Annotated in this window: 221 protein-coding genes and 1 tRNA gene (2 of these 222 only partly in view); 107 read left to right on the plus strand and 115 right to left on the minus strand. The window is 62.2% G+C overall.

Translation table 11 applies throughout. The features are described from left to right. The 3 genes from LOZ77_RS13650 to LOZ77_RS13660 all read right to left on the minus strand — a co-directional run. A protein-coding gene (locus LOZ77_RS13650; RefSeq protein WP_230279547.1) for a LytTR family DNA-binding domain-containing protein crosses the window boundary here: on the minus strand, positions 1-231 show its 5' portion. The gene continues 549 nt to the left of window position 1, outside the view; 231 of the gene's 780 nt are visible here — the first part of the coding sequence; the start codon lies at positions 229-231; the stop codon falls past the left edge of the window. 3 nt (positions 232-234) lie between these two features. After that, a complete protein-coding gene (locus LOZ77_RS13655) occupies positions 235-1569 on the minus strand; it encodes a sensor histidine kinase (RefSeq protein ID WP_230279548.1) in 1335 nt (444 codons plus the stop codon). 160 nt (positions 1570-1729) lie between these two features. Continuing rightward, complete coding sequence (locus LOZ77_RS13660) at positions 1730-3256, minus strand: fumarate hydratase (protein WP_230279549.1); 1527 nt, start codon at positions 3254-3256, stop codon at positions 1730-1732. 236 nt (positions 3257-3492) lie between these two features. Between LOZ77_RS13660 and LOZ77_RS13665 the strand changes: the two genes are divergently transcribed. The 4 genes from LOZ77_RS13665 (at position 3493) to LOZ77_RS13680 (ending at position 7006) form a co-directional block, all read left to right on the plus strand. Continuing rightward, positions 3493-4209 (plus strand): protein-L-isoaspartate O-methyltransferase, encoded by a 717-nt coding sequence (locus tag LOZ77_RS13665; protein WP_230279550.1) that lies wholly within the window; start codon positions 3493-3495, stop codon positions 4207-4209. Then, positions 4209-5690, plus strand: coding sequence for a TolC family outer membrane protein (locus LOZ77_RS13670; protein ID WP_370638013.1), 1482 nt, complete (start codon positions 4209-4211; stop codon positions 5688-5690). Before LOZ77_RS13665 ends, LOZ77_RS13670 begins: the two co-directional genes overlap by 1 nt. Before the next feature lie 19 nt (positions 5691-5709). Continuing rightward, positions 5710-6582: a DUF2497 domain-containing protein gene (locus LOZ77_RS13675; RefSeq protein WP_230279551.1), complete on the plus strand. Its 873-nt coding sequence runs from the start codon at positions 5710-5712 to the stop codon at positions 6580-6582. An 88-nt stretch (positions 6583-6670) separates the two neighbouring features. Further along, positions 6671-7006, plus strand: coding sequence for a ferredoxin (locus tag LOZ77_RS13680; protein ID WP_370638083.1), 336 nt, complete (start codon positions 6671-6673; stop codon positions 7004-7006). 14 nt (positions 7007-7020) lie between these two features. Here LOZ77_RS13680 and LOZ77_RS13685 read toward each other — a convergent pair whose 3' ends face one another. Next, entirely contained in the window at positions 7021-7341 is a 321-nt protein-coding gene (locus tag LOZ77_RS13685) for a hypothetical protein (RefSeq protein ID WP_230279553.1), read from the minus strand. A 155-nt stretch (positions 7342-7496) separates the two neighbouring features. Here LOZ77_RS13685 and LOZ77_RS13690 point away from each other — a divergent pair, with 155 nt between their 5' ends. The 3 genes from LOZ77_RS13690 to xth all read left to right on the plus strand — a co-directional run bounded on the left by LOZ77_RS13690 (position 7497) and on the right by xth (position 9122). Continuing rightward, entirely contained in the window at positions 7497-7928 is a 432-nt protein-coding gene (locus tag LOZ77_RS13690) for a CBS domain-containing protein (RefSeq protein ID WP_230279554.1), read from the plus strand. Between the two features lie 71 nt (positions 7929-7999). Continuing rightward, positions 8000-8332, plus strand: a complete 333-nt coding sequence (gene erpA / locus LOZ77_RS13695; RefSeq protein ID WP_230279555.1) for an iron-sulfur cluster insertion protein ErpA — start codon at positions 8000-8002, stop codon at positions 8330-8332. A 13-nt stretch (positions 8333-8345) separates the two neighbouring features. Continuing rightward, a complete protein-coding gene (gene xth, locus LOZ77_RS13700) occupies positions 8346-9122 on the plus strand; it encodes an exodeoxyribonuclease III (protein WP_230279556.1) in 777 nt (258 codons plus the stop codon). 127 nt (positions 9123-9249) lie between these two features. Here xth and LOZ77_RS13705 read toward each other — a convergent pair whose 3' ends face one another. From LOZ77_RS13705 to dnaQ, 6 genes are all read right to left on the minus strand, one after another. Continuing rightward, complete coding sequence (locus LOZ77_RS13705; protein WP_230279557.1) at positions 9250-9921, minus strand: cell wall hydrolase; 672 nt, start codon at positions 9919-9921, stop codon at positions 9250-9252. A gap of 225 nt (positions 9922-10146) precedes the next feature. Continuing rightward, positions 10147-10470 carry a DUF1491 family protein gene (locus LOZ77_RS13710; RefSeq protein WP_230279558.1) on the minus strand — a complete coding sequence of 108 codons (324 nt, stop codon included), beginning with the start codon at positions 10468-10470 and terminating at the stop codon, positions 10147-10149. Positions 10471-10474: 4 nt separating this feature from the next. Continuing rightward, positions 10475-10966: a PaaI family thioesterase gene (locus LOZ77_RS13715; RefSeq protein ID WP_230279559.1), complete on the minus strand. Its 492-nt coding sequence runs from the start codon at positions 10964-10966 to the stop codon at positions 10475-10477. Next, positions 10956-11417, minus strand: a complete 462-nt coding sequence (locus tag LOZ77_RS13720; RefSeq protein ID WP_230279560.1) for a PTS sugar transporter subunit IIA — start codon at positions 11415-11417, stop codon at positions 10956-10958. The genes LOZ77_RS13715 and LOZ77_RS13720 overlap by 11 nt, the downstream gene beginning before the upstream one ends. Before the next feature lie 241 nt (positions 11418-11658). Beyond that, the gene (hpf, locus tag LOZ77_RS13725; protein ID WP_230279561.1) at positions 11659-12243 is read right to left on the minus strand and encodes a ribosome hibernation-promoting factor, HPF/YfiA family; all 585 of its coding nucleotides are present in this window, start codon (positions 12241-12243) and stop codon (positions 11659-11661) included. Between the two features lie 68 nt (positions 12244-12311). Beyond that, entirely contained in the window at positions 12312-13028 is a 717-nt protein-coding gene (gene dnaQ / locus LOZ77_RS13730) for a DNA polymerase III subunit epsilon (RefSeq protein WP_230279562.1), read from the minus strand. A 112-nt stretch (positions 13029-13140) separates the two neighbouring features. Here dnaQ and LOZ77_RS13735 point away from each other — a divergent pair, with 112 nt between their 5' ends. Beyond that, the gene (locus LOZ77_RS13735; protein ID WP_230279563.1) at positions 13141-14142 is read left to right on the plus strand and encodes a ligase-associated DNA damage response exonuclease; all 1002 of its coding nucleotides are present in this window, start codon (positions 13141-13143) and stop codon (positions 14140-14142) included. A 12-nt stretch (positions 14143-14154) separates the two neighbouring features. Beyond that, entirely contained in the window at positions 14155-15783 is a 1629-nt protein-coding gene (locus tag LOZ77_RS13740; protein WP_230279564.1) for a cisplatin damage response ATP-dependent DNA ligase, read from the plus strand. On the opposite strand, the gene wecB (LOZ77_RS13745) is transcribed toward LOZ77_RS13740, so the two are convergent. From wecB (LOZ77_RS13745) to LOZ77_RS13765, 5 genes are read right to left on the minus strand one after another with little or no spacing between them, the layout of a single operon-like run. Continuing rightward, a complete protein-coding gene (wecB, locus tag LOZ77_RS13745; RefSeq protein ID WP_230281878.1) occupies positions 15780-16868 on the minus strand; it encodes a non-hydrolyzing UDP-N-acetylglucosamine 2-epimerase in 1089 nt (362 codons plus the stop codon). The genes LOZ77_RS13740 and wecB (LOZ77_RS13745) overlap by 4 nt on opposite strands. Before the next feature lie 28 nt (positions 16869-16896). After that, positions 16897-17469, minus strand: coding sequence for a gamma carbonic anhydrase family protein (locus LOZ77_RS13750; protein WP_230279565.1), 573 nt, complete (start codon positions 17467-17469; stop codon positions 16897-16899). Further along, positions 17466-18047: a GNAT family N-acetyltransferase gene (locus tag LOZ77_RS13755; RefSeq protein ID WP_230279566.1), complete on the minus strand. Its 582-nt coding sequence runs from the start codon at positions 18045-18047 to the stop codon at positions 17466-17468. Before LOZ77_RS13755 ends, LOZ77_RS13750 begins: the two co-directional genes overlap by 4 nt. Further along, positions 18044-19033: a porphobilinogen synthase gene (gene hemB, locus LOZ77_RS13760; RefSeq protein WP_230279567.1), complete on the minus strand. Its 990-nt coding sequence runs from the start codon at positions 19031-19033 to the stop codon at positions 18044-18046. Before hemB ends, LOZ77_RS13755 begins: the two co-directional genes overlap by 4 nt. Positions 19034-19082: 49 nt before the next feature. Further along, a complete protein-coding gene (locus LOZ77_RS13765) occupies positions 19083-20579 on the minus strand; it encodes a M23 family metallopeptidase (RefSeq protein ID WP_230279568.1) in 1497 nt (498 codons plus the stop codon). Positions 20580-20836: 257 nt separating this feature from the next. Between LOZ77_RS13765 and LOZ77_RS13770 the strand changes: the two genes are divergently transcribed. The 6 genes from LOZ77_RS13770 to LOZ77_RS13795 all read left to right on the plus strand — a co-directional run bounded on the left by LOZ77_RS13770 (position 20837) and on the right by LOZ77_RS13795 (position 26436). Next, positions 20837-23461, plus strand: a complete 2625-nt coding sequence (locus LOZ77_RS13770; RefSeq protein ID WP_230279569.1) for a helicase-related protein — start codon at positions 20837-20839, stop codon at positions 23459-23461. After that, positions 23458-23766 carry an RNA-binding S4 domain-containing protein gene (locus LOZ77_RS13775; RefSeq protein ID WP_230292303.1) on the plus strand — a complete coding sequence of 103 codons (309 nt, stop codon included), beginning with the start codon at positions 23458-23460 and terminating at the stop codon, positions 23764-23766. The genes LOZ77_RS13770 and LOZ77_RS13775 overlap by 4 nt, the downstream gene beginning before the upstream one ends. Positions 23767-23824: 58 nt before the next feature. Then, positions 23825-24163 carry a ferredoxin FdxA gene (gene fdxA / locus LOZ77_RS13780; RefSeq protein ID WP_230279571.1) on the plus strand — a complete coding sequence of 113 codons (339 nt, stop codon included), beginning with the start codon at positions 23825-23827 and terminating at the stop codon, positions 24161-24163. Between the two features lie 332 nt (positions 24164-24495). Beyond that, positions 24496-25026, plus strand: a complete 531-nt coding sequence (locus LOZ77_RS13785) for a CarD family transcriptional regulator (protein WP_066773380.1) — start codon at positions 24496-24498, stop codon at positions 25024-25026. A 199-nt stretch (positions 25027-25225) separates the two neighbouring features. Continuing rightward, a complete protein-coding gene (locus LOZ77_RS13790) occupies positions 25226-26026 on the plus strand; it encodes a head GIN domain-containing protein (protein WP_230279572.1) in 801 nt (266 codons plus the stop codon). An 80-nt stretch (positions 26027-26106) separates the two neighbouring features. After that, positions 26107-26436: a hypothetical protein gene (locus LOZ77_RS13795; protein WP_230279573.1), complete on the plus strand. Its 330-nt coding sequence runs from the start codon at positions 26107-26109 to the stop codon at positions 26434-26436. Between the two features lie 16 nt (positions 26437-26452). Here LOZ77_RS13795 and LOZ77_RS13800 read toward each other — a convergent pair whose 3' ends face one another. Next, a complete protein-coding gene (locus LOZ77_RS13800) occupies positions 26453-27412 on the minus strand; it encodes an L-threonylcarbamoyladenylate synthase (protein WP_370638014.1) in 960 nt (319 codons plus the stop codon). A gap of 82 nt (positions 27413-27494) precedes the next feature. Between LOZ77_RS13800 and LOZ77_RS13805 the strand changes: the two genes are divergently transcribed. Next, positions 27495-28337 (plus strand): DUF815 domain-containing protein, encoded by an 843-nt coding sequence (locus LOZ77_RS13805; RefSeq protein ID WP_230279574.1) that lies wholly within the window; start codon positions 27495-27497, stop codon positions 28335-28337. Here the strand turns inward: LOZ77_RS13805 and LOZ77_RS13810 are convergent. After that, on the minus strand, positions 28334-29713 hold the full coding sequence (locus tag LOZ77_RS13810) for a sorbosone dehydrogenase family protein (protein WP_230279575.1): 1380 nt from the start codon (positions 29711-29713) through the stop codon (positions 28334-28336). The genes LOZ77_RS13805 and LOZ77_RS13810 overlap by 4 nt on opposite strands. A gap of 113 nt (positions 29714-29826) precedes the next feature. Here LOZ77_RS13810 and LOZ77_RS13815 point away from each other — a divergent pair, with 113 nt between their 5' ends. After that, positions 29827-30309 (plus strand): GAF domain-containing protein, encoded by a 483-nt coding sequence (locus tag LOZ77_RS13815; protein WP_230279576.1) that lies wholly within the window; start codon positions 29827-29829, stop codon positions 30307-30309. Here the strand turns inward: LOZ77_RS13815 and LOZ77_RS13820 are convergent. The 6 genes from LOZ77_RS13820 to LOZ77_RS13845 all read right to left on the minus strand — a co-directional run bounded on the left by LOZ77_RS13820 (position 30306) and on the right by LOZ77_RS13845 (position 36232). Then, positions 30306-31274, minus strand: a complete 969-nt coding sequence (locus LOZ77_RS13820; protein WP_230279577.1) for a ParB/RepB/Spo0J family partition protein — start codon at positions 31272-31274, stop codon at positions 30306-30308. The two genes, LOZ77_RS13815 and LOZ77_RS13820, sit on opposite strands and share 4 nt — an antisense overlap. Beyond that, on the minus strand, positions 31271-32047 hold the full coding sequence (locus tag LOZ77_RS13825; RefSeq protein WP_230279578.1) for a ParA family protein: 777 nt from the start codon (positions 32045-32047) through the stop codon (positions 31271-31273). The genes LOZ77_RS13820 and LOZ77_RS13825 overlap by 4 nt, the downstream gene beginning before the upstream one ends. Beyond that, positions 32044-32715 (minus strand): 16S rRNA (guanine(527)-N(7))-methyltransferase RsmG, encoded by a 672-nt coding sequence (gene rsmG / locus LOZ77_RS13830; protein ID WP_230279579.1) that lies wholly within the window; start codon positions 32713-32715, stop codon positions 32044-32046. Before rsmG ends, LOZ77_RS13825 begins: the two co-directional genes overlap by 4 nt. Further along, positions 32712-34571 carry a tRNA uridine-5-carboxymethylaminomethyl(34) synthesis enzyme MnmG gene (gene mnmG / locus LOZ77_RS13835; protein ID WP_230279580.1) on the minus strand — a complete coding sequence of 620 codons (1860 nt, stop codon included), beginning with the start codon at positions 34569-34571 and terminating at the stop codon, positions 32712-32714. Before mnmG ends, rsmG begins: the two co-directional genes overlap by 4 nt. A 74-nt stretch (positions 34572-34645) precedes the next feature. After that, positions 34646-35929: a tRNA uridine-5-carboxymethylaminomethyl(34) synthesis GTPase MnmE gene (gene mnmE / locus LOZ77_RS13840; protein ID WP_230279581.1), complete on the minus strand. Its 1284-nt coding sequence runs from the start codon at positions 35927-35929 to the stop codon at positions 34646-34648. Positions 35930-35974: 45 nt separating this feature from the next. Next, complete coding sequence (locus LOZ77_RS13845; RefSeq protein ID WP_230279582.1) at positions 35975-36232, minus strand: DUF6489 family protein; 258 nt, start codon at positions 36230-36232, stop codon at positions 35975-35977. Between the two features lie 115 nt (positions 36233-36347). Between LOZ77_RS13845 and LOZ77_RS13850 the strand changes: the two genes are divergently transcribed. Together LOZ77_RS13850 and LOZ77_RS13855 are read left to right on the plus strand one after the other, a co-directional pair. Beyond that, the gene (locus LOZ77_RS13850) at positions 36348-37046 is read left to right on the plus strand and encodes a dienelactone hydrolase family protein (protein ID WP_230279583.1); all 699 of its coding nucleotides are present in this window, start codon (positions 36348-36350) and stop codon (positions 37044-37046) included. Positions 37047-37055: 9 nt separating this feature from the next. After that, complete coding sequence (locus tag LOZ77_RS13855) at positions 37056-38672, plus strand: FMN-binding glutamate synthase family protein (protein ID WP_230279584.1); 1617 nt, start codon at positions 37056-37058, stop codon at positions 38670-38672. A 12-nt stretch (positions 38673-38684) separates the two neighbouring features. Here the strand turns inward: LOZ77_RS13855 and rho are convergent, their stop codons facing one another. The 3 genes from rho to hemE all read right to left on the minus strand — a co-directional run bounded on the left by rho (position 38685) and on the right by hemE (position 41720). Further along, complete coding sequence (rho, locus tag LOZ77_RS13860; protein WP_230279585.1) at positions 38685-39938, minus strand: transcription termination factor Rho; 1254 nt, start codon at positions 39936-39938, stop codon at positions 38685-38687. Between the two features lie 235 nt (positions 39939-40173). Continuing rightward, the gene (locus tag LOZ77_RS13865) at positions 40174-40617 is read right to left on the minus strand and encodes a CopD family protein (protein ID WP_230279586.1); all 444 of its coding nucleotides are present in this window, start codon (positions 40615-40617) and stop codon (positions 40174-40176) included. Between the two features lie 74 nt (positions 40618-40691). Continuing rightward, the gene (gene hemE / locus LOZ77_RS13870) at positions 40692-41720 is read right to left on the minus strand and encodes a uroporphyrinogen decarboxylase (protein ID WP_230279587.1); all 1029 of its coding nucleotides are present in this window, start codon (positions 41718-41720) and stop codon (positions 40692-40694) included. Positions 41721-42053: 333 nt separating this feature from the next. On the opposite strand from hemE, the gene LOZ77_RS13875 reads away from it, so the two are divergent. From LOZ77_RS13875 to coaE, 4 genes are read left to right on the plus strand one after another with little or no spacing between them, the layout of a single operon-like run. Next, positions 42054-42899 carry a pyruvate, water dikinase regulatory protein gene (locus LOZ77_RS13875; protein WP_230279588.1) on the plus strand — a complete coding sequence of 282 codons (846 nt, stop codon included), beginning with the start codon at positions 42054-42056 and terminating at the stop codon, positions 42897-42899. Positions 42900-42909: 10 nt separating this feature from the next. Beyond that, positions 42910-43488, plus strand: coding sequence for a nucleoside triphosphate pyrophosphatase (locus LOZ77_RS13880; RefSeq protein WP_230279589.1), 579 nt, complete (start codon positions 42910-42912; stop codon positions 43486-43488). Beyond that, on the plus strand, positions 43485-44348 hold the full coding sequence (locus LOZ77_RS13885) for a shikimate dehydrogenase (protein WP_230279590.1): 864 nt from the start codon (positions 43485-43487) through the stop codon (positions 44346-44348). The genes LOZ77_RS13880 and LOZ77_RS13885 overlap by 4 nt, the downstream gene beginning before the upstream one ends. Further along, positions 44345-44956: a dephospho-CoA kinase gene (coaE, locus tag LOZ77_RS13890; RefSeq protein ID WP_230279591.1), complete on the plus strand. Its 612-nt coding sequence runs from the start codon at positions 44345-44347 to the stop codon at positions 44954-44956. The genes LOZ77_RS13885 and coaE overlap by 4 nt, the downstream gene beginning before the upstream one ends. Positions 44957-45010: 54 nt before the next feature. On the opposite strand, the gene clpA is transcribed toward coaE, so the two are convergent. Together clpA and LOZ77_RS13900 are read right to left on the minus strand one after the other, a co-directional pair. Beyond that, positions 45011-47404 carry an ATP-dependent Clp protease ATP-binding subunit ClpA gene (gene clpA / locus LOZ77_RS13895; RefSeq protein WP_230279592.1) on the minus strand — a complete coding sequence of 798 codons (2394 nt, stop codon included), beginning with the start codon at positions 47402-47404 and terminating at the stop codon, positions 45011-45013. Between the two features lie 207 nt (positions 47405-47611). After that, positions 47612-47833: a DUF1192 domain-containing protein gene (locus tag LOZ77_RS13900; protein ID WP_230279593.1), complete on the minus strand. Its 222-nt coding sequence runs from the start codon at positions 47831-47833 to the stop codon at positions 47612-47614. A gap of 209 nt (positions 47834-48042) precedes the next feature. Between LOZ77_RS13900 and LOZ77_RS13905 the strand changes: the two genes are divergently transcribed. The 4 genes from LOZ77_RS13905 to LOZ77_RS13920 all read left to right on the plus strand — a co-directional run bounded on the left by LOZ77_RS13905 (position 48043) and on the right by LOZ77_RS13920 (position 52460). Beyond that, positions 48043-49017, plus strand: a complete 975-nt coding sequence (locus LOZ77_RS13905) for an NAD(P)H-quinone oxidoreductase (RefSeq protein ID WP_230281880.1) — start codon at positions 48043-48045, stop codon at positions 49015-49017. 22 nt (positions 49018-49039) lie between these two features. Then, on the plus strand, positions 49040-49663 hold the full coding sequence (locus LOZ77_RS13910; RefSeq protein WP_230281881.1) for a glutathione S-transferase family protein: 624 nt from the start codon (positions 49040-49042) through the stop codon (positions 49661-49663). Between the two features lie 206 nt (positions 49664-49869). After that, the gene (locus LOZ77_RS13915) at positions 49870-50547 is read left to right on the plus strand and encodes a DUF1013 domain-containing protein (protein WP_230281882.1); all 678 of its coding nucleotides are present in this window, start codon (positions 49870-49872) and stop codon (positions 50545-50547) included. A gap of 182 nt (positions 50548-50729) precedes the next feature. After that, positions 50730-52460 carry a long-chain fatty acid--CoA ligase gene (locus LOZ77_RS13920; RefSeq protein ID WP_230279594.1) on the plus strand — a complete coding sequence of 577 codons (1731 nt, stop codon included), beginning with the start codon at positions 50730-50732 and terminating at the stop codon, positions 52458-52460. A 48-nt stretch (positions 52461-52508) separates the two neighbouring features. Here the strand turns inward: LOZ77_RS13920 and LOZ77_RS13925 are convergent, their stop codons facing one another. Together LOZ77_RS13925 and LOZ77_RS13930 are read right to left on the minus strand one after the other, a co-directional pair. Next, the gene (locus LOZ77_RS13925) at positions 52509-52892 is read right to left on the minus strand and encodes a polymer-forming cytoskeletal protein (protein WP_230279595.1); all 384 of its coding nucleotides are present in this window, start codon (positions 52890-52892) and stop codon (positions 52509-52511) included. A gap of 4 nt (positions 52893-52896) precedes the next feature. Further along, the gene (locus LOZ77_RS13930; protein WP_230279596.1) at positions 52897-54078 is read right to left on the minus strand and encodes a M23 family metallopeptidase; all 1182 of its coding nucleotides are present in this window, start codon (positions 54076-54078) and stop codon (positions 52897-52899) included. 332 nt (positions 54079-54410) lie between these two features. Between LOZ77_RS13930 and LOZ77_RS13935 the strand changes: the two genes are divergently transcribed. The 11 genes from LOZ77_RS13935 (at position 54411) to LOZ77_RS13985 (ending at position 64801) form a co-directional block, all read left to right on the plus strand. Then, a complete protein-coding gene (locus LOZ77_RS13935; RefSeq protein ID WP_230279597.1) occupies positions 54411-55706 on the plus strand; it encodes a glutamate-5-semialdehyde dehydrogenase in 1296 nt (431 codons plus the stop codon). Between the two features lie 70 nt (positions 55707-55776). Then, the gene (locus LOZ77_RS13940; protein ID WP_230279598.1) at positions 55777-56826 is read left to right on the plus strand and encodes an aldo/keto reductase; all 1050 of its coding nucleotides are present in this window, start codon (positions 55777-55779) and stop codon (positions 56824-56826) included. A gap of 22 nt (positions 56827-56848) precedes the next feature. Further along, a complete protein-coding gene (locus LOZ77_RS13945) occupies positions 56849-57514 on the plus strand; it encodes a nicotinate-nucleotide adenylyltransferase (protein WP_230279599.1) in 666 nt (221 codons plus the stop codon). A 181-nt stretch (positions 57515-57695) separates the two neighbouring features. Beyond that, positions 57696-58085, plus strand: a complete 390-nt coding sequence (gene rsfS / locus LOZ77_RS13950) for a ribosome silencing factor (RefSeq protein ID WP_370638084.1) — start codon at positions 57696-57698, stop codon at positions 58083-58085. Between the two features lie 82 nt (positions 58086-58167). Further along, complete coding sequence (locus tag LOZ77_RS13955; RefSeq protein ID WP_230279601.1) at positions 58168-58590, plus strand: 23S rRNA (pseudouridine(1915)-N(3))-methyltransferase RlmH; 423 nt, start codon at positions 58168-58170, stop codon at positions 58588-58590. A gap of 4 nt (positions 58591-58594) precedes the next feature. Continuing rightward, a complete protein-coding gene (locus tag LOZ77_RS13960; RefSeq protein ID WP_230279602.1) occupies positions 58595-59764 on the plus strand; it encodes a murein hydrolase activator EnvC in 1170 nt (389 codons plus the stop codon). 117 nt (positions 59765-59881) lie between these two features. Then, entirely contained in the window at positions 59882-61234 is a 1353-nt protein-coding gene (locus LOZ77_RS13965; protein ID WP_230279603.1) for a S41 family peptidase, read from the plus strand. A gap of 21 nt (positions 61235-61255) precedes the next feature. Then, entirely contained in the window at positions 61256-61768 is a 513-nt protein-coding gene (locus LOZ77_RS13970) for a disulfide bond formation protein B (RefSeq protein ID WP_370638015.1), read from the plus strand. 3 nt (positions 61769-61771) lie between these two features. Next, positions 61772-62287 carry a demethoxyubiquinone hydroxylase family protein gene (locus LOZ77_RS13975; RefSeq protein WP_230279605.1) on the plus strand — a complete coding sequence of 172 codons (516 nt, stop codon included), beginning with the start codon at positions 61772-61774 and terminating at the stop codon, positions 62285-62287. Between the two features lie 48 nt (positions 62288-62335). Beyond that, positions 62336-62983: a hypothetical protein gene (locus LOZ77_RS13980; RefSeq protein ID WP_230279606.1), complete on the plus strand. Its 648-nt coding sequence runs from the start codon at positions 62336-62338 to the stop codon at positions 62981-62983. Between the two features lie 405 nt (positions 62984-63388). Beyond that, the gene (locus LOZ77_RS13985) at positions 63389-64801 is read left to right on the plus strand and encodes a sugar transferase (protein ID WP_230279607.1); all 1413 of its coding nucleotides are present in this window, start codon (positions 63389-63391) and stop codon (positions 64799-64801) included. A gap of 52 nt (positions 64802-64853) precedes the next feature. Here the strand turns inward: LOZ77_RS13985 and LOZ77_RS13990 are convergent, their stop codons facing one another. The 7 genes from LOZ77_RS13990 to LOZ77_RS14020 form a co-directional block, all read right to left on the minus strand. Continuing rightward, positions 64854-66056, minus strand: a complete 1203-nt coding sequence (locus LOZ77_RS13990) for a DegT/DnrJ/EryC1/StrS aminotransferase family protein (RefSeq protein WP_230279608.1) — start codon at positions 66054-66056, stop codon at positions 64854-64856. Next, positions 66049-66687, minus strand: coding sequence for an acetyltransferase (locus LOZ77_RS13995; protein ID WP_255671133.1), 639 nt, complete (start codon positions 66685-66687; stop codon positions 66049-66051). The genes LOZ77_RS13990 and LOZ77_RS13995 overlap by 8 nt, the downstream gene beginning before the upstream one ends. Beyond that, complete coding sequence (locus LOZ77_RS14000; protein WP_230279610.1) at positions 66684-67280, minus strand: sugar transferase; 597 nt, start codon at positions 67278-67280, stop codon at positions 66684-66686. Before LOZ77_RS14000 ends, LOZ77_RS13995 begins: the two co-directional genes overlap by 4 nt. Then, the gene (locus LOZ77_RS14005) at positions 67277-68497 is read right to left on the minus strand and encodes a glycosyltransferase family 4 protein (RefSeq protein ID WP_230279611.1); all 1221 of its coding nucleotides are present in this window, start codon (positions 68495-68497) and stop codon (positions 67277-67279) included. The genes LOZ77_RS14000 and LOZ77_RS14005 overlap by 4 nt, the downstream gene beginning before the upstream one ends. A gap of 3 nt (positions 68498-68500) precedes the next feature. Beyond that, positions 68501-70327: a heparinase II/III family protein gene (locus tag LOZ77_RS14010; RefSeq protein WP_230279612.1), complete on the minus strand. Its 1827-nt coding sequence runs from the start codon at positions 70325-70327 to the stop codon at positions 68501-68503. After that, positions 70324-72453 (minus strand): bi-domain-containing oxidoreductase, encoded by a 2130-nt coding sequence (locus LOZ77_RS14015; protein WP_230279613.1) that lies wholly within the window; start codon positions 72451-72453, stop codon positions 70324-70326. Before LOZ77_RS14015 ends, LOZ77_RS14010 begins: the two co-directional genes overlap by 4 nt. A gap of 102 nt (positions 72454-72555) precedes the next feature. After that, entirely contained in the window at positions 72556-73764 is a 1209-nt protein-coding gene (locus LOZ77_RS14020) for a glycosyltransferase (RefSeq protein ID WP_230279614.1), read from the minus strand. Positions 73765-74029: 265 nt separating this feature from the next. Between LOZ77_RS14020 and LOZ77_RS14025 the strand changes: the two genes are divergently transcribed. From LOZ77_RS14025 to LOZ77_RS14040, 4 genes are read left to right on the plus strand one after another with little or no spacing between them, the layout of a single operon-like run. Beyond that, positions 74030-74389 carry a DapH/DapD/GlmU-related protein gene (locus LOZ77_RS14025; protein WP_230279615.1) on the plus strand — a complete coding sequence of 120 codons (360 nt, stop codon included), beginning with the start codon at positions 74030-74032 and terminating at the stop codon, positions 74387-74389. After that, positions 74386-74943 (plus strand): DapH/DapD/GlmU-related protein, encoded by a 558-nt coding sequence (locus LOZ77_RS14030; RefSeq protein ID WP_230279616.1) that lies wholly within the window; start codon positions 74386-74388, stop codon positions 74941-74943. The genes LOZ77_RS14025 and LOZ77_RS14030 overlap by 4 nt, the downstream gene beginning before the upstream one ends. Before the next feature lie 9 nt (positions 74944-74952). Then, entirely contained in the window at positions 74953-76191 is a 1239-nt protein-coding gene (locus tag LOZ77_RS14035) for a hypothetical protein (RefSeq protein ID WP_230279617.1), read from the plus strand. Positions 76192-76203: 12 nt separating this feature from the next. Then, the gene (locus LOZ77_RS14040; protein ID WP_230279618.1) at positions 76204-77784 is read left to right on the plus strand and encodes a hypothetical protein; all 1581 of its coding nucleotides are present in this window, start codon (positions 76204-76206) and stop codon (positions 77782-77784) included. Here the strand turns inward: LOZ77_RS14040 and LOZ77_RS14045 are convergent. The 3 genes from LOZ77_RS14045 to wecB (LOZ77_RS14055) are packed head-to-tail and all read right to left on the minus strand — an operon-like array spanning position 77759 to position 81425. After that, positions 77759-79021: an O-antigen ligase gene (locus tag LOZ77_RS14045; protein ID WP_230279619.1), complete on the minus strand. Its 1263-nt coding sequence runs from the start codon at positions 79019-79021 to the stop codon at positions 77759-77761. The two genes, LOZ77_RS14040 and LOZ77_RS14045, sit on opposite strands and share 26 nt — an antisense overlap. Next, positions 79018-80259 (minus strand): UDP-N-acetyl-D-mannosamine dehydrogenase, encoded by a 1242-nt coding sequence (gene wecC, locus LOZ77_RS14050; protein WP_230279620.1) that lies wholly within the window; start codon positions 80257-80259, stop codon positions 79018-79020. The genes LOZ77_RS14045 and wecC overlap by 4 nt, the downstream gene beginning before the upstream one ends. Then, complete coding sequence (wecB, locus tag LOZ77_RS14055) at positions 80256-81425, minus strand: non-hydrolyzing UDP-N-acetylglucosamine 2-epimerase (protein ID WP_230279621.1); 1170 nt, start codon at positions 81423-81425, stop codon at positions 80256-80258. The genes wecC and wecB (LOZ77_RS14055) overlap by 4 nt, the downstream gene beginning before the upstream one ends. Positions 81426-81773: 348 nt before the next feature. Here wecB (LOZ77_RS14055) and LOZ77_RS14060 point away from each other — a divergent pair, with 348 nt between their 5' ends. Then, the gene (locus LOZ77_RS14060; protein WP_230279622.1) at positions 81774-83729 is read left to right on the plus strand and encodes a nucleoside-diphosphate sugar epimerase/dehydratase; all 1956 of its coding nucleotides are present in this window, start codon (positions 81774-81776) and stop codon (positions 83727-83729) included. A 65-nt stretch (positions 83730-83794) separates the two neighbouring features. Here the strand turns inward: LOZ77_RS14060 and LOZ77_RS14065 are convergent, their stop codons facing one another. The 5 genes from LOZ77_RS14065 to LOZ77_RS14085 all read right to left on the minus strand — a co-directional run bounded on the left by LOZ77_RS14065 (position 83795) and on the right by LOZ77_RS14085 (position 89815). Beyond that, positions 83795-84169, minus strand: coding sequence for a hypothetical protein (locus LOZ77_RS14065; protein WP_230279623.1), 375 nt, complete (start codon positions 84167-84169; stop codon positions 83795-83797). Then, positions 84166-85338, minus strand: coding sequence for a hypothetical protein (locus LOZ77_RS14070; RefSeq protein ID WP_230279624.1), 1173 nt, complete (start codon positions 85336-85338; stop codon positions 84166-84168). Before LOZ77_RS14070 ends, LOZ77_RS14065 begins: the two co-directional genes overlap by 4 nt. A gap of 86 nt (positions 85339-85424) precedes the next feature. Continuing rightward, positions 85425-87629, minus strand: a complete 2205-nt coding sequence (locus LOZ77_RS14075; RefSeq protein ID WP_230279625.1) for a polysaccharide biosynthesis tyrosine autokinase — start codon at positions 87627-87629, stop codon at positions 85425-85427. Positions 87630-87641: 12 nt separating this feature from the next. Beyond that, a complete protein-coding gene (locus LOZ77_RS14080) occupies positions 87642-88373 on the minus strand; it encodes a polysaccharide biosynthesis/export family protein (protein WP_230279626.1) in 732 nt (243 codons plus the stop codon). Positions 88374-88456: 83 nt separating this feature from the next. Beyond that, positions 88457-89815: an O-antigen ligase gene (locus LOZ77_RS14085; RefSeq protein WP_230279627.1), complete on the minus strand. Its 1359-nt coding sequence runs from the start codon at positions 89813-89815 to the stop codon at positions 88457-88459. 60 nt (positions 89816-89875) lie between these two features. Between LOZ77_RS14085 and LOZ77_RS14090 the strand changes: the two genes are divergently transcribed. Further along, on the plus strand, positions 89876-90325 hold the full coding sequence (locus LOZ77_RS14090) for a hypothetical protein (RefSeq protein WP_230279628.1): 450 nt from the start codon (positions 89876-89878) through the stop codon (positions 90323-90325). A 7-nt stretch (positions 90326-90332) separates the two neighbouring features. Here the strand turns inward: LOZ77_RS14090 and fabI are convergent, their stop codons facing one another. The 3 genes from fabI to LOZ77_RS14105 form a co-directional block, all read right to left on the minus strand. After that, positions 90333-91124 (minus strand): enoyl-ACP reductase FabI, encoded by a 792-nt coding sequence (gene fabI / locus LOZ77_RS14095; protein WP_304506024.1) that lies wholly within the window; start codon positions 91122-91124, stop codon positions 90333-90335. A gap of 117 nt (positions 91125-91241) precedes the next feature. Beyond that, a complete protein-coding gene (locus tag LOZ77_RS14100; protein WP_370638016.1) occupies positions 91242-92135 on the minus strand; it encodes a YihY/virulence factor BrkB family protein in 894 nt (297 codons plus the stop codon). Positions 92136-92290: 155 nt separating this feature from the next. Next, positions 92291-93265 (minus strand): DnaJ C-terminal domain-containing protein, encoded by a 975-nt coding sequence (locus tag LOZ77_RS14105; RefSeq protein ID WP_230279631.1) that lies wholly within the window; start codon positions 93263-93265, stop codon positions 92291-92293. A 183-nt stretch (positions 93266-93448) separates the two neighbouring features. On the opposite strand from LOZ77_RS14105, the gene pdxH reads away from it, so the two are divergent. From pdxH to LOZ77_RS14120, 3 genes are read left to right on the plus strand one after another with little or no spacing between them, the layout of a single operon-like run. Beyond that, on the plus strand, positions 93449-94075 hold the full coding sequence (gene pdxH / locus LOZ77_RS14110) for a pyridoxamine 5'-phosphate oxidase (protein ID WP_230279632.1): 627 nt from the start codon (positions 93449-93451) through the stop codon (positions 94073-94075). A gap of 20 nt (positions 94076-94095) precedes the next feature. Beyond that, on the plus strand, positions 94096-95073 hold the full coding sequence (locus LOZ77_RS14115) for a cation diffusion facilitator family transporter (RefSeq protein ID WP_230279633.1): 978 nt from the start codon (positions 94096-94098) through the stop codon (positions 95071-95073). Beyond that, positions 95073-95867 (plus strand): PhzF family phenazine biosynthesis protein, encoded by a 795-nt coding sequence (locus LOZ77_RS14120; RefSeq protein WP_230279634.1) that lies wholly within the window; start codon positions 95073-95075, stop codon positions 95865-95867. The genes LOZ77_RS14115 and LOZ77_RS14120 overlap by 1 nt, the downstream gene beginning before the upstream one ends. Here the strand turns inward: LOZ77_RS14120 and LOZ77_RS14125 are convergent. Continuing rightward, positions 95861-96994 carry a serine hydrolase gene (locus LOZ77_RS14125; RefSeq protein WP_230279635.1) on the minus strand — a complete coding sequence of 378 codons (1134 nt, stop codon included), beginning with the start codon at positions 96992-96994 and terminating at the stop codon, positions 95861-95863. The genes LOZ77_RS14120 and LOZ77_RS14125 overlap by 7 nt on opposite strands. A 45-nt stretch (positions 96995-97039) precedes the next feature. Between LOZ77_RS14125 and LOZ77_RS14130 the strand changes: the two genes are divergently transcribed. After that, positions 97040-97402 (plus strand): hypothetical protein, encoded by a 363-nt coding sequence (locus LOZ77_RS14130; protein ID WP_230279636.1) that lies wholly within the window; start codon positions 97040-97042, stop codon positions 97400-97402. A gap of 20 nt (positions 97403-97422) precedes the next feature. Here LOZ77_RS14130 and mnmA read toward each other — a convergent pair whose 3' ends face one another. Further along, positions 97423-98601: a tRNA 2-thiouridine(34) synthase MnmA gene (mnmA, locus tag LOZ77_RS14135; protein WP_230279637.1), complete on the minus strand. Its 1179-nt coding sequence runs from the start codon at positions 98599-98601 to the stop codon at positions 97423-97425. Positions 98602-98728: 127 nt separating this feature from the next. Between mnmA and LOZ77_RS14140 the strand changes: the two genes are divergently transcribed. From LOZ77_RS14140 to LOZ77_RS14165, 6 genes are all read left to right on the plus strand, one after another. Beyond that, positions 98729-99202, plus strand: coding sequence for a hypothetical protein (locus LOZ77_RS14140; protein WP_230279638.1), 474 nt, complete (start codon positions 98729-98731; stop codon positions 99200-99202). Beyond that, complete coding sequence (locus LOZ77_RS14145) at positions 99203-99502, plus strand: DUF1153 domain-containing protein (protein ID WP_230279639.1); 300 nt, start codon at positions 99203-99205, stop codon at positions 99500-99502. Positions 99503-99603: 101 nt separating this feature from the next. Continuing rightward, a complete protein-coding gene (locus LOZ77_RS14150) occupies positions 99604-99870 on the plus strand; it encodes a GlsB/YeaQ/YmgE family stress response membrane protein (RefSeq protein ID WP_230279640.1) in 267 nt (88 codons plus the stop codon). Positions 99871-100117: 247 nt separating this feature from the next. After that, complete coding sequence (locus LOZ77_RS14155) at positions 100118-101329, plus strand: efflux RND transporter periplasmic adaptor subunit (RefSeq protein WP_230279641.1); 1212 nt, start codon at positions 100118-100120, stop codon at positions 101327-101329. A 10-nt stretch (positions 101330-101339) separates the two neighbouring features. Beyond that, positions 101340-104810 (plus strand): efflux RND transporter permease subunit, encoded by a 3471-nt coding sequence (locus LOZ77_RS14160; protein ID WP_230279642.1) that lies wholly within the window; start codon positions 101340-101342, stop codon positions 104808-104810. Between the two features lie 87 nt (positions 104811-104897). After that, a complete protein-coding gene (locus LOZ77_RS14165) occupies positions 104898-106109 on the plus strand; it encodes a DUF445 domain-containing protein (RefSeq protein WP_230281883.1) in 1212 nt (403 codons plus the stop codon). On the opposite strand, the gene LOZ77_RS14170 is transcribed toward LOZ77_RS14165, so the two are convergent. The 5 genes from LOZ77_RS14170 to sucC all read right to left on the minus strand — a co-directional run bounded on the left by LOZ77_RS14170 (position 106106) and on the right by sucC (position 111205). Beyond that, complete coding sequence (locus LOZ77_RS14170) at positions 106106-107026, minus strand: energy transducer TonB (protein WP_230279643.1); 921 nt, start codon at positions 107024-107026, stop codon at positions 106106-106108. The genes LOZ77_RS14165 and LOZ77_RS14170 overlap by 4 nt on opposite strands. A gap of 21 nt (positions 107027-107047) precedes the next feature. Continuing rightward, on the minus strand, positions 107048-108049 hold the full coding sequence (locus LOZ77_RS14175; protein WP_230279644.1) for a cupin-like domain-containing protein: 1002 nt from the start codon (positions 108047-108049) through the stop codon (positions 107048-107050). Positions 108050-108122: 73 nt separating this feature from the next. Continuing rightward, the gene (locus LOZ77_RS14180) at positions 108123-109052 is read right to left on the minus strand and encodes an electron transfer flavoprotein subunit alpha/FixB family protein (RefSeq protein WP_230281884.1); all 930 of its coding nucleotides are present in this window, start codon (positions 109050-109052) and stop codon (positions 108123-108125) included. After that, on the minus strand, positions 109052-109798 hold the full coding sequence (locus tag LOZ77_RS14185; protein WP_230279645.1) for an electron transfer flavoprotein subunit beta/FixA family protein: 747 nt from the start codon (positions 109796-109798) through the stop codon (positions 109052-109054). The genes LOZ77_RS14180 and LOZ77_RS14185 overlap by 1 nt, the downstream gene beginning before the upstream one ends. Positions 109799-110005: 207 nt before the next feature. Further along, a complete protein-coding gene (gene sucC, locus LOZ77_RS14190; protein WP_230279646.1) occupies positions 110006-111205 on the minus strand; it encodes an ADP-forming succinate--CoA ligase subunit beta in 1200 nt (399 codons plus the stop codon). Positions 111206-111426: 221 nt separating this feature from the next. Here sucC and LOZ77_RS14195 point away from each other — a divergent pair, with 221 nt between their 5' ends. Then, positions 111427-112206: a 3'(2'),5'-bisphosphate nucleotidase CysQ gene (locus LOZ77_RS14195; protein ID WP_230279647.1), complete on the plus strand. Its 780-nt coding sequence runs from the start codon at positions 111427-111429 to the stop codon at positions 112204-112206. Between the two features lie 96 nt (positions 112207-112302). Here the strand turns inward: LOZ77_RS14195 and LOZ77_RS14200 are convergent, their stop codons facing one another. Next, the gene (locus LOZ77_RS14200) at positions 112303-112989 is read right to left on the minus strand and encodes an OmpA family protein (RefSeq protein WP_230279648.1); all 687 of its coding nucleotides are present in this window, start codon (positions 112987-112989) and stop codon (positions 112303-112305) included. 213 nt (positions 112990-113202) lie between these two features. Between LOZ77_RS14200 and LOZ77_RS14205 the strand changes: the two genes are divergently transcribed. After that, on the plus strand, positions 113203-114528 hold the full coding sequence (locus LOZ77_RS14205) for a hemolysin family protein (protein ID WP_230279649.1): 1326 nt from the start codon (positions 113203-113205) through the stop codon (positions 114526-114528). A gap of 6 nt (positions 114529-114534) precedes the next feature. Here the strand turns inward: LOZ77_RS14205 and LOZ77_RS14210 are convergent, their stop codons facing one another. From LOZ77_RS14210 to LOZ77_RS14250, 9 genes are all read right to left on the minus strand, one after another. Beyond that, positions 114535-114945: a DUF3035 domain-containing protein gene (locus LOZ77_RS14210; protein ID WP_230279650.1), complete on the minus strand. Its 411-nt coding sequence runs from the start codon at positions 114943-114945 to the stop codon at positions 114535-114537. Between the two features lie 6 nt (positions 114946-114951). Beyond that, positions 114952-115491, minus strand: a complete 540-nt coding sequence (lspA, locus tag LOZ77_RS14215; RefSeq protein WP_230279651.1) for a signal peptidase II — start codon at positions 115489-115491, stop codon at positions 114952-114954. Beyond that, the gene (ileS, locus tag LOZ77_RS14220; RefSeq protein WP_230279652.1) at positions 115488-118358 is read right to left on the minus strand and encodes an isoleucine--tRNA ligase; all 2871 of its coding nucleotides are present in this window, start codon (positions 118356-118358) and stop codon (positions 115488-115490) included. The genes lspA and ileS overlap by 4 nt, the downstream gene beginning before the upstream one ends. Positions 118359-118422: 64 nt before the next feature. Next, a complete protein-coding gene (locus tag LOZ77_RS14225) occupies positions 118423-119370 on the minus strand; it encodes a bifunctional riboflavin kinase/FAD synthetase (RefSeq protein ID WP_230279653.1) in 948 nt (315 codons plus the stop codon). A gap of 48 nt (positions 119371-119418) precedes the next feature. Further along, the gene (locus LOZ77_RS14230) at positions 119419-119910 is read right to left on the minus strand and encodes a dihydrofolate reductase (RefSeq protein WP_230279654.1); all 492 of its coding nucleotides are present in this window, start codon (positions 119908-119910) and stop codon (positions 119419-119421) included. Between the two features lie 19 nt (positions 119911-119929). After that, complete coding sequence (locus tag LOZ77_RS14235) at positions 119930-121009, minus strand: 5-(carboxyamino)imidazole ribonucleotide synthase (protein ID WP_230279655.1); 1080 nt, start codon at positions 121007-121009, stop codon at positions 119930-119932. A gap of 5 nt (positions 121010-121014) precedes the next feature. Beyond that, the gene (purE, locus tag LOZ77_RS14240; RefSeq protein WP_230279656.1) at positions 121015-121503 is read right to left on the minus strand and encodes a 5-(carboxyamino)imidazole ribonucleotide mutase; all 489 of its coding nucleotides are present in this window, start codon (positions 121501-121503) and stop codon (positions 121015-121017) included. A 7-nt stretch (positions 121504-121510) separates the two neighbouring features. Then, positions 121511-122203: a 2,3-diphosphoglycerate-dependent phosphoglycerate mutase gene (gene gpmA / locus LOZ77_RS14245; RefSeq protein ID WP_230279657.1), complete on the minus strand. Its 693-nt coding sequence runs from the start codon at positions 122201-122203 to the stop codon at positions 121511-121513. 373 nt (positions 122204-122576) lie between these two features. Further along, complete coding sequence (locus LOZ77_RS14250; protein WP_230279658.1) at positions 122577-123929, minus strand: HAMP domain-containing sensor histidine kinase; 1353 nt, start codon at positions 123927-123929, stop codon at positions 122577-122579. Between the two features lie 125 nt (positions 123930-124054). Between LOZ77_RS14250 and LOZ77_RS14255 the strand changes: the two genes are divergently transcribed. After that, positions 124055-124372, plus strand: coding sequence for a hypothetical protein (locus LOZ77_RS14255; RefSeq protein ID WP_230279659.1), 318 nt, complete (start codon positions 124055-124057; stop codon positions 124370-124372). Between the two features lie 73 nt (positions 124373-124445). On the opposite strand, the gene LOZ77_RS14260 is transcribed toward LOZ77_RS14255, so the two are convergent. From LOZ77_RS14260 to mtnP, 6 genes are all read right to left on the minus strand, one after another. Then, entirely contained in the window at positions 124446-125720 is a 1275-nt protein-coding gene (locus LOZ77_RS14260; RefSeq protein ID WP_230279660.1) for a dihydrolipoamide acetyltransferase family protein, read from the minus strand. After that, positions 125720-126733: an alpha-ketoacid dehydrogenase subunit beta gene (locus LOZ77_RS14265; RefSeq protein ID WP_230281885.1), complete on the minus strand. Its 1014-nt coding sequence runs from the start codon at positions 126731-126733 to the stop codon at positions 125720-125722. Before LOZ77_RS14265 ends, LOZ77_RS14260 begins: the two co-directional genes overlap by 1 nt. Before the next feature lie 73 nt (positions 126734-126806). Further along, positions 126807-128093: a thiamine pyrophosphate-dependent enzyme gene (locus tag LOZ77_RS14270; RefSeq protein WP_370638017.1), complete on the minus strand. Its 1287-nt coding sequence runs from the start codon at positions 128091-128093 to the stop codon at positions 126807-126809. A gap of 176 nt (positions 128094-128269) precedes the next feature. Continuing rightward, a complete protein-coding gene (locus LOZ77_RS14275) occupies positions 128270-129646 on the minus strand; it encodes a sensor histidine kinase KdpD (RefSeq protein ID WP_230279662.1) in 1377 nt (458 codons plus the stop codon). A 28-nt stretch (positions 129647-129674) separates the two neighbouring features. Continuing rightward, positions 129675-130367, minus strand: a complete 693-nt coding sequence (locus tag LOZ77_RS14280; protein ID WP_230279663.1) for a response regulator transcription factor — start codon at positions 130365-130367, stop codon at positions 129675-129677. Between the two features lie 237 nt (positions 130368-130604). Then, positions 130605-131477, minus strand: a complete 873-nt coding sequence (mtnP, locus tag LOZ77_RS14285) for an S-methyl-5'-thioadenosine phosphorylase (protein ID WP_230279664.1) — start codon at positions 131475-131477, stop codon at positions 130605-130607. 67 nt (positions 131478-131544) lie between these two features. On the opposite strand from mtnP, the gene LOZ77_RS14290 reads away from it, so the two are divergent. The 6 genes from LOZ77_RS14290 to LOZ77_RS14315 all read left to right on the plus strand — a co-directional run bounded on the left by LOZ77_RS14290 (position 131545) and on the right by LOZ77_RS14315 (position 137196). Further along, positions 131545-132702 (plus strand): 8-amino-7-oxononanoate synthase, encoded by a 1158-nt coding sequence (locus LOZ77_RS14290; protein WP_230279665.1) that lies wholly within the window; start codon positions 131545-131547, stop codon positions 132700-132702. Beyond that, entirely contained in the window at positions 132699-133328 is a 630-nt protein-coding gene (locus LOZ77_RS14295; protein WP_230279666.1) for an alpha/beta fold hydrolase, read from the plus strand. Before LOZ77_RS14290 ends, LOZ77_RS14295 begins: the two co-directional genes overlap by 4 nt. Continuing rightward, on the plus strand, positions 133298-134140 hold the full coding sequence (locus LOZ77_RS14300) for a methyltransferase domain-containing protein (protein WP_230279667.1): 843 nt from the start codon (positions 133298-133300) through the stop codon (positions 134138-134140). The genes LOZ77_RS14295 and LOZ77_RS14300 overlap by 31 nt, the downstream gene beginning before the upstream one ends. Next, the gene (gene bioD / locus LOZ77_RS14305) at positions 134137-134778 is read left to right on the plus strand and encodes a dethiobiotin synthase (protein WP_230279668.1); all 642 of its coding nucleotides are present in this window, start codon (positions 134137-134139) and stop codon (positions 134776-134778) included. Before LOZ77_RS14300 ends, bioD begins: the two co-directional genes overlap by 4 nt. Beyond that, complete coding sequence (locus LOZ77_RS14310) at positions 134775-136001, plus strand: adenosylmethionine--8-amino-7-oxononanoate transaminase (protein ID WP_230279669.1); 1227 nt, start codon at positions 134775-134777, stop codon at positions 135999-136001. Before bioD ends, LOZ77_RS14310 begins: the two co-directional genes overlap by 4 nt. A gap of 154 nt (positions 136002-136155) precedes the next feature. Then, positions 136156-137196, plus strand: a complete 1041-nt coding sequence (locus LOZ77_RS14315; protein ID WP_230279670.1) for an NAD(P)-dependent oxidoreductase — start codon at positions 136156-136158, stop codon at positions 137194-137196. Here LOZ77_RS14315 and LOZ77_RS14320 read toward each other — a convergent pair. After that, on the minus strand, positions 137164-138117 hold the full coding sequence (locus LOZ77_RS14320) for an NAD(P)-dependent oxidoreductase (RefSeq protein ID WP_230279671.1): 954 nt from the start codon (positions 138115-138117) through the stop codon (positions 137164-137166). The genes LOZ77_RS14315 and LOZ77_RS14320 overlap by 33 nt on opposite strands. Positions 138118-138225: 108 nt before the next feature. Here LOZ77_RS14320 and rfbF point away from each other — a divergent pair, with 108 nt between their 5' ends. Then, entirely contained in the window at positions 138226-139059 is an 834-nt protein-coding gene (gene rfbF / locus LOZ77_RS14325) for a glucose-1-phosphate cytidylyltransferase (protein ID WP_230279672.1), read from the plus strand. A gap of 24 nt (positions 139060-139083) precedes the next feature. On the opposite strand, the gene LOZ77_RS14330 is transcribed toward rfbF, so the two are convergent. The 9 genes from LOZ77_RS14330 to LOZ77_RS14370 form a co-directional block, all read right to left on the minus strand. Further along, entirely contained in the window at positions 139084-139518 is a 435-nt protein-coding gene (locus LOZ77_RS14330) for a hypothetical protein (protein WP_230279673.1), read from the minus strand. A 4-nt stretch (positions 139519-139522) separates the two neighbouring features. Beyond that, positions 139523-140983 carry a GMC oxidoreductase gene (locus LOZ77_RS14335; protein WP_230279674.1) on the minus strand — a complete coding sequence of 487 codons (1461 nt, stop codon included), beginning with the start codon at positions 140981-140983 and terminating at the stop codon, positions 139523-139525. 104 nt (positions 140984-141087) lie between these two features. Next, positions 141088-142113, minus strand: a complete 1026-nt coding sequence (locus LOZ77_RS14340) for a hypothetical protein (RefSeq protein WP_230279675.1) — start codon at positions 142111-142113, stop codon at positions 141088-141090. Continuing rightward, a complete protein-coding gene (locus LOZ77_RS14345) occupies positions 142110-143012 on the minus strand; it encodes a DUF707 domain-containing protein (RefSeq protein WP_230279676.1) in 903 nt (300 codons plus the stop codon). Before LOZ77_RS14345 ends, LOZ77_RS14340 begins: the two co-directional genes overlap by 4 nt. After that, positions 143009-144385, minus strand: a complete 1377-nt coding sequence (locus LOZ77_RS14350; protein ID WP_230279677.1) for an NAD(P)/FAD-dependent oxidoreductase — start codon at positions 144383-144385, stop codon at positions 143009-143011. Before LOZ77_RS14350 ends, LOZ77_RS14345 begins: the two co-directional genes overlap by 4 nt. Before the next feature lie 31 nt (positions 144386-144416). After that, the gene (locus LOZ77_RS14355) at positions 144417-145718 is read right to left on the minus strand and encodes a class I SAM-dependent methyltransferase (RefSeq protein WP_230279678.1); all 1302 of its coding nucleotides are present in this window, start codon (positions 145716-145718) and stop codon (positions 144417-144419) included. A gap of 58 nt (positions 145719-145776) precedes the next feature. Next, on the minus strand, positions 145777-146895 hold the full coding sequence (locus LOZ77_RS14360) for a glycosyltransferase family A protein (protein ID WP_230279679.1): 1119 nt from the start codon (positions 146893-146895) through the stop codon (positions 145777-145779). Positions 146896-147061: 166 nt separating this feature from the next. Further along, positions 147062-147934, minus strand: a complete 873-nt coding sequence (locus LOZ77_RS14365) for a glycosyltransferase family 2 protein (protein WP_230279680.1) — start codon at positions 147932-147934, stop codon at positions 147062-147064. A 161-nt stretch (positions 147935-148095) separates the two neighbouring features. Then, positions 148096-149082: a hypothetical protein gene (locus LOZ77_RS14370; RefSeq protein WP_230279681.1), complete on the minus strand. Its 987-nt coding sequence runs from the start codon at positions 149080-149082 to the stop codon at positions 148096-148098. Between the two features lie 510 nt (positions 149083-149592). On the opposite strand from LOZ77_RS14370, the gene galE reads away from it, so the two are divergent. The 6 genes from galE (at position 149593) to LOZ77_RS14400 (ending at position 153393) form a co-directional block, all read left to right on the plus strand. Beyond that, complete coding sequence (gene galE, locus LOZ77_RS14375; protein WP_230279682.1) at positions 149593-150615, plus strand: UDP-glucose 4-epimerase GalE; 1023 nt, start codon at positions 149593-149595, stop codon at positions 150613-150615. Between the two features lie 144 nt (positions 150616-150759). After that, positions 150760-150885: a type B 50S ribosomal protein L36 gene (gene ykgO / locus LOZ77_RS14380; protein ID WP_004210176.1), complete on the plus strand. Its 126-nt coding sequence runs from the start codon at positions 150760-150762 to the stop codon at positions 150883-150885. 224 nt (positions 150886-151109) lie between these two features. Then, the gene (locus tag LOZ77_RS14385) at positions 151110-151667 is read left to right on the plus strand and encodes an HAD-IA family hydrolase (protein WP_230279683.1); all 558 of its coding nucleotides are present in this window, start codon (positions 151110-151112) and stop codon (positions 151665-151667) included. A gap of 52 nt (positions 151668-151719) precedes the next feature. Next, positions 151720-152283 (plus strand): (2Fe-2S)-binding protein, encoded by a 564-nt coding sequence (locus tag LOZ77_RS14390; protein ID WP_230279684.1) that lies wholly within the window; start codon positions 151720-151722, stop codon positions 152281-152283. Continuing rightward, complete coding sequence (gene arsC / locus LOZ77_RS14395) at positions 152280-152624, plus strand: arsenate reductase (glutaredoxin) (RefSeq protein ID WP_230279685.1); 345 nt, start codon at positions 152280-152282, stop codon at positions 152622-152624. The genes LOZ77_RS14390 and arsC overlap by 4 nt, the downstream gene beginning before the upstream one ends. Before the next feature lie 142 nt (positions 152625-152766). Then, complete coding sequence (locus LOZ77_RS14400; protein WP_230279686.1) at positions 152767-153393, plus strand: class I SAM-dependent methyltransferase; 627 nt, start codon at positions 152767-152769, stop codon at positions 153391-153393. Between the two features lie 18 nt (positions 153394-153411). On the opposite strand, the gene LOZ77_RS14405 is transcribed toward LOZ77_RS14400, so the two are convergent. Next, a complete protein-coding gene (locus tag LOZ77_RS14405) occupies positions 153412-154242 on the minus strand; it encodes a hypothetical protein (RefSeq protein WP_230279687.1) in 831 nt (276 codons plus the stop codon). A gap of 42 nt (positions 154243-154284) precedes the next feature. Here LOZ77_RS14405 and lipB point away from each other — a divergent pair, with 42 nt between their 5' ends. From lipB to LOZ77_RS14420, 3 genes are read left to right on the plus strand one after another with little or no spacing between them, the layout of a single operon-like run. Then, positions 154285-154974: a lipoyl(octanoyl) transferase LipB gene (gene lipB, locus LOZ77_RS14410; RefSeq protein WP_230279688.1), complete on the plus strand. Its 690-nt coding sequence runs from the start codon at positions 154285-154287 to the stop codon at positions 154972-154974. An 11-nt stretch (positions 154975-154985) separates the two neighbouring features. Beyond that, positions 154986-155321: a hypothetical protein gene (locus LOZ77_RS14415; protein ID WP_230279689.1), complete on the plus strand. Its 336-nt coding sequence runs from the start codon at positions 154986-154988 to the stop codon at positions 155319-155321. A gap of 38 nt (positions 155322-155359) precedes the next feature. After that, on the plus strand, positions 155360-156268 hold the full coding sequence (locus tag LOZ77_RS14420) for a DMT family transporter (RefSeq protein ID WP_230279690.1): 909 nt from the start codon (positions 155360-155362) through the stop codon (positions 156266-156268). 9 nt (positions 156269-156277) lie between these two features. Here the strand turns inward: LOZ77_RS14420 and LOZ77_RS14425 are convergent, their stop codons facing one another. The 6 genes from LOZ77_RS14425 to LOZ77_RS14450 form a co-directional block, all read right to left on the minus strand. Beyond that, positions 156278-157597 carry a DUF2254 domain-containing protein gene (locus LOZ77_RS14425; protein WP_230279691.1) on the minus strand — a complete coding sequence of 440 codons (1320 nt, stop codon included), beginning with the start codon at positions 157595-157597 and terminating at the stop codon, positions 156278-156280. A 39-nt stretch (positions 157598-157636) separates the two neighbouring features. After that, on the minus strand, positions 157637-158665 hold the full coding sequence (locus tag LOZ77_RS14430) for an isoaspartyl peptidase/L-asparaginase family protein (protein WP_370638018.1): 1029 nt from the start codon (positions 158663-158665) through the stop codon (positions 157637-157639). Continuing rightward, positions 158665-159654 carry a quinolinate synthase NadA gene (gene nadA, locus LOZ77_RS14435; protein WP_230279692.1) on the minus strand — a complete coding sequence of 330 codons (990 nt, stop codon included), beginning with the start codon at positions 159652-159654 and terminating at the stop codon, positions 158665-158667. The genes LOZ77_RS14430 and nadA overlap by 1 nt, the downstream gene beginning before the upstream one ends. 76 nt (positions 159655-159730) lie before the next feature. Next, positions 159731-160516: a hypothetical protein gene (locus LOZ77_RS14440; RefSeq protein WP_230279693.1), complete on the minus strand. Its 786-nt coding sequence runs from the start codon at positions 160514-160516 to the stop codon at positions 159731-159733. Between the two features lie 68 nt (positions 160517-160584). Then, on the minus strand, positions 160585-161460 hold the full coding sequence (locus tag LOZ77_RS14445; protein WP_230279694.1) for an MBL fold metallo-hydrolase: 876 nt from the start codon (positions 161458-161460) through the stop codon (positions 160585-160587). A 54-nt stretch (positions 161461-161514) separates the two neighbouring features. Continuing rightward, entirely contained in the window at positions 161515-162351 is an 837-nt protein-coding gene (locus LOZ77_RS14450; protein WP_230279695.1) for a HesA/MoeB/ThiF family protein, read from the minus strand. Positions 162352-162609: 258 nt separating this feature from the next. Here LOZ77_RS14450 and rpsT point away from each other — a divergent pair, with 258 nt between their 5' ends. The 7 genes from rpsT (at position 162610) to dut (ending at position 170066) form a co-directional block, all read left to right on the plus strand. Next, entirely contained in the window at positions 162610-162870 is a 261-nt protein-coding gene (gene rpsT / locus LOZ77_RS14455; protein ID WP_230279696.1) for a 30S ribosomal protein S20, read from the plus strand. Positions 162871-163629: 759 nt separating this feature from the next. Further along, positions 163630-165042: a chromosomal replication initiator protein DnaA gene (dnaA, locus tag LOZ77_RS14460; protein ID WP_230292190.1), complete on the plus strand. Its 1413-nt coding sequence runs from the start codon at positions 163630-163632 to the stop codon at positions 165040-165042. Between the two features lie 87 nt (positions 165043-165129). Beyond that, positions 165130-165942 carry a bifunctional DNA-formamidopyrimidine glycosylase/DNA-(apurinic or apyrimidinic site) lyase gene (mutM, locus tag LOZ77_RS14465; protein ID WP_230279698.1) on the plus strand — a complete coding sequence of 271 codons (813 nt, stop codon included), beginning with the start codon at positions 165130-165132 and terminating at the stop codon, positions 165940-165942. Between the two features lie 52 nt (positions 165943-165994). Beyond that, complete coding sequence (locus tag LOZ77_RS14470) at positions 165995-166738, plus strand: class I SAM-dependent methyltransferase (protein WP_230279699.1); 744 nt, start codon at positions 165995-165997, stop codon at positions 166736-166738. 7 nt (positions 166739-166745) lie between these two features. After that, positions 166746-168314, plus strand: a complete 1569-nt coding sequence (gene ubiB / locus LOZ77_RS14475) for a 2-polyprenylphenol 6-hydroxylase (protein WP_230279700.1) — start codon at positions 166746-166748, stop codon at positions 168312-168314. 10 nt (positions 168315-168324) lie between these two features. Continuing rightward, positions 168325-169575 carry a bifunctional phosphopantothenoylcysteine decarboxylase/phosphopantothenate--cysteine ligase CoaBC gene (gene coaBC / locus LOZ77_RS14480; protein ID WP_230279701.1) on the plus strand — a complete coding sequence of 417 codons (1251 nt, stop codon included), beginning with the start codon at positions 168325-168327 and terminating at the stop codon, positions 169573-169575. Beyond that, positions 169572-170066 (plus strand): dUTP diphosphatase, encoded by a 495-nt coding sequence (gene dut / locus LOZ77_RS14485; protein ID WP_230279702.1) that lies wholly within the window; start codon positions 169572-169574, stop codon positions 170064-170066. Before coaBC ends, dut begins: the two co-directional genes overlap by 4 nt. Positions 170067-170332: 266 nt before the next feature. On the opposite strand, the gene LOZ77_RS14490 is transcribed toward dut, so the two are convergent. The 4 genes from LOZ77_RS14490 to secB all read right to left on the minus strand — a co-directional run bounded on the left by LOZ77_RS14490 (position 170333) and on the right by secB (position 174370). Then, the gene (locus LOZ77_RS14490; RefSeq protein WP_230279703.1) at positions 170333-171028 is read right to left on the minus strand and encodes a DUF4136 domain-containing protein; all 696 of its coding nucleotides are present in this window, start codon (positions 171026-171028) and stop codon (positions 170333-170335) included. A 168-nt stretch (positions 171029-171196) separates the two neighbouring features. Next, positions 171197-172213: a tryptophan--tRNA ligase gene (trpS, locus tag LOZ77_RS14495; RefSeq protein ID WP_230279704.1), complete on the minus strand. Its 1017-nt coding sequence runs from the start codon at positions 172211-172213 to the stop codon at positions 171197-171199. Positions 172214-172232: 19 nt separating this feature from the next. Beyond that, a complete protein-coding gene (gene murJ, locus LOZ77_RS14500; RefSeq protein ID WP_230279705.1) occupies positions 172233-173825 on the minus strand; it encodes a murein biosynthesis integral membrane protein MurJ in 1593 nt (530 codons plus the stop codon). Positions 173826-173851: 26 nt separating this feature from the next. After that, complete coding sequence (gene secB / locus LOZ77_RS14505; protein ID WP_230279706.1) at positions 173852-174370, minus strand: protein-export chaperone SecB; 519 nt, start codon at positions 174368-174370, stop codon at positions 173852-173854. A gap of 336 nt (positions 174371-174706) precedes the next feature. Here secB and LOZ77_RS14510 point away from each other — a divergent pair, with 336 nt between their 5' ends. From LOZ77_RS14510 to LOZ77_RS14520, 3 genes are all read left to right on the plus strand, one after another. Continuing rightward, entirely contained in the window at positions 174707-175384 is a 678-nt protein-coding gene (locus LOZ77_RS14510; RefSeq protein ID WP_230279707.1) for a Tim44/TimA family putative adaptor protein, read from the plus strand. Between the two features lie 76 nt (positions 175385-175460). Then, a complete protein-coding gene (locus LOZ77_RS14515) occupies positions 175461-176588 on the plus strand; it encodes a murein transglycosylase A (RefSeq protein WP_230279708.1) in 1128 nt (375 codons plus the stop codon). Then, complete coding sequence (locus LOZ77_RS14520; protein ID WP_230279709.1) at positions 176585-177166, plus strand: Smr/MutS family protein; 582 nt, start codon at positions 176585-176587, stop codon at positions 177164-177166. The genes LOZ77_RS14515 and LOZ77_RS14520 overlap by 4 nt, the downstream gene beginning before the upstream one ends. Before the next feature lie 7 nt (positions 177167-177173). Here LOZ77_RS14520 and LOZ77_RS14525 read toward each other — a convergent pair whose 3' ends face one another. The 4 genes from LOZ77_RS14525 to aroC all read right to left on the minus strand — a co-directional run bounded on the left by LOZ77_RS14525 (position 177174) and on the right by aroC (position 182173). Next, positions 177174-178352 (minus strand): BamA/TamA family outer membrane protein, encoded by a 1179-nt coding sequence (locus tag LOZ77_RS14525; protein WP_230279710.1) that lies wholly within the window; start codon positions 178350-178352, stop codon positions 177174-177176. Positions 178353-178555: 203 nt separating this feature from the next. Then, on the minus strand, positions 178556-180163 hold the full coding sequence (ahpF, locus tag LOZ77_RS14530) for an alkyl hydroperoxide reductase subunit F (RefSeq protein WP_230279711.1): 1608 nt from the start codon (positions 180161-180163) through the stop codon (positions 178556-178558). A 112-nt stretch (positions 180164-180275) separates the two neighbouring features. Further along, complete coding sequence (gene ahpC / locus LOZ77_RS14535) at positions 180276-180842, minus strand: alkyl hydroperoxide reductase subunit C (RefSeq protein WP_230279712.1); 567 nt, start codon at positions 180840-180842, stop codon at positions 180276-180278. A 248-nt stretch (positions 180843-181090) separates the two neighbouring features. Next, on the minus strand, positions 181091-182173 hold the full coding sequence (gene aroC / locus LOZ77_RS14540) for a chorismate synthase (RefSeq protein WP_230279713.1): 1083 nt from the start codon (positions 182171-182173) through the stop codon (positions 181091-181093). A 97-nt stretch (positions 182174-182270) separates the two neighbouring features. Here aroC and LOZ77_RS14545 point away from each other — a divergent pair, with 97 nt between their 5' ends. The 3 genes from LOZ77_RS14545 to LOZ77_RS14555 all read left to right on the plus strand — a co-directional run bounded on the left by LOZ77_RS14545 (position 182271) and on the right by LOZ77_RS14555 (position 184230). Next, entirely contained in the window at positions 182271-182621 is a 351-nt protein-coding gene (locus LOZ77_RS14545) for an ArsC family reductase (RefSeq protein WP_230281887.1), read from the plus strand. A 67-nt stretch (positions 182622-182688) separates the two neighbouring features. Next, positions 182689-183447: a siderophore-interacting protein gene (locus LOZ77_RS14550; RefSeq protein ID WP_230279714.1), complete on the plus strand. Its 759-nt coding sequence runs from the start codon at positions 182689-182691 to the stop codon at positions 183445-183447. A gap of 72 nt (positions 183448-183519) precedes the next feature. Further along, the gene (locus LOZ77_RS14555) at positions 183520-184230 is read left to right on the plus strand and encodes a DUF2059 domain-containing protein (protein ID WP_230279715.1); all 711 of its coding nucleotides are present in this window, start codon (positions 183520-183522) and stop codon (positions 184228-184230) included. Here LOZ77_RS14555 and ubiG read toward each other — a convergent pair. Next, a complete protein-coding gene (gene ubiG / locus LOZ77_RS14560; protein ID WP_230279716.1) occupies positions 184227-184982 on the minus strand; it encodes a bifunctional 2-polyprenyl-6-hydroxyphenol methylase/3-demethylubiquinol 3-O-methyltransferase UbiG in 756 nt (251 codons plus the stop codon). The genes LOZ77_RS14555 and ubiG overlap by 4 nt on opposite strands. A gap of 97 nt (positions 184983-185079) precedes the next feature. On the opposite strand from ubiG, the gene LOZ77_RS14565 reads away from it, so the two are divergent. Both LOZ77_RS14565 and LOZ77_RS14570 read left to right on the plus strand, forming a co-directional pair. Further along, entirely contained in the window at positions 185080-186333 is a 1254-nt protein-coding gene (locus LOZ77_RS14565) for an aspartate kinase (protein ID WP_230281888.1), read from the plus strand. Continuing rightward, positions 186302-186838, plus strand: a complete 537-nt coding sequence (locus tag LOZ77_RS14570; protein WP_255671135.1) for a GNAT family N-acetyltransferase — start codon at positions 186302-186304, stop codon at positions 186836-186838. The genes LOZ77_RS14565 and LOZ77_RS14570 overlap by 32 nt, the downstream gene beginning before the upstream one ends. 68 nt (positions 186839-186906) lie before the next feature. Here LOZ77_RS14570 and LOZ77_RS14575 read toward each other — a convergent pair whose 3' ends face one another. After that, positions 186907-187560 carry a cytochrome c family protein gene (locus LOZ77_RS14575; protein WP_230279718.1) on the minus strand — a complete coding sequence of 218 codons (654 nt, stop codon included), beginning with the start codon at positions 187558-187560 and terminating at the stop codon, positions 186907-186909. Positions 187561-187746: 186 nt separating this feature from the next. On the opposite strand from LOZ77_RS14575, the gene LOZ77_RS14580 reads away from it, so the two are divergent. The 3 genes from LOZ77_RS14580 to LOZ77_RS14590 all read left to right on the plus strand — a co-directional run bounded on the left by LOZ77_RS14580 (position 187747) and on the right by LOZ77_RS14590 (position 190632). Further along, positions 187747-188661, plus strand: a complete 915-nt coding sequence (locus tag LOZ77_RS14580) for a prephenate dehydratase (RefSeq protein ID WP_230279719.1) — start codon at positions 187747-187749, stop codon at positions 188659-188661. Between the two features lie 379 nt (positions 188662-189040). Further along, positions 189041-190081, plus strand: a complete 1041-nt coding sequence (locus tag LOZ77_RS14585; protein WP_230279720.1) for a helix-turn-helix transcriptional regulator — start codon at positions 189041-189043, stop codon at positions 190079-190081. Between the two features lie 26 nt (positions 190082-190107). After that, a complete protein-coding gene (locus LOZ77_RS14590; protein WP_370638019.1) occupies positions 190108-190632 on the plus strand; it encodes a GNAT family N-acetyltransferase in 525 nt (174 codons plus the stop codon). 18 nt (positions 190633-190650) lie between these two features. Here the strand turns inward: LOZ77_RS14590 and LOZ77_RS14595 are convergent, their stop codons facing one another. Next, on the minus strand, positions 190651-191661 hold the full coding sequence (locus LOZ77_RS14595; RefSeq protein WP_230279721.1) for a zinc transporter ZntB: 1011 nt from the start codon (positions 191659-191661) through the stop codon (positions 190651-190653). 137 nt (positions 191662-191798) lie between these two features. On the opposite strand from LOZ77_RS14595, the gene ispG reads away from it, so the two are divergent. From ispG to LOZ77_RS14610, 3 genes are all read left to right on the plus strand, one after another. Next, the gene (gene ispG, locus LOZ77_RS14600; RefSeq protein ID WP_230279722.1) at positions 191799-192950 is read left to right on the plus strand and encodes a flavodoxin-dependent (E)-4-hydroxy-3-methylbut-2-enyl-diphosphate synthase; all 1152 of its coding nucleotides are present in this window, start codon (positions 191799-191801) and stop codon (positions 192948-192950) included. Between the two features lie 47 nt (positions 192951-192997). After that, the gene (locus LOZ77_RS14605) at positions 192998-193531 is read left to right on the plus strand and encodes a TIGR02281 family clan AA aspartic protease (RefSeq protein WP_230279723.1); all 534 of its coding nucleotides are present in this window, start codon (positions 192998-193000) and stop codon (positions 193529-193531) included. A gap of 73 nt (positions 193532-193604) precedes the next feature. Continuing rightward, positions 193605-194285 (plus strand): murein L,D-transpeptidase catalytic domain-containing protein, encoded by a 681-nt coding sequence (locus LOZ77_RS14610; protein WP_230279724.1) that lies wholly within the window; start codon positions 193605-193607, stop codon positions 194283-194285. A gap of 30 nt (positions 194286-194315) precedes the next feature. On the opposite strand, the gene LOZ77_RS14615 is transcribed toward LOZ77_RS14610, so the two are convergent. Continuing rightward, positions 194316-195779 carry a L,D-transpeptidase family protein gene (locus LOZ77_RS14615; RefSeq protein WP_230279725.1) on the minus strand — a complete coding sequence of 488 codons (1464 nt, stop codon included), beginning with the start codon at positions 195777-195779 and terminating at the stop codon, positions 194316-194318. A gap of 316 nt (positions 195780-196095) precedes the next feature. Here LOZ77_RS14615 and acnA point away from each other — a divergent pair, with 316 nt between their 5' ends. Next, positions 196096-198777, plus strand: a complete 2682-nt coding sequence (acnA, locus tag LOZ77_RS14620) for an aconitate hydratase AcnA (RefSeq protein ID WP_230279726.1) — start codon at positions 196096-196098, stop codon at positions 198775-198777. A gap of 130 nt (positions 198778-198907) precedes the next feature. Here acnA and LOZ77_RS14625 read toward each other — a convergent pair whose 3' ends face one another. The 4 genes from LOZ77_RS14625 to ruvA form a co-directional block, all read right to left on the minus strand. After that, positions 198908-199213: a UrcA family protein gene (locus tag LOZ77_RS14625; protein WP_230279727.1), complete on the minus strand. Its 306-nt coding sequence runs from the start codon at positions 199211-199213 to the stop codon at positions 198908-198910. 161 nt (positions 199214-199374) lie between these two features. Beyond that, complete coding sequence (gene ruvB, locus LOZ77_RS14630) at positions 199375-200406, minus strand: Holliday junction branch migration DNA helicase RuvB (protein WP_230279728.1); 1032 nt, start codon at positions 200404-200406, stop codon at positions 199375-199377. Then, positions 200406-200945 carry a DsrE family protein gene (locus LOZ77_RS14635; protein WP_230279729.1) on the minus strand — a complete coding sequence of 180 codons (540 nt, stop codon included), beginning with the start codon at positions 200943-200945 and terminating at the stop codon, positions 200406-200408. The genes ruvB and LOZ77_RS14635 overlap by 1 nt, the downstream gene beginning before the upstream one ends. Positions 200946-200954: 9 nt before the next feature. After that, the gene (gene ruvA / locus LOZ77_RS14640) at positions 200955-201557 is read right to left on the minus strand and encodes a Holliday junction branch migration protein RuvA (RefSeq protein ID WP_230279730.1); all 603 of its coding nucleotides are present in this window, start codon (positions 201555-201557) and stop codon (positions 200955-200957) included. 140 nt (positions 201558-201697) lie between these two features. Here ruvA and LOZ77_RS14645 point away from each other — a divergent pair, with 140 nt between their 5' ends. Continuing rightward, complete coding sequence (locus tag LOZ77_RS14645; RefSeq protein ID WP_230279731.1) at positions 201698-201961, plus strand: DksA/TraR family C4-type zinc finger protein; 264 nt, start codon at positions 201698-201700, stop codon at positions 201959-201961. 23 nt (positions 201962-201984) lie between these two features. Here LOZ77_RS14645 and ruvC read toward each other — a convergent pair whose 3' ends face one another. Both ruvC and LOZ77_RS14655 read right to left on the minus strand, forming a co-directional pair. Beyond that, the gene (ruvC, locus tag LOZ77_RS14650; protein ID WP_230279732.1) at positions 201985-202458 is read right to left on the minus strand and encodes a crossover junction endodeoxyribonuclease RuvC; all 474 of its coding nucleotides are present in this window, start codon (positions 202456-202458) and stop codon (positions 201985-201987) included. Between the two features lie 38 nt (positions 202459-202496). Beyond that, complete coding sequence (locus LOZ77_RS14655; RefSeq protein ID WP_230279733.1) at positions 202497-203243, minus strand: YebC/PmpR family DNA-binding transcriptional regulator; 747 nt, start codon at positions 203241-203243, stop codon at positions 202497-202499. Between the two features lie 302 nt (positions 203244-203545). Between LOZ77_RS14655 and LOZ77_RS14660 the strand changes: the two genes are divergently transcribed. Next, a complete protein-coding gene (locus LOZ77_RS14660) occupies positions 203546-203926 on the plus strand; it encodes a VOC family protein (protein WP_230279734.1) in 381 nt (126 codons plus the stop codon). A 108-nt stretch (positions 203927-204034) separates the two neighbouring features. Here the strand turns inward: LOZ77_RS14660 and LOZ77_RS14665 are convergent, their stop codons facing one another. The 4 genes from LOZ77_RS14665 to LOZ77_RS14680 form a co-directional block, all read right to left on the minus strand. Beyond that, positions 204035-204526 (minus strand): GNAT family N-acetyltransferase, encoded by a 492-nt coding sequence (locus LOZ77_RS14665; RefSeq protein WP_230279735.1) that lies wholly within the window; start codon positions 204524-204526, stop codon positions 204035-204037. A gap of 7 nt (positions 204527-204533) precedes the next feature. Then, positions 204534-204854, minus strand: a complete 321-nt coding sequence (locus LOZ77_RS14670) for a heavy metal-binding domain-containing protein (protein ID WP_230281890.1) — start codon at positions 204852-204854, stop codon at positions 204534-204536. Between the two features lie 134 nt (positions 204855-204988). Then, positions 204989-205231 (minus strand): DUF2312 domain-containing protein, encoded by a 243-nt coding sequence (locus LOZ77_RS14675; protein WP_230279736.1) that lies wholly within the window; start codon positions 205229-205231, stop codon positions 204989-204991. A gap of 133 nt (positions 205232-205364) precedes the next feature. Beyond that, complete coding sequence (locus LOZ77_RS14680) at positions 205365-205694, minus strand: DUF1244 domain-containing protein (RefSeq protein WP_230279737.1); 330 nt, start codon at positions 205692-205694, stop codon at positions 205365-205367. Between the two features lie 123 nt (positions 205695-205817). Here LOZ77_RS14680 and pyk point away from each other — a divergent pair, with 123 nt between their 5' ends. The 3 genes from pyk to LOZ77_RS14695 are packed head-to-tail and all read left to right on the plus strand — an operon-like array spanning position 205818 to position 209309. Further along, positions 205818-207287 carry a pyruvate kinase gene (gene pyk / locus LOZ77_RS14685; RefSeq protein ID WP_230279738.1) on the plus strand — a complete coding sequence of 490 codons (1470 nt, stop codon included), beginning with the start codon at positions 205818-205820 and terminating at the stop codon, positions 207285-207287. 31 nt (positions 207288-207318) lie between these two features. Beyond that, the gene (locus LOZ77_RS14690) at positions 207319-208329 is read left to right on the plus strand and encodes a low specificity L-threonine aldolase (RefSeq protein ID WP_230279739.1); all 1011 of its coding nucleotides are present in this window, start codon (positions 207319-207321) and stop codon (positions 208327-208329) included. Then, positions 208326-209309, plus strand: a complete 984-nt coding sequence (locus LOZ77_RS14695; RefSeq protein ID WP_230279740.1) for a DMT family transporter — start codon at positions 208326-208328, stop codon at positions 209307-209309. Before LOZ77_RS14690 ends, LOZ77_RS14695 begins: the two co-directional genes overlap by 4 nt. Here LOZ77_RS14695 and LOZ77_RS14700 read toward each other — a convergent pair. Further along, positions 209271-210077, minus strand: coding sequence for an SDR family NAD(P)-dependent oxidoreductase (locus tag LOZ77_RS14700; RefSeq protein ID WP_230279741.1), 807 nt, complete (start codon positions 210075-210077; stop codon positions 209271-209273). The two genes, LOZ77_RS14695 and LOZ77_RS14700, sit on opposite strands and share 39 nt — an antisense overlap. A 135-nt stretch (positions 210078-210212) precedes the next feature. On the opposite strand from LOZ77_RS14700, the gene pepN reads away from it, so the two are divergent. The 3 genes from pepN (at position 210213) to LOZ77_RS14715 (ending at position 213985) form a co-directional block, all read left to right on the plus strand. Next, a complete protein-coding gene (gene pepN / locus LOZ77_RS14705; protein WP_230279742.1) occupies positions 210213-212870 on the plus strand; it encodes an aminopeptidase N in 2658 nt (885 codons plus the stop codon). Beyond that, entirely contained in the window at positions 212863-213624 is a 762-nt protein-coding gene (pgeF, locus tag LOZ77_RS14710) for a peptidoglycan editing factor PgeF (protein ID WP_230279743.1), read from the plus strand. The genes pepN and pgeF overlap by 8 nt, the downstream gene beginning before the upstream one ends. Positions 213625-213718: 94 nt before the next feature. Then, a complete protein-coding gene (locus LOZ77_RS14715; protein WP_230279744.1) occupies positions 213719-213985 on the plus strand; it encodes a hypothetical protein in 267 nt (88 codons plus the stop codon). A 27-nt stretch (positions 213986-214012) separates the two neighbouring features. On the opposite strand, the gene LOZ77_RS14720 is transcribed toward LOZ77_RS14715, so the two are convergent. Both LOZ77_RS14720 and LOZ77_RS14725 read right to left on the minus strand, forming a co-directional pair. Continuing rightward, positions 214013-214897: a dienelactone hydrolase family protein gene (locus LOZ77_RS14720; RefSeq protein ID WP_230279745.1), complete on the minus strand. Its 885-nt coding sequence runs from the start codon at positions 214895-214897 to the stop codon at positions 214013-214015. 81 nt (positions 214898-214978) lie between these two features. Then, on the minus strand, positions 214979-216004 hold the full coding sequence (locus LOZ77_RS14725) for a nitronate monooxygenase family protein (RefSeq protein WP_230279746.1): 1026 nt from the start codon (positions 216002-216004) through the stop codon (positions 214979-214981). A gap of 195 nt (positions 216005-216199) precedes the next feature. Here LOZ77_RS14725 and LOZ77_RS14730 point away from each other — a divergent pair, with 195 nt between their 5' ends. Beyond that, the gene (locus LOZ77_RS14730; RefSeq protein ID WP_230279747.1) at positions 216200-216388 is read left to right on the plus strand and encodes a hypothetical protein; all 189 of its coding nucleotides are present in this window, start codon (positions 216200-216202) and stop codon (positions 216386-216388) included. 22 nt (positions 216389-216410) lie between these two features. On the opposite strand, the gene LOZ77_RS14735 is transcribed toward LOZ77_RS14730, so the two are convergent. Both LOZ77_RS14735 and LOZ77_RS14740 read right to left on the minus strand, forming a co-directional pair. Continuing rightward, positions 216411-217088, minus strand: coding sequence for an RlmE family RNA methyltransferase (locus LOZ77_RS14735; RefSeq protein WP_230279748.1), 678 nt, complete (start codon positions 217086-217088; stop codon positions 216411-216413). 25 nt (positions 217089-217113) lie between these two features. Then, positions 217114-218415, minus strand: coding sequence for a Ppx/GppA phosphatase family protein (locus LOZ77_RS14740; protein WP_230279749.1), 1302 nt, complete (start codon positions 218413-218415; stop codon positions 217114-217116). Between the two features lie 241 nt (positions 218416-218656). On the opposite strand from LOZ77_RS14740, the gene LOZ77_RS14745 reads away from it, so the two are divergent. The 3 genes from LOZ77_RS14745 to LOZ77_RS14755 all read left to right on the plus strand — a co-directional run. After that, positions 218657-218730 (plus strand) — tRNA-Gln (locus LOZ77_RS14745). 192 nt (positions 218731-218922) lie between these two features. Next, positions 218923-221469, plus strand: a complete 2547-nt coding sequence (locus LOZ77_RS14750) for a TonB-dependent receptor (protein WP_230279750.1) — start codon at positions 218923-218925, stop codon at positions 221467-221469. A 77-nt stretch (positions 221470-221546) separates the two neighbouring features. Further along, on the plus strand, positions 221547-222703 hold the 5' portion of the coding sequence (locus LOZ77_RS14755) for an ABC-F family ATP-binding cassette domain-containing protein (RefSeq protein ID WP_230279751.1). The gene runs 709 nt beyond the window's last position; 1157 of the gene's 1866 nt are visible here — the first part of the coding sequence; its start codon is at positions 221547-221549; its stop codon lies beyond the right edge, outside the window.

Raw genomic sequence — 222703 nt, forward strand, 5'->3', positions numbered from 1 at the left:
CGCCAGCCCGTCGGCTTCGGGCATGGTCATGTCGAGCAGGATCAGTTCGGGTTTCAGCGCGTCGATCATGCGCAGCGCTGCCGCGCCGTCGCCTGCGGTCCCGACGATGCGCAGACAATCGAGCCGCGCGCAGATAACCTGCATGCGTTCCACCGCCAGCGGCTCGTCATCGACGATCAGCGTGGACAGGATCTGGCTCTCGCCCGATCCGCCGCCCGATCCCTCGGTCATTCGCTATTCCCCCCGCGTATTCTTCTCCAGCGGCATGCGGATCACGGTCCGCCAGCCATGGCCTGTATCCCCGCTGACGACCGAGACATCCTTGCCAAAACGGGTCTCAAGCCGGTTGCGGACATTGGCAAGCCCGATGCCGAACCCGTTCCTGCCGCCCGCCGGATTGCCCGCAGATGAATTGCTTGCCCGCTGAGCGCTCTTTTCGCCCGACCCGGGGCCATTGTCAGCCACCGTTATGACAAGCCGCCCATATTCCTCGATCGCGGAGATGAAGATAGTGACGGGCCGGTTGACCGGCGCGACGGCATATTTGACCGAATTCTCGATCAAGGGCTGCAGGATCATACCCGGCACCAGTACCCGCTCAAGCTCTTGCGGCACGTCGATCGCGGTCCGCAGCCTGTCGGGAAAGCGCACTGCCTCGATCTGCAGATACAAACGTTGCAGCTCGATCTCTTCGGCCAGCGGCACATCGCCGACCGGATCGCCGGACAGCGACCGGCGATAGAATGTGCTGATCGTCTGGATCATCGTTTCGGCCTGTTCGTTGCGATCGGTCATCACCAGCGCCGACAGTGAGTTGAGCGTGTTGAACAGGAAATGCGGATTGACCTGATAGCGAAGCGATTTCAGCTCCGCCGCCTTGGCCGCGCGCTTGTATTCGCCTTCGCGCCGTTCGGCGGCACGCGCATGTTCGGCCTGGGTCATGGCGAAATACAACGCGGCCCATGCCAGCAACAGGAAATAGCGGCCCAGCGCGATATCGGTCAGCTGTACCCACAACAGATTGCGCTGCATGTCCTTGTCGATGACAATGGGATCGCCCCCCGCTTCGCCTTCTTCGACAGCTTGCTGCATCGCCTTTTGAACTTCGGCGGGAAGCGCGGGATCGAGATCGTCCAGATCGTCGGGAATCTGCGGAATATCGACCAGTATATTGCCCGTCTGATCGCGCCGGACGGTCACCCCCTGATCCTTGTTCATGCGATAGACGGCGCGTTCCTCAACCTCGCGGAACACTTCGGTATTGATCGCGGCAAGCAGCAGCGAGGCCGGCAGGGCAGCGACGAAGGCCACGGCGAAGCGCAGCCACAGCCGCTTATTGTCGAACCCGCGCAAGAGCAGCCACAGGAGCACCGTCACCGCAAGGCTGGCCAGAATGACCACAAGCCGCAGCCACAGCATTTCCTGCTGGAATTCGAACCCGATCAGATAGCTGCGCGCCGTCGCCAGCAGGTAATAACATGCCCAGAACGCCACCATGGACAGCAAGACGCTGACCAGCGGAACGCGCGGTTGATCCTCTTCCAGACGGTCGTAATCGGTGTTTTCCATCACCCTATGCATAGGGCGCAGCGGTTAAGCGCGCCATAGGAAGCAAGTCGCCGGTCGAACACGATCGGCGCTTGGTCGAAGACGGGTGTGCCAAGGGGGCAAAATTGCGCCCCTTGGCAAGAAACCGGCCCTCGCAACGGGTCTCAAGCCGCTCCTGCCCCTAGGTGGCAGGCAGCAAATGTTCCTTGGCGATCTTGTCGCGCCACACCAGCGGAGCCAGCGTATGGACATTGTTGCCCTCGCTATCGACCGCGACGGTTACGGGCATATCCTCGACACGGAACTCGTAGATCGCTTCCATGCCAAGGTCTTCAAAGGCGACGACCTTCGCATCCTTGATCGCGCGCGCCACCAGATAGGCCGCGCCGCCAACCGCCATCAGATAGGCGACCTTGTGCTTGGCGATCACCTCGGTCGCGCCCTGCCCGCGTTCGGCCTTGCCGATCATGGCGATCAGGCCAAGGTCGAGCATCATATCGGTGAACTTGTCCATGCGGGTGGCCGTAGTCGGACCGGCGGGGCCGACGACTTCGCCCATCACAGGATCGACCGGACCGACGTAATAGATGGCGCGGTTCTTGAACTCGACGGGCAGCTCCTCGCCCTTTTCCAGCATGTCGGCAATGCGCTTGTGCGCCGCATCGCGGCCCGTCAGCATCGAGCCCGACAGCAACAGCCGGTCGCCGTTCTTCCAGCTCTGCACCTCTTCGCGGGTCAGATTGTCGAGGTCGACGCGCTTCGCTTCCTTCGACGGCTTCCAGCCCACATCGGGCCATGCCGACAGATCGGGCGCGGGAATATAGGCCGGACCGCTGCCGTCCAGTGTCAGATGCGCGTGGCGCGTGGCGGCGCAATTGGGGATCATCGCAACCGGCTTGTTCGCCGCATGGCACGGCCAGTCGAAAATCTTGACGTCCAGCACGGTGGCAAGGCCGCCAAGGCCCTGCGCGCCCACGCCCATGGCGTTGACCTTGTCGAAAATCTCGATCCGCAGGCGTTCGATATCGTTTTGCGGACCGCGCGCCTTCAGCTGGCCCATGTCGATCGGGTCCATCAGGCTCTTCTTGGCCAGCTTCACGCAGTGTTCGGCCGTGCCGCCGATGCCGATGCCCAGCATGCCGGGCGGGCACCAGCCAGCCCCCATCTGCGGGATCATTTCCAGCACCCAGTCGACGATATTGTCGCTAGGGTTCATCATCTTGAACTTCGACTTCGCCTCGCTGCCGCCGCCCTTGGCCGCCACGTCGATCACGACCGTGTCGCCGGGCACCATTTCGACATCCAGCACGCAGGGCGTGTTGTCCTTGGTGTTGCGGCGGGTGAATGCCGGATCGGCCAGCACCGAAGCGCGCAGCTTGTTATCGGGATTGTTATACCCGCGGCGCACGCCCTCATCGACGACATCCTGCAGCGATTTGTCGGAATTCAGACGGCAGTTCTGGCCCCATTTCAGGAACACGTTGACGATGCCGGTATCCTGACAGATCGGGCGATGCCCTTCGGCGCACATTTTCGAATTGGTCAGGATCTGCGCGATGGCGTCCTTGGCGGCGGGGTTCATCTCGGCCTCATAGGCCTCGCCCAGCGCCTTGATGTAGTCCATCGGGTGGTAGAAGCTGATATATTGCAGCGCATCGGCGATGCTCTCCACCAGATGTTCTTCCTCGATCACCACCATTTCCGACATGCGCGTGCCTTCCCGTTTCAGAGCATAAGGGTTCCGGCGCGCTGTAGGGGCAAGGGGGCGTCCTGCCAAGTCGCTCCGAAGGGGCAGAACCGGTCCGCCCGTCATGCCCCTCGCGCCTCTTGGCGATCATGCCGCAATGCACTAGAGCAGCGCGGTTGGCGCAGGCAGTTCATCGTGAATGGGCCTCTCGCGCCGCATATCACCCATTCCCGGCCCGATAGACGGGCGCGATCCGCGTGAGAGAATTTCCCATGGCCAGTGCCGCGACCCCCCAGCCTGAGCAGCCCGCAGCGGGCGACAATTTCGCAATCGCTCGCTTTATCGAGGCGAGAAAGGCGATGATCGACAGCCAGTTGCGCCCCAGCGGAATCACCGATCCCAAGGTGCTGGCCGCGATGGGCAGCACCGCGCGCGAACACTATGTCTCCGCCGACCAGCGCGACATCGCCTATATGGACCGTTCGGTCCCCCTGGGCGAAGGACGCGCGCTATCGGCTCCCTTTGCGCAGGCGATCCTGTTGCAAACCGCCCGCCCCGCCGGAACGGACAAGGCGCTGCTGATCGGCGGCGGAACCGGCTATCTCGCCGCGCTGCTGGCACCGATGGTCGCTTCGCTCGACGTGGTGGAAAGCGATGCGCGGCTGACAGGCGCCGAAGGTGCCAGGGCGGGTGACTGGCACAAGGGCGCGCTGACGGCGGGTTACAAGAAGAACGGTCCCTATGACCTGATCCTCATCGACGGCGCGGTCGAGGCTTTGCCCAAGGCGATTGCCGGCCAGCTTGCCGACGGGGGCCGCGTGGTCACCGGTCTGGTATCGCGCGGAGTGACCCGCCTTGCCATCGGCCGCAAGGCCTCGGGCGAGAGCAATGCGCCGGTGGCGCTGCAACCGCTGGCGGAAACCGGCATGCCTGTGCTGGCGGATTTCAAGGAAGAGAAAGGCTGGAGTTTCTGATGCCATCCAAGGGAGGGGTTACGGTTTTGAAGGGTGCGTTGCTTGCCTGTGCGGCCGGATCGATGCTGGCAGGCGCGTTGCTGCCGTCGGCTGCGCATGCGGACACGCTGCGCGGCGCGCTGGCCAGTGCCTATAACACAAACCCCACCCTGCTTGCCGCGCGGTCCGATTTGCGCGCGATTGACGAGAATGTGCCGATCCAGAAGGCGGACGGCCTGCCCGATATCGGCTTGCAGGGACAGTATTCGGAAAATCTGAAGCAGGGCGAAAACTCGCTCTCGGCCCCCGATCGCCTTCTTTTTTCCAGCGTAGAGCTGAACGTGCCGATCTATTCGGGCGGCGCGGTCAAGAATTCGGTGCGCGCCGCCAAGACCCGCGTTCAGGCAGGCCGCGCCGACCTACGCGCGACCGAGGCGTCGGTGTTCAGCCAGGTCGTCGGCGCCTATATGGACGTGATCCGCGACGAAGCCGTGGTGCGCCTCAACCTTCAGAATGTCGACGCGCTGGGCGTTAACCTCGATGCGACCAGCGACCGGTTCGAAATCGGCGATCTGACCCGAACCGATGTCGCCCAGTCCGAATCGCGCCTTGCCATCGCGCGCAGCGATCTGACCACGGCGCAGGCGAACCTGATCGGCAGCCGCGAACGCTATATCCAGCTGATCGGCGACACGCCCGACGCACTGGAAGCGCCGCCCCCGCTGCCGGGTCTGCCTTCGGATCCGCAAAGGGCCGTCGCCGTGGCGCTGGAAAACAATCCCGACCTGATCGCCGCACGCGAACGCAGCCAGGCGGCGCGATACGATATCGAAGTGGCCGGATCGGGGCGCCTGCCGCGCGTCTCGCTCTTCACCGGCGGCGATTACACCGATTATATGGGCACGCTGGGCAATGGCATCATCGGGGCCGATTTCGCGCAAAGCGAAACCTCGGCACAGGCGGGTGCGCGGCTGAGTGTGCCGATCTTTCAGGGCGGCCGCCCCGCCGCGCAGGAACGGCAGGCACAGGCACGTGCATCCTCGGCGTTCGAGACCGAGATTGCGATCGAACGCGACGTAATCGCGCAGGTGCGCAGCGCCTATACCGCGTGGCGCGCTTCGAACGAGGTGATCGAATCGGCCAGCGCCGCCGTATCCGCCGCGCAGCTTTCGCTGGAAGGCGTGCGGGCCGAGAACACGGTCGGCAATCGCACCATCCTCGACATTCTGGACGCCGAACGCGAATTGCTGTCGGCAGAGGTGCAGCTGGTGACTGCCCGCCGCAATGCCTATGTCGCCGGTTTCGCGGTTCTGGCCGCGATGGGCATGGCAGAGGCGGACGACCTTAACCTCGATGTCGGACGGCCGCTTTACGATCCCTCGGTCTATTACGAATCGGTCGACGATTCGATCTTCGACTGGCGATTCGAACCGGATCCTGTGGCCGAAGCCACACGTACCGTTGACACGCCCGCTCAAGACGCGACAATCCCCGCGGACTAAACGCGACGGGGATCATGGCATGGCGCAGAAGGACGGCGAGGCATCGGTCGAAGATATTCTGCGATCGATCAAGCAGGTAATTTCGCGGGAAGACGGGCCGCGGCGCTCGGCTGACACTTTCGCGCGCGACGCCGCGCGCGAGAATGGACAGCCCGTGCCCGAACGGCCCGCCAGCTTCTCGCCCTATGCGTTTCAGCGCCATTCGCCCTTTGGCGCGCGCGGGAACGAAGGGCCACCCGCCGATCTGCCAGAGGAAGCGGAGGACGAAGGGCGCACCGACGTCTTCGACCTGCGCAGCCTCGACAGCGACGCGTTCGAGGTTGATGAGCCCGAGACGACAGAACACCCAGCGACAGATCCCGAACCCGCTCCGATCGTTCTGCAAGCGCCCGAAACCGTGACCGAACTGCCCAAAACGGACAGCGAGCCGGACAACGACGCCTATACGCCCTATGTCGAAGAGGCCTTTCCGCCCGTCGGCGAGGATGATGACGGGGATGATGATGGGGATGGGGACAGCGGCGACGACAGCGACAGTTACGCTGACCCCGTGGACGTGGCGGACAATGAAGAACCGCTCGATCTCACCGCAGTCGAACCGGAACCGGCGCCCGAGCCGAACCCCGAGCCGGAACCCGCCCCGCAAACCGCCGCCGAAGGATTAATCGCGGGGGCCGCCGCCGATGCGCTCCGCAACCGTTTTTCCGCCTTGCAAGAGGCGGCGAGCACGTCGACCGGCCAGGCTGCCGCCCCTGCCCCCGCCAATCCGCTGGAGGATATGGTGCGCGAAATGATGCGCCCGATGCTCAAGCAATGGCTGGACGACAACATGCCGGGTCTGGTCGAGAAAATTGTCGAGCGTGAAATTGCCCGGATCACCGGACGCCTCTGACCCTGTGGATCATGCGGATAATGCGGACCCGGAGCTGGCCGTCCGCCCGCATGTCGCCGTACCGCAAGCCAAGGCCACGCTATCCGCGATTGGAGGCGGCGCGCCATTTACGCGGCATATCTTCCTGTGCGCCGACCAGACCAAGCCGAAATGCTGCCCGATGAAGGCCGGTCTGGAAAGCTGGGACTATCTGAAAAAGCGGCTGGCCGAACTGGGACTAGACCGCAAGGGCGGGATCATGCGCAGCAAGGCCAATTGCCTGCGGGTCTGTGCCGCGGGGCCGCTGGCGGTCGTCTATCCCGAAGCTGTCTGGTATTGGGGTTGCAAGCCGCCGGTGCTGGAGCGCATCATTCAGGAACATCTGGTCGGCGGCGTGCCGGTCGAAGACTATCGCCTTTATCCCGCCGAAGAGCTGCCGGAATAGCCAGAGCGGCGGGACTAACGCCGTTCGGGATCGTCGCTCCAGAAATCCTTTGCCTCTTCCCCCATGCGGTCGTCGATCGCGGCATCGTGGCCCGTGCCGTTCGACAGGAACACCAGCCCCATCAGCGCGGCGACCAGCATCATCATGAAACCGATGCCCAGCGTCCACGCGATATAGAAATGGATCGACAGCAACCCGTTTTCCGCCGTCAGCCAGCCCAGCACCAGCACGATGGTGGTCAGCGTCAGCGCCAGCATGAATTTCATCATCCGCTTATAGCGGGCCCATGCGAATTGCGCGTTATGCGGATCGTCGAGCGGGGAACGGCCAGTCATGCGCCGTTAGATGGCGATTGCAACGCGCGCTGGCAAGCGGGGCCGATCAATGGCATTATGGCTTCGTCGGATCGGCCCAACGCATCACAAGCGGGGCATTCAGATCCCGCGCGAACCGGCTGGTCCCCGTCTGTTTAACCGGGGAAGGAAAGCCTATGAGCATCAAGCAGATCATCGCCCATCGCGACGCGGGCATCGTCAGTTGCCGCGCGGACCATACGGTTGCCGAAGCCGTCGCCCTGTTGCGCGGCCGCAGGATCGGGGCGATGCCGGTGATCGACGAAATGGGCACGGTGCAGGGGATATTCTCCGAACGCGACGTCATCCGCTGTCTGGATGAAATGGGGGCCGACTCGCTCTCTGCCCCCGTCAGCACGGCGATGACATCACCGCCGGTCACGGTCGATTCGGAGATGTCCGAACTCGACGCGCTGGCACTGATGACGCGGCGGCGGATTCGCCATTTGCCCGTGGTCGATCAGGGCCGCATGGTCGATTTCATTTCGATCGGCGACCTGGTGAAAGCCCGCATCGACCAGATCGAACAGGAAGCGCAGGACATGCGCGCCTATATCCGCAGCGCCTGACATCGCATTGCGGTCATGGTCGCCGCCGCGCATGGCTTGCCGCGCGCGGTGGTGCGCCCTATCTGTGGGGCATGGAAGAACAGCCGATCCAGCTAAGCCCCGCCGCCGCCAAGCGTGTCGATCTGATTGCCCGCAATCAGGGCAAGCCTGCGATCCTGCGCCTTGCCGTCGAAGGGGGCGGCTGTTCGGGCTTTCAATATCGTTTTGGCCTGACCGATGCGGTTGATGCGGACGATGTCTCGGTCGAAACCGACGGGGTGACATTGGCGGTCGATACGATCAGCCTCGATCTCGTACGGGGCAGCGTGGTGGATTACGTCGAATCGCTGGGCGGCGCGGCGTTCAAGGTCGAAAATCCGAACGCGGCGGCCGGATGCGGCTGCGGTTCCAGCTTCGCCGTCTGATCGCCGGTTCCGCATGAAGATCGCCAGTTTCAACATCAACGGGGTCAAGGCGCGCCTGCCCCGCCTGCTCGAATGGCTTGACGAAACGCAGCCCGACATTGCCTGTCTGCAGGAAATCAAATCCAGCGACGAGACCTTTCCCGCGAATGAGTTCGAGAAGGTGGGATACACCCCCATCTGGCACGGGCAAAAGGGCTTCAACGGCGTGGCGATCCTGTCGCGCGGCGACGAACCCGCGACCGAAGTGCTGCGCGGCCTGCCGGGAGACGACGAGGACACGCATTCCCGTTATCTGGAAGCGGATTACAGGGGCGTGCGGATCGTGTGCATCTATCTGCCCAACGGCAATCCGGTGCCCGGACCGAAATTCGATTACAAGCTGGCGTGGATGGAACGGCTGCGCAGGCGCATGGCCGAACTGCGCGCGGATGAAATTCCCAGCATCGTGTTCGGCGATTACAATGTGATTCCCGAAGACAAGGATGTCTGGTCACCGCAAGCGATGGCGAGCGACGCGCTGATGCAGCCCGAATCGCGCGATGCTTTTTTCCGGCTGATCAATGATGGCTGGACCGATGCGATCGACCTGCACCACCCGCGCGGCGGCATCTGGACCTTTTGGGATTATCAGGCCGGCGCGTGGCAGCGCGACCACGGTTTCCGCATCGATCACGCGCTGCTGTCGCCCGAACTGGCCGACCGTCTGGTCGCCAGCGGCGTCGACAAGAGCTATCGCGGGCGCGAAAAGGCCAGCGATCATACCCCTGTATGGGTCGAATTGCGCGATTGATCTTCCGGTAAACGAGAAAGGGCCACCGGCCACGATAGGGGGGACTGGCCGGTGGCCCTTTGCGCATCCGGCCCTTTGGGGGGACAGGCCGGTGCGGGGGAACTGTGCTGCGCGGGTTCAGCCGCGATCAGCGATAAAAGATATGGTTATCGATCTGCGCCAGACGGGTCATCTTCCGGCTCCAGCGCGGACGGACATAATTGGCATGGAAATACAGCGCGCCCTCGGCCTCGCTTTCCCAGCCATTCTCATCGGCAATCAGCGCCAGCTTCTTGGCGCGCTGCCATGCGCGGCTCGACTTGTTGATCGCGGGCATCGATTTGCCGCGAACAAAGCTGAACTGGTGCCGCTGATAGACCACGCCGCAATAGCTCGACGGGAATTTCGGCGATTCGGCGCGCGCCACGATCACGCGGGCCACGGCCAGCTGACCCGACAGCGGTTCGCCCTTTGATTCGTGATAGATCGCACCGGCAAGACAATTCAGCTGCTTGTCGAGGCCCTCGGGCGTGGGAAGGCCGGCCAGATAGTCGCCAAGATTGGCAGCCATCGGCACGGCAGCCTGCGTCTCGACCTCTGGCGTTTCGGGGATCGTCTGCACGACCGGCTGCGAAACGAAGCTGGGTGCGGCCTGATCGTCCTGCTGGGTGGTGACGGATTCCGCCACGCTTTCGATCGCTTCCACGGGAACATAATCGCCCATTTCAGCGTAAGCACTCGTGCCCTCAAATCCGAAGAGAGCGATTCCTGCCATGACAGCCAGCGACAGCGCGCTGGCGCCTTTAACCTTACGGCCCATTAATTACGTCGATCGAATGCGGTGAACGCGCCTGTCGCAAGGTTTCGGCGGGCCTGCACCCCAGGGGATGCGTTTATCTGGCCTGCCGGAAAGACCCTTGCCGGTCGTTCCCCGTCTGCGCGCTTGCCATGTGGTGCCGATATGCACGCCATGACTGCCTACGCCCGTCCGTTGCGGGCGCTATCTGTGTTTGTGGCGAGAATGTGTCAACCCGCCGGTTCCCGATTAAGGGATAAAACGTTCCGCCTGTGCGATTTCAACATCGATAATCCAGCAATCCGTGTCCTGATTGCCACGCTTGCTTAGATAGTCAGAAAATTCCCGTTCTTTTTCAATGGTTTCTTCGCGCGTTTTGGTCCATTTCCGGTTACCGTCCAGATCGGGCATCCGTTCATAAAGACATAAATTGTCGTGCTGGTGGCGCGTTGCGATCAATATGGTGCCCGCGTCACGCTCTCCCTTGTGCAGGATTGTTGCGAAACCGCCGGCATTATTTACGGATCTTACAATGCCCGAAACCTCGATATGGGCGGGCAAACGGGCATTCATCGCCCTATTCGCCCGAATCGGGGCCGGTCGATTCGGCCATGCGATATCCCGGCAGGCCCGAAAGCGGGATCTGCGACCGCATGAAAGTGCCCGTTCCGCGGCCCACTTCCTCGCCCTCTTCGTCCAGCAGCCGCGATTCCGCCACCAGCACGCGGCGGCGGCCGCTGATCCAGCGTCCCTCGGCACGGATCTGCCCGCCCTTGATCGGGCGCAGGAATTGCAGGTTGAACGATGTCGTCAGCAGGAACCGGTCGCTGATCAGCGTATTGGCCGCATAGAACGCGGCATCGTCCAGCATCTTGAAATAGATCGTGCCATGGGCCGCGCCGGCGGCATGGAACACGCTTTCGTCGATGTCGAACAGGATCGTCGCGGCACCCTCACGCTCGATCGACAGGGTCGAACGGAACGTGCGATTGATCGGGGCCGAGGCGTAAAGCCGCTCCAGCGCGCGCCAGTGCAGCGCCGCGCCATCGCCCGAACCGTCAGGCAGCATCCCGCTCGGACACATTGGCGAGAAGCGCATAGACCGCTTCGTCGCCCGGGGCTTCGATCAGCCGGTCGCGCATGCGATCGTCGCGCATCGTGCGGCTGATCGCGGCCAGGGCATGCAGATGCATCGCCCCCGCCTTTTCGGGCGACAGCAGGCCGAACACCAGTTCGACCGGCATGCCATCGGCGGAATCGAACGAAACCGGCGTTGCAAGTCGCATGAATACGCATACCGGCTGCGACAGCGCATCCAGCCGTGCATGCGGGATGGCGGTGCCGCGCCCGAAACCGGTGCTGCCCAGCTTTTCCCGCTCTTCCAAAGCTTCCAGCACCGAGGACTGGTCGAGCGCATAAACGGCGGCAAAGCGCTGTGCCAACGCTTCCAGAACGCCCTGCTTGTCCTCTGCATCGCAGCTACCGACAGCTGCGGGATCGAGTACGAATAGCGATGTCATCGTTTCGGTATCATCATTTCTGCGGCCCCAAGCGGGACCATCCCAGTTCCGAACGCCCGAATTGGCCGGGCGGCGGCCTGCAATGCAGACCCGTCGCGAAGGGTGCCATTAAAGGGCAAAGCCCCCTGCGTCGGCGGCTCCATCGCACAAAAGGCTTGGCAAAATGCTAAGCTCGTCGCGCAAGAGCAGAATCGGCAGGGGGGCCGGAAATTCCCGATCCGGGTGCGACTAAGCCCCGAAATCAGCTGGTTGCGTTGGGTTCAACCCATCCGATCGTCCCGTCGGAGCGGCGATAGACCATATTATGCCGCCCAGTGCCAGCATTTTTAAAGAATAACGCGGGCGTATCGCGCAGATCCAGCATCATCACCGCATCAGATACTGATGTTTCGGGAATATCGGTGCGCGTTTCGGCGACAATCGCGGGCGCATCGCTCGCTTCGACTTCTTCGTCACCCGTTTCCGGTTCGGGACCGGCAAAGACCGTATAGGCCGCGACTTCTTCGCGAATGGCGTGATCGGCCTGTTCGTGCCGGTCTTTCAGTCGCCTTTTATACCGGCGCAACTGCTTTTCGATCTTGGTAACCGCATGATCGACAGCCTGATGCGCTTCTTGTGCCTCGCCATGGCCCTTTACGATCAGGCCCTGCATCACATGGGTCACGATGTCGGCGGTAAAGCTTTCATGCGGTCCCCGCCCTAATGTGACCTGCGATGAAAGCGCTCGATTGAAATATTTGTCGACGATTCCCGTAAGCCGTTCCGAGGCGTGTTCCTGAAGGGCTGCACCGGTTTCGACCTGGTGACCGGAAACGCGAATATCCATCGACTACTCCTTCGTCTTATCTTCGCCCCGTATCGTGGCGGGGGGCTTGCCGCCAATCGGGTCGCCGCTCAGCGCCTCCTGTTCGGAGGCTGGGCGACGCCCATATCCCAGATGGGGTCGGTCAGTGTCGCAATAAAGGCCGAATGTGCCGCCAATTCGTCCTCGCTTGCAAAATGGGGGCGCGGTTCGCGAAAAGGCCGGTCGACCTGCACCGGCCCTGCGGCGGCCCGTGCGACCGGCACTGCCGCCTCTGCCGCCAGTTCCAGCCCGATCTGCCGCCCGCCCGTCAGCTCGACATACAGCTGCGCCAGCAATTCGGCGTCGAGCAGCGCGCCATGCTTGGTACGGTGCGAACGGTCGATGCCATAGCGGGTGCACAAGGCGTCCAGCGACAGCTTTGCCCCCGGATGCTTGCGCCGCGCGATGGCGACCGTATCGACCATGCGGTCCATCGACACGGCCATGCGCTCGCAAAATTCCAGCTCGGCATTCAGAAAGCCGAAGTCGAAACCCGCATTATGCGCGACCAGCGGCGCATCGCCGATAAATTCCAGCAATTCGTCCACGCGCTCGTGGAAACGCTGCTTGTCGGCCAGAAAAGCCTCGGACAGGCCATGCACGGCCTCGGCCTCGGACGGCATCGACCGGTCGGGGTTGAAATAGGCGTGGAACACGTTTCCCGTGGCCACGCGGTTTATCATTTCGATGCAGCCGATCTCGACAAGGCGGTCGCCGTTACGCGGGTCGAGGCCGGTCGTCTCGGTATCGAAGACAATCTCGCGCATGGGGATTTTATGCGCCCGACGCGGCATATAGGCAAGCATAACCGGCATCAGGAACGAAGCTTTGCCGCGGCGCATTTTACCGTCATGCCGCCTGCAACACTTTCCTGCGCCTATGCGTGATTTCGGCTGGATCCGCGCCGAACCGCATGGAATCCATGTGATTCCCTGCGACGCATGGGTCGATCCGGCCCGTGCGGTCGATCACGCATTGGTCACCCATGGCCACGCCGATCACGCGCGCGGCGGGCATGGCCGTGTTTTCGCCACGGCAGAGACTCTGGCGATCATGGGGCTGCGCTATGGAGTCGCGGCAGAAGGAATCGCCGTGCCCTTGCGCGAATCCGTCGATCTGGGCGGCCGCGTCAGTGCCAGCTGGCATCCGTCTGGCCATGTGCTGGGCAGCGCGCAGATCCTGCTGGAACATGCAGGCGAGCGGGTCGTAATCACCGGCGATTATAAGCGCCGCCCGGACCCGACATGCCCGCCGTTCGAAGTAGTGCCCTGCGACATCTTTGTGACAGAGGCGACCTTTGGCCTGCCGGTATTCCGCCATCCGCCGATCGAAGACGAGATTGCCAAGCTGACCGATGCGCTGGCCGCCGCGCCCGACCGATGCGTCGCCGTCGGGGCCTATGCGCTGGGTAAGGCGCAGCGCGTGATCGCGGAACTGCGGCGGCTGGGCCATCACGATCCGATCTATCTGCATGGCGCGCTGGAAAAGATGTGTGCGTTATACCAGGATCACGGCATTCCGCTGGGCGATTTGCGCCCCGCGACCGGTGCCGACAAGGACGAGATGCGCGGTGCCATCGTGGTCTGCCCGCCATCGGCGCTGAACGACCGGTGGAGCCGCCGCCTGCCCGATCCCGTCACGGCGATGGCATCGGGCTGGATGCGCGTTCGCCAGCGGGCACGCCAACGCAATGTCGAACTGCCGCTGATCATTTCCGACCATGCCGACTGGGACGAACTGACCGCCACGATCGCGGAAGTGAACCCGCAGGAAAGCTGGATCACCCACGGGCGGGAGGAAGCGCTGCTGCGCTGGTGCCAGTTGCATCAACGCCGCGCGCGGGCGCTGGCTCTGGTCGGGTATGAGGACGAGGATGATTAGGGGGGACGACTGATGCAGGCCTTTGCTGCCCTCCTCGACCGGCTGACCTATACCGGATCGCGCAATCGCAAGCTTGAGCTGATTGCCGCTTACCTGCGCGACACGCCCGATCCCGACCGCGGATGGGCGCTGGCGGCCCTGACCGGAGAGCTGGATTTTCCCGCCGTAAAGCCCGCAACCATCCGCAAATTGCTGACCGAGCGGGTCGATCCGGTGCTGTATGCCCTGTCGCGCGATTACGTGGGCGACACGGCGGAAACGGCCAGCCTGCTATGGCCCGAACCCGCCAGTGGGGCCGAACCCGCCATGGCCCCCGAAGCCGCGCCGTCGCTGGACCGCACCGTCGCGCTGCTTCGCGGCATGACCCGCGCGAATGTGGCGGTGGAGCTGCCGCGCCTGCTCGACCGGCTGGACGCGAACGGGCGCTATGCGCTGATCAAGCTGGCGACAGGGGCGATGCGGATCGGCGTGTCGGCGCGGCTGGCGAAAACCGCCTTTGCACAAGCGTTCGATGTCGCGGTAGAGGATGTGGAGGAGTATTGGCACGGGGTCGACGCGCCCTATGCCGCGTTGTTCGCATGGGCCGCCGACGGCGCCGATCCGCCGCGCCTCGACCTCGTCCCGCTGTTCCGGCCGTTCATGCTGGCCCATCCGCTGGAAGACCGCGAAGTCGATCTGGCGGATTATGCCGCCGAATGGAAATGGGACGGCATTCGGGTGCAAGTGGTGCACACGGCCGGAAAAACCCGCGTTTATTCGCGTTCTGGCGACGATATTTCAGACACATTCCCCGAAATAGCGGACGCATTGCCCTTCCCCGCCGTGCTCGACGGCGAATTGCTGGTCCGCGGCACCCATCAGGGCGGCGAAGAGGGCGGCGCGGCGAGTTTCAATGCGCTTCAGCAAAGGCTGGGTCGCAAGACCGTGTCGGCCCGAATGCAGCGCGAATATCCCGCTTTCGTCAGGCTTTACGATGTGTTGCTGGCCGATGATCAGGATTTGCGCGAACTAGGCTGGAGCCAGAGAAGGGCTGCGCTAGAATCTCTCATGAATCGACTGGATGATGCTAGATTTGATCTGTCATCCGTGATTCAAGCAGCGGATTTCGCTACACTTTCCGATCTGCGTGATAGATCACGCGATGACGCGATCGAGGGCATCATGCTGAAAAAGCGCGATTCGCCCTATGTGGCAGGCCGCCGGTCGGGCCTGTGGTACAAGTGGAAGCGCGATCCGCTGCTGATAGACTGCGTGTTGATGTATGCCCAGCGCGGCAGCGGCAAACGGTCCAGCTTTTACTCCGATTTCACATTCGGCTGCTGGAACGGCGATCCCGAAGATCAGGGGAACAGCGGAGGCGCCGAATTGCTGCCGGTGGGCAAAGCCTATTTCGGCTTTACCGACGAGGAGCTGAAATGGCTCGACCGGCATGTCCGCCAGCACACGGTGAACCGCTTTGGCCCGGTGCGAGAGACGGATAAATCGCTGGTGCTCGAAGTCGCCTTTGATTCGGTTCATGCCAGCAAACGGCATAAATCGGGGCTGGCGATGCGTTTCCCGCGCATCCACCGCATCCGCCGCGACAAGCCTGCGCATGAGGCCGACCGGATCGAGACCCTGAAAGCGCTGATCAGGGACTAGAGATCGCGCGCCAGCCGCGCGGCAATCCTTTGCGCCGCCCTGCCATCGCCGAACACTGTGCTGGGTTCGGGCATCGGGGCGGCCAATGCATCTTGCGCCCTGGCAAGCATCAATCCGGGATCGGCCCCTACCAGCGTGGCGGTGCCCGCCTGCGAGGCTTCGGGCCGCTCGGTCTCGGCCCGTAGCACCAGCATCGGGCGGCCCATGGCGGTCGCTTCTTCCTGCACACCGCCGCTGTCCGAAACGATCAGCCGCGCGGCACGCATCAGGCGCAGGAAAGCGAAATAGCCCAGCGGTTCGACAATCCGCACATGCGGCACGCGCCCCAGCATGTCGCGCAGTACCGCGTTTTCCTCTCTCGGATGCAGCGGAAGGACCAGTTCGACCTTCTCGCGCGCAGCCAGCGCGCGCAACCCTTCGGCAATCGCGCGCAATTCGCCCTCGCCATGTTCGCGCCGGTGAACGGTGGCGAGCACAATCGGCCGTTTGCCCGCACGCGCGATGACAGGCGCGGCTTCCGCCCCCAGCGTGTCGTCCGCATCCAGCCGCCCCAGTGCCCAATGCATGGCATCGATCACCGTATTGCCGACTTGCTCGACCTGGGCGGGCGATACCCCTTCGTTCAGCAGCGCCAGTTTCGCTGCGGCGGTCGGCGCGAAATGCCAGCGCGCGAGCCGCGATATCATCCGTCGATAGGCTTCCTCGGGCCATGGCCGGTCGATCTGGCCGGATCGTAAGCCTGCCTCGACATGGGCGACGGGAATCTGGCGGTGAAACGCCGCCAGCGCACCCGCCAGCGCCGTGGCCGTATCGCCCTGCACCACCACCGCGCGCGGGCATTGCCGGTCCAGCGCGGTGCCGATCGAGGTGGTCAAACCGGCCAGAAGCGCGCCCAGATCGACCACATCGGGGCGCAAAAGCTGCTCATCCGGCGCAATCTGAGCGGCATCCAGCACGCTGCGGCCCAGATTTTCATGCTGCCCGCTGTGGCAAAAGCGCGGCGACACGATCCCGCCCGCAGCCAGTGCCTGCATCACGGGGACAAGTTTGATGATCTCCGGACGGGTTCCGGCAACGACCAGCACGGACAAGGCTGCGACCCCTATGTAAGATTTAGCGCGTGTTTTGCATATGTTCGGCAATTGCAGCGGCATGGGCGCGGCCATTCTCGACGTAATGGTCGATACCCTCGGCCATGTCCGCCAGCGCAGCATCGGGCAGTTCGCGCACCAGCTTTGCCGGACGCCCCACCCACAACTCGCGCGGGCCGATCCGCTTGTTTTCCGTCACCATGGCCCCTGCCCCGACCATGGCTTGTTCGCCGATGACCACGCCGTTCATCACGATGGCACCCAACCCGACAAAGCCGCCACGCTCGATCGTGCAGCCGTGGATCATCGCCATATGGCCGATCAGCACATCTTCACCGATGATGGTCGGCCAGCCGGCGGGTTGCGCGGGTTTCGGGCTGTCGCAATGGATGACGCTGCCGTCCTGCACATTGCTCCGCGCGCCGATGGTGATTGTGTTCACGTCTGCGCGGATAACGCAGTTGTACCAGATGCTGACATCCGGCCCGATTTCCACATCGCCGATGATGCGGCAACCCGGCGCGATAAAGGCGGTGTCGTCGATGCGCGGGCTCTTGCCATTGATCGCCATGATCGTGACGTCGGGGCGGTTCATAGACGGTCCTCCCATTGTTGGCGCGTGATCGACCATGCGGCAATATCCTTGGCCCATGCTGCATCGCCTTCGGCCTTGAAATCAAGGTCTTCGCGCCGTTCCATGCCCAGCCGTAGCATCAGGCCCCAGCTGGCCGTATTTTCAAGCACCGTCAATGCGATAACATGTGGTGCTGCAAAGCGTTCGAAGGCTGCGCCCATGGCCGTAACGGCTGCCTCTCTGGCAAAGCCGTGGCCCCATGCATCCTCTCGCAAACGCCAGCCGATCTCAATGTCTCCGATGGGTCCGGGAACCAGATTGGCTCGTTTCAATCCGCAAAAGCCCAGAATCTCACCAGCCAGCGGGCCATTGTCCGCCTTCCGCTCGACAATCCAGAAGGTAAAACCGTGATCGCGGCGATACGCCTCCAGCCGGTCCAGCATCGCGCCGGCCTTTTCATCGTCAAGCACGCCGCCCAGCCAGCGCATGACGGCGGGCGTGTTGGTATGGCGCAAAAAGGGTTCGCGGTCTTCGGGCGTCCAGTCGCGCAGGACCAGCCGTTCGGTTTCCATCCGGAAGGGCGCGCGCCCGATGGTCATCCCAACAGCTTTGCCGCCAGCGGCGCGTGATAGGTCAGCACCCCGCTTGCCCCCGCGCGTTTGAACGCGGTCAGCGTTTCCAGCACCAGTGCGTTGCGGTCGCCTGCTCCGGCGGCGGCAGCAGCCTCGATCATCGCATATTCGCCGCTGACCTGGTACGCGAAAACAGGGACTTCGAACGTGTCTTTCACGCGGCGTACGATATCCAGATAGGGCAGACCGGGCTTGACCATCACGCTGTCCGCGCCCTCGGCCAGATCCAGCTCGACCTCGCGCAGCGCTTCCTCGCTATTGGCGGGGTCCATCTGATAGGTCTTCTTGTCGCCCTTCAGCAGGCCGCCCGAACCGACCGCATCGCGGAACGGCCCGTAAAACGCGCTCGCATATTTGGCGGCATAGGCCATCAGCTGGACATTGGCATGGCCGGTTTCCTCCAGCCCTTCACGGATCGCGGCGATGCGTCCATCCATCATATCGGACGGGGCAACGATATCCGCGCCCGCATTGGCCTGATTCATCGCCTGCTGCACCAGTGCGTCGACCGTGGCGTCGTTCACCACATAGCCCGCTTCGTCCAGCAATCCGTCCTGCCCGTGGCTGGTATAGGGATCGAGCGCCACATCGGTCAGCACGCCGATATCCTCGCCGCAGGCATCCTTGATCGCGCGGATCGCGCGGCACATCAGATTGTCGGGATTATGCGCCTCGGTCCCTTCGTCATCGCGCAGACCGGCAGGCGTATTGGGGAACAGGGCCAGACACGGAATGCCAAGCTCCACCGCCTCTTTCGCGCGTTTTGCGATCACGTCGACCGATCCGCGCGATACGCCGGGCAGCGAGGCGATATCCTCGACCACGCCGGTCCCTTCGGTCACGAAAACCGGCCAGATCAGATCGGCCGGGGTCAGCACGGTTTCGCGGTAAAGCGCGCGGCTCCATGCGCTGGCGCGGGTACGGCGAAGGCGTAGATTGGGATAGCTGCTCATGGATGAAGCCTCTGCCCGATGCGCAGGCGCTTGGGAAGAGGTCCGCAGTCTAGCCGGGCGCGTTCGACAGGCGGTCGGCTTCGCGCTCCGGCTCCGCAGGCTGGGCATTGGCCTGCACCAACGGGTCAAGCGCAGCCCCCGGCTTCACTTTCTTCAGCTCAACCAGCTGGCTGCGGAACTGGCGCAATTCGGCAGCGGACAACTGTTGCCGTACCACGAAGTCGACCGAGGCCGGATTGATCACCCGCCCGTTCCGATACATCTCGTAATGCAGATGCGGGCCGGTCGACAGGCCGGTCGACCCGACATAGCCGATCACCTGCCCGCGCTTGACCCGCTGGCCGCGATTGACCGCGATCCTGCTCATATGCGCATAGCCGGTGGCCAGCCCTCCGCGATGGTTCAGCTTTACGAAATTGCCGAAACCGCCATTGCGCCCCGCCATGATCACCGTGCCATCGGTAACGGCAAAGATCGGCTGGCCCGATCGCGCACGAAAGTCGAGGCCGTTATGCGGGCGGCGGATTTTCAGGATCGGATGGCGGCGCATGCCGAAACCCGAACCGACCGCGCCGTTTACCGGCTTGATCAGCCCTTCGCGTAATTCGCCTTGCCCATTGGCATCGTAGAAACGGTTGTCCTTGCCCCAGCGCAGCAATTGCGCGCGCGGCGATCCGCGGCGGTCCAGCCCGGCGTAAAGCACATCGCCGACCTCGACCTCTCCCGTCTCGGCACGCTTATAGGCGATGATCATATCGAATGTGTCGCCCGCACCGACTTCGCGATTGATATCAAGCGCATCGCCAAGGGCCTTCAGATATTGCTGCACCGATTTGGCCGGTGCGCCCGCCGCCCGCGCGGCGCGATAGAGGCCCGATCCCACCGTGCCGGTAATGCGCAGCGGCGTATCGTCCACGCGGATCACCCGGCGTTCCAGCGCCAGCGCCCCCCCTTCGCGCGCAACCGCCAGTTCCAGATCCAGCCGCGCACGAAAGCTCAGCCTTTCCAGCGGGCGGGGCTGGCTGGGGGTGGCGCGGCGGCCAAGGCGGATGTCAAAGCTGGTACCGCTGGCAATCTGGTCGAGCGGCAGGCTGCCGCCGATCAGTTCCTCGACACGCGCGGCATCGTTCCCGCTGACGCCTGCGCGGCGCAACATCGCGGAAAGCCTGTCGTCCTTGCCCATGGTGGCGGTCAGTTCGACGACCGGACGTTCAGGGGCGTTCGCCAGCGGCACGACCAGCCGCGAGGGCCCCATGCGCCGCCCGCTATCCGCCCCCAGAGCCAGCGGTGTGATGATCTGGCTGCGATATTCGTCGCGCTCTTCCTCAGTCAGCCGTGACGGGGCAGCCGCCTGCAGGGCCGAGAAATCGGGCCAGAACGCGAATGTCACGATGATCAACGCGACCAGCAGGCCCAGCGATCGGAACCAGCGCGCGCTGCCGATATCGGCGCCAAGGTCGCCGACCCATTTTTCCGCCAGAGTCCTGTCATCGCCATTCGCGCGGAGTGCCTTTACCACGCTGCGGCCATCGCTTGCTTGCGTCATATCCGTCCGGGCATTCAAGTTCGGGCCAAACCGGGTCCGGCCATATGTCATCTGCCATATCTCAGCGGGCGCAGATCCCGTTTGCACCATCGCTGGCCATGATCCTGCCGCGCCGAAACTTAATTCCCGCCCAAATTCGCAGACGGATCGACGAACGGAGCCAAGTTTGCGGCAAGTCGTTGGATTCGTTCCGCTTGGGGATTGGCGATGTGCGCTCTCTTGCGGCTGCGATGATGCAATGCCACATTGCCCATGCGATGAGTTCGCCCGCGATCAAGGCCGTTCTGGGCCCCACCAACACCGGCAAGACGCATTTGGCCGTCGAGCGGCTTTGCGCCCATTCCAGCGGCGCCATCGGTTTTCCCCTGCGATTGCTGGCGCGCGAGGTTTACGACCGCGTCGTCGCGATCAAGGGCGCGGATAATGTCGCGCTGATTACGGGCGAGGAGCGGATTGACCCGCCCAATGCACGCTGGAAATTATGCACGATGGAGGCGATGGACCGCGATGCCGATCTGGCCTTTATCGCGATTGACGAGGCGCAGCTGGGCGCGGATCGCGAACGCGGCCATGTCTTCACCGACCGTTTTCTGAATACGCGCGGGCGCGATGAGACGATGATCCTCGGCTCCTCCTCGCTGATTCCGATGGTGCAGGCGCTGGAACCGAAAGCGGAAATCGTGACCCGCCCGCGCTTTTCGACGCTGAGCCACGCGGGGCCGGTCAAGCTGTCACGCTTGCCCCCGCGCAGCGCCGTGGTCGCCTTTTCGGCAGAGCAGGTTTACGCCGTGGCCGAAATGCTGCGCCGATTTCGCGGCGGGGCGGCTGTCGTAATGGGTGCTCTTTCACCACAGACGCGAAATGCGCAGGTCGAAATGTTCCAATCTGGTGAGGTGGACTATATCGTCGCGACCGATGCGATTGGCATGGGCCTTAATCTCGACGTCAATCACGTGGCGTTTGCCAGCCTTGCCAAGTTCGATGGCGAACGCCGTCGCCGCCTGACGATTGCGGAAATGGCGCAGATTGCCGGGCGCGCGGGGCGGCACCAGACCGATGGCACATTCGGCGCGCTGGCGGGCGAAGGCGGGGCCGAATTCCGCGATGACGAGATTTTCGCCATCGAAAATCACAGCTTCCCGCCCTTGCAGCGCCTGTATTGGCGCGATGCGCGGCCGCGTCTGCATTCGCTGGATACCCTTATCGAGGATCTGGAGACTGCGCCCGACCACCCCGCCCTTGCCGCCGCGCCCGAAGCGATCGACCTGACCGTGGCGCGCATGCTGTCCGCCGAACCCGCCATTGCGCAGGCGGCCAAAGGCAAGGCGATGGTCGGGCGGTTCTGGGATGCCTGCTCGTTGCCTGATTTCCGCCAGCTTGGCGCGGAGCATCATGCGCGTTTCGTGGCGCGGCTGTGGCAGGATCTGTCGACCGGCACCGGCCATATTGCGCATGATTTCGCCGCCGCCCGCATTGCAGAGCTTGACCGCACAGGCGGCGATATCGGAACGCTGCAGGGCCGCATCGCCGCCATTCGCAGCTGGTCCTATATCGCGCAGCGGCCCGATTGGCTGCTTCAGCGCGAGGAAATGGCCGAACGCGCGCGGGGAGTGGAACGCAAGCTGTCCGAAGCGCTGCATGCGCGCCTGACCGAGCGTTTCGTCAATCGCCGTACGGCCGTGTTGATGCGCAAGCTGGGTGCCGATGCCGGTCTTTTGCCGGTCACATTGGGCGAGCACGACAGCGTGCTGGTCGATGGCGAGGAGATCGGGCATCTGTCGGGCTTCGCCTTTCATGTCGATCCGCAGGCGCGGCTTGAAATGCGTCGGCTGTTGCTGGCGGCAGCGGAAAGGCATCTGCCGCGATTGTTAGATAAAAGGGCACGCGAATTGCTGGAAGACGCGGCGGAAGGCCGGAATATCGCCTGGAATGGCACGCATCTGGCGTGGAACGGGCACAATGTGGCGCAATTGCGTACCGGTCGGGACATGTTCCGGCCCGCAATTCAGCTTGAACCGGGTCTCGACCTGCTATCACCCGCTCGGCGTGCAGAGATCGAGGCGGCGCTAAACGCGTTTCTCGATGAGGAGCTGCAAACGCTCGATCCGCTACGGCGCGTGGCGGAAGGGGCCAAGGAATTGTCCTCTGGCCCGGAACTGCGCGCCTTGCTGATCCGGCTGTCCGAACAGGGCGGGATCATCGACCGCGAGGAGTCGGGTCTGGTCGATCTGTCGCCCGAACAAAGGCAGATGATGCGCAAGTTGGGGGTAAAGGTCGGCGCGCTCGATATTTTCATGCCTGCGATGTTGCGTGCCAGATCGCTTGACCATTGGGCTGCGCTGGCACGGCTCGCGGGTCAGCATGTCGCGCCGGTCGAAGCGCAAATGCCGGCCGCCCTGCCTGTCGCCAAGGGGTCGGCGCCGCTTGCCTATCGCAGGGCGGGCGACCGTTTCGTGCGGATCGATCTGGCCGAACGCCTGCTGCATGCCGCGCATCAGCGCCGTACGCGCTGGACCGATGCGGGGAAAAAACGCCATCGCCAGCCGCCCCGCTTTACGCTCGACCCCACGATGGCCCTGTCGATGGGCCTGTCGACCAAGGCCTATGCTCATCTTCTGCGTCTGGCGGGATTCACCGCCGATGCGCCGCCAGCGTGGCCCGAGGGCAAGTTCGGCCCGCCGACACCGCCGCGCTGGCGCTGGCGTCCGCGCAGGGCGGGTGAAGCGCATGGCGGCGCTGGCCAGCGCCATACGCACCGGAACACCGGCGACAATCGCAAGGCTGCGCCCCGCAAGAACGGCGGGCGCAACCGGCCCGATCGGCCCGCACCGCAGCCGGTGGCGGGCAATCCCTTTGCAGAACTGGCGGAGCTTCTTTCATGACATTGCATGCAACCGGCGCCCAATCTTCGCTGCGGATTGACCGGTTGTTATGGATGTTACGGCTCGCCCACAGTCGCGGGGCTGCGCAGGATATCGTTGCCGCCGGACATATCCGCCGCAACGGCCAGCGTGTCACGCGCATGGCGCAACCCGTATGCGCGGGCGATGTGCTGACCGTGCCGGTGGGCCGCGCGATCCGCGTCATCGCGCTCGACTCGCTGCCATCGCGCCGCGGCCCCGCGTCGGAGGCGCAGAGCCATTACCATGATCTTGCGAACCACACGCAACAGAACCCAAGTGCTTGACGCGCAGGAATCGCGCCCATAGCAGACCGGATGCAACGTCTCTCAGGGATGGAATACAATGACCTACGTCGTCACCGATGCCTGCATCAAATGCAAATACATGGATTGCGTCGAGGTTTGCCCCGTCGACTGTTTCTATGAGGGTGAGAACATGCTGGTGATCAATCCCAGCGAGTGCATCGATTGCGGCGTTTGCGAACCCGAATGTCCCGCCGAAGCCATTCTGCCCGATACCGAAAACGGTCTGGAAAAATGGCTTGAGATCAACACCCAGTATTCCGCCGAATGGCCGAATATCACGATCAAGCGCGATCCCCCCGCCGATGCCGACGAGCATAAGGGCGAGGAAGGCAAGTTCGACAAATATTTCTCGACCGAACCCGGCGAAGGCGACTGATTCCAGCGGTTTAGGTCCGCGCGTTCGGTGGAAAAAGGCTCCCTGTTAACCGTGCAAGTCACGGTTGACGCGGGAGTCTTGTGCGTTTTGCGCACAAGACTCGCTTTCACCGTCATTTTATGGTAAAAAACCCTACGGTCGGCGGAAATTTCTCCGTCCGGCTTCGTCAGGAAAGGCGATTATTCCCGCAGGCACAGCTTCGCATTGGGCCGATCACTTCGGCGCAAGAAGGAGTTTTGGCCCCCCGAGACGAGGCGGCACCAGCCGTCTTTTCTATGCCAGAACCTCCGGTCGGACTGCTGCGGGACGCATTGCCACAGAAAGGACTCTGCATGACTGCCAAGGCACTTGCCTTCGACGTCGGTGACTATGTCGTTTATCCCAAGCACGGTGTTGGCCGCGTTATCGAGCTTCAAAGCCAGGAAATCGCCGGCATGCAGCTCGAGCTTTATGTACTCCGTTTCGAAAAAGAGCGCATGACCCTGCGCGTGCCCGTGAACAAGGTCGAATCGATCGGCATGCGCAAGCTGTCGTCGGACAAGACCCTGCGCGAGGCGATGGATGTTCTGAAATCCAAGCCCAAGGTGAAGCGCACCATGTGGTCGCGCCGCGCACAGGAATATGAAGCGAAGATCAATTCGGGCGACCTGGTGTCGATCGCCGAAGTGACCCGCGACCTGTTCCGCGCCGACGACCAGCCGGAACAAAGCTATTCCGAACGTCAGATTTTCGAAGCCGCTTCCAGCCGCCTTGCGCGCGAACTGGCCGCGATGGAAAAGACCGACGAGCCGGCCGCACTCGCCAAGATCCTCGAGATTCTGAACGAATATGCGCCGAAATATTACGAGCAGCAGACCGCCTGATCGGCCTGTCGCATCGTAAGGCAAAGGGGCCGCCGGTTCGATCCGGCGGCCCTTTTTCGTTGGTTCGCTGTGCGCTGCCGCGCCCGTTCATGTCATTCGTAGAGCGAAATCGCGCCTTGGCAGAGCGCAGAACGGCCAATGCTTGGAACGACTCGTTCCCATAGTGTATTGGTGTCGTAATACAGCTATGGAGTTTGCAATGCCCAATAACCGGCAATTCGACAATCTTGGCGATTTCGTCTCGGCAATCGCGGGCGTCGCCATGACAAAGGCCTTTGCCAATCTGGACAATCTGGACATCGACCTGAAAAAAGTCGGCCCGTTCAGCGCCAATTTCGGGGAGAAGATGCGCGTCGAATGCGACAGCGGCGTCACGCTGGAACAGCTTGACCTCGACGATGCGGATATCCGCCATATCGCTATCCTTGGCCCCGACGATGTCACCATCACCAAAGGCGACGACCCTGCCATTCTGGTCGAGGGTGACGAGGATGTCGCCGATGCAATCCGTTTCAAGGTGGAGGACGGCAGGCTGGCCGTGATGCGCCTTGGCGGAAAGCGGCAGCACGGCACCGCCACGGTGCAGATCACCTTGCCCAAGCTACGCAAGATTTCCCTCGCCGGATCGGGCAGCGTCATGTGCGATGCGATCACCGGCGGGAAGGCCAAGATCGCGGTGGCCGGTTCAGGCAATGTGACTTGCGGCACCATCGAAGCGGATCAGCTGAAAGTGCAGATGCTGGGCTCCGGCTCGATCAGCACCAAGGGCACGGTCAAGAACCTGTCGCTGAAGATCGCGGGTTCGGGCAATGCCAGCCTTGACGGGCTGAGCGCTGAGAGCGTGCATGTCAGCATGGCCGGATCGGGCAATGCCAGCTTTGCCAGCGACGGCGAGGTGTCGGCCAAGATGGCAGGTTCGGGCAATGTGACCGTCAAGGGTCGCGCGCGCTGCACCGTCAAGGGCATGGGATCGGGCAGGCTGGTCTGCGAACCGGCCTGATCGCAGTTTCGGACGCAGGAGTTCATCCTTCGTCCATCCCGATCCGTCATGCTAGGCGGCATTCAAAGGAGAATGCCGCCATGCGACTGCGTGCTATTGCCCCGATCCTGCTGGCCGTACCTGCCCTTGGCGGGTGCGTCGGCACGGTGGTCGATGTCGTCACCCTGCCGGTAAAGGCTGCGGGCAGCGCGGTCGATGCCGTCACCACCAGCCAAAGCGAAGCGGACGAGAATCGCGGCCGCGAATTGCGCAAGCGCGAGGAGCGTTTGGGCAAGCTGGAACGCGAATACGCCGACGAAATGGAAGACTGTAATCGCGGCAAGGAAAAAGCGTGCGAGGAAGCGCGCCGGATCTATGCCGAGATTCAGGAATTGCTGCCGACGATCCCCGCCGAACCGCCGCAAGGCTGAGGGTAGTAGCCTCTGGTCAGGCCGCGGCGCGGGAAAGCCGGTCGTTGATGGCAGCACCAATGCCCGATTGCGGCACGGGCGCGACCGCGATGCGCGGCTGCACGCTTTCGGCCCCGTGGTGGAGGCAGGCATAAAGACGCGCGGCAGCTTCATATAAATCACCACCGGCCGACAGGTTGATGTCCCCCGCGATCGCGCCGAAACCGATGTGATATTCGTCCGCATGCGCCGTTCGCGCATTCAAACGCACGGGTTTGCCGGGCGCATAATGGCTGGCAAGCTGCCCCGGTGCCTCGATCGTGCCGTCTTGCGCGGTGGCGGCAGGTTCACTGCCCAGCACAGCGACGAGATCCTCCAGTGCCACCGGACCGGGGCGCAGGATGCGCCAGCCGGCCGGATCCAGCGCGACGATGGTCGATTCGATCCCTTGCTGCGTCGCGCCGCCATCGATCACCAGCCCGATCCGCCCTTGCAGGGAAGTCGCCACATGCGCCGCCGTGCTGGGGCTGATCGCGCCGCTGCGATTGGCCGATGGCGCGGCGAGCGGGAACGGACAACGCTGCAACAACGCCTGCATCGCGGTATGCGCGGGACAGCGGATCGCGACGGTGGGCAATCCCGCCGTCACCGCATCGGCCAACGGCGCACCGGCGCGGCGCGGCAACACCATGGTCAGCGGCCCCGGCCAGAACCGATGGGCCAGAATTGCGGCACGGCTATCGATCTCTGCCAGCCCGCGCGCGGCATCGGTATCGGGGACATGGACGATCAGCGGGTTAAAACTGGGCCGTCCCTTTGCGGCATAGATCGCTGCCACCGCACCGTCGCTGTCTGCGCGGGCTGCCAGGCCGTAAACCGTCTCGGTCGGCACAGCGACCGGCTCGCCCGCCTCTAACGCGCTGACAGCGCGTGTCAGCGCCTCCTCGCCCATGGGCAGGATCAGGGGTGTCGTATTCTCGGCATTGGCAGCGCTCATGCGCCGTCGCTATAGGCTTGGCGTGCGAGCGACAAGATGATCCGTTCAGAAGCATTTTACAAACCCGAGGCTTTCCCAACCCATGTCCGATAGCGAAACCAATTCCCTGCTTGCCCGCATTGCCGCCGCGCTGGAACGCATCGCGCCCGCAGACGACAGGGCAAGCGATCCGGATGCCATGCCGTCCTATGGCTGGGACGGATCGGCGCTGCACGGGCATGACCGCATTGCCGCGCCCGCGCTGGAACTGATGCGCGGGATCGACCGGCAGCGCGACGTGATCGCCGATAACGTCCGCCGCCTTGCGCAGGGGGCCGAGGCGCATGACATGTTGCTGTGGGGCGCGCGGGGCATGGGGAAATCGGCACTGGTCCGCTCTTCCGTGGTCGCCGCCAGCGCGGCCGGCGATATCGCGCTGGTACAGGCAGCCAGCGATGCGTTGCACACGCTGCCCGCCTTGTTCGCATTGCTAAAGGGGCGGACGCGGCGCTTTCTGGTGTTCATCGACGATATCGGTTTTGACAATGAAGAAGACGCCCGCGCACTGCGATCCATGCTGGAAGGCGGCGTCACGCCCCGCCCTGCCAATGTGCGGATCGCGGTGACCAGCAACCGCCGCAATATCGTCGCCCGAACGCAGGACCAGCAGGACGACCCCGTCAATGCGCGCGACGATATGGACGATGCGCTGGCACTGGCCGACCGTTTCGGCCTGTCGGTCGGTTTCCATAAATGCGATCAGGACGAATATCTCGCCATTATCGCCGGTTATGCCGAACACTACGATCTGGACTGGAACATCGACGACACAGAGAACAGGAATGAGGCACTGAACTGGTCGCGCCGCCGCGGTTCGCGTTCGGGGCGCGTGGCGCGGCATTATATCGCCGAACTGGCGGGCCGCGCCGGACGGGTGCTCGATTAGTCCTGTGCCGGTTGTGCGGCAGGGGCTGCGGTGATGCGCCAGATGATCCCGGCCGTATCGTCGCTAAGCAGAAGACCGCCCGTCGTATCCCCTCTCGCCGCATCCCACGCCAGCCATGTCGGGCGGCCGCGCGTGGTTTTCAGGTCATCGCCCAGAAAGCCCGACAACACGGTCAGCGGCTTTCCGTCGACCGGATTGCCGCGATCGTCAAACGGTACGAAGATCACGTCGTAACCGGCTGGCGGCGAACGGTTCCATGACCCGTGCCGCGCGATAAAGGCACCGCTCTTATACGTCTCGCCCAAAGCACCGCCATTGGCGAATACCAGCCCCAGCGGCGCGACATGCGCGCCCAGCGCATATTCGGGCCAGCGCGTATATTCCTGCAGATATTGCGGCATCGGCGCTTCCACCCGCTCGTCATAGGTGAAACGCCAATAGATCCACGGCCAGCCATATTGCGCACCGATCGGAACATTGGTCAGGTAATCGGGCGGCACATCGGGGCCCAGCATGTCCCGTTCGTTCACCGTGGTCCAAAGCTCGCCGCTGTCGGGATTAAAGGCAAGCCCCATCGGATTGCGCAGCCCACCCGCGAATTTGCGATGGGTTTGGGTGCTGAAATCATATTCATGGATCGCGGCGCGGCCCTCTTCCAGTGCCATGCCATTTTCGCCGATATTGCTGGCCGAACCGACGGTCACGTAAAGCTGGTTGCCATCGGGCGACAGCAACAGGTTGCGGGCCCAGTGATTGCCGCCACCGGGCAGCGCCATCAATTGCCATTCCCCGCCCTTGGCAATCGTGGTGTCGCCGGGTGTGAAGGGAAAGGACAGCACTGCATCGGTATTGGCAACGATCAGCCGCCCTTCGCGCACGGCCATGCCGAACGGCGATTTCAGCCCGTCCAGCAGCACGTTCTGGCTGTCGGCCACGCCATCATTGTCGGTATCGCGCAGCAATATGATCCGGTCGGGCGACGGATCGCCCGCCCCTGCCCTGCCCATCAACCAACCCGCGGCGCGATCGGTGAAATTGCGGGGTTTCGACGGTTGGCGGTTGGTCTCCGCCACCAGCACGTCGCCGTTTTCCAGCACCAGTATCGATCGCGGATGCGACAGCCCCTGCGCAAAGCGGGTGACCCGCAGGCCGTCGGCCGCAACGGGCGCCTCGCCATCGGCCCAGCCCACTGGGTCCATTATGCCAAGCGAGGGGATCGTCTCCTCCTCGATCCCGGCGATCAGCGGATCGGTGCCGGTCAGCTCCTCATCACCGTATTTGGCCTTGTTGGGCTGCAGGAGATACCAGCCGATGGCGACGATCGCGACAATGATGATCGCGATAATGACAAGCGTTTTGCGAAGCGTTGCAGACATGGCGCGATCAATAGTCTGCCAGGGTGAAACCGGCAACGGCCCATTGCCCGCGATCGCCGCAACGCCCCAATCTCCATTGCCATGCCCGGCAGGAAGGGCGTAGAGCGCCGCCCATGTTCAGCTTTCAGCCCAGCGACCCCGCCGACAAGCCCCTCCGCTATCGCGAATTGTGCGAAGCTGCCGATGCGATCACCGCAGGCGAACCCGATGGCGTGGCGAATATGGCCAATGTCGCGGCGCTGATCTGGCATTTCGTGCCGGGTCTGAACTGGGGCGGATTTTACCGGTCGGTGGGTTCAGAGCTGGTATTGGGCCCGTTCGTGGGTCTGCCCGCCTGTATCCGTATCCCGTTCGGCAAGGGTGTGTGCGGCACGGCAGCGGAAACCGGCGAAAGCCAATTGGTGCCCGATGTCCACGCCTTCCCCGGCCATATCGCTTGCGACGCTGCCAGCCGGTCGGAACTGGTCGTCCCCGTCATGCGCGGCGGCAAGGCCATCGCCGTCATCGATTGCGACAGCCCCGAACCGGACTTCTTCGACGAGGAAGATCGCAAGGGATTAGAAGCCCTTACCGCGATTCTTTCAGAACGGATCTAGATTTCGCCGCCTGTCAGGCGCTGGCACACCAGATCAAGCTGATCCAGCGTCTTATAGCGGATCGTGACCGTGCCCGACGCCGGATCGGCATCGACCTGAATCGTTACCGGCAACCCCAGCGCGTCCTCCAGCTGGGTCTGCACGGCTGCGATATCGGCATTCTCCGGCCCGCGCGGTTCGCGCGCGACGCGGCGTGTCGGCTGCGCCGTTTCGCCCGCCGCCTGTTTGCGGACGAGCTTTTCGACATCGCGGACCGACAGCTTCTTGGCCACCGCCTTTTCGGCAATCGCCTCCGCCTCGGGGCAATTGATCAGCGCGCGGGCATGGCCCATCGACAGGGCGCCCTTTTCGACCATCACCAGCACCGGCTGGGGCAAGGCCAGCAGACGCATCAGATTGGTGACATGACTGCGCGACTTGTCGACGAGGCGGGCGATTTCGGCCTGCGCCATGCCATCACGGTCGGAGAGACGGCGATAGGCTCGCGCTTCCTCGACCGGATTAAGGTCTTCGCGCTGAATATTCTCAATCAGGGCCAGCGCGGTAACTTCGCGGTCATCCAGATCGCGAATAATGGCTGGAATTTCATGGAGTTGCGCCTTTTGTGCTGCCCTCCACCGGCGCTCACCCGCCACCAGCTGATAGCGCCCGCCACCCGCAGGACGCACGATCACCGGCTGAATCACACCGCGCGACGCAATCGACGCGGCAAGCTCTTCCAAGGCGCCCTCCTCGAAGTCGACACGGGGGTTTTCAGGGTGCGGCTCGATCGAAGCGATTGCCAGCGCGGCGAGTCCGCTGGTCGGGCCATCGCTTGGGGGCGCAACATGCTTAGTACTTTCCTGCGGGCGCGAAACCGGCTCTTCGCGCTGGGCGTCGCCTAGCAAGGCTCCAAGCCCGCGGCCAAGCGCGGCGCGGCGCTTTGCAGCAGGTTTCGTATCTTCTTTCGCGGCGGTCTTGCTCATGCCGCTTTCCTCCGTTTCGGCAACCGGTCAATCAATTCACGAGCCAGATCCATATAGGCAAGCGAACCGGCGCAATTGTGATCATAGACAAGCGCCGGCACACCGTGGCTCGGCGCTTCGGACAGGCGGACATTGCGCGGAACGACGGTATCGAAGACCAAATCGCCCAATACCTCGCGCACGTCTTCCGCCACCTGATCGGTCAGGCGGTTTCGCCTGTCGAACATGGTCAAGGTGATGCCGACAATGCCCAGCCCTTCGTTAAAGCGCTGCTGCACTTGCTCGACCGTCTGGAGCAACTGGCTAAGCCCTTCGAGCGCGAAAAATTCGCATTGCAACGGGACCAGCAGCTTGTCCGATGCCACCATCCCATTCAACGTCAAGAGACCAAGCGATGGCGGGCAGTCGATAAAGGCGATGTCGTAATCAGAGGTTCCATCCAGTGCGCGGCGCAGGCGCTGCGTCCGGTCCTGTGCATTCACCAGTTCAACCTCTGCACCCGACAGGTCGACCGTCGCAGGAACGATGTCGAGCAACGGTATCGAGGTAGCACGACTGCACTCCTTCAGATCGAGGCCATCGAGAAGCAGCTCGAAACTCGAGTTTTCACGCTCATTGCGAGGGATTCCAAGGCCGGTCGACGCATTGCCTTGGGGATCGAGATCGATCAGCAAGGTCCGCCAACCCGACGCCGCAAAAGCCGTCGCAAGATTGATCGCCGTCGTCGTTTTCCCCACGCCACCCTTCTGGTTGGCGATCGCAATCACAATCATCGGCGCACCCCGTTTCTAGCCCGTGCCGGGAGTCTGGCTGGATCGATCCGTCCGATGACGATTCCCGATTCGTCATCCGTTATGGAAGGTTCCACGTGGAACGTGTCTTGCCAACCCGGTATCGCCTTCAACTCATCGTTTGCACTGCGTCCCTTGGGCAAAATCCACAGGGTTTTCCCCGTCGCAAATCTTTGGGCCATGTTGAACAGTTTGGGCATGGGCGCGAAGGCGCGGGCCGTAATGACATCGAATGTGCGATCAGGAACTGCCGATACCGGCGCCGTCATAACCTGCACATTGGTCAAATCCAGCGCCGCAGCCGCGCGTTCAAGCCATTCGGTACGCAGCGGTCGCCGCTCGACCAAGGTGAAGTTGCTGTCCGCTGCAATGATAGCATTCACTATGCCAGGTAGGCCGGCGCCGGAGCCAAGGTCGATCCAATCCAGCGATGTTTCACGTGGAACATGCGATAGGAGCTGCGCGCTATCCTGAACATGGCGGGACCAAACAGCGGGAATAGTGGCCTTGGCGATTAGATTCTGCCGCTTCGCTTCATCCAAAAGCAACGCTACAAACCGGTCCAGTAGCTCGATGCGTGCCTCATCGACTACCAGTTCGTTACGAAGCCAATCGACGGCGGTTTGTCTATCTGCGGGGTCAATAGTCATGCCGCACGATCACGCAGCTGTTTACGCAAATTGACTACAAGCGTGGCCAATGCCGACGGGGTGACGCCTGCTACTCGCCCCGCAGCCGCAACCGATTCCGGCCGGGCATTGGTCAGCCGTTCGACCATTTCATTCGATAGGCCGGGTATCGCCGCATAGTCGAACCATGCTGGAATTAGATTTGCCTCGGCCGCTCGAAGATCACGCAGTTCTGCATCCTGCCGGTCGAGATAGGGCGCGTAGAGGAGATCTTCTTCGATCTCGCCAAGCAAGTCCCTATCCGATGAAATGCCGTCTTCCATGGCCCAATCGCCAATTCGACTTCGAACATCCTCGAACCGACTCCACTCGTGGAGCGCGATTTTTCCGAGATCGCTCCGCACCGATGTTCCACGTGAAACAATTTCAGCCGGACTTAGGGGGCGTTCAAGCCATTCCTGTACCCGATCACCATCTTTTCTCCGACGCTCAAACCAATTCCGACGGTCAGCACCGACGCAGCCAATCTCTATGGCGATCGGTGTCAGCCGGGTCGACGCATTATTCGCACGCAGGCGAAGGCGGTATTCTGCGCGGGCAGTCAACATTCGATAAGGCTCTGACACACCCTGAAGAGTCAGATCATCGACCATGACCGCCATATAGCTGTTTGCTCGATCGAGTATTGGACCGTCGCGCCCCGCCACCTTTGCTGCTGCATAAAGCCCCGCCAATAGCCCTTGGGCGGCAGCTTCCTCATAGCCGGTGGTCCCGTTGATCTGGCCCGCGCAATAGAGACCGGGAATATCCTTGACCTCTAGTTCACGGGTCAGGGCACGGGGATCAATATGATCATATTCGACGGCATAGCCTGGCTCGACAACGCGCACGTGCTCTAGCCCCTCGATCGAGGTGAGCATTGCATGCTGCACATCAACCGGCAGCGAGGTGCTGATGCCGTTGGGGTAAATCAAATGCGTATCGAGCCCTTCCGGCTCCAGAAATATCTGATGACCATCCCGGTCCGGAAACCGGTGTATCTTGTCTTCGATAGAGGGGCAGTAACGTGGCCCACGAGAATCGATCGCACCCGAAAACAGAGGCGATCGATCCAATCCCGAGCGGATGGCATCGTGCGACCTCTCATTGGTGCGCGTGATCGCACAGAACAATTGAGGGTTGATCCGCGCTTTCGTGAGCGGCGACATAACCCATTGATCGGCGTCTGACGGCTGGCGTTCCAACCGCTGCCAGTCGATGGTCCGGCCATCCAGACGTGGCGGTGTACCGGTCTTAAGGCGCGCCATGGGAAGCGCTGCTTCACGCAGCTGCTCCGCAAGCCGTTGCGCCCCATTCTCTCCGATGCGTCCACCCTCAAACCGCTCCTCTCCGCGGTACAAGCGTCCGCCGAGAAACGTACCGGTACAAAGGATTACAGCCTTGGAACTGACGACGGTCCCATCGGCGAGTGCAACGCCCGAGACCGTACCGCCACTCATCAGCAGTGCAGAAACCTCACCCTCAACCTCCGTGCAGCCGGGCGTGGCAGAAATCATCGACTGGATCGCCTGCCGGAACAGGTTTCGATCGGCCTGCACACGCGGACCTTGAACAGCGCTACCTTTTGACCGGTTCAGCATACGATAGTGAATAGCCGCATGATCTGCCGCACGGGCAATCAAACCATCGAACGCATCGACCTCGCGGACGAGGTGCCCTTTTCCCAATCCGCCAATGGCCGGATTGCAGGACATGGCGCCAGTTTTGCGCCGATCGAATGTGATCAAAGCTGTCGACGCACCCATGCGCGCAGCCGCAGCGGCGGCCTCGCAACCGGCATGTCCGGCCCCGACAACAATCACATCGAAATTATGCATGAGCCCGCCTTACTACCGTCGCGCAACAGCGTCAAAGCAGAACCGACGCCGGAAATGTTCCACGTGGAACATTTTCACTTACCGATGCAAAATCGCCCGAACAAAGCATCGAGCATATCTTCAGTCCCAGTGTTGCCCAGCAACCGATCAAATGCGAGCCGCGCCCGACGCAATCCTTCGGCGATCAAAAGTGGATCGGTAACGTCGCCAGCGTCGCGTAGCGCTGCAGTCGCCTCGGCGATCAGCGAAGCCTGGCGAACGTTCACCGCCAGCTGGCCCGGTTTCGGCATCACTTCACGCGCGATTTCGATCAACGCGGCGCGCAACCTCTCAATCCCCTCGCCCGTCACAGCAGATACATGGAACATTGCGCCTGACTCTACTGCTTCGACGAGATCGGTCTTGGTCTGCACTTCCCAGCAACCGGCAGGCCCTTCGCCATCCGGCCCCAGCCACAGCACCAGATCGGCACGCGCCAGCTCCTGCCCTGCCCGCTCGATTCCGATGGCCTCGACCACATCGCCGGTCTCATCGCGTATACCGGCCGTATCGACGAACAGAAACGGCACACCGCCCAAAGCGACAGGCCGATGCAACGCATCACGCGTTGTACCGGCGATGGGAGTGGCTATTGCTGCCTCTTCCTCTATTAAAGCATTGAAAAGGCTGCTTTTACCCGCGTTGGGGGGGCCGCCGATGGCCACGCGAAAACCCTCTCGCAAGATCTCCGCGCGCGGTGCATCCAGCCAGTGGCTCAATTTCTCGGCCAAGTCGCTGCAATCGTTCGAAAAACCGGGATCGATACCCTCTGCATCCCCCTCGTCCGCAAAATCAATCGACGTTTCCACACGCGCAGAGATCGCCAGCACCTCGTCACGCCATTCATGCACCTTGCGCGAGAGTACACCTCCGCTCAGCGCCTGTGCATTGCGCAATTGCAGTTCGGTTTCAGCGCTCAACAGATCGGCCAGACCTTCCGCCTCTGCCAGATCGATACGCCCGTTGCGAAAGGCGCGCATGGTGAACTCGCCGGCCTCTGCCCGTCGCATACCTTCCAGACGGCCCAGAACCTGCTGCACGCGCGTAACAAGAGCACGGCCGCCATGCAGGTGCAGTTCCGCGCAATCCTCACCCGTCGCCGTGGCCGGGCCGGGCAACGCCAGCACCAGAGTCTCATCCAGCAGACTGCCATCAAGGGGATCGCGAAGCCGCATCACGCTGGCCCTGCGCGGCGGCGGTACGCGCCCGCCCAGACTATCCAGAACCGCCAACGCGCGCGGCCCGCTGATGCGGATTACCGCAATCCCCGCAGGCGGATTACCGCTCGACAGGGCGAAGATCGTATCGCTGTCAGCCATGGGTCAGCCCCCTGCCCTCACAAGGGGCGAAGGTCCAGCATCAATTCAATTGCTGGTCTTGCCACCCTTTCCGAACGCAGCCAGCGCGCCGGTTTCCATCATCTGCTGGAACATCTTCATGCCGAACTCGCCCATCGGGGTGAATTGCTTGATCATGTCCTGCAGCTGTTCAAGATTGCCGGTGCCCTTCATCGTATTGATCAGCGTATCGACATAGAATTCGTTCGCCTTGGACACATCGGGCAGGCCGAGAAAGCGCCGCGCCTCTTCCGGCGAGCAATCGAATTCGACATTCACTTTCATCGGCTTTCCCCGTGGAGCAATTTCCGTTCTCTTACGCTGTCACAGACGGGTGGCAAAGTCCAATCGCGCTTCCTATGCATTGGTTGCAACCGCGCGCGCAAAAGGAGAGACGGCCATGGAATTCGCAGAAACGATCGCCACGCTGGAAGGGGACGCCAGCTTCGGCGCCTATGTCGCCCGTCCCGCCGGTTCGCCAAAGGCAGCCATCATCGTGATTCAGGAGATTTTCGGCGTAAACGCAGGCATCCGCGACAAATGCGACCGGCTGGCCAGCGACGGTTATCTGGCGGTCGCGCCCGATCTGTTCTTCCGTTTCGAGCCGGGCATCGAGCTTGACCCCGATGTCGAAGCGCAAATGCAGGAAGCTTTCGGCTATTTCGGCAAGTTCGATTTCGTTCAGGCGGTCAAGGATCTGGAAGCGACGATCCATTGGGTCCGCCGCGAGCAGGGTGTCGCCAAGGTCGGCTGCGTCGGGTACTGCGCAGGTGGGCGGCTTGCCTATCTGATGGCGACGCGCACCGATATCGACGCCTCGGTCGGCTATTATGGCGTGATGATCGACCAGATGCTGAACGAAAGCCACGCCATCGCCAATCCGCTGATGCTGCATATCCCGACAGCCGATGGCTTCGTCGGCCCCGATGCGCAAAAGGCCATGCACGAAGGGCTGGACCCGCACCCCAAGGTGACGCTGCACGATTACGAAGGGCTGGACCACGGATTCGCCACCCAGTTCGGTAAAAGGCGGAACGAGGAAGGCGCACAATTGGCAGACAAGCGCACCACCGAGTTCTTTGCCGCGCATCTGGATTAAGGCTTCCCTATGCAAAATCAGGCGCATTGGCGCAGTTCCGCCGATTTGCTGACCCGCTATGGCCTGCCACTGGCCTTGCTGTTGTTAAGCGGGTTGGCGCTGGCATGGGCGCCAATGCGCTGGCTGGCTTGGGTCACATTACCCCTGCTGGCGCTGGCCGTGTGGGACTTCTTTCAGAAAAAGCACACATTGCGCCGCAATTATCCGCTGGTCGCGCGGTTCCGCTGGCTGATGGAGGATTTCCGGCCCTATTTCCGGTCCTATCTGATCGAATCCAATCTGGAAGGCCGCCCGTTCAGCCACGACCAGCGCCGCATCATCTATGCCCGTGCCAAGGGCCAGCTGGATTCGCATCCCTTCGGCACCGAACTTGATGTATATTCCGAGGAATATGAATGGCTTAGCCACTCCATCGCGCCCAATGCGGCCGCGCCGGAGGAATGGCGCTGTCAGGTCGGATCGGACCAGTGCAGCAAGCCCTACTCGGCGGCGCTGCTCAATATCTCGGCGATGAGCTTCGGCTCCCTGTCCGCGAATGCCATCATGGCGCTCAACAAGGGCGCGGCCGAAGGCGGTTTCTATCACGACACCGGAGAGGGCGGCATTTCGCGTTACCACAGCGCGCATGGCGGCGATCTGGTGTGGGAACTAGGCAGCGGCTATTTCGGGTGCCGGAACAAGGACGGCAGTTTCGATCCCGCCCGCTTTGCCGACAGCGCCCAAGCCGACTCCGTCAAGATGGTCGAGGTCAAGCTGAGCCAGGGCGCGAAACCCGGTCATGGCGGCATGTTGCCCGGTAGCAAAGTAACTGAAGAAATTGCCGAGGCGCGCGGCGTGGGCGTGGGCGAGGATTGCATCTCTCCGGCTGCCCATCCGGCATTTTCCACTCCGATCGAAATGATCGAATGGTGCGCGAAATTGCGCGATCTGTCGGGCGGCAAGCCAGTGGGCGTAAAGCTGTGCGTGGGACAACCGCACGAGTTGATGGCGATGGCCAAGGCCATGCTACAAACCGGCATCACGCTGGATTATATTGTCGTCGACGGAGCCGAAGGCGGCACGGGTGCGGCGCCGGTCGAATTATCGAACCGCGTCGGCATGCCGCTGCGCGAGGGCACGATCATGCTGCGCAACATGCTGGTCGGCACGGGGCTGAAACCTCAAGTGAAGATCGCCGCGGCCGGCAAGGTGCATTCGGGTGCCGGTCTTGCGATGAATTTCGGTCTGGGTGCGGACTGGTGCAATGCGGCGCGCGCCTTCATGTTCGCGCTGGGCTGCGTGCAATCGATGAAATGCCACACCGACGAATGCCCCACCGGCGTCGCCACGCAGGACGCGACACGCCAGCGCGGGCTAGTGGTGGACGACAAAGCGACACGCGTCGCCCGCTTTCAGCGCCAGACCCTGCACGGCCTACGTGAAATCGTGGTCGCCATGGGCCTCGACAATCCGTGGCAGATCCAGCCGCACCATATCCGCGAGCGGATGAATCCGGTGCGGTCGGATTCGATGGACCGCTTCTACACTTTCCTCGAACCCGGCGTGCTGCTGGATGATGCCGACAGCACCCCCTATGCCCGCCACTGGAATGCGGCGAGCGCAGAGACATTCCGGATGGTGGGCTAACCCGCCGCCGGATTACTGGTTCATCGTAGCGAAGAAGTCTTCGTTGGTCTTCGAATCCTTCATCTTGTCGAGAAGGAATTCCATCGAATCGATCGTGCCCATCTGCATCAGGATGCGGCGCAGGACCCACATCTTCGACAGCTGCTCCTTGCCGACCAGCAGCTCTTCCTTGCGAGTGCCGGACTTGCCGACATCCAGCGCGGGGAAGATGCGCTTGTCCGCGACCTTGCGATCGAGCACGATTTCCGAGTTGCCGGTGCCCTTGAACTCTTCGAAGATCACTTCGTCCATGCGGCTGCCGGTATCGATCAGCGCGGTCGCGATGATGGAGAGCGAGCCGCCCTCCTCGATGTTGCGGGCCGCACCGAAGAAGCGCTTGGGGCGCTGCAGCGCGTTCGCATCGACACCGCCGGTCAGCACCTTGCCCGACGACGGGACGACAGTGTTATAGGCACGGCCCAGACGCGTGATCGAATCGAGCAGGATCACCACATCCTTCTTGTGCTCGACCAGGCGCTTCGCCTTTTCGATCACCATTTCGGCAACCTGCACGTGGCGCTGCGCGGGTTCGTCGAAGGTAGAGGAAATCACCTCGCCCTTCACCGAGCGCTGCATGTCGGTCACTTCCTCGGGCCGTTCGTCGACCAGCAGAACCAGCAGGAACACTTCGGGGTGGTTGTCGGTGATCGCCTTGGCGATGTTCTGCAGCAGCACGGTCTTACCCGTGCGCGGCGGCGCCACGATCAGCGCGCGCTGCCCCTTGCCCTGCGGCGAGATAATATCGATCACGCGGGCCGACTTGTCCTTCACCGTCGGATCCTTGGTGTCGAGGATCAGCTTCTCGTCCGGATAGAGCGGGGTGAGGTTGTCGAAATTGACGCGGTGACGGACGACATCGGGATCGTCGAAGTTCACCTTGAGCAGCTTGGTCAGCGCGAAATAGCGTTCGCCGTCGCGCGGGGCGCGAATCTCGCCCTCCACCGTGTCACCGGTGCGCAGGCCGAATTTGCGGACCTGATTGGGCGAGACATAGATATCGTCTGGGCCGGCCAGATAATTGGCTTCGGGGCTGCGCAGAAAGCCGAAGCCGTCGGGCAGAACCTCGATCGTGCCGATGCCAAGAATTTCCTCGTCCTCGGCAACTTCTTTCAGGATGCCGAACATCAGGTCCTGGCGCCGCATCGTCGACGCGCCCTCGACGCCCAGCTCTTCGGCCATTTCGACCAGCTCGGCGGGGGTCTTTTGTTTGAGTTCTTTCAGATGCATTTTCTTGTTCCGATTAGGGAGGTCCGCTTGGCGTCCTTGAACCGGAAATTCGCACGCAGATTCGGCGAAGGCAGGACGTTATTCGGTTTTAAAGGCTGGGGCAGAAGCACTGCATGGATGCGCAGTTCCTGCCGAAAGACGAGGGCAAGATAAGGGTCGCGCGGCGCAAGGTCAATCGCCGTTCGGCGCTTACCCTGTCACCTTTTGTCGCAAACCGGTGCCGCACGGGGCACAATCAGAACGGTTTGACGACCACCAAAGCGACAATCAGCGCCAAAAGCACTGCGGGCGCTTCGCCCCACATGCGCAATTGTTTTTCGCTCATCGGCCTTTCGCCGCGCGCCATCCTGCGTGCCTTGCCCATCATGATCCCGTGATAGGCGGACATCAGAACGACCAGCAGCAATTTGGCGTGGAACCACCCCTCGCTCCATGCGCCCAGCACATAGGCGAGAGCCAGCCCGAGCACCCAGACAACCACGATGCTGGGGTTTAGAATGATCTTGCCGAGCAGGCCGATCCGTTTGGCCCACAAAGCCTCTTCATCCGAACCCGGCGCGGCGGAATGCATATAGATCATCTGGCGCGGCAGCATGAAAAGCCCCGCCATCCAGAACACGACAAAGATGATATGGCCGGTCTTCAGCCAGAGGTAGATCATCGAAAGCGCCTCTTGCATAACCGGCTAGATAGCGGCGCCGGTCCGCGGGTTAAAGGGGGTGCCCGCCGGAAATTCCGGATGGCCGGCCCCGGTCACGGCCGTTCCCAGTCGCGCACCACTTTCAGCAGCGTTTCGACATGCTCGATCGGCGTGAACTGACCGATGCCATGGCCCAGATTGAACACATGCGGCCGGTGCGCACAGGCGTCGAGAATGAAACGCGCACGCCGCTCCAGCTCTTCGCCGCCTGCCAGCAGGCGCAGCGGATCGAGATTGCCTTGCAGCGGCATGCCATCGGGCAATTCACGTGCTGCCCACGCGATATCCACCGTCTCGTCCACACCGACCGCATCGACCAGCGTTTCGCGCGCATAGGCGACCAGCTTCTCGCCCGCGCCCTTGGGAAAGCCGATGATCGGCACACCGGGGCAACGCTGGCGCACGGCGCTGACGATGCGGGCGGTGGGCGCAATTACCCAGCGGCCGAATTCGTCGGGCGCAAGGCTGCCTGCCCAGCTGTCGAAAATCTGCACGGCCTCGGCACCTGCCTCGATCTGGCCGATCAGATAGGTCGTCGTCACCTCGACGATCCCGTCGATGATCGCCTGAAACGCAGCCGGATCGCGATAGGCCAGTTCGCGCGTCGCATGCTGGTCGCGGCTCCCCTCGCCGTTCACCATATAGGTGGCGACGGTCCAGGGCGCCCCCGCAAAGCCCAGCATCGTCTGCTCAGGGCCGAGCTGGGCCTTTACCAGCCCCACGGTCCGGTAAATGGGATCGAGGCGCTGTGGCACGGCTTCCAGCGCCTTTAACGCGCTATCGGCAAGGCGGGGGGACAGCTTGGGTCCCTCACCCGCCAGGAATTCCAGGTCCTGCCCCATCGCATAGGGCACGATCAGAATGTCGGAGAACAGGATTGCCCCGTCGAACCCGAAGCGGCGCAAGGGCTGCATCGTGATCTCGGCCGCGGCCTCGCTGTCATAGACCAGGGCGAGAAAACCGCCCTTTTCCGCCCGCAAGGCGCGATATTCGGGCAGATAGCGTCCCGCCTGCCGCATCAGCCACAGGGGCCGCCGGTCGAGATTCCTGCCTTTCAGCGTTTCGAGAAGAGGGCCTGCCATGATTCTCCAAAATAAAGATTCTTATTGAAAGGATTTAGGACTCTGTTGGCCCTGTGGATTGCGGGGATTGCCGCGATTGCCCGAATTATCACCGCAAGGCCACTGCAAATCGCGTTTCCCGAATCCGCACGGCTCTTGAGTCAAACGCTAGTTCTTCGCCTTATGAACAGGCTGTGGGCGAAACCGCCGCCTGTCCACAAGCCGACCAATGCATGGACTCGCAACGGGGATGGAATCCGTGCTTTCGCTTGTCCCCGCCTTCGTCCCGTGATTTATCGACGCAATCGTCCACAAGCCGTTTTGAGCCCCGCCAACAGGAATCCGCCCAACTCCATGACCCGCCTTCACCTGCATCTGTTGTCGGATTCCACCGGCGAGACGCTGGAAATGATTGCCAAGGCCGCGCTGGCGCAATTCGAAGGGGCCGATGTCGACCGGCATTTCTGGCCGATGGTGCGCTCGCAGCAGCATCTGGACCGGATCATGGGCGAAATCACGCGCAATCCCGGGCTGGTGCTGTTCACTCTGGCCAATCAGGATATCCGCGAACGGCTGGAAGCGAAATGCCGCGAGGCCGGTCTGGCCACCGTTTCCGCATTGGACGAAGTGACGCGCAGCCTGTCTAGCCTGCTGGGGCAGGAGGCGCATGCAAGGCCCGGCCGCCAGCACCGCATGGACGAAGCCTATTTCGCGCGGGTCGAGGCGATCCAGTTCACCATCGCCCATGACGACGGCTTGATGTGGGAGGAATGGGAAGAGGCCGATATCGTGCTGGCAGGCGTATCGCGCACGTCGAAGACGCCAACCTCGATCTATCTGGCCAATCGCGGATTCCGCACTGCCAATATCCCCATCGTGGTCGAATCGCCGCCGCCCAAGGTGCTGTTCGGCCTGCGCCGTCCGCTGGTCGTGGGGCTGACGACATCGCCCGACCGGCTGATCCAGATCCGCCGCAACCGCCTGTTGTCGCTGAACCAGACACCCGAAACCGATTATGTGGATCAGGATCGTGTCGAAAAGGAACTGAAATATGCGCGCCGCATGTTCGCCGATAACGGTTGGCCGGTGATCGACGTTACTCGCCGCTCGATCGAGGAAACCGCTGCGGCCGTTATCAATCTGGTCAACGAACGGCAGAGCGGCATGTCAAAGGGCAATCCCGGTCCCAAGCCGGTATGAACGGGTACGCATGATTATTCTCGCATCGAAAAGCGCGTCGCGGCAAGCAATGCTGCAACAGGCAGGCGTTCCATTTGAATCGCGTCCCGCCGATCTGGACGAGCGTGCGCTGGAGGCGCAGATGGCAGGCGCTGTCGCGCAGGATATCGCACTGGCACTGGCCGAAGCCAAGGCACTGGCCGTGCCGCAAACCGGCGGATTGGTATTGGGCAGCGACTCGCTGGTCGAGGTGGAGGGCCGCCGTTTCGACAAGCCCGCCAGCCGCGGCGATGCCGCCGAACATCTGCGCTTCTTCTCAGGCCGGTGCATGAACCTGCACAGCGCCGCCGCGCTTGTCCGCGACGGCGATATCGTGTGGAGCCATAAGGCGCTTGCCCGCCTGCATGTCCGTGTCCTGAGCGATGATTTTATCGAGGCCTATCTGGACAAGGAATGGCCCGAAGTGGGCTGGTGCGTCGGCGTTTTCCGGATAGAGGCACTGGGCGTGCAATTATTCGATGCAATCGAAGGGGATTATTTCACCGTGCTGGGAATGCCATTGCTGCCGGTACTGGGCGCATTGCGCGAGTTCGGGGCGATGCCGCGATGAGCACGGATCTTCCCTATGCCGAAGTCATCGGCGATCCGATCGCGCAATCGAAATCGCCGGTGATTCACAAATTCTGGCTGGACAGGCTGGGGTTGGAAGGCGATTACCGGCGCTGTCAGGTCACGCCCGATGCACTGGCCGGATATATTGCCGACCGCCGTGCTGATCAGGCATGGCGCGGTTGTAATGTGACCATGCCGCACAAGCAGGCGATCATGTCGCTGATCGATGCCATCGACCCCGCCGCCGCCGCTATCGGCGCAGTCAATACGGTGGTGCGCCAGCCGGACGGATCGCTGACCGGTTTCAACACCGACGCGCCCGGCTTTCTGGAACCGCTGCTCGACGATCTGGCCCAGCCGCATCTGTTTCGCATGGCGCGGATCATCGGAAACGGCGGCGCGGCGCGCGCCTTGGTCAAGGCATTGTCCGACCATGGCTTTGTCATCGTGATATTCGGCCGCAATCCCGCCAAGGGCCGCGCCTTGCTGGACGAGCTGGACCCCGAGGGAGAGCATCACACCGCCCCGCTTTCGTCGCTGGCCGAACCGACCGGTTTCGCATTCGACGACCGCGTCGGTTGCCTTGACGTGGTCGTCAACGCCAGCCCGCTGGGCATGGCGGGTAACCCTCCGCTGGAATTGCACCCCAGCCATATTCCGCCGCGTTCGATCTGCTATGAAATCGTTACCAGCCCGCTGGAAACGGAGTTTCTGAAAACCGCTGCCACAGGGGGCTTTCGCACAATCGACGGTCTGTCGATGCTGATCGGACAGGCCGCTTATGCGTTTGAGAAATTTTTCGGCCAGCCCGCTCCGCGCGGCGAAGACGCCGTTTTGCGCGATATATTGACGGCATGAGCGTTAACGGAACGAGCGGGCACCGCCCTTTCATTCTGGGCCTGACCGGATCGATCGGCATGGGTAAATCCACCGTGGCAGCCATGTTCCGCGATGCCGGTGTGCCGGTTTTCGATGCCGATGCCGAAGTACACAGGTTGCAAGGGCCCGACGGGCTGCTGATTCCCGCCATTGAAGAGGCGTTTCCTGGCACCACCGGCCCCGAAGGCGTGCGGCGGGCTGATCTTGGCGCGATTGTCTTTGCCGATCCGCAAGCACTACGGCGATTGGAAGCCATCGTTCACCCCGCCGTCGCGGAAGAGCGTTTCGCGTTCATGGAAGAAAATCGCGATGCGCCGCTGATCGTGTTCGATATCCCGCTGCTTTACGAGAAAACGGGCACGCGCGGGCTGGACGGGGTGGCAGTCGTTTCCGCCCCCGCCAGCGTGCAGCGCACCCGCGTGCTGGCACGCCCCAACATGACCGAGGCGAAATTCGGCGAGATTCTGGCGCTGCAAGTGCCCGATGCCGAAAAGCGCGAGCGGGCCGACTATATCATCGAGAATGGCGGCCCGCTGGAGGAAACGCGCGCGCAGGTACAGTCGCTGATCGCCGCGCTTGCCGCATAGCAAAAGGGCGGCCCCAAAGGACCGCCCTTTCATTTCTGAAACCGGCCCTGAAAGTCAGCTTTTGCCGGCATCCTCGTCCGATTCTTTCGACCCTTCGGTCTTGCCGACCGGCTTTTTCGCAGCCAGCTTCTTCTTTCGGCGCTTGACGATCTTGGGCGGAGCAGGGGTCAGCTCGAAAGCAAGCTCGGGCTTGCCGTCCTCGTCCTCTCTGGTGCTGACATGCACCTCGCCCCCGCCGGCCAGCTTGCCGAACAGCAATTCCTCGGCCAGCGGCTGTTTCACCTTCTCCTGTATCACGCGGCCCATGGGGCGTGCGCCATAGAGGCGGTCATAGCCGCGATCGGCCAGCCAGCTGCGGGCATCGCCGTCGAACTGGATATGGACATTCTGGTCGGCCAGCTGCAGTTCCAGCTGAAGGATGAACTTGTCGACCACGCGGCTGACGATTTCCTTGCCCAGATAGGCAAACGGCACGATCGCATCGAGGCGGTTGCGGAATTCGGGGCTGAACATCTTCTTCACTGCCTCGTCGCCCGCGTCCGCCTTGGACACGTCGCCGAAACCGATGCCGCTGCGCGCCATATCTGCCGCGCCCGCATTGGTCGTCATGATGAGGACGACATTGCGGAAATCGACCGTCTTGCCGTGGTGATCGGTCAGGCGACCGTTATCCATCACCTGCAGCAGGATATTGAACAGGTCGGGGTGCGCCTTCTCGATCTCGTCCAGCAGCAGCACACAATGCGGTTGCTGGTCGATGGCATCGGTCAGCAGACCGCCCTGATCGAAACCGACATAGCCCGGAGGCGCCCCGATCAGGCGCGAGACCGAGTGCCGCTCCATATATTCCGACATGTCGAAACGCTGCAGCGGAATGCCCATGATGCTGGCCAGCTGGCGCGCCACCTCGGTCTTGCCGACGCCGGTGGGGCCACTGAACAGGAACGAACCGATCGGTTTGTCGGCATCGCGCAGACCCGCACGCGACAGTTTCATCGCGGTGGACAGCACCTCGATCGCCTTGTCCTGCCCGAACACCACCTGTTTCAGGTCGCGTTCCAGGTTTTCCAGCGCCTTTTTGTCGTCCTTGGACACCGACTTCGCCGGAATCCGCGCCATGGTAGAGATCACCTTCTCGATCTCGCGCGCGGTGATCGTCTTCTTGCGGCGGCTGGGCGGGACCAGCATCTGCATCGCGCCCACCTCGTCGATCACGTCGATCGCCTTGTCGGGCAGCTTGCGGTCGTTGATGTAACGGGCCGACAGTTCTACGGCGGTCTTGATCGCGTCGGGGGTGTATTTCACCTTGTGGTGATCCTCGAACGCAGAGCGAAGACCCTTCAGAATCTTGATCGTATCCTCGACCGTGGGTTCGTTCACATCGATCTTCTGGAACCGGCGCAGCAAGGCGCGGTCCTTTTCGAAATGGTTGCGGAACTCCTTATAGGTGGTCGACCCGACGCAGCGGATCGCCCCTGACGACAATGCGGGTTTCAGCAGGTTCGAGGCATCCATCGCTCCGCCGCTGGTCGCGCCCGCGCCGATAACGGTGTGAATCTCGTCGATAAACAGGATCGCCTCGGGCATTTTCTCAAGCTCGGAAACGACCTGCTTCAGCCGCTCCTCGAAATCGCCGCGATAACGGGTGCCCGCCAGCAGCGCGCCCATGTCGAGCGAGTAGATCACCGCTTCGGCCAGCACTTCGGGCACGTCGCCTTCGACGATCTTGCGTGCCAGACCTTCGGCAATGGCGGTCTTGCCTACGCCGGGATCGCCCACGTAAAGCGGGTTGTTCTTGGAACGGCGGCACAGGATCTGGATCGTGCGATCCACTTCGGGCCCGCGTCCGATCAGCGGATCGACCTTACCGGCCAGCGCCTTGGAATTGAGGTTCACCGTAAACTGGTCGAGCGCCGAATCCTTTTTGCCTTTCGATCCGCTCTCGGTCTTTTCCTCGGCCTTCGGGTCTTCGTCGCTGCCCTTGGGCTGGCGCTGTTCGACCTGCTTGCCGGTCTTGCCGATGCCGTGGCTGATGAACGATACCGCATCCAGACGGCTCATATCCTGTTGCTGCAGGAAATAGACGGCATAGGAATCGCGTTCGGAGAACAGCGCGACCAGCACGTTCGCGCCCGTCACCGTGTCCTTGCCCGATGACTGCACATGCAGGATCGCGCGCTGGATCACCCGCTGGAAACCGGCAGTGGGCGAGGGATCGGCCTTTTCCGTCGTTTTCAGCGACTGGTATTCCTGATCCAGATATTGCTTCACCACGCCGGTCAGCTCGGCAAGGTCGACGCCGCAGGCTTCCATCACCTGCGCGGCATCTTCATCCTCGATCAAGGCAAGGAGAAGATGTTCCAGAGTCGCATATTCATGGGCGCGCTCCGCCGCATTGGCGAGCGCGGTGTGCAGCGTTTTCTCAAGGCTCTGGGCGAAAGATGGCATTGGGCGCTATTTCCTATCCAAAGGGAACCGGAGTCGCGATCATGGGACTATGCCCATGAACGTAAGGCGAAAGCGTTAATTTACCTTCGCGGGTCTGTCGGCGGGAGGGCCAAGATCCTTCGCGCAATGGCGCGGCGGAGTTGAGGCTTGCAGGCCGTGTTGCAACGGTTGGCGCCGCCGGGCTTCGTAGAGAGGCGGCGCGGGCGATCATGCTGGCGGCTTTTCCGGCGAACCGAAAAGCGCTTCGGCAGCAAGGCGGTGCTTGTCCGCACGATCCATATGGGATCGGGTCCGGATGATCTCAAGCTCCAGCAGATTGATGCGTTCCTTGAGCTCGTCCTGCGAAAGCGGGTCGAGGTTCTCGCTTGCGAGTTTGGCCGCAAGCTCGCCGTTTTGGCCGGAAGGCCGGGGGCGATCATCGTCGAACATTGCAAAATCCGATCATGCCTTTGTTTACCTTGCTGTCAATGCACCTTGCGGTTAACCGCATCCCGATGGCCCGAAATCCACAATTCGCGCCATGGAAAATCGTGCGGGCCAAAGGTGCGGGGGGCATCCACGGCCAGCGTGAGTGCATGCATGCATCAGGGGTAGATGTGAACGAAATCGCCAGCAGCAATCGCCAGATCGCCGAATCGATGACCGCCATTGCCATCACCGGCAAAGGGGGACCCGAAGTACTCGTCCCGCAGGACATGCCTGTGCCGGTCCCCGCTGCGGACGAGGTTTTGCTGCGCGTCCACGCAGCGGGCGTGAACCGGCCCGATGTGATGCAGCGCGCAGGGCTCTATCCGCCGCCGCCCGGCGCGCCTGACACGCCGGGGCTTGAAGTGGCGGGCGAAGTGGTCGCGGTTGGCGACAATGTCGATCCGTCCTTGCTGGGCACGCGCCAGTGTGCATTGGTGGCGGGCGGCGGATATGCGCAATTTTGCGTGGCCAGGGCCGATCATTGCCTGCCCGTGCCCGATGACTTGCCGATGGAACAGGCCGCCGCGCTGCCCGAAACCCTGTTCACCGTTTGGAGCAATGTATTCGAACGCGGCCTTGCGGACGAGGGCGAATGGCTGCTGGTTCATGGCGGCACCAGCGGGATCGGCACCATGGCGATCAAGCTGGCAATCCTGTTCGGATTGAAGATCATCGTCACCTGCGGCCGTGCGGCCAAATGCGATGCGGCGCTGGCCATGGGCGCGCATCACGCCGTCGATTACAAGTCGCAGGACTTTGTCGAGGAAGTGAAGCGCATCACCGGCGGGCGCGGCGTCGATGTCGTGCTCGACATGATTTCGGGCGATTATGTTGCGCGCAATATCGCCTGCATGGCCGATGATGCGCGCCATGTGACGATCGCCGTGCAGGGCGGGGTGAAGGCCGAGATTCCGATGCACAAGGTGCTGACCAAGCGGCTGACGTTGACCGGTTCGACGCTGCGCCCCCGTTCCGACCGGTTCAAGGCGGGGCTGACCGAAGAGATCCGCCGTGAGGTATGGCCTTTCGTCGAGAGCGGGCAATTGCGCCCCGCGATGGATTCGACCTTTCCGCTGGAACGCGCTGCCGATGCCCATGCCCGCATGGATCAGGATCATATCGGCAAGATCGTGCTGACGGTATGATAGGCGTCCGCAATTGACCGGACTGCCCGACCCCCTGATCCTGCACGAGGACCCTGTCAGCGGCAATTGCTACAAGATCGTGCTGACGGCGGCGTTGCTGGGCATCGGACTGGAACGCCGGCCCTATGACATCACCAATGGCGACACGCGGACGGAGGCTTTCCTGACGCAAGTCGACGCCAACGGGCGCATTCCGGTGTTGCAGGCGGGGGACCGGTTTCTGCCCGAAAGCAATGCGGCCTGTTTCTATTTGGCAGACGGGTCGCAGCTGGTTCCGGATGACCGCTTTGCCCGCGCCGATATGCTGCGCTGGATGTTTTTCGAACAATTTCAGCACGAACCCAATATCGCGACGATGCGGTTCTGGCTGCATGTTCTGGGCGAAGGGAACCTGTCACCGCAGCAGCGCGCCATGATGGAAACAAAGCGCGAAGGGGGGCAGGCGGCGCTCGCCTTGATGGACCGGCATCTTTCGACGCGCGACTGGTTCGTTGCGGGCGGAAATCCGACGCTCGCCGATATTGCGTTGTTCGCCTATACCCATGTCGCGCATGAAGGCGGCTTATCGCTGAACGACTTTGGCGCGATCCGCGCATGGATCGAACGGATGCGCGCCCTGCCCCGATTCACGCCAATGCAGGGATGAATCACCGCATCCCGTTGGAACCCCTTGCCTGTATGGGCCGGATCGCCTAAACGGGAAGGGCAAGCGGCCGCTCCGGTAAGGGGCGGCCCTTATCGTTTTTCCGCCCCGCGCCTTGCCGGTTTCCCCTTGAAAAAGAAGGTCCGGCCCGCGCCAAGGGGCCCATGCGAAAGGTTCACTTTGTGAGCACGAAACAGGCCACTCCGCTGATGCCGCACGCGACCGCCAGCTGGCTGGTTGACAATACCGGCCTTACCTTCGAACAGATTGCCGAATTCTGCGGCCTCCACATGTTGGAGGTTCAGGCCATGGCAGACGATCTGGCAGGCGCGAAATACACGGGCCGCGATCCCGTCCGCGCGGGCGAGCTGACGCACGAGGAAATCGAGAAGGGGCAGAACGACCCTTCCTATGCTCTTAAAATTCACAAGGCGCCGGTTCAGATCCAGCGTACCAAGGGCCCGCGCTATACGCCGGTGTCCAAGCGTCAGGACAAGCCCGACGGCATCGCATGGCTGCTGCGCAACCACCCCGAAATCTCGGACGCGCAAATCGGCAAGCTGATCGGCACCACGCGCAACACGATCGGCGCGATTCGCGAACGGTCGCACTGGAACATCCAGAACATCAATCCCAAGGATCCGGTGACCCTTGGCCTGTGCACCCAGCGCGAGCTGGACGCAGCGGTGGCCAAGGCGGCCAAGAACCTGCCCGAAGGGACGCAGCCCGTCACCGATACGCGCCTGGTCGATGACCGTCAGGCGCTGATCGACGAGCTGAAGAAGGAACGCGAAGACGCCGCCCGCGCCGCGGTGGAGGCTGCGCAGGAGGCCGAGGCCGAAGCATGGCTTGCCGCACGCCGTGCAGAGGGTGTGCCCGAGGAATAAGCCCCCTTCCCTGCCGGAAATCACACCGGAATTCACACCGGAATTCACAAGGGCCCGATGCGCAAATGCGCGTCGGGCCTTTTTGCTGTGCGTCGCGACGGGCGCTGCGTTTGCGAAGGCGATGCCGCAGGCGCGAGGCTGCTATCTTGTCGTAAATGGCGGAAAAGGGCAGAATATCGCCCATGAACGCACATAATATACGGGAGAATTTGCCGCCATCCGAATGGCCCGTTTCGGATGGCGAACGGCTGGACCTTGATGGCCATTACCGCCACCCCGGCGCATGGGATTCGCAGTTCGAGCCGCTATCGGTACCCGACATGTTCGCACGCGGCGTGGATTTGGCGGGCGAAAAGGACGTCGCCGATTTCTATGGCCGGCGTCTGTCCTATCGCGATGCGATGCATCAGGCGCGGGCGATTGCGGCGGCGTTGCAGAAAACGGGCATCGGCAAGGGCGACCGTGTCGGATTGTTCCTGCCCAATGTCCCGCTCTATATAACGGCCTATTACGGCATCATGATCGCGGGCGCGACGGCCGTGAATTTCTCGCCGCTTTACACGGTTGAGGAACTGGCTGCGCAGGTCGCCGATTCGGGTGTGACCATGCTGTTCACCGTCAATTCCAGCGCGCTGTTGCCGACGGCGATCGACGTGCTGGATTGTTCCGCGGTCGACCAGCTGGTGGTGGGCGATCTGCCTGCGATGCTGCCGTGGTGGATGGGGCTGGCCATGCGGCTGTTCAAGCGCAAGGACATCACTCCCCTGCCCTCCAGTCCCGCGATCATCCCCATTGAACGCTTTATCGCGGGTGCCGGCGATCCCGTGCCTGTCACCATCGATCCCGAACGCGACATCGCCTTGCTGCAATATACCGGCGGCACCACCGGCAGGCCCAAGGGCGCGATGCTGTCGCACCAGAACCTGACCGCCAATGCGCGCCAGACCCTGCGGATCGATGCGCATCGGGGTGAACGCGACATCATGATCGGCGTGCTGCCGCTGTTCCATGTTTTTGCCAATACGGTGGTGCTGAACCGCACGGTGCTGGACGGCGGGATGATCGTGATGCTGCCGCGTTTCGACGCGAAACAGACGTTAAAGGCGTTGAATCGCACGCAGGCGACATCGATGCCCGGTGTGCCGACGATGTATCAGGCGCTGCTGGATTGCCCGCAGGTCGGGACGACCGATTTCACGTCGCTGCGCGTATGTATCTCGGGTGGCGCACCCCTGCCGCTGCCGTTGAAACACAAGTTTGAAGGCGTGACCGGCGCGCATGTGGTGGAAGGATACGGGCTGACCGAAAGTTCGGGCGTGGTATCGACCAATCCGTTCGACGGCGTGGACAAGGAACGCCCCGGCACGATCGGGCAGGTCCTGCCGGGCACCAGCATCCGCCTGCTGGACAAGGAAGACCCTACCCGCCTTGCCCCCGCGGGCGAGCCGGGAGAGCTGGCCATCAAGGGCCCGCAAATCATGCAGGGATACTGGAACCGGCCCGAGGGGAATTCGGTGTTTCAGGACGGCTGGCTGCGCACTGGCGACGTAGCCACCATCGATGGCGACGGATTTCTCACCATCGTCGACCGCATCAAGGACATGATCGCGGTGGGCGGGTTCAAAGTGTTTCCCAGCCAGATCGAGGAAGTGCTGTTGACCCGTCCGGGCATTCGCGAGGCGCTGGTGCTGGGCATTCCTGACGATTATCTGGGCGAAGTGCCCAAAGCGTTCGTCACGCTGGAACCCGATTGCAGCGACGATGCCGACACGCTTCGCACATGGGTAAACAGCCATGTCGGCAAGCACGAACGGCTGGCCGCGGTCGAAATCCGTGACGATCTGCCCAAGACGATGATCGGAAAGCTGGACCGCAAAGCACTGCGAGCCGAAATTGCAGAAGCGTCCGAATAGCAGGCAGGCGAAAACCGGCAGCCGTAGCCGCCGGTCGTTCAGTCTGCCCTAGTTCGCAAGCGAGAGTTTCGGCTCCTGGTCGGCGTCGACGCCGGTCTTAGCGGGCGCCGAGCCATGCGCGCGCCGGGCGAACTTTCCCTCGACACTTGCTCCCTGTTCGATGGTAAGCGTGTCGTAATGCACATCGCCGGTGATCTTGGCGGATTTCAGGATCACCAGCGTCTTGGCGGTGATCGAACCGTCGACCGTTCCGGCAAGACGCGCGCTCTCGGCCTCGATCGCGCCGTTCACGACGCTTGATTCGCCCTGCACCAGCGATCCGCAATGGATGTCGCCATCGACGCTGCCGTCGATGTGCAGATCTTCGCTGGCGTGGATGTTGCCGGTAACCTTGATGTCGGAGCCAAGGACGGAAAAGCTGGATGATGCCATCGTATTAGTGCTCGGCCGTGGTGTGCTGGCCGGTTTTTCCTGTTTCGAGAACACGTCTTGCTCCAAGAATGCTGGCGCCTTTTTCCAGCATGGGGCGCGGATCGACCGCGCGATTATTGATACGCACTTCGAAGTGCAGATGCGGGCCGGTCGAACGGCCCGTGCTGCCGATCCGGCCAATGGTTTCGCCCGCGTCGACCTTGTCGCCCACGCGTGCGTCGAATTTCGACATATGGGCATAGCGGGTCAGCACGCCATTGCCGTGGCGGATTTCCACCACATTGCCGTATCCGCCCTTGCGCCCGACAAAGCTGACGCGGCCCTTGGCGGCGGCGCGGATCGGCGTGCCCGTTGCACCGCGAAAGTCGAGGCCTGCATGCATCGCTGCGCGTCCGGTGAACGGATCGCGGCGATAGCCGAAGGGGGAAGAGATCATGTCGCGGCGACCGGGAAGGACATTGGGTATCCCTTCCAGCCCGCGTTCCAGCGCGGCCATGCGCGACAGCGAATTGGCCAGCTTTTCAAAGCGCGGGTCGAGATTGTCGTCGCCCGACCTGAATTCCTCGAACGGGCCGCCCATGGCAGCGTTATTCCGGTTCATCCGCGCCACCGAAACAGGGTCCAGACCCAGCGTGCGGATTGCCTTCGCCGCATCGTCGGCGCGCTTGTCGGCAAGGCGGGTCAGCCCTTCGACAAAGGCAAGTTGCCGCGCCTCTAGCCGCGCAAGGCCCGCGGCCTCGGGCAGCACGGCGCTGACTTTTTCGACGGTGCGGCGCGTTTCGTCGGTCGAATCCTGCACGCCCCGAACGGCGCCCGCCTGCGGCATTTCGCCCAGATGATCCTCGACCATATCCTCGATAAAGGCCTGACGGCGCGAAAGGTCGTCGGCAACCTCGTCCAGCCCGTCGCGATAGGCGCTGACGCGGCTTTCGGCGGTGGCGATCTTGGCTGCGCGGGCATTCAGCTGGGCGGCATCGTGGCGGGTCTTCCATTCGGAAACCAGCGCGACACCCATGGTGGCCGACCAGACAACGGCCAGCGCCGCCGCCCCGCCCGCTGCCTTCATCTGCAGCGAGGAGGATATCCGGACGAACCGCACCTGACCTTGCGAGCGCATGATGAACTCGCGGTCAGGGAACCAGCCCTTGATCCGGGCGATAAGCGTGCTTTGGGCAGCTTGCGCCAAGGTTGACCCCGTATAATCCCAAACGAGCCTCGCAGGGGGGTGCGAAACTTTCCCGTCGGCTTCTGGCTAGCAGCGCGAAGGTTAAGTTGAAGTTGCCTTATCCCCCTTAGCGACGAAACGTTTCACCGACGGGACGAAATGCTACAAATATTGGTAATCGCGTCTAAACGGGCGGAACCATTACCGTTTGAAACGGTTTTTGCGCGCTCATGACCGGATTGCTGACATTGGGGTCAGCCGATTCTCACCATAACGCGGTGCGCCATCGCCCGATCAGGGTTTTTTCCCGCCAAACCCTGACAAATCGGGTCGGAATTGCTAGATGGGGCGACATGGACACAGTGATCGAAAAGCAAACCGAAGCCCCCCTTTCCGCTGAAGACAGCGCCGAACTGGTCGCCCGCCTTGCCGCCAGGGCACGCGCTGCGCAAAAGGTGCTGGCAGGGATGAGCGATGCCGACAAGGCCGCCGCCCTGCGCGCTGCTGCCGCTGCCTTGCGCGACCATGCGGGCGAAATCCTGTCGGCCAATGCAAAGGACATTGCCGCCGGTAAGGAGCGCGGCCTGTCGGGCGCGATGCTCGACCGGTTGAAGCTGGACGAGGATCGTCTGGAAGGGATCGCCGCCGCGGTCGAAAACGTGGCCGACCTGCCCGATCCCGTCGGACAGGTGATCGACCGGTCCGAACGCCCCAACGGCCTGCAATTCGCACGCGTTCGCGTGCCGGTGGGCGTTATCGGCATCATCTATGAAAGCCGCCCCAATGTTACCGCCGATGCCGCCACGCTGTGCGTGCGCGCCGGCAATGCCGCGATCCTGCGCGGCGGGAGCGAGGCCGTGCATTCCAATCGCGCGATCAACAAGGCACTGGCCGAGGGTCTTGCCAAGGGCGGCGTCCCTGGAGGCGCGGTTCAACTGATCCCGACGCAGGACCGCGCTGCCGTTGGCGCCATGCTCAAGGCTGCGGGCTTGATCGACATGATCGTCCCGCGCGGCGGCAAATCGCTGGTCGCCCGAGTACAGGACGAAGCGCGCGTTCCCGTGCTGGCCCATCTGGACGGCATCAATCACACCTTCATCCACGCCAGCGCCGATCAGGCCATGGCCGAGGATATCGCGCTGAACGCCAAGCTGCGGCGCACCGGCATTTGCGGCGCGATGGAGACGCTGCTGATCGACAAGGCCTATCCCCATGCCACAAGCGTGGTGAAAAAGCTGCTCGACGCGGATTGCGAAATTCGCGGCGATGCGGCGGTGCAAAAGCTGGATCCGCGCGTGAAGCCCGCCAGCGACGAGGATTGGGACACCGAATATCTGGAAGCCATCGCCTCGGTCGCCATCGTCGATGGCATGGATGCGGCGCTGGATCACATTGCGGCGCATAGCTCGGGCCATACCGATGCGATCGTCGCCAGCGATGCAGACGCGATCGAGACTTTCCTGAACGGCGTCGATAGCGCCATCGTGATGGCCAATGCCTCAAGCCAGTTCGCCGATGGCGGCGAATTCGGGCTGGGCGCGGAAATCGGCATTGCCACCGGCAGGCTGCATGCGCGCGGCCCGGTCGCACTGGAAGGGCTGACGACATATAAATGGCAAGTGCGCGGGACGGGCCAGACCCGCCCGTAACCGGCATAGTTGAACGACCAAGCGGGCGGCCCCATCTGGTGGCCGCCCTTTTTCCATCCGGAGAACCCCCATGCGCTATAACCGCCTTGGCCGCACCGGCCTGTTCGTGTCCGAACTCTGCCTCGGCACGATGACATTCGGTGAGGGTGAGGGGATGTTCGCCCAGATGGGTGCATTGGGCCAGTCGGACGTGAACCCGCTGGTCAGGGCGGCCGTCGATGCGGGCGTGAATTTCATCGACACCGCCAATGTCTATTCCGCCGGAAAGTCCGAAGAAGCCGTTGGCCGCGCCGTGCGCGATCTGGGCCTGTCGCGCGACGATCTGGTGATTGCGACCAAGGCGCTGGGGCCGATGGGCGAAGGCGTCAATGCGCGCGGTGCATCGCGTTTTCACTTGCTGAACCAGATCGATGCCAGCCTTGCGCGGCTGGGGATGGATCATGTCGATCTGTACCAGATTCACGGATGGGACCCGTCGACCCCGATGGAGGAAACGCTGCGCGCGCTCGACACCATCGTGACATCGGGCCGCGCCCGCTATGTCGGTTTGTCGAACTGGGCCGCGTGGCAGATCGCCCGCGCCTTGGGCAAGACCGAGCAGCTGGGCCTTGCCCCGCTGGTGTCGCTACAGGCCTATTATTCGCTGGCGGGCCGGGATCTGGAGCACGAGGTGGTCCCGATGCTGGAAAGCGAAGGTGTGGGTTTGATGGTCTGGTCGCCGCTGGCGGGCGGCTTCCTGTCGGGCAAATATCGCCGCGGTGCCGATGCCGAAGGCCGCCGCGCGACTTTCGATTTTCCGCCGGTGGACAAGGACCGTGCCTATGACGCGGTCGAGGTAATGGACGACATTGCCGCCGCCCATGGCGCGACGGTGCCGCAGATTGCGCTGGCATGGCTGCTGGCGAAACCGGTCGTCAGCAGCGTCATCATCGGTGCGCGCAAGATGCACCAGCTTGAAGATAATCTGGGTGCCTGCGGCGTGAAACTGAGCGCAGACGACATGGCGCGGCTGGATGCGTCCTGCGCCCCCGCGCCGCAATATCCGGGCTGGATGATCGCGCGGCAGGGCGAATATCGCAACGGCGCCTTTGCGGGCGCGCCGCCCAGCAAAGACGACTGACGCGGGCGGTCGGGCAGCGGGGATGCGAACGGGACTATTGGGGGGCAGCTTCAACCCTGCCCATGGCGGGCACCGCCGGATAACATTATTCGCCATGGATGCGCTGGGCCTGGACGAGGCGTGGTGGCTCGTCTCTCCCCGCAATCCGCTGAAAGCCGCGAAGGGCATGGCGCCGCTGTCCGCGCGCGTTTCCTCGGCCCGCAAACAGGCGCGGCGCGCGCCGGTCCGCGTGACCGCGATCGAACAGCAACTGGGTACACGCTATACCGCCGATACGTTGCGGCAACTGGCGCGGCGCTATCCCAAACGGCAATTCGTGTGGCTGATGGGCAGCGACAATCTGGCGCAATTCCACCTGTGGCGCGACTGGCGGTTGATAGCGCGGACCATGCCGATTGCGGTCATCGCCCGCCCGGGTTATGATGCGGACGCCATGACGAGCCCCGCCATGGCCTGGCTCCGGCGCTACCGTGTACCGGCCGCCAGATTGCGTAAACGGGGAAGATGGAGCGCGCCGGCACTGGTGTTCCTGCGTTTCGATCCCGATCCGCGCTCGGCCACGGCCCGGCGCAAGGCATGGCCCGACTGGGCTGCCGCTTATGCTGCTGCAACGCCGCGCGACGCGGTGACGCACCGGCCCATAAAGCACGACAGCATGGCGGATATCCGGGAAGGAATCGGGGTTTGACCGCCCGGATACCGGTGCTGCCAACCCCTGCGCCCGGCCTTGCCCCTGCGCGCTTTATTTGCCTTTTGCCCGTTTCGGGTGCAGGGCGCGCGCAAATGGCTGTTCCCGATTCCCTAAAAACGCATTCAGTGGGCATGCAGCCAAAGGAGTATAGAATACCCCTATGAATCAGGCTCAACATATGCCGGAAAAGTCCGGTTTCGTACCGACGGGTGACATTGCCGAATTCGACGCAGAACCCGGAAGTCTGCACGAACTCGTCCTTAAATCGCTGGACGACGATCAGGGACAGGACATCGTTTCGATCCCGCTCGCAGGCAAAAGCTCTATCGCAGACCACATGGTGATCGCCAGCGGCCGTTCCAGCCGTCAGGTCGCCGCCATGGCCCAGAAACTGGGCGAACGCGCCAAACAGGCAGGCTTCGGCTCGGTCCGGATCGAGGGGCTGCCCGCGGCGGACTGGGTGCTGATCGACGCAGGCGACGTGATCGTCCACCTGTTCCGTCCCGAAGTGCGCAGCTTCTACAACCTTGAAAGGATGTGGGGCTTTGGCGAGGGCGGCAACGCCTGACCCGACCATGACGCAGGATGCCCGTCCACATGCGGGCGGGCACCTGCTGGATTTATCGTGTCGGGGGCGATAGCACGAAGCCATGCGGCTCCATGTCATCGCTCGCGGCAAGATCGGCCGCTCGCCCGAGGCGGAGCTGGTTGCGCGCTATGAAAAGCGCATCGCCTGGCCGTTCAAGCTGACCGAACTGCCCGACACGGGGGGCACGATCCCTGCCCCGCTTTCCCCTGCCAAAGATATATTGCTCGACGAACGCGGCAGGCTGATGTCGTCCGAGGATTTCGCCGCCCTGCTGGGCCGCTGGCGCGATGACGGCATGCGCGAGGCCCGCTTTCTGATCGGCGCAGCCGACGGCCACGGGGACGATGCACGGGACAAGGCCGATCTGCTGCTGGGTTTCGGCGCAATGACATGGCCGCATCTGATGGTCCGCGCGATGCTGGCCGAACAGCTTTACCGCGCGACGACGATCATCGCGGGCCACCCCTATCACCGGTCGGGCTAGGGCGATGCGGCGCGCTGTCCTGCTGGCTTCGGTGCCTGTTGCGGTTCTGGCCCTCTTGGTGCCTGCTGCCGCGCAGATCGCGGACAATACGATTTCGGCCGATAGTTTGGCCGAGGCGCAGCAAGCGCGCATCGCTGCCCAGAACCGCGCGCGCATATTGGCAGAGCGCGCTGCGCGGATTCAGGACGATGCGCTGAAGGCCGAAGCGGAGGCCGAAGCCCTGTCCGCACAGATCGCCGCATCGCGTGCGCGGATAGAGGAAGCCCGCCAGCAAGAGACCATGGCGGCCGACCGGCTGGGTTTCCTGCGCGAGGGATTCGCCCGCCAGCGTGCGCCCTTGTCGCGCATGATGGCCGCACTGCAGCGACTGGCGCTGCGTCCGATGATTTTGCTGGTCCTGCGTCCCTCTTCGGTGCGCGATTATGTCCGCACACGCGCCATGGTGGCCGCGATCACGCCCCAAATTGCGCAGCAAACGCGCAATATACGCGCCGATCTGACCGAAATGCGCACTCTGGCCGAGCGCAGCGCCGCTGCCCGCGCGGCGCGTGAAGACGCCAGCAGGGAACTGGCCGACCGCCGCGCCGAATTGCGCGCTAGCGGAGCCGAAGGCCGCCTTGCCGCGCGTTCATTGCAGGCCGCGGCGGGAGAGGCGCGCCGCGAAGCCACCCTGCGGGGCGTAGAGGCCGACAGCATCGCCGCGCTGGCCGCGACCCAGACTCGCAACCGCCAGACAGAGGCGCGGCTGGCTGCCTTGCTTGGGCCCGTGCTGCCTGCCGGTCGTCCTGCGGCAAGCGTTCCTGCGATCCGTCCGCGCCTGCCGGTCGCGGGCAGCGTTGTCGCCGGTTACGGCGAACGCGATGCAGCAGGCGGCAGGGCGCGCGGGCTGACCATTGCGGCCTCGCCCGGTGCCCCGATCGTCGCCCCGCTGGCGGGCGAAATTGCCTTTGCGCGCGAATGGCGCGGCTATGGCACATTGGTGATGATCCGGCACAAGGGCGGCTATCTCTCGCTGGTCGCAGGGCTGACCGATGCGCAGGTCAAGGAAGGGCAGATAGTCAAGCAGGGCGATGCGCTGGGCCGCGCTCCACGCCGCGCGCCACAGGGGAATCCGCGCATATTGTACGAATTGCGCCGTTCGGGCAGGCCAGTGCATCCGTTGCTGGCCGTTTGACGCCAAAAAAGCGATGCGATGCATAATCTGGCGTTAAGCCGGACTGCGCGATAAGATGAGCCGATAATGAACGACGGGCGGCCCACCGATCCGCCCCGTGGAAAGGCATGTTGTACGATGGCGATCCGTTTTGCGCCCCTGTTGCGTAGTGCTGCGCTGGTCACCGCATTGGCGATGCTGCCTGCGACGACTGCCGGCCTCGCTGCCGTGGATGGCCGCTCCGCCCCCGAATTCGGCAAGCTGATGCTCGTCTATCAGCGGGTGAAGGCCTATTACGTCGACGACGTGACCGACGACCAGCTGATCCGCGGCGCGATCGACGGCATGCTCGCCAGTCTCGATCCGCACAGCTCTTACCTCGACGGCACAGCGGCGGAAAACCTGCGCACCCAGACCGAGGGCAGCTATGGCGGGCTGGGCCTGTCGGTCACCATGGAAGACGGGGTGGTCAAGATCATCGCCCCGACCAAGGGCACGCCCGCTGACAATGCCGGTCTGAAGGCGGGCGATTACATCACCCATCTGAACGGCAAGCTGCTCTATGGCGGCACGCTGGATGAAGCGGTGGAACAGATGCGCGGGCGTCCCGGTACGGCGGTCGATCTGACGATCTATCGCCCCGGACGCGAAGAGCCCTTTGACGTCAATGTCGAACGCGCAATCATCGATCTGAAGCCGGTCGAATATTCGGTCGACGGCAAGATCGGCATCATCACCGTTTCCAGCTTCAGCGCCCATGTCGGCCGCGAAGTGCAAAAGGCGATGGCGGGCATCCGCAGCGATCTGGGCGGCTCCATGCCCGAAGGTCTGGTGCTCGACATGCGCTCCAATCCCGGCGGCCTGCTGGACGAGGCTGTGGCGATGAGCGATCTGTTCCTTGAACGCGGGCAGATCGTGTCGCAGCGCGGGCGTTTCGCACGCGACAACGAAAGCTATTCCGCACGGCCCGGCGACATTGCCAAGGGCGTGCCCATTGTGGTGCTGATCGATGCGGGCACGGCCTCCGCCTCTGAAATCGTGGCGGGCGCGTTGCAGGACCACCACCGCGGGCTGGTGATGGGCGAACGCAGTTTCGGCAAGGGGAGCGTGCAGACCGTCGTGCAGATCAGCGCCGACAGTGCGCTGAAACTGACGACGGCGCGCTATTTCACCCCGTCGGGGCGTTCGGTGCAGGAAGGCGGGATCGAACCCGATATCAAGGTGCCGCAGATGTCCGACCCGGACGCCCGCGCCCGCGCCAAGAACGCGATCCGCGAATCCGACCTGCGCGGCCATCTGATCAACGAGATCAGCCTGGAAGACGCCGAGCTTGAAGAAGACGCGACGCAGGACCCCCGCTTCAACGTCACGCCCGCAGAGCTGGAAGCGCAGGGGATCGAGGATTTCCAACTCGACTATGCATTGAAAACGCTGCGCAACACGCGGCTGGCGCGGCTTAGCGGGACCAATACGGGCGGATCGGCCCAATAAGGCCAGCCCGATACAACAGCGATGCCCAAGATGATCGAACCAAGCCTCGCCGCAGCCCGCGCGATCGCCCTTGTCGTTCCTGCTGCCTTGCTGGCGGGGGCCTATATCTCGCAATATGGCTTTGGCCTGTTTCCCTGCGAAATGTGCTGGTGGCAGCGCTATGCCCATTTCGCGGCGCTGGTGCCGGCGGCGCTGGCCTTTGTGGTGAAAGGCGCGGGGCAGCGGCTGATGGTGCAATTGGCAGGAGTGATCATTCTGATCGCGGCACTGCTTGGTGGCTATCATGCCGGTGTCGAATATGGCTGGTGGGAAGGCATCACCACATGCGCGACCACCGCAACCGCGGGGGGCGATCCGCTGGAGGCGATACTGAACGCGCCCATCGTGCGCTGCGATACCGCGCCTTGGGACCTGTTCGGCATATCGCTGGCGGGGTGGAACTTTCTGATATCGGGTGCGGCGGCGGTGGCCGTGCTGGTCCTGTCGGGCCGGTCGCGCGCTAGGCCCTACTCCGGCAAAATTCGGGAAATGTAAGCGATGCGCAAGGACGATACCGAAGCGATGATCCGTGTCGATCAGGCTGGCGAATATGGCGCCACGCGGATCTATGCAGGGCAACTGGCCGTGATGGGCGACCGTGCGCCCGGTTCGGGCGAAGTTGCCGCCATGGCGCAGCAAGAGGCGGAGCATCGCGCCCAATTCGATGCGCTGATGGCCGAACGCGGCGTACGCCCCACCCTGTTGCAACCGGTGTGGGACCGCGCCGGTTTCGCGCTGGGCGCGGTAACCGCATTGATCGGACCAGAGGCTGCCATGGCCTGCACCGCCGCGATCGAGACCGAGATCGACCGCCATTATACCGAGCAGCTGGAAGAGCTGGGCGACAGCGATCCCGAACTTTCCGCGATGGTCGGGAAATTCCGCGACGAAGAGCGTGAGCATCACGACATCGCCATTGCGCAAGGGGCCGAAAAAGCGCCCGCCTATCCGGTGCTGTCGGGCGCGATCCGGCTGGGTTGCCGCGCGGCGATTGCGCTTTCGAAACGGATCTGAACGCGTCAGCTATCGTTCAGGCCATAACGGGCCTATGATCGGGCCGAGATGTATTTTGAAGCTGGCAAGTCCGACGCCGGACAGCTGACCGACGCGCTGGGAGGCGCCGCCACGATGACCAAGACTATCGCAATCGCCGCTCTCGCATTCGCAGGTGTCTGGGCCAATCCCGCCGCCGCGCAGGACACGGGCGCGACGGGTGGGGAGCGTGTGAACCAGGTTATCGTCTATGGCGACCAGCCTTGCCCCGAAGCGCGCGACGACAGCGAGATCGTGGTCTGCGTTCGGCAGGAAGATCCCTATCGCGTGCCGCAGGATCTGCGGCAGAGCAACGCTCCGCAGAACGAGGCATGGGCCAATAAGGTCGAGGCCAATGCCAATGTCGGCGCAACCGGCGCGATGAGCTGTTCCACGGTCGGTCAGGCAGGCCAGACCGGTTGTGCCCTGAACGAGATCGAGCAGGCCTATGCCGAGAAGGAAACCGCAGACAGCGTCCGCTTTGGCGATCTGATTGCCGAAGAGCGCGCCCGCCGCCTTGAATCGATCGACGCTGATGCCGCCGCCGAACAGGCGCGCGTCGAAGCGCTGGAGCAGGAATACGAGGCTCGCCGCACTGGCCAAGCCCCCAATCCCGAAACCGGCAATGTGATCGAGCCGTCGGATGCTGAGCCGATTGCAAACGATACTGGCGAATAACCGGCGTCTACCTGCCTTGGTCGGTCATGAAGAAGGTGTATCCGCACGCCTGCATTAACCATAGAAATTACCGATAGTTGCGTCGCGATTCTGGGCGCTAAAGCTGGTCTTGTGGACGCTGTTTGGCGAATTTGACCGCAATTGCAGCGAATCGAACGCGCCTTTGTGTCGCATACCTGCAACGGACTGTCTCTATTGTCGCGCACGACATTAACCATACTTTGCCGGGGGAATTCACATAACCATCTGATCTTATTTAAAATTTTTGAAGTCCAAGGGGATGAAGCGGCTATACCCTTAACGGATAGAGGGTGGTGCAATCGCGTTACAGGCATTGCTGTGTCGTCATAAAAAGCGCATGTGTGCAGTGCAGCATGAGAAGTGAACAGGTTTGTGCACTGCAGCATGGTGGTAAGCGACATGTACCTCGAAGTAACGAAGAATATTGTTGATCCGGCAGTCAGCCGGAAAGTACTTCCGCGCGTTAGTGATCGGAGGTTTCAACGCATTCGTTGTTATCTGGCTTTGGCCATGTCCGATCTTTTCGCCCTGACATTCGCTTTCATCGCAGCCAATTTGATCTATCTGGGCAGCCCGCTGGACTCGCACGGCATTGCCCTGTTGTCGGTCATGATCCCGAACTTCTTCTGCTTCGCTGCGATCAATGCAGCCTATGGTGGTGAGCCTTTGCTGTCGCGAGAGTGCAGCGTGACAAGGTCGATGCAAGCGGTCGTCTTCGCCAGCACGGCCGTTGCCTTGATGATTTTCCTGCTAAAGGCCGGGAATGACATCTCGCGGGCCGTCTTTCTGATCGGCGTGGTTTTGTCGGTACTGACCGTGCCGCTGGCCCGCTTGGGTCTGTTCGGCCAGTTGCTCAAGCACATGAGCGGCACCCCCTACTCAAAGGTCGTGATCGTCGATGGTCGCCCTTATCAGGGCACGGCCGACGAAATCGTGCTGTCTGCTCATGATATCGGCTTTAATCCGGTATCAAGTGATCCGCATGGCTTCCATGCGCTTGCATCGGCTGTAACCAACGCCGACCGGATCGTGGTTGTCACCGAACCCAAGCGTTATGCCAACTGGTCCGCGGCGCTTAAAGGCATCGCCATAAAGGGCGAAATCCTTACAGCAGGTGACGATGAGCTTGGCATCGTTGGTACGGGGCGGCACCATAATCTGCCTACCCTTGTCATCAGCAACGGTCCGCTCACCCTGCGTGAACGCCTTATGAAGCGCGTTTTCGATCTTGTGGTCGCCTCGGTAGGTTTGCTGGCTTGCGCGCCCATCCTGATCGTGACTGCGATTGCAATCAAACTTGAAACGCCGGGGCCGGTGCTGTTCCGCCAAAGCCGCATTGGACGCGATAACAAGATTTTCGAAATGCGGAAATTCCGCAGCATGTATACCGATCGCTGCGATGCGCATGCAGGTCAGTTGACCACACAGAACGACCCGCGCGTTACCAAAGTCGGCAATTTCATCCGCAGGACCAGCATCGACGAGCTGCCGCAACTTATCAATGTGCTTCGCGGCGAGATGAGCATTGTGGGCCCCCGCCCCCATGCCATGAGTGCGAAGGCGGCTAACAAGCTCTATTGGGATGTCGACACCCGATATCGTAACCGGCATTCGATGAAGCCCGGCCTGACCGGATTGGCTCAGGTCCGTGGCTTCCGCGGGCCGACGGACCGAACCGACGACCTCAAGAACCGGCTGATGTCGGACCTGGAATATGTTGACCGCTGGTCGATCTGGCTGGACCTCTATCTGGTTATCCGGACCTTCACGTCCCTGTTCGGTAAGAACGCATTCTAACTTTTAGCAGGAACAACGCAATTCGCGTTTATGCGGTACAGACATAAGACCTTCAAGACGCGATCGCCGCCTCTTCAATAACCGAGGTGACCACTTTGATCATTTGATCAATTTCGTTGTCCGTTAAGTTCGGATGGGTGAGGAACATCAAACTGTTTTCTCCCAGCTCCTTCGCAACCGGCAATCGAGGCTGAGGCCGCCATCCCGTCCCGCTGAATGCTTTTTCGAGATAGACCTCGGAACATGTTCCTTGAAATAGTGGACAACCACGGGCAACGACTTCGGCAACAATATGGTCGCGTGTCCAACCGGGCTTCAACCCATCAGGCCGAACATAGCTGTAAAAGCGATAGACGCCATGCGTGATATCTCGATCCGGCCAAGGTGAGCGCACAGCCATCGAATATTGCTCCAGAGCCTCACGAAACCGGTTTGCGATGATCGTGCGCCTGTGTGTCCAGTCAGCAATGCGCCTCATTTGAATCCGCCCAATCACGGCCTGCATTTCCATCATGCGCCAATTGGTGCCAAATCCTTCATGAAGCCAGCGAAATCCCGGCGGATGCTCGCGCTCGTACACGGCTGACCAGCTTTTCCCGTGGTCTTTAAATGCCCACATTCGCTCCCATACATCTTTATCGCTCGTCGTGACCATACCGCCTTCGCCCCCGGTGGTCATGATCTTATCCTGGCAAAAGGACCAAGCCCCGACGTGACCGATCGAACCGACGCTGCGCCCGCGATAGCGCGCGCCATGCGCCTGCGCGCAGTCCTCGATCACCTTGATATCATGCGCGCTTGCCATTGCCATGATAGGATCCATGTCAGCAGGCCATCCGGCCAGATGGACCACGGCGATGCCGCGGGTGCGTGCGCTTAATACCGGTGCGATAGTGGCTGCCGAGATATTGCCGCTCTCCGGCTCTACATCGGCGAAAACCGGAACCGCACCTGCATTCACAACGCTGCTGACAGATGCGATGAACGTGCGGGGCGTAACGATGACTTCATCATCGGCAGCACCCCCGTTCGCGCTGCCGATTTTCAGGCCGTGCAATGCCAGATCTAGTGCAACCGTTCCGTTCGCGACGGCAATGGCATGCTCTGTACCCACCCATGTGGCAAACTCGCTTTCGAAAGAACGACATTCACTGCCGGTCCAGTAATTGACTCGATTTGATCTCAGGACCGCAGCAACGGCATCGGCCTCTTCATCGGTGAAAGAGGGCCAGGGCGAAAAACCTGTGTTAAGCACGTGAGCCTTCCGTTATTCGGGCCGGGTTGCCGACGACTGTCGTATTTCCGGGAACATCCTTTGTAACAATCGCGCCCATTCCAACCACGGCGTGTTCGCCGATCGAGATTCCTTGGCGGATAACCGCTCCTGATCCAATATAAGCGTGATCCCCGATCGTTACATTGCCATTGCAATGGACGCCGGGCGCAAACGTCACGTAATCTCCAATGATGCAATCATGCTCGACATAAGAGTAAAGATTGCCATGAAAACAGCGACCAATCTGAATGTTGGACGTTAATGTGACGAAGGGCGATAGCAATGCCCCTGGTGCAATCGAAACATTATCCATTACGACGCTGTTTGCAGCCGAAATTCCGACAATTTCGACGCCCGCATCCTGACAGCGTTGATCGATCCTTCTACGAATTATCGAGTTGGCCACGGCCAATACTGCGGTACGTTCATGCGCAGGCTCATTCAAAAAACGATCGAAGCTCCATACGGCATGTCCGTTTACCGAGCTGGCTGACGGGTTATCGTCAATAAAGACAAGTTGAACATCGGTTTCAGCGATGCGGTCACGCATCAACGGCATGATCCCACGACCACATCCACCTACACCATAAACTCCTGTCAGCCTTATCAAGACTTGGATCTGCCTTCGAACTTCGGCATCGTGGCGTCCCCATCGGCAGAAATGCCATCGCGTCTAAAGACCTTTATTACAGTCATAGCCAAAATCTTTATGTCCAGAAAAGCACTTCTATTATCGACATACCATACATCCATCTTGAACTTATCTTCCCAACTAACTGCGTTTCGGCCATTTATTTGGGCCCATCCGGTTATGCCGGGGCGAACCTCGTGCCGGCGAGCCTGTTCATTGCTATACCGGGGCAAATACTCCATCAACAACGGCCTTGGCCCGACAAGGCTCATATCCCCTCTCAGCACGTTCCAGAGCTCAGGCAATTCATCAAGGCTGGACGATCGCAGATATTTGCCAAACGGTCGTAATCTATGCGCATCGGGAAGGGGGGTGCCTTTCGGATCTTTGGCGTCGCTCATCGTCCGGAACTTGATCATTGTGAATGGCCGCCCGTCCAGGCCCGGCCTCAACTGCCGAAAAAATACAGGCGATCCCATGGCGATGCGAACACATAGCATAACAAGAAGGATAACGGGCGAAAACAGCACCAAAACTGCACCTGCCACGACTATGTCGGTCAATCGCTTCATCGTCCACCGCCTTGGATAACCCATGCGACCCATTGGTCGGCAAGCTGTGTCCTATCGAATTGGTTTGCCGCCAGATTGCCGGCCCTGTCCCCTTTTCTGGAAAGAGCTTCACGATCTGCAGCAGCCTCTTCCAAAGCATCGGCGAATGCCGAAGGTTCGTCAGGTCGCACAACAAATCCGCATTCGTTATCTGCGATAAGATCGGCAACCCAACCGGGATAATTGTTCAATACGGGAAGGCCGACAGCGATATAATCGAAGAACTTGTTCGGCGAAGTGCCATAATAAAATGCAGGCAAATTGGTGAGTACTTGCATTCCTAAATCGGCTCCCGCCAACAGTCCTGCCAGTCTGCGTTTCTCAATAGGCGGGTGGAATATAACATTATCAAGCCCCTCGCGTCGAGAACGTTCGACAAGCCTGGATTTTAGCTTGCCATCACCGACCAACGCGAGCTTAATATCGGTTCGACCTCGCTGCTGCAGTAAGCTTGCCGCGTCTAGCACGGCGTCGAGGCCGTTTGCGACCCCATGCGTTCCGGTGAAAATGGCAAGAAGATCGTTCTCCTCGACGCCCTCCGGGCGCCAGGCGGGCGCGCCGGATCCCAACAGATCGATATCGCAGCCATTGGGAATGACAGCGATCTTTGATGCAGGGACACCCGATTGCTCGATCCCGCGAGCAATACCTGGGGCAAGTGCAATACACCTGTGAGCACTGCGGTATGCTGTTCGTTCCAGCGCTTTCATTAGCCCCAAAACCACTGGATTTGTAATGACTTTCATCGCCTTTGGGAGTTCCGGCCATAGATCCCGGACCTCAAAAACAAAGGGCTTTCTTCGAAGCCAACGGGCGATGATACCCGGAATAGCTGCAGTTAATGGAGTGGAGGTTGCAAATACAACGTCGCAAGGTTCGGTAAGGGCAAGGCGCAGACTGCCACAAGCATACTGCAGGAAGGTGACACTCCGCTTTATAAAGCCGTCATGATTTGAATAAGATAAGTCAAACTCGATAACATCGATTCCATCAACTATGCCCCGCCGTGAACCGCCCTTAAACGGCCCATCCAGTCCGGTCGCGCCTACGCCATAGCTGCCACAAACCATGGTAACGGAATGACCATGATGGAGCAGCCTCCGCGCCATTTGATAAGACCGTATTCCGGCCGCGCCTGAAGGTGTCGAGAAATGTTGATGAAAATAAAGGATATGCATGGTTCAAAATCGAACTATCGTATGTATAGATGCTGGAGTTTTAACATGTATCTCCACTGAGAATACAATAGATTTGGACATATAATACCTAGATTCCAATCCTCTATTAATATATAATTCAAAAAATTCTGATTCCACTGAGAACTCTAATCTATATTTTCCATCGGTTAAGGTATTATTTTTCAGTTTCCAATCTCTAGGTGGTAGTCGCCATCGCACAACAGCCTGCTCGGCATTTCCATACAATATGTCGTGGCAATGCAGTATCCCGCTTTGAAGGTCGAGCGATCGGAAGTGTCGACATCCATTATGGTCACGGTATCCGGCTCCGGCTCGCACCTTCTCCGGCGATATCGCAACCCGATCGACATCAAGAGCTTTCGGCCACCGTCCGAACAAGAAACGACCCAGCCGCGGCATCTGATCGCGACTACCGAACTGGACGGTATTATGTGAGGCAACGCCGCTGAAATAGGCTGTTTCCTCGACACTGGCAGCGTAGCTGTACGAACCGCCATCGCGCAGCAGGTTCACTCCTCGGTGCCAAAGATCGACATGTAGGATATCGCTCTGACTGGGCCGGAAAGAAAAGCGCGGGTATCGCAAATATGCAACCGCACTTGCGTGACGCAGCACATGAAGGCCGCCATCGTCAAATGTAACACTTTCCGGAGCTGGCAAAGGCGGCCCTTCAACAGGAAGTCCGAACCAGATGAGTTGCTGGTCCCATGAACCGGATTCCGCAATTGCCCTGCGATTAAGGAATAATTTCGCAGCAAGTTGTAGCGATGGGCGGAAATCGCGATAGTCGGTGGCCGTCAATGCGATAAGTCGAGCGCCGTCGTTTGCCCCCATATTGGGGCCGTCACCTGTTCCCCGATCTACCAGCTGGTATAACCATCGTGTGGCGGCTATCATCTTCGTATAAAGTTTTGGCGAGAATTCGGCTAATGCGAACTGCGATCTCCAGCATTCAGCCAGCGAATAGGTGTCAAGCATTAATCGATGATAGTTTAAAGAGTACTGACTAAAGGTTCCATCGGTTGCAATCAGGGATCGCGCACGTTCCTCCAGCCATTTGCGACCCAATCGCGCCCAGAGTTCGCCCGCGGCATCGCCGACTGCACTTAGCCAGCTTCCGCCAATATACATTGCGACGGCTTCGGACGTGCCGTGATTGTTCTGCTGACCAATCGCATAACCGATTGTCGGTGCGATTCGCGCAAGATGTGTTTTGACAAGGGTCAGTAACCCGATCTGAGCGTCGCAGACTTGATCCAGGATCAAAGCCGCGAGGGCCAAATGCATAACCCGGATCGACGCTTCCTGACCGCATTTCCAATTGACGCCTTTATAAGGCGGATTATTGCTTGACCAGTCGGCGAGCCACCGGTTCAGGCGGTCCAGTTCTTCCTGATCCCCTAGAGCAGCACGTTGCGCCATCGCAATAAGCCAGTCAAAACGCGACGCTTCCCAAATCGTCTTGATATCGCCAATTTTACTATCGAAGTCACCAAGTTCGAACCAGTTACGACCGCTGTCTGCACGTGACCCCGAGAATGGATTGACATGCCAATCCGGTGGGCTTTCGGCTGGGAACGAATGCGTTCCGAACCACGGGCCAAAGGCTTTCCAATCGTCCCGCGCGATCGCATGCATTGGCGCGGCCGAAGGGCGTGGCTTGAAAAAAGGTCCTTGCGCAACAGCCCCCTTCAATCGCTGGACCGGATGAACACCGGCCCGAACTGCCAGCCGATACGCGCCGACCCGTGCGAGATTTGGGATGCCAAGTGCCCAATAAGTCGACAGCCTAGAAAAGACTGAACTCACCGCTGGTGCCGCAACTGCTCTGTTGCTTCAATGGTCAACCTTGCGACTTCGAATAGTTGTTCTGGTGGGATCGGAGCAGCGCCACCTGTTTCGATTGCGCGCAGGAATGCGGCTACGCAAGCTGATTGCCCCTTGTCCTGTTGCCAATGCTTTCGGTTTTTGCTGCCTGGCCAGCCATATGTCCTCAGCGCACGGAAATTATCCAATTGCAGTGTCTTTCCTTCGACAAAGACTTCGATCCTTTCTTTGGGAAAGGAACTTGCACCATTGGCGAGATAGTGGATGGTCCCGAAACTGCCATCAGCAAAACCCAAGGTGATGCTGGCTTTGTCCTCGGTCAGCCTTACCGCACGGTTTTCGCCCATCCTGCGCGCCGAAACGGACGTAATCGGAGAATCGGCCAGAAAGCGCATCAGATCAATCAGGTGGCAGGCTTCGCCAATTATCCTTCCGCCACCCACCATGGGATCTTGCGTCCAATGGTCCGCCGGAATGGCTCCGGCATTCATGACCATCACGAAAGCCTTCGGCTCGCGACAACTTCGAAGCAGCGCTTTCATCTGCGTAACCAAAGGGGCGAAACGCCGATTGAAGCCGACCATTAAATATTGGCCCGAAGCGGAATACGCGTTTTCGACCTCTGCCAACTGCTCCATGGTCAAAGCCAGCGGCTTTTCAACAAATACATTCTTGCCTGCGCGTAAGGCTTTGCATGTAAGCTGGGCATGGCTGTCATGGCGCGTCACGATGGCAATCGTGTTGATGTCAGCATTATCGATAATGCTGTCGGTGTCAGACGTGGCGTACCGGAAACCGGACCGCTTACCGTGGATTACGCTATTGGTGCCGCCTGTCGATGCAATCGTATGAAGCTCTGCTTCTGCCGCCCGAAATGCCGGAATCAGCATGCGCGAGGCATAATTTCCCGCGCCGACAATTCCGACCACAGCCTTCGCAGGCTGCGCTCCGCTCTTGCCCTCCGTCAGTTGAACAGACCGTGCGTGTCGCTCCTCGACCGGGTGGGCATACTCCAGAAGAATACCCAAGACGCTTTTGTCATCCGTCAGCGTGGAATATGCCTCGGGCGCCTGTGCGAAAGCATAGCGATGCGTCACCAGCGCGGAAGTATCGATTTGGCCTTGCGCCATCAGGTCGAGTACGGCTTCGAAATTGCGCTGTTCGGTCCATCGCACGAAGCCGAGCGGATAATCGTGCCCTTGCTCTTCATAGACTGGATCGTAACGCCCCGGGCCATAGGAGCAGGAAACCTGAAAACTGAGTTCCTTCTCATAAAAATCGGCGCGATTAAGTTCAAGTCCTGTCACGCCGATAAGAACGATACGCCCGCGCTTGCGGCACATACGCGCTGCTTGCCTAACCGGATCGGAACTTTTGGTAGAGGCGGTGATGATTACACCGTCGATACCGCTTCCCCGAGAAAAGGCGACACAGGTTGCGACGGGGTCCTCGCCGCTCCCTGGGTTGCAAATCTCTGCGCCAAAACTTCTGGCCAGTTCTAGCTTTGCCGGATCGAAATCGATGGCCAACACACGGCAACCGTGCGCCCGCAAGAGCTGGACTGTCAGAAGGCCGATCAGACCTACGCCGGTAACGACGAATGCCTCGCCTAACGTCGGGTTGGCCAGTCTGACGCCCTGAAGACCGATCGAGGCAACGACCGTAAAACTCGCAGCTTCGTCGCCGACTTCATCTGGAATGCGCGCGCACAGGTTGACGGGGGCAAGTGCGACATCTGCATGGGGGGCGTTCGATACCACCCGGTCGCCCGGTTTGAATCCGTCGCACCCCTCACCGACCTCGCGTATGATGCCCACATTGCTATAACCGAGCGGAATGGGCTGGCTCATCTTTGAACGTACCGCTTCGATTGTAGTCAGCAGGCCGTCGGTGCGCACTTTCTCCAGTACCTGCCCCACCTTATCTGGCTGTTGCCTCGCCTTGGCCAACAATCCGGCCCGCCCGAAATCGACAAGCATGCGCTCGGTGCCAGGTGAAATTAGGGAAACCGTAGTGTCCACCAGCAATTGCTTGCGACGGACTGCAGGTGCAGGGCATTCGACAATCTGTGTCGCACCCGATGACAGGTCTTGAAGGATCTGTTTCACGTTTTTCCCTTAGAAGGCTTCAATTTTGGATCATCCCGTCCGGCAGTGTCGCTCTATATATGACATGTCGACGTCACTGGCAGTTTCCTGGTCGGATTCGATCTAAGATAAGGGCGGCAAAATGCTGGCCATTATCTCCGCCAAAGCGGAATCGAAAGGAGGAAATTCATGCCGGAATCCGGTTAGCGCGGCTTGCGACTGGCGAAGCTGTTGCGGATTATCCATGCAGTGCGTTACCAATTCTACCAGCCCCTCGATATCGTGATAGGGGACGGCAAAGGCGGCACCCGCGGCCACGAAGGAACTTGCCGTTTCAACTTCGCTATTCACCACGAATGGCACACCGCAGAATGCGCAATCTCCCCATTTGTTCGATTCGGCGTGACGGTTGATATCGATCGCGGGATCGTAATAGGTCAGCACGAGATCGGAGGCGTAATAATAGGCAAGCGCCGTTTCCTGCGGGACTTCGGTATGATATTCGACATTCGACAAGGTGATCAGCTCGCCAAAGGCACCTTTGTCTCCCCGTCCGATGACCAGCAGTTTCGCATCGGGCCGCTGTGAAGCCAATTGCTTCATTGCGGCAAGAAACACAGGTGCGCCGCGCGTTTCGCCAACCCAGCCGTTCACATAGATTGTGAAGCCTTGCGAGTTCGTTCCGGTATCGAAACCGGCAGAAATCTCCTGAGCTGTTAGAAACTGCTGCATGGTCGGGCTGTTTCGCAACAGCCGCATATTGGCTCCGTGCCATTCGTATCGCGAGTACCCTGGGACAATATGCACATCGGCATGGCGCGATGCCCAGCGCTCGGCAGATACCAGCAATTTTTGCAACGGACGAGGCAGCCGGACGATCATCGAAAACCGGTCGGCGTCATCGAATATCAACTTTGCCCGTTTCCACTTGGAGACAATCAGTGCCGGAAAGGCGCTTTCGAAGCCCAGACAATACCAAGTGCCGCCTTTCGGCAGGCGCAGGGCTTGGCAGAAAACAGCCAGCATCCAGAGAGGATAGTAGAGCCGTGTTCGGGAGCCGCCATAGCCCCCACCCTGCAAGATTATCCTGTTGGTTACCCCCTGTGTTGCCTCGCGCGCAAAGGCTTCCTCGCTACGGTCGCGCATCCAGCCGAAGTAGAGTATCCTCAGTCCTTGCGCCTGAAAAAATGCACATATTTTGACTAGCCGAGTGCGCTTGCGGATTGCCGGTATCGGTGCAAATATATGGACTTCACTCAATTGAAATTCCGCAATAAGAACGATGGAAGCGTGGATGCGAAGGCTGCTATCAACCTTTTCATCCCAAGTCATCCGCGTTGATCGGTGATTGCCTGCCGAAGTGCCTGCTCGGTCCGGCGCCCAAGAAGTTCTGAATTATCAAGGGTAAGAGCGCGTTCGCATGCGAAGATTTTGGAAGGTGCTGTATGTCATATGCAGGCAGAGCGCATTGTTCGGACTGCCGGGATTGCGACCTCTGCGGAACGCGGTCTATAACAGGCATCTGGGCACGTCCGGCATAAATGTCGATGATTTCGTCCGGATCGCACCGGCCCATAGCGCGCCCGGCCATGGCATCATGAAGATTGGCAAGGATCTTCATATTTCGCGTAATGCTGAAGTCGATGCGACCGGAAATATCACACTGGGAGACCGCATTACCATTTCCGAAGGCGCCAAGATTTTTACACACGATCACATCGTGGACGGCTGCGGAGTAAATTGGCGCGAGGCCGGCATAAAATGCTCACCATTGATAATCGAAGATGACGCATGGATCGGTGCCGATGCGATCATTTTACAGTCGGTGTCACGGATTGGCTATGGTGCCATTGTCGCCTCAGGTTCAGTCGTAAGGTTGGATGTCGAGCCGCTTTCCGTTGTTGCTGGGTGCCCGGCAAAACCTATCCGACAGCGTCAATTAGGGGCCGAGCTGTGACGACCACCGGGCTGGCCAGATTTATCGACCGCGGCTTTGTCGCTCTGGCCGTGAACTTGCTTACGATATTCCGGATCAAGTGGCGACACCGCTTTCTCCTCAGGGCATATCGCCGTTGGGGCATGCGGATGAAAGAGTGGCCGAATTATATATCGGCCAGATCTGACGTCGACGGCGGAAACTATTCGCTGATATATGTCGGAGAGGGTGTGACTATCTCCAGTTACGTCCGGCTTCTCACTCATGATTGGTCGCCCCATACGATCGGCAAGGCGATGGGCATATTTACGGAAAAGCCGTTGGGAAAGTTCGGCCAGATTTCAATCGGCGACTTTTCTTTCGTGGGTACAGGATCAGTAATTATGCCGGGTGCCAATATTGGCAAGGGCTGTCTGATCGGCGCAGGGACTGTCGTGCGTGGGACAATACCCGACTTTTCGGTCGTGATAGGAAGTCCGGGACAGATCATCGGAGATAGCAGGGACGTTTTTTGGAGAATGGCAGCGCGGGAAGGTTGGGAGTTGCCGTCCGAAGCCGTTCGTTCCGTTTTGTAGAGACGATAATTGCAGCGCTTTATCCCCATGCTGCGGCGACTTGTGCCATCTGCCGCAACATTTGTGCTTGGAACCGGATCGCTCTTCGCAGTCGACATCTGGATCGGCTGGACGGAATCGTCAGAGCGGGTGGCGGATTGGGCGGTATTTAAATCGCTCATTTTCCCATTCTCGACATTGGCCATGATGGGAATCGATCAGATCATCGTCCGTGAGCCATCCAAGCTTTCCCTGATCCTGACGAAATCGGTTACTCTAACAGCGCTCTTGGCTGGCCTAATGTCATTGGGCGCTTGGTGTGTCGGAGCATATCATAACGGATTTCAGTTGTTCCTTGCGACAGCATTACTTGGAATGTCGGGTCTGTATTTTGGCATTTTCCGCGCGAACTGTAAATTCAGCATGGCTCATGTAGCGAGAGATGGTTGGAAATTCTTGCTTCTGACAGGCGTGCTGGTTGCGTCATTTACGACTGGAACGCATCCACAAGCAATTATGATTACGTCCTGTCTGGGAACAGTCGCACTAAGCGTGGTCTGGTGGCGGAGATGCTCTGTCGAAGGAATGATAGAGCAGCATAACGAAGTGACCGATTTCAAATCGGCGTTACGCATATCGTGGCCTTTCTGCCTGGCTGCATTCTCGCTATCAATTGCGTCTTATGGTGAAATTGTTCTTCTAAAACTGTTAAATGCTGATCATGAAATAAGTCAATATTTCTGGGCTTTAATATTATACTCGTATCCAGCCGTTTTCGCTAATACTTATCTAGTGTCATTACTTGGAACATTCATTAGGCAGAATGCAAAAATTAGCGCAAATATATTTATCAATAGACGGGTTTCGTTCATGCCATTGATTATGGCCGTCCCTGTAGCCGTCTTTACGTTTGGCTACATCGTCGAGGCAGTTATTTTTCCTGAAAAAGAGACGCCTCTATATTTAGCAGTTCTCATATCCTGCGTTGCCGGTGTTAGGTTTACTTACACGTTCATCACATCATTTATAGGGGCGTTAGGGTGCGGCGATGAGATAAAAAGAATATCGCTTATCTATTTCTGTCTGGCGATGACGGTCCCCTTTGCCTGCGTGCCGATCTATCTTCTTACAGAGAGCGCAGCCCTATCCGTCTCTTTGAGTTCAATGTTACATTGGCTCGCCAGAGGAACTGTCGGGTGGAACCTGACCGCTCGACTTGCCCACAGGGCCGTGAGAGGACTGCCAGTTGTTGCTTCTTCGCTCCGCTAAAAAGGCTTGATAATGGACATCCTAGGCAGGCGCACACTGTTAAAAGGTCTGGGTTCAACTTCGGTTGCAGCAGCAGCGGCTTCGGATCCCGCATTGTTGGAAGCGGCAAGAGTGCCAGCTGGTCCAGAGTCCGGCCAGGCTTCAATCTTCGCCGGTAGCTTCGGTGTTATAGCCGACGGAAGAACTGATGCTGCTGGTGCGCTGCAGTCGGCGATAGATTATGCATTGAATGGGCATGGTGCGCCTGTGGTCAAACTGCCGGCGGGTGAAATTCTACTCAATAGTCCTGTGATCGTCAGGGGAGACGCAACTGTACGCGGCGATCACAATCAGATCATTATCGAGGGCTGCGGCTCAGGCAAAAACGGCTCATGGCTGAACTTCAGCGATGGCTCGCTCATCGTGTCGACACCCAACCATATCCTTCGCGATTTCCGTGTTTCATCAAGAAGGGGCAATGGAATCGAGATAAGGTCTGACAAGGCTTCGTCAGAGTTTCCTACCCGCGGGATGATGGAAAATATACGAGCGGAATATTGCGGCAAGTCGGGCATAACCATAGAGGATTCTTGGGTTTACAGCATCGTAAATTGCTTTGCCCGCTTCAACCGCCATGCCGGCCTGGAAGGGCGGCAAGGGGCTCGTACCGGCCTGGCCTGCAACGCAATTTCGATCTTTGGTGGCGAATTTCAGGGTAATGGATCAAAGGCGGCTTCAGGCCCCGGAACTGGCGCCGGTATCATTACTGGCCGTTGCGTGCAGTTCACCATGATCGGCGGAGCAGTTGAGGGCAATCTGGGTGACGGGGTAGTACTGTCCGAGCAACTGAGGGGCTTTGCCTTTACGTCAGTTTATTTCGAGAAGAACGGGACACATGAACTAAACTGCGATGTGACAACAGACACGCAAACGGACGGACAGCCTCACGCTGCTAATGCACCCAACAGCGGCCTCTTGGCTAACTGCAATTTTACACCTCAGGATAATGGAGGGAAACCTCAGCAGCGCGCTGTCGACGTGCTGAACGTGCAAGATTTCAGAGTGATAAACCCACAAATCTTTGCCCAGTCCAAACCGGTCTTTTATGCAAAGGAGCCCTTCCGGATCAGGGAAACGCAGGCCGGACGGTGTTCAGGCTGGGTGGAAGGTGGATATAGGTCGTCAGTACGTTACGATCAAAACATCGTTTGCAACGAAACGGCGCGCTACGGCTTTCCAAGACAGCATCGAATTTGCCCCGAAGCTAATGCAGAGCGAGGCGGCGGATTTCATAGAACATTCTGCATTCCGTTGCCGCCTGATGCCGGCAACAGGGTCGAAGTTAAAACGCTCACTCGCAAATCGGCAAATTCACGCAAGTCGGCGATAGAATTTGCGGCAAGGTTTGGTCCGGCCGAAGCAAACTGGATGAAGGCGAGCGAGGAACTTGAGTCCACCGACGACCTTCGCCCGATTGTTTCCGAAAGAAGGTTTGAAGCTGGTAGCGCGCAAACCAAGCCGGGTTATGTCGAAGTGCAGGTCAGATTGCCGGAAAATGACAATCTGCAGTTGATGAGCGTCGAAATTCTTACCTATGAGGCGCAGGTGTCGTAGCAGGTGATTCCTCCTCGAGCGCTAGAGCGACGTGGGTCAATGAGCGTTTCGACAAATACGCATAGCCGCTTGCCAGACCGATCGATAAGTAGAACATGAGCGACGGGAGGGTAAGTTCGTTACCTACAACCGCCGTTACAAGGTTGTACATGAAGAACATGGCATAGAAATGCGCCATATTCTCCTCTAGCTTAAAAAGAAAAATTGCCGATTTTAGGCCAATCCATGTTAGCACTAACAGTGGAAGAGTCCCTAGATAGCCAAGCTCTGCGAGTGATTCGAGATAGATATTATGAGGCGCATTGATCCAAAACACGGTTGAAAAGTTACCGAGGCCTATGCCCATCGGATTGGACCGGATAATTTCTAGCGCAATCTGATAGAGATAGATGCGGTCACCTTCATCTGAGTTGTTGGCAACACTCAACCCCTCGAATGAAAATCTTTCGACAACTTCGGGATTGGCGAAGCCGAGATATATTAGGAATATAGTGCCAAAGGCGACATAGATCCCGGCGGATTTTACAATCTCGTGAAAGCGGAATCGAGTGACCAAATAGGCTCCATAAGCCAGACAGACGGCAATAAGGGGTGTTCTGCTCCCGGTGTTAATACATCCGATCACCGACACCGCAGCTAGCCCAAAGAGAAGCCATCGGACGCCTTTTGTCTCATTCGTGAAGCAAATGGCGGCAATGAGGGGCAAGAGCGTCAGTTTTGCCAACATAGTCGGGCTAAGACCGATTGCACTATACCGTGCATTTGTACTCTCGGTGGTCGGGAAAAAACTAATCACCGAAAATGCAATACCAATGAAAATCAAGGCAACAACTGTTGCTCGCCATGCGCCATAATGTTCGACTGCGGCCGGTGCCGCAAAAACCGCAGTAAATGATACTAATACCAAGAATGGAAATTTGTTAAATGCATACTCGGTTCCGGGCGGATAATTAATTGTATGAATAAATATAAATGAGAACCATAATATTAACACAAACAGTAGAACTGGAGATGATCTGGTCCAATTATCGGCGTGCAGAACCATTGGTGCGGCCATGGCGGAAAGTGCAATGACTACCGGAATAACGTAATTCCATTTGCTATCATCTTCAAAGATTGGCATAAACATAAGTGTCACAAACAGAAATATGCTTGCGGCGACCGCAAATCGAAGTAGCCGATTTCGGGTGTTGGATTTCACCCAGTTTTGTGGCGTTATTTCGCCGACCAGTTTCACTGGGCTAATACTCCGCAAGCATCGATAACCGTCGCGCTTGAAGAAATTTTGCCAGCCAGATTACAAAACTGAGAGTGCGCAGTCAGAAATACGACGATATCGGCATCTGATACGGCGGGTTCAGCGACCTTCGCAACGCCCCGCTCGCTCAACTCTTTGGGCAACTCCGCAACGAAGGGCTCGCAGACGGTAACGGTGCCAAGCTGGCGACTGGCGATTTCGGTGGCGATGGAAAGGGCAGGACTTTCGCGCAGATCGTCAATGTCGGGCTTAAAGGCCAGGCCCATGCAGATTATGGACGGATTTGAGATGCGATTGGCAGCCTCGGTCACTTTCGCGACAACCCAGTCGGGTTTGGCATCATTCACTTCGCGTGCCGTGCGAATGATCTTTGCTTCCTCGGGCGTTCTGGAAACGATGAACCACGGATCGACCGCAATGCAATGACCGCCTACACCGGGGCCGGGACGCAGGATGTTTACACGTGGGTGCCGATTGGCAAGACTGATCAGTTCCCAGACATCAACGTCGAGCTTGTCGCAAATCAGCGAGAGTTCATTGGCGAAAGCGATGTTCACGTCGCGGAAGCTGTTTTCGGTCAGCTTTACCATCTCCGCAGTCCGTGCATTCGTTACGATACAATCACCTTTTACAAAGGTCTTGTACAACTTGACAGCCGCTGCGGAGCATTTTGCGGTCATCCCCCCAATGACACGATCGTTCTCGATCAACTCGTGCATGACTTTGCCTGGCAGAACACGCTCCGGACAATAGGCGATCCTGACATCGGCATTCTCACCCGCATTTTGAGGGAAGCTAAGGTCGGGCCTTTCATGTGCCAGCCATTCTGCAAGCTGTTCGGTCGCACCTACGGGCGAGGTGGATTCCAGCACGACCAGACTTTCCTTTTGGAGAACGGGTGCGATGGTCCGCGCGGCAGCCTGCACATAGCTCAAATCGGGCTGACGTTCGGTTCCCCGGAACGGCGTGGGTACTGCGACCAGAAACGCCTTTGCAGGGGCGGGGGAAGTAGATGCATGCAGAAACCCATCGGTGACGGCCGAATGGACCGCCTGATCGAGATCCGGCTCTACGATGTGAATTTCGCCACGATTGATTGTTTCGACGGCAGTTTCGTTAATGTCGATGCCTATTACTCTAAGCTTGCGGGATGCAAACATTGCGGCAGTTGGGAGGCCAATATAACCAAGGCCTATAACCGATACGTCGTAGATCATGCTTCCTCGTGTTCCAAGGCGCTCTTTAGTGCACGGCCTTCCATCCAGTCGACCAGACCGCTAGCAATCCGAGCGCAAGCTTCGCCGTCACCATAGGGGTTATGCGCAAAGCTCATCTGCGCATATGCTTCATCGTCTTCCAGCAAGCGGGAGGCTTCGGCAACAATAAGATCGGCGTCGGTCCCGACGAGCAGAACTGTGCCCGCATCGACAGCTTCGGGCCGTTCGGTCGTATCGCGCATGACCAGAACCGGCTTGCCCAATGCCGGCGCTTCTTCTTGTACCCCGCCGGAATCGGTCAGCAGAATATGGGCGCGGTCCATCAAACGGACAAACGGCAGATAATCCAGCGGCTCTGTTAGATGAATATTGTCGATATCGGCGAGAAGTCGGTTCACTGGCTCTCTAACATTTGGGTTCAGGTGAACCGGATACACAATATCGACAGCAGGAAATCTTTGCGCCAGCTGGGAAAGTGCAGTGCAAATCCGCTCAAAGCCGGTGCCAAAACTTTCCCTGCGGTGACCCGTCACCAAAATCATCTTCCGGTCACTTTGGGCAATCACCAATTCTTTATCCACGCTGGAGCATAATTCCGTGTCGCCCTGCAAGCGGTGTACGACTTGCAATAATGCGTCTATAACGGTGTTACCGGTGACTAGAATATTTCCCGGCTCGACACCTTCGCGCAACAGGTTCTGCCTCGAAGTTTCAGTAGGTGCGAAATGCAGCGTGGCGAGCGCTCCCGTTACCTTCCGGTTCCCTTCTTCAGGCCACGGCGAATAAAGATTATGCGTCCGTAAGCCCGCCTCGACATGACCTACTGCAACCTTGTTGTAAAAAGAGGCAAGACTTGCGGATAGGGTCGTGGCAGTGTCGCCGTGAACGAGTACGATGTCCGGGGTGAACTGATGAAAGACATCCTCCATCCCTTTCAGGATCGCACTGGTTACATCTGCCAAGCCCTGATTGGGCCGCATAACTGCAAGATCAAAATCCGCTTGTAGTCGAAAAATCGCGAGGACCTGATCTAGCATCTGACGATGCTGCCCAGTTACACAAACGCGGCAATCGAACCGCTCGTCTTGCTGCAGCCTCAGCGCCAACGGTGCCATTTTGATAGCTTCGGGCCTTGTTCCGAATACGAGCAAGACTTTGATGGGCATATAATGACATCCGATGTTCCGGGCGAGAAAGCGCCCCGATTTGAGAGATTGCGACGGCGACGTGCCACAGACGCTACCTAGATACTAGGGTAAATTGCCGACAGATCCATGACGGGTCCGAGCTTCTAAAAACTCTTTGACGACAACCGATTGGGACTACGCCATTCTTCGCATCCTACCGATAACGTTCGTCCCGCTGACCTGCCGTCCGACAGAATGATGATTAACTGATTGGCTTGTAGAGGTAGACGCGCAGCCGCTGGAAAGTGTTTTGGTTGCAATGATTTTTCTGACAGCTATGGCCAAATCTGTCTTGTCAGTTCCAGCGAATGACAATGCAAATTATTAATGTCGATGAGGCGCGAGATGAAAGCGGTGTGGGAGAAGATCGAACTATCGCTGATCGGCAGTTTGCAGTGGATGATCGATCTCAGCCGTACGTCCAAGATTACCTTAATGCTGATTATGGACGGAACGCTGTGCGTTATGTCCGTATTGATCGCGTTTTCACTGCGTCTGGGCGTCTGGGAACTGTGGGATCCTGCGATTGCGACCGTCACTCTTGCTAGCCTCGCGTTGTGGTTACCTATTTTCCTGATCCGGGGTATCTATCGCTCGGTGATGCGCTTCATCGGATCCCGCACGATGGTGGGGATTGCGACATCTTGCATCATCATGGCGCTGATACTTTCGGTATTTTTCACCATTAATCAGGTGCCTGGCGTTCCGCGCACAATTGCGGCCATACAGCCGATGGTGTTTGCGGCTCTATTGATGATCAGCCGAATGGCCGCACGCTATGTTTTGTTTGATCTTCTTAGCCAGCGTGGATTCAAAGGCGCGCCAAGCCGTGTGATCATCTACGGCGCTGGGTCTGCCGGCCGACAACTGGCTCTATCGCTGCGGCACGAGCCCGGCATGTATCTCTGTGGCTATATCGATGACGACGATCGGCTCGCGGGACAGCATCTCGACAACGTTAAGGTGTATAACACATCCGATGTCGTGAAGCTTGTTGAACGGTTGGATATCGACACAGTTCTGCTGGCGATGCCGCGATTGTCTCGCGCTGAACGTGAAGGAAAAGTCAGGCGGTTCGCCGATTACAGCGTGCAGGTTCTGACGCTTCCGGCGATTGGGGAGTTGGTCGACGGGAGGATTTCGGTTAGCGATCTTCGGGAAGTTGAGATCACCGATCTGCTCGGCCGCGACCCTGTGCCGCCCAATCAACTGCTGCTCCACCGGACCATTGCCGACCGCAAGGTGTTGGTCACAGGGGCGGGTGGATCGATCGGGAGCGAACTTTGCCGCCAGATTGCGAAGTTACGGCCTTCTGTGATCATTTTGGCAGAGATGTCCGAGCACGGGCTTTACATGATCGAGACGGAACTGCGGGAAGCTCAGATTGCGGGCAGAATCGATCCGTCAACCAATATCTACACTGAACTTGGAACTGTTGCAGATGAACTGATTGCAAGGCGCCTGTTTGAACGCTGGCGGCCGGATACGGTCTTCCATGCTGCGGCATACAAGCACGTTCCTATGGTCGAGGATAATCTGATCGCAGGTTTGCGGAACAATGTGATCGGTACATTGTCGTGCGCGCTGGAAGCGAAACGCGTGGGCGTGAAGCATTTTGTGCTAGTGAGCACAGACAAGGCCGTTCGACCGACGAACATCATGGGGGCCAGCAAAAGGGTCTGCGAACTAGTTCTACAGGCCCTTGCCGCAGAGGATTGCGATACGAAATTCGCAATGGTGCGATTTGGCAATGTGCTGGGCTCGAGCGGCTCCGTTGTTCCCCGTTTTCAGAAGCAGATTAAAGACGGTGGACCGGTCACGCTGACCCATCGCGACATAACTCGCTACTTCATGACCATTCCCGAAGCCGCACAACTGGTCATCCAGGCCGGCGCAATGGCCGAAGGAGGCGAGGTATTTGTGCTCGACATGGGGGACCCCGTACGCATTTATGACATGGCGCGTACGATGATCCATCTTTCGGGCCTGACTGTTCGGGATGAAGACGATCCCGACGGCGATATAGAGATTCGTGAAGTGGGCCTGCGCAAGGGCGAGAAGCTCTACGAGGAGTTGCTGATCGGTGATTCCCCCCGCGCGACAAATCACCCTCGCATCATGCATGCGATGGAACGGCGCCTGTCTTGGGAAGAGTTGCAGGTGACGCTGAACGATCTGAATGACGCTTTGGCCAATGGCGATCGGGATCGTGCAGTCCATATTTTACGGACACTTGTGCCTGAGTACCAGAAAGCGAAAACCGTCAGCGTTGATGCGGCCTAGATCGAACCGGACCAATAGGAGTGCGGGTCAACCGTCCCGCCCTGGCAATGATTAGCCGCTTGCGCTTACCTGGGGCGCTTTCTCCGCACACGATCGTCAGGCGTGTCAAATGGAGCTAATGCATTTGACATCGGATCGTATTTCTCATCGATCCGGTTGCGAAGCCGATTCTGAATTCGATTGGGAATTCTTGTATTGAGTGGGGCAGCAAACTGCGGAGATTGGTCGACATCGATTCGGTTGCCGACAGTCCCAACGCCGGTATCGGCTGTCTGACCCAGTGTCTCGAGCCCTTCAGCCTGCGTTTCCACAACTGGTCCTGCGTCGCTCTGGCCATAGTTGTTGTCGGGCTCTGTGGTCTGGGCGTGCGACAAGCCCGCGCTTCCGATGGATATCGTCGCGAGAATTGATGCCGAGAATAAGAGTGGGGTCAGCTTCATTTCGCTTCTTTCATCTTCGACCGTCTTTCGGGTTTCAGATATGCTCTATCTATGCGTCCTGTTACCCCTTCAATCGAATCCGAAGATCTGGCGATCAGTTGAAGCACTTGCGAACTACACCCCTCCGGCACTACAAGCAGGCCGGAAAACTTGCCTTCCATCGTGTCGGAATTTGGCACTTCGACCCGACCGAGTTCCTTGCGTCCCTCGCAAAGTAGAACCCAATATGGCTGCGAGCGTTCGGCCTGATCGATCATGCTGGTGCGTCCTTCCAGTCGGTAGGAGCCGGGAGGCAGGATTTGCGTCTGGCTGACAAGCAATCCTCCGCGGGTGGGTGGCATTGCGAAATCCAGCGCCCCGCTATCTGTCAGGCGAAGCATGACCACCGACAATTGCGGGTCCTGGGACAGTGTCCAGTCAAAAAGTGTCGGCGTATCCGTCCAGAGTGCAAAGTTTGGATCGCGGGATTGCGAACGGCTTATGCCTGGTGTGAAACTGGCATAATAAGCCCATGCTTCTTCAAGACCGACAGCTTTGGCAATCGCATTGACCAGCTCTGATTTTGTCCCGGCATCGATTTCGATGTCCAAGCCTTCGGCCTGATCGAAGAGCTGCGATACCGCTTGAGGTTCGATCCCGCTCTTTGCGGCAAAGTTAAAGAAAGGCTCGTACCAGTTGGGTCGTGTAAGGATGATGGGGAGCAGTGCATCCCTGATCTGAACATTGGTCAACGACGATGTCAAAACAGGGAATAGCAGGGTTCGTGCTTCGTTGGAGGTACGAAGCGCGACGTCATAATTGCGCAATGCCCCATTGATGTCTCCGCGATTGACCGATTCCTCTATTGCCCAGATTTGGGGCCTGAGTTCGCGTCGCGAGAGTAAGAAAGAATAGCGGAACAGCTCTTTTGATTGGGCCGTCTCGCCATCGAACTGTTTTTTTATTGCCAACGCTTCAATGGCATCGACTGCAGTTGGATCTTGCCTAAGCGCCAGGCGGGCCAACGATATTGCTCGGTCTTGGCCACCCGCTTGTGGCGCACCTGTGATCGCGTGCAGCGCCAGATCGGCGGTAACCGCCCCATTCGATGGCGAAAGTGTGTGCGCCGTTGCGGGATCCGCCGCGCGAATGACTTCCGCAAGTGAGTGAGTTGTTGCCACATAGCCCATATAGCACGCCACCACGGCCAACCCGGCTCGACCAAGCCATTGCTTGCGGGATCTTCTCCTAGGCTTCGAAGTTGTGCCGTGAGCCATTATGCCGATGCGGTATAGCCGCTGCCATAGCCATAACCGTAATCATAATCGTAACCGAAATGCGCCCTCTTCATATCGAATTTGGTCAGCACACCGCCAAGAATGCGAACATTGGCACCCGATAAGCGGTGCAATGCTGTTTTCGCCTGGTTAGTCTGAATACCATGTGATTCTACCGCGAACACGACGCCCTCGACCTGATTGGCAATCAGCAATGCATCGGCCAAGCCCAGCACGGGGGGGCTATCGATGACGACATTGTCATAGGTTTCGAGCAGACGCTCGATTAACACGGTCAGGCGATTGCCTGTCAGCAGTTGGGCGGCGTTGGGCGGAATGGGACCGGCGGACATTGCGACAAAACCCATATCGGGCATCGGGAAGGTCAAGTTGTCGATATCCTCCTCGCCCGTCAGGAAGTTGCTCAGCCCTCGCTCGTGGCTGACGCCGCCAAGCTGATGCACCGAGGGCGAGCGCATATCGCCATCGATCAGCATCACCTTGCGACCGGCGCGCGATAGAGTTGTGGCGAGCGCCAGTGCTGTCGTCGATTTGCCCTCGGCCGGTCTGGTCGAAGTGACAGCAAACGCCCGAGGCAGCCCATGATCTGTTGTAAAGGCAAGATTGGTTTGCACCGCGAGATAGGCATCGAATAGTTCTGATTTTGGATCGATCAATGCATCCTTGGGCGCCTCGTCCTTCACTTTCGGCACAGACCCCAGCAAAGTCAGACCAAGCCTACGATGCAATTCGACGGGGTCTGCAATGGTGTCATCCAGCTGTTCAAGTCCCAGTGCTGCGACTACACCAATCAGCAGGCCCGCGATCGTCGCGATAAGCACATTGAGCAAAAATTTCGGGCTGGAGGGTCTCTCCGGCATGTTGGCCAGATCGACAATGGCGATATTGTTCACGCCAATGCCCCCGGCCACACCGATCTCTTTAAATCTTTGTAGTAGGCCATCGTACAAAGCGCGGTTCGTATCAACTTCCTGCTGATAGATATTGTATTGAATCGAACGGCGGCGCAGATCCAGATAATCTGACTTCAGGGAATCGACATTCTTCTGCAATGTGGATTCGCGTTCTGATGCCTGATTATATTCTGCACGGAGCAGGCTGGCGACACGGCGTTCTTCGGTTGCAATCGAACGCTCAATCTCGGCAATCTGCTGCTGGATCGCTTGTGCTTGTGGGTATCCGGGTTCAAACCGCACCATCAGCTGTTGATACTGCGCGGTCAGTTCGGCCCGCCGTTGACGCAAGTTGTTGATAGTGGAATTGGCAAGAGCTTCTCTTGACGTACCGTTCGCGCCCGCCTCCCGAAAGCGGGCTTCTGCTTCGATACGTTCACTCGTCGCGCGGGTGAGTTCGGCATTCAGCGCGCTCAAACTATCTGCAATAATTGAACGTTCATGGGTATCATTCTCTCCCTGCGTAGGAAGATTGATGATGCCCTGACGGGAAGCATAGCCGACGAGTTGGCGCTGTGATTCATCAAGTCGTTGCTTGTATTCCGCAAGCTGGCGTTCGAGCACGGAGCGGCCATAGGAGGTCGCCTGAACCTTTCTCTCCAGATTGGTTTCGATAAAGTTTTTAGCCCATGCGTTCGCGATACGGGTCGAAAGTACGGCCGAAGGGCTGGTCACATGAATATTGACCAAGCGCGACATACGGGTCGGGTCAACGCTGACATTCTCGTTCAGAAGTTCACCCGCGATCCTCTGGCGCCGTGACCGCCCCTGTGCTGTATAGCGCCCGTTGGAAAGCTCAAAGGCCTTGTCATCACTATTGCCGGCGCCAAACATTTCAAAAAATTCGGGGTCGTCGACCAGCCGTAGTTCGGTCGCGATCCGCTCTGACAGCGTGCGGGACTTCAGCAGACCGTATTGTGTCTGGTAAAATTCCTGATCGGCGACACTGACATCTTGCTCGACACCTTCGAAATTGGTGACCTGCCCAGATTCCCGGGAGATTTCGATGGTCGCCGTGGCCGTATATTTCGGCGTCATCAATAAGGTGACGAGAAGGCCCAGAACGACGCCCGCGATTGTCGCACCAATAATAACCCAGCGCCAACGCAGCCCAATACGCAAATAATGGTGAAGCGCTGAAAATTCTTCTGCCTCGTTCGCGACGGCATCTCCAACTTTTTTCACATTGTTTTTATGGGCGACTGCAAGTCGGGCCGAAATATCGTTCATGGGTTTCAAATCTTAATTGATAAGAGCGACAAGCGGGGCTGCGACAAGCGGAGCAGTGGAAACGATATCCTTGAACATCCGCCGCTGCGGGCTGTCTCCTACCACAATGAGATCATTGGCATAGACTGCCGGATCTTCATAGGCGCCGCGGCGAATTTCTTGAACATTATAAAGTCCCGCCAGCTTCTGCCCACCGACATTACGCAGGATAACGACATCATCGACCTTCGCAAACTCTGTCAGGCCGCGCGCCGATGCAATAGTGCGCATCAGGGTCATCTGGTTGGTAACGGGGTAAAGGCCAGGCTCGACAACCTGCCCATCAATGGTAACGACCTGACTGACGGAACTGGTAATGTTAACCGTGACGTTCGGATCGCGCACATATCGTCCCGACAGCGCGGTTTCGATATCCTTGGCGAGTTCGGCGGGCGTCTTGCCGCCCGCGTCCAAAGTGCCGATCAGCGGCATTTCTATGCGCCCGCCCGTGTCGACTTGTATCTGCTTGCTCAATTCCGGAACGCCGAAGATTTCGACGCTAATCATGTCCAGTGGCCCGATGAGGGCCGGACGTGCATCGGCGAGCAAATCAGTCCGTTGCGGCGCCGGCAGTGCGCTTGCGCCTTCAACCACTGTCAGGGTGGCAGTTGATTCGATAGGGGGCAGACTCTTCACGCACCCGGCGAGCGAGAACATTGCCAGCAAGATGACGGGCAGCCTGAGCATATTGGTGAACTGATCCATACTGGTGAGGAAGGTGGGCTTATAGGGGGGGGCGGAATCGTCGTAAAGTGCGATATGTCAGCAGCAAGTACCGGCAGCTCGCCTCATGAGGTGGCTTTCTGGGGTTCGAAAGACAGCCAGACCGCAGCGATGACTACAAGCGACATTATCATCGGTGTGCGAGCAGGATAATCAACAAAACTTGCCATGCCGAAAAGTAGTAGCAGGATCGATCCTGTCCGCGCCAGCAAAGTGTCGCGACCATCCGGCCGCTTCCATGCGATAAGGCTGCGCCAGACAATCCAGGCCAAACTTGCAGCGATCAACATTGCACCAGCGAGGCCACCATCCAGTACAATTTCGAGCCAGTCATTGTGGGCATGATTGACATATTTGAACATCAATAAATGGTCGGGCTCACTAATTCTGAACACCGGATCGAAGGCGCCAAAGCCGGAGCCTGCGGGGGAATATCGGGGAATGATGTCAGCCACCACAGGCGCAATCTGGCTACGCAGATCGTCTTGCGCCGAAAGGTTTTCGAACCTTTTGATTGAACGAGCCCTGTCCAGAACAATGCTGAGCGTTATAATCCCAATGAATGACGCAGCCGTCGAGACGCCAAGGCCAATAGCGTATTTTCGGGGGAGGCGGGCAAGCAAACGATACACCCTGCCGCCGACGCTGAGAAGCGTGACGGCTATGGCTGTTGCTCCGACCAGCATGCCGCCGCGCGAACCAGTCCCCAAGATCATCAAAGCAAAAAACACCAGTAATCCGATGCCAGCCAGCGTCTTCCAGTGAATTCCCTCGTCCTTAAGGGCCCAGGCTGGTGCAAGGGCGCAACCCGCCGCCAGGAACAGGGCAAGATGGTTCCTATTGGCAAAACTTCCGCTGACCATTCCGCGTACGTCGTTTAGCAACGGATGATCGATTCGGGCACCTGAAAACTGAAGCAGGCCGTAAACCGCACTGGCAAACATTAAGGCGATCAATAAGGCGGCGACCTGCCAATGCTGGCGCCGTGTCAGGTTCGCTAGCAGCACTAGTGTAACGGTCGGCACTACCAGCGAATTCAGCGCATTGTCTGTTGCGCCGGGCGAAATAGACAAGGGCCGCCAAGGCTGCTCCGTCTCGCCAGCGACTACCGCAGCTTGGATCAGGACGTCGCGCCCCGGAAGCTGCGTCCACACTGCCGGCGGAAGTGGGACCAATTGAAGTGCCACAATAATGACGCCCGCGCCCAGAAGAACGGCCGGCATCCTGATCGCCCGCCACTCGAACTTTGGCGTCACCAGAATATAGATCACCAGAATGATCCATGCAGCCAGTCGCACGATGACTTGTCCAGAGGCATCCGCACGCGATGCTCCGCCGGCTATCCAAAGAACGGCAAGAAGCGCGGCCAGCATCCAGAATGATAGCCGGGCGTCGAGGGGCGTGCTGCTGGGAACGGGGCGCATGCGGACTCTCTAGTCAATTAGCCGGTTGGAGCAAACTGAATTGCGTCGTAAAGAGACAGGATGAAATATGCTTTCCGGTCTTGCATTGCCATGATGGCAGTTTTCTCACTTTATGCTTGTGGCGAGCCTGCGGACTCTCTTCCCGGATTGACCGGTCAGTCCGAAGAGGAATTTGACGATCAGGACAAGCTTGTCGCGCGATCGTTGTCTATCGGTAGCGTGCAGGCAATCGATGGCGGCGAAGGGGAATATGTCGATGCCCTGCGGTGTAATCTGGCCCTGAAAGCTTTGAATGAACGCATTGCCGAGGTTGGAGGTATTCCGCAGGAATATTCCGAACAGATCGTGAAGGCGACAAGCTATTACGGCGATCAGGCAAACCGCATTGGTGCTCAGGATTCTAAGTCTCCCGAGCAGATCGCCGTTGACCGCGACCAGCAAGAGAAGAAGATGGCCGACGGCGACATGCGATGGCAAATTGCCATCGGGTGTTTGCGTAAGCTCACCTGATGTCGCGTCAACTCAACGCAATATCCGGCGCGTCTTCCTGTTTCATGCCGACAAGGTGATAGCCCGCATCGACGTGATGCACTTCGCCCGTGACGCCCGAGGACAGGCCCGACAGCAGGTAAAGCGCCGAGCCGCCGACATCGTCGATGGTCACATTGCGGCGCAGCGGCGCGTTCAGCTCGTTCCATTTGAGGATATAGCGGAAATCGCCGATCCCGCTGGCCGCCAAGGTCTTGATCGGGCCTGCCGAGATCGCGTTGACGCGGATGTTTTCGGGGCCCAGATCGTTGGCCAGATATTTGACGCTGGTTTCCAGCGCCGCCTTGGCCACGCCCATCACATTGTAATGGGGAACAACCTTTTCCGCGCCGTAATAGGAAAGCGTCAGGATCGACCCGCCATCGGGCATCATTTCGCGCGCGCGCTTGGTAACGGCGACCAGCGAATACGCCGAGATGTTCATGGTCATCAGGAAATTGTCGAGGCTGGTATCGACATACAGGCCGCGCAGCTCGTTCTTGTCCGAAAAGCCGATGGCGTGGACGACGAAATCGATCGTTTCCCAATGCTGTTTCAGTTCATCGAACGCACTGTCCAGCCTGCCCATGTCGGACACATCGCATTCGATCAGCAGGCTGCTGCCAAGGCTTTCGGCCAGTGGGCGCACGCGCTTTTCCAGCGCCTCGCCCTGATAGCTGAAGGCCAGTTCGGCGCCTTGCGCGGCCAGGGCCTTGGAAATGCCCCATGCCAGCGACTTGTCGTTCGCAAGCCCCATGATCAGGCCGCGCTTGCCCTGCATCAGGGTGCCTTGGGGAGGAGTGCTCGTTTGGGTTTCGCTCATGTTTTCGATCCGGCGATTGCTACCGCATTGGGCCGCTTGAACGGCTTCTGATGTCGGTTGATCCAGTGTTTCGGGTTACGTGTTCTTAAAGTCAAATTCGTTGCGGCCGATCATGTCGCGTTCTTCCGGCGTTTCCGCAAGCGCGGCGTTCAATTCGGCTCCGACGACGAGCCCTAGCCCGACTAGCCAGAAAAAGAAAAGGGCGATCATCACACCGGCAAGGCTTCCATAGGTGAGATCATAGGAAAACAGGGTGCGCAGAACCGGCGGCAGGGTCACCGTCACCGTCACCCACCAGACGGTGACGAGCAGCGCGCCGGGCCATTTGGGATATTCGCGCCCGCGATAGGCACTGGGCGTCAGCGCGATGAACAGCAGGAACAACGAACCGAGCAGGCCGAGCGCGGGGATAAAGCGCGACAGGGCCAGCCTGCCGACCCATGCATTGGCTTCGGGAAACCATGCGGCGATCACCTCTTGCGCGGCAGTGATAAAGAATTGCGCGGCCAGCGATGTCATCAACAGCAGGACCGCCCCGATGATGATACCCGCCGACAACAGCCGGTATTTCAGGAAACTGGCCGAAGGGCGCGTGCCATAGGCGCGGTGCAGGATATCGCGGATCGTTTCGACAAGGCTGCCCACCGTCCATAATCCGAACGCCGCCCCCACCCATAACAGCCAGCCCGTCCGCGAGCTGACTACATCGCGCGCCACCGGTTCGATCACATCGGCCACCACGCGCGGGACGGCGAGCAAAAACGCATTGATCGCAGCGGTCCGGTCCGCGGCCTCACCCAAAAGCTGGAAAATCGCGGCGCCCAGAATGAAGAAAGGGAACAGAGACAAAATCGCCATATAGGCGAGATTTCCGGCATGGATGAAACCATCTTCGTACACGCCCGTCCAGACGCGTTTCACGATAGCGAAAAATCGCGTGCCCGGTCCGATTTCGCGCCGGACCGCCATCAAGGACATCTTGCGCTGGTTCAGCGCGTGCTGTCGGCGCGCCTCTGGCGTGAGGTTCGACCGGGAATCGCCATAGGGCGCGGGAGGATCCTGATCGTCTTGGATAGGTCCGTTCCTTGCTGCGGCTTTGTGCGGCCCTTTTTGTCCGGCCCGCCTTACTCGCTCAGACGGCTGCGGATATTGCGCGTATCTTTCCAACCCTCAAGCCGATTGGCCAGTTCCGCATCCTGTTCAGGAAGGTCGATGGTCAGGGTGACGAGCTGGTCGCCGCGCGAACCGTCCTTGCGGGTAAAGCCCTTGCCTTTCAGGCGCAGCACCTTGCCCGAACTGCTGCCGGGCGACACGGTCAGCATCACCGCGCCCGACGTGGTCGGCACCTTGACCTTGGCACCGTTCACCGCCTCGTCCAGCGTGATCGGCAGGTCCAGCCGCACATCGTCGCCGTCGCGGCGGAAAAAGCGGTGCGCCTGTTCTACGATGGTTACGATGGCATCGCCATTGCCTGCCGGACCCGGTTCGCCCTTGCCCGCAAGGCGCATCTGTGTGCCGTCTTCCGTCCCTTCGGGCAGCTTCAGGTCGATGGTCTTGCCATCCGACAGGGTAATGCGCTGCTTTTCCAGATTGGCGATATCGGTCAGCGATACGGCAAGCCGGTAATTGACATTCGCGCCCTTGGCCGGACGCCTTTGCGCGCCTGCGCCGAAACCGCCGCCGCCCATGCCGGCAAACGGATTGTCCTGCGGCCCCGCGCCGCGGGAACGCCGCTGGCCGCCGCCGAATATGCCTTCGAACAGGTCGGACAGATCGACATCGTCCGTGCTGGCCCCGCCCATGCCGCCAAACGGATTGCCGCCCGCCTGCCGATATTGTCCGCCGCCGCGCTGGCCATAGCCAAAGGGCATTTTGGGATTGCCGTCCATGTCGATCTCGCCCCGATCGAACCTGGCGCGCTTGTCCTTGTCCGACAGCAGGTCATATGCCTGCGTCACCTGCGAAAACTTGTCCGCCGCCGCCGGATTATCCTTGTTGGCATCCGGATGCAGCTGTTTCGCCAGCTTGCGATAGGCCGATTTGATGTCCTGCTCGCTCGCGCCGCGCGCAATGCCAAGGATCGAATAAGGGTCCGCCATGAACCGATAGCTAGGGTGCAAGGCGCGATCGTGCAATCCGGCGATTGAAGCTGTGCACCTGTTGTCTTGCATTCCAGCGGAAATCGCATGCGGGATAGAGCATGGCTTTGCGCAAGGGCGATGGCTCTACTATGTTGGTCATGGCAGCAGATTCCCCGCTGCCCGACGGAACGAGGAAACTACGTGGAACCCGAACTGCTGGCCGAAGACGCGATCCCTGCGGGCGACCCGTTCGGCCTGTTCGACGACTGGCTGGCCGAAGCCAGAGAGACCGAGATCAACGACCCCACCGCCATGGCGCTTGCCACCGCCAGCGCGGGCGGCGCGCCGTCGGTGCGCATGGTGCTGCTGAAAGGGCACGGCGCCGATCTGGGGCCGGGGGGCGGCTTTGTGTTCTATACCAATCAGGAAAGCCGCAAGGCAGGCGAAATCGCCGCCAATCCGCAGGCCGCCCTTTTGTTCCACTGGAAAAGCCTGCGCCGCCAGATCCGCATCGAAGGACAGCTTGAACCTGTATCGGATGCCGACGCCGATGCCTATTTCGCCAGCCGCGCGCGCGATTCGCAGCTGGGGGCGCATGCGTCCGACCAGTCCGCACCGATGGGCGACCGCCGCGAATTTCTCGACCGGTTCGAGGAAGTGCGCAAGCGATACGAAGGCAAACCAGTGCCGCGCCCTGAACATTGGGGCGGATACAGGCTGGTGCCGCAAGCGATGGAATTCTGGCACGACCGCCCGTTCCGTTTGCACGAACGCCGTCGTTTCACGCGGCGCGGCGGCAGCTGGGCCAGCAGCCTGCTCTATCCATAAGCGGCCCGTCCGCGCAGCCGATGGCCGACACCGCCCACTTGTCCCATGAAGATCGCTCGCGCCTGACGCGCAGTGCCGCCTATGCCAGCACGGCGGTCGCGGCGCTGTTGCTGACGATGAAGATCTATGCCGCGTGGCGGACGGGTTCGGCGGCCATGCTGGGCAGTCTGGCCGACACCGCGCTCGACATCGTGGCCAGCCTGTCGACGCTGGTGGGCGTATGGGTCGCATCGCAGCCTGCCGATCACAACCATCGGTTCGGGCATGGCAAGGCCGAGGCGCTGGCCGCGCTGGTACAGGTGGTGCTGATCTCGATCTCGGCCGTGGGCATTGCGGCCCGCGCGATCCAGCAATGGCTGGGCGGAGTCCGCCCGCAGGAGGCGGAGACCGGCATCGTCGTGTCGGTCATCGCGCTGGCAGCCACATTCGCGCTGTTGGCGTGGCAAAGACATGTCCTGAATCGCACCCGCAGCGTCGCGATCCGCACCGATCATGTGCATTACCAGTCCGATGTGCTGCTGAATCTGGGCGTGATTGCCGCGCTGGCGCTCGACCGCTGGACCGGCTTTTCGAGCGCGGACCCGCTGTTCGCGCTGGGCATTGCGGGCTGGCTGGCATGGAACGCGTTTCAGGCTTCGCGCGAAGCGGTGGACAATCTGATGGACAAGGAATGGCCCATCGAAAAGCGCGAGCGTCTGCTGGAAGTGATCCGCGACACGCCGGGGCTGGAAGGGGTGCACGATTTGCGCACCCGCACCAGCGGCGACCGCGATTTCGCGCAGTTCCACGTATGGGTCGACGGCGATATGACCGTGCGGAAAGCGCATGAGGTGATGGACCGGATCGAGGCGCAATTGCAGGCCGAATTTCCCGGCACCGAATTCCTGATTCATCCCGACCCCGAAGGTCTGCGCGACGAAGGGGCCTTTGCCTCGATGGATCTGCTCAAGACCGGACCCGATCCCGAACTTTCTCTCCCGACAGAGGCGAAACCCTGATGCCCGCCATTCCATACTGGCACGTCGATGCGTTCACCGATGCGGCATTCGGCGGCAACCAGGCCGCCGTGATGCTGTGGGAGGACGAGTTTCCCGCCGACGCCATCATGCAGAAGATGGGCGAAGAGAATAATTTCGCCGAAACCGCCTATCTGGTCCCTTGCGACGGGGCCGAGGCCGACTGGCAATTGCGCTGGTTTACGCCGGAGTGCGAGATTCGCCTGTGCGGCCATGCGACACTGGCGGCAGGCCATGTGCTGCTGGAACAGGGCGGCGGGGACGAGGTGACGTTCCTGACGCGGCGGGCCGGCGTGCTGACCGTGCGCAGGGAAGGGGGCGGCTATGCGCTGGCGCTGCCCGCGATCCCGACCGCGCCGCAGGACTGGCAGGCGGCCGTCGCCGCGCTGGGAACGCGGCCACAGCTGATCCACCGATCGCCCGACGGCTATAACGTATTCCTGTTCGAGGATGAGGCAGCGGTGCGCGGATTATCGCCCGATTTCGGTGCTTTGGCGGCGATGGGCGACCACCAGTTCATCTGCACCGCACCGGGCGAAAGCACCGATGTCGTTAGCCGCGTGTTCGTTCCCGGCGCGGGCGTGCCCGAAGATAGCGTGACCGGTTCGGCCCATGCGGTGCTCACCCCGTTCTGGGCCGCGCGGCTGGAGAGAGACAGTTTCACCGCATTTCAGGCATCGAGGCGCGGTGGTCTGCTGCATTGCAGGCTGGACGGCGAAACCGCGTGGCTCGGCGGGGCCTGCGTGACGGTGGTCGAGGGTATGTTCCGCTATTGAGCGGGGAAGAGTTCCGACAGGCCCAGCATCCGGTCGTTCAGCGTATTCTGCTGTGCCGCCGTGCTGTAACCCAGTCGCACGATCGTCAGTTTCTGCGACGGCACGACCAGCAGAAATTGTCCGCGATGGCCCAGCGCCGCGACCGCGTCCGATGGTCCGCGGCCGCCGAAAACGACCGCATCGCGACCTTCTTCGCGCACATGATTGCGCCATAAATGCGCGCCATAGGCACCGTCCGACGGGTTTTTGCCACCCATAAAGCGTATCCAGCCGCGCGGCACGACCGATACGCCGTCATAGCTGCCGCCCCGCCGGATCAGCTCCCCGATCCTGCCCCAGTCGCGTGCGCCGGCATGGAACATGGCGCCGCCGATCAGCGTGCCGCGCGCATCATATTCGCCGCGCATCGTGGTCAGGCCCAGCGGCTCGTATAACCGGCTTTGCAGCCAGCCCTGCATCGCCGCCTGCCGAACGGCGGGCTCCCTGCTTTGCGTCAGCGTATCGGTCGCGATTTCGGACAGGATTTGCGTGTCCGCCGTCGAATAGGCGAATTGCGATCCCGCATCGTGATCCAGCGGCTGGGTCAGCGCGTAATGCGCCATGTCGTCGCGCCCGTCGCGATACAACATGCGCGCCGCATCGCTGGCATAGGCAGGCTGCGCAGTTTCACGATGCCGCAGGCCCGATCGCATTTGCAGCAGATGGCGCAGGGTAATCGCCCCGCGCGGATCGCCGCTGCGCTCCCAGCGCGCGACGGGGGCCGGTGCGTCGAGCGCGAGCGAGCCGTCGGCCACCATCATGCCGACGATCAATCCCGTGACAGTCTTCGACAGCGACCAGCCCAGTTGCGGCACATCGGGACCGAACCCTTCGCCATAACGTTCCGCGACCGGCTTGCCGTCATGGATCACCAGCAGGGCGCGGGTTTCGCCGACCGCCTCTTCGTCGAACAGGCCATCGATCGCATAAGCGAGCGCCGTGCGATTGGCGGCGGGCGTGTCCGCCACGGCAGCCAGCGATTCGTCGGACGGCGGCGCAATCTCTTCCCCGCCCGATCCGCATGCGGATAGCGAAATCACGGCGGCAAACACGGCCACCCACTTGTAGCGGGACAAAGCGCAAGGCATCAGGCGCGCCTGATCCGCCCGCGCCCATCGAAAGGCAAGACCGAATTGAGCAGCCCTGTGGAAACGAAGCCAAAGCGCAATCCCGCATGGAAACGGCGGTTGTGGCAGGTGGTGCCGGTCGCGGTGTTGACCGGCTTTGCCGCCGCGGCATTCGTCTGGGGGCCGGGCATGGCTGCCGAAGCGCAGGCGGGCACCGATTTTGGCGCGCGCATCGCCTGTTCCTGCCATTACGTTGCGGGGCGGCCCATCGACCAGTGCCGCGCCGATTTCGAACCGGGCATGACCATGGTGCGCCTCTCGGTGGACCAGGAAGCGCAGGAAGTGACTGCCAGCGTTCCCATGTTGGCATCGACCCGCGCGCGCTATCGCGAAGGTTGGGGCTGCGTGCTCGAACAATGGTCCGGTTGAGGGAATTCGGCTGAGCGGGATCACCCTGCCGCGAAGGTTTCCTCGATCCAGCCGCCGCCGATCACGCGGTCGCCCGCATAGATCACCGCTGCCTGCCCCGGCGCGACGCCATATTCGGGCTGCGCAAAGCGGATGCGCACCTCGTGTCCCCCACCCAAAGCGCCTTCCAGCGTGACGGGCACGGGTTTGGCCAGCGACCGGACCTTGGCCGTCAGCCCGCTGGCGGGCACGGGGCCGATGCGGTTCGTTTCGATCACGCGCATCGCACCCACGGCGAGCAGGCGTTTCGGCCCGACGACGACGGCATTGTTTTCGGCATCGATGCGGATGACATAAAGCGGTTCGGGCTGCCCGCCGATTTCGATCCCGCGGCGTTGGCCGACGGTGTAGTGCACGATGCCGCGATGGCGGCCCAGCACATCACCGGTTTCGGCATGGACGATATCGCCCGCATCGCCCGCCTCGGGCCGCAGCTTTTTGACCAGCGAGGCATAATCGCCATCGGGCACGAAGCAGATGTCCTGACTATCGGGCTTGGCCGCGACGCCAAGGCCGAGCGATTGCGCGATGCGGCGCACTTCGGGCTTGGGCAGGCCGCCCAGCGGGAAGCGCAGAAAGTCCAGCTGGTCTTCGGTCGTTGCGTACAGGAAATAGCTCTGGTCGCGGGCCGGATCGTGCGCGCGGTGCATTTCCGGCCCCGCTTCGCCCGTCACGCGACGAACGTAATGGCCGGTGGCAAGACAATCCGCGCCCAGATCGCGCGCCATCTTGAACAGATCGGTGAATTTCGGCCCCATATTGCAGCGGATGCATGGGATGGGCGTGCGGCCCTGCAGATATTCGTCGGCAAAACCGTCGATCACCGATTCGCGGAAGCTGCTTTCGTGGTCGAAGACGTAATGCGCGATGCCCAGCCGGTCGGCCACCGCGCGCGCGTCGCGGATATCGTCGCCCGCGCAGCACGCGCCCTTGCGCTTGACCGCTTCGCCATGATCGTAAAGCTGCAGCGTGACGCCGATCACCTCGGCCCCGCTTTGCGCTGCAAGGGCCGCAACGACCGACGAATCGACACCGCCCGACATGGCGACGACGATGCGCCGCTGCGACAGCGGGGCGGGCAGGTCGAACAGGGCGGCCGGGTCCAGACTGGTCGCCGCATCGGCCGAATCGACTGGCGAAGGGGTAACGGGGGCATTCATGATGAGCGGCCCATACACCGATGCCCGCCTGCGACAAACCGCCGAAAAGCGCAGGCCTTGGCCGCGTCGCCGCAAAGTGGCGCCAGCGTTTACGTTTTGTTGACCAACTGCAGCCATGGTGAACTCCATGTTCGCCAAGTTTCCCAAGCTGTCGCGCACGCAACCGGATTTTCCCGGCGCGGATGGCATAGAAGGGCCGACACCGACCGAAGTTCGCGAACAACTTTCTGACAGTTTCGACCTGGTCGCGCATGAGGCTGCCGGTCACGGCGCCCGTTCGCTCGACTGGCATTCGCTGCGGGCGAAGCTGAGCGCGGAGCGCGATTTGCGCGGCGCGCTAAAGGGTGAGAACGAGGCGATGGCCAGCTGGATCCGTGCCGATGGCAGCTTCGACCCCCGCGCGGCCGAGGCGCTGTGCGGCCATGCAAACCCGCATCATCCGCCGTTTCAGGATGTGGCTGCCGCCGTCTCGGATGAAAATTTTCACATTGCGCAGGGTCGTTTACCCGATCCTAAGCCTTCGCAATCTATCACCGGGTCGGGATGCAGCGTGTCGGCGGATGACGGCACATCGGCATCAGGGTTGAGTGTTGAGGATTAGATGATCGAGAACCAGGACATCAGGCCATCAATGGTGATCGGACCGCTTGGCGAGCCGCTCACGATTGACGACCTGCCCCCTCCTTCCACCAAAAGGTGGGTTGTGCGGCGCAAGGCCGAAGTGGTGGCTGCCGTCAACGGCGGTTTGTTGTCGATCGACGATGCGTGCGAACGCTATGATCTGACGCTGGAGGAATTCGCCTCTTGGCAGCGCGCGGTCGAACGCTCGGGCATGAAGGGCCTGCGCGTCACGCGAATCCAGCATTATCGCGACCTTTACGAGCGGCAAATGAAATACTGATTCCCAAGTCTGACGAAAATCGCGGACAGAATCTTTCAATTCCAAAGGAACATCCGGCCTGATACGCCGTTCATCCTCCAGCAACTAAGAGGAGAACTGCCGTGGGTTGGATTATTGCGCTTATCGTGGGCGGTGTTGCCGGCTGGCTGGCCAGCATGGTCATGAACCGCGATGCATCGATGGGCATTTTCTGGAACATCGTCGTCGGCTGCGTCGGATCGCTGATCGGTAATGCGCTGGCCGGACCGCTGTTCGGCGTTCAGGGCACCGTTCAGGCGTTTTCGCTGACCGGCCTGATCATCGCGTTTGTCGGTGCGGTCGTTCTGCTGGCCATCGTGAATCTGGTCCAGCGCGGGCGCGTCCGCTAACACTTCGCAACACTCGCAAAGGGACGAACGTTCAATTCTGCTCTGCGAAACGCAATTGTTTCGCAGAGCAGCAAGTGATAACAGCCGAAATCATCGGTGGGCTCCGTGGTGACTGCGGAGCCCGTCGTTTTTCGGCGCAAGTGCCTCGGTTCAGATCGGGCGCCCAAGCCATCAACCGCCAGCCGCCGGGAACGGCTGGTGTGTTCATACAGCCGCTTGGGGACGGGCGGCAGCAGGCGACCGACAAATGAATTACGACAGGTCCATAGAGACTGAAGGGGCGATTCCAGCAATGCATGACCGGATCGTCGATAGCGACTATTCCGATCTGGGCACGACGGAAGAGGATGGAGGCCGCAAGAAGCGGTTCGTCCTGATCGCTGTGGTTGGCGCATTGGCACTGGCAGCGGTGGTCGGTTTCCTGATCTGGCGCAGTTCGATCGCACCGGCCGAAACCGAAATGCAGGTCCCCATCGTCAGCGTCGCGGTTCCCGGTAAGACCACCGTTTCGGGCGAGATTACCGCCACCGGCACATTGGCCGCGCGCCGCCCCATGCCTGTCGGTTCAGTGGGCGAGGGCGGATCGGTCGTCGATGTCATGGTCGATGCGGGCGACTGGGTCCGTGCCGGACAGGTTCTGGCCGTGATCGACCGTTCGGTGCAAAGCCGTCAAGCCGAAGCTCAGGCCGCGCAGGTGCAAGTGGCCCGCGCCGATGCCGAGCTGGCGCAGGCCAATCTCGACCGTGCGTTAAAGCTGGTTGATCGCGGATTTATATCGACTGCCGATGTCGACCGGCTGACCGCCACCCGCGATGCCGCCAATGCCCGCGTCCGCGTGGCAGAGGCGACCCTTGGCGAATTGCGCGCTCGCAATGCGCGCCTGAATATCGTGGCGCCTGCGGGCGGCCTGGTGCTGGAACGCAATGTCGAGCGTGGGCAGGTCGTCGGCGGTGGCGGAAGCCCGCTGTTCGTGCTGGCGCGCGGGGGCGAGATGGAGCTGAACGCCCGTATCGGTGAAGGCGATCTGGCACGGTTGTCGGTGGGCGTCCCTGCCGAAGTGACGCCGGTGGGCGGCAAGCAGGTCTTTACCGGGCAGGTCTGGCAATTGTCGCCGACCATCGACGAAACGTCGCGTCAGGGCGTGGCGCGTATTGCGATGCCCTATGACAAGGCGCTTCGCCCCGGCGGTTTTGCCACGGCGCGCATCACATCGGGCTCGATCACCGCACCGATCCTGCCCGAATCCGCGATCATGTCGGATGCAGAGGGCAGCTTCGTCTATGTAGTCGACACCGATAACAAGGTGGCGCGCAAGCCTGTCGAACTGGGCATGGTGACGGCCAAGGGCATCACCATCGCCGACGGTCTTGCCGGGAACGAAAAGGTCGTTCTGCGGGCAGGCGGGTTCCTCAGCCCCGGCGATGTGGTCGAGCCGACCACCGCCGAACTCGACGGCTGAGGAGGGCGCGATGGATCTTCGCAATATATCGGCGTGGTCGATCCGGAATCCGGTCGTCCCGATCGTACTTTTTGCAGGGCTGATGCTCGCTGGCATCGTCAGTTTTATGCGGATGGAAGTGCAGGACCAGCCGGACATCGAATTTCCGGTCGTGATCGTCGTCATCTCGCAGCCGGGCGCCGCCCCGACTGAGATCGAGAACCAGATCACCCAGCTGGCCGAAGCCGCGATCCAGAACGTCGAAGGCGTGGTCAATATCAACTCGACCGCCAGCGAGGGTAGCTCGCAGACAGTCGTCGAGTTCGAAATCGGTGCCGATGTTGCGCAGGCAGTGAACGAGGTGAAAGCCGCGATTGATCAGATTCGCGGCGAGTTGCCCGACGGCATCCTCGAACCGCGCGTATTCCGCGCACAGACATCGTCCGATCCCATCGGATATTTCGCGGTTGCCGCGCCCGACATGACAATCGAGCAATTGAGCTGGTTCGTCGACGATACGGTGACGAAACGGCTGCTGTCGATCGACGGCATGGCCGAAGTGGGCCGCGGCGGCGGCGTCGACCGCGAAATTCTGGTCGTGCTCGATCCGGCGCGTATGCAATCGCTGGGCGTGACAGCCAGCCAGGTGAACGCACAGCTGCGCCAGCTAAACGTCGATGCCGCAGGCGGACAGGCCGAAGTCGCCGGTTCGCGCCAGTCGGTCCGTGTGCTGGGAAATGCCGAAACCGCCTATGAACTGTCGCAGATGCAGGTTCCGCTGGGTGGCGGGCGCACCGTCAGGCTGGCCGATTTCGCGACGGTCACCGACCGCTACAGCGAGATTACCTCGCTCGCCAAGGTGGGCGGGCGACAGGTGGTGACATTCTCCATCGCGCGTGCGCGCGGCGCTTCGGACGTCAGCGTTTTCGATGCCACGATGGAACAGCTTGACCGCATTGCCGAAGAAAACCCCGGCGTGACATTCGAGACGCTGTTTACATCGGTGCCCTATACCAAGGCGCAGTATAACAGTTCGATGCATGCCATGGTGGAGGGCGCGGTGCTGGCCGTGCTGGTGGTGTTCCTGTTCCTCCGCGACTGGCGCGCGACGATCATCGCGGCCCTGGCGATCCCGCTGTCGGCGATCCCTACATTCTATTTCATGGATTTGATGGGCTTTACGCTCAATTCGCTGTCCTTGCTGGCCCTTGGGCTGGTCGCGGGGGTGCTGGTCGACGATGCCATTGTGGAGATCGAGAATATCGTTCGCCACATGCGCATGGGCAAAAGCGCCTATCAGGCGTCGATCGATGCGGCGGACGAAATCGGGCTGGCCGTGGTGGCCACCACTTTCTCCATCGTGGCGGTGTTCCTGCCCGTTGGTCTGATGGGCGGGGTGCCCGGACAGTTCTTCAAGAATTTCGGCCTGACCGTCGTGGTTTCCGTGCTGATGAGCCTTGCCGTCGCGCGCATGATCACGCCGATGGTCGCGGCCTATTTCCTGAAGGCCAAGGGCCACGCCAGCCACGGCGAGGGCAAGTTGATGGACCGCTATATGGGGGTCCTTCGCTGGTCGCTCGACAATTCGAAGGCGGTGTCCCATCGCCGGACTCTGGTGCGCGAGCCGCTGCATTTCAGCTCCGCATTGCTGGAGACGGTTTTTACGCTGCTGGTCCTTGCCGCGATCGTCGCGGGGCTCGGCGTCGGGTTTAGCCTGATCTATGGCAAGCTCGACCTCTCGGTCATATTGCCGACCAACCCCAGCACGCTGATGCAACCTTTTGTCGGCATGGCCAAGCTGCTGATCGAGGCCGTGTTCTTCATGGCCGTGATGCTGGTGCCTGCCGTGTTCGCCTATGTCGCGGTCAAGGGGCTGGGGCTGCTGTTCCGCCTGATGGGCGGACATGTCGCGCGCTATCACGCATTCTACACCGGTCGCTGGGCGGCACGGCTGCGCGATCATCGCCTGTGGATGGTCGGCATTGGCTTTGGGTCGCTGATCTGGTCGGTCATGCTGCTGATGTCGGTGCCGATGCAGTTCTTCCCGAACTTCAATTCCGATTTCAGCCGTATCCGTCTGGAAATGGTCCCCGGCACCACGCTGGAACAGACCGAAGCGGTGATGGACAAGGTTGCCGGCATTATTAACGAGCGCCCCGAAGTGCGAAGCGCGCTCGAGCGGGTGAACGAGGGCAATGCCCGCATGTTCATCAACCTGAAGGAAGACCGCGACAAGACGCAGCAGGAGTTCGAGCGCGAGCTGACCCCGATGCTGCAGAATATCCCCGATGCGCGAGTGAGCTTTCAGGACATGCAGGGCGGCGGCGGCACGGGTCGGCCGATCTCTGTGATGCTGTCAGGCTCCGATCCCGACCTGCTGGATGAAACCGCGCGCCAGCTGGCGCAGGAAATGCGCAGCATTCCGGGTGCGGTTGCTCCGCGGGTCGAGGCGGACTTGCAACGGCCCGAGCTGATCATCCGTCCGCGCGCCGAACTGGCTGCCAGCCTTGGCGTAACGACATCGGCGCTTAGCCAGACGATCCGTATCGCGACATTGGGCGATATCGACCAGAACGCCGCGCGCTTCTCTCTGTCGGACCGGCAAATCCCGATCCGCGTGCGCCTGTCCGAAACCGCGCGCCGCGATCTGGATGTGATCCGCAACCTGCCGGTGCAGACCGCATCGGGCGGTTCGGTCCCGCTGGAGCGAGTGGCGGAAATCGGTTTCGGTTCGGGGCCGACGACGATCCAGCGCTATAACCAGCACCGTCGCGTATTCGTGGGTGCCGATCTGGCGCCGGGCGTGGCCAAGGGCACGGTCGATGCGGCGGTCCAGCAATTGCCGATCATGCAGAACCTGCCCGCGGGCGTGTCCAACGCTCCGTTCGGCGCGGACCAGTGGCAGGCGGAAATGCTGAACAGCTTCGTCATTGCGCTGGTATCGGGCATCCTGCTGGTCTTTGCCGTGCTCGTGCTGCTCTATCACCGCTTCATCTCGCCGCTGGTCAATATGGGCTCGCTGTTCCTCGCGCCTCTGGGCGGGGTGATCCTGCTGATCATCGTGGGGTACGAACTGTCGATGCCTGTGTTCATCGGCATTCTGATGCTGTTCGGCATCGTCGCGAAGAACTCGATCCTGCTGATCGATTTCGCGATCGAGGAAATGGCCGCTGGCGCAGGCCGCAAGGAAGCGATTGTCGAGGCGGGGCACAAGCGTGCGCAGCCGATCGTGATGACGACCGTGGCGATGACCGTCGGCATGATCCCGACGGCCATTTCGCTGACGGGCGATTCGGCATGGCGCGCGCCGATGGGCGTGGTGGTGATCGGCGGGCTGATCCTGTCGACACTGCTGACCCTGCTGATCGTGCCCGCAGGATTCAGCCTGGCCGACGGGTTCGAAAAGCGCGTCGGTCCGCTTTTGCGCAAGCGACTGCTGACTTATGATCCCTCGCACCGCCACGAAGGCGGCGGGCAAGCGGGTAGCCTGCCCGCCGAATAGGGCGGCATGGACGGTCATTTGACGGAGCAGCAAGCCCATCCGCCGTTAGAGCCCCTGATCGAGGACCAGAGCGACCGCGGCCGCACCATGCGTCGGGTCGCGACGGGGCTGCTGGTGCTGATGGCGCTGGTCTTTGTGGTGTCGCGCAGCTTCGAGGATCGAATCACGGGCCTTGATTTCGTGACCGCCTTTGCCGAGGCGGCGATGGTCGGCGCATTGGCAGACTGGTTCGCAGTGACCGCGCTGTTCCGCCATCCGCTGGGCATTCCGATCCCGCATACGGCGATCATCCCGACGAACAAGGACCGCATTGCCGATTCGATGGCGCGCTTCCTGCGGTCCAATTTCCTGACACCCGCCGTCGTCGCCCGCCGGATGCGCGCGATGAATGTGGCGCGGGCGGCTGGCGATTACCTTGCCAGCCCGCCCAAGGGGCAAGGCAACGGGGTGCGCGCGGGTGCCGCCGAATTGCTGGCACAGGCGCTCGAATCGCTCGATCCCGAAAGGCTGGGCGATCAGGTGCGGCACGGGCTGGCCGCGCAACTGGGCCGCCTCGAAATTTCCCCGCTGCTGGGCCAGATGCTGTCCGCCGCGATCGCGGACAAGCGCCACTTGCCTTTGCTTGAATCCATCGTCCGCTGGGCGGGCAAGACACTCGAATCGAACGAGAGTCTTGTCCGCACTATGATTCACGAGCGCGCCAATGCGCTGCTGCGCTTCACCGGACTGGACGAGCGGCTTGCCAATTCGGTGCTCGACGGGCTGTATCGCTTGCTGGCCGAAATGCTGGTCGATCCCAACCACCCGCTGCGCGCCAAGGTGGAAGAAGGGTTGGAAAAGCTGGCCCACGACCTCGTTCACGATCCCGATACGCGCGCAAGGGTTGAAGGGATTAAGCAGGAGTTGCTGGCCAATCCCGCCGTCGCGGGCTGGTGGCAGGGCGTCTGGGAACGGCTGCGGGGCAGCCTGATAGAGGCGGCGCGCAATCCCGACAGCGCGATGGGTGGCCAGTTCGCAGGCGCATTGCAAGAGCTGGGCGAGGCATTGCGCGGCGATGCGCGGTTGCAGCTACAAGTGAACCGCTTTGCCCGCCGCAGCGCGGTCGGCATCGCCAACCGATATGGCGACCAGATCGTCCGGCTGGTGTCCGAAACGGTCAAGCGTTGGGACGCCACCACCATTACACAGCGTGTCGAAGGCGCGGTCGGCCGCGACCTTCAGTTCATCCGCATCAACGGCACGCTGGTGGGCGGGCTGGTCGGACTTATCATCCATGCGGTCGACGTGTGGGTGCTTTAGGACGGGATCGTAAAATTGATCCGCTGGATATAATAGGCCCTGACTGCATTTCCGTCCGTGTCGGTCGCCGGCTTGAATGTCAGCGTTTCCAATGCCTTTGCGCAAAGCGTTTCCGAAAAACCGGCCGGTTCGGTTATGTCATAGGCATGGCAATCGCTGGGCGAACCGTCCGCTTCCACTGACAAACGCAAGGTCACGATCCCGCGGCCGCCCTGTCGAAGCAGTTCGGGAGGATATTCGATTGCGTCGGTAAATGCGGTGACGTTTTCGATTACAGGCCCTGTCTTCAGCGACCGCATTTCTTCGATATCGAATCCCCACGATGTAACGAACGCTTCGCCGCAATGAGTCAGTTTTGCCAAAACGGGCTCTAACGGCCCGGTCATCAGGATCTGACGGTCGCTGCTTCCGATGCGCAGGCTGATCGTATCGAGTGTACCGGACAGATAATACGCAGGCGCGTATGTGCCATAGCTGCCAACTTTTCCATCGACGATCGGACCGGCGGTCTGCAATGAAGCGATGTAAGTCATCGTCCCAAAGCTGAGCGAAGGGATACCATCCTTCGTTTCGCCGGAATAGAATGCGCGGTCGAATGGATTTCCATCGCCGATCCGCATCTCGGCCAGACGACGAGTACGAGACGGATCGTTGCGGCTGTTTAAAAGCCTTTCGCTAGCTCCAACCGGCTTTCCGAAAAATGAGACATCGTAATAATGACCGGGTGCAATCTGTTCCAGCCGAAGCGTTACGGCAGATTCGCCTTCACCAAAGCTACGCGCGGCGATGCAGGAATAGGCCCCATAATGAACGTTCCATTTCGACGCCGGCGCCAATGCCACGTCTTTGGCCGAGGCATGGGACACGGAAAGGAAAGTTGCAGGCAGGATTATGGCTGCCACAGATTTACTGATCATGTCGGATGCGACCCCATTCCCTTAAAAAACGGCTGACAGGGGATAACCCCCTGTAAAATCATTATCCGCTGCGAAATTGGTAAAGCTCATCGAGATGCTGCGGTCCAGCGCCTCGACATGGTGCCACCAGCCGATGGGCAGGAAGATCGCCTCGCCCGCATCGATGGTGCATTCCAGCATGGGCGGGGTGGCGATGGTGTCGTCCAGAAAATCGTCCAGCGTCCAGTCGCTGAAACAATGCAGGCTGTTGCGCATGCGGGCCGTTTCCCAGCTTGGCACCATACGCACCCGCTTGCGGCCCGATACCTGCACCAGCAGATTATTGGTAAGGTCGTGGTGAAACGGCGTCAGCGTGCCGCGCGGACCCATCCAGAAAAAGCCGTCGCGCCCGCCGCTTTCGCGCAGGATCGAAACAGGCGCCAGATCGTCCCACAAGGGAGCGAGCGTGGCCTTGTTGGTCTTGTCGTTATAGGCGGTGATATAGAAATCATTGCTCGCCTCGTCGCGGCGCAGCAATTCGATCACCGCGCGCATGGGCACGCGCCGTTCATGCGCGGTCTTGTCACTTTCGTAACGCGGTGAAGCGCCGTGCTGGCCCTGCAATTCGACAACAGCATTGCCCAGAGTTTGGTCAAGATAATCGAGTGTCCAGCGTTCCAGTGCGGGCCAGTGATCGACCAGCCCTGTCAGCTTGACGGGACGGTTGGCAAAGTAGAACGCGCGGAAGAAGCGCTCCGGTTCGATCGCGTGCACGGTCGGAATGTTATGCGCTGCGTCGTTCTGGGCATGGAGGCGGGCATAAAGGTCCAGCGTCCAGTCGCGTTTTGCCAGCCTGTTGGAGAGCTGTCGGGCGGCCGCGAAGAACGGGTCCTTGGCAAGGCATTTCAGTTCGTAATCCGCGCTCTTGTCGCTGGCGCCGCTGTCAAGCAGCCGGGCGCGGATCTGCTGTTCGTCACAGCCGTCGAGGAGCGCCTGCGCGATCACGTCGCGCTTGGCATGGGGTGATTCGCCGGTTTTCGCCATGCGACTGTTTAGAGCGCGAATATTGCGCGAGAAAGATGGGGCGACATGCTGTCCGCATGCCGCCCCATGGGCATTACAACTTCTCAATCAATTCCGGCACGGCCTTGTAGAGATCGGCGACGAGGCCGATGTCTGCGACCTGGAAGATGGGCGCGTCCTCGTCCTTGTTGATGGCGATGATGGTCTTGGAATCCTTCATGCCGGCAAGGTGCTGGATGGCGCCGCTGATGCCGATGGCGATATAGACTTCGGGTGCGACGATCTTGCCGGTCTGCCCGACCTGATAATCGTTGGGGACATAGCCTGCGTCGACCGCAGCGCGCGATGCGCCCACGCCTGCGCCAAGCTTGTCGGCAAGCGGCATGATCGTCGCCTCGAAGGTCTCGGCGTCCTTCAGCGCGCGGCCGCCCGAGACGATGATCTTCGCGCTGGTCAGTTCGGGGCGTTCGCTCTTGGCGAGTTCGGCGGAAACGAAGCTCGACTTGCCCGCATCGCCGGTGGAGGCAATCGCTTCGATCGCAGCGCTGCCGCCGGTGGCTTCCGCCTTGTCGAAGGCAGTGCCGCGTACGGTGATGACCAGCTTGGGGTCGCTGCTCTCGACCGTGGCGATGGCATTGCCTGCATAGATCGGACGGGTGAAGCTCTTGTCGCCCTCGACCGAGAGAATGTCGCTGATCTGCATCACATCGAGCAATGCGGCCACGCGCGGGGCGATGTTCTTGCCGGTGGTGGTGGCAGGAAACAGCACCGCGTCATGCGTTTCCATCAAGCCCTTGATCAGCGGCGCGACATTCTCGGCCAGCTGGTGTTCGTATGCGGCATCGTCGGCGACATGGACCTTGCCCACGCCCGCGATCTTCGCGGCGGCTTCGGCCACAGTGCCGCAGCCCGCACCCGCGACCAGCAGGTGCACCTCGCCCAGCTTCGACGCAGCGGTCACTGTCGCCAGCGTCGCATCGCCCAGATTTGCATTGTCGTGATCGACATAAACAAGCGTCTTCATCATGCTACTCCAAGCGCTTTGAGTTTGGCGACCAGCTCGTCGACATCGGCGACCTTCACGCCTGCCTGACGCACCGGCGGTTCGGACACGTTTAGCGTCTTCAGACGCGGCGCGATATCGACGCCGTAATCAGCCGGAGTCTTCGTCTCCAAGGGCTTCTTCTTCGCCTTCATGATGTTCGGCAGGCTCGCATAGCGCGGCTCGTTCAGGCGCAAATCGGTGGTCACGATCGCTGGAAGGCCCAGCTTCACCGTCTCCAGCCCGCCATCGACTTCGCGCGTCACGTTCACGCTATCGCCGTCGATCTCGACCTTGCTCGCGAACGTGCCTTGCGGCAGGTCCATCAGCGCGGCCAGCATCTGGCCGGTCTGGTTGCTGTCGTCGTCGATCGCCTGCTTGCCCAGGATAATCAGGCCCGGCTCGATCTCGGCGGCCACAGCCTTCAGGATCTTGGCCACCGCCAGCGGTTCGACCTCTTGATCGGTCTCGACCAGCACCGCGCTGTCCGCACCCATCGCCAGCGCCGTGCGCAGCGTCTCCTGTGCCTTGGCAGGGCCGATGCTGACCGCGATGATCTCTTCGACCTTGCCCGCTTCCTTCAGACGGATCGCTTCTTCCACCGCGATCTCGTCAAACGGGTTCATGCTCATCTTCACATTCGCAAGATCAACACCCGAACCGTCCGCCTTCACACGCGGCTTCACATTGTAATCAATCACCCGCTTCACGGGCACTAGGGCTTTCATGGCTAAAGCACTCCCATCGATTGGTTGCGCGATTACTGCCCATCCGGCGGCAATCGCCTGTATTCTGCTGCCATCTGATAGAAGTTGACCATTACGTCAATCAACTGCTTTTTGGGTTAGCCTAGATGGCAGCATGCGGATCAATAACGGTTCGCGCACAAAAAAGGGGGCGTTTGGCCCCCTTTTCCGTTTCGCGGGGTCGCCCGATCAGGCGGCCTTCTGGACTTCGCCCACGATCTTCTTCGCGGCGTCGCCCAGATCGTCGGCCGGCACGATCGGCAGGCCCGAGTTGGCGAGGATTTCCTTGCCCTTCTCGACATTCGTCCCTTCGAGACGGACGACGAGAGGAACCTGCAGGTTCACTTCCTTGGCTGCCGCGACGATGCCGTCGGCGATGATGTCGCACTTCATGATACCGCCAAAGATGTTGACGAGGATGCCCTCGACAGCAGGATCGGACAGGATGATCTTGAAGGCCGCGGTCACCTTCTCGGTTGTGGCGCCGCCGCCTACGTCGAGGAAGTTGGCGGGGAACGCACCGTTCAGCTTGATGATGTCCATGGTCGCCATGGCAAGGCCCGCGCCGTTCACCATGCAGCCGATGTTGCCGTCGAGCTTGATATAGGCAAGGTCATATTCCGAAGCCTCGACTTCGGCAGGATCTTCCTCGGTAATGTCGCGCAGTTCGGCCACGTCGGGGTGGCGGAACATGGCATTGCCGTCAAAGCTCATCTTGGTGTCGAGGACGAGGAGGTTGCCGTCCTTCGTTTCGACCAGCGGGTTGATTTCCAGCATCTCGCAATCGAGCGCGAGGAAGGCTTCGTAAAGCTGCTTGGCCAGCTTTTGCGCCTGCTTGTTCAAATCGCCCTTCAGCTTCAGCGCAAAGGCCACCGCACGTCCGTGATGGGGCTGGAATCCCGAAGCCGGATCGACGGTAATGGTGGTGATCTTCTCGGGGGTCGAATGCGCGACCTCTTCAATGTCCATGCCGCCTTCGGTCGATACGATCATGGCAATGCGGCCCGTGGCGCGATCGACCAGCATCGAGAGGTAATATTCCTCGGCGATATCGACGCCGTCGGTGACATAGAGGCGGTTGACCTGCTTGCCCGCTTCGCCCGTCTGGACGGTAACGAGCGTGTTGCCGAGCATTTCTGCGGCATCCGATTTCACATCGTCGATGCTCTTGGCAAGGCGTACGCCGCCCTTGGCCTCGGCGCCCAGTTCCTTGAACTTGCCCTTGCCGCGGCCGCCGGCGTGGATCTGCGCCTTCACGACATAAAGCGGCCCGGGAAGCTTCTTGGCAGCCTCGACCGCCTCTTCAACCGTCAGGGCTGCATAACCCGTGGGGACGCCGACGCCGAATTTGGCCAGCAGTTCCTTTGCCTGATATTCGTGAATGTTCATCGAAATAATCCTCGCCAATGCCTGATGCGGCCATCGCGCCGCTGTAGGAAGGGTTCGCTTGGCACGCGTCTAAGCATAGCCGCGCCCACTTGAAAAGGGCGCTTGACGCCTAAAAAGGGGTGCTTGGCGTTTTGTTACGAGACTTTGCGAAGCATTAGCGATAAAACCGCAACGCAAGACGCTTCGCACATGCGGCAAACCTGTGCCAAAAGGCAGCTTGCATGCTTGATTACACCCGATTCGACGCAATTATGGCCGAAGCCGCCCGCATCGCGATGGCGGAATTTCCCGGTGCGGGAAATGAAACGACCGCATGGCGCAAGGAAGACGATACGCCCGTATGCGCCGCCGATCTGGCCGTGAACCGCTTTTTGGCCGAATCGCTGCGCGATCTGCTGCCCTCTGCAGGCTGGCTGTCGGAAGAAACCGCCGACAATCCCGATCGGGTAAAGGGCGGGTTGTTGTGGCTGGTCGATCCCATCGATGGCACGCGCGATTTTCTGCGTGGTCGCGCCGGTTGGGCCGTTTCGGTCGCGCTGATCAGCAATGGTCGTCCGTTGATCGCGCGCCTGGCGGCCCCGGCGCGCGGTGAATTATGGGCGGCGGAGGCGGGGCGCGGCGCGCGGCGCAACGGTCTGGCGTTAAAGGCCAGCACCCGCGCCGCATTCGATGGTGCACGCATTCCCGCCGATGCGACGATGCGGCTGCCCCCCTTGGTCAATGTGCCCAAGCCCAATTCGATCGCGCTGCGCATTGCATTGGTCGCCAGCGGAGAGGCGGATGTCGCTGCCAGCACGCGGCTGGGCTATGAATGGGATATCGGGGCCGCTGCGCTGATCGCGCGTGAGGCGGGGGCGACAGTGACCGATGCGCTGGGCGGCCAACTTGCGTTTAACAAGGCCGATCCGCGTGCGAAGGGCATACTGGCCACGGCGCCCGCGATTCACAGGGCCGCCACCGACTGGCTGGCAGGTCGGGACGATCGTTTGCGTCACAATTGACGCGGACTTCTCAAGAAAAGGGTCCTCGAACGAAAAAGGCTCCGGCAGCCTGCGCCGCCGAAGCCTTCTCCTTTCCAAATAGATGGATTGCCGGGCTTACTGGCCCTGAGCGGCCTGAACGTCCTGCTGGCTGATCGGCAGGATCTTGATTTCCACGCGGCGGTTCATGGCGCGGCCTTCTTCGGTATCGTTGCTGGCGACGAAATAGTTCGGATCCTCGCCAAAGCCCTTCGTCGCGATGCGCGCCGCAGGGACGCCCTTGTACGACAGGTAATTCGCCACGGCCTGCGCACGCTTTTCCGACAGTTGCAGGTTATACGCGTCGGCACCCGTGTTGTCGGTGAAGCCGTACACGTCGATCAGGCTGTCGGGATAGTTGATCAGCGACTGGGCAATGCCGTCCAGCGTGCTGCGGAAGGCTGGCGAAATTTCGGTGCTGTTGACGGGGAAGGTGACGCCATTGGGCAGGTTGAGATTGATGTAATCGCCTTCCTGCTCGACCTCTACGCCGGTACCGGCGGTCACTTCCTTCAGCTCCTTGATCTGCTGGTCCATCTTGTAACCGACCACACCGCCGGCCGCGCCGCCGATGCCCGCGCCGATGATGCGGGCGGTCTTGCCGCCGACGATGTCGCCCAGCAGATAGCCAAGGCCCGCACCGCCCGCGGTGCCGAGCGCGGTGCGCGAAATCTTTTTCTCGCCCGTGTTGGGATCGGTGACGCAGGCTGAAAGGCTGACCAGCGATGTCGCGACAAGAGCGGCTGCTACGAAACGGTTTTTCATGGGATTGCGGTCCTCTTCTTCATACGCCCGCCTGCCGATTGAGCGATCCCGAAACGACGGCGGATCGGGTATATTGCGCTAAACGCATTATATGACATCTGCGTTCCCGACCCGCGAACCGGAACCGGAAACGCAATTGCTTGCGGGCGGGATATGATTGCCGCTAATTGCTTCGCCACGCAACTCGGTCTCAACGGCAGTCAGAGCAACTAATTGTCCCCATTTCCCTGGTTCGACCTACTGATCATCGCGGGTTTGATCGTATTGAACGGTCTTTTCTCGATGTCGGAACTTGCCATCGTGTCCGCGCGCCCCGCACGCCTGCGCAAGCTGGCAGAGGATGGCAGCAAGGGGGCGAAGGCCGCGCTCGCGCTGGCGGCCGATTCGGGCAAGTTCCTGTCTACCGTGCAGATCGGCATCACGCTGATCGGCATCGTGGCGGGTGCCTATTCGGGCGCCAGCCTGGGCCAGCCCGTGGGTGAACGTCTGGCGTTACTGGGTCTGGATACGGCGACCGCCCAGCAATTGGGCTTTATGCTGGTGATCGTGCTGACCACCTATTTCTCGCTCACCGTGGGAGAGCTGGCGCCCAAGCAGATCGCGCTGCGCGGGCGGGAGACGATCGCGTGCCTTGCCGCGCCGCCCATGACGATACTGGCCAAGGTTGCCGCGCCCGTGGTCTGGCTGCTCGACAAATCAACCGATGCGCTGCTGCGTCTTGTCGGCGTGCGGCAACAGCGCGATGCGGGCGTTACCGCCGATGAATTGCACCTGATCATCAGCGAGGCGACGCGTTCGGGCGCGATCGAAAAGACCGAGCAATCGATCATGGCCGAAGTGCTGCGTCTTGCCGAACGGCCCGTGCGCGAACTGATGACCCCAAGGACAGAGATCGACTGGCTGGAACGTCGCGCCACGGTCGAGGAAATGCGCAAGGTTATTGCCAGATCGCCGCATTCCCTGTTGCCGGTGGCGCAGGGATCGGTCGATGACGTGATCGGCGTGGTCAAGGTGCGCGAATTGCTGGCCGCGCTGGTCAAGGGACACAAGCCGCAGATGACGCGGCTGATCAAGAAGGCCGAGATCCTGCCCGACCAGATCGACGCGCTCGATGCCTTGCGGATCATGCAGCGCGGCGATGTGGCGATGGCCTTCGTGCACGACGAATACGGCCATTTCGAAGGGATCGTGACACCCGCCGATCTGCTGGCGGCACTGGTCGGCAGCTTCGTTTCGCACGCGGACGAGGGGGACGATCCCCTGCTGGTGGAGCGAGAGAACGGCTCTTTGCTGATCGCGGGTGCGCTGCCTGCCGACCGCATGGCCGACAGGCTGGGGATCGACCTGCCCGACCAGCGCGAATTCGCGACGGCGGCGGGCTATGCCTTGTGGGTGCTGAAAAAGCTGCCCGTAGAGGGCGAGAGCTTTATCGAACAGGGCTGGCGGTTCGAAATCGTCGACATGGATGGCCGCCGCATCGACAAGTTGCTGGTCGAAAGCGTCGGCGGTGCGGCCAGACCGGACGACACAGCCGGATAGGGACGTTTATCCGGGAATGACTGCCTGTGCATCACGGCCATCGCCCTGCGGCGCGGCCACAATGTCACGCGTGACCTGACCCTTTTCGACCGTATTCGTGTCGGGATCGCCCACGGCCGAACGGATCGCCGGATCGGCGGTGCCCGCCTTGCTGACGGCGCTGGTTTCGACGCCGCTGCGGGGCGCGGGGCCGCCGAACAGCGTGTCCATCGCCTGCTGGCTGGCACCGGGGGTCTGCGGGCGCGGCGCGCCGGGTTCGGGCGGGGTCAGCGCGAAATCGGGCGGAACCGCCAGCGGAGCCTGACGCGAGACCGCCATTTCATCGGGACGGTCGCGGTTGAACAGGTTCAGGCCGCCGCCGCATCCGGCCAGCATGGCCAGCGCGGGAAGGGCAAGAAGGGCGGGCTTGATACGCATCGTCAATTACTCCGTGGCCGATTTGGCCGAAACTTTCGCGGCATCGCTCTCGTCCTTGTCGCGTATGAACAGCGTGCGGGCAAGCAGCAAGACCACGCCAAGGGTTATCGCCACATCGGCAAGGTTGAAAACGGCAAAGGGCCGCCAGTCGCCAAGGTGGAAATCGGCATAGTCGATCACATGGGTCAGGCGGAATCGGTCGATCAGATTGCCGATCGCGCCGCCCAGAATCAGCGCCAGCGACAGAATATCGCCGCGCTTCTTTTCAATGAACATCCACACCAGAACGCCGAGCGAGATCAGCCCCGTCACCGCGAACAGGGCGACACGGCTTTCAAGGCTTTCGGCGGCGAACATGCCGTATGACACGCCCGGATTGGTCGCATAGCGCAGGTCGAAGAACGGCAGCACTTCGATCACCTGCCGCTGGAACAGCTCCACCGGACCCAGCAGCAGCGCCTTCACTCCCTGATCCAGCGCAACGATCACCGCCGCGAGGATCAGGCCCAGCCTGCGATCGGCTGTCAGGTGCGCGGCCAGCTTCATGCTGCCTCTGCCGCCGAAACCACGCTGTCGCAGCGGTCGCACGCGTCGCCATCCTCTGCCACTTCGGGCAGATGGCGCCAGCAGCGGCCGCACTTGGACATATCGGTGGGCGTGATCGTCACCGTATCGCCCTGCCCGCGCGTCACTGTCGCTGTGATGAACAGCTCTGCCAGATCGGCATCGCTGAACCCTGCGGGAACGGCGCCTTCGGGTACGGTCACCTCGGCGGCAAGGCTGGAGCGGATGGTCTTTTCTCGGCGGAACGGCTCGATCGCCTCGTTCACATTTTCGCGCAGGTCACGCAGCCTGTCCCACACCGCCTTGTCGGCGCGCAGATCATCGGCCAGCGCGATTTTCGGCCATTCCAGCAAATGCACGCTACCCTGATCGGGGAAGCGCGTGCCCCAGACTTCCTCTGCCGTGAACACCAGCACCGGCGCGGCATAGCGGACAAGGGCGTGGAACAATATATCCAGCGTCGCGCGATAGGCGCGGCGCTTCACATCCGCCGGATCGTCGCAATACAGGCAATCCTTGCGGATATCGAAGAAAAAGGCCGACAGATCCTCGTTACAGAAATCGGTCAGCGCGCGGGTATAGGCGTTGAAGTCGAAATCATTGACGCATTGCACCAGCTTTGCATCCAGATCGGATAGCAGCGTCAGCACATAGCGTTCAAGCTCGGGGAATTGGGCCATTTCGGGCACGTCGGTTCCGTCATAACCGTCCAGCGCGCCCAGCAGATAGCGGAAGGTGTTGCGCAGCTTACGATACTGGTCGGCCACGCCCTTCAGGATTTCGGGGCCGATGCGGTGATCCTCGGTATAATCGACCGACAGGGCCCACAGACGGATGATGTCCGCGCCATAATCGCGCATCACGTCCAGCGGGCTGATCGTATTGCCCAGCGATTTGGACATTTTCATGCCCTTGGAATCCATGGTGAAGCCATGGGTCAGCACCGCGTCATAGGGCGCACGGCCGCGCGTGCCGCAGCTTTCCAAGAGCGAAGACTGGAACCAGCCGCGATGCTGGTCGCTGCCTTCCAGATAGAGATCGGCGGGCCATTTCAGTTCTGGCCATTTGCCCGATTCCAGCACGAAGGAATGGGTGCTGCCCGAATCGAACCAGACGTCGAGAATGTCGGTCACCCGCTCGTAATCGTCGAGGTTGTAATCGGGGCCGAGCAGGTCGGCGGCGAATTCCTCGTCCCAGCCGTCGACGCCGTGGGCGCGGATATTGGCGACGATGCGCGCGTTCACCGCATCGTCGACCAGATATTCGCCCGTCTTGCGGTGCACGAACAATGTGATCGGCACACCCCACGCGCGCTGGCGCGAGAGCACCCAGTCGGGGCGGCCGGCGACCATTGAACCGATGCGGTTGCGGCCCTTTTCGGGCACGAAGCGCGTATTGGCCAGCGCGTGGAGCGCGGCCTGACGCAAGGTGCCATCGGGCTCGGCGTGGCCGCCTTCGTTTTCCCAGCGCTGTTCGGCGCGGTTATCGGCGATTTCCACCATGCCGGGCTTGTCCATCGGCACGAACCATTGCGGCGTGCAGCGGAAGATGACCTTGGCCTTGGACCGCCAGCTATGTGGATAAGAGTGTTGATAGTCCGTGGACGCGCTGAGGAGAGCGCCAGCCTCGCGCAGGTCGGAGCAGACCGGTCCGTCGGGCGCGTTGAACTTCGGATTGATGACCGACATGTTGCGTTCATCGCCCCGACCCAGCCACAGCCAATCCTCGCGGTAGCGGCCATCGCCTTCCACCACGAATTTCGGATTGATGCCGTTCGCCTTGCACAGCTCGAAATCGTCCTCGCCATGATCGGGCGCCATGTGGACGAGGCCGGTGCCGGAATCGGTGGTGACAAAGTCGCCCGCCAGCATGGGGCGTAGCTCGGCGTAAAAGCCGCCGAGATGGTGCATCGGGTGGCGGACCTTTGTGCCGGCGAGGGCGGAGCCGAGGCCGCGCCAGACGATATCGGTCGATTTGTCGGGCGTGCTGTCAAAGATCCGCGCGAACACCCCTTTGGCCAGTTCGGGGGCGCTGCCGATCAGGAGCACGCGACCGTCCACCTTGTAGGCGACATACTCAACGTCCGGCCCATAAGCCAAAGCCTGGTTCACCGGGATCGTCCACGGCGTCGTCGTCCAGATCACCGCATGCGCGCCGACCAGTGCTTCCACCGGCGACTCAACAATCTCGAACGCCACGTCGATTTGGGTCGAGGTGATGTCCTCGTACTCCACCTCGGCATCGGCCAGCGCGGTCTTTTCGACCGGCGACCACATCACCGGCTTCGCGCCGCGATAAAGCTGGCCGCTCTTGGCGAATTTCAGCAGTTCGCCCACGATGGTCGCCTCGGCATCTGGGTCCATGGTGAGGTAGGGCTTGTCCCAGTCGCCATTGATGCCCAGCCGCTTCAGCTGTTCACGCTGAACATCGACCCAATGCGCGGCATAGGCGCGGCATTCGGCGCGGAATTCCTTTTGCGGAACCTCGTCCTTGTTTTTCTTTTTCTTGCGATACTGCTCTTCCACCTTCCATTCGATCGGAAGGCCGTGACAGTCCCAGCCGGGCACATAGGGCGCATCCTTGCCCAGAAGGCTCTGGGTGCGCACCACCATGTCCTTCAGCACATGGTTCAGCGCATGGCCGATATGCATGTCGCCATTGGCATAGGGAGGACCATCGTGCAGCACGAAAGTCTCTCGCCCCTTACGCGCCTCACGCAATTGAGCGTAAATATCCTGTTCCTGCCAGCGCGCCAGAATTGCAGGCTCCTTGGCGGGGAGTCCGGCTTTCATGGGGAAATCGGTCTTCGGCAGGAAGACGGTATCTTTAAAGTCGCGCTTCTCAGTCATAACCGCCGCGCACTAGCGGGAAGCCGCGCGCGTTGAAAGAGCGGGAATGCGTTAGGGTCGAGATTCAGGCGATATCGGCCAGTAAACGCCGTGCTTCGTCGCAATCGCGCGCGATCTGGGCCGTCAGCTCGTCGAGCGAATCATATTTCTCTTCGGGCCGGATAAAGTGGTGCAGCGCCACTTCGACGGTCTGGCCGTAAAGATCGCCGCTGAAATCGAAGAAGAACGGTTCCAGCAATTCGGTCGGCGGATCGAAGCTGGGCCGCACGCCCAGATTGGCCGCGCCCTTCAACAGCGGGCCATTTGCCAGCGGTCCCGTCAGCACACGGCCCATCACAGCGTAAATGCCGAATTTCGGGCGCAGATAGCGGTCCATCAGCAGGTTCGCGGTGGGAAATCCGATGCTGCGCCCCAGTTTCGCGCCGTGGATCACCTCGCCCCGAATGGCGAAAGGGCGGGTCAGCAGGCGCGCCGCCTCTTGCGGGTCGCCGGCTTCCAGCGCCTTGCGCACGCGGGTGGAGGACACGACCTCGCCCGCATCCTCGACCGGCGCGACGATGCGCGTCGCAATGCCCAGCGCTTCGCAACGGGTGCGCAGCATGGCGGCATCGCCGCGCCGTCCGTGGCCAAAGGTGAAATCATGGCCGGTCACGACACCGCCTGCCGCCAGACGTTCGGCCAGAATCCGGTCGACGAATTTCTCTGCCGAGGTTTCGGCCAGCGCCTTGTCGAACCGGAACACCAGCATCGCGCTGGCGCCCAGAGCGGCGAATAATTCCTCTCTCTGGTCGAGCGAGGTGAGGCGGAAGGGCGGCACGTGCGGCGCGAAATAGCGCACCGGATGCGGATCGAAAGTCGCCACCACCAGCGGTGCGCCGCGCTCTGCGGCAAGGGCGCGGGCCTGCGCGATCACTTGCTGGTGCCCCTGATGCACGCCATCGAAATTGCCCAGCGCGATAATCGCACCGCGCAATTCGGTCGGCATGGGATCAAGGGCGGAGAGGCGAATCATCGAAGGCGCGGTCTAGTCGCGGTCGGGTCGTCCCTCAAGCCGCTCCGGTCAGCCGCGGCGGCGAAGTGTGACGAAGCTGTAGGCCGGACGGCTGCCGTCGGCGGGGTGATCGGTGCGGGCGACTTCCTCCCACTGATCGGCGGGCGGGGCGGGCATGGTGACCTCTCCGTCATAATCGCGGTGGATTTCGGTCATCTCGATCCGGCGGGCCAGCGGCAGGGCCTGTGCGAACACATCTGCGCCGCCGATCACCGCGATGCGGGCCGCATTGGCAAGATGGATCGCGCTGTCGAAATCGGGCGCAACCTCGGCATCCTCGCCGTTCCAGTCGGGATCGCGGGTCAGCACGATATGGCGGCGGCCCGGCAAGACACCCGGAAGCGAATCATAGGTCGCGCGGCCCATGATCATCGGCGTGCCCATGGTCAGCCGTTTGAAATGCGCCAGATCGGCAGGCAGATGCCACGGAAGCCGCCCCTTTGCGCCAATCACGCCATTCTGCGCGCGCGCGAAGACGAGGAAAAGTTCAGGTCCCGTCATCGCGGCGTTCCTTCCATAATCAGACCGTCTTGCCCGTTAGCAGGCGGGTCACGTGGCCCATCTTGCGGCCGGGATTGATTTCCCCCTTGCCGTAAAGATGCAGATGATTGGCGGGGTCCGCCAGCAGGTCGGGCCAGTCATTGGCCTGATCGCCGATCAGATTGTCCATCTGCACTGCAGGCACGATCAGATCGGTCAGCCCCAGCGGCAGGCCGCAGATCGCGCGGATGTGGTTTTCGAACTGGCTGGTGCGCGCCCCTTCGATCGTCCAGTGCCCCGAATTATGGACCCGCGGGGCCATTTCGTTGAACACCGGCCCGTTCGCCGTGGCAAAGAATTCCAGTGTCAGCACGCCGACATAGCCCAGCGCTTCGGCCACCCTGGCCGCCAGTTCGCGGGCGGCGGGGACCTGTGCGGTCACCTCTGCACCGGCAGGCACGACCGAGCGCGAGAGAATGCCCGAGCTGTGGTCGTTCTGCGCGCTGTCCCAGAAGCGGACCTCGCCATCCAGACCGCGCACCAGAATGACCGAGAATTCGGCGGCGAAGTCGACGAAGCCTTCGTAAATCAGGCGGTTGCCCGAAAGCGTCAGGTCCTCTGCATCCCTGGGCGACATGATGCGCCACTGGCCCTTGCCGTCGTAACCGTCGCGGCGGGTCTTCAGGATGCCGGGCGTGCCGATCCGTTCCAGCGCCTCGGTAAATTCGGTCTCGTTCTCGACCGCGCGGAACGGGGCGGGGGTGCCGCCCTGATGTTCCACGAATCGCTTTTCGGCAAGGCGGTCCTGCGCGATTTCCAGCGCGCGGACCGATGCGCGCAAAGGGGTCGCCCCGATGAACGAGAGCGGCGCGACGGGCACATTCTCGAACTCATAGGTGATGACGTCGCAGGCGCCCGCGAATTTCGCCAGCAATTCGCTGTCGCCATAGGGGGCGCAAGTGAAATCGGCAGCGACTTCGGCGGCCACGCTGTCGCGTTCGGGGGCATAGATGTGACAGCGATAGCCCAGCTGCGCCGCCGCCATCGCCAGCATCCGGCCCAGCTGGCCGCCGCCCAATATGCCGATGGTGCTGCCCGGAGAGATTGGATCGGTCGTCATCAGTCTCAGTTGCTGTCCACCGGGCGCTGGGCGACCGCATCGGTTTGCGCCGCGCGATATGCCTTCAGCCGCTCTGCCAGTGCATCGTCATGCGTGGCAAGCACGGCGGCCGCCAATAGCCCCGCATTTTTCGCACCCGCCTCGCCAATGGCCAGCGTGCCCACCGGCACGCCGCCCGGCATCTGGACGATGGAAAGCAGCGAATCCTGCCCCGACAGCGCCTTGGACTGCACCGGCACGCCCAGCACGGGCAGATGCGTCATCGCCGCGATCATGCCAGGCAGATGCGCCGCGCCGCCAGCGCCCGCGATGATCACCTTAAAGCCTTCGTCGGCGGCGCCATGGGCGAATTTCACCATCCGGTCCGGCGTGCGATGGGCCGAAACGATGCGGCAGTCATGCGCCACGCCCAGCGCGTCCAGCGCCTCTGCCGCGTGCTTCATGGTCGGCCAGTCGGACTGGCTGCCCATTACGATGGCGACTTGTGCGCTCATCCCGCGATCAGCCTTCCGACAGATAGGCCCGCTCGCCCGAAGGCTGGCCGTTCACGAAGGGATAGACGATGGGCTGGCCGGTCGGGATTTCCAGATCGGTGATATCCTCGTCCGAAATGCCCGACAGATGCTTGACCAAAGCGCGCAGCGAATTGCCGTGGGCCGATACGATCACCGTTTCGCCATTGGCCAGCATCGGCTGGATCTCTGCCTGATAATACGGCAGCACGCGGGCGATCGTGTCCTTCAGGCTTTCGGTCAGCGGCACGTCGATACCGGCATAGCGCGGATCGTTGCCGGGATCGTACTGGCTGCCCTTTTCGATGGGCGGGGGCGGCACGTCGAAACTGCGACGCCAGATATGCACTTGCTCGTCGCCGTGCTTGGCTGCGGTCTCGGCCTTGTTCAGTCCGGTCAGCCCGCCATAATGGCGTTCGTTCAGCAGCCAGCTTTTCGCCACCGGAACCCACAGGCGGCCCGCATTATACAGCGCCAGATGCAGCGTGCGGATCGCGCGGGTCTGCAGCGAGGTGAAGGCGACCGTCGGCAGAACGCCCTTTTCCAGCATCAGCCTGCCCGCGGCCACGGCCTCGGCCACGCCCTTGTCGGTCAGGTCGACATCCCACCATCCGGTAAAGCGGTTTTCCAGGTTCCACTGCGACTGGCCGTGGCGAACGAGGATCAGCTTTGCTTCGGTCATCGGTTGGATGCTTCCCTGTCTGGCGTGAATTGCATTGGGCAATTGTTGCGTTTGCCAGCCCCTAACCGTCGGGTGGCGGTTTGAAAAGAGCGCGCTATCCCCTGCGCGCGGGTTTCGGCGGTCGGGCGGGGAAAGGGACCGCATATGCGGGCCGTGTTTAAAGGCCGTTCAGGGTTACAAAGGTGACACGGCGTAACCCGGCTGTCACCCTGCCAAACCCCGCAGGAATGCGCGGGTTTTCAGTGGCGGGGCGACACATCGGCGGCGCGGACAAATCGACGGTTTGAAAGAGCCATGACGCATGGCTGCGCCGCGCATGCCAATGCCCGATGGCCGCGATGTAGGACAGGAAAATGTAGCCCTGCCGGTTCCGCTATCCCGCCGACAAGTCCGGCATTATCGCGGGTTGCGGCGGATAGATCACCGCGCGCAGCCCTCCGCCCGCGTTTTCCTGAAACACAAGCCTGCCGCCAAAGCGCTGCATCAGCCGGTGCGCGGTGGGGATGCCAAGGCCGAATCCTGCGACATCGCGGGCGCGCGCATCGTCGATGCGGAAAAACGGGTCGAGGATCAAATGATGCAGATGCGCCGGAATGCCCGGCCCCTTGTCCATCACCGCGATGCGCCAGTTCTGATCGGCGTCGGGTTCGACCGCCACATCCGCGCCTCCGCCGAAATGGACGGCGTTGTCGATCAATGCGGCCAGCGCGATGGCCACCGGCTCGCGATAGGTCGTGACGATCGCCGGATCGCCCGCCGCGATGCGCAGCCGGTCGGCCCACGGTGCGGCGGTATCGGCGACCAGCCGTTGCAGATCGACGCTTTCGGGCACGCTTTCCAAATGTTGCGCGCGCAGGAATCCGCGCAGCGAATCGAGCAGTTCGACCATTTCCCGCGACGATCCGTCGATAATGGCGCGGATATCCTCGTCCTCCACCATGTCGGCGGCCAGCGTCATCCGGCCCAGCGGCGTACGCAGATCGTGGCTGATCGCTTCGAATGCGCGCGCCTGATCGCCGATCAGCCGCCCGATGCGCGATTGCATATCGTTGAATGCGCGGCTGACGCGCTGGACATCGGCGGGGCCCTTGACCTCGAATTCCAGTTGCGCGCCTTCGCCGATCCGCTCGCTGGCATCGGCCAGAACGCGCAGGGGCCTGCCCAGCCCGCGCAGGATCAGCGCCCCCGCCAACAGCGCCGCCAGCGCCAGCAGCGCCGTCATCACTGTGGCGCGCAGCACCACCGGCCAGCCTGCCGAAAAGCCGGCCGACCGGAAATTGAGCCATTCGCCTTCGGACACTTCGATCGCACCGATCAGATGTTCGGTGCGGTTGGCCCCTTGTAACAGGCCCAGATGCAGCGGGCGGCTGGCAAGGTCCGGCTCCCACTTCAGGATCGCTTCGTGGACGGGTTTTAACCGTTCAGGTACTTTTGCAGTCGGTACGATGGGGCTGGGCCCGATTTCGACCGTCAGATGCTCGGTCGTCATGATATTGGCCACGTCCAGCAGGCCGCGATCCTCCAGCCGGTCGGCCACCACCAGCAATTCGGCCACGCGGCGGGCATGATCCTGCCGCACGGTTTCGGTATCGATGGCGTGATAGAACAAAACGCTGGCGACCAGCTGGACCAGACCCAGCGTCAGAAACACCAGAATGGTCACCGGCACCAGGCGGCGCGGCAACAGGCGCAAGCGCCGCGGCAGTCCGTATCTCAACTCTCCCATGCGACCTTGTCTTCGCGCACGCGGATTTTCGCAAGTCCGACGTTACGGGGGAGGTTTCAGGCGCTTGGTTTTTACGCGCTAGTGGCCGGAATGGGGTGGAAAGCTGAATTCGTGAAGGCTAGCGTATGGACGTGGTCAAAGTTTCAGAAAGAAGCCCTTATCAAAGGGGAAAGCGGCTCTTTGGAGCGAGCATGCTTTTCGGCATCACGATCATTTGGGGCATGCCGATTGCAGCCACTATCCTCGGGATCGAGTTCGGTGATATTACGTGGATCGTCTTTCCTCTGTTGGTTATTTGGGTGATTTATTTCGGTGTATCGAGCCTGCTCCTAGCTTGCCCAAAATGTGGCCGCTCGCTCTTTATGCGAGGATACCTTTTGAGCGTCCCTTGGCCCGCCAAAACCTGCGGCAAATGTGGAACCGACTTGACGATCAATCGGTAAGCCAACGTCCACAAACGGTCGCTAGCAGAGACCCCGCTTCCAGCCGATACCCGCCGGAAGCGGCCCTGCAACCTCAATCGATAAACAACAGCGCGGGCGTTTCCAGCAGGCGTTTCAATGCCTGAACGAACATGGCCGCTTCATAGCCGTCGACGATGCGATGGTCGAAGCTGGAGGAGATGTTCATGACCTTCCTCGTCACGATCTCGCCGTTCACGCGGGTCAGCTTTTCGCTGATCTTGTTGGGGCCGACGATCGCGGTTTCGGGCGAATTGATGATCGGCGTGGTGGTGACGCCGCCGACAGGCCCAAGCGAGGTAATGGTGATCGTCGATCCGGTCAGCTCGTCGCGGCTGGCCTTTCCGTCCCGGGTGGCGGCGGACAGGCGGGCGATTTCCTCGGCGCATTTCCAAAGGTCCATGGTTTCCGCGTTTTTCAGCACGGGAACCGCAAGCCCCTTGTCGGTCGCGGTGGCGATGCCGCAATGGATCGGATTATGCTGGCGCAGCACGCCCGCCTGATCATCGTAATGCGCGTTGCAATGCGGGAATTCGGGCAATGCCTTGACCAGTGCGCGCACGAAGAAGGGCAGGATGGTCAGCTTGGGCTGGCCGTCTTGCCGCGCGGCGTTCAGCGCATTGCGGGTGTTCTCCAGCTCGGTAACGTCCACTTCCTCGACATAGGTGATATGCGGGATGCGGCGCCATGCGTCCTCCATGCGCTGCGCGATCTTGCGGCGCAGGCCGATCACCTCGATCTCGTCCACGCCCGCGCGGGCGGCATAGCGGTCGTCGCCGCCTGCCAGATAGCGGTCGATATCTTCGGGCGTGATGCGTCCGTTGCGGCCCGATCCGCGCACGCGTTCCAGATCGATGCCCAGCTTTGCCGCGCGGCGGCGGGTGGCGGGGGCAGCCAAAGGAAATCCGGAAGGCGGGAAGCCCGCCGGCGCGGTGCGTGTCGCAGAGGGGGCAGGCGCGGGCCTGGTCTTTGCGGCGGGCGGCGGTGCCGGTGCCGGTGCGGGTGAAGGTGCCGGTTCGGGCGTGGGGGCCGGAGCGGGCGCCGGTTCGGGCGTCGGCGCCGGTGCCGAAGCGCTGGCATTGCCTTCGCCCTCGACCTCAAGCTCGACCAGAACCGATCCCACGGCGCGCATTTCGCCGACCTTGCCGTGCAGCGCCACGACCTTGCCGCCGACCGGCGTGGTCATGTCGACGGTGGCCTTGTCGGTCATCACGTCGCACAGCGGATCGTCCTCGGCAATCTCGTCACCGATCTTGATATGCCATTCGACGATCTCGGCCTCGGCCACGCCTTCGCCGATGTCGGGCAGGCGGAAGTGATAGATACCCATCAGCGGTACTCCACGGCAGTCTTTAGGGCCTCGGCAAGGCGGATCGGGCCGGGGAAATAATCCCATTCGAACGCATGCGGATAGGGCATGTCATAGCCGCAAACGCGGGCGATGGGGGCGCGCAAATGGTCGAAACAGCGTTCCTGCACCAATGCCGACAATTCCCCGCCGAATCCGCCAAAGCGCGATGCCTCGTGCAGGATGACGCAGCGGCCCGTCTTTTTCACCGAGCGCACGATGGTATCGATGTCGAGCGGGACGATGGAGCGCAGATCGATCAGTTCGGCATCCACGCCGCTGTCCTCGATCCCTGCCTTCGCCACATGGACCATGGTGCCATAGGCCAGCACGGTCGCCTCGCGCCCTTCGCGCAGCACGGCGGCCTGTCCCAGCGGAACCGAGTAATGGTTCAGCGGCACCTCGGCGCTGGGATCGCCCGAATTGGCCCATGTCTTCAGCTCCTCGTCGGGCCGCCCGAAAAAGGGTCCGTTATACAGGCGCTTGGGTTCGAGGAAGACGACCGGATCGTTGCTTTCGATGCTGGCGATCAGCATGCCCTTGGCGTCATAGGGGTTCGACGGGATCACGGTTTTAAGGCCCGTGACATGGGCAAAGATTGCCTCGGGGCTTTGGCTATGCGTCTGCCCGCCGAAAATGCCGCCGCCATAGGGCGTGCGCACGGTGATCGGGGCCCAGAACTCGCCATTGGAACGGTAACGCAGCCGCGCCGCCTCGCTCACCAGCTGATCGTATGCAGGCAGGATATAATCCGCGAACTGGATTTCGGGCACGGGGCGCAGGCCATATGCGCCCATGCCGATGGCGCTGCCGATGATGCCGCCTTCGGTCAGCGGCGCATCGAAACAGCGTTTGAGGCCGTGCTTCGCCTGCAAACCCTCGGTCACGCGGAAGACGCCGCCGAAATAGCCGACATCCTCGCCAAAGATCAGCACGTCTTCGTCGCGGCCCAGCATCACGTCCAGCGCGCTGTTCAGCGCCTGGATCATGTTCATCTTCTTCGACCCGGTTTCGGCAATGCCCGCCTCTACGGCGGCATCGTTCACGGAAGGCTGGTTCTCTACCATCTCAATTCCTCCCGTCCCGGCGTTGATGAAGTTCGGCGCGCTGTTCCTTCAGCCTCCAGTCGAGCTCTTCGAACACATCCTCGAACATCTCGTCGATGGGGGGCTTGGACTGGCCGAGAGTGCCGATGGCTTCGGCCTCCTTGACCGCGATTTTCACCTTTTCCTTCAGCTCGGCTTCCAGCGCGGCGTGCCTGTCATCGTCCCATTCGCCCAGCGCGACCAGATGGTCCCTGAGCCGGTTAACCGGGTCGCCAAGCGGCCAGTGCTTGGCTTCGTCCTTGGGGCGATAGGCGCTGGGATCGTCGGAAGTGGAATGCCCCTCTGCGCGATAGGTATAAAATTCGATCAGGGTCGGCCCGTTATTGGTGCGCGCGCGTTCGGCGGCCCATTGCGTCGCACCCCACACGGCAAGGAAGTCGTTGCCGTCGACCTTGATGCCGGGAAAGCCATAGGCGAGCGCCTTGGCCGCAAAAGGCAGGCGTTCGGGCGCGGCGAAACCGGCAAAGCTGGAAATGGCATATTGGTTGTTGGTCACGCACAGGATCGTCGGCGCGCGATAGGCAGCGGCAAAGGTCATCGCCTCGTGAAAGTCACCCTCGGCCGTGGTGCCGTCACCGACATAGGCAAGGCTGATTTTCGTGTCGTTCTTGTATGCCGACGCCATCGCCCAGCCCACCGCATGGACGAAACGCACGCCCAGATTGCCGCTGATCGAATAGAAATCATAGTCGCGCGCCGAATGCAGGATCGGCAGCTGCTTGCCCGCCAGCGGATCCTCGGCATTGCTGAAGATCTGGTTACACAGCGTCGTCAGCGGATAGTTGCGCGCATGCAGCCACGCCATGGCGCGATAGGTGGGGAAGAACATGTCCCCCTTGTCCAGCGCCATCGACTGCGCGGCGGCGATCGCCTCCTCGCCGGTGGACTTCATGTAAAAGCTGGTCTTGCCCTGTCGGTGCGCGCGGAACAGGCGGTCGTCGAAGGCGCGCGTCAGCATCATCGCGCGCAGCCCCTTGATCAGCGTGTCGGCACCCAGCTCGGGATCCCACGGCCCCACGGCCCGCGCATCGTCGTCCAGCACGCGGATCAGCTCATATGGCAGATCGCGCATATTGCTTTCGTGTTCGGCAATGTCGGGGCGCCGCACCGCACCCGCCTTGCCGCGGTTCACGTGCCGGAAATCGATTTCCTCACCCGGACGCGACGGCGGTTCGGGGATGTGGAGTTCGAGCTTGGGGAGATTCGTCCCCTTAAGATCGGAATGGGCCAAATTATCCTCTCTCAGCATTTTTGCTCATCTTCGTGCCCGAAAAGGCAGGAGAATGAAATTTTATGACTGAGCAATTATATTACCACAATCCTGCAGCCGGTTCAATCGCGGCGGTCAGCGCCGGGTATTATGGTGGGCGGGCATTATAGAAGATAGCGCATCAACGCCGCTGCGGTTCCGCAGGGGGTGGGCACTCAGCCGCGCGGGCGCAGTTCGAAACGCGCGCCGCGCGTGGTGGGGGCCAGCCGCAATTCCATCCCGTGGCGTTCGGCAATGGCGCGCGCCAGCGCAAGGCCCAGCCCCGCGCCTTTCTGATCGCTTGACGCGTTTTCGCCGCGGCCAAAGCGTTCGAAGATCGTTTCGCGGAATTGCGGGGGCACGCCCGGCCCGTCATCGGCCACCGCGATCAGCGGCGCGCCATCGGGCCTGCGCATAACGATTAGCCGCACCCGCCCGCCCGACGGCACATATTTGAACGCATTGTCGAGCAGATTGGTGATCAGGCGCGAGATCTGGATCTCGTCCCCCTGCATCGTCACGCCTGCCTCGGCCTCCAGCCGGAAATCATGGCCGGTATCCTCGGCGCTGGCGGTATAAAGGTCGGCGATATTTTCGGCCAGCGCGCTCAGATCAATTTCGGCCAGCCCCTGCCAGTCGCCGCGCTGCGCCTCGCTATGCGCGATGTCCAATAAGGATTCGAGCGTGGCGACCACTTGCCTGATTTCGCTGCGTGCCGCGACCAGCCGCTCGGTCGTTTCGGCATCGGGGTCGCGCGCCTGTTCCTGTGCCTGAATCGCGCGGATCAGCCGGTTGTCCAGATGCATCAGCGGGGTGCGCATTTCATGGGCGATCTGGTCGGTGGTGTCGCGCTGTGACCGCGCCAGCCGTTGCAAACGCTGCAACGCCTCGCCCGAATGGCGGGTCAGTTCCCCGATTTCGTCCGTGTCGCGCTGTCCGCTGGACAATGCAGCCAGCTTGCGCGGTTCGGGATCGCGAAAGGCCGCATTGATCAGCTTGACCCGGTCGGCCAGGCGGCGCGCGGTGATATAGCCCATGACTCCCACCGCCATCACCACGAACAGGCCTCCGGCGACGAAAGACAGGCCGATCTGGTTCAACTGGATGATGGTCCACCCCGTTTCACGCGCGGCGAGCAGGCGCATGCCGCCCGGAAAATTCACCGCGCGGGCAAAGGCGGGTCTGCCGCCGGACAGGATGATCGTGCCCGCTTGTGTCTGTTCGTCCGCGAACTGCGGCCATTGGGCCAGATCGCCTGCCAGCCGGTGCCCGTCGATATCCAGCAGCAGGAAATGGCTGCCCGTGCCCGCGGGCCGGTCGACATCGGCGCTTTCCTCGATATGGGCGATCAGCTCGCCCCGACCGCGTGCGGCCAGAATATCGGACATGTGGCGGATATCGGCGTCGACATTCCACTGCACCGTGGCGTCGGACATCTGTTCGAACTTGCTGGTGACCAGCCAGCCCAGCACCAACACCACCGCGATCGAAACCGCGATCGCCCATGCGACCAGCCGCGTGAAGATCGAATCGAGCAGTGATACCCGTTGCAAGCGCGCCCCCGTAAAGGACGGCCGCGATTCAACGACCGTCGAGCAGACGGTAGCCGGTCCCCCAGATGGTTTCCAGCGCGGGCGAGGCGAAACCGTCCTCCAGCTTGCGGCGCAGGCGGCCGATATTCACATCGACGACATTGGTCTGCGGGTCGAAACCCATCTTCCACACATCGCGCAGCAGCATTTCGCGCGTGACCACATCGCCCGCATTCTCGATCATATAGCGGAAGAGTTCGAATTCCTTGGGACTGAGCGATAAATGCTTGCCCGAACGGAATGCCGTGCGTGCCTTGACGTGGCATTCGAATGCGCCGTGGATGATCACCGCGCTATGCGCCTGCCCCGAAGCGCGGCGATGCAGCGCGCGCAGGCGGGCCAGCAATTCGGGTGCCTCGAACGGCTTGGCCAGATAATCGTCGGCGCCCGCGTCCAGCCCTTCGGCGCGGTCGATGGTGCGGCCCAGCGCCGACAGCATCAGCACCGGCGTGCCCACGCCGCTGTCGCGCAATTGCTTGACCACGGTCAGCCCGTCGAAATCGGGCAGCATGCGATCGAGGATGATGACGTCGAAATTGCCGACGCCCGCCTGCTTCAACCCTTCCGATCCGGTCGAGGCCCAGGTCACGCGGTCGCCGCTGGCCTTCATCAGCTCCTGAAGATCGGACGCGGTGCGGCTGTCATCCTCGATATGCAAAATTTCGAGGCCGGTCTGGGCCATCCGTATCGTTCCTTCCCAAGACGGCGGGCCGAAAGCCACGCCGGCGCGCAAGATTGATTAAATCAGGACTAATAATCCGCCAGCACCATAACCGATCCTGCTCGCTCGCAATCGCACAAACCCCGACAGAAATTTAACACGGGCCGTCATACAGATGGCAGTCCCGTAATGGGGCATGGTTAACGCGCCGCTGGACCCGAAACACAGTAACTGCAAATGCGAGCGTTTTGCAACAAGCTATTGCGCAAGCCATCGCGCAAGCACGGCTTCCAGCCGCACCAGCATTGCCGGATCACGCGCATCGGGTGCGGTTATGACCGCATGGTCCAGCGCCGTATCGACGGGTGAGGGGGCGCGATTCGCGGGCAGGGCGGCAATAAAACGTTCCACCGTGCGCCGTGCCAGATCGCCATTGGCCTGCATTTGCGCGACGATATCCGACATTTCGACGGCCTCGTCCTCGCTGCGCCAGCAATCGTAATCGGTGACCATGCCGACCAGCGCATAGGGCAGCTCCGCCTCGCGGGCGAGGCGCGCTTCGGGTATGGCGGTCATGCCGATCACATCGGCGCCCCACTGGCGGTAAAGCCGGCTTTCGGCGCGGGTGGAAAATTGCGGCCCCTCCATCGCGAGATAGGTGCCGCCGCGCGCCACCGTGCCGCCCGCTGCCTCCACCGCATCCGCCGCCATGGCGGACAGGCGCGGACAGACCGGATCGGCCATCGAGACATGGGCGGTCAGCCCGCTGCCGAAAAAGCTCGATTCGCGGGCGAAGGTTCGGTCGATGAACTGGTCCACCGCGACGAAATGGCCGGGCGGCAGATGTTCCTGCAGCGATCCGATGGCGGATATCGCCAGAATATCGGTGCAGCCCGAACGTTTCAGCGCGTCAATATTGGCGCGGGCGTTGATGTCGGATGGCGGGATGCGGTGGCCGCGACCGTGGCGGGGCAGGAAACGCAGCTTCACATTGCCGATGCGCCCGAACAAAATCTCGTCCGACGGCTTGCCGAACGGGCTGCTGACGGGCAGCCATTCGGCGTCTTCCAAGGCGTCGAGCCGGTAGAGACCCGACCCGCCGATTACCCCGATGGTCCATTCGCTATCCATGCCGCGCTTCATAGGACCGGCGGGGCGGGCTGGACAAGCGGCGCATTTCCCGCTTGGAGCGCGGGTGATGAGCCGATGGGACGCCATACTAACCGACAGGCTGGCCGCGCTGGACGAACGCGGGCAGCGCCGCGTGCTGCGCGCGGCGGCCTTGCGGCCCGATGGCAGGCTGCTGCGCGACGGGCGGCTGGCCCTCGATTTTTCGAGCAATGACTATCTCGGTCTGGCGCTGCATCCCCTGCTGGCGCAGCGCGCGGCGGAGTTTGCGGCGTGCTATGGTGCGGGCGCGGGTGCGTCGCGGCTGGTGACCGGCACGTTTGACGCGCATCTGGCACTGGAAGCGCGCATCGCCGCGCTGAAAGGCACCGAAAGCGCGCTGCTGCTGGCCAGCGGGTGGCAGGCGAATGCCGCGCTGGTGCCTGCCCTGGTCAGGGCGATGCCCGGCGCGGCGGTATTCACCGACCGGCTGGTCCATGCCAGCATCCACCACGGCTGCGCGGCAGCGGGGGTGCGGCAAAAACGATTCCGCCACAATGATCTGGCTCATTTAAACGAATTGCTGACTGCCCATGCCGCCGCGCCCGCGCGCATCATCCTGACCGAAAGCGTGTTCTCCATGGATGGCGACTGCGCCGATGTGGCGGGGCTGGGCGCGCTGGCGGACCGTCACGACGCATTGCTGGTGGTGGACGAGGCGCATGCGACCGGCGTGCTTGGGCCAAACGGGGCGGGGCTGTCGCACGGGGTCGCGGGAGTCGATATCGCCATGGGCACGTTCAGCAAGGCGCTGGGCGGGTTCGGCGGCTATCTCGCCTGTTCGGCGGCCATGCGCGACTGGCTGGTCAATGCGGCGGGGGGCTTCGTATTCTCCACCGCCGTGCCGCCCGCCGTGCTGGGCGCCGGTGATGCCGCGCTCGACCTGTTGCCGCAGATGGGGGCAGAGCGGGCGAATCTGGCGGCTTTGGGCGAGCAATTGCGCGCCGGACTGGCCGGATTGGGCATCGATACCGGCGGATCGACCACGCAGATCGTGCCTGCCATCATCGGAGCGGAAGAGGACGCGCTGCGCCTGTCCTCCTTGCTGGAGGAGCGCGGCATGATTGCCGCCGCGATCCGTCCGCCGACCGTGCCGCCGGGCACCAGCCGCCTGCGCATCGCCCTGCGCGCCAGCCATTCCGAAGACGACATCGCCCGATTGCTGGCCGCGCTCGGGGAAGCGCGGTGAAGATAATCTTCGTGCATGGCTGGGGTTTCGGTCCCTCGATTTGGGATGCGGTGATCGCACATTTGCCCGACGTGGATTCGGTGCGGGCGGATCGCGGATACTTCGGGGCGCCCGACTGGCCGGCTATCGACGGGCCGTGCATCGCCGTGACGCATAGTTTCGGGGCGATGGCCCTGCTGGACGATGCGCCGCAGGGCTGTCGCGGCCTGCTGGCGATCAACGGGTTCGACCGTTTTACCGCGGCGGACGGACATGCAGGGGTCCATCCGCGCGTGATCGACCGCATGATCGCGCGGCTGGAGAGCGATCCGGCTGCCGTTTTGCGCGACTTCCATGCGCGGCTGGGCAGTGCGGTTCCGGCGGGGACGCCCGATGCGGCGCGATTGCGCGAAGATTTGCTCGCCATGCGCGACAGCGACCGGCGAGAGGCCAGCGCGGCATGGCGCGCGCCGCTGCTGGCACTGGACGGGGCGGACGATCCGCTGCTGTTTCCCGACATGCGCGCGGCGCAGTTCGCGGCAGCGCCCTATGTGGAACGCGCCACGGTTGCGGGCGGCCATGTGCTGCCGCTGACCCATCCGGAAATCTGCGCCGCATGGATCGAACGGCTGCGGGTGGCGGCATGATGGCGCGCCGCGACGCCATCGCCCGCGCATTCGGCGCGGCGCAGGATTACGACCGCCATGCCGCCATCCAGCGCCGCGCTGCCGGGGCGCTGGCCGACCGTATCGCCGCACTGGACCTGCCATCGCCCGCCCTGCTGGAATTCGGCTGCGGCACGGGATTTCTGACACAGGCGATGCAGGCGCGCGGGATTGGCGGGCACTGGACCGTCAGCGATCTGGCACCGCCCATGGTCGAGCGATGCCGCCAGCGTGTGAGCGGCCCCCATCTAACCTTTGCGGTTCTGGATATAGAGCGCGACGAACCGCCAGCGGCTGGCGACTATGATCTGATTACCGCCAGCCTTGCGGCGCAATGGTTCGACGATCTGGATGCGGCGGTGGCGCGGTTGCTGCGCTGGGTCAGGCCGGGCGGCCATGTGCTGTTCAACACGCTGGCATCGGGCACGTTCCGCGAATGGCGCGATGCGCTGGCCAAGGCGGGGGCAGGGGCAGGCACGCCCGTATATCCGTCCGTGGAGCAGATCGCCGCGATCCATCGGCAGGCGCAGGTCGCCCCGCCCGTTGCCGGGCTGCTGCACGACCGCCATGATGATGCGCGCGGCTTCCTGGCCTCGGTCAAAGCGATCGGCGCGGGCGTGCCGGCGCGGGGCCATCGTCCGGTCGGCCCCGCCGCCATGCGCGCCGCCATGCGCCATTTCGAGGATGCCGGATCGACCGCGACCTATGAAATCGTCACCTGCCATTTTCGCCGCCCGTTGAAAGACAGCCGCCCATTGAAAGACAGCCGCCCGTTGAAAGACATTGGCCTATGACCCGTCCCATCGTCATCGCCGGAACCGATACCGATGTCGGCAAGACCGTCTTTGCCGCCGCGCTGGCGGGGGCGCTTGGCGCGCATTACTGGAAACCGGTGCAGGCCGGCTTCGACCCGTTCGAGGGGAAGATGGAAGGCGATGCCGACCGCGCCGCGCGGCTGGGCGGCATTCCCGCGGATCGGGTGCTGCCCGAAATCCACCGGCTGAACACGCCCTGTTCACCGCATCTGGCGGCAGAGATCGACGGGGTGACGATCGACCCCGCCACGCTGGCGATTCCCGAAGTCGATGGCCCGCTGGTGATCGAAATGGCAGGCGGGCTGATGGTGCCATTGACGCGCGATACCACTTTCCTTGACGTGATCGCCCGCTGGCAGGTCCCCGTGGTGCTGGTCGCGCGCACCGCGCTGGGCACGATCAACCATAGCCTGCTGTCGATCAGCGCGCTGCGCCAGCGCGGCATACCGCTGACCGGCGTGGCCTTTATGGGCGAAGCGAATGCGGACAGCGAACGCACGATCTGCGAGATGGGGCAGGTCAGGCGGCTGGGCAGGCTCGACCCGCTCGACCCGCTGAATGCCGATACGCTGGCCGCTGCCTTTGCCGCATCGTTCGACCCGCAGGATTTCGCATGAGCCCGATCTGGCACCCCTTTACCCAGCACGGATTGAACGAGCCGATCCCCCTGATCGAGCGGGCCGGGGGCGCGTTGCTTTACGGCGAGGACGGGCGGCAGATCATCGATGCCATATCGTCGTGGTGGGTGACGACGCATGGCCATTGCCACCCCCCGATCATGCAGGCGATCGCGGAGCAGGCCGGCAAGCTCGACCAGCTGATCTTTGCAGGATTCACCCACCGGCCCGCAGAGGATGTGGCCGCCGGTCTGCGCGCGATCATGCCCGACTGCCTGACCCGCGTGTTTTTTTCCGATTCGGGGTCCACCAGCGTGGAGGTCGCGCTGAAAATGGCGCTGGGCTTCTGGGCGCATCAGGGCGAAAGCCGCAGCCGCATCGTGGTGATGGAACACAGCTATCACGGCGATACCATCGGCGCGATGAGCGTGGGCGAACGCGGCGTGTTCAACCAGCCATACGATCCGCTGCTGTTCGATGTGACCAGCATCCCCTTTCCCGCAGCCGATCCGCAGCCGACACTGGATGCGCTGGAGGCCGCCTGCCGCGACGGGGCGGCGGCTCTGATCGTGGAGCCACTGGTGCTGGGCGCGGGTGGCATGAAGTTCTATGCGCCCGCCGTGCTGGCCGAAATGAGCGCCATCTGCGCGCGGCACGGCACCTTGTTCATCGCGGACGAGGTGATGACCGGTTGGGGCCGCACCGGCACGCTGCTGGCCTGCGCGCAGGCGGACATAGCCCCCGACATACTCTGCCTGTCGAAAGGGCTGACCGGCGGGGCGATCCCGCTGGCCGTCACCATGGCGAGCGAGCCGGTTTACGCCGCGCATCTGTCGACCGACCGGGCGAAGATGTTCTTCCATTCGTCCAGCTATACCGCCAACCCCATCGCCTGTGCCGCTGCCAATGCCAATCTGGCGATATGGCGCGACGAGCCTGTGCTGGAGCGGGTGAAACGGCTGGAAACGCGCCTGTCCGAACGCGTTGACGCGCTGGCGGGCAAGCGGGCGATCCGCAATGCGCGGGTCCATGGCGGTATCGCGGCGTTCGAACTGGGGGAAGGCGACGGCTATCTGTCGGGCGACGTGCCCGCGATGATGCGCCATTGCCTGGACCGCGGCGTGCTGCTGCGCCCGCTGGGCAGCACGATTTACGCGATGCCGCCCTATTGCATTACCGAAGAGCAGCTGGACGCGGTGTTCGATGCCATCGCCACGATCTGAATTCTGCACTGTCCCACAAATGGACGTCCGCCGCCGGTAAGGGGTTCTAACCCCGAAGGACAGTTGGTCCGACTCCGCCATGAATCCTAGAACACCGGCGCGCAGGTCGGGGCATCGACTGACCTTGCGCATGATCCATGACCGGGGGGTTTGAATGCGCGTACTTGTAACGGGATCGGACGGCTATATCGGCGCGATCCTCGGGCCCGATCTGATGAAGCGCGGCTTCGACGTGGTCGGTTGCGACACCGGTTTTTACGCGGCGGGCTGGCTGTATCCCTCGCCCGATCCGGTGCCGATGGCGATCCGCAAGGATATCCGCGCCATCACGGCAGAGGATCTGAAGGGATTCGACGCGGTGGTCCATCTGGCCGAATTGTCGAACGACCCGCTGGGCCAGCACGATCCGCACATCACCTACAAGATCAACCATGAAGGCACGCTCAGCCTTGCGCGCGCGGCGCGGGCGGCGGGTATCCGGCGCTTCGTCTATACCTCGTCCTGTTCGGTCTATGGCGCGGCCAATGCCGATTACGAATTCGTGGACGAAACGACGCCGCCCAATCCGCAAACCGCCTATGCCGAATGCAAGGTCAGGGTAGAGCAGGATCTGGGCGCGATGGCGGGCGAGAATTTCGCCCCCTGTTTCCTGCGCAATGCGACCGCCTATGGCGCAAGCCCGCGCATGCGGTTCGACATCGTGCTCAATAATCTGTGCGGCCATGCGATGACATCGGGCGAAATCGTGCTGACCAGCGATGGCACGCCGTGGCGTCCGCTGGTGCATGTGAAGGATATTTGCCAGGCCATCCGCCTGTCGCTGATGGCGCCCGAGGATGATATCCGCGGCCAGATCTTCAACGTGGGCGATACCGATTCCAACTATCGCATCATCGATGTGGCGACGATCGTTTCGGAAACCTTCCCCGGCTGCAAGCTGACCGTGGGGAAAAGCGATGGCGACAATCGCAGCTACAAGGTCGGCTTTTCCAAGATCAAACAGGTGCTGCCCGGGTTCCAGTGCGAATGGACCCCCGAACGCGGCGCGCGCCAGTTGCGCACATTGTTCGAAGCGATCCATCTGACGGCAGAGGATTTCAATTCGCCGCCCTATACGCGGCTGAAGATCCTGTTGCAGAACAAGGAAAAGAGGCTCCTCGATTCAGAGCTTTGCTGGACCTTGCCGGTCGTCTGACCGGACCCCGCATCCATTGCTGCGCCGCCAGTCGATCGTGCGGCGCAGCGCCTCGTCCAACGGAGTGCGCGCGTGCCAGCCGGTATCGCGCGCGATTTTTGAAACGTCGCCCGCGATCAGCGGAGCCTCGCCCGCGCGGTCGGGCAGGGCGCCGATGGCGACCAGATCGGGCCGCCCCATGATCGCGCCGATCCGCGTGACCAGATCGCGCAGCATCATCGCATCGCCTGATCCCACATTATAGGCACCCGTGACCCCCGCATCGGCCAGCGCCAGTAAGCCGCCCGCCACATCGTCGATAAAGGCAAAGTCGCGCCGGATCGTGCCGCTGGCGGTTTCGGCGGTTTCGCCCCGCAGCAGGCTGTCGATCACCGAAGGGACCAGCCGCGCCGCCCCCTCGTTCGGGCCAAAGAGATAGAAGATGCGCGCCCATGCCAGCGACACGCCCCGATCCGCACAAAGGGCGGCGGCCCCGTCATGCAATTCCGCCTTGGCCCTGCCGTAAAGCGAGGCGGGGGCGACAGGGGTGACGCCCTCCACACAAGGCGCGTCGGAAAGCGCATATTCGGCGCAGCTTCCGCAAGCGGTGATATGCCGCCCGCCTGCCTGCGCGAACGCATCGAACAGCATCAGCCCCGCATCGCGCCAGTCGATATTGTCGGGCGCGTCCCACATGCCGCCGGGGCGGCTGCGCGCCCATGCGGCGTGGATCAGCGCGGCGGGACGGTGCCGCGCCATCAGTGCTGCGACCTCATCGCGGTTCAGCAGGTCGACACTCTCCCAGATCTCGCCATCGCCTTCATCGGTTGGCCGCTTGCCCAATGCCACGAAGCGTCGCCCGTCCGCCCGCAAGGCGCGCACCACCGCGCTGCCGACGAAACCGCTCGCACCGGTGACCAGAAAAAGCGTGTCTTCATGCATTCGGATTACCTCGCCAAAGAGCACGCGGCTAACCCGCATGACCCGCCGCCACAGCTTGCATGCAATCGCCGTATTTGAGAAAATTCAACCGGATATTGGGGGGCACCAATGAAAGTAGTTATCCTCGCAGGCGGTCTGGGTACGCGGTTGAGCGAAGAGACTTCGGTTCGTCCGAAGCCGATGGTCGAAGTCGGCGGCAAGCCGATCCTGTGGCACATCATGCGCCACTATGCGCATTTCGGCCATAAGGAGTTCATCGTCTGTTGCGGCTACAAGGGTGAGGTGATCAAGGAATATTTCCTCAATTACCGCTCGATCAGCAGTGATTTCTCCATCAACCTCGGCAGCGGGCAGATCGATTTCCACTCGCCCTCGGACGAGGACTGGAAGGTGACGCTGGTCGATACCGGCGCGGATTCGATGACCGGCGGGCGCGTGCGCCGCGTGCGCGACATCGTGGGGAACGAACCCTTCTGCCTGACCTATGGCGATGGCCTGTCCAATGTGCCCGTCGACCAGCTGGTCGCGTTCCACAAGGCGCAGGGCAAATGGGCGACCGTGACCGCCGTGCTGCAACCCGGCCGCTTTGGCGCACTGGGGATGAGCGAGGACGGCGCCAAGGTTACCGGATTCCGCGAAAAGGGCATGCATGACGGCGGGCATATCAATGGCGGCTTCTACGTTTGCCAGCCCGAAGTGTTCGATCTGATCGAAGGCGACAGCACGATCTGGGAACGTGGCCCGATGGAACGTCTGGTCGAACTGAACCAGCTCACCGCGTTCCGGCATGACGATTTCTGGCAATGCATGGATACGCTGCGCGACAAGACCGTGCTGGAGGAAATGTGGGCCCAGCCCGATTGCCCGTGGCGGCAGGTTTATGCAGGCAAGCCTGCGGTGGCGGAAACCATCGCCTTTCCCGGCATGGCGTTGGCCGGCTGACGCGCGAAGATCGCTTCGCCCGTATCAGTCGAACCGGGCGAAGGGATTGCCGCAGACCTGCGCAATCGACACATATTCGATCGGATCGGTGGGCGTTGCGCGCTGGAAAAAATTCGATCCCATTACGAAATTGGTGGTCACGCGGCGGACAAATGTCTCGTAAGGGCCCTGACCGCCAAGGATTTCATCCAGCCCCGCAAACCCCGATAATTGTTGCATATACATCAGCGGCCTGACCTTGCTCAGATCCTCGTCCGCGTTCATGTAATCGCTGGCAAAGGCCTCTGCCGCTCCGGGCGCGATGGGCTCGCCAGACAGATAATGGCGAACCAGCCTTGCGTAAAAGCTCTCGACCTCGGCCGACAGCACAATCGCACCGCCGCCTGCCAGAACCGCCGCGCCCGCCGTGCCGCCCAGAATAGCGTTGCGGCGCGTGAATTTCGGCATGAATTTCATCATGGTCCTACCCCGCCAGATATTCCGCCGAACGCAGCGACAGCGCCGCTGCGGTTAGCGTGGGATTGACGCTTCCGCTCGTCGGAAAAACCGACGTGCCGACCACCACCAGATTGCGCACCGCGTGGCTGACCAGATGGTCGTCGACCACCGAATTTTCGGCACTGGTGCCCATCCGGCAAGTGCCCTGCACATGACCCAGTGTCGGGCAGATCTTGGGATCGCGGATGTCCTCTATCGGCAGCGGGCTCAGTATGTCTGGCAACCGGCTCATCGCGTGGGCCAGCGTGTTGTGTGCATAATCGGACCAATGGCCGAATTTCACCGCCGGCGTATCGCCGCCATCGTCGAAGACGCCGTTTTCATAATACATGTGATCCTCGACATAGAGGTCCAGCGGCAGACAATCGCGCCAGCGCCCCGGCGGATCGAGCCGTAGCCCGTGGTCGAAGCCGTTCTTGAAGATCAGCAAACTTGAACCGCGATCCTTGGTGCGTCCTTCCTCGATCAGGGAAAGATTCATCGCCGTCGCCGCTGTGCCGCCATCGTAATGCTGCAATCCGTCGAGATTAACCTCGACATTGACGAGCATTTTTTCGCCCAGATAGCGGCCCACCCCATGTCCGCCGATTCCCGAACGCAGCATGATGAACGGCGACCACAGCGCATTCGCACCCAGCACGCACAAGTTGCAGGATGCCTTGTAGTCCCGGGCCCCGTGCCGGAATTGCACCGATTTGACGACCCCGTCTGCCGTTTCCAGCATTTGCACTTCGCTGTCGATGCAGATGGAAACGGAGGGGTGCGACAGCACTCCTTCGAACCCGTTGAGTGCATTGAATTTCGCATCCACGGGGCAAAGATTGCAGCGCGATACAGAACAACAGCGATTGCGCCGCGATTCATCGGTGGTGCGCGAAAGCTTTGCCGTGGGCATGGCGTAATGCAGATGGTCGTCCCGCTTGCGCATCAGTTCGTCAACCGACGACAGATGATGCGGCGGCTGCGGATAGGGGGCCGTGCCGGGGAAATGCGGCTCCAGCTCGTCCGAACCGGCGATCAGCATGAAATTTTCGGCTTGCTGGTAGAACGGGACCAGATCGTCGTAACCGACCGGCCAGTCGACGCTGGTGCCCGTCAGGCTATGGATGCGGAAATCGTCGGGATGCAGCCGCGGGGTCAGCGCCCACCAGCAATTGCTGCTGCCGCCCAGACCGATCGTAAAGGCCCATTCCTTGTGAAATTCGCCGATATTGCGATAGGTGCTGTGGTTATCGACCGGCGCGTTCAGTGAATTGTCGATCTGCCACTGATGGGTGTTATGCCCGCCCTTTTCGACGATCAGCACGCGTTGGCCGGTCTTCGCCTCCAGAAATTTCTGGAGGAAGAAAAGCGAGCCCATGCCCGATCCGACGGCGACGACATCCCATGTTTGCGCAGCCGCCTGTTCTGCGCCGATAAAGTTCATGTTCGATCCCCCCACCGGATCTGTCGTTCGAATTCACTCCTGTCTGTTGCCACCCGTTCGCGGGCATTTCCGTTGCCCGCCCTTTATTCGATGCCTGTTGCCGGTCAGCCCGCCGGCGCGGGACTGTCCTGTCGTTCGCTTTTCTGCCGCTCCGCGACCTCGGACGAAAAGACGAGGATGCCGTCCTCGGGCTTGTCGCCAATGTCATAGGGCGCGATCACATCGTCGGCCAAAGCCGCCTCGTCGCTCATCCGGCGGAAGTCGCGCAGGGCAGTGCCGGTGGAGCCATTGTCCACGTTCAGCGCGCCCAGCCCTTGCGCCACATGGTCGCCGTCGACGATGCGGAAATCGATGCTGAACCGCGTCATCCCCGTCACATTGTCCGATGTCGCATGCAGCTGGTTGGCCGAAAAGATCACCGCACCGCCCACCGGCAGCGTTACCTGCACCGCGGCAGGATGGTCGAGCGGGGCGAAGGGTTGCGGAATGCCGCGCTTGTCCTCGCCCTGCTTGTGCTCGGCCGCTTTCAACCGGCCGCGCGCGTTCCATGCATAGATGTTGAAATCGTCAGAGCTGTTCTCGACCCCCGTTTCGACATAATGCGGATAGAATTCCATCGAGCATTCGCGGCTCATCGCAAAGACAGGCAGCCAGAACTGGATCTGCTGCATCGGGGCGGACCACCATGTGTCGCGATGCGGCGGCTGTTTGTGCCCCACGCCCGATGTGAGATAGCCGTCGCTCGACACCACCCGCATGCGCGGCACATCGAGGAAGGTGCGCGCGGGATCGAACCCCAGCTCTTCCAGATATTGCTTTTGCAGCGCGCGGGTCTGCGGATCGTGGATGAAACGCGGTTTGACCGCCGCCGCGCGCGCGACGAAATCGTCGACCGACAAATGGTGCTGCGCCGTGCGCGGATCGTGCGGGGCGAATGCCTCTTCCACCATGCGCTGCGCATGTTCGCACAGCGCGATGCTGGCAGGCGTGGGCGGCAACAGGTTCAGCTGGCCGCGATAGATCGCCTTTTCCTCATCCTCGATAGAGCCGGGCAGGCCGACCGTCACGGCGATCGAATGCCTGTCATTCGGGCGTTCGCCCGTGCGGCCTGCCGGGTGCGACATGGTCATAGCAAGATCCCTTCCTGCCGGACCGGAACGGCGGGCTTTGGCAAGTAATTCACCTCTGTCAAAGCGCGCAGGAAAACGCCGATCGTCGATTTGAAGCAACGCGGCTTGTCGCGGCAGCGCCAGCTATGGCCAAGCAGGCTGATCCCGTTAGCGATCCGCGTCTGCGTCGCGCCGATGCGCTGGCCCTGATTGTCGATCCCGCCATAGACCATCATCTTGTCGGGAATATTGTCATAGCTTCTGACCAGCGCGGCCAGTTCGTCCTGCGGACCCATTTTTTCCTTGGCGAAATCCTTGTAAATTCCGCCGGTCGCGTGCGGACGCGTATGCAGCATCGAGATTTCGTCGATGATCGCGGATCTAAATGCCGGATCGGGCATGGTCACTGTCCAGATCCGGTCCATGCCCCAACCGGTTTTCACCTTGGACAGGGTGGGCATGAAGCTTTTGAGATAATCGGTGCGGATGGCGGTTGCCATGCATTCGACGAAGTTCGAAAAACGCAGCTTCGTCCCCTTGCATTGCAGCAGGATCGCATAGCAGAAATAGCTGTCCGGATGCAGCGACGGCTGGGCCAGTAGCAGATCGTGCTCTTTGCAAATCTCGAAATAGCGGTTGAGGTCGGATTTGGTGAAGACCAGATCGTCGTCCATGAACGCGATATAGCGATAGCGGTCCATGACGTCGGGATTGGCGGCGAGATAGCGATAGATGCTGTCCCACTTTGTCCCCTTGTCGATCGAGATTGGGAGATCGCCGTCGGCCCCGATATCGGGGTCGTCGATCCACTGGCTGACGATCAGGTCCCAGTTGCGGTCCCCCGGCCCTTCCAGCCAGCCATGATGGAGCGAGGTTTTGCCCCCGCGCACGAAAACGAGATTCTCTCTCGTGCTATTCACGTCAGCCCCCCGTAACTATGGCTGCCAACGACGGCTGCCCCCGCTCGCCGCGATTGCAGCCGATCCAGCGCCTTTTGCGCGGCATTCTCGCCACTTTTGAAGGCCTGGTCGGTCCAGATGTAACCCCAGTCGCCGAACCGACCGCAAAAGGCGACGCCGATCTCGTCCAGATAGTCGTGGATCAGCTTTACCGCGGCGGGGCGGTCATGGTCGAAGATGATATTGGCATAGGGCGCGACGATGGTGCTGGTATGGTTCACCTGGTCGCGCCCGTCGATCAGCCCCGCCTTGAGCAGCCCGTCGATCACTGGTTCGATATAGGCATCGGCAGGCTTGGTGCGGGGTTTCCATTTCTGGCTGAAATAGACCTCTGCCTGCAGCGCGCTGCAGCCCTTGGGCGCAACATTGGGCGAGAAGTTCGACGGATAGGACAGCCGCGCAAAGCAGATGTCCTCGTCATAGAAATAGGTCCAGTGCGCGTCCTTGATGAACGGCTTGGTGACGCCGATGTTGACCAGCACCACTTCGGTGCAGGCGAGCTTTGCCGCGGCGGCCTTCACATCGTCGGGCGCGCCCTTGATCATCGGGATCAGGCTGGGCAGCGCGACCGACGACACCACCGCGTCATAGGGCGCCACCCGCCCGTCGCGCATCGTCAGCGTGCGGGCGACCGGATCGATTTCGGTGATTTCCGAATTCACCTGCAGGTTCGCACGGTCGCGGAAACCGTTGAGATAGGACACGAATCCGCCATGCGTGGGATAGCGGAAATGGTCGACATAATGCACGTCGGGCGATTGTTCGTTCAGCGCGCCGACCAGCATCTGTTCGAGGCTGGGGCGATAAAGCCGCGGGCCGAGCCAGTCGGTCGTCAGGTTCTTCGCCTCGGTCGAATGGTATTTCTTGGTATATTCCATCGGAAAGGTCCGCGCGAACGTCTCTCCGAAGGCGGCGAGCAGCCAGTCCTCGTAATTCCCGATCTTCGCTTCCTCGACCGGCGTTTTCGACGCCTCTACGAAGTCGCGGATGCATTTCATGATCAGATCGGTCGGCAGACCGTGCAGATTGGTCTGCGCCGGATGCTTGATGAAATGACCCTGCCAGAAATTATCGACATAGGCGCGCAGCCGTTCGAACGTGCCGCCGATGGAATCGGCGAACAGTTCCTGCAGGCGCTTGTCCTCTGTGAAAGAGATATGCGGACCTTCGTCGAACAGATAGCCGTCGACATAGGCATGGGTGGAGGTATGCCCGCCATGCACGGGGCGCTTTTCGTAGATTGTCGCGTTCACTGCCTCGCCCGACAGGGCGTGCGAGGCGCCGAAACCGGCGAAACCCGATCCGATGATGGCGATATTGGGCTTGCTTGCCACGTTAGTTGCGCGTCCCTGTTATATTTTGGTCTTAGTCTTCGATTTGGGCCTTGGGGACGGGAACGATGAACTTGCCGCCCCAGTCGCGCACGGCGGCCATCTGTTCCTTGATCTCGTCCTTCAGGTTCCAGGGCAGGATAAGCACGTAATCGGGCCGCGTGTTCAGGATCTCGTTAGGGTCCAGAATCGGGACGCCGACGCCGGGGAAGTAACAGCCCTGTTTGGAAGGAGCGCGGTCCACCGTGTAATCGATGAAGTCGCTGTCCACCCCGCAATAATTCAACAGCGTCACGCCCTTGGCCGGCGCGCCATAGCCGACGATGGTCTTGCCCTGTTTCTTCAGGTCGAGCAGCAGTTCGAGCAGCGCGAATTTCGTTTCCAGAATATCGGCCCGCCACGCGCGATAGGTGGCCGGATTGTCGAGCCCGTATTCCAGCTCTTCATTGCGCATCGCTTCCAGCGAAATTTCGTTCGGACGGGCGGCATCCTTGCGGCACACGAAAAAGCGCACCGATCCGCCATGGGTCGGCAGATTTTCGACCGCGAAGACGCGTAAATCAGCCGCATCGAACAGCCGTTCCGCCGCGATCAGCGAGAGATAGGAGAAATGTTCGTGATAAATCGTGTCGAACTGGCGGCCCTGCATCAGGCGCAGCAAGTGCTGCACTTCGAATGTGGCGACGCCTTCGGGCTTCAGGATCGCGGCAATGCCGCGCACGAAATCATTGATAAAGGGCACATGGGCCAGCACATTATTGGCGGTGACCAGATCGGCCTGCCATCCCCGTGCGGCAAGCGATTTGCCATAGGCCTCGGTCATGAATTCGATATCGACGTCGATGCCCATCCGCCGGGCCATTTCGGCGGGGCCTGCGGTCGGTTCTACCCCGAAACAGGGGATGCCGGCCGCCTTGACATATTGCAGCAGATATCCGTCGTTGCAGGCAACTTCGACCACCTTGCTGTCGGCGGTCAGGCCGAACCGTTCGACAGCCATGTCGACATAGGCCTTCGCATGCGCCAGCCATGTCGTCGAATGGGACGAGAAATAGGTGTAATCGGCGCGGAAAATCGCATCGGCGGGCAGCACATCGCCCGCCTGCGCCAGCCAGCATTGCCCGCAAACCCGCACCGCGAGCGGATAGGTCGCCTCCGGCTCGCCCATGCGGTCTTTGGGGATCATGTCATTGGCGACGGGGCTGTGCCCCAGATCGGCCAGCACGATGTCCAGCGGAGCATCGCAATGGCGGCATTTCGCGCCGCTTGCTGCCGCGGTCGTTACACTGCCCGTGTGCGGATCGCTTTGAACCGCTGCCGCCCCGCCATTGTTCATGTTCCGATCAACCCCCCGGTTCAATTCTGGAAAATTATGCGCCCCGCTACGGGGCGGACTAGCCTGTCGCCGCCTCGCTATTTTCGAAACGCTCGGTAAACCGCTTGTGGATCAGCTTGCGGGCAAGAGGTGCGGGCGCGGCCAGAACGGCCAGCACCCAGCCCGCCACGATCACCCGCTTTTTCAGCGGGTCGAAATTCCTGCGAAAGACCGATCCGATCGCATCGATACCCGCCGTCAGCCGCCCGTCGCCGGGCATCGGATGGCACTCTGGCGTCAGGCGCAGGCTGGCAGCGCGCAGTTGCAGCAAATGGCGGCTGCGACGCAGGCTGTCGGGCCGCGGCAGTTCCACACCCTGCTGCGCGCAAATCACCTCTGCAGTGTGCTGGCGCTTTATCGCCCGCGCCACTTCGCGCGCAAACTTGTCGGGCCGCGTGCCCAGGTTCGAATCGTTCGCGCCGTGCTGGCGATACAAAACCAGCGGTTCGACCACTGTCACCACATCGCCCATCAACGGAGCAAGGGCGAGGCAGGTCGAATCGGTGGCGCTGTCATGCTCTGGCCCGATGGGGAAGAGCTGTTCCAGAAAGCGGCGCGCATAGGCATTGGCCGATCCGGGCGGTGTGGGATATTCGGTCGAACTGCGCGCCCATGCGGTGATCTGCGCCGGTTCGGGGCGAAAGGATAAATCGGGAATGAGATCGCCGAATGGGCGGTCCTCTGCATCGATCAGCTGCATCTGGACCTGCACCTTGGTCACTGCCGGGCCCCATGCGGCGGCGACGGCCGTCGCAAATCCGGGTTCGAGAGCATCGTCAGCGTCGAGGAATACGACCACATCGCCGGTCGATTGCGCGAAGGCCGCATTATTGGCAATGCGCTGCCCTGAATTGTCCTGATAGATCGCGGTGATCGAACCGGCAAAGCTTTCGATGACCTCGCGCGAATTGTCGGTCGATCCGTCATCGACGACGATCACTTCGATATCGGGCCAGTCCATCGCCAGCGCGCTTTCGATCGCGCGGCCCAGAAAACGGTCGTAATTGTAATTGGCGATCAGGATCGAAAAGCGTCTCGGCGAAATGGAATGGCCGGTCTGCGCACGCGGTGCGGCGCGGACATCGTCCGTAAACGCGGTCGATCGCTGCACGGGTTCCGTGTCGGGATGCACTGCCACAAACATGTTTTGCCTGAGCCCCCTTTCTGACCCGCAAAAAAATCGAAACCGGATTGCTGCCCCCAGCTCCGGCATTCAAGCCGCGCGCTGGCCCGATCTCAAGGTCCCATTCGATAGCTACCCCTAAGGGTCACGACCGACTGGCGGGCCACTCCAGCCTTCCTTGTTAAAGGTCGAGTATCCGTAACGGATCGGCGCGACCGCGTAATACATCGCCAAAGGCGCGTATGTTTCCTTTCAACCGTCCGCGCCGGTCGACCAGCGGTTCCGGCCGTATGCTTTTCGCCAGATTCGCCGCGACATTGCGCGCCATCAGCGCCCAGCCATGAACCGCGCCGATCGTGCCCTTGCGGCGAAGATAGACGATATTCGCAACCTGCGAATATCCCAGCTTCAGACCCGACGTGCGGCCTCCGCGCGTGCCCATGTGTATGCCGGTGATGGCATTGGTCCGCAGCATATGGCCGCGACGTGCCAGCTGTTCGGTAAAGTCCACGTCTTCCTGCCAGCCGTATAGCGGCAGGTTTTCGTCGAACGACAAGCCTTCGCATGCGCTCATGCGGAAGGCCATGTTGCAGCCGTACAGCCAGCTGGTTCTTTCATCGGGCCGGGCGGGACGCGGCGCGCCCGCGTCGAGCATCGCCTCGGCCTCTTCATACGAAAGCGCGCCGGTCTGCGCGCCGTCTGCGATCAGCCAGCCGGTCAGGCCGACCAGCTTCGGATCGGCAACAAACAGAGCTTCCAGCCTTTCAAGGAAATCATGCGCGACCACGAAATCATCGTCAAAGAAGACCACCGCATCGGTCTTTCCGCGTAGCAGCGACAAGGCGACATTGCGCTGGCAGCAAAGGCCCTTTTTGGGCGAGACCACCGCATGTTCGGGCGCCATGTCCAGCGCATCCACACCCGCGATATCATCGGGCGATGCGCCGACGACCACGATCCCGTCGGGCAGGCGCGTCTGGTGCTTGAAGCGGTCGACCACCTTGCACAGCACATCGGGCCGCCCGGTGGTGGCAATCGCCACATGGATCCGCATGGTTCAACTTCTCCGCTTGAACGCCCGTCATCGACGGGGCCATCTCGCGCAATCAATACGCCGTGCGCGGGCGATCTGCCATGGCGAACAAGGTCGAACCTCCAAAGGGTTAAACAAAGGGTTAAGACGCGACCCTTTGGAATCGGCATCAGCAGCGGGGCTTATGCCAGTGCCCCCTCGAACCCGGCGGCAAAGCTGTCCCACGTCAGGCTGTCGAGGTAATGCGACAGCATGTCGGCATCTTTTTTAAGCACGCGGTAATGGATCACGCTGTCGATCTGCGCAGCCAGATCGCTGCCATCGGGTTGGTAGCAAGTGATCCACGGGCCCACGCTTTCGCCGATTTCGCGGAACAGCGGCAGATCGGCGCAAAGCAGCGCGGTCGAATGTTCCAGCACCTTTACCGCCATGCCCGAATTCCAGCATACCGTATAAGGCAGCACGATCGCCGCCGACTGCGCGATGATCGTGTCCAATTCATCATGGCCGGGGCGGCGGTCGTCCCAGTCGATGCTGCAACCCGCGTCGCGCGCCTTGTCGATCAGCGTCTGGATCGTCGCGGCATATTCGGGATCATCGCAATGGCCGATGATTTCCAGCGGAGTCGCGATCCGCTGCTCTGCATATAGCGCGAGGAATCGGTCCAGCCCCTTATAGACACGGATGTCGCCGACAAAGCGCAGCGAGGCGCGTGCCGGTGCGGTGGTTGTCGGTGCCGGTGCGTGGGCGCGGAAATGCGGGTGGAACAGGGTCTGGTGGTCGGGGCTTGCCAGTTCGGGGAATCTGGCGGCAAACGCCGCGCGCGAAGAGGCGGAGAGGAAGACATATTGATCGGTCAGCCACGCGCTCAGCTTGCGGTTGATCCGGCGCAGCAGACGCCGGTGCCTGTGCAATTCGTCGACATCATGCACGATTCGCACCACCTGCGCGCCCCGCAGCTTTAGATAGGAGAGTAGCGCAAAGAACATCCCCGTGCGCAGCCACGCCACCGGCAGTGAACGGGTGGTCGAGAAATGATCGGGCCAATGGATGATCACCGCATCATAGGCTGTGCGGAGATATTTGCGGGGTTCGTTATCGTGCACTTGCCAGCCACGCGATTCGAGGCTGTCGGCCAAAAGCCCGGGAAACGGATTCAGGTTCGACATTCCGCGGGACGGAATACTCAATGCTGTTCGATCTTTCAAAGCAAAGACCCCCTTTTCTCAGCATAAGTAAAAGGAATATATAAACTTAATCCTGTCCCGATTGCGCCGCGCGAAAGCAACGCATGGCTTGTTCGCCGACTGGATTTGCCAGATCCCTATTCTGCTTCAGATGCTTTCTTTTTGCCGGTGATTCGCATCATAGCGGATTATTGTGCATTGCGAAATTAACTAACCCTATTGGCAGGAATTAGCCCGATGGGGTTGGCGCAATGCGCCGTCATCTCCCATTCGTGCACCGGGGTGGAGGAGCATCTGGCCGGGCAGTTCAGCAGCCGATTGGCCCGGACAGGCCGTTATCGTCAGCGCGGCGTGACCTGTCCGGCCCTGACCGTCGGGATTAATCCGACTTCACGCCGTCCAATTCTGCGATGATTCACTTATTGTCATGATCCGGCTGATAGTGATGCGCCGCGAATCCATGCCAAAGCTGACCAGAAAGATGATCTGTCCATGACCAAGATTCCCGTCCTTGTGACCGGCGGTGCCGGCTATATCGGCAGCCATGCTGTGCTGGCACTGGTGGATCGCGGCTGGCCGGTGGCGGTGCTGGACGATCTGTCGACCGGCTTTCGCTGGGCCGTGCCCGACGGCGTGCCGTTCTATCAGGGCGACGTGGCCGATGGCGCGCTGGTAAAGCGGATCTTCGACGAACAGGGGATCGGGGCGATCATGCATTTTGCAGGATCGATCGTGGTGCCCGAATCGGTCGAAAACCCGCTGAAATATTACGACAACAACACGGGGAAGAGCCGGAACCTGATCGCTTCCGCGGTCGAGGCAGGGATCCCGCATTTCATCTTCTCGTCCACCGCCAGCGTCTATGGCGAGGCGGAGGCGAAGCCCTTGTCGGAGGACGTGCCGATCGCGCCGTTCAATCCCTACGCCATGTCCAAGGCCATGACCGAGCGTGTGCTGGCCGATACCGCCAAGGCGCATGACATGAATTATTGCGTGCTGCGCTATTTCAACGTGGCGGGCGCCGATCCTGCGGCGCGCAGCGGCCAGTCGGGCGTTGGCTCCACCCATCTGATCAAGGTCGCGCTGGAAGCGGCGCTGGGCAAGCGCAAGGAAGTGGCGGTCTTCGGGCTCGACTATCCGACCCGCGACGGCACGGGTATTCGCGATTACATCCATGTCAGCGATCTGGCCGCCGCCCATGTCCATGCGCTGGAGGCCCTGATTGCCGAGCCTGCCCGCAACCTCACCATGAATGTCGGCTATGCCAGGGGCTTCTCGGTGCTGGAAGTGCTGGACGCGGTGGACCGCGTGGTCGGCACGCCGGTTCCCCGCCGGATGGAAGGGCGACGTGCGGGCGATGTCTCGGCGCTGCTGGCGGATAATTCCAAGCTGCTTGCCACCACGCCATGGCAGCCCGCGTTCGACGATCTGGAACAGATCATCACCGATGCACTACGGTGGGAGACAAAGCTGCAGGCGATGCGCGATGCCGAAAGGGAACGCGAAAACGCCTGATTCGCGCCGTTTTGCGGCGCGGGGCGCGCTTTCCCCGCTTGACTCGTCGGGCTGCGCCCCCTAACGGGCCAGCCTTGATTTTCGCCCGCCCGCGCCCCGTTGGCGTAGCAGGCGGGGCATTCACGCTTTTACCGGATAGATACAATGAAGATTCGCAACAGCCTCAAGTCGCTGAAGGGCCGTCATCGTGACAATCGCGTGATTCGTCGCCGTGGCCGCACCTATGTGATTAATAAGACCAACCGCCGCTTCAAAGCCCGCCAAGGCTGAAGTCGGGCCGTCATTCCGCCTGCGCGGGCTGCGAACGGCCGTCTGCTGCGCTTCCGGTGCTCACGATCTGAAAGATCGCTGCGCGCCGGTTCTCGCAGCCAGCCATTCTCGCTCCGCCCAGACGAAATGCAGACCCAACTTCACGTCGGTCTTCTGCCGCGATGCGTTTGCGACCCGTCCATTGCGTCGTTTTCGACGTTGGGCGGGTTCTGTTTCGTTGGGACATGCGTTGTCTGTTCGGGCAGCTGGTCGACGATGCGGATGCGCTGGATTATGTCCTTGGCCATGTGGTGACCGAGGAATGGCATTTCGAACATGACGCAGGGCGCGACCTTGGCGAGATGGTGGCAGAGCGCAAGCTGCTGTTCCCCGAACATGCCGCGCTGATCGATGCCTATGCCACGCGCTTTGTCGAAACGATTCCCGGCCCCGTACCCGGCTCGCTGGAGCTGGTAGAGCAGCTGGACGATCGCGGCGTGCCGCTGTTCGCCATTACCAATTTCGCCGATTCGTTCTGGAAGCAGTTTCGCCCCACCCAGCCGGTGTTCGACCGGTTCCGCGATATCGTCGTGTCGGGCACCGAGAAACTGGCCAAGCCCGCCCCCGCGATTTTCGATCTGGCCGCCGCGCGGTTCGGTATCGATCCGGCGGGCGCGCTGTTCATCGACGACAATGAAGCGAATATCGCCAGCGCCGAACGTCTGGGCTGGCAGGTCCATCATTTCCACGATGCCCCCGCGCTGCGCGACGATCTGGCGCGGCGGGGATTGATCGCGCGCTGATCTTCGTGCCCCTCTTTCCTGCTGTGCCCGCCCGCGATAAAGCCACCATGGCATGACCCGATTTACCGTCAACGACCGGCCGGTCCAGTTCCTGATGGACCCCGAAACGCCGCTTTTATGGGCGCTGCGCGATGCGGCGAACCTGACGGGCACCAAATATGGCTGCGGCAATGGCGATTGCGGCGCCTGCACTGTGATCATCGACGGAGAGGCGATCCGGTCTTGCCTTGTCAGCATTGCCGAGGTCGAAGGCCGTTTCGTCACCACGATCGAGGCGCTGTCGGGTGACCGTTCGCATCCGCTGCAACAGGCGATGGTGGCCGAAGGGGCGATCCAGTGCGGGTTCTGCACCCCCGGCGTGGTGATGGCGGGGGCGGCGCTGCTGGCGCGCAACCCGCGCGCGGGGCGCGAGGAAATCGCGCAGTCGGTGCGCAATCTGTGCCCGTGCGGCGCGGGTCCGCGCATCATCCGCGCCATCGAACGCGCGGGCCGCGCCATGCGGCGGCGCGAGAATCTGGAAACCCTGCCAGCCCCCGGCATCGATCCGGCAGAGGCGGCGCAAGTGGTGCCCGCGATCAGCGCGGCGACCCCTGCCGATACGGAGGACGAGGAATGAAGGCGACCATCTGGCACAACCCGAAATGCGGCACGTCGCGCAAGACACTGGCGATTCTGGAAGAGGCGCCGGATGTCGATGTCACCGTCATCGAATATCTGAAAAACCCGCCGACGGCGGCCAGGCTGGAGCAGCTGTACAAGGATGCGGGCATCAGTCCGCAACAGGGCCTGCGCCTGCGCGGCACCGATGCGGAAGAGCGGGGCCTGCCCGATGCCGACGATGCGACCGTGCTGGCCGCGATGGCCGCCGAACCCGCGCTGATCGAACGCCCGCTGGTCGAAACCGACAAGGGTGCGCGCCTGTGCCGCCCGCAGGACAAGGTGCACGAGATTCTGTAATCCGCCGTCCTCTGGCCGCGTCGTAACGGTCGGGCGGTTGTCAGCCTGTGTTCAATTCACCGACGCAAACTTGCAATAGAGTCCGGCATTTGCCACGCCTTTGGCAGGACAGATAACAAGCCTCGCGAGGGCGCAGCATTTCATGAATTCTACCGACTTGGCGGATAGCTCCGCGGTTTCCCGTGCGAAACGGCGGATCGGGCACAAGCTTGGACCGTGGGCCGTTTTCTTCAAGGGCTTTGTCCAGCATCCGGTGATGGTCGGTTCGATCATCCCGTCCTCGCGCTTTACGATCAACCGCATGCTGGCCCGCACCGATTGGGACCGCTGCAGGCTGTTCGTCGAATATGGACCCGGCGTCGGCACGTTCTGCCAGCCGGTGCTGGACCGGCTGCGCCCCGATGGCGCGCTGATCGTGATCGATACCAATCCGCTCTATATCGATTATCTGAACCGCACGATCCACGACCCGCGCTTTACCGCCGTGCTGGGATCGGCGGCCGATGTCGAAAAGATCGTCCGCGACCACGGGCATGACGGCGCGGATTATGTGCTGTCGGGCCTGCCCTTTTCAACGCTGCCCGACGGGGTGGGGCCGGCCATCGTCGATGCCACCCACCGCGTGCTGAACAGCGGCGGGGCGTTTCTGGTCTATCAGTTCTCCGCTGCAGCACGCGATTTCATGGCCAAGAGGTTTAATCGGATCGATTCCGATTTCGAACCCTTGAACATCCTGCCGTGCAAGCTGTTCTGGGGGCACAAGGACTAGGCGCCAAAGCCGCGCCCGTCAGGATGGCCCGACCGGCGCCAGTTGCCGCCACGCGGCGGTCAGCACCACGGCGCTGAGGAGCGAGAAGCAGGCCGCCACCACGCTGCCGAACAGGGCGACCGCGATCGCGCCTGCTTCTGCGCCGCCGATTACCGCGACAAGGGCGGCGGGAATGCTGGTGGCGACCAGATAGATCACCGTCGTCGCCAGCATCAGCAGCAGGAAAAACAGCAGCAGGCGCGATGCATTACCCTTTGTCGCCTGCCAGCTGCCGGTGATCGCATCAAAGGGATTGCGCGTGCCGCCCGCCGCCACGATGGGCGATATCAGCATGGTGCGCGCATAGATCCACATCGCGAACGCCAGCGCAGGGATCAGCGCCAGCCCCGCCATCGCCTCTCCGCCGATGGCGGCAAAGGGCATCAGCAGCAGCAACATGCCCAGCCCGACGCCCGCGCCCACCACCAGCTGCGCACCGACCATGGTGGGCAGCGCCTTCAATCCCGCGACCATTGCCTGTTTCACCGTGGGCCGCCCCGCGCCCGCGATCAGCGCGATCACCGCCAGCAGCCCCGCGCCCTGCACGATAAAGCCCAGCAGGATCAGCGGCCACCACACGGCATAGATTTCCAGCAGCGCCTTGCCCGCCGCGTTCCCTTCCAGCCCCGGCGGCGGGGCGGGCAGCATGAAATCGACTGCCAGCTGCGGCAGCAGAAAGAACAGCCCCGCCATCACCAGCAGCACCTGCCGGTTGGCGCGGATCACGTCGACGGCGCTTTTCCATGCGGCATTGGCATCAAAACGCGGTCGAACGGGGCGGGGTGCAGATGGGGGAAGTTGCGCGCTCATAATGCTCTTGATTGGCATGGCATTCGGGTCCACGCAACGCGCATGGCCAGTCTGACCGACAAGAAATCTCCTGCGCTTCCTGCCGATATCGAATGGCGCCGCGAAACCGCGCAGATTCCCTATCGCGAGGCGCTGGCCGCGATGGAGGCGCGCAACCGCGCGATCCACGAAGGGAGCGAGAGCGAGCTGATCTGGCTGCTGGAACACCCGCCCGTCTATACTGCGGGCACCAGCGCGAAGGACGACGACATGCTCGACCCGCGTTTCGATGTGGTCAAGGCGGGGCGCGGCGGGCAGTTCACCTATCACGGGCCGGGCCAGCGCATCGGCTATGTGCTGCTCGACCTGTCGCGCAGGGCACGCGACGTGCGCGGTTTCGTCCATGCGCTGGAAGGCTGGGTGATCGGGGCGCTGCACGATTTCGGCGTGGAAAGTTGGCGGGCCGAAGGGCGGATCGGCATCTGGACCCGCGATATCGACGGGACAGAGGCCAAGATCGGCGCGATCGGCGTGCGCGTGCGCCGGTGGGTCACGATGCACGGATTTTCGGTGAACATCGCGCCAGACCTTTCGCATTTCACCGGCATCGTCCCTTGCGGGATCAGCGAATATGGCGTGACCAGCCTGCAGAAACTGGGCCTGAACATCAGCATGGAGCAATTCGATCAGGCGTTGCTGCGCCACGGGCAGGAATTTCTGGCCGCGCTGGACCGCGCCTGTCCCAGCGACTAGCGATGCACAGCATGACCCGAACGCGAATCATTGTGGCCCTGACCTGCGCCGCCCTGCTGGCTGCTTGCGAGAGCGAGCCCGAGCGGGCTGCGAACGACAGCCGTGACGCGGGCGGAGAGGTTCTGGAAGGCACGATCAGCGACGAGATGATCCAGCTGGACCGGCTGCAATCGCAGGGCGATCCGGAAGAACCGGAAGACGCGGTAGAGGGTTCCGAAGCCACGGAACCGGCGGACGGGGACGTGAACGACGGGGGCGGGGACGGGGCGGCAAGCGCTGTGCCCGACGAAGCCGGACCGGCCGGTACCGACGGCGAAACCGCCACACAGGTAGAGCCCGCCGCCTAATCGCGGCCAGCACCGGCACGGACCCGGCACCGGCAGATATGGACGATACCGACAACCGCACGGGCCGGTTCATCCGGCTTGCCCTGCTGATCGCGGCCAATGGCGTGCTGGCGCTGGGGCCGTGGCTGGTGCGGCTGGCCGATACGGGGCCGGTGGCGGCGGGATTCTGGCGGCTTACGCTGGCACTGCCGCTGGTCGCGCTGCTGGCGTGGAGGGAACCGTCGGGCAGGCCGCCGCTGGGGCGTGCAGGCTTTGCGCTGGTGGTCGGCGCGGGGATATTCTTCGCGCTCGATCTGGCCAGCTGGCATCTGGGGATCGAACGCACACGGCTGGGCAATGCGACCTTGTTCGGCAATGCGGGCAGCGTGATCCTGATCGCATGGGGCCTGATCGCCGCGCGGCAGCGCCCGCGCATGGCCGAAATGGGCGCGGTAACGGCGGCACTGGTCGGTGCGTTCCTGTTGATGGAAGGCTCGCTGCAAATCTCCCACGAAAATCTGGTCGGCGATCTGTTCGCCCTGCTCGCGGGGCTTTTCTATGCCTTCTATCTGCTGATGCTGCGCAGCGTGCGGGCGCGGATGGGGCCGTGGGGCATGCTGGTCATGGTGATCGCATCGGGCGCGCCCGTCGCATTATTCGTGGCGATCGCGCTGGGGGAAACGATCTGGCCGCAGAACTGGACCCCGCTGCTGGTGCTGGCCTTTAGCAGCCAGGTCGTGGGGCAGGGCTTGCTGATCCGCTCGCTGTCATGGTTCAGCCCGGTGGTCATCGGCCTTGCCCTGCTGACGCAGCCCGCGATTTCGGCGCTGGCAGGCTATCTCGCGTTCGGAGAGGTGCTGTCGGTTCAGGACGTGCTGGGCATGGCGCTGATGGGCGCGGCGCTGGCGCTGGCGCGTGCGGCGGAACCGCGCGGCGGCGGCGCGCGACCCTATAAACCGCGGCCCTAGGCCCCGGTTTCAGCCCAGCGCGCGCAGAAAGCGGCGGTGGCGGTCCTGCAATTCGTCCAGATCGGGACCCGACAGGGCGGTTTCTGCCTGCGCCAGCAGCCGGTTCCCTTCATCGCGGATGATGCCGCGCCGCTTGTCGCTGCGCATCGCCTCGGCACAGTTTTCCAGCGCGTCGAACATGCAAAGCGCCGCCTTGCGACTGGTCGCCACTGCCGAGCGCGCCGCGCCGAAACCCGCGCCGACATAGCCCGCAAAGCCGGTCGTCAGCGGGACGATCCGCGCCTCGTCGCGGTTCGTTTCTTCGTCATTGGCCGATTCGCGCAGCACCCGCGTGCCCAGTTCCGCCGTTGCCGCGCCGATCCAGTGCAGCGCGGTCATCGCCGTGAACGGATCGTTGATGCCGGGCGAAAGGGCGCGCAGGGCAATCTCGACCAGCTCGTCCAGCAGGAACCGCAAGTCCTGCGTCGGCGTGCGCAGGCCCGACAGGACGAAGCAGTCGCGCACTTTTCCCGCGATGGCGTCGTCCCCGCCCATATTGGCCAGCCCTGCCAGAGCGCGGGGCGGGTGGATGAAATCGCCCGCCTCGACCAACAGCACGATGCGGCCGTCATGGTTGCGGGCAATATCCTCCAGCCCGTCGAAATCGATAATCTCGATATAGCCGGCGCGTTCGGCGCGGACCCGGGTATCGGTGTCGATATCGGGCGCATCGCCATCGTCCCCCTCACGCGGGAAGCGGCGCCGGATCTGGCGGATGAGGCGCTTGCCGATATCTTCCAGCACCGTGTTGATGCGGATCGAATCGGGCACGTGGTTAAGGAAATAGACCAGCACCCCGATCGACATCAGCATCAGCGCGATGGCGACCAGCAGCGATAATTGCGGCACGAAACCGGGCAGCGCATCGCCGCTTGCGCCAAGGACGGGTGCCTCGTCCTCGCGTCGCACCACGCGCAGCACCATGACCGCATAGACGAAGGTGCCGATGAAGGTGGCGAGCGACAGCTGGTTGCCCTTGTCCTCCATGAAATTGGTCAAAAGGCGGGGGCCATAGGTGCCGCTGGCATAGGATACGGCGACGATGGTGATCGAAAACACCGTGGCGGCAACGCCGATGGTGCTGCCCGCGATGACCTGCAACATGTCGCTGGCACCGCCGGGGCGGGCGGGGACGAGCCAGTCGCTGTTCGCCAGAATATCGGCGGCACGCCCGCGATCGAGCGCGATGGTGCCCAGCGCGAGGAAAAACGCGAGCACCGAGAAGATCGCCGGATAAAACCAGTAGCTGGCGTTGATCCGGCTCCAGATCGAAAGAAGGCGGGCGGTCATCGCATGATGAACGCGCCGCGCCGGTTAAGGGTCCGGCGATTACTTCGTGGTGCCGAATACCGCGGTTTCGCGCAGGCCCGTGCTGTCGATCCGGCCGCGATGCATGCCGGGCGTGTTGAACGCGAATCCGGTGCTGCCATCGGGCGCGGCCACGATCACCCCGCCATCGCCGCCCAGCGCACCGACTTCGCCGATGACATGGTTGGCGGCCTGCTGCGCGGACTCGCCCTTGAAACGCATGCGCGCGCAGATTTCATGCGCGACGCCCAGCCGGATGAAATATTCGCCCGCTCCGGTCGCGGAAACGGCGCAGGCGCGGTCGTCGGCATAGGTGCCCGCGCCGATCACCGGCGAATCGCCCACGCGGCCCCAGCGCTTGCCGGTAAGCCCGCCGGTCGAGGTCGCGGCGGCGACATGGCCGTGCGTATCGACGGCCACCGCACCGACCGTGCCATATTTCAGGTCCGCGTCGAACCAGTCCTCGCCGGATGCGACGCGGTCACGGAATTCCTGCCATTGGCGGCGGCGTTCCTCGGTCGCGAAATAGGCTGGGTCGACCTGTTCCAGCCCCTGTTCCTGCGCGAATATATTCGCGCCGTCGTGTGACAGGAACACATGCGGGCTGTTTTCCATCACTGCCCGCGCGGCAGTGACGGGGTTTTTTGTGGTCAGAATACCCGCGACCGCGCCCGCCATGCGGGTTTCGCCATCCATGATCGCGGCGTCCAGCTCGTTCTTCCCCTCGAACGTAAACACCGCGCCGCGGCCCGCGTTGAACAGCGGATCGTCTTCCAGCACCATCACCGCCGCCTGCACCGCGTCCATCGACGTGCCGCCATCGGCCAGAACCGCGCTGCCGGCTTCCAGCGCCTTGTCCAGCGCGGCGCGATATTCGGCGACCTGCTCGGGCGAATAGCGTTCGGGCGTCAGCACGCCTGCGCCGCCGTGAATGGCCAGCGACCAGCGGGGGGTGTCGGTCATAGTATCCTCTTGTGCATGGGCCGTCGCGGCCCCTTGCGCCGAAAGCAGGGCGGCCAGAATAGCGACGGCCTCGAATATCGGACGCATTACGCCCGCCCCAGATCGCCCTTGCCGATCGTGCCCGACGCCATCTCGATCATCTTGTCGAGGCTTTGCTTCGCCTTCAGCCGAAGGCCTTCCTCGATCTCGATCCGCGGTTCCAGATCGCGCAACGCCAGATAGAGCTTCTCCATCGTGTTGAGCGCCATATAGGGGCAGATATTGCAGTTGCAGTTGCCGTCCGCACCCGGCGCGCCGATGAAATTTTTCTCGGGCAGCGCGGTTTCCATCTGGTGGATGATATGCGGCTCGGTCGCGACGATCAGCGTGTCGCCTTCCATCGTCTTGGCATATTGCAAAATGCCGCTGGTCGACCCGACGTAATCGGCATGATCGACAATGTGCGGCGGGCATTCGGGATGCGCGGCGATGGGCGCGTCGGGGTGCTGTTCCTTCAGCTTCAGAAGCTCGGTCTCGCTGAACGCCTCGTGCACGATGCACACGCCCGGCCACAGCAGCATGTCGCGATCGAACTTGCGGTTCAGATAGCCGCCCAGATGCCGGTCGGGACCGAAGATGATCTTCTGCTCCTTGGGGATCTGCGCAAGGATCGTCTCGGCCGATGAACTGGTCACGATCACGTCGGACAGCGCCTTCACCTCGGTGCTGCAATTGATATAGGTCAGCGCGATGTGATCGGGGTGCGCTTCGCGGAACGCCTTGAACTTTTCGGGCGGGCACGAATCCTCAAGACTGCAACCGGCATCCAGATCGGGCAGCACGACGATTTTTTCGGGGCTGAGGATCTTGGCGGTGTCGGCCATGAATTTCACGCCGCAGAATGCGATCACATCGGCATCGGTCGCGGCGGCCTTTTTCGACAGTTCCAGCGAATCGCCGACGAAATCGGCCAGATCCTGCAATTCCGGCTTCTGGTAATAATGCGCGAGGATCACGGCATTGCGCTCCTTGCGCAGCCGCTCGATCTCGGCACGAAGGTCGAGGCCGGTCAGAGATTCGGGGGGCTGGGCAGTCATCGAAAGGCTCCTAAGCGTAATGCTGGGCCCCAGATGGACTGCCCGCCCCTTCAGTTCAAGCAGATTGGGCGCGGCGTCACAGGGTAAAGCCCGGCGGCAGAAAGGCCGCCATGGGCCGCTCCGCACCCGGCGTGCCGGCCGTATATTGCTCGGTCAGCGCGATGCCATAGTCGGAATAGGCCAGCAGATCGGCCACCAGTTGCATCGCCAGCAGGAAACCGATGCCCCAAAACCATGCCGGATGGACACGGCCCGTTACCATCTTGTCGCGGATCATGCCGATGGCGGGCCAGACCAGCAGGATCAGCAGCATCAGGTGCCACGCATGCGGGATCAGCAAGGGCAGCGGGACAAGCCGCCCCAGCCCCGGCCCCGTCAGGATCGCCATCGCCACCAGCATCAACCGCCTGTGCCAGCCGGAATAGCGCCGCGCCCGCAGCGATGCGATGGCCAGCCCTGCAAAGGCCAGCAAATGGGCGATATTGGAAAACATGAACTGGTTCTTGTCGAAAAAGAACGGCCCGCCGGTGCGCTGCACGACGGTCAGCGACAGTGCGATCCCCACCACCACCATCAGCGGAATCCACGCCATCGCCAGCATGCCCAGCCTGCGGTGCAGCCGGACATTATTACCCGCGATCAGAATATTCTGCGCCAGATACAGCCCGACCCAGCCGAAAAACACGAACGCATGGGCGTGAAAGATCGCGGGCACGGCGAAAGTCGACCGGCCCATCGCAAGGTGAATCGAAAAGCCCGCCACGATCGTAAGCGACATGACGATGGCAAGATAAAGGTAGAAGCGGCGCTCGGCCGTTTCCGCCGATCTGTCCGGCTGACTGGTAAGCGGTGAAGTCGCCATCTGGCCAACCCCTCTCCTTTACGCGACCCGGTGCGGCTTTTACGCCTGTCGGGGCCGAAACGGAAAGATCAGTTGGTCAGATGCCATATGTCGTTGGTGGATTCGGCTTCCCCGCGATTTTGCAGTTCGGTCAGATGCGCCAGCACCGACATGCCCGCTGCGCCGACGAGCCGCGAATCGAGCCCGACATACATCGCCGCGACCATTTCGGTGATCGACTTGGGCCCGCCGTCCAGCAGGCGGCGGATCTGCCGCTCGCGCTGGCGTCGGTGGCCGATCATGCCGCGCACCAGCTGGCGCGGCTTGGTGACCGGCGCGCCATGGGCGGGGTAATAGATGCGGTCCTCCCGCTCGTACAGCAGCTCCATGCTGGCCATATATTGCCCCATGTCGCCATCGGGCGGGATCACCACCGTGGTCGACCAGCCCATCACGTGATCGCCGGTGAACAGGGCCCCCGTTTCCTCCAGCGCAAAGCACAGATGGTTCGACGTATGGCCGGGAGTGGCAATAGCGGTCAGGGTCCAGCCGTCGCCCGCCAGTTGCTCGCCGTCGTGCAGCACGCGGTCGGGCGTATAGCTGGGGTCGAACGGGGCGTCGCCGCGCGGGCCGATGCTTTCCAGATTGAGCGCCGCGCAGCCGATGACCGGCGCGCCGGTACGGGCCTTTAGCGGGGCGGCGGCGGGCGAATGGTCGCGGTGGGTGTGCGTGCAGCAGATCGCCGCCACGCGTCTGTCACCGATGGCTGCGACCAGCGCGTCGATATGCGCCGCCTCGTCCGGACCGGGATCGATCACGGCGACATCGCTGCCACTGCCGACCAGATAGGTCTGCGTGCCGTGCAGCGTAAAGGCACTGGGATTATCGGCCAGCACGCGGCGGACCAGCGGTTCCAGCGCGATCGCGGCGCCGACGGGCGGGGCGGGTTCGGTCTGTGTTGCCATGCGGGCGATATGGGGGCGCGGTGCGCGACTGTCGAGCGGCCAGTCGAGCGGGCCCTAGCTCTGCACGGACGCCGCACCGCAGGCGCTGCATCCCGGGTCCTTCATCACGCGTATCGTGCGCAATGCAGGTTTCAGCCCGTCGAACAGTTGCAATTGCCCGAATTGCGGATCGCCCAGCGCCGAAACACCGGCAACCGCGATCCGCACGGCCATCATCGCGCCCATGCTGCCCGCCATGCCGGTAAAGGCACCCAGCACACCATCGGCGGCGCATGTGTCGCAATCCTCTGCATCGAAGGCATCGCCGACCCAGCAGCGATAGCAGGGCTGATCGGGCAGATGCCCCGCAAAATTGGCCATTTGCGCCTGAAACCGCCCCACGGCGGCGCTGGTCAGCGGCTTGCCCAGCCGGACACAGGCGTCCGACACGGCCAGCCGCGTTGCGAAATTATCGCAGCCGTCGAGGATCTGTCCCGCATCGCCCAAGAGGCGGGCGGCATTGCCGCCATCGATGCGCGCGCGGACCGGCGTTACCTGCAAGGCGGGATCGAAGCGTCGCACCCATGCGGCGGCGGCTTCGGCCTTGGGCTGGCCCAGATCGCTTTCGGTAAAGATCGTCTGGCGCTGCAGATTGCTCGGCTCGACCAGATCGTCGTCGATGATGGTGATGCGTCCGAATCCCGCAGCGGCCAGATACTGGATGGCGGGCGAACCGATCCCGCCCGCGCCGATCACCGCGATATGCGCCGCCGCCAGCGCCGCCTGACCCGCGCCGCCCAGTTCGGGCAGCACGATATGGCGGGCGAATCGGTCGAGGCGGCCCGGATCGGTGACCGAATAGGCCGGATCGGTAACCGAACAGGGCGGTATTTCGTGCGAAGGCGCGTCCATGGCATGCCCTTGCATCCGCCGCGCGCGAAGGGCAAGTGCCGCCCGCACGGGGCGATCGTCGCAATGTGCGGCAATCCTTGACGATTCGCCCTGCCGTCGCTATGCGGCCGCTTTCCGTGGAACCGGCCCCGTTGGGGGCGGCGATTCCGTGCGGATTTCATTTACGGATTTTCGGGCTGCTCGGGCTTTCGGGCTCACAGCCGCCAACCGGTCTTGAACCAATAGCGGGCTGCCCGTCAGCCGAGAAGGAATATACGAATGGCCAATACGCCGCAGGCGCGCAAGCGCATCCGCCGCAACGAGCGGCGCGCCGAAGTGAACGGTAACCGCATCAGCCGCATCCGCAGCTTTGTGAAGAAGGTCGAGCTGGCCATTGCCAGCGGCGACAAGGCAGCAGCCACCACCGCCCTCGCCAGCGCACAGCCCGAGCTGGCCCGCGGCGTGGCGCGCGGCGTGCTTCACAAGAACACTGCTTCGCGCAAGATGAGCCGGCTGACCAAGCGCGTCGCCGCTCTCTGATCGCCACTCCCTGATCGGGGTGCGTCGATTCGCCCGCTTCCCTGCCCGCGCCGCGCAATGCGTGGTGCGTCAAGGAAATCGGGCTGAGTCGCGAAGCTTTCATATTCTGCAATTCGCCAAGGGGTGATTCGGACCGAATCGGTCCCATCCGCGCAGCGAAATTGCCGCCGAAGGGCCGGAGATGTTATCTCCGGCCTTTTGCGTTGCGCTGCCGCAAAGCGGGTGGAAATTTGCTGCATTGCACAATTTCACGGTTAATCCACGATTCGGACGTGGCCGGACAGTGCTTCGCGTGTAAAAAACCGCGCATTTCAGCCGTTTAAATCAGAAGCGTAGCGTTTCTGCGGTATTGCACGAGTCAACTGGCTTTATTTCAGATTTTTTACCTGTCCACCCTTGCCGCTTTGCCCTCCACAGCCTTAGAAACTGACTCGCCGGTCAATTCATGGGCGGCACCACTAGACAACGCAGATTCATCTTCCTGCCGTTAGGGGGCGGCAGAGGACTGTTGAGCCGTGCCGGTTTCAAAGGCATGGTACCGGAATCGATTTGATGATCGTTTCGGTTCGGCGTTTTCTTAAGGGTGCACCCTATAGTGACCGGCTTGAGGTATCGGGCGTAAAGTACAGGGTTCGAAGTCGGGATCGGAGCAATATGGTCATGGGACGAACGGGGGCAGGTCCGCTGGCGAGCGGTATCACCGCTCAGCAAAATCCGGGATCCAAACAGATGGGTCAGAACAAGGCGGTGCGCGGGCCAATGGATAGTGAAGTGAATAATCTGATGGCTGAAGAAGAGCGTGAGGCCCTGGCGGCGGACTGGTCGGACATTTGCGTGGGTCTGCGCAAGGATCTGGGCCAGCAGCTGTATGGCCAGTGGATTCGCCCGATCGAGCTGGGCAATTTCTGCCGCGAGACGGGGACGCTCGACCTTTACCTTCCCACCGAATTTTCGGCCAATTGGGTCAACGACCGGTTTTCGGACCGCTTGTCGCTGGCGTGGAAGATTGCGCGCAGCGAAGTGCGCAATGTGCGCATTTCGGTCCATCCCGGCCGCCGCAAGCTGCCCGAACTGCATGTCGGCCCTGCCGCCGCGAACGATCACACCCCCGCGCCGACCAATCCCGCCGATGCGATCGCAGAACTGGGCAGCGCAGGGCTGGATCCCACGCTGACCTTCGCCAGCTTCGTCACCGGCGAAGGCAATGTGCTGGCCTATAATGCCGCGCAGCGCATGGCCGCATCCGAAGCGCCGCAATTCTCGCCCCTCTACCTCAAGGCCGCGACGGGGCAGGGCAAGACGCATCTGCTCCACGCCATCGGCCACCAGTTCGCTGCTGCGAAACCGGGCAGCCGCATCTTCTATTGCTCGGCCGAGCGTTTCATGGTCGAGTTCGTGCAGGCCCTGCGCCAGAACCAGATGATCGAATTCAAATCGCGCCTGCGCGGTTTCGACATGCTGCTGGTTGACGATATCCAGTTCATCATCGGCAAGGCATCGGCGCAGGAAGAGCTGCTTTATACGATCGACGCGCTGCTGGCCGAAGGCAAGCGGCTAGGCTTTGCCGCCGACCGCGCGCCGCAAGCGCTGGACGGGGTGGAACCGCGCCTGTTGTCGCGCCTGTCGATGGGTCTGGTCGCCGATATTCAGGCTGCCGATATCGACCTGCGCCGCAAGATCCTTGAACATCGCCTCACGCGGTTCACGTCGAACGATGTGCCCGACGATGTGATCGAATTCCTTGCCCGCACGATCAGCCGCAACGTCCGCGAACTGGTGGGCGGCCTCAACAAGCTGATCGCCTATGCGCAGCTGACGGGGCAACCGGTGTCACTGAACCTTGCCGAGGAACAGCTGACCGACATCTTGTCGGCCAACCGCCGCCGCATCACCATTGACGAGATTCAGCGCACAGTCTGCCAGTTCTACCGGCTCGACCGCAGCGAGATGGCGTCGAAGCGCCGTGCCCGCGCCGTGGTGCGTCCGCGTCAGGTGGCGATGTATCTGGCCAAAGTGCTGACCCCGCGCAGCTATCCCGAAATCGGGCGCAAGTTCGGCGGGCGCGACCATTCGACCGTGATCCATGCCGTCCGCCTGATCGAGGATTTGCGCACGCGCGATGCCGATATGGACGGCGATGTGCGCAGCCTGCTGCGTCAGCTGGAAAGCTGAACCCGCCAGTTGCACGAATGACGGGGGCGGTGCTCGCAATCGGCGGGTGCCGCCCCTATTTCATGTGCCTTATGCCTTTGTCCGCCCATGCCTGAACTTCCCGAAGTCGAAACCACGATCCGCGGCCTTGCCGGTTTTCTGGAAGGCGAGACGATCGCGCGTATTGCGGTCAACCGCCCCGATCTGCGCCGCCCGTTCCCGCCCGAACTGGTGCAGGTGATGACGGGCGCGGTGGTGACGCATCTGTCGCGCCGCGCGAAATACGGGCTGATCCATCTGGATCGGGATCAGACCGCGATCTTCCATCTGGGGATGAGCGGCCGCTGGCGGATCGACCCCGCCGAAATCGGCAAGCACGATCATCTGGTGCTGGAAACGGGGGCCGGACATGTTCTTGCCCTGAACGATGCGCGGCGTTTCGGCTCGGTCGATCTGGTCGCGGGCGATCCGCTGACGGCATTCGCCCCCTTTGCCGCCATGGGCCCCGAACCGCTCGGCCCCGATTTTACCCCCGCCTATCTGAAGGCTGCGCTGGCGGGCAAGGTTCCGGCGATCAAGCTGGCCCTGCTGGACCAGCGGATCGTGGCAGGCCTGGGCAATATCTATGTGTGCGAGGCGCTGCACCGCGCCGGTATCCGCCCCGACAAGCCCGCAGGCCGCGTGTCTCTGCCCAAGCTCAGGCTGCTGGTCCCCGCGATCCGCGATGTGCTGGGCGAATCGATCGCGGCAGGCGGATCGTCGATGCGCGATTATGCGCGGCCCGATGGCGAGCTGGGCTATTTCGCGGCCAGCTGGCGCGTTTACGGGCGCGAGGGGCAGCCATGCCATTGCGGCGGCACGGTCGAGCGATTCGTGCAGGGCGGGCGATCCACGTTCTGGTGCCGCCAATGCCAGCGCTGAATCGCACCGCTTTTCCTTTGCCCCGGGCAGATTAGGCCCTAAACCGCCCGCCATGACGGATATCAGCCCCAAAACCGCCTCTTTCGGCTATGAGGAAATCCCCGAAGACGAAAAAATCGCCCGCGTCGGCGCGGTGTTTTCGGGAGTGGCCAAAAAATACGACATCATGAACGATGCCATGTCGGGCGGCATGCACCGGTTGTGGAAGGACCGTTTCGTGCGCCGCGTCAAACCGCGCGGCGGCGAACGTATTCTCGATATGGCGGGCGGCACCGGCGACATCGCGTTTCGCATGGCCGATTCGGGCGCGGAAATTACCGTGTCCGACATTAATCAGGACATGCTGGACGTCGGCCTCGAACGCGCGGTGAAGCGGGGCCTTAATGATTTCGTCTGGTCGTGCCAGAATGCCGAGGCGCTGTCGTTTCCGGATCGCAGTTTCGATGCCTATACGATCGCCTTCGGCATTCGCAACGTCACCCATATCGACCGCGCTTTGGCCGAGGCGTGTCGCGTGCTGAAACATGGCGGGCGATTCTTTTGCCTTGAATTTTCGACCACCGAATGGCCGGGTTTCAAGGAAATCTACGATCAATATTCGCACAGGCTCGTGCCCCAGATCGGCAAGATGATCGCAGGGGACGAGGACAGCTATCGCTATCTGATCGAATCGATCCGCCGCTTTCCGACCATGCCCGAATTTGAACGCATGATCCGCGAAGCGGGTTTCGTGCAGACGAAGGTAGAGCCGATCATGGGCGGGCTGGTCGCGATCCATTCGGGCTGGAAGATTTAAGAAGCCCGTGACCAAACCCGCCACCCATATCTACCGCCTCCTCAAATGGGGCCGCATCCTTGCGCGGCACGGCGCGTTGCGCATTGTCGAGGATCATCCGCAAACACCCGGCCCCGTCCGCCGCCTGTGCCGGATCGCGCGCTTCGGGACGATCCAGCCCAAACAGCCCCAATATGCCGAGGCGTTTCAGGACATCGGCCCCGCCGCGATCAAGCTGGGCCAGACGCTGGCCACCCGCCCCGATCTGGTGGGCGAGGAAGCCGCGCGCGATTTGCTGACATTGCAGGATTCGCTGCCGCCCGTGCCGTTCGACCGGATCGCCGCCGCGATCGAGGCGAGCTTCGAGCGGCCATGGACCGATCTGTTCGATTCAATCGGGGAAACGCCCGTCGGCGCGGCCAGCATCGCGCAGGTGCATCGCGCCATCACCAAGGACGGCCGCACCGTCGCCGTCAAAGTGCTGCGTCCCGGCATTCGCGAACAGTTCAGCCGCGACATCGACACCTATGAATGGGCAGCCGCCCATCTGGAAGCATTGGGCGGAGAGGCGAAACGCCTGCGCCCGCGCCTGACCATCGCCAATTTCAAGCGCTGGACCAATCGGGAGCTGGATTTGCGGCGCGAGGCGGCAAGTGCGTCGGAACTGGCCGAATCGATGCATGCGGTGGCGGGCTTCGCCGTGCCCGGGATCGACTGGGACCGCACCAATGGCCGCGTGATGACGATCGAATGGATCGACGGCATCAAGATGTCGGACCGCGAAGCCTTGCTGGCTGCGGGTCATGACTTGCAGGATATCGCGCAAAGGCTGGTGCTGGCGTTCCTGCGGCAGGCCATCAGCGGCGGATTTTTCCATGCCGATATGCATCAGGGCAATCTGTTCGTGCAGGCCGACGGCACCATCGTCGCCATCGATTTCGGCATCATGGGCCGCATCGACCGGCGTGCGCGGGCGTGGCTGGCGGAAATCCTCTATGGGCTGACCACGGGCAATTACCGCCGCGTGGCCGAAATCCATTTCGAGGCGCAATATGTGCCCAGCCACCATTCGGTCGACGAATTCGCCACGGCCCTGCGCGCCGTGGGCGAACCGATGCGCGGCAAGCCGGTAAGCGAGCTGAGCGTCGGCCAGATGCTTGACGGGCTGTTCGCGATCACGCGCGATTTCGACATGCAGACGCAGCCGCATCTGTTGCTGCTGCAAAAGACCATGGTGATGGTAGAGGGGATCGCCACCCAGCTGTATCCCGGCATCAACCTGTGGGATGTCGCCGCGCCCTTCGTGCGCGAATGGATCCGCGACGAGCTGGGACCGGAGGCCGCGATTGCCGAACGCATCCGCACCGACACCCAGACATTGCTGCGCATCCCCGACCTTGTCCGCCGGATCGAAGAGCAGTTTCCGGCCAAGGGCGGCGCGCCCGAACCGCCGCCGCTGACCGATGTGGAGCTGATCTGGGAACGCCGCGCGCGCAAGAAGGTGCAGGGCGGCGCATCGCCGATGCCCTATGCGCTGGGTGCTGGCATCGGCGGCGCGGCGGTCTATGCTGCGATGATGATGGGCTGGATCGGATAGGAGCGAACAGGTGGCACCGCGAAAGATCCTGCTGATCGTCGGTGGCGGCATCGCGGCCTATAAGGCATGCGAGCTGGTTCGCCTGATCCGTAAAGGCGGCGCGGAGGTGACCTGCGTGGTCACCGAAGGCGGCCAGCATTTCGTGACTCCGATGACGCTGGCGGCCCTGTCGGAAAAGCCCGTTTACACCACCTTGTGGGACCTGAAGAACGAGGCGGAGATGGGCCATATCCAGCTGAGCCGCGAGGCCGATCTGGTGGTGGTCTGCCCCGCGACGGCCGATCTGATGGCCAAGATGGCGGCGGGGATCGCCGATGACCTTGCCACCACGCTGCTGCTGGCCACCGACAAGCCGGTGATGGCCGTGCCCGCGATGAATGTGCGCATGTGGGACCATCCCGCCACGCGCCGCAATGTCGCGCAATTGCGCGCCGACGGGGTGACGGTTCTGGAGCCCGACGAAGGGCCGATGGCCTGCGGCGAATTCGGCGCGGGCCGCTTGCCCGAGCCGGAAGCGATCTGGCAGGCGATCACCCGTTCCGGGGAAGTCGATCCGCTGATGGGCCAGCCCGACTTCGCGGGCGAAACGCATCGTTCGTTGCATGGTCGCCACGTCCTCGTCACCGCGGGCCCCACGCATGAGCCGATCGACCCCGTCCGCTATATCGCCAACCGGTCGAGCGGGAAGCAGGGCTTTGCCATTGCCGCTGCCGCTGCCGCGGCGGGGGCGCAGGTGACGCTGATCGCGGGGCCGGTGCATCTGGAAACCCCGCCGGGCGTCGACCGCTATGACGTCGAATCGGCGGTCGAAATGCTGGAAGCGGTGGAACAGGCGCTGCCTGCCGATGTGGCGATCATGGTCGCCGCCGTCGCGGACTGGCGCGCGGCCGACCGTTCGGCGCAAAAGATCAAGAAGGACGGTTCGGGTCAGGTCCCGCCGCTGCCGCTGACCGTGAACCCCGATATTCTGGCCAGCGTCGCCGCATCGCCCGCCCGCCCGCATCTGCTGATCGGTTTTGCAGCCGAAACCGACCATGTCGTCAGCCATGCGCAGGCCAAGCGGCTGCGCAAGGGCGCGGACTGGATCGTCGCCAATGACGTATCTGGCCCGCCCGGAAGCAGCGTGATGGGGGGCGACAGCAACACGGTCCATCTTGTCACCGGCGACGGGGTAGAGGACTGGCCCGCCATGCCCAAGGACAAGGTTGCCGCCGCCTTGGTCGAGCGGATTGCCGCGCATTGCAACAAGGACGCCGAATGATGAAGCCGCACGACCCCGTACCCGTTCCCGTGATGCGCCTGCCCGGCAATGACGATCTGCCGCTGCCGTCCTATGCGACCGAGGGTGCGGCGGGGATGGATGTGATTTCCGCCGAGGACTGGATCATCGCGCCCGGAGAGCGTGTGGCCGTCGCCACCGGCCTCGCCGTCGCCATTCCCGAGGGGTTCGAGATCCAGATCCGCCCGCGTTCGGGGCTGGCGCTGAAGCACGGGATTACCGTGCCCAATACGCCGGGCACTATCGATTCGGATTATCGCGGCGAGCTGAAGGTGATCCTGATCAACCACGGTCAGGAACCCTATGAGGTGCAGCGCGGCGACCGGATCGCGCAAGCGGTGCTGAGCCCTGTGGTGCGCGCCAGCTGGCTGAAGGTGGAGCATCTGGACGAGACGAAGCGCGGTGCAGGCGGTTTCGGCTCCACCGGTTTCGGTTCGGCGGAAGTCAGCCCGATCAAGGGCGATCAGGGCTAGATTTTGCCAAAAGGCCCGGCCGCCCCTCAGTAACGTCGGCCCTGCGCCCTTCTCTCTGACGCTGGGGCCCAACGGCCGGGCAAGTCATGCGGGGCGGGTGTGGCCTCATAACAGATGAGTCCGCCCCGAGGGAAACGCTTCGCCCCGACGCATGAGGCCGTCGGGGGCGAATCGCCCTGCTTTTATAGGAAATGCGCGCTTTCCCGACCCTGAACGGCCAGAATGCGGGGAACGGTCAGGATAAACGGGCAGGTTATCCGGCGCGATCAGTCCAGCGAGCGGACTTTCTTCGACCCGTCTTCGGGCGCGATCGAGATGCGCACGGTTTCGCCCGACTGGCCAGGGAAGTCGGTGAACATCGCATCGACCAGATTGGGCACCAGATATTGCAGCCGGTTCGAAGTCGAAACGGCCTCTGCCTTGCCCTCAAACAGGCGTTCGCCCGACACGCGATTGTCGATCTTCATATCGATGCCGCTGGTATAGACGGTATAGCTGCGCACGTCGGGGCCGCCCGCGAAGAACGGATCGTACCAGCCATAGCCCCATGCCGACCGGTAATAGGGCCGGCGGCCATAGAAACCGCCGTACCACGGGCTGAAATAAGGATCGCGATAGAAACCGGCGCCGGTCGTCGTAACCTTCTCGCGGCCTGTATCGACGCCATAATCAAAGCTGACCAGCAGATCCGCCGTTTCGGGCGATGCCTGCGTATAGCCCAGCTGCGTCATTTCCTGCGCGACATAACCCGCATATTGCGAGAATTCGAGGCCGCCCTTCAATGCCGGATCGTCGGCGACGACGGCAAAGCTCATCCCCTGTGGCGCGGGCAATTGCGCCTGAAAGCGCGAGACATCGGCCTTGAACGGCGTGGAGCAGGCGGCGACGCCCGCGACCAGCAGCGGTGCGGCCAGCATTTTGGCCCAAAAGCCGAAACGGGCGGTCTGTCGCGGGGATGTCATCGACTTGCTCTCCAATTGCAGTCCACGGGCGCCGGTCCGCTGCCAATATCGCGCAGGACGCCGCAAATCTTGCACATCCTGTAGCGATTCGCCGGTGAACGAAAGTTGAATATCGACTTTCAAACGCCCGACAAGCGCCGTAGTTTCATGGCATTAGGCATGCATGGCCTAACGCAGCAGCCCCAGCGCTTTATACGCGCCCGCCAGCGTCGGTGCCGCCGCCTCGCGCGCCTTGGCCGCGCCGCGCGCCAGAATGGCGTCGATCTGCTCCACATCGCTCTTCAGCTCGTTGAAGCGGGCGGTCACGGGGCGCAGATGCTCGACCAGCAATTCGCCCAGCGCGGGCTTGAACTTGCCGAAACCCTCGCCGCCGAAATCGGCCAGCACACCCGCCACGCTCTTGTCGGTCAGCGTGGCATAGATGGCGACAAGGTTCAGCGCCTCGGGCCGGCCAGCCAGCCCCGCGGGCTCCGACGGCAGCGGTTCCGGATCGGTCTTGGCCTTCTTCACCTTTTTCATCACAGTGTCGGGATCGTCCGACAGGTTGATCCGGCTCATATCCGAAGGGTCCGACTTGCTCATCTTCGATGTGCCGTCGCGCAGCGACATGATCCGCGCCGCATCGGGCGGGATGATCGGTTCGGGCAGGGTGAACAGCGGTGCTTCTTCGGTGCAGAAGTCGTTGTTGAACTTTTGCGCAATGTCTCGCGCCAGTTCCAGATGCTGTTTCTGGTCCTCGCCCACCGGCACATGGGTCGTCTGGTACAGCAGCACATCGGCAGCCTGCAGCACCGGATAGGTGAACAGCGCGGCGCTCGCCCCCTCGCGGTTCTTGCCCGATTTGTCCTTGAACTGCGTCATGCGGTTCAGCCAGCCCATGCGCGCCGTGCCGTTCAACAGCCATTGCAGCTCTGCATGGGCGGGCACCTGCGCCTGGTTGAACAGCACCGATTTCTTGCTGTCGATCCCGCATGCCGTCAGCGCGGCGGCCATGGTGCGGGTGTTCGCCGTCAGCGCGGCGGGATCGTGCGGCATGGAAATCGCATGCAGATCGGCAAGAAAGAAAAAGCAGTCATGCCCGGCCGCCGCCGCCTCGTCCTGCATGCGCACCCAGTTGCGGATCGCGCCGAGGTAATTGCCGAGGTGAAGATTGCCGGTGGGCTGGATGCCCGAAACGATACGCATGAACACTGCCTTTTTGGGATTATTCCGATAGGTCGACGGGCTTGGCCGGTCGCTTGCGCCGTAGCTGCGCGATAAGGTCCTTGTCGAGTGCGCCGATGATCCACGCCACCGCGAAGAACACGAAAGCGCCCGCGCCGACCAGCGCGGCCAGCGACCAGACCCGTTCGATCACGCTGGCGCCATAGCGGTCCGCCATCAGTGGCACGATCAGCCACAGCACCGCGCCCATGGCGGCTGTGGCCACCAGCTGCCGCGCGATGCGGCCGCCGAGCTTGGCGGTGAAATGGAACCAGCCGCGCATCTGCAACACGGTATACAGTGTCAGCACGTTCAGCGTGGAGGTGATCGCCGTCGCCGCCGCCAGCCCGACGATGCCGTAACGTGGCACGACATAGAAATTGATCGCGATATTCACGGCCAGCGCGCCCGCCGCGATCCACACCGGCGTCTTGGTGTCCGACCGGCTGAAGAATGCAGGCTGGAACACTTTGACAAGTACATAGGACGGCAGACCCGCGACCAGTGCCATCACGATATTGCCCATGATAAGGCCATCGTTCGCCGTCATCTTGCCGCCGACGAAAAACGCCGTGGTGAAGGCAGGGGCGCAGATCGCCAGCGCCACGGCGGCGGGCAGGGTAAGAAGCGTCGCCATCTCGACCGCATTGGTCTGCAGTCGCTGCGCCTCGCGCGTGTCGCCGGTCTGGATATGGCGCGCCAGCATGGGGAGGATCGCCGTGCCCAGCGCAATGCCGACAATGCCCAGCGGCATCTGGTTCAGCCGGTCGGCCAGTTTCAGCAGCGTCAGCGAACCTTGCGGCAGGCTGGTGGCGAAGAACGTGTCGACGAACTGGCTGATCTGGTAAATGCCCGCGCCGAAGGTGGCAGGCAGGATCAGCATGCCCAGCCGCTTCACCTCGGGCGTGAAATGCGGGCGGGTGATTTTCAGCGTTACCCCCGCCTTGCGCACGGCCCAGATCATATAGGCCAGCTGCGCCACCCCCGCGGCAGGGACCGAAATGGCAAGCGCGGTAGCGATATCGGCATCGCTGCCGCCGTGATGCCCGATATAAAACCCCGCACCCAGACCGGTAATCAGCACGATATTGAGCAGCACCGGCACGAAAGCACCCGGCGCAAAGCGCGAGCGTGCGTTCAGCAGGCCCGACAGCATGGCCACCAGGCTGACCAGCGCGAGATAGGGAAAGGTCACGCGGCTGAGCATGACCGACAGCTCGAACTTGCCGGGCACCTCTTGATACTCGCGCGCGAGCAGCCACACGATTCCCGGCATCGCCAGCATGGCCAGCGCCGAAAAGCCCAGCAGCACCCAGACGAACACCGACAGCGTATCGTTCGCGAACCGGTTCGCCGCCGCCTCGCCCTCTTCGGAATGGAGGCGGTGCGAATACATCGGCACGAAGGCGACCGAGAAGGCCCCTTCGGCAAACAGCCGGCGGAAGGTGTTGGGCAGGATGAATGCCAGCTGGAACGCGTCCGCCGCTGCCCCCGCGCCCAGCACGCGGGCAAGCAGCATGTCGCGCGCAAAGCCGAACACGCGGCTCAGCGCGGTGAGCCCTCCGATCGTCCCGACATTGCGGACGAGGCTCATATATTAAGGCTTTTCCGGCTCGCGGTTCAGGCCTGACCGGCGAACGGCTGTTCGCCCGCCTGACGGCGCTGTTCCATCTGTTGCTGGTAAAGACCCGCGAAATCGATGGGGTCGAGCAGCAGCGGCGGATAGCCCGCATCGCGTACGGCATCGGCCACGACGCGGCGCAGGAAGGGGAACAGGATGCGCGGCGCTTCTGCGAACAGGAACGCATGGCCCTGCGCTTCGGGTACGTTGCGAATGCCGATCAGGCCGCAATAGGTCGCCTCGACGATATAGGCCGTGCCCTGCGCCGCCTTGGCCGTGCAGGTCACTTTCAGCGCGACTTCGTGCACTTCGCCGTCGATCTGGTTCGACTGGATGTTGAACTGCACGTCCAGCTGCGGCTGGTCGTTCCACTGATAGCTTTGCGGCGCGTTCGGATTTTCGACCGACAAGTCCTTCACATATTGCGAAATCAGCCCGATGGCGGGCTGGTTGTCGGTGCCGTTGCCTGCGTTGGTGCCAGCGTCCAGATCGGTCAGGATATTGCCTTCGTCGGCCATGATGTCTTTCGTTTTCCGATTGCGGTCGGCGCGCCCCTCGCGCGCCTGTGTCGGTTGCGGCGCGTAGCATCGCGCGGCGGCGCGGGCAACCGGCCTGCGCCGGAGGGCGCAAATTGGCGGCCAGCGCCGGAGGGCGTAAATCGGCGGCCAGCGTCGGAGGGCGCAAATTGGCAACACGCGCCAAGATGCGCAAATGCGCCCGTTTTGCGCCGGATCGGTCCGGTCACCGGTTGTTCACCCTGTTTGTATATTTGTGTTTGTTGCCTATTTAAGGCAGGTTCGCCTTTCATGCCGGCGATGGGGCCGGCCCAATGCTTAATTACGGATGGATCACTCGTGATCGTCGAAATCGTCATTCTCGCCATGATCGCCGCCTTTCTGGGCCTGCGTCTCTATTCCGTCCTCGGCCGCCGTGCCGAGCATGAGGAGGAGATGCTGGGCCGAATGCCGCATACGCCCGAGGCGCAGGCCCCTTCGCCGCGCTCGCAAGCGGCGGACGGCACCGGCGCGGCGGACGACCGGCAGCTTCCCGGACTGGAACGCGCGCTGGCGGGCATTCCGCTGGGCGCGCAGCGCGCGGTGCGCGAGATTGCGAATGCCGACCGCCGCTTCACGCCTGTCGCCTTTATCGAGGGCGCGAAGAGCGCGTACGCCATGATTCTGGAAGCCTTCTGGAAGGGTGACCGCGAGACTTTGAACGAGCTGTGCGACGATGATGTCTATGCCAGCTTCGTCGCCGCGATCGACGCGCGCGAAGCGGCCGGCGAATCGGTTGAAAATCGCCTGATCCGGATCGAGGAGGCGGAAATCGTTGGTGCCGATTTCGATCATCCGATGGCGCGCATCACCGTGCGTTTCGCATCCGACATTGCCGCACTGACCAAGGACAAGGACGGGAATATGATCGCGGGTTCGCTCGACGATGCGATCCAGTCGCGCGATGTCTGGACCTTCAGCCGCAAGGTGACCGCGATGCGTCCCGACTGGCTGCTCGACGAAACCGACGAAGGCTAAGCCCGCAGGGCTGGCGGGGGGACAGACCGTGCCGCGCAAACGGGCTGCGCCTGCTGCCGCTTTATTGCTTCCTGCCATGGCGCTGCTGGCCGCTTGCGCCGGTTCGCCGCCCGAACCCGTTCCCCCGCCCGCGCCCGACAGGGCCGCCGATGCTGCGCTGGACGCTGGCCCAGCGGTCAGCACCATGGCGCTGGAACCCGGCGATGCGGCGGCGGCGCTCGCTTCCTTTGTCGAAAGCTGCCCCAAGCTGCTTGTCCGCACCGATGCCAGCGGGCTGACACGCGCCGAAGACTGGCGCGCAGCCTGTGATGCCGCGCGCGTCTGGCCTGCCGCCACCGCGCGCGATTTCTTTGCAGGCTATTTCGAACCGGTGCGGGTCGCGCAGGGTGAGGGTTTTCTCACCGGCTATTTCGAACCGCAGATAGAGGGCGTGCGCGAAAAGGCGGCAGGCTATGACGTGCCCGTCTATGGCATGCCCGCCGATCTGGTGCGCCAGCCCGGATATACGGGCGAAGGGCGCGCGCCTTTGGGCCGCGTGACCGATGACGGGCGGTTCACATCCTATTACGAACGGTCCGAGATCGTCGCGGGCGCGCTGGATGGACGGGCGCCGGTGATCGGCTGGGCGAAAGACCCGATCGATTTCTTCTTCCTGCAGATTCAGGGCTCCGGCCAGTTGCGCGCACCCGATGGCAGCGTGATGCGCATCGGCTATGCCGGGCAGAACGGGCGCGAATATGTCGCCATCGGACGCGTGCTGCGCGAACGCGGCGTGTTCCAGCCGGGCGAGGCGACGATGCAGGGCATTGTCGACTGGTTGCGCGCCCATCCGGACGAAGCCGAAGAGGTGATGAGCACCAATAAAAGCTGGGTGTTCTTCCGCGAGCTGACCGGCGATGGCCCGCTGGGCGCGCTGGATGTGCCGGTTCGCCCCCATGCCAGCGTCGCCGCCGATCCGCGCTTCGTGCCGCTGGGCGCGCCGGTCGTGATCGATGCCGACCATGATGGCGATCGGTTTGGGGCGGACGGCATCTGGATCGCGCAGGATACGGGCGGCGCGATCAAGGGCGCAAACCGGCTGGACACGTTCTGGGGCGCGGGAGAGCGCGCGAAAGAGATCGCGGGCGGCATGTCGAGCGAGGCCGAAGTCACTTTGCTGCTGCCGCGCGGCACGCTGGCGCGGTTGGGTGCCGCGAGGCGATGAGGCGCCGCCAGCGCGAATTGGATGCAGAAGAGCGACGGGCATGGGCGCATCTGGCCGCTACCGTCACCCCCATGCCCGGCCGCAAACGGCCCGAAACGCCGAAGAAAGCGCCAGAGGAACCGCTGCCGCCGCCCAAACAGGCGCCCAAATCCGCATCGCGTTCGAAATCGCCCCGCCCGCAGCGCGCGGTGCCCCCGCCTCCTCCCCCACCGCGCGTTCCGGACGAAAGCGGTGGCGGGCTGGATCGCGGCTGGGACCGCAAGCTGGGGCGCGGCACGATCGACCCCGATTTCACCATGGACCTGCACGGGCTGGGGCTGGACGCGGCCTATCGCAGGCTGGAAGCGGGGATGACGCAGGCCATCGCGCAACAGGCCCGCGTGCTGCTGGTGGTGGCAGGCAAACCCCGTCCCGTCGATGCGGCGGACAGGGGCAGCAAGCGCGGCGCGATCCGCGCAAAACTGCTCGACTGGCTGGCGGCCGGTCGTCATGCCGGACAGATCGCCGCCATACGCAAGGCGCATCCCCGCCACGGCGGCGCGGGCGCGATCTATATCATTCTGAAACGCCAGCGATAACGGGCGGTCAGTCCATCCCCATGCTCCACGCATGGCCGAACTGGATGTAAAAGATCGCGCCATCCGGCCCGAACGCTACGTCCATCCCCGCATCCACGCCCAACTTGCGCGCAATGCGATAGCGGAAGCCCCCGCCGCCCGCGAATACCGCGCCCGAATCTTCGAAGAACTTCGACGATCCGGCATAGGCCGTGCCATAGCCCGCAAATCCGACGACCGACCAGCGCGGGAACAACTTGCGCGTCACCTCGACTTCCGAACTCCATGCCGTGCTGCCCTGATAGCGGCCCGCCTGCACCCCGCGCAGATCGACCGAAGGCGCGAAAAACGACGGGAAATCGCCGCGCGCGGCATCCAATTCGGTTTTGGCGCCCAATGTCCATTTTTCGGCGAGCGGATAGAATGCATAGACATCCGCGTCATAGATTTCGAAATTTCGGTCGCTGCCGAAACTGTCCGAATTGAACTTGCCCTCGACAAAGGCGTTGAACCCGCTGCGCGGCGTGACCGCATTGTCGCGGCTGTCGAAATGAAAGCCAAAGCCCAGCGCGCCGGTCGTCAGCTTGCGCTGAAAGTCGGTCGGGAAATCGTCGGGCACGCCCTCTATCTCGGGCAATTCCACGCTGGTCTTCAGCCCGCGAAAATCGACGATCGGCCCCAGCGAAAAGCGCGGATCGGCCAGATGCAGCCGTGCCGATCCGAAAATGCCATATTGGTATTTGTTCGTATATTCGATCCCGTCGGGCGCAAAGGCGGGGTACATGTCGAGCGATATTTTACCGTGCCCGATCCCGAATTTATAGGAAACGCGCCCGTCGAACGCCTGTCCCGACTGGAAATAGCCGATACCGTATGACCCGTTCCCCGTCTTGATGCCGCCCAACATGCGCCGCGTGGTGCGTTGCGGCTGGCCGGGGGTCATGTCCACGAATTGCGCCACCACGCCGAAACCGCCGTCGACTGCCGGTTCGGTGATGATGACAGGCATGGGAAAGAACCCGCCCGTCATCAGGCTTTCGGAAAAGTCGAGCTTGCCATCCTCGTCATCGTAGAACGGGTCGAGGAAGCCACCATGCTTGCTGCCATGCGGCTGATCCGACGGTGCAGGTGCAGGCGGCGATATCTCACCTTCGGCAGGGGCGTCCTGCGCCAGAGCGGGTTGCGCCATCAAGGTCAGCGCCGCCACCAGAAAAACCCGATTCAGCCTGCGCCCCACACCAAACACCCATGCCTGCATCGCCGCGACCGGCGGCGTTCCGGCAGGCAGGATAACGCGGCGTATGGGCGCGAATATCGGGGTAAGCCCCGATGCGGCCTGTTTTATGCAAGCAAAAGGGGCGCCCCGCCAATCGGCAGGACGCCCCCGATGATAGCGCGGCCGGTGCCGGATCAGGCCGGTTGCGGTGCCTGTTCCGCCTGCGCGATCTGGTCCGCCGGCTCGGTGCGGATCAGATAGTCGAACGCCGAAAGCCCTGCCGTCGCGCCCTGACCCATCGAAATGATGATCTGCTTATAGGGCACATCGGTCGCGTCGCCCGCCGCGAACACGCCGGGCAGATTGGTCGCAGCCCTCGCGTCGGTGACGATCTCGCCATGCTTCGACAGTTCGAGCCCCGAATCCTTCAGCCACTCGGTATTGGGCACCAGACCGATCTGCACGAACACGCCCTGCAATTCGACCTTGTGAAGCTCGCCCGATTCGCGGTCCTTGTATTCAAGGCCCGACACGCGCTCGCCATCGCCGAGGATTTCGGTCGTCGCGGCAGAGGTGATGATGTTGACGTTCTTCATCGACCGCAGCTTGTCCTGCAGCACCTGATCAGCGCGCAGCTTGCTGTCGAATTCGATCAGCGTGACATGACCGACGATATTGGCCAGATCGATTGCCGCCTCGACGCCCGAGTTGCCGCCGCCGATTACCGCGACATGCTTGCCCTTGAACAGCGGGCCATCGCAGTGGGGGCAATAGGCAACGCCCTTGTTGCGATATTCCATCTCGCCCGGCACGCCCAGATTGCGCCAGCGCGCACCGGTCGTCAGGATCAGGCTGCGCGCTTTCAGCGATGCGCCATTGGCCAGCTTCACCTCGTGCAGCCCGCCCGCTTGCGATGCGGGGATCAGCTTTTCCGCCGTCTGCAGGTTCATCACGTCGATATCATATTCGCCGACATGCTGTTCCAGCGCGGCGGCCAGCTTGGGCCCTTCGGTATAGGGGACGGAAATGAAATTCTCGATCCCCATGGTGTCGAGCACCTGCCCGCCAAAGCGTTCGGCCGCTATGCCGGTGCTGAAACCCTTGCGCGCGGTATAGACCGCTGCCGAGGCACCGGCAGGGCCGCCGCCGACGACGAGCACTTCGAACGCGTCCTTCGCGGCGATCTTTTCGGCCTGCTTTGCGGTTGCACCGGTGTCGATCTTGGCAAGGATTTCCTCGACACTCATCTTGCCGCTGGCGAACATCTCGCCATGCAGGAAGGTGGCGGGCACGGCCATCACGCCGCGCGCGTCGACTTCGTCCTGAAACGTCCCGCCCTCGATCAAAGTGGCGGTGATGCGCGGGTTATACAGCGCCATCAGGGTCAGCGCCTGCACCACGTCGGGGCAATTGTGACAGGACAGCGAGAAATACATTTCGAAATCGAAATCGCCTTCCAGCGCCTCGATCTGCTCGATGACTTCGGGCTCGACCTTGGGCGGGTGGCCGCCTGCCCACAACAGGGCAAGGACGAGCGAGGTGAATTCGTGGCCCAGCGGGATACCGGCAAAGCGGACCCATCTGGCGGGATCGCTGGCGCGGCGGATGATAAAGCTGGGCTTGCGGTCGTCATTGCCGTCGAAAGAGGCGCTGACCTTGTCGTTCAGCTCTGCGATTTCGGTCAGCAATTCGCGCGTGTCGTCCGACTTCTTGCCCTCACCAAGCGAGGCGACGAGTTCGATCGGCTCACGCAGATTGTCGAGATACTGCTTAAGCTGCTGTTTCAGATTGGCTTCAAGCATGGCGGGGGCCTCCTGTTTCACATATTCTGGACGCAAAAGCGGCCCGGACGGCGGGACCATCCGGGCCGCTCCGCTTTTCGTGCCCCTTCAAGGGAAGAGGGCGTGTGTTGGATCAGATCTTGCCGACGAGGTCGAGCGAGGGAGCGAGGGTCTCGCTGCCTTCTTCCCACTTGGCGGGGCAGACCTGGCCGGGGTTGTTGCGGACATACTGGGCAGCCTTGATCTTGCGGACCAGTTCCGACGCGTTACGGCCGACGCCTTCGCAGGTGATTTCCATGATCTGGATCACGCCATCGGGATCGACGACAAAGGTTGCGCGATCGGCAAGGCCCATTTCCTCACGCAGCACGCCGAAATTGTTCGACAGCGTGTGCAGCTGGTCGCCCAGCATCGGGAACTGGATCTTGCCGATCTTTTCCGAAGTGTCGTGCCATGCCTTGTGGCTGAAGTGGGTGTCGGTCGACACGCCGTACACTTCCACGCCCATGCCCTTCAGCGTTTCGTACTGGTCGGCCAGGTCTTCCAGCTCGGTCGGGCAGACGAAGGTGAAGTCGGCGGGGTAGAAGAAGAAGACGGCCCAGTTGCCCTTCACGTCGGTGTCGGCAACGTCGAAGAAGTCCTTGCCGGCCTGAAAAGCGGTGGCCTTGAACGGCTTGATCGTGCTTCCGATGATACCCATGCGGTGTTTACTCCATTGGTGTTTGCCGGGATGCGATAGTGCACCACGGACGTGAATTTCCGTTGCGAGACACCAGATAGGCGCTGCACCCGCGAACCCCAAGCGGAGAAAGCCGATAAGTTTGATAGAATTATTCAATGAAACGGAATTAATCGGTTTACCCGATCAATTGCACGATCCGTCAGCGGCAATTTCCGGCGTCGCCGCGGATGCTTCGTTTCAGGATTTTCGCAATTGCAACAAAGGCTTCACCCGCATTGCGCGCGATGCAGCAGGAAATGATCGGCCAGCGTCAGGGCCATCATCGCCTCTACCACCGGCACGCCGCGCAGGCCCACACAGGGGTCGTGGCGGCCCTTGGTCACGATCTCACCCTCGGTAAAACCGTCCGAATCATCGCTTTTCCTGATCGTCGGCACGGGAATCAGGATCGAACTGGTCGGTTTGAACGCCACGCGCAGGCGCACGGGCTGTCCGGTGGAAATGCCGCCAGCAATACCGCCTGCGTGATTGGCATCGAATGTCACGCCGCCCTGTGCAGGCCGCATCGGATCGGCGTTTTCCTCGCCCGACAGGCGTGCAGCCTCGAACCCGTCGCCGATCTCGATCCCCTTCACCGCATTGATGCCCATCATCGCGGCGGCCAGATCGGCATCCAGCTTGCCATAGACCGGCGCGCCCCAACCGGCGGGCACGCCCGTTGCCTCGCACGTCACGACCGCGCCCAGCGACGACCCCGCCTTGCGCGCGGCGTCGAGCTTTTCGGACCAGCGGGCGACGGCGGCGGCATCGGGGCAAAAGAACGGATTGGTCGGTATCAGCGCGGGATCGAAACGGGCCGGATCGATCGCATCGCCGCCCATTTCCGACACCCATGCGCGGATCGTTACGCCCGGGATGATCTTGCGCGCGATCGCGCCTGCCGCGACACGCGCGGCGGTTTCGCGGGCGCTGGACCGGCCACCGCCGCGATAGTCGCGAAAACCGTATTTCGCGTCATAGGCGTAATCGGCATGGCCGGGCCGATAGCTTTGCGCGATGTCCGAATAATCCTTCGACCTTTGATCGGTGTTTTCGATCATCAGGCTGACCGGCGTGCCGGTGGTGCGCCCCTCGAACACCCCCGACAGGATGCGCACCTCGTCCGGCTCGCGCCTTTGGGTGGTAAAGCGGCTGGTGCCCGGGCGGCGCGCGTCGAGGAAGGGCTGGATATCCGCTTCGTCCAGCGCGATCTGCGGCGGGCACCCGTCCACCACCGCGCCCAGCGCGGGTCCGTGGCTTTCGCCCCATGTCGTGAAACGCAGCACGCGGCCGAAACTGTTGACGCTCATGACTGTCCTTCCTGACCGGCCCTATTCATCCGTTGCGCGCAAAAGTCCACCTGCCCTATCGGCGGCGGCATACGAAAATGACGCGAAAGGCAGCATGATGAGCATGATTCTATATGGCATCCCCAATTGCGACACGGTGAAAAAGGCGCGCAAATGGCTGGAGGGCGAAGGGATCGATTATGCGTTCCACGACTATAAAAAGGCCGGTGTGCCGCAAGATCATCTGAAGGCATGGATCGCCGACATGGGCTGGGAAGCGATCCTGAACAAGCGCGGCACCACGTTCCGCAGTCTGTCCGACGCGGACAAGCAGGATATCGATGCCGCCAAGGCAGAGGCGCTGCTGATCGCTAATCCGTCGATGATCAAGCGGCCCGTGGTGGAATATGACGGCGGCCTGCTGGTCGGGTTCAGCGATAAGGAATGGGCTGCCGCGTTAAAAAAATAATGCGAGACACTCGCAATATGATCGGGCCGGCCTATATGCGGGACGAATATACGAACAAAGGAAGCCAATGGCCCGCCCCGAACCGCGCACGCTTACCCTCCTGTCTCGCACTCAGGTTACGCCCCATATGGTGCGCTTGCGATTGGGCGGTTCGGGGTTGGCCGGCTTTCCGCAAGGGTCCGAAGGCGGCTATGTCAAACTGCGTCTGTCCGAGGGCGGCGATGGCGCAAAGCCGGTGGTGCGAACCTATACCATCCGCCATCAGGGCGAGGACGGGCTGGATATCGATTTCGTCGTCCACGGGCTGGATCACGATACGCCCGGTCCGGCGGTCAGCTGGGCGCTGAATGCCGCGATCGGCGACACGATCGTGGTCGGCGGACCGGGGCCTGCCAAACCGCTGCCCGCAAGCATGGACCGCTATCTGGTGGCGGGCGACATGACCGCATTGCCCGCCATCTCGGTCAATATCGAATCGCTGCCCGCCGACGCGCGGGGTGCCGCCGTGATCGAAATCCAGCACGAGGATGACCGGCAGGACATTGCCGTGCCCCAGGGGTTTGCAATCCACTGGCTGGTCAATCCGCATTCGGGCAATGATCCCGAATTGCTGCTGCGGGCAATGCGTGATCTGGGCTGGCAGGACGGCGAAACCTATGCATGGGTCGCGGCCGAATTTTCGACCATGCGTGCCCTGCGCGATTATTTCCGCATCGAACGCGGGCTGGGTCCCGACCGGCTCTATGTCTCCAGCTATTGGAAACAGGGCGAGGACGAGGATAACCACCGCGTGACCAAGCGTGCTGATCTGGACGCGGTGGGCTGACCGCTTAACCCTTTCCCCGCCCGGCCTTTTGTGCCAGTCCGATAGCTGGACTGACAGGGGAAGGGTCGCACCATGAAATCACTGAAACTCGCCGCCGCGGGGCTTGCATTGGCTACCGCCGCTCTCGTCACTCCGGCCCATGCGCAGGACGCGATGGCGGAAGCCGCCCCGCTTGACCCTGCGCGCCTTGCAGCGGCGCAAAAGATGGTCGGCTATCTGCTGCCCGACGGTTCCTATGCGCGCATGATGGAACAGAGCATGGACCAGATTGTCGCCATGTCGATGAATTCGGTGATGGATCTGCCGATGCGCGATCTGGCCGCGCTGGGCGGAGTGAGCGAACAGGACCTTGCCAGTGCTGGCGAGGGAACGATGCGCGAGATGATGGCGATCCTCGACCCCCATTTCGAAGAGCGGCAGACCCTGTCGATGCGCGCCATGATGTCGGCCATGACCGGCGTGATGACATCGATGGAGCCCAAGGTGCGCGAGGGATTGAGCGAGGCCTATGCCGCGCAGTTCACCACTGCCGAATTGAACGAGATCACACGCTTTTTCGAAACGCCCGCTGGTGGAAAATACGCGGCCAGCTCGATGATGGTCTATATGGACCCCGCCGTGATGGCGCGGATGCAGGAAATGGTCCCCGCGCTGATGCAGGAAATGCCCGCCATCATCGAAGAGACCAAACAGGCGACTGCCCATTTGCCCCCGCCGCGTTCGGTGGACGAGCTGACCGAGGAAGAGCGCGAGAAGCTGGGCGGGATGATCCGCGAGGATTAGGCCCGCCGCGCCGTGACGATATAGTTCAACGCCAGATCGTCCGAAATCTCCAGCCCGCGCAGCGGCGAGAAAGCGATACCCCTCGGCTCGCCCGTCTTCAGCCCTGCGGCGGACAGCAATTCGCACAATTCGTCGGGCGTGATGAAATCGTCCCAATGATGCGTGCCGCGCGGGACCATGCCCATCCGCTCGGCTCCCTCGACCAGCAGCAGTTTCGACCGCGTGGTGCGATTGGGGGTCGACAGCACCATCAGCCCGCCGCCGGTCAGCCGTTCCTGCAACTGGTGCACAAAGGCGCCCTTGTCGGCCACATGCTCGATCACTTCCATCGATGTGACGAGGTCGAACCGCCCAGCGTCCAGCGCTGCAAGCTCCCCCGCGTGATAGGCGATGTCCAGCCCGCCCGCAGCCGCGTGGGCACGCGCAGCCCCGATATTCTCTGCCGCGGCATCGACGCCGGTGACCGCCGCGCCAAGCCGGGCCAGAGGTTCGCACAACAGACCCGCGCCGCAGCCCACATCCAGCGCCCTTTTGCCCGCCAGCGGATGGCGCGCGCGTATATCGCCGCCCCAATGCATATCGATGGCATCGCGGATAAAGCCCAGCCGCACGGGATTCAGCCGGTGCAGCATGGCTGACGACCCCTTGGGGTCCCACCAGTCCGCTGCCAGCGCGCCGAAATGCGCGGCCTCTTGCGGTCGGATCGTTTTGGCCGGCATATTGGTTACAGGTGATATTGTTGCATTGCCCATGCCATCCCCTTAACAGCGCGCCATTCGAACGGCCAGCATTCGCATGGCCCCACTCGCAAACGGACAGGAAGAGGCGAAGCATTTGGCGCGCATCGTGATGAAATTCGGCGGCACCTCGATGGCGGGGACGGAGCGGATCCGTCGCGTCGCCAATATCGTGCGCCGCCAGCAGGCCGCAGGGCACGAGGTGGCGGTCGTCGTCTCTGCCATGGCGGGCGAGACCGACCGGCTGGTCAATTTCTGCCGCGAGGCGAACCCGCTGTACGATCCGGCCGAATATGATGTGGTGGTCGCGGCGGGCGAACAGATCACCAGCGGCCTTCTGGCGCTGACCCTGCAGGCTTTGGGCTGCAAGGCGCGGTCGTGGCTGGGCTGGCAATTGCCGATCCATACCGACAATGCCCATGCCAAGGCCCGCATCGGCGAGATCGAGGCCGATGCCGTCATCGCCAGCATGCAGGCGGGCGAGATTGCCGTGATTCCCGGCTTTCAGGGCCTTGCCGAGGATGGCCGCGTGGCCACGCTGGGACGCGGCGGCAGCGATACCAGCGCGGTCGCCGTGGCGGCTGCGGTCAAGGCGGACCGGTGCGACATCTATACCGATGTCGACGGCGTCTATACCACCGACCCGCGCATCGTGGCCAAGGCCCGCAAGCTGAAGGCCGTGACGTTCGAGGAAATGCTCGAACTCGCCTCGGTCGGGTCCAAGGTGTTACAGACCCGTTCGGTCAGCCTTGCGATGAAGGAAAAAGTACCCGTTCAGGTGCTCTCGTCATTCGTCGACGACGATGCGCCGCTTGCTGATGAATTGCCCGGAACGCTGATCGTCAGCGAGGAAGAGCTTGAAGGACTCGACATGGAAAGCCAGCTGATCACCGGCATCGCCGCCGACAAGAACGAAGCCAAGGTCATCCTGACCCGCGTGCCCGACCGCCCCGGCGCGGTGGCCAGCGTGTTCACCCCGCTGGCGGCGGCGAATATCAATGTCGACATGATCATCCAGAACGTGGGCCGCGAAAAGGGTGAGACCGACGTGACCTTTACCGTGCCGAGCGCCGATCTGGTGCGCACGCAGGCCCTGTTGGAAGAGCACAAGCCGCATATCGGCTTCAACCGCATCATCACCGACCCCAAGGTGGCCAAGATTTCGATCGTGGGCGTCGGCATGCGCAGCCATGCGGGCATCGCCAGCACCATGTTCAAGGCGCTGGCTGATCGCGGCATCAATATCCAGGCGATCTCCACCAGCGAGATCAAGGTATCGGTGCTGATCGACGAGGACGAGACCGAACTGGCCGTGCGTGTGCTGCACACGGCCTATGGCCTCGATTCGGTCGACGACGCGGCCTGAGCCATTGCCCGTGCGGATTCGTGACGAGTGCGAATCCGATGTGGGCGCGATCGCCAGCCTGATCACGCACGCCTTTCTGACCGCGGAACACGCGGACGGGAACGAGGCGGCGATTGTCGCTGCCTTACGCGCAGCCGACGCGTTGAGCGTCTCGCTGGTGGCGGAAAGCGACGGCGTTCTGACAGGCCATATCGCATTCAGCCCCGTTCTGGTCGACGGGCGCGATGCGGGCTGGTTCGGGCTGGGCCCGCTGGCCGTGGCACCCGAACACCGGCATCACGGCGCGGGCGCGGCGCTGGTGCGCCAGGGGCTGGCGCGCCTGCGGGCGGCAGGTGCGTCGGGCTGCGTGGTGCTGGGCGATCCGGACTATTACGCGCGATTCGGCTTTGCACCCGATCCGGCGCTGGTTCTGCCCGATGTGCCCACCCCCTATTTTCAGGCGCTGCGATTCGACAATGCCGAAGGCGCGGGCATCGTCACCTATCATCCGGCATTCGCGGGCTGACCGCATTGCAAAACCCCCGCCGGACTTGCGCCAGACGGGGGTCTTGGTGATTTGCTGGTCGCAGCCGTTTATTCGGCGGGTGCTGCCTCTGCCGTGACTTCGCCTTCGGCGGCTTCGGTCGCACCGGCGGCGACTTCGGCTTCGGTCTCGGCGGCTACTTCGGCGCCTTCTTCACCCTCTGCCGCTTCTTCCGCGGGTGCTTCCTCTACTGCGGGCAGCGGCAGGTTCGAACCCACGCTGTTCAGATAGGCGATGATATTGGCGCGGTCTTCGGGATTGCTCAGGCCGGCGAAGCTCATCTTGGTGCCATTCGCGAAATTGCGCGGGCTGGTCAGCCACGCGTCCATATTCTCGAAATCCCAATTGCCGCCATGGCCCGACAGTGCCGAGCTATAGGCAAAGCCGGCGACATGCTGTCCGACGGGCTTGCCCATCACGCCATAAAGATTGGGACCGATGCCGTTGGCGCCGCCCTGATCGATGGTGTGGCAGGCGACGCACTTGGCGAATACCGCCTCGCCCTTGGCAAGATCGGCAGTCGACAGCAACATGGCGAGCGACGGCCCTTCGGCGCCGCCCTCTTCCTCGACGCCCTCGATCACATAGCCCAGCTCTTCCGGCCGCTCCATGTCGAAAATCTGGCCGCTGATGCTGGAAAGGCCGAGGGCGACGACGCCACCGAACAGGGTCCAGCCGAAGATGGTATTGAGCTTGCCGTCCATCAGAGAAAATATCCGTCTGCGAGTGCGTGCTAGAAAAGCATGGGTATCGATTGGTGCCGATATGGCTCGCGCGCCGCTCTAAATAAGGGTTTGCCGCATGACAAGGGCGTTTCATGCCCTAATGCGATTCCTCCCGCTGCTTAACCCACTTGGCATGGGCGCGGCGAAGCCGTAACGGCTGGCCCCATGAACGCGCCCGTATCCCAGAAAGCCAGCCCCTATGCCGCTCCGGCGATGGCGCTGGTCAGCAAGATGACCCGTGCCGCCCTGGCAGAGCCGGAGCGCGCGGTATCGTTTCAGGGCGCGCCGGGCGCGAATTCGCATATCGCCGCGCTGGAATACGACCCCGACTGCCTGCCGATGCCGTGCTTTTCCTTTGCCGACGCCATCGACGCGGTGAAAGAGGGGCGGGCCGCGCGCGCGATCATCCCGATCGAGAATTCGCATAATGGCCGCGTGGCCGATATCCATTTCCTGCTGCCCGAATCCGGCCTTGCCATCACGGGTGAGCATTTCATGGAAATCCATCACAATCTGATGGGGCTGGGCGACGGGCCGTTCCGCGCGGTGATCAGCCATCCGCAAGCGTTGGGGCAGTGCCGCCACCGGCTGCGCGCCGACGGGCTGGTGGGCATGGATCATGCCGATACGGCGGGCGCGGCGGCGACCGTTTTCGAACAGCAGGACCCCGGCCTTGCTGCCATAGCGCCTGAAATGGCGGCGGGGCTGTACGGGTTGAAGATCGTCGCCCGCGATATCGAGGATGCGCACGACAATATGACGCGCTTCGTCATGCTGGCGAAGGACGCGCTGGACCCGGCGACCATTACCAGCCCCGCAATGACCACATTCGTGTTCGAAGTGCGCAATATCCCCGCCGCGCTATACAAGGCGCTGGGCGGTTTCGCGACCAATGGCGTCAATATGACCAAGCTGGAAAGCTATCAAAAGGGTGCCGCATTCGCCGCGACCGAGTTCTATGCCGATATCGTCGGCGCGCCGGGCCAGCCCGCTGTGGACCGCGCATTGGAAGAGCTGGGCTTTTATTCAAAGCATTTGCGGATTCTGGGCAGCTATCGCCAGTCGCGCCCACGCGGGTAATTAGCCGCGTTCACATTTGTCTGCCGGGCGGTGTCGAACGGCTAAAAGCTTCACATCTATAAACGCGAAATCGTCAGCGAAGTCGCGCTGCCGCATCACGGTCATGGTCATGATGCGACAGCGCGATCAGGACTGTTGTCGCGCCACCCGTCCATCCCCCAACGGCGGATGTCGCGCCATGCCAGTTGCGAAAAAATCGCGCAGGTCCTGCTCTCTGGCATGAAATAATACTATAAACCCTGGCTGAACGATGGCATCATTCAAATTGATGATAGGGCAAATTTGAACTACCGCACGAACAGTTATCATTCCGAACCGGGGACGGAATATACAAAAGTTAATTGACCATATTTACGACAGTCTGGTCGATGAAGAGGTTTTGGCCACCCTGCCGCAGCGGATTGCGGACGAAATGGGCACGCGTAGCGCGCTGATCCAGGCATGGGGACGCGACGGTTCGGTGCGGCTACTGCATAGCAACAGCTATTATTCCGACGAAATGCTTCATCACTATGTGGTGGAAGGGTTCAACCGGCTGGACCATTGGGCCGAGGTGCTGTTCCACCCCGACCGGTTGAACAAGGGCGTGGCGCGCTCCACCGAATTCATTTCTGCAGAGGCGCACCAAAAGACCGATTTTTACAACGAGTTCTTTCGCAGGTTCGGGGACGACACCGGACAGTGCCTGGGCGGAGGGTTCAGCTTTCCGCAGGACAGCGCGCTGGGCATTGCAGTGCATCGCGGCATCGACGAACCGGAATTCGACACGAACCATGTCACGCGGATGCAGGAAATCGCCGGTCATGTAACGCGCATGATGCGGGCGCGCGACCAGATGCATGGCGCAAGGCTGCATTCCGAACTGCTGGAAGCCTCGCTCGACAATATGGGCGCGGCCATCGTCATGCTCGATGCATCGGGCAAGGTGAACTTTGCCAATGCAAAGGCGCACGAACTGGACGAGCGGTCGGAATGTATTTCGCTGGCCGGCGGGCGTGTCATGCTGCGCTCGTCACGCGAAAACCAGCGTTTGCAGGCGGCCATCGCTTCGCGCCACCGTGTCGGCGGCAGCGGCGATGCCTTTGCCTGCTGCGCGGATCGCGGCCAGTCGTGGCGCATTCACGTGCTTCCCTGCCAGCGCGGCGGGGTCAGCGGGTGCATGGTGATTGTCGAGAATGGCGATATCCCGCTGGACATGGGGCGTCGCCTGCAATTGCTTTATGGCCTGTCGCCTGCCGAAAGCCGTGTGGCGATGGGCATTGCCGAAGGGCAGAGCGCGGCGGAACTGGCATCGACCCTGCTGGTCAGCCCTGCCACGGTGCGCACCCAGATCCGCCATGTTTTCGAAAAGACGCAGATCAGCAAGGCAACGCAATTGTCGCGCCTGATCGCCTCGCTGCCGCAGGTGTCGGCGGTCTGATGCGCCGACCCACGGGGACAATGTCGATGAGTGATATTCGCCTGCGCGATGCCGCAGTCGCCGATGCGGCGGCTTTGTCGGCACTGGGGCGCAGCAGTTTCGACGCCGCCTTCGGCCACCTCTACCGGCCCGAGGATCTGGCGGGATTTCTGGATACCGCGCATGACCCGGCGGCCGTCGTGGCAGAGATCGCGGACCCTGCCTTTATCCACCGGCTGGCCGTGGACGCGGACGATATCCTGCTCGGCTATTGCAAGCTCAACGCCGTCAGCGCCTATGCCGGATATTCCGATGCCGCCGCGCCGATCGGCCTCAGCCAGCTTTACACCGATCCGGCGCTGACGGGCAAAGGGCTGGGCGCGGCGCTGATGGACTGGGCGCTGGATACCGCGCGTGGCCGCGGGGCCGATGCGGTACAGCTATCGGTGTGGAGCGAAAATTTCGGCGCGCAGAAGTTCTATCAGCGATACGGTTTTACCAAGATCGCCGATATCGATTTCTGGGTCGGCAGCCACCGTGACGACGAATTCCTTTATGAATTGCGGCTATAGGCTGCGGGATCCGAACCCTCACAGCCATTTCCAGCGCCAGAACAGGTAAAGCTGCACGGCCAGAATCGCACTGCACAGGGCGACCACTTCCCAGAATGCATTGCCGTCGTTGACCCCCGGCATGCCGCCGACATTGATGCCCAGCAGCCCCGTGACGAAGCCCAGCGGCAGGAAGATGCCCGCCACGATGGTCAGCATATAGGTCGCCTTTTCGCTGCTGGATGCGGCGCGGGCGCGGATTTCGTCCTGCATCACCACCGCGCTTTCCTTGGATATGTCGATATCGTCGAGATAGCGCCGCAGTCTTTCGATGGTCTCGGCAATCTCGCGCCGGTCGTGATCCTCGAACCAGGCGGGCGCATCGCGGCTGATGCGTTCCAGCGCTTCGTGCTGCGGGCTCATATGCCGTTTCAGCGCAAGGCAATTGCGGCGGATCGTAGTGATCTGGCCCAGCATCTCTTCGGCGTCGTCATCGGGGTCCTGATCCTCCAGCGCGTCCAGATGATCGTTCATATCGACGATGGAACGGCTCATCCGGGCGATCATCAGCTCGGTAAGGTGCGTGATCAAGGATCCCGCATCCGTGGGGCCAAAGCCCTTGTCGATCTCTGCCAAAGTGTCGCGCGGGGTTTGCAGCTTTTCGCGGCGCAGGGTGATCAGACGACGCCCGTCGCACCATAATTGCATCGAGACCATGTCTTCCGGCTCGGCATTGGGATTGAAATTAATGCCGCGCAGCGTTGCGACCAGGGTTTGCCCTTCGCGAAAGGCGCGCGGGCGGGTGCGGTCGCTGACCAGCAGTTCGGCAGTGGGTTCGGGAATGCCGATCATCCCTTCCAGCCAGTCCTGCACGCCGGGCTGGTTGCGGCAGATATGCATCCACAACACCTCCAGCGGGCGCGCCGGATCGGGCTGCCAGTTCCGCGCTTCGTCCCACTCGATCCTGCGCCCGCCACCCGCGCCGTCGAGCACGCGGGCGAACAGCAGTGCATCCTCGCCCGTCTGGTCGTCGTAAAGCTGCTCTTCCAAATCCGTCTCCTTGACCGGCCGATTGATGGCGGCCGATTGATGGCGGCCGATTGATGGCGGCCGATTGATGACGGATCAGCGCATTTGTGGCAAATGCGTCTTTGCCCCGTAAAGGAAGCGGTTGTATAGGCGGGCCCATGTCCACAGACAGCATCGCAGCAATCCGCCCATGGCGCATGATCGACCGCCGCAAAAGCCGCCAGATCATGGTGGGCCGCGTACCGGTCGGCGGCGACGCGCCGATCAGCGTGCAGACCATGACCAACACGCTGACCAGCGATGCGAAGGCAACGATCGACCAGATCCGGCGGTGCGAGGATGCGGGCGCGGATATCGTGCGCGTGTCCTGCCCCGACGTCGAATCGACCGCCGCGCTGCGCGAGATCGTGCGCGCCGCCGATGTGCCCATCGTCGCGGACATCCATTTCCATTACAAACGCGCATTGGAAGCCGCCGATGCAGGCGCGGCATGCCTGCGCATCAATCCCGGCAATATCGGCAGCGACGAACGCGTGGCCGAGGTGGTCCGCGCGGCCAAGGCGAACGGCTGTTCGATCCGCATCGGCGTGAACGCAGGCAGTCTTGAGAAGGACTTGCTGGAGAAATATGGCGAGCCTTGCCCTGAGGCGCTGGTCGAATCGGCTCTCGACCATATCAAGCTGCTGCAGGACCACGATTTCCACGAATACAAGGTCGCGGTGAAGGCCAGCGACGTGTTCCTTGCGGTCGCGGCCTATCAGGGTTTGGCCGACGCGGTCGATTGCCCGCTGCACCTTGGCATTACCGAGGCGGGCGGATTGATCGGCGGCACGGTCAAATCGGCACTGGGCATCGGCAATCTGCTGTGGGCGGGCATTGGCGATACCCTGCGCGTTTCTCTCTCGGCAGAGCCTGAAGAAGAAGTGCGCGTCGGGTTCGAGATTCTGAAGGCGCTGGGCCTGCGCACCCGCGGCGTTCGCGTGGTATCCTGCCCGTCCTGCGCGCGGCAGGGGTTCGACGTGATCCGCACCGTTCAGGCGCTGGAAGAGCGTTTGCAGCACATCAAGACGCCGCTGTCGCTGTCGGTACTGGGCTGTGTCGTCAATGGCCCAGGCGAGGCGCGCGAAACCGATATCGGCATTACCGGCGGCGGTAATGGCAAGCATATGGTCTATCTGTCGGGCGTGACCGACCACCATGTGCAAAGCGCCGACATGCTCGACCATATCGTTTCTCTGGTCGAAGCGAAGGCTGCCGAGATCGAGGCGCAAACGACCGATGCAGGCAAGGCCACCGAGGCTGCCGAATAAGCAAGGGTTTTACCCTCGCTTAAGCATGGCGTGCCTATGGTCGGGGCATGAGCATGCACAAGGTTTTCTGGATCGGTTTCGCCGCCTGCGCCGTGGGCGCGTTCATGACGGGCATGCCCGAACCGGACGATGCCGGCGAAGGCGGCACGGCGCCCGGAGCGTCGCTGATGGCGGCGCCCGCGCCTGCCGACGCGAATGACGGCTGGGGCGGCGACGATATCCGGCTCGACCGCCGCGGCGACGGACATTTCTATGCGCAGCCGTCCATCGGCGGGCGGCAGCTGGACGTGATGGTCGATACCGGAGCCAGTTTTGTTGCGCTGACGGGCGAAGATGCGCGCGCGGCGGGCATTTACTGGAGCGAGGCGGACGTCCGCCCTGTCGCTCGCGGAGCCAGCGGCATGGTCGAAGGCGTGCCGGTCATGATCGACCGCATCGAACTGGGCGGCACCGAAATGCGCGACGTAGAAGCAGCCGTTATTCCCGAAGGGCTGCCGGTCACGCTGCTTGGGCAAAGCTATTTGCGGCGGTTCGACAAGGTCGAGATCGAGGGCGATTCGATGATTCTGTCCCGCGACTGAGCGTTTCTGCGCATTCGGGTAAAGAACATCGGTTAACTTTGAAGCCAGACCTTGTTTGGTATAGATTGTAATCATGAAGAAGCGAACCGAACATAATTCCATAACATCCGGTTTGGACAGACATTGCGTGGTTGGCGCGACGGCCTCCCGCCGTGCCGTGCTGGGCGGCGCTCTGGTTGCGGGGGCCGCGCTGGCCGTGCCCGCGCGCGCTTTTGCCAGCGCCAGCCCGCTGACGCCGAACCAGCGCCGCGTCCTCGACCTGGCGAAGGACCAGATGGACCGCGCGGGCGATGTGCTGTGGCGCCGCGATATCGCGGGGATTGCCGATTTCGGCGTGCATTCGTCCGTCCCGCGTTTCCACTTCGCCAATGTAGAGGCGGGGACGGTGCGCAGCTTCCTTGTCGCCCACGGCACGGGTTCCGATCCGGAGCATGACGGCTGGCTCAATAATTTCTCGAACACGCCGGGTTCGAACGCCACCAGCCGCGGCGCCTATGTCACTTACGAATGGTACAAGGGCCGCTATGGCACCTCGATCCGGCTGGGCGGGCTGGATCAGGACAATTCCAATGCCCTGCCGCGCTATATCGTCGCCCATTCGGCCAATTACGCGACAAGGGCGCATGTCGAACGCTGGGGGCGGCTGGGCCGATCCAACGGTTGTTTTGCCATGGACCCCGCCGATTTTAACGAGGCATTGTGGAACCTCTCGGGCGGCCGGCTGCTTTACGCCGACCGCCTCGGGATCAGCTGACCGGAACCTGTGGGCCCGGACGGGGGCGCATCAGGCACCCGGTGCTTCGATCGGAACGATTGCCTCGTCGGTCACATGCTGGCCGGTCTTGACCTTGCGTGGCGCGGCAAGGCTCGCCAGCACCGGTTCGTCGCGGCCATAGATATCGTCAAAGCTGCGCATCACCCCGTCGATGTCGCGGGCCATGGTGAAATAGGTGATATAGACGGGCAGCTCCTTCTTCAGCTCGACCCGCGTATATTTGCGCGAATTCGCGATCTCGACCGCTTCCTCGCTCGACAATCCGCCAAGGCCCTTGGCCAGGATCATGGCAAGCTTCATCGCGTTTTCTGTCCGCACGCAGCCGTGGCTCAACGCGCGGCCGCTGTTGTTGAACAGCGATTTCGACGGCGTATCGTGCAAAAAGATCGCATGCGGGTTCGGCATGTCGAGCTTCATCAGGCCCAGCGAATTGCCGGGGCCGGGCTGTTGCACCACCACGGTCATGCCCGCTTCGGTCTTGTACGCCTTATACCCGTTATTGCGCGCATAGGACGGGTTGTTCAGAACGCGCGCGCCCAGACCCTCGCCCACCACGATCGATTGGGGCACGGTCCATGTCGGGTTGAAGATCACGCCCTCGACCGTTTCGGCCAGCTGCGGCGTGGCCGTGCGCCCGGGCTTCCCCACGATGGTGCGGAACGAGGTATGGACCTTGTTATTGATCACCAGCCGAAGCTGGTATTCGGGCACATTGGTCAGCAGATAGTTCTTGCCCAGATCGCGGCCCAGCCAGCGCCAGCGGTCCATATTGGCGCGAATCTTGGCGCGCGCCGCCTTGTCCCCCTCGCTCGTTTCCAGCAGCATCTGTTTGAGCACGGCGTAATCGGGATGCACGGGGCTGAGCGAATCGAGCGCGGCCACGATCCCGCCCGTCTGGCCGCCCGCGGCAAGCGCGTCCTGCAGCAACGGCTTGATCGGGTGCAGTTTCCAGTCGGGATCCTCGACGAACCATTGCGCGCGCGAATCCATTTCGGTCCGCCCGTCACGCAGATCCTCGGCCACCCATGTGAACAGGCGCGTCGCGATTTCGTTCAGGTCCTTGCCCGCACCCTTGGCGATGGCGGCCTGCAACGTGTCGGGCTGGTAATCCCTGGGGAACAGCCCTTCATTGCCGATCGCGCGGATATAGCTCAGCAGCGCTTCGGCCTGCGCCACCTGCCAGACGGGGGCGACGGTGAAATAATCGGTCGGGATTTCCTGAATCACCGGTGCCGAAGTCATATCCGTGGGCACTTGCCGGGCCTGCTTGGCGGGGGCCTGCTCCTCGGGAAGCAGCGGCTTGGGCTGCGAATTGGCGGGTACGCTCTTTACAGGCGCGGTCTTTACTGGCGCGGTTTGGGCCAGCGAGGCGGCAGGCATCGCCAGCGCCCCGGCCCAAAGCGCCGCGCCCGCCATCGCGCGCGCGGCATGGCGGGTCTTGGTCGAACGGCAGTCGGTCTTGTTAAAAATCATCGCGATTTCCCGGGCGGGCGATCCGGCCATCCGGTCCCCTCTCTCTTCCATGTCGATACCACGCTTCGGCGTCCTGACCGATACAACGCGTGCATCCCCATGGGGTTTCGGCCCCGCTAATCCTCTTTTTCGGCTTTCGCCATGCTGAATCGTGCGCCTGTGCGGCATTTCATGGCAAGATTCGCCTTTTCTACGCCTTGACGAAACGGGCGATCCGGCCCATCGCCGCCGCAAATATTTCGCACCTGCAAACCCGCGCTTGCGAGCCGTTCTTAACTGGCTTTTGCGCGGTCAGATCTGAAGGGAAAGGTCACCCATGACTTCTATCGGCAAGGACACGCTTGGCACCCGCTCGACGATGAGCGTCGGGGGCAAGGAATATGCTTTCTACTCGCTGGCCAAGGCAGCGGAAAAGCTGGGCGATGTGTCGAAGCTGCCCTTCTCGCTGAAGGTGCTGCTGGAAAACATGCTGCGGTTCGAGGATGACGGATTTACCGTGTCCGCCGACGACGCCAAGGCCATCGTTGACTGGCAAAAGAACCCCAAGGCGCCGCACCCCGAAATCCAGTATCGCCCCGCACGCGTGCTGTTGCAGGATTTCACCGGCGTTCCCTGCGTCGTCGATCTGGCCGCGATGCGCGATGCGATTGCGAAGCTGGGCGGCGATACGCAAAAGATCAATCCGCAGGTTCCCGTCAACCTCGTCATCGACCACTCGGTCATGGTCGACGAATTCGGCCACCCCAAGGCATTCGAAAAGAACGTCGAGCTGGAATATCAGCGCAATGCCGAGCGTTACGACTTCCTGAAGTGGGGCGCGAAGAGCCTCGACAATTTCTACGCCGTGCCCCCGGGCACCGGCATCTGCCACCAGGTAAACCTGGAGCACATCGGCAAGGGCGTGTGGACGTCGAAGGACCCGTCGGGCGCGGACATCGCCTATCCCGACACCTGCGTCGGCACCGATTCGCACACCACCATGATCAACGGCCTTGGCGTTTTGGGCTGGGGCGTCGGCGGGATCGAGGCAGAGGCCGCGATGCTGGGTCAGCCCGTTTCGATGCTGATCCCCGAAGTCGTCGGCTTCAAGCTGACCGGCGAGATGGCCGAGGGCATCACCGCGACCGACCTTGTGCTGACCTGCGTGCAGATGCTGCGTGAAAAGGGCGTGGTGGGCCGCTTCGTCGAATTCTACGGCGAAGGCACGGCCAAGCTGTCGCTGGCCGACCGCGCCACCATCGCCAATATGGCGCCCGAATATGGCGCAACCTGCGGCTTCTTCGGCATCGACGACAAGACGCTCGACTACATGCGCCTTACCGGCCGTGACGAAGACGCGATTGCGCTGGTCGAGGCATACGCCAAGGAACAGGGCCTCTGGTTCGATCCCTCCAACCCCGAGCCGATCTTCACCGACACGCTCGAACTCGACATGGGTTCGGTTGTCCCCTCGCTGGCCGGTCCGAAGCGTCCGCAGGATAAGGTCGCGCTCGACAAGGTGGACGAGCTGTTCAACACCGACCTTGAAAAGCTGTATAAAAAGGCTTCGGCCCAGCGGGTTGCAGTCGACAGCAAGGACCATGACATCGGCGACGGCGACGTGGTGATCGCCGCGATCACCAGCTGCACCAACACCTCGAATCCGTCGGTTCTGGTCGCTGCCGGTCTGGTCGCCAAGAAGGCGCACGAAAAGGGCCTGACCCCCAAGCCGTGGGTGAAGACCTCGCTTGCACCCGGGTCGCAGGTCGTGACCGACTATCTGGTGAAGGCCGGCCTGCAGGACCACCTCGACGCGATCGGCTTCGATCTCGTCGGCTATGGCTGCACCACCTGCATCGGCAACTCGGGCCCGCTGGCAGAGCCGATCTCGAAGGCGATCAACGGCAATGACATCGTTGCTGCCTCGGTCCTGTCGGGCAACCGCAACTTCGAAGGCCGCGTGTCGCCCGACGTGCGCGCCAACTTCCTCGCATCGCCGCCGCTCGTCGTCGCCTATGCGCTGAAGGGCACCGTGACCGAAGACATCACCGAAACGCCGATCGGCACCGGTTCGGACGGCAGCGAAGTCTATCTCAAGGACATCTGGCCGACCAATTCGGAAGTCGCCGACGTCATGGCCGGTGCGATCAGCCGCGACATGTTCCAGGCCCGCTATGCCGACGTGTACAAGGGTGACGAGCACTGGCAGGCCATCGACGTGACGGGTTCGGAAACGTACCAGTGGCGCGCCGGTTCGACCTATGTCGCCAACCCCCCGTATTTCGAGGGGATGAGCATGACCCCCGCGCCGGTGACCGACATCATCGACGCCAAGCCGCTGGCCATTCTGGGCGATTCGGTCACCACCGACCACATTTCGCCCGCCGGTTCGATCAAGGAAGACAGCCCGGCGGGCCGTTACCTGAAAGAGCATCAGGTCGCGAAGGCGGACTTCAACTCCTACGGCTCGCGCCGCGGCAACCATGAAGTGATGATGCGCGGCACCTTTGCCAATATCCGCATCAAGAACGAAATGGTCCCCGGCGTCGAAGGCGGCGAAACCGTCTATAATGGCGAGCAGATGGCGATCTATGACGCCGCTATGAAGCACAAGGCCGACGGCACCCCGTTGGTCGTGATCGGCGGCAAGGAATATGGCACCGGTTCGTCGCGCGACTGGGCAGCGAAGGGCACTATCCTCTTGGGCGTTCGCGCCGTGCTGGTCGAAAGCTTTGAGCGTATCCACCGTTCCAACCTTGTCGGCATGGGCGTGTTGCCCCTGCAGTTCAAGGCGGGCGACACGCGCGAGACGCTGGGCCTGACGGGTGACGACAGCTTCACGATCGAAGGTCTGGGCAGCCTGAGCCCGAGCCAGGACATCACGGTAAAGGTGACCCGCAAGGACGGTTCCACCTTCAGCTTCGACGTGCTGTGCCGCATCGATACCGCGAACGAGATGGAATATTACCGCAACGGCGGCATCCTCCATTACGTTCTGCGCAAGCTGGCTGCCGACTGAGCCTGACGGTTCGGCGGAACGAAAAAGGGGCGGCTCTCTTGCGAGGGCTGCCCCTTTTCTTCTGGCCCTTTTCTTTCGGCCCTTTTCTTTCGGCCCTTTTCCTTTGGCCTCTTTGCCTTGGCCTTATGTGTCAGCCACCCAACGCGATGCCATAGCGCGCCTTGACGGCAGCCAGTTCGCCTTGCGCGCCTTCGATTGCCTTGGCGACACAGGCCTGTTCCTCGCTTGACGGAGCGGCGGAATTGTCGGCCCGCACACAGACCTTGCGGGCGGCGCGGCGGATCTGGCGCTGTAAATTCGCGATGCTGTCGCTGCTCGCGAAATCCTCGTCAGTAACTTTGACGCGCACGGTGCGCGTATCGGTTTCCTGCGCCATGGCGGGGGCAGTCAGAGCGGCCGATGCGCCAAGCGCAAGGGCAAATGCTGCAATTCGCATGATGATCCTTCCTCGTGTGTCGAGCGCTTTGCGGCTCTTGTCGAAGGGAAGGATAGGCTGCGCATGATACGCATGCTTCTGCGGATCGACGGAATTGCCAGCCGGTTCTGCCAATCGCCAACTGGCCCGACGAAGCGCGCAAACGCCCCGCCGAACGACCGTCAATCGTCGAACAAGCCGCCCGGCGCAGTGCCCTGTTGCGGCGGGACCAGCCCCAGATGCTGCCAGCCGCGATCGTTCAGGCAGCGTCCCCGCGCCGTTCGGGCGACAAGGCCAAGCTGGATCAGATAGGGCTCGATCACTTCCTCGATCGTGTCGCGCGGTTCGGACAGGCCCGCGGCCAGCGTCTCGACGCCCACCGGTCCGCCCTTGTAGATATCGGCGATCATGTGGAGATAGCGCCGGTCCTGCGCGTCGAGGCCGAGCGAATCGACCTCCAGCCTTGTTAGCGCATCATCGGCCAGCCGGTCGGTAATGGTCGGCGCGCCCGCGACATCGGCGAAATCGCGCACGCGGCGCAGCAGGCGGCCCGATACGCGGGGTGTGCCGCGCGAACGCCGCGCAATCTCGCGCGCGCCGCCGGGATCGATCCCGATATTGAGCAGCCGCGCCCCGCGCGACACGACGCTCTCCAGTTCCTCTACGGTGTAGAAATTCAGCCGCACCGGAATGCCGAAACGGTCGCGCAGCGGCGTCGTCAGCAGACCCTGCCGTGTGGTCGCGCCGACCAGCGTGAAGGGCGGCAGGTCGATCCGCACGCTGCGCGCCGCCGGACCCTCACCGATAATCAGGTCGAGCGCGCGATCCTCCATCGCGGGATAGAGCACTTCCTCGACCACGGGGTTCAGGCGGTGAATCTCGTCGATGAAAAGAACGTCGCCTTCTTCCAGATTGGTCAGCAGCGCGGCCAGATCGCCCGATTTGGCGATCACGGGCCCGCTGGTGGCGCGAAACCCCACGCCCAGTTCGCGCGCGACGATCTGCGCCAAAGTCGTCTTGCCAAGGCCGGGAGGGCCGAAGAACAGCACATGGTCCATCGCCTCGCCGCGCGACTTTGCCGCTTCGATAAAAACGCGCAGGTTTTCGCGTGCGGCTTGCTGGCCGACGAATTCCTCAAGCGTCTTGGGACGCAGCGCCGCATCCGGATCGTCAGGCTGCCGCTCGGGCGAATGGAGGGGGACGGGGTCGGTCATCAGAACGGGTTCAGCGTATAGCCCTGCTGCTGCAGCAAAGCATGGGCAGTCATTGCCGACAGCGCCATTTCGACGCCAGGGAGCAATTCTTCCCTTGCGATGTTCATTGCGGCGGCGCTTTGCCCGCACAAGATTACGCGTACGCCCTTTTCCACCAGTGCGGAGACGATGGCGGCATTGGCGCTCTCCGTCCCGTTCTTACGTTTGGCATAGGCATCCGATGTCAGCACATCGACACCCGCGCCGCCATGGACGACGACCGCCAGCCGGATGCTCCCTTCCGGAACGCCGCTGCGCACATGCATGTTATAGAACCGCGCCAGCGATACCAAACCGCGATTGGCCTGACCGTCGGGCGCAGCCTCGGTCAGGTCGAAGGCAACGTTGAACTCCGTCCCGTCGGGTATCGGCATGTCGCTCTCCACCTCGGCGACGGGACCGAAGGGAAAGACGGGGCCGGGGGTCATGCCTGCGGGCAAATCCTGCGCGGCGGCAGGCATGGCGATGGCTAGCAGCGGCAATAGCAACAGATTTCGCATACAGGGCTCCTAGCTCGCCGCCTTTTTCAATGCCGCGCGGATCAGTGCGCTTTCGCTGGCATCCGGCCCCAGTTCGCCCTGCGCTTCGGCCACGGCCTTGGCAGCGATGGCGGGCTTGAATCCCAGATTTTCCAGTGCCGACACCGCATCGGCGCTGTTCCCGCCGACAGGTGCGGCGACCATGCCGCCCGCCCCGGCCACGACCGGCATGCCGCCTGCCTTTTCCTTCAACTCGTTCACGATGCGGCCTGCCAGTTTCGGCCCCACGCCGTTCGCCCGCGCGACCATCGCGGCGTCTCCGCCCGCGCAGGCCTGCTGCAACTCCTCGGTCGAAAGCGCCGACAAAATCGCCAGCGCCACTTTCGACCCCACGCCCTGCACGCCATGCAGCAGGCGGAACCAGTCCCGCTCTGCCCCCTTGGCAAAGCCGATCAGGCGCATGTCGTTCTCGCTTACCTGCAGGTCGGTATAGACCGTGCAGATTTCGCCCTTTTCGCCCAGCGCCGATAGGGTGCGTGCCGAACAATGGACCAGATAGCCCACCCCGCCCACGTCGATGACGGCCCAATCCGTGCCGGTTTCGTCCAGCCTGCCTGCAAGTTTGGCGATCATGCTTGCTGCCTAGCGTTGTTTCCGCTTTGTTTCGAGGGGGGAACCGATTCAACCCACAAGCCTTCTGTAAACGGGCCTTCTGTTCACAGACCCTGTTTTCACTGGCCCAATCCTCACAGTCAGGGCGAAAGGATGGCGACATGGCAGGCGGATGGTCGCGCGATGGCGCGGTGCAGGACCAGATCGACGATACGGTAAAGGATGCGGTCGCGGGGGCGCGGGCGCGCATGCCGGCGGGCGAAGGGCTGGAATATTGCGAGGAATGCGGCGAGCGTATTCCCGACAAGCGGCGCGCGGCATTGCCTGGTGTGCGCACCTGCGTACCCTGCCAGACGCAGACAGACCGCACTATCCGCCACAGCGCGATCAACCGGCGCGGCAGCAAGGACAGCCAACTGCGCTGATTGGCAAGCGCCGTGGATTGAAACTAAAACGCCCTTGTCAGATGCGCATGCGCAATCGCGACGGCGAGAGCGTCGGCGGCGTCCGATCCGGCGATGGCAACGCCGGGAAGCAGCACTTTCAGCATCGCCTGAACCTGATTCTTGTCGGCGCCGCCCGTGCCGACGACCGACTTTTTCACGACCTTGGCGGAATGTTCGTGAACGGCAAGACCGGCCGTGCCGCAGGCCGCCAGAACCGCGCCGCGCGCATGGGCCAGTTTCAGCGTCGATTGCGGGTTCTTGTTGACGAACACTTCTTCGGCGGCGGCGACATCGGGGCAATGAACCCTGATCACCTCGGCCAGCGCCTGCTGCAATGCGGCAAGGCGAAACGACATCTCTTCCCTGCTGCTGGTCGGCACCTGCCCGTTGGCGATATGGCTGAGGCGCGATCCCGTTTTGCGGATCACGCCCCAGCCGGTGCAGGTCAGCGAAGGGTCGAGGCCCAAGACGATCATCGGCGCCCCGTCATGCAAGGATCAGGAAACAGGGGCGGTCAGGCCCCGATCTTCTCCATGATCTCGTCCGACACTTCGTAATTGCCCCAGACGGTCTGCACGTCGTCGTCGTCGTCCAGCGCGTCGACCAGCTTGAACAATGTGCCCGCGCTATCCTCGTCCACTTCGACGGTGATGTTGGGCTTCCATGCCAGCTTGACGTTCTCGGCCTCGCCCAGAACCTTTTCGAGGGCGCCCGCCACTTCGTGCAGCGCTTCCATCTGGGTCCAGATGGTGTGGCCGTCCTCGCTCGATTCGACATCGTCGGCACCAGCCTCGATCGCGGCTTCCAGCACCTTTTCCTCGTCACCGGCAGAGGCGGGATATTCGATCAGGCCCAGCCGTTCGAAGCCGTGGGCGACTGCGCCCGCGGTGCCCAGATTGCCGCCATTCTTGCTGAACGCGGTGCGTACGTTGGTGGCGGTGCGGTTGCGATTGTCGGTCAGCGCCTCGACGATCAGGGCCACGCCGCCCGGGCCATAGCCCTCATAGCGGATTTCCTCGTAATCGTCGCCTTCGTTCGCCGATGCCTTGTCGATGGCGCGCTGGATATTGTCCTTGGGCATCGACTGGGCCTTGGCGTTGTTCACGGCAAGGCGCAGGCGCGGGTTCATGTCGGGATCGGGTGCGCCCATCTTGGCAGCGACGGTGATCTCGCGCGACAGTTTCGAGAACATGGCAGAGCGCTTTTTATCCTGCGCGCCCTTGCGATGCATGATGTTTTTGAATTTGGAATGGCCGGCCATTGCCGTTCTCGTCCTCGGGTCGTTTTGTCGGTAAGGCGCGCCCTTACAGCAGGGGAGAGGGGCAGGGCAAGCGCGGCGGTTCGCAGGATAGGGGCACCCTGCCGCGGTTGACAAAGGTGACATGTCCCGCGCGGCCTGTCACCCGTTGCCAAGACGCGGTTTCATGCGGCTTTGCGGCCCATTGGTTGACAGCTTGGCGGATCCGGGAGAATTCACGGATGGAAAGAGCGTTTCCGGCCTGCGATGGCGGATTTTCCGCATGTAGGAAAATAAAGGCGCGATAAGGCAGGGGTTCCGGTTGCATGACCATCGGCAAGATCGACCATATCAATATCAGCACGACCGACCTTGCCGCGACGGTGGCGTTTTTCCGCGATATGCTGGGCCTGATCCCGACCGATCCGCCGGGCATGGACCCTGCGCTGAACAGCTGGATGGTGAACGAAGCGGGCGAGGCGCTGGTCCATATCAACACGCGCGAGCACGAGCGCGAGGCAGGGCCGATCAACCATGTCGCCTTTGCCTGCACCGGCTATGACGACTATCTCGCCCGCCTGAAGGGCGCGGGATACGAAGTGGCCGAAAGCGACCGCTGGGACGTCGCGAAACTGCGCCAGATTTTCGTATTCGGTCCGGAAGGGTCGAGGATCGAACTGAACTTTCGGGAGCCGCCCGCGAATTAGTTCGCAGAACTGATCCGCCAAAGGCGGCAACCGGCTGACGATCCCGAGGGTCCCTTGGCCGAAGCGGACCGTTTGACGTCATCGCCAAAGCCGTCTCCGGACCACTCCCTAAAGCAGCGTCTGCCACCAGCTGACATCGCGCCAGTCTTCCAGTTTCCAGCCGACTTCGCGGTAGATGCCGATCTGTTCGAACCCGAAAGAACGGTGCAGCGCGATGCTGGGGTCGTTGGGCAGGGAAATTCCCGCAAAGGCGGCGTGATAGCGTTCCTTCAGCATGGGCATCAGCGCGGAATAGAGCGCGGTGCCGACACCGCGCCGCGCCATGGTGGGATCGACATAGACCGCTACGTCGCAGGACGAGCTATAGGCGTCGCGCGTGCGGTGGGGGCTGCCATAGGCATAGCCGATCACTGCCATACCGCGCACCGCGACCAGCCAGCCATAGGTGCCGCCATAGGCGTTGATCCGCTTCAGCATCTCGCCCGCCGAAGGCGGCTCGGTTTCAAAGCTGATCCATGTATCGGTGACGAACGGGGCGTAGATCGCGGCGCAGGCGGCGGCATCGTCTGCCCGCGCGCGCCTGATGCGGAAATCGGTCAAGCTGCTATCAGTCCAGAATAACGGCAGTGCCCGACACGCTGACCATCAGCATGGAGCCGTTCTGGCCCAGCACTTCGTAATCGATGTCGACGCCGATCACTCCGTTGCCGCCCAGCGACAAAGCCTCTTGCCGCATTTCAGCGAGGGCTTCCTTGCGCGCGCGGGCCAGCACTTCCTCGTACTTGCCCGAACGCCCGCCGACCAGATCGGTGATCGAGGCGAAGATGTCGCGGAACAGGTTCGCGCCGACGATCACCTCGCCCGTAACAATGCCCAGATAGTCGCGCACCGTGCGCCCTTCGACCACGGCGGTGGTGGTTACCAGCATGCCGCCGCCATCGCCGCGATTGCTCCAGGGATTTGCCATCGTTCCGGTCTCCTCTTCCAACGGTCGCACCGGTTACTAGCCTGTCGCATGAATGTGACAAGCCACCGGCCCGACCAGAGGAAATGTGCCAGCGATCAGCCGATGCCCAGAGCCGCCTTATAGGTTTCGAGGATCAGCTCCATCTCGCGGCGGTCGTCGGCGTTCATCTTACGCAGGCGGACGATCTGGCGCATGATCTTGACGTCATAGCCCACGGCCTTGGCTTCGGCGTAAACGTCGCGGATGTCGTCGGCGATGCCCTTCTTCTCTTCTTCAAGGCGCTCGACGCGTTCGATCAGAAGGCGCAGGCGATCGTCGGTGGTTTCGGCTTCGGCCATCGGTCAGCTCCGGTGAGAATCGGTTGGGAGAATCGTAAAGAGCGGGCCTGATAGGCAGGGCGGCGCGCGGGGTGAAGATGCGCGCCCGCGAAAATTGTGCCGCGCGTGGATAAGTGGCGCATCAGGATGTGTATCAGGGCAGGGCGCTGCGCACCTTGTTGAGGGCAAGGCTGCTTTCCATCCGGTCCAGCTGTTCCTGTGTGGCGGGGGTCTGGTGGTTGGCCTTCCACTCTTCCATCGGCATGCCGTGGATCAGTTCGCGCGCCGCTGCCTTGTCGCCGGGAAAGCCCGCGTCCTGTATCCAGTCGGCCAGGCAATTGCGGCAGAACCCTGCCAGCCCCATCAATTCGATATTCTGCGCATCGTGGCGATGGCGCAAATGGCGGACCAGCCGGCGGAAGGCGGCGGCGGCAACACCGTCGGGCAGCAGGTCAAGCTGGTCAGGATGCGGGTTATCGGACATGAAATTCACTCCAGTTTCGCAATTCGCGTGCATCAGGCGGTATCATGGCTTGCGCCTGACCCGCATGGGCCATTAGGTGCAGGCTGAACCCGTCCTCCCATAGCAATATTCGGGCAATCGACCTTGGCCAAAATCGAACCGCGCGACCGTAAGGTCAAGATCCTCGCCACGCTGGGCCCTGCCAGCGCCAATCCCGACATGATCGCCCGCCTGCACAAGGCGGGTGCCGATGCGTTCCGCATCAATATGAGCCATGCGGACCACGAAACGCATGCCAAGACCTTTGCCGCGATCCGCGAGTACGAGGCGAAAGTGGGGCAGCCCATCGGCATTCTGTGCGATCTGCAGGGCCCCAAGCTGCGCGTCGGCAAGTTTGATGGCGGGCGCGCGGTGATCCCGCATGGCCGCCATTTCACGCTGGACCGCAATCCCGAACCGGGTGACGAGACGCGCGTGCAATTGCCGCATCCCGAATTGTTCGGTCTGCTGCAAAAGGGGCAGCGCCTTCTGCTCGACGATGGCAAGCTGCGGCTGCGCGTGATCCGCGCGGACGAGAACGAGATTCTGTGCAGCGCCGAAGTGGGCGGGGTGATTTCCGACCGCAAGGGCGTGAATATTCCCGATGCCGAAGTGCCGATCCCCGCGCTGACCGACAAGGACCGCCGCGATCTGGCGTTCGCGATCGAACAAAAGGCTGACTGGATCGGTCTGTCCTTCGTTCAGCGGCCCGAGGATCTGGCCGAGGCTCGCCGCCTGATGGGCGGCTATGGCGCGCTGATGGCCAAGATCGAAAAACCGCTGGCCGTGCGCCATCTGGACGAGATTCTGGAGATGTCGGACGGGCTGATGGTCGCCCGCGGCGATCTGGGCGTAGAGCTTAATCCCGAAGAAGTGCCCCCGCTGCAAAAGCGGATCGTCCAGCAGGCGCGCAAGGCGGGCAAGCCTGTCGTGGTGGCGACGCAAATGCTGGAATCCATGATCGAGAGCCCCGCGCCGACCCGCGCGGAAGTATCGGACGTCGCCAATGCGGTTTACGACGGGGCCGATGCGGTCATGCTGTCGGCCGAAACCGCCGCGGGCCAGTGGCCCGAGGAAGCCGTCACCATCATGCACCGCATTGCGGGGCAGGTGGAACGCGATCCCGGCTATGACGAACGTATCTCGCTGGGCAAGGTCGAACCCGATGCGACCACCTCGGACGCCTTGGCAGAGGCTTGTGCGTCGATTGCCCGTGCATTGAAGATTTCGGCGATCAGCGTGTTCACCTCGTCGGGATCGTCGGCCCGCCGCGTGGCGCGCGAGAGGCCGCGCGTGCCGCTGCTGGTGCTGACCCCGTCGCTGGTTACCGCGCGGCGCGTGGCATTGCTGTGGGGCGCGCATGCGGTGCGGACCAAGGATATCGGCAGTTTCGAAGAAATGATCGCCAAGGGCAAGCGCATGGCGCTGCGCCACGGTTTCGGCAGCGCGGGGGCAAAGCTGGTCGTGCTGGCGGGTGTGCCGTTCGGCAAGCCGGGGGCGACCAACCTGCTGCATGTGGTGACATTGCAGGGCGACGAGCTGGCGAAGCACAAGCAGGAAGGCGCGGCTTCTTGACGCGGGCTGGCGTGGGCCGCAATGCGCGGCCATGAAAACGCGCCTGTTCGTTTCCGACAATGCCGCCGCCGTCCACCCGCATGTATGGGATGCAATGCGCGCCGCCGATGCGCCCGACATGCCCTATGACGGGGATGCGCTGTCGCAGGCGCTGGATGCGCGTTTTTCGGCCCTGTTCGGGCGCGAATGCGCGGTTGTGTGGACGGCGACCGGCACGGCGGCCAATGCGCTGGCGCTGGCCTGCCTGACCCCTCCCTATGGCGGGATCGTGTGCCATTACGACGCCCATGTCGAAGCGGACGAGGCAGGCGCCCCTGAATTCTTCACCCACGGGGCCAAGCTGATGCTGGCACAGGGCGAAGGGGCCAAGGTTACGCCAGCCTCCATCGCCGCCGTGATCGACCCGATCCAAAAGGACGTCCACCGCGTTCAGCCCGTGACGCTGGCGCTGACGCAGGCGACCGAGCAGGGCGAGGCCTATACGCCCGACGAACTCGCCGCCTTGACCGGTTTTGCGCGCGAAAAGGGCCTGCGCGTCCATCTGGACGGCGCGCGTTTCGCCAATGCGGTGGCGCATCTGGGCTGTTCGCCTGCCGATGCGGGCCCCGCCCATGGCATCGACAGCCTGAGCTTTGGCTTTATCAAGAACGGCGGGCTGGGGGCCGAGGCGCTGGTCCTGTTCGACCTGTCGCTGGCGGACGAATGCCGCCGCCGCCACAAGCGCGCGGGACAATTGCAGTCCAAGGGGCGCTATATGGCGGCGCAGCTTCACGCCATGCTTGACGACGATATCTGGCTGGAGAACGGGCGCGCGGCGAATCGTGCCGCGCAAACCATCGCCCGCGCCGCGCCCGACCGGCTGATCGGCAAGGTGCAGGCGAACGAGATATTCATGGCGCTGTCGGCGGCGGAGCGCGGCGTTTTGCGCGAACAGGGTTTCGTCTTTTACGACTGGTCCGACACATCGGCCCGCTTTGTCACCGCGTGGAACACATCCGCCGGGGATGCGGGCGCGCTGGCGCAGGCGCTGGCAGCACTATGACCGGCGCGCCAGGCGAAACGGCCGCGCCCTCGTTGCTGAAACGATGGGGGCCGTTCGTCCTTGTCACCCTGATCTGGAGCTCGACCTGGCTGGTCATCAAGGACCAGATCGGGCTGGGAACGCCCGGCTGGTCGATCGCGCTGCGCTTTGCCATCGCCACCGTTTGCATGTTCGCCCTGTGCGCCATTCGCGGCGATGGCTGGCGGCTGGAAAAGGGCTGGCTGCCGGTCGTCGCCATTGTCGGGCTGTGCCAGTTCGTCGGCAATTTCCAATTCGTCTATCGCGCTGAAATCTATCTGACATCGGGCATTGTGGCGGTGTTCTTCGCCCTTTTGCTGGTGCCCAATGCGATCCTTGCGCGGCTGGTGCTGGGGCAGGGCAGTTCGGTCCGGTTCAAATTGGGTTCGGCCGTTGCGATTGCGGGCATCATGCTGCTGTTCGTCCATGAATATCGCAGTGCGGGGCTTGGCGGCGGGGTGATGGCGGGCATCGTGATGGCCACGCTGGGCATGTTGTGCGCGTCTGCCGCCAATATTGCGCAGGCCACGCAGGCCGCCCACCGGCAACCCTTCCTGCCGCTGCTGGCCTGGGCGATGGCGCTGGGCACGCTGGTCGATGCGGTGCTGGCGCTGGCATTCGAAGGCTGGCCGGTATGGCCCGACGGCTGGCGCTATTACGCGGGAGTGGGTTATCTGGCCATTGTCGGTTCGGTGGCCACCTTCCCGCTCTATTTCGGGCTGGTGCGGACCATGGGCGCGGGCCATGCCGCCTATGTCGGGGTGGCGGTGCCGCCGATCGCCATGCTGATTTCGACAATATTCGAAGGATATCAGTGGAGCGTCATGGCCGCCGGTGGCGGCGTGCTGGCCATGGCAGGCCTGTTGATCGCGATGCGGACTAAGCCCAAGCCGCGCGGCGACGATGGCAAGGCCGAACCCCCGCTATCCGCCGAAACCGCCATCCGCGAAGCAGGCGAGTAACCCTTCGCGAAAAGTGGGAAAGCGCGGTTCCCAGCCCAGCACGCGCCTGGCCTTGCCATTGGCGACCCGGCGATTCTCGGCATAAAAGCCGCGTGCCATGGGCGACAGATCGGCCTGCTCCAGCGTTTGCAGGGGCGGCGGGGCCACGTCCAGCAGGCGGCAGGCTTCGGTAATCACATCGTTCTGCGGGCAAGGCAGGTCGTCGGCCAGATTATAGGCACCGGCGGGTGCGTCCTGTTCCAGCGCCATCGCCACCCCTTGCGCGATATCGTCGACATGCACGCGGCTGAAAACCTGATCGGGAATATCGATGCGACTGGCGCGCCCTTCGCGCACGCGGTCCAGCGCGCTGCGACCCGGTCCGTAAATGCCCGGCAGCCGGAACACCCGCGCGCCCAGCGCCAGCCATGCCGCATCAGCCTCGCTGCGGGCGGAGCGCCGCCCTGTGCCCGTCGGCGCGCTTTCGTCGACCCATGCGCCGCCCGCATCGCCATATACGCCGGTGGAGGAGAGATAGCCGGCCCAGCCGGTAAAGCCCGCCAGCGCCTCTGCGTAATTGTCCAGCACCGGATCGGCACCGCTCTGCCGGTCGGGCGGGACGGAGGAGAGCGCCGCATCGACATGGCCCAGCGCAAAGCGGATCGCATCGCGGTCGGCAAAATCCAGCCCGCCGTCGCGCCCCGTCGCCTCCACCGCCCAGCCAAGCGGTTCAAGCCGCGCCGCAATGCGTTTCGCCGTATAGCCGAGGCCAAAGATCAAGAGTCGCATGCACCCTAGCTAGGGGCGGCTGGCCGCGCTGCGTAGGGGCAATCGGGCAGGCGAATGCGATTTTCCTGCGGATAGAGGGCGGACGGGTCAGAAACCCCTTGTGTAACGGCCTGCAAACCGCATCTAACACGAATTATGGATATCGCGCGCAACCCCACATCGATCCCCGGCAACCCCGAACTGGCCGACGCGGCTGTCGAACCTGCCGCCCCCGAAACGATCCGCCGTCTGGATTATACGCCGCCAGCATGGCTGGTCCCCGAAATCGCGCTGGATTTCGATCTGGGGGTGGAACTGACCAAGGTGCGCGCCACGCTGAAGGTGGAACGAAACCCCGATGCCGCCGCAGACCAGACGCTGCATCTGTGCGGCGACAATATCGCGGTGATGGAACTGCTGGTCGACGGCAAGCCTGCCGAGGGCTGGAGCATGAGCGGATCGAACCTGCTGCTGCCTTTGGCGGGAGAGCGGCACGAGGTGACGGTCGAAACGCATCTGCACCCCGCGACCAACAGCCAGCTGATGGGCCTCTATGCATCGAACGGGATGCTGTGCACCCAGTGCGAGGCGGAAGGGTTCCGCCGGATCACATTCTTCCCCGACCGGCCCGATGTGCTGTCGCGCTATACCGTCAGGATGAGCGGGCCGAAGGCGGAGTTTCCGATCCTGCTGTCGAACGGCGATTGCACGGCGAGCGGAGAGGGTGAGAACGGCACCCATTGGGCCGAATGGACCGACCCGTGGCCGAAACCGTCCTATCTGTTCGCGCTGGTCGCGGGCGATCTGGTGGCGCGCACGGACACATTCACCACCATGAACGGACGCAAGGTGGATCTGGCCGTCTGGGTCCGTCCGGGGGACGAGGATCGCACCGAACACGCGATGCGCTCCCTCATCAACTCGATGAAATGGGACGAGGAGGCGTTCGGCCGCGAATATGACCTCGACACGTTCAACATCGTTGCCGTGTCCGATTTCAACATGGGCGCGATGGAGAACAAGGGCCTCAACATCTTCAACACGCGCTATATCCTTGCCGATCCCGATACCGCCACCGATGGCGATTTCGACGCGGTTGAGGGCGTGGTCGGCCATGAATATTTCCATAACTGGTCGGGCAATCGCGTCACGTGCCGCGACTGGTTCCAGCTGAGCCTGAAAGAAGGCTTTACCGTGCTGCGCGACCAGATGTTCAGCGCCGACATGGGGAGCGAGCCAGTGAAACGGATCGAGGATGTGCGCATCCTGCGCGCCGCCCAGTTTCCGGAGGATTCGGGCCCGCTAGCGCATCCGATCCGGCCCGATTCCTATCAGGAAATCAGCAATTTCTATACCGCGACCGTCTATAACAAGGGCGCGGAAGTCATTCGCATGATGCATACCATGGCGGGTCCCGAACGCTTCCGCGCGGGCAGCGACCTGTATTTCGAACGCCATGACGGAGAGGCCGCGACCTGCGAGGATTTCGTCAAGGCGATGGAGGATGGCGCGGGGCTGGACCTGTCGCAATTCCGCCTGTGGTACGAACAGGCCGGCACGCCGCGCGTGACTGTCGCGCTGAAGCATGACGCGGCGGCCGGCACGGTAACGCTGGACGTGAAACAGCTGGTGCCGCCCACACCCGGCCAGCCGGTGAAGAAGCCGATGCCGATCCCGCTGAAGATCGCGCTGTTCGACCGCGATACCGGCAGCCATGACGGCGAACGCACGCTGAACATCACCAAAGCGGCGGAAAGCTTTACATTCGGCGGGTTCGCCAAACCCCCCGTTCTGTCCGCCAATCGCGGCTTTTCCGCGCCCATCCAGCTTGAGAGCGAGGCGACCGACGCCGACCTTCAATTCCTGGCGGCGAAGGATGACGACAGCTTTGCCCGTTACGAGGCTTTGCAGCAGCTGTTCACGCGCGAATTGCTGGGCGCGGTCGAAGGCGGACCGGACGAGACGCGCCGCGCCGCGATTGTCGAGGCGATGGCCGCCGTGATCGACGATCGGGCCATCGACGACATGATGCGCGGCGAGCTGATGATGCTGCCCGCAATCAATTTCCTGATCGAACTGGCCGCGCCCGCCGATCCGGTTGCCCTGCACGAAGCGCGCGAGCGGTTGAAGGCCTATCTGGGTACGCGGCTGCGCGACCGGCTGACGGCGCTGCACGACCGTGCATCGACCATTCCCTATTCGTTGGAGGCGGACAGCCGCGGCGCGCGCAAGGTGAAGACGCAGGCGCTGATCCTGCTGGCCGCTGCCGATGTGGCGGAAACGGCAAAGCGGGCAGAGACGCAATATCGCGCGGCGGACAATATGACCGACCGGCAGGGCGCGCTGGCCGTGATCTCGGGCCTCGACGTTCCGGCGCGGGGCGAGTTGCTGGCCGATTTCCATGCGCGATACGCGGGCAATGCGCTGGTGATCGACAAATGGTTCGCCATTCAGGCCAGCGCCCTGCGCAGCGACGTGCTCGACGCCGTGGAGGCATTGGCGGGTCACGAAGACTTCACCATGAAGAACCCGAACCGCGTGCGCGCGCTCTATATGACGATGGCGGGCAATCCCTCGGCCTTTCACGATGCCGGCGGGCGTGGCTATCGCATGATCGCCGATCTGGTGCTCGCTCTCGACCCGATCAACCCGCAGACGGCGGCGCGTTTCGTGCCGTGGCTGGGCCGCTGGCGCAAGATCGAGCCGGTGCGCGCCGAGCTGATGCGGGCAGAGCTGATGCGCATGGCGGCGGTCAAGTCCCTGTCCAAGGATGTGCGCGAACAGGTGACCAAGAGCCTCGACACAAGTGCCTGACATCATCACCGCCGCCCCGCTGGCGGGCGTGCCGCACGGCTTTCTGGGTCGGCGCGGCGGAGTGTCGGCGGGGCCCTATGCCTCGCTAAACGTGGGCACGGGCTCGCCCGACGATCCCGCTCTGGTCGAACGCAACCGGCGGATCGCGGGCGATGCCGTTCTTGCGGGGGCGGCACTGGCCACCGTCTATCAGGTGCATTCCGCGCTGTGCGAGACTGTGACCGCGCCATGGCCATTGGACGCGCGGCCTCATGCCGATGCGATGGTCACCGACCGGCCCGGCGTGTTGCTGGGCATTCTGACAGCCGATTGCGCGCCGGTGCTGCTGGCCGACCGGCAGGCGGGCGTAGTCGGCGCGGCCCATGCCGGATGGAAAGGCGCGTTCGGCGGCGTGACCGACAACACCATTGCCGCGATGGAGGCGCTGGGCGCCGAGCGCAGCCGCATCGCCGCCGCCGTCGGCCCCTGCATCGCGCAGGCGAGTTACGAAGTGGACGATTCCTTTCTGAACCGCTTTGTCGAGGCGGACGGGACGAACGAGCATTTCTTCAAGCCCGGCAGACCCGGCCACCAGCAATTCGACCTTGCCGGCTATGTCGCCGCGCGGCTGGCGGCCGCGGGGGTCGGCACGGTGGCGATCACGGGGCACGACACGCTGGCGGATGAAACCCGCTTCTTCTCCTACCGCCGCGCGACCTTGGCCGGAGAGGATAGTTACGGGCGGCAGATCAGTTTAATTGCGGTTGGGGGCTAGAGAGCAGCAAGACGGTTAAATCGATATGGTATCGGCACGAGCAGTAAAGATTACCGGCATTTGCGCGTGTATCGCATGGGGTGCAACGGCGGCGATGGTTGCCGCCGGCGCATTCTTATATGGCGGAACCCATGCGGCCAATCTGGTCATGGTTGTGGTGTGCTGCCTGACGAGCGCATTTTTAATCTGGCACTCGTCGTTAGTGGTTTCGGCGCATCTTGTCGCTTCGCCCCATCCCGTCATGACCTCTCTGTTGAGGGCGGAAATTGCGATCGGATTAGCCATGACGGGTGTCGGGGCAATGCTGCTGGTTCTGTCATCCTATCGCGTGATTGGCGAGGCCTTGCCGGTATTCGGTTGAGCGCCCGTGGCCGAACATGCTCTGAGGCTACAGCCCCCCGAACGCCTCCAGCATCCGCGCCCATGCCCGTTCCGCTTCCATCTCGGCATATTTCGGACTGTCGAGCACGGTCCAGCCGTGGTCGGCGGGATAGACAGTGATCTCTGCCTTGGCGCCGGCGGCCTCGGCGGCGGTTTGCAGCGCGTCTTTGGCGTCGGGCTGTTTCGCATCGTCGTCCTGCGAGATGCACACCAGATACATCGCGCCAGCCTGCATGATCCGGTGCGGGCTGTTCGGTGCGTCGGTGACCAGACCGCCGCCATGCATCGATGCAGCGGCCTTGACCCGTTCGGGCGCGGCGGCGGCGGCGTAAAAGGTCCACGAACCGGTCATGCAATGGCCGTTCGCACCGATCCCGCGCGATGTGTCCACCGCATCCTGCGCGTCGAGCCATGCGACAAAGGCCTTGCTGTCCGCCATCACTGCCTCGGGCGTGTTCTTTTCGCGCCACGGGCCGACCTTGGCAAAGCCTTCCTCGCCCATAAAGCTGGCGAAATCGGCAAATTGCTGGCCCTTGACCGACCGGTAATAGGGATTGGGATGCAGCACCGCATAGCCCGCCGCCGCAAGCCGCTGGGCCATTTGCTGCGAGGCGGGGCGAACGCCCGCAATATCGGGCCACATGATGATCGCGGGATGCGCGCCCTGTGCGGGGCGATAGAATGTCGCGTCAGCCGTGCCCGCAGGGGTTGCAATGGCGACTTCGCTGCGCAGCACGCCCGATGCGCCCGGAACACCATCGCCCGCCTGTGCCGGTTCACCGGCGGAAGTGCAGCCTGCCAGCACCGCCGCCCCGCCCAATGCGGCAAAACTGCGGCGGTTCATCGCGCCCGGTGATCGGGCCATATCGGCCAGCTGGCGTTCGTCGCACATCGTCAATCTCCTCGCACCTGTCCCGTCGGGCGCGAGAATAGGCGAGGGTCGGCCAGAAGCAACCGGCCTTTCGGAATTGCCTTATCGGCGGGAGAGCGCGGCCTCGCTCTCGTCCAGCAGGCTGGCGATGATGTCGGCGACGGGCTCCTCGGCCTTGACCATGCCGACCGACTGGCCCGCCATCAGCGACCCGTTCTCGATATCGCCGTCGATCACCGCGCGGCGCAGCGCGCCCGCCCAATAATGTTCGATCTGCAATTGCGCCTCGATCATGGGGATGCCTTCGCTGTCGAGCAATTGCGCGACTTCGCGCTGTTTCGCGGTGAACGCCTCGGTCCCCTTGTTCTTCAGCGCGCGGACGGGGATGACGGGCAGGCGCGGATCGACCTGAACGCTTGCCACCGCATCGCGGGCACCGGCGCGGAAGAACGCCTTTTTGAAATCGGGATGCGCGATGCTTTCGGTGGCAGCGGCAAAGCGCGTTCCCAGCTGCACGCCCGCCGCGCCCATTTCCAGATAGCCTGCGATCGCCTCGCCCCGACCGATGCCGCCTGCGACGAAGACGAGGTGGTCATTCGCCAGTTCGGGCAGGAATTCCTGTGCCAGAACGCTGGTCGACACGGGGCCGATATGGCCGCCTGCCTCCATCCCCTCGATCACCATGGCATCCGCGCCCGAACGCAGCAGTTTCTTGGCCAGCGCCAGCGTGGGCGCGAAACAGATGACCTTGGCACCAGGCCCGTTGGAGGATCCGGCCTTGATCGCCTCGACACTGCCCTTGGGCGGCAGGCCGCCTGCCAGCACGACATGGCCGACCGAATGTTTGGCGCATACCTCGATCAGATCCATGATCTGCGGGTGCATGGTGATCAGGTTCACGCCGAAAGGCTTGCCGGTCATCGCCTTGGTCGCGGCGATTTCGGCGTCGAGCAATTCGGGTGTCATCGCGCCGCACGCGATCACGCCGAACCCGCCCGCATTGGAAATGGCCGAGACAAGGTTACGCTCTGAAACCCAGCTCATCGCGCCGCACAGGATCGCATATTCGCTGCCAAGGAATTCCGCACCGCGCGCCATCAGCGCCTGTGTTTTGGTGTGGCTGGTCATATGTCTCTTGCGTCCTTGCCTGCGGCGTAAAAGGGGTTGCGGGGCTTTAGGCAGGGCGCGGGCGATGGGCAAGGGTGATTGGGGGCAAGAGCCTTGTCGTACGGCGCAAGCCGATTCGGCTGGCAAGTTCCGGCAAAGCGGATAGAGTTGGCCAAAACCATAACAGGCCAAGCGCCGAAAACAGGAGAGCATGCCATGTTCGTAAAATTCACCGCCACGGACCGGGTGCCCGTCATCGTCAATGCCGCGCAGGTCACCTTTATCTCCGAGGTGGAGGAAGGCACCCGCATCCGCTTTTCCGAGAACCGCAGCGTGACCGTGGTGGAACCGCTGGCCGAGGTGATGGAGCGGCTGGATCACACCATGCAATTACCCGCCGGTTAGCGATCGCGGGCGAGCCGCCGGATCAGACGTTGCGATCCGCGGGCGTGCCCTTGCAGCCTGCCGCGATGACATACCATTCCGAACTGTCCTTGCGGCTGGCAGGCGGCTTGGCGTGTTTGACGCTGGTGAAATGGCGCTTCAGCTCTGCCAGCAGCGCCGTATCGGTGCCGCCTGCGAAGACCTTGGCGACGAAAGTGCCCCCTTCGGCCAAGGTGCGGATCGCGAAATCGGCGGCGGCCTCGACCAGTCCCATGGTGCGCAAATGGTCGGTCTGTTTGTGGCCCACCGTATTCGCCGCCATGTCCGACAGCACCAGATCGGGCGCCTCGCCCAGCGCTTCCATCAACACGTCCGGGGCGGCGTCGTCCATGAAATCCATCTGGAAAATGGTCACGCCGGGCAGCGGTTCGACTTCCAGCAGATCGATGCCGACGATCCTGGCCTGCGGGCATTTTTTGGCGACCAGCTGGCTCCACCCGCCCGGTGCAATGCCCAGATCGACCACCGCGCGCGTGCCTTTCAGCAGGCCGAATTTCTCGTCCAGCTCGGCCAGCTTGAACGCGGCGCGGCTGCGGTATCCTTCGGCCTTGGCCTTGGCGACATAAGGGTCGTTCAATTGCCGCGCCAGCCAGCGAGCGCTGCTGGCCGTGCGCTTCTTGTTGCTTTTCAGCTTCTGACGGTCGCTTCCCGATCTGCTCATGCGCGTAGTCTCATGCCGGCGGGCCTTACAGCGGGTGTTCGCGGTGGGGAAGGGGCGGTCTTGAATGCCCATGTGTGCCGCCCATCAGCGACCGCAGGATGCCTTCGCGAATGCCGCGGTCGGCCACGCCCAGCCGCGTCGCGGGCCACAGGTCGAGGATGGTTTCAAGGATCGCACAGCCCGCCACCACCAGCTCGGCACGGTCGTGCCCGATACAGGGCAATTGCGCGCGCTGTGCCATGTCCATGCCCGAAAGTTGGCTGGCGATGTCGCGCATCGCACCGGCGGGCACGATCAGCCCGTCGACCGCCTGCCTGTCATATTGTTCCAGCCCCAGATGCACGCTGGCCAGCGTGGTCACCGTGCCGCTGGTGCCCAGCAGGCGGGGGCCGTGCTCGTTCTCCTCTCGCGGAATGTCGCGATGGGGGTTCAGCCGCGCCGAAAACTCGCTGAAACTGTCGGCCACCTGTTGGCGCATTGCGGCATAGCGGGCCAGTCGCGCCCCGTCGCTCTCGCCATCGGGGGCGGGGAAGCTTTCGGTCAGCGAAACGACGCCCCATGGCACCGATTGCCAGTCCATGATGCGCGGGACGACATCACCCGTTTCGATCAGTACCAGCTCCGTCGATCCGCCGCCGATGTCGAAGATCATCGCAGGCCCTTCGCCGCGTTCCAGCAGGACGTGGCAGCCCAAAACGGCCAGCCGCGCCTCTTCCTGCGCGCTGATCACGTCGAGCACGATTCCCGTTTCCCGGCGCACACGGTCGATAAAATCCTGACCGTTGGCGGCGCGGCGGCAAGCCTCGGTCGCGACGCTGCGTGCCAGATGCACATTGCGGCGGCGCAGTTTCTGCGAACAGACCTTCAGCGCACCCAGCGCCCGCTCCATCGCCTCGTCCGACAGCCGCCCGCTTTGCGCCAGCCCTTCGCCCAGACGGACGACGCGGCTGAATGCGTCGATCACCATGAAATTCTCACCCTGCGCGCGGGCGATCAGCAGGCGGCAATTATTGGTGCCAAGATCGATCGCGGCATAGGCCTGCCGCGACGCGGGAGCCTGATGCAAAGGGGCAGCGTTTGCCGAACGCACCGGTCGGGGCGCATCGGCAGAACGTCGTTCCGACGGCTGTTTGCCATTCTTGCGGGACGGTGCGCGGCCGTTCGGCCTGACATCTCTGCCTTTCGCGCCATCCCTGCTTTTTACGCCGGCAGCGGGACCCGATTTGCCCTTGCGGGCCTCTCTGTCCGGATCGGCGTGGGCACGGCGACGACCGCGCCTGCTGCGCCGATCCCCGTCATGCGATGCCGGCGGAAGCGATTCCGCCATGTTTCGTAACTTTCCAAATTCACATCGACCGCGCCGGTAAAGGGTGGCGCGGGGGACCTGAAACCGATGCTAACGGCCGCGATGCACGCTGGCAAGCGCGCCGGACGGTTGCAGGGAAGGTCCGCACCGTTCCGGCCCTCGCTACCGGCGGCGCAACGGGTGGGCCGGACGCACCAGAATCCCGGTTGACCCCGCGCCCACCCCGCGCTAATGGCCCGCCCTCTCGGCGCAAGCCCGATGATGCCCCGTCGTCTAATGGTAAGACTACGGACTCTGACTCCGTCAATTGAGGTTCGAATCCTCACGGGGCATCCAGCTTTCCTTACATCTCCGATCCCGGATAGATGCGCCTCCCTTTCCCTGACCCCTACGAATGACGGCTGCGTGACGGTAATCCGGCAGGCTGACTCCGATCTGTCACTGATTTGTCCTAAGTCTGACGCAAATCCTGCCTAGAGGACCCGACCGGACATCAGGCTTCGGCCGATCGGAAGGGATCTTTACATCATGCATCATCGTATCGCGCTGCTCGCAGGGGCGGCCAGTGCCGTTATTGCCGCGGCGAGCCCCGCATTCGCGCAGGATCAGGCGGCGGAGGGCGAAATCGTCGTCACCGGCCAGCGCGCGCAGCAGGAACGCGGGATCGCGGCAAAGCGCGATGCGCTGGGCATTGTCGAGGTTGCCGCATCGGACGATATCGGCCGCCTTCCCGACCGCAACGTGGCCGAAGTGGTCGAACGCCTGCCCGGTGTAGGCGTGCAATACGATCAGGGCGAAGGGCGCTATGTCGCCATTCGCGGCATTCCGTCATCGCTGAACGGCTATACGCTGAACGGCTTCGAAATCGGCAATCCCGACGGCAATACCCGCGCCCTGCCGCTCGACATCATCTCGGGTGCTTTGCTCAACCGGCTGGAAGTGACCAAGGTGCGCACGCCCGACCTGCTGGGGCAGGGGATTGGCGGAACGGTTAATCTGGTGCCGCAAACCGCGTTCGATTACGCCAAGCCCTTCATCGTCACCGGCAGTGCGCAAGTGGGCTTTCAGGAACTGCGCGACGAGGATCATCCGGTGCAGGCCGACCTGACCGTAGGCGGCGTGTTCGGCAGCGAGGGGCAGTTCGGCATTCTGCTGGGCGGCAGCTATTCCGACCGCACTTTCACCAGCTATGGCATCTATCCTGACGACTGGTTCGAGGTCGAGGGTGCGGCGCGTGGCGGCATGCCCACCAATATCAAATATACCGACTATCGCCTTAGCCGCGAACGGATCGGCGTGTCGGGATCGTTCGATTATCAGGGCGGCAATACCGATCTTTATCTGCGCGGCTTTTATTCGCGCTTTACCGAGGACGAGTATCGCCAGCGTTTCCGCCTCGACTTCTCGGACGGGGCGGTGTTCGACGCGGGCGGGCTGACCGGCATGTCGGACGAAACCGAACAGCGCAGCGATCTGCGGCTGGAATATAAGGAAAAATCGGTGCTGGTCGGCATGGCCGGCGGCGAGACGCGGCTGGGCGACATCACTATCGGCTATGGCGCAGCGCGCACCCATAACGAGGTGATCGAGCCGAACGACAGCTGGCAGTTCCGCGGCAATCCGGGCGATGTGACCTTTGACTTCACCGACCGGCTTTATACCGTCACACCGGTCGACGGCTATCTCGCGCCCGCAGACCTCGGCTTTCGCAGCTATGGCCATCAGGACCAGTTCGGGGACGAGGATATCTGGCAGCTGCGCGCCGACGTTCAGTACGATCAGGCATGGGGCTTTGCGAAATTTGGCGTCAATGCGCGGCTGACCGACAAGGGTTTCGACGACGAATCGGTCAGCTATGCGCGCAATGCCGCGCCCGACCGGTTTACGCTGGAGAGCCTGTCGGGCGACGATGTGATCGTCAGCCCCGGATCGAACCGCGATTACCTTGTCACCCCGACCATCGACGCCGATCTGATCCGCGCCTTTACCGATGCCAATCTGTCGGGCCCGCTGTTCGTTCTGGACGAGGAAGGCACGCTGGCCGATCAGGTCCTGTCGGATTATCAGCTGGATGAGGATGTGCTGTCGGCCTATGCGATGGCGAATATCGAATTCAGCGATGCGCTGGCGCTGACCATCGGTGCGCGGGTCGAACATACGAAGCTCGACATTACCGGCTATCGACTTGAGAACGAGGTCGATGTCGTGCCCGCCAGCGACAAGCGCGATTACACCAATGTGCTGCCCACCGCGATCCTGCGCGTGACGCCTGCCGACGATGTGGTCATGCGCCTGTCCTATTCGCGCAGCGTCGGGCGGCCCGATTATACCGACCTCTCGCCGGGCGGAGAGATGGGCTATGTCCAGCTCGACAATGGCAATTACGACGGTTCGCTGTCGCTCGGCAATTCGGGGCTGGACCCCTATGTCGCCGACTCGCTCGACATGATTTTCGAATATTACTTCATGCGCGGCGGTCTGGTGTCGGCGGGCGTGTTCGCCAAATGGATCGACAATCCGATCTTCAACCGCAGCTTTACGCAGGAAAACGTCGAATTTGGCGGGCGCTTTTACGAAACGCTGGAATTCAGCCAGCCCGAAAACGCGTCGAGCGGCGAGATCATGGGTCTGGAACTGGCATGGCAGCAGCAGTTCACCTTCCTGCCCGGCCTGCTGTCGGGTCTGGGCGCGAATGCCAATGTCACCTTCCTCGACGGCAGCCTTAGCGTTCCGGGGCGCGGCAATACGCCTTTCCCCGAACAATCGGACCTGCTGTGGGGGGCGGAACTGTTCTATCAATACGGTCCGGTGCAGGCCTCTGTCGGCTATCACCACACGGGCCGTGCGCTGATCGGCATTGCCGGCGATCCGATCGAGGATCAGTATAACGACGATCTGCGCCGTCTGGATGCCAAGGTCTCGGTCGATATCGGCGATCATTTCACCGTGTTTGCACAGGGCCAGAACCTGACGGACGAACCGACGCGCCAGTATCAGGGTGGCATCCGCGACTGGGTGATCCAGCAGGAACGCTATGGCCGGGCCTATTGGCTGGGGGCATCGTTCCGCTATTGATCGCGGTCTGATCGCCGGTTGCCAGCCGGTGCAATCGAAGCATGGCGCAGCCCGCGGCTCGCTGCTATGGGCGCGCCATGCTTACGATTGACGGCGTCACCGTCCGGCTTGGTGGCCGGCCCATCCTCGAACGTGCCAGTGCCTCGATCCCGCAGGGGGCGCGGGTCGGGCTGATCGGGCGCAATGGCGCGGGCAAGTCCACGCTGATGAAAGCGATCATCGGCGAGATCGAGCCCGACGACGGCGAGATCGCCAAGCCCAATCGCGCCCGCCTCGGCTATATCGCGCAGGAAGCGCCCAGCGGCACGACCACGCCGGAAGAGGCGGTGCTGGCAGCCGATACCGAACGCGCGCAATTGCTGGAGGAAGCCGAGACCTGCACCGACCCCGACCGGCTGGGCGATGTGCACGACCGGTTGCTCGCCATCGATGCCTATAGCGCGCCCGCGCGCGCGGCGAAGATCCTGTCGGGCCTCGGCTTTGACGAGGAAATGCAAAAGCGACCGCTCGACAGTTTTTCGGGCGGCTGGAAGATGCGCGTGGCGCTGGGCGCGCTGCTGTTTTCCGAGCCTGACGTGCTGCTGCTGGACGAGCCGTCGAACCACCTCGACCTTGAAGCGACCTTGTGGCTCGAAAATTTCCTCAAGGCCTATCCCGCGACCGTGCTAGTGATCAGCCACGAACGCGACCTGCTGAACAAGGTGGTCGATCACATCCTACATCTGCAGGGCGGGCAACTGACCCTGTATCCGGGGGGTTACGACGCGTTCGAGAAACAGCGCGCCGAACGCGCCGCGCAGCTGGCCGCGGCCAAGGCCAATCAGGATGCGCAAAGGGCGCGGTTGGCCGATTATGTCGCGCGCAATTCGGCCCGCGCCTCGACCGCGAAGCAGGCGCAGTCGCGCGCCAAGATGCTGGCGAAAATGCAGCCCATCGCCGCGCTGATGGAAGACCCCTCGCTCAGCTTCGATTTCCCGTCGCCCGAAGAGCTGCGCTCCCCCATGATCACGCTCGACAATGCGTCCGTAGGGTATCAGGAAGACAAGCCCGTCCTGCGCCGCCTTGGCCTGCGGATCGACGCGGACGACCGCATCGCCCTGCTGGGCAGGAACGGCAACGGCAAGACCACTTTCGCCCGCCTGCTGGCCGCGCAATTACAGCCGCAGGAAGGGGCGATGAATGCATCTGGCAAGATGAAGGCGGGCTATTTCACCCAGTATCAGGTGGAGGAACT

Source organism: Croceicoccus sp. Ery15 (genome assembly GCF_020985305.1).
Classification (GTDB): domain Bacteria; phylum Pseudomonadota; class Alphaproteobacteria; order Sphingomonadales; family Sphingomonadaceae; genus Croceicoccus.

What these genes read in the sequence shown, in the direction of transcription:
- LOZ77_RS13655 (WP_230279548.1), bottom strand. Translation starts at nt 1,569, where the DNA reads ATGGAAAACACCGATTACGACCGTCTGGAAGAGGATCAACCGCGCGTT.
- LOZ77_RS13660 (WP_230279549.1), bottom strand. Translation starts at nt 3,256, where the DNA reads ATGTCGGAAATGGTGGTGATCGAGGAAGAACATCTGGTGGAGAGCATC.
- LOZ77_RS13670 (WP_370638013.1), top strand. Translation starts at nt 4,209, where the DNA reads ATGCCATCCAAGGGAGGGGTTACGGTTTTGAAGGGTGCGTTGCTTGCC.
- LOZ77_RS13675 (WP_230279551.1), top strand. Translation starts at nt 5,710, where the DNA reads ATGGCGCAGAAGGACGGCGAGGCATCGGTCGAAGATATTCTGCGATCG.
- LOZ77_RS13685 (WP_230279553.1), bottom strand. Translation starts at nt 7,341, where the DNA reads ATGACTGGCCGTTCCCCGCTCGACGATCCGCATAACGCGCAATTCGCA.
- LOZ77_RS13690 (WP_230279554.1), top strand. Translation starts at nt 7,497, where the DNA reads ATGAGCATCAAGCAGATCATCGCCCATCGCGACGCGGGCATCGTCAGT.
- erpA (WP_230279555.1), top strand. Translation starts at nt 8,000, where the DNA reads ATGGAAGAACAGCCGATCCAGCTAAGCCCCGCCGCCGCCAAGCGTGTC.
- xth (WP_230279556.1), top strand. Translation starts at nt 8,346, where the DNA reads ATGAAGATCGCCAGTTTCAACATCAACGGGGTCAAGGCGCGCCTGCCC.
- LOZ77_RS13705 (WP_230279557.1), bottom strand. Translation starts at nt 9,921, where the DNA reads ATGGGCCGTAAGGTTAAAGGCGCCAGCGCGCTGTCGCTGGCTGTCATG.
- LOZ77_RS13710 (WP_230279558.1), bottom strand. Translation starts at nt 10,470, where the DNA reads ATGAATGCCCGTTTGCCCGCCCATATCGAGGTTTCGGGCATTGTAAGA.
- LOZ77_RS13715 (WP_230279559.1), bottom strand. Translation starts at nt 10,966, where the DNA reads ATGCTGCCTGACGGTTCGGGCGATGGCGCGGCGCTGCACTGGCGCGCG.
- LOZ77_RS13720 (WP_230279560.1), bottom strand. Translation starts at nt 11,417, where the DNA reads ATGACATCGCTATTCGTACTCGATCCCGCAGCTGTCGGTAGCTGCGAT.
- hpf (WP_230279561.1), bottom strand. Translation starts at nt 12,243, where the DNA reads ATGGATATTCGCGTTTCCGGTCACCAGGTCGAAACCGGTGCAGCCCTT.
- dnaQ (WP_230279562.1), bottom strand. Translation starts at nt 13,028, where the DNA reads ATGCGCGAGATTGTCTTCGATACCGAGACGACCGGCCTCGACCCGCGT.
- LOZ77_RS13735 (WP_230279563.1), top strand. Translation starts at nt 13,141, where the DNA reads ATGCGTGATTTCGGCTGGATCCGCGCCGAACCGCATGGAATCCATGTG.
- LOZ77_RS13740 (WP_230279564.1), top strand. Translation starts at nt 14,155, where the DNA reads ATGCAGGCCTTTGCTGCCCTCCTCGACCGGCTGACCTATACCGGATCG.
- LOZ77_RS13750 (WP_230279565.1), bottom strand. Translation starts at nt 17,469, where the DNA reads ATGAACCGCCCCGACGTCACGATCATGGCGATCAATGGCAAGAGCCCG.
- LOZ77_RS13755 (WP_230279566.1), bottom strand. Translation starts at nt 18,047, where the DNA reads ATGACCATCGGGCGCGCGCCCTTCCGGATGGAAACCGAACGGCTGGTC.
- hemB (WP_230279567.1), bottom strand. Translation starts at nt 19,033, where the DNA reads ATGAGCAGCTATCCCAATCTACGCCTTCGCCGTACCCGCGCCAGCGCA.
- LOZ77_RS13765 (WP_230279568.1), bottom strand. Translation starts at nt 20,579, where the DNA reads ATGACGCAAGCAAGCGATGGCCGCAGCGTGGTAAAGGCACTCCGCGCG.
- LOZ77_RS13770 (WP_230279569.1), top strand. Translation starts at nt 20,837, where the DNA reads ATGAGTTCGCCCGCGATCAAGGCCGTTCTGGGCCCCACCAACACCGGC.
- LOZ77_RS13775 (WP_230292303.1), top strand. Translation starts at nt 23,458, where the DNA reads ATGACATTGCATGCAACCGGCGCCCAATCTTCGCTGCGGATTGACCGG.
- fdxA (WP_230279571.1), top strand. Translation starts at nt 23,825, where the DNA reads ATGACCTACGTCGTCACCGATGCCTGCATCAAATGCAAATACATGGAT.
- LOZ77_RS13785 (WP_066773380.1), top strand. Translation starts at nt 24,496, where the DNA reads ATGACTGCCAAGGCACTTGCCTTCGACGTCGGTGACTATGTCGTTTAT.
- LOZ77_RS13790 (WP_230279572.1), top strand. Translation starts at nt 25,226, where the DNA reads ATGCCCAATAACCGGCAATTCGACAATCTTGGCGATTTCGTCTCGGCA.
- LOZ77_RS13795 (WP_230279573.1), top strand. Translation starts at nt 26,107, where the DNA reads ATGCGACTGCGTGCTATTGCCCCGATCCTGCTGGCCGTACCTGCCCTT.
- LOZ77_RS13800 (WP_370638014.1), bottom strand. Translation starts at nt 27,412, where the DNA reads ATGAGCGCTGCCAATGCCGAGAATACGACACCCCTGATCCTGCCCATG.
- LOZ77_RS13805 (WP_230279574.1), top strand. Translation starts at nt 27,495, where the DNA reads ATGTCCGATAGCGAAACCAATTCCCTGCTTGCCCGCATTGCCGCCGCG.
- LOZ77_RS13810 (WP_230279575.1), bottom strand. Translation starts at nt 29,713, where the DNA reads ATGTCTGCAACGCTTCGCAAAACGCTTGTCATTATCGCGATCATCATT.
- LOZ77_RS13815 (WP_230279576.1), top strand. Translation starts at nt 29,827, where the DNA reads ATGTTCAGCTTTCAGCCCAGCGACCCCGCCGACAAGCCCCTCCGCTAT.
- LOZ77_RS13820 (WP_230279577.1), bottom strand. Translation starts at nt 31,274, where the DNA reads ATGAGCAAGACCGCCGCGAAAGAAGATACGAAACCTGCTGCAAAGCGC.
- LOZ77_RS13825 (WP_230279578.1), bottom strand. Translation starts at nt 32,047, where the DNA reads ATGATTGTGATTGCGATCGCCAACCAGAAGGGTGGCGTGGGGAAAACG.
- rsmG (WP_230279579.1), bottom strand. Translation starts at nt 32,715, where the DNA reads ATGACTATTGACCCCGCAGATAGACAAACCGCCGTCGATTGGCTTCGT.
- mnmG (WP_230279580.1), bottom strand. Translation starts at nt 34,571, where the DNA reads ATGCATAATTTCGATGTGATTGTTGTCGGGGCCGGACATGCCGGTTGC.
- mnmE (WP_230279581.1), bottom strand. Translation starts at nt 35,929, where the DNA reads ATGGCTGACAGCGATACGATCTTCGCCCTGTCGAGCGGTAATCCGCCT.
- LOZ77_RS13845 (WP_230279582.1), bottom strand. Translation starts at nt 36,232, where the DNA reads ATGAAAGTGAATGTCGAATTCGATTGCTCGCCGGAAGAGGCGCGGCGC.
- LOZ77_RS13850 (WP_230279583.1), top strand. Translation starts at nt 36,348, where the DNA reads ATGGAATTCGCAGAAACGATCGCCACGCTGGAAGGGGACGCCAGCTTC.
- LOZ77_RS13855 (WP_230279584.1), top strand. Translation starts at nt 37,056, where the DNA reads ATGCAAAATCAGGCGCATTGGCGCAGTTCCGCCGATTTGCTGACCCGC.
- rho (WP_230279585.1), bottom strand. Translation starts at nt 39,938, where the DNA reads ATGCATCTGAAAGAACTCAAACAAAAGACCCCCGCCGAGCTGGTCGAA.
- LOZ77_RS13865 (WP_230279586.1), bottom strand. Translation starts at nt 40,617, where the DNA reads ATGCAAGAGGCGCTTTCGATGATCTACCTCTGGCTGAAGACCGGCCAT.
- hemE (WP_230279587.1), bottom strand. Translation starts at nt 41,720, where the DNA reads ATGGCAGGCCCTCTTCTCGAAACGCTGAAAGGCAGGAATCTCGACCGG.
- LOZ77_RS13875 (WP_230279588.1), top strand. Translation starts at nt 42,054, where the DNA reads ATGACCCGCCTTCACCTGCATCTGTTGTCGGATTCCACCGGCGAGACG.
- LOZ77_RS13880 (WP_230279589.1), top strand. Translation starts at nt 42,910, where the DNA reads ATGATTATTCTCGCATCGAAAAGCGCGTCGCGGCAAGCAATGCTGCAA.
- LOZ77_RS13885 (WP_230279590.1), top strand. Translation starts at nt 43,485, where the DNA reads ATGAGCACGGATCTTCCCTATGCCGAAGTCATCGGCGATCCGATCGCG.
- coaE (WP_230279591.1), top strand. Translation starts at nt 44,345, where the DNA reads ATGAGCGTTAACGGAACGAGCGGGCACCGCCCTTTCATTCTGGGCCTG.
- clpA (WP_230279592.1), bottom strand. Translation starts at nt 47,404, where the DNA reads ATGCCATCTTTCGCCCAGAGCCTTGAGAAAACGCTGCACACCGCGCTC.
- LOZ77_RS13900 (WP_230279593.1), bottom strand. Translation starts at nt 47,833, where the DNA reads ATGTTCGACGATGATCGCCCCCGGCCTTCCGGCCAAAACGGCGAGCTT.
- LOZ77_RS13905 (WP_230281880.1), top strand. Translation starts at nt 48,043, where the DNA reads ATGACCGCCATTGCCATCACCGGCAAAGGGGGACCCGAAGTACTCGTC.
- LOZ77_RS13915 (WP_230281882.1), top strand. Translation starts at nt 49,870, where the DNA reads ATGCCGCACGCGACCGCCAGCTGGCTGGTTGACAATACCGGCCTTACC.
- LOZ77_RS13920 (WP_230279594.1), top strand. Translation starts at nt 50,730, where the DNA reads ATGAACGCACATAATATACGGGAGAATTTGCCGCCATCCGAATGGCCC.
- LOZ77_RS13925 (WP_230279595.1), bottom strand. Translation starts at nt 52,892, where the DNA reads ATGGCATCATCCAGCTTTTCCGTCCTTGGCTCCGACATCAAGGTTACC.
- LOZ77_RS13935 (WP_230279597.1), top strand. Translation starts at nt 54,411, where the DNA reads ATGGACACAGTGATCGAAAAGCAAACCGAAGCCCCCCTTTCCGCTGAA.
- LOZ77_RS13940 (WP_230279598.1), top strand. Translation starts at nt 55,777, where the DNA reads ATGCGCTATAACCGCCTTGGCCGCACCGGCCTGTTCGTGTCCGAACTC.
- LOZ77_RS13945 (WP_230279599.1), top strand. Translation starts at nt 56,849, where the DNA reads ATGCGAACGGGACTATTGGGGGGCAGCTTCAACCCTGCCCATGGCGGG.
- rsfS (WP_370638084.1), top strand. Translation starts at nt 57,696, where the DNA reads ATGCCGGAAAAGTCCGGTTTCGTACCGACGGGTGACATTGCCGAATTC.
- LOZ77_RS13955 (WP_230279601.1), top strand. Translation starts at nt 58,168, where the DNA reads ATGCGGCTCCATGTCATCGCTCGCGGCAAGATCGGCCGCTCGCCCGAG.
- LOZ77_RS13960 (WP_230279602.1), top strand. Translation starts at nt 58,595, where the DNA reads ATGCGGCGCGCTGTCCTGCTGGCTTCGGTGCCTGTTGCGGTTCTGGCC.
- LOZ77_RS13965 (WP_230279603.1), top strand. Translation starts at nt 59,882, where the DNA reads ATGGCGATCCGTTTTGCGCCCCTGTTGCGTAGTGCTGCGCTGGTCACC.
- LOZ77_RS13970 (WP_370638015.1), top strand. Translation starts at nt 61,256, where the DNA reads ATGCCCAAGATGATCGAACCAAGCCTCGCCGCAGCCCGCGCGATCGCC.
- LOZ77_RS13975 (WP_230279605.1), top strand. Translation starts at nt 61,772, where the DNA reads ATGCGCAAGGACGATACCGAAGCGATGATCCGTGTCGATCAGGCTGGC.
- LOZ77_RS13980 (WP_230279606.1), top strand. Translation starts at nt 62,336, where the DNA reads ATGTATTTTGAAGCTGGCAAGTCCGACGCCGGACAGCTGACCGACGCG.
- LOZ77_RS13985 (WP_230279607.1), top strand. Translation starts at nt 63,389, where the DNA reads ATGGTGGTAAGCGACATGTACCTCGAAGTAACGAAGAATATTGTTGAT.
- LOZ77_RS14000 (WP_230279610.1), bottom strand. Translation starts at nt 67,280, where the DNA reads ATGAAGCGATTGACCGACATAGTCGTGGCAGGTGCAGTTTTGGTGCTG.
- LOZ77_RS14005 (WP_230279611.1), bottom strand. Translation starts at nt 68,497, where the DNA reads ATGCATATCCTTTATTTTCATCAACATTTCTCGACACCTTCAGGCGCG.
- LOZ77_RS14020 (WP_230279614.1), bottom strand. Translation starts at nt 73,764, where the DNA reads ATGACTTGGGATGAAAAGGTTGATAGCAGCCTTCGCATCCACGCTTCC.
- LOZ77_RS14025 (WP_230279615.1), top strand. Translation starts at nt 74,030, where the DNA reads ATGAAGATTGGCAAGGATCTTCATATTTCGCGTAATGCTGAAGTCGAT.
- LOZ77_RS14040 (WP_230279618.1), top strand. Translation starts at nt 76,204, where the DNA reads ATGGACATCCTAGGCAGGCGCACACTGTTAAAAGGTCTGGGTTCAACT.
- wecC (WP_230279620.1), bottom strand. Translation starts at nt 80,259, where the DNA reads ATGATCTACGACGTATCGGTTATAGGCCTTGGTTATATTGGCCTCCCA.
- wecB (WP_230279621.1), bottom strand. Translation starts at nt 81,425, where the DNA reads ATGCCCATCAAAGTCTTGCTCGTATTCGGAACAAGGCCCGAAGCTATC.
- LOZ77_RS14060 (WP_230279622.1), top strand. Translation starts at nt 81,774, where the DNA reads ATGTCGATGAGGCGCGAGATGAAAGCGGTGTGGGAGAAGATCGAACTA.
- LOZ77_RS14065 (WP_230279623.1), bottom strand. Translation starts at nt 84,169, where the DNA reads ATGAAGCTGACCCCACTCTTATTCTCGGCATCAATTCTCGCGACGATA.
- LOZ77_RS14070 (WP_230279624.1), bottom strand. Translation starts at nt 85,338, where the DNA reads ATGGGCTATGTGGCAACAACTCACTCACTTGCGGAAGTCATTCGCGCG.
- LOZ77_RS14075 (WP_230279625.1), bottom strand. Translation starts at nt 87,629, where the DNA reads ATGAACGATATTTCGGCCCGACTTGCAGTCGCCCATAAAAACAATGTG.
- LOZ77_RS14080 (WP_230279626.1), bottom strand. Translation starts at nt 88,373, where the DNA reads ATGGATCAGTTCACCAATATGCTCAGGCTGCCCGTCATCTTGCTGGCA.
- LOZ77_RS14085 (WP_230279627.1), bottom strand. Translation starts at nt 89,815, where the DNA reads ATGCGCCCCGTTCCCAGCAGCACGCCCCTCGACGCCCGGCTATCATTC.
- LOZ77_RS14090 (WP_230279628.1), top strand. Translation starts at nt 89,876, where the DNA reads ATGAAATATGCTTTCCGGTCTTGCATTGCCATGATGGCAGTTTTCTCA.
- fabI (WP_304506024.1), bottom strand. Translation starts at nt 91,124, where the DNA reads ATGCAGGGCAAGCGCGGCCTGATCATGGGGCTTGCGAACGACAAGTCG.
- LOZ77_RS14100 (WP_370638016.1), bottom strand. Translation starts at nt 92,135, where the DNA reads ATGGCGGTCCGGCGCGAAATCGGACCGGGCACGCGATTTTTCGCTATC.
- LOZ77_RS14105 (WP_230279631.1), bottom strand. Translation starts at nt 93,265, where the DNA reads ATGGCGGACCCTTATTCGATCCTTGGCATTGCGCGCGGCGCGAGCGAG.
- LOZ77_RS14115 (WP_230279633.1), top strand. Translation starts at nt 94,096, where the DNA reads ATGGCCGACACCGCCCACTTGTCCCATGAAGATCGCTCGCGCCTGACG.
- LOZ77_RS14120 (WP_230279634.1), top strand. Translation starts at nt 95,073, where the DNA reads ATGCCCGCCATTCCATACTGGCACGTCGATGCGTTCACCGATGCGGCA.
- LOZ77_RS14125 (WP_230279635.1), bottom strand. Translation starts at nt 96,994, where the DNA reads ATGCCTTGCGCTTTGTCCCGCTACAAGTGGGTGGCCGTGTTTGCCGCC.
- mnmA (WP_230279637.1), bottom strand. Translation starts at nt 98,601, where the DNA reads ATGAATGCCCCCGTTACCCCTTCGCCAGTCGATTCGGCCGATGCGGCG.
- LOZ77_RS14140 (WP_230279638.1), top strand. Translation starts at nt 98,729, where the DNA reads ATGTTCGCCAAGTTTCCCAAGCTGTCGCGCACGCAACCGGATTTTCCC.
- LOZ77_RS14145 (WP_230279639.1), top strand. Translation starts at nt 99,203, where the DNA reads ATGATCGAGAACCAGGACATCAGGCCATCAATGGTGATCGGACCGCTT.
- LOZ77_RS14155 (WP_230279641.1), top strand. Translation starts at nt 100,118, where the DNA reads ATGAATTACGACAGGTCCATAGAGACTGAAGGGGCGATTCCAGCAATG.
- LOZ77_RS14160 (WP_230279642.1), top strand. Translation starts at nt 101,340, where the DNA reads ATGGATCTTCGCAATATATCGGCGTGGTCGATCCGGAATCCGGTCGTC.
- LOZ77_RS14165 (WP_230281883.1), top strand. Translation starts at nt 104,898, where the DNA reads ATGCGTCGGGTCGCGACGGGGCTGCTGGTGCTGATGGCGCTGGTCTTT.
- LOZ77_RS14170 (WP_230279643.1), bottom strand. Translation starts at nt 107,026, where the DNA reads ATGATCAGTAAATCTGTGGCAGCCATAATCCTGCCTGCAACTTTCCTT.
- LOZ77_RS14175 (WP_230279644.1), bottom strand. Translation starts at nt 108,049, where the DNA reads ATGGCGAAAACCGGCGAATCACCCCATGCCAAGCGCGACGTGATCGCG.
- LOZ77_RS14180 (WP_230281884.1), bottom strand. Translation starts at nt 109,052, where the DNA reads ATGAAGACGCTTGTTTATGTCGATCACGACAATGCAAATCTGGGCGAT.
- LOZ77_RS14185 (WP_230279645.1), bottom strand. Translation starts at nt 109,798, where the DNA reads ATGAAAGCCCTAGTGCCCGTGAAGCGGGTGATTGATTACAATGTGAAG.
- sucC (WP_230279646.1), bottom strand. Translation starts at nt 111,205, where the DNA reads ATGAACATTCACGAATATCAGGCAAAGGAACTGCTGGCCAAATTCGGC.
- LOZ77_RS14195 (WP_230279647.1), top strand. Translation starts at nt 111,427, where the DNA reads ATGCTTGATTACACCCGATTCGACGCAATTATGGCCGAAGCCGCCCGC.
- LOZ77_RS14200 (WP_230279648.1), bottom strand. Translation starts at nt 112,989, where the DNA reads ATGAAAAACCGTTTCGTAGCAGCCGCTCTTGTCGCGACATCGCTGGTC.
- LOZ77_RS14210 (WP_230279650.1), bottom strand. Translation starts at nt 114,945, where the DNA reads ATGCGTATCAAGCCCGCCCTTCTTGCCCTTCCCGCGCTGGCCATGCTG.
- lspA (WP_230279651.1), bottom strand. Translation starts at nt 115,491, where the DNA reads ATGAAGCTGGCCGCGCACCTGACAGCCGATCGCAGGCTGGGCCTGATC.
- ileS (WP_230279652.1), bottom strand. Translation starts at nt 118,358, where the DNA reads ATGACTGAGAAGCGCGACTTTAAAGATACCGTCTTCCTGCCGAAGACC.
- LOZ77_RS14225 (WP_230279653.1), bottom strand. Translation starts at nt 119,370, where the DNA reads ATGATTCGCCTCTCCGCCCTTGATCCCATGCCGACCGAATTGCGCGGT.
- LOZ77_RS14230 (WP_230279654.1), bottom strand. Translation starts at nt 119,910, where the DNA reads ATGACGGGACCTGAACTTTTCCTCGTCTTCGCGCGCGCGCAGAATGGC.
- LOZ77_RS14235 (WP_230279655.1), bottom strand. Translation starts at nt 121,009, where the DNA reads ATGACGACCGATCCAATCTCTCCGGGCAGCACCATCGGCATATTGGGC.
- purE (WP_230279656.1), bottom strand. Translation starts at nt 121,503, where the DNA reads ATGAGCGCACAAGTCGCCATCGTAATGGGCAGCCAGTCCGACTGGCCG.
- gpmA (WP_230279657.1), bottom strand. Translation starts at nt 122,203, where the DNA reads ATGACCGAAGCAAAGCTGATCCTCGTTCGCCACGGCCAGTCGCAGTGG.
- LOZ77_RS14250 (WP_230279658.1), bottom strand. Translation starts at nt 123,929, where the DNA reads ATGGGAGAGTTGAGATACGGACTGCCGCGGCGCTTGCGCCTGTTGCCG.
- LOZ77_RS14255 (WP_230279659.1), top strand. Translation starts at nt 124,055, where the DNA reads ATGGACGTGGTCAAAGTTTCAGAAAGAAGCCCTTATCAAAGGGGAAAG.
- LOZ77_RS14260 (WP_230279660.1), bottom strand. Translation starts at nt 125,720, where the DNA reads ATGGGTATCTATCACTTCCGCCTGCCCGACATCGGCGAAGGCGTGGCC.
- LOZ77_RS14265 (WP_230281885.1), bottom strand. Translation starts at nt 126,733, where the DNA reads ATGAACATGATCCAGGCGCTGAACAGCGCGCTGGACGTGATGCTGGGC.
- LOZ77_RS14270 (WP_370638017.1), bottom strand. Translation starts at nt 128,093, where the DNA reads ATGCTGAGAGAGGATAATTTGGCCCATTCCGATCTTAAGGGGACGAAT.
- LOZ77_RS14280 (WP_230279663.1), bottom strand. Translation starts at nt 130,367, where the DNA reads ATGGCCCAGACCGGCCTCGAAATTTTGCATATCGAGGATGACAGCCGC.
- mtnP (WP_230279664.1), bottom strand. Translation starts at nt 131,477, where the DNA reads ATGGATAGCGAATGGACCATCGGGGTAATCGGCGGGTCGGGTCTCTAC.
- LOZ77_RS14290 (WP_230279665.1), top strand. Translation starts at nt 131,545, where the DNA reads ATGAGCCGATGGGACGCCATACTAACCGACAGGCTGGCCGCGCTGGAC.
- LOZ77_RS14300 (WP_230279667.1), top strand. Translation starts at nt 133,298, where the DNA reads ATGGATCGAACGGCTGCGGGTGGCGGCATGATGGCGCGCCGCGACGCC.
- bioD (WP_230279668.1), top strand. Translation starts at nt 134,137, where the DNA reads ATGACCCGTCCCATCGTCATCGCCGGAACCGATACCGATGTCGGCAAG.
- LOZ77_RS14310 (WP_230279669.1), top strand. Translation starts at nt 134,775, where the DNA reads ATGAGCCCGATCTGGCACCCCTTTACCCAGCACGGATTGAACGAGCCG.
- LOZ77_RS14315 (WP_230279670.1), top strand. Translation starts at nt 136,156, where the DNA reads ATGCGCGTACTTGTAACGGGATCGGACGGCTATATCGGCGCGATCCTC.
- LOZ77_RS14320 (WP_230279671.1), bottom strand. Translation starts at nt 138,117, where the DNA reads ATGCATGAAGACACGCTTTTTCTGGTCACCGGTGCGAGCGGTTTCGTC.
- rfbF (WP_230279672.1), top strand. Translation starts at nt 138,226, where the DNA reads ATGAAAGTAGTTATCCTCGCAGGCGGTCTGGGTACGCGGTTGAGCGAA.
- LOZ77_RS14330 (WP_230279673.1), bottom strand. Translation starts at nt 139,518, where the DNA reads ATGATGAAATTCATGCCGAAATTCACGCGCCGCAACGCTATTCTGGGC.
- LOZ77_RS14335 (WP_230279674.1), bottom strand. Translation starts at nt 140,983, where the DNA reads ATGAACTTTATCGGCGCAGAACAGGCGGCTGCGCAAACATGGGATGTC.
- LOZ77_RS14340 (WP_230279675.1), bottom strand. Translation starts at nt 142,113, where the DNA reads ATGACCATGTCGCACCCGGCAGGCCGCACGGGCGAACGCCCGAATGAC.
- LOZ77_RS14355 (WP_230279678.1), bottom strand. Translation starts at nt 145,718, where the DNA reads ATGAACAATGGCGGGGCGGCAGCGGTTCAAAGCGATCCGCACACGGGC.
- LOZ77_RS14365 (WP_230279680.1), bottom strand. Translation starts at nt 147,934, where the DNA reads ATGCGGATCCATGTGGCGATTGCCACCACCGGGCGGCCCGATGTGCTG.
- LOZ77_RS14370 (WP_230279681.1), bottom strand. Translation starts at nt 149,082, where the DNA reads ATGTCGAACCTGAATCCGTTTCCCGGGCTTTTGGCCGACAGCCTCGAA.
- galE (WP_230279682.1), top strand. Translation starts at nt 149,593, where the DNA reads ATGACCAAGATTCCCGTCCTTGTGACCGGCGGTGCCGGCTATATCGGC.
- ykgO (WP_004210176.1), top strand. Translation starts at nt 150,760, where the DNA reads ATGAAGATTCGCAACAGCCTCAAGTCGCTGAAGGGCCGTCATCGTGAC.
- LOZ77_RS14385 (WP_230279683.1), top strand. Translation starts at nt 151,110, where the DNA reads ATGCGTTGTCTGTTCGGGCAGCTGGTCGACGATGCGGATGCGCTGGAT.
- LOZ77_RS14390 (WP_230279684.1), top strand. Translation starts at nt 151,720, where the DNA reads ATGACCCGATTTACCGTCAACGACCGGCCGGTCCAGTTCCTGATGGAC.
- arsC (WP_230279685.1), top strand. Translation starts at nt 152,280, where the DNA reads ATGAAGGCGACCATCTGGCACAACCCGAAATGCGGCACGTCGCGCAAG.
- LOZ77_RS14400 (WP_230279686.1), top strand. Translation starts at nt 152,767, where the DNA reads ATGAATTCTACCGACTTGGCGGATAGCTCCGCGGTTTCCCGTGCGAAA.
- LOZ77_RS14405 (WP_230279687.1), bottom strand. Translation starts at nt 154,242, where the DNA reads ATGAGCGCGCAACTTCCCCCATCTGCACCCCGCCCCGTTCGACCGCGT.
- lipB (WP_230279688.1), top strand. Translation starts at nt 154,285, where the DNA reads ATGGCCAGTCTGACCGACAAGAAATCTCCTGCGCTTCCTGCCGATATC.
- LOZ77_RS14415 (WP_230279689.1), top strand. Translation starts at nt 154,986, where the DNA reads ATGACCCGAACGCGAATCATTGTGGCCCTGACCTGCGCCGCCCTGCTG.
- LOZ77_RS14420 (WP_230279690.1), top strand. Translation starts at nt 155,360, where the DNA reads ATGGACGATACCGACAACCGCACGGGCCGGTTCATCCGGCTTGCCCTG.
- LOZ77_RS14425 (WP_230279691.1), bottom strand. Translation starts at nt 157,597, where the DNA reads ATGACCGCCCGCCTTCTTTCGATCTGGAGCCGGATCAACGCCAGCTAC.
- LOZ77_RS14430 (WP_370638018.1), bottom strand. Translation starts at nt 158,665, where the DNA reads ATGCGTCCGATATTCGAGGCCGTCGCTATTCTGGCCGCCCTGCTTTCG.
- nadA (WP_230279692.1), bottom strand. Translation starts at nt 159,654, where the DNA reads ATGACTGCCCAGCCCCCCGAATCTCTGACCGGCCTCGACCTTCGTGCC.
- LOZ77_RS14440 (WP_230279693.1), bottom strand. Translation starts at nt 160,516, where the DNA reads ATGGCGACTTCACCGCTTACCAGTCAGCCGGACAGATCGGCGGAAACG.
- LOZ77_RS14445 (WP_230279694.1), bottom strand. Translation starts at nt 161,460, where the DNA reads ATGGCAACACAGACCGAACCCGCCCCGCCCGTCGGCGCCGCGATCGCG.
- LOZ77_RS14450 (WP_230279695.1), bottom strand. Translation starts at nt 162,351, where the DNA reads ATGGACGCGCCTTCGCACGAAATACCGCCCTGTTCGGTTACCGATCCG.
- rpsT (WP_230279696.1), top strand. Translation starts at nt 162,610, where the DNA reads ATGGCCAATACGCCGCAGGCGCGCAAGCGCATCCGCCGCAACGAGCGG.
- dnaA (WP_230292190.1), top strand. Translation starts at nt 163,630, where the DNA reads ATGGATAGTGAAGTGAATAATCTGATGGCTGAAGAAGAGCGTGAGGCC.
- mutM (WP_230279698.1), top strand. Translation starts at nt 165,130, where the DNA reads ATGCCTGAACTTCCCGAAGTCGAAACCACGATCCGCGGCCTTGCCGGT.
- LOZ77_RS14470 (WP_230279699.1), top strand. Translation starts at nt 165,995, where the DNA reads ATGACGGATATCAGCCCCAAAACCGCCTCTTTCGGCTATGAGGAAATC.
- dut (WP_230279702.1), top strand. Translation starts at nt 169,572, where the DNA reads ATGATGAAGCCGCACGACCCCGTACCCGTTCCCGTGATGCGCCTGCCC.
- LOZ77_RS14490 (WP_230279703.1), bottom strand. Translation starts at nt 171,028, where the DNA reads ATGACATCCCCGCGACAGACCGCCCGTTTCGGCTTTTGGGCCAAAATG.
- trpS (WP_230279704.1), bottom strand. Translation starts at nt 172,213, where the DNA reads ATGCGTATCGTTTCGGGCATCCAGCCCACCGGCAATCTTCACCTCGGC.
- murJ (WP_230279705.1), bottom strand. Translation starts at nt 173,825, where the DNA reads ATGAGCCTCGTCCGCAATGTCGGGACGATCGGAGGGCTCACCGCGCTG.
- secB (WP_230279706.1), bottom strand. Translation starts at nt 174,370, where the DNA reads ATGGCCGACGAAGGCAATATCCTGACCGATCTGGACGCTGGCACCAAC.
- LOZ77_RS14515 (WP_230279708.1), top strand. Translation starts at nt 175,461, where the DNA reads ATGGCGCTGCTGGCCGCTTGCGCCGGTTCGCCGCCCGAACCCGTTCCC.
- LOZ77_RS14520 (WP_230279709.1), top strand. Translation starts at nt 176,585, where the DNA reads ATGAGGCGCCGCCAGCGCGAATTGGATGCAGAAGAGCGACGGGCATGG.
- ahpF (WP_230279711.1), bottom strand. Translation starts at nt 180,163, where the DNA reads ATGCTTGAAGCCAATCTGAAACAGCAGCTTAAGCAGTATCTCGACAAT.
- ahpC (WP_230279712.1), bottom strand. Translation starts at nt 180,842, where the DNA reads ATGGGTATCATCGGAAGCACGATCAAGCCGTTCAAGGCCACCGCTTTT.
- aroC (WP_230279713.1), bottom strand. Translation starts at nt 182,173, where the DNA reads ATGAGCGTCAACAGTTTCGGCCGCGTGCTGCGTTTCACGACATGGGGC.
- LOZ77_RS14545 (WP_230281887.1), top strand. Translation starts at nt 182,271, where the DNA reads ATGAGCATGATTCTATATGGCATCCCCAATTGCGACACGGTGAAAAAG.
- LOZ77_RS14550 (WP_230279714.1), top strand. Translation starts at nt 182,689, where the DNA reads ATGGCCCGCCCCGAACCGCGCACGCTTACCCTCCTGTCTCGCACTCAG.
- LOZ77_RS14555 (WP_230279715.1), top strand. Translation starts at nt 183,520, where the DNA reads ATGAAATCACTGAAACTCGCCGCCGCGGGGCTTGCATTGGCTACCGCC.
- ubiG (WP_230279716.1), bottom strand. Translation starts at nt 184,982, where the DNA reads ATGGGCAATGCAACAATATCACCTGTAACCAATATGCCGGCCAAAACG.
- LOZ77_RS14565 (WP_230281888.1), top strand. Translation starts at nt 185,080, where the DNA reads ATGAAATTCGGCGGCACCTCGATGGCGGGGACGGAGCGGATCCGTCGC.
- LOZ77_RS14570 (WP_255671135.1), top strand. Translation starts at nt 186,302, where the DNA reads ATGGCCTCGATTCGGTCGACGACGCGGCCTGAGCCATTGCCCGTGCGG.
- LOZ77_RS14575 (WP_230279718.1), bottom strand. Translation starts at nt 187,560, where the DNA reads ATGGACGGCAAGCTCAATACCATCTTCGGCTGGACCCTGTTCGGTGGC.
- LOZ77_RS14580 (WP_230279719.1), top strand. Translation starts at nt 187,747, where the DNA reads ATGAACGCGCCCGTATCCCAGAAAGCCAGCCCCTATGCCGCTCCGGCG.
- LOZ77_RS14590 (WP_370638019.1), top strand. Translation starts at nt 190,108, where the DNA reads ATGAGTGATATTCGCCTGCGCGATGCCGCAGTCGCCGATGCGGCGGCT.
- ispG (WP_230279722.1), top strand. Translation starts at nt 191,799, where the DNA reads ATGTCCACAGACAGCATCGCAGCAATCCGCCCATGGCGCATGATCGAC.
- LOZ77_RS14605 (WP_230279723.1), top strand. Translation starts at nt 192,998, where the DNA reads ATGAGCATGCACAAGGTTTTCTGGATCGGTTTCGCCGCCTGCGCCGTG.
- LOZ77_RS14610 (WP_230279724.1), top strand. Translation starts at nt 193,605, where the DNA reads ATGAAGAAGCGAACCGAACATAATTCCATAACATCCGGTTTGGACAGA.
- LOZ77_RS14615 (WP_230279725.1), bottom strand. Translation starts at nt 195,779, where the DNA reads ATGATTTTTAACAAGACCGACTGCCGTTCGACCAAGACCCGCCATGCC.
- acnA (WP_230279726.1), top strand. Translation starts at nt 196,096, where the DNA reads ATGACTTCTATCGGCAAGGACACGCTTGGCACCCGCTCGACGATGAGC.
- LOZ77_RS14625 (WP_230279727.1), bottom strand. Translation starts at nt 199,213, where the DNA reads ATGCGAATTGCAGCATTTGCCCTTGCGCTTGGCGCATCGGCCGCTCTG.
- ruvB (WP_230279728.1), bottom strand. Translation starts at nt 200,406, where the DNA reads ATGACCGACCCCGTCCCCCTCCATTCGCCCGAGCGGCAGCCTGACGAT.
- LOZ77_RS14635 (WP_230279729.1), bottom strand. Translation starts at nt 200,945, where the DNA reads ATGCGAAATCTGTTGCTATTGCCGCTGCTAGCCATCGCCATGCCTGCC.
- ruvA (WP_230279730.1), bottom strand. Translation starts at nt 201,557, where the DNA reads ATGATCGCCAAACTTGCAGGCAGGCTGGACGAAACCGGCACGGATTGG.
- LOZ77_RS14645 (WP_230279731.1), top strand. Translation starts at nt 201,698, where the DNA reads ATGGCAGGCGGATGGTCGCGCGATGGCGCGGTGCAGGACCAGATCGAC.
- ruvC (WP_230279732.1), bottom strand. Translation starts at nt 202,458, where the DNA reads ATGATCGTCTTGGGCCTCGACCCTTCGCTGACCTGCACCGGCTGGGGC.
- LOZ77_RS14655 (WP_230279733.1), bottom strand. Translation starts at nt 203,243, where the DNA reads ATGGCCGGCCATTCCAAATTCAAAAACATCATGCATCGCAAGGGCGCG.
- LOZ77_RS14660 (WP_230279734.1), top strand. Translation starts at nt 203,546, where the DNA reads ATGACCATCGGCAAGATCGACCATATCAATATCAGCACGACCGACCTT.
- LOZ77_RS14670 (WP_230281890.1), bottom strand. Translation starts at nt 204,854, where the DNA reads ATGCTGGTAACCACCACCGCCGTGGTCGAAGGGCGCACGGTGCGCGAC.
- LOZ77_RS14675 (WP_230279736.1), bottom strand. Translation starts at nt 205,231, where the DNA reads ATGGCCGAAGCCGAAACCACCGACGATCGCCTGCGCCTTCTGATCGAA.
- LOZ77_RS14680 (WP_230279737.1), bottom strand. Translation starts at nt 205,694, where the DNA reads ATGTCCGATAACCCGCATCCTGACCAGCTTGACCTGCTGCCCGACGGT.
- LOZ77_RS14690 (WP_230279739.1), top strand. Translation starts at nt 207,319, where the DNA reads ATGAAAACGCGCCTGTTCGTTTCCGACAATGCCGCCGCCGTCCACCCG.
- LOZ77_RS14695 (WP_230279740.1), top strand. Translation starts at nt 208,326, where the DNA reads ATGACCGGCGCGCCAGGCGAAACGGCCGCGCCCTCGTTGCTGAAACGA.
- LOZ77_RS14700 (WP_230279741.1), bottom strand. Translation starts at nt 210,077, where the DNA reads ATGCGACTCTTGATCTTTGGCCTCGGCTATACGGCGAAACGCATTGCG.
- pepN (WP_230279742.1), top strand. Translation starts at nt 210,213, where the DNA reads ATGGATATCGCGCGCAACCCCACATCGATCCCCGGCAACCCCGAACTG.
- LOZ77_RS14715 (WP_230279744.1), top strand. Translation starts at nt 213,719, where the DNA reads ATGGTTGCCGCCGGCGCATTCTTATATGGCGGAACCCATGCGGCCAAT.
- LOZ77_RS14720 (WP_230279745.1), bottom strand. Translation starts at nt 214,897, where the DNA reads ATGTGCGACGAACGCCAGCTGGCCGATATGGCCCGATCACCGGGCGCG.
- LOZ77_RS14725 (WP_230279746.1), bottom strand. Translation starts at nt 216,004, where the DNA reads ATGACCAGCCACACCAAAACACAGGCGCTGATGGCGCGCGGTGCGGAA.
- LOZ77_RS14730 (WP_230279747.1), top strand. Translation starts at nt 216,200, where the DNA reads ATGTTCGTAAAATTCACCGCCACGGACCGGGTGCCCGTCATCGTCAAT.
- LOZ77_RS14735 (WP_230279748.1), bottom strand. Translation starts at nt 217,088, where the DNA reads ATGAGCAGATCGGGAAGCGACCGTCAGAAGCTGAAAAGCAACAAGAAG.
- LOZ77_RS14740 (WP_230279749.1), bottom strand. Translation starts at nt 218,415, where the DNA reads ATGGCGGAATCGCTTCCGCCGGCATCGCATGACGGGGATCGGCGCAGC.
- LOZ77_RS14750 (WP_230279750.1), top strand. Translation starts at nt 218,923, where the DNA reads ATGCATCATCGTATCGCGCTGCTCGCAGGGGCGGCCAGTGCCGTTATT.